The organism is Streptomyces griseofuscus (assembly GCF_014673495.1).
Classification (GTDB): domain Bacteria; phylum Actinomycetota; class Actinomycetes; order Streptomycetales; family Streptomycetaceae; genus Streptomyces; species Streptomyces murinus.
The window spans coordinates 455,875-686,560 of sequence record NZ_CP051006.1; the positions used below are offsets into that span (position 1 = coordinate 455,875).

A 230,686-nucleotide genomic window follows, 5' to 3' on the forward strand; every position below is an offset into this window, starting at 1 on the left:
GGCCGCGATCCGGGCGAGCCACTGCTCCTCCTGGGCGCCGGTGGGCAGTTCACCGGTGGTGAGGAGGTGGGCCGTCTGGAGGAACGTACACTTCTCGGCGACCTGCTGGGCGGGATAGCCGCGGTAGAGGAGGATGCCCGCGTCACCGTCGATGTAGGTGATCTCGGACCTGCATATCGCGGTGTCGGCCAGGCCCGGGTCGTAGACCAGGTAGCCCTCGCGTGCCAGATCCGCCGCCGCGACGGCCGGGCGTCCCATCACCGGCTCGCTGACGGCGAGTTCGGCTTGTACGACGTTCTGCCCGGCGGCGGTCCGCGGCTCGGGTACCCCGGGCGTCTCGTGCGCTGTCCTGCTCATCCAGGTCGTCCCCTAGTTCGTGTGTCCGTGGGCTGCGTCGGCTGTGCCGGCCGCGGTGGCTGTGGTGGCCGTGTGCCTCACAGCGCCACGCTCAGGCGTTTGGCCAGCGCGGCCTTGTAGGCGTCGGTGTCGAGGACCAGGCCCGGGATGACGGGCAGCAGCAGCGAGGGCGGGTAGGCGCCGTCGCGCACCAGGTAGGGCCGCTCGAAGGTGAAGTCCACGATGGTGTTCGACGGGTTGACGCCCTCGGCCTCGACATCGACGCACTCGTCGTCGCGGTTGTTGACCAGCACCGCGTCCACCGCGCCGCCGACGTCCGCGATCGCCTTCTCACGGGTGACGACGAAGTTCCCCTGCCCCGACAGGTTCGCGGAGGTCAGCGCTACCGGCCGCCCGAACACCTCCAGGAGCCGGTTCAGCGCGCAGGAGCGCTGGTACATCACCGCGACGGTGTTGGCGCCCATCGTCATCCGCGGCGAGAACGCGTACGTGAGATCGAAGATGAACGAGATCTCCGCCGGCCAGATCCGCTTCAGTTCGGGCAGCCCGAACCCCTCGGGGAAGCCGACATACTTTTCCGTGTCCTCGATCCTCGGCACCGCGAGGGTCAGCGGACCGAATTTCGTGCGCTTCTTCGCCTCGAAGACGCGCGCGATCGCCTTTTCGTTCTCCGCGTCACAGATCAGCACGTAATTCGTCCGGCTAGGAACGACGACGACACCGCCGTCACCGAGAATACCCGCCACCTCGGCCAGGGAAGACTCGGATTCCTCAAGGATCAGGCCCGCCATGACACCTCCATTCAAAGCCGCTGCATACGGCCGGACGCAGATCGCAGCCCGGTCTCGATCATTACCCAGTCTCCGCAGGGCCCCGCACCACGGTCAATCGTGATTAGCAAATCAATCAACATCCACAGAAACCCGAGGCGACTGCCCGGGCGCGCGGCGAAACACGAGATACGCGAACGCGAAGCAAAGAGGCACCACGGTGAAACGGGACGTACATACACGCGGCGATACAGGACTTCGAAACCGGGCTGTGATACAGGAAGGGAAAGCGGTTGCATGAGGCGGTGACACAAAGCGAAGGTGCGGTTACGGAGCCTTCGGATAGCATCCGCAGTCGCCGAACTCCACCGCCTGCCGCCGAGGGAACCGCCCCATGCCACGTCGTCCGACCCCTCTGATCGCGGAATTCCCCGTGTCCGACAGGGAGGCCGGCCCTTATGGCATCACCTGCGGTCCCGACGGCGCGCTGTGGTTCACCCTGGTCCACCACGGACGGATCGGCCGCCTCACCCCCGACGGAGGCGTCACCTCCTATCAGCTCGAACTCGCTTCCGGCGGACCGTCGGTCATCACGACGGGGCCCGACGGCGCCCTGTGGTTCACCGAGTTCCGCGGTCACCGGATCGGTCGCATCACCACGACCGGGACCATCACCTCGTTCCCGCTGCTCACGCCGGACGCGGGGCCCTTCGGCATCACCGTCGGCCCCGACGAAGCGCTGTGGTTCACCGAGGCGGGCGCCGACCGGATCGGCCGCATCACGCTCGACGGTGACATCACCGAATTCCCTCTCCCGCTCTCGGGAGCCTTCCCGTCGGCCATCGCCAACGGCCCTGACGGCCGACTGTGGTTCACCATGAACCAGGCGAACGCGATCGGCGCCATCGGAGTCGACGGCGCGGTCACCGTCAGCCCGCTGCCCACACCGGCCGGTGCCCCGGTAGGCATCACCGCGGGCGCCGATGGTGCCATGTGGTTCGTCGAGATCGGCGCCGGCCGGGTCGGACGGATCACGCCGGACGGAGAGATCGACGAGTTCGCCCTGCCCGACCGCGCGTCCCGCCCGCACGCCATCGCGGCCGACGCCGACGGAAACTGCTGGTTCACCGAATGGGGCGCCAATCGCATCGGCCGGATCACCCCCGACGGCCGGATCGACGAGCACGACCTCCCCGGCCCGTCCTGCGAACCGCACGGCATCACCGTGGCACCGGACGGTACGGTCTGGACCGCTCTGGAGACCGGAGCGGTCGTCCGTCTCACGCCCCGCTGAGACCCGGCCCCCGCAAGCGAGGCAGACGTGTGAGGTTCTTCCCTTGTATGCGCGGGGCGTTGGAGGTGAGCCGTTGGACCGCGACGGCCTAGAGCTGCGACGCCCCTCCGTCGACCGGGAACTCCGTGCCCGTCGAGAAGGTCGCGCCGAACGCCAGGTACGCCACCGCGGCGGCCACTTCCTCGGACGTCCCCAGCCGTTGCATCGGATTGGTGCTCCGGTAGGTGTCCTTCATCGTCTCGGCGACATCGGCGGGGAGAGAACGGTCCAGGATGCCCGTGTCGGTCGGGCCGGGGCTCACGGCGTTGACGCGCACCTTCCGCGGCAGCAGTTCGCGGGCCAGAGAGCGCGTCATCGACCGCAGGGCCGCTTTGCTCGCCGAGTAGACGCTGAGCGCGTCGAGGCCCAGGACGTTCACCACCGACGTGGTGAGGACCACGCCGCTTCCCTCGCGCATCAGCGGCGCCAGCGCCTGCACGGTGAAGTACGGGCCCTTGGTGTTGATGTCGAACAGCGCGTCGTACATCTCCTCCGTCGTCGACTCGAACGGCGCGGACGCGGTGACACCGGCGTTGACGAACAGCGCGTCCACCGCGCCGAACCGCTCCCGCACCGTGTCGGCCAGCGCCTTGATCTCCTTCAGGGACCCGGCGTCGCTGCGGACGGCGATCGCCTTGTCGCCCAGTTGCTCCAGCGCGGTGTCCAGGGTGGCTCGGGTCCGGCCGGTGATCAGTACATGCGCCCCACCGTCCGCGAACAGCCGGGCGGCGGCCAGGCCGATGCCGCTGCTTCCGCCCGTGATCACGATCTTCTTGCCGTCATAAGTGGTCATGCCCTCAAGCCAAATGGCTGCCGGCCCCCTTGTCCAAGACCCGTTCCGTATGCCGTCATGCGCGAGGTGCATGACGGCGCGCGCCGTACGCTGGGTGGATGGACGTCGATCTGCGGCTCGTGCGCTATTTCACGGTCGTGGCGGAGTACGGCAACTTCGGCCGGGCCGCCACCACGCTGCACCTGGCGCAGCCGTCGCTGAGCCGCCAGATCCAGCGGCTGGAAGCGCAGCTCGGTGTCCGGCTCTTCGACCGCTCGCCGCAGGGCAGCAGTCTCACCGACGCCGGTCGGGCGTTCCTTCCCGGGGCCCGGACCCTGCTCCAGGACGCCGAGCGAGCCGCTCGCACGGCCAGAGCCGCCGTGCGGCCCCGTACCGTCACCGTCGGCTGCGCCGAAGGACTGGTCATCACCGCTTGGGTGCGGGAACTGCGCCGCCGGCACCCTGAAGGCCAGGTCCGCACCCGGCATCTCGACTGGCGGGACACGGGCGCGCTCGCCGAGGGGCGGGTCGACGCCCTCATCGCGTACAAACCCCTGCCCTTCCCCACGAACGGCTACCGGGTGGCCACGCTCCATGAGGAACCGCGGGTGCTCGTCACCTCGGCGAGTCATCCTCTGGCGAACGAGAAAGCGATCAGCCTGCGGGCTCTGTCGGACGAGGAACTGGTGCCCTGCGCCAGCACTCCGGTGGTCTGGAGCACCCCCAAGCCGGTCGGCGACCACCCGGCGCCGCTCCAGCCCGCGAACGACGACAGCTTCGAGGACAAGCTGGAGCTCATCGCCACCGGCCACTGTGTCGCGCTCTTCCCCGCCAGTGATCGACGCGCCGCGGTACGCGAGGACATCGCCCTGGTACCCGTGCTCGACACCGATCCCTGCGAGGTCGTGCTCGTCACACGCGCCGACGACCCGAACCCGCTGCTCCGATCGCTGGAAGACGTCGCGCGTACCTTGCTCGGCAAGGTCCCCCCGCAGGAGAACAGCGCGCTGCCGGTCAGCTGACCCCCGCGCCGGCTCGGCCAGGGGCGGAGGGCCGTGCGGGCGCCGCCGTGGGGTGTGGCGGCGCCCGTCGGTGAGCCGGGGTCAGCCGTTGCTGCCGCGCAGGACCGGGCCGGTGTAGACGAACTGCATACGGAAGTTGGTGTTCTGGGTCAGCTGTTCCAGCAGATGGGCGACCCACCCGGAGACACGGGCTATGGAGAACAGCGCCTCCCCCGCCCCGGGGCTCATGCCGGCGACGAAGCACAGGGCGCTCACGGCGAAGTCGAGGTTGACCGGGACCAGGCCGGCTTCACGGATGTCCGCGAGGGCCTCGCGCAGGGCGGCCATCCGCAGGGCGCCGCCCGCGGGCAGGTCGGTGTCCGGGGGCCACTCCGCGGCCATCCGCTCCAGCAGGATCGCCGCCCGCGGATCCCGCTGGCGGAACGCCAGATGCCCGGTCCCCGGCACCGGCCGATCCGAGGCGACGAGCTTGGCGATCTGCGCACAGCCCGGATTCTCGTAGTAGCGGCCCAGCAGCTCCTCCACCCGGTACGCCGCCGCCCCGGGGGCGGTGCCCCGCATCGCGCACAGCCCGGCGAGTACGGCCGCCTTCATGTCGCCCCCGACGGACGCGACGATCCGGCTGCACACCGTCGGCGCCGCCAGCCCGTTCTCCGCCGCGAGATTCAGCGCCACGTCCACGAGGGACACCAGCGCGGGCGGCATCGCCGCTCGTCCCGACGCGGGCAGCAGCCCCTTCGCCAACGCCCCGGCCACCCCGCCGTGTTCCACCGGCAGCACTCCGGTCGCGCAGTACACGGCGTAGGCGATGACCCGCTCCGCCTCGACGGTGCAGTCCTCCTCGATCACACTGCGGTGCCCGGCCCCCGACAGAGCGGCGAGCCCGGAGACGATCCGGTCCAACGGCAGCGGGAAGCGGTCCCGGTCCGCGTCCGCGATCGGCCGCCACTCCTGCGGGAACGCCCACGCGCGCGGCACCGCGGGCAACGCCTCCACGCTCGCCCCCCACAGCAGATGGGACACGTTCTCGAACCCCATCCCCCGGCACAGCAGCAGCACGTCGTAACCGCGGTAGAACAACCGGTCGTTGCGGATCAGGGCGATGCTCGACTCCAGGACCGCCCGCGAGCCCTCGCGCTCCCGCGTCTTGCGCCCCCGCGCCGCAAGACGCTCGATGTCATCGCGTCGGAATCTGCTCCCCCGCGCTCCGTCGCTCGCCCTGCGCAGCAGCCCCCGGCTCGTGTACGCGTAGATCGTCTCCCGCTTCACCCCCAGCCGTCTCGCCGCCTGCTCCGTCGTCAGCCACATCCCGTCGTCCATCCCCGACTCCTCGACACTCATGCCGCATGTCCCCCTCTGATCAATGTGGATGAGACCCTCACGTGAAAGTTGCGCAGCACCCGCGGAACGTTGACACGAAGGTGTAAGTTTTCGGCCGGATATTGCCACGCAGGCATCACCGCATCAACGCGACAACGGGGGCCCACAGGATGGGAAAAGTTGCGCACCGAACCGGCCAGAGGAGACGGCTCCTCGTGCGCCGGCACACACGCGTCGAAAGCGGCGCGCGGATAGCGAGGCCGCCGACCGCGAGACGCGCCGGCATGCCTGCTCACCAGTCAGAATCACCATCTTCGCACTCCCTCGCCGGCACAGCTGGCAGGCCGGGGAGGCGAGCGAACGGTGCGCCGCTCGGAGTACAAACCGGCCTTCCCGCGGTCTTGTTGTGGACGCTCGCGCCCGTCACGGACGTGCGGCGAAGGGGGCGGCCGGCCGCTATCGGAAGGAGTGAATCCGGACACCTGCTCCTTCGGTGAAGCGCCAGTACTCGCGCCCACTTGACACCGGATCACCGTGCACACCTGTGTGACCCACACGACGGATAGACAGCTAAGAGCCGAGCAACGTCACCGCGCACAAGGCCACTCGCTCACTGCTCTCCCCCAATGCCACTGGCCACCGGCAGAGTTGGGGAGGAGGGAAGAGCCTGGACTCGTGGGCCATGACGCGGCCACGCAACAGGGGATGTCGACACTTCATGACCGGCACCAGACGTACGCCACGCGCAATCACGGCCGACGAAGCGGCAATCACACGAACGGACAGCCAGGACGCGGGTCGGCGGCAACCGGACCCGATGCCTTCGTCCGAGCCGGAAGACACAGCGCCGGGGCCGGGCCGAGACCGGGACCTGGAGGAAGGCGAGCGGGAGACGGTCCTGACCCGGCTCTTCCAGACCCAGTACGTGCCTCTGCTCCGCCTCGCCTCGAGTCTCGGTGCCGACGACCCCGAGAACCTCGTCGCCGAGGCCTACTTCCAGCTCTGCAAACGCTGGCACCACCTCCAGCAGAAGCAGGCCGCCGCCGCCTATCTCCGGACCACCATCCACAACCTCGCCCGCATGCATCACCGCCGTCAGCACACCATTCACCACCACGCCCGATCCACCACCGCCGAAATGGTCTTATCCGCCGAGACCACCGCTCTCCAGCACCACGACCACCGCACGCTCCACCAAGCCCTCCAGCAACTCCCCGCCCGTCAGAAGCAGGCCCTCGTCCTCCGCCACTGGCACGACCTCACGCAGAACGAGATCGCGGCCCTCCTCCAGGTCACGGTCGGCACCGTCAAGACCCACACCCACCGCGCCGTCAACGCCCTCACCCACACCCTGGCACCCCTCCGATAACCGCCTCGGTGTGCCGCGTGCCGCCCTCGAAGAGCGGGGTGAGCAGGTCTCTGGGATGCCCGACCCATACGGCCTCGTACATCATCGGGAGGCTGCGGGAACGGTCACCACCACGACGGCGCGCGGCACATGGGTGGCCCCGGCCAATCACGTGACGTGGACACCGCCCGGCTTCGCCCATGCCCATCGCTTCTACGGCCGTACCGACGCGCGCCTGCTGACGGCTTCGGTCGAGCTGTGCGGCGAACTCCTCGCGGGGGCCGGCGAGCGCACCATGAGCCGCTTGTTCCACCGCGAGCTCGATATGGGCTTTCACCGCCGGCGCACCATCTTGCGCATCCATCACGCCTTGGCGCACCTGGCGGACGGCATGTCGGTCACCGATACCGCGATGGCCAGCGGCTGGTCGACCCTGCTGCGCAGGGGGATCGGGTGTGTCGTCCTCGAAAGGCACGGCCGCGCCTACGTGGAGCAGCGGCAGAGGGCCGGGGCGCTTGACGCCGGTGGCGTGCGCGTGCTGAACGAGTGGGGGGTGGGTGAGGCGGAGGAGGACGGGCGATGCCGATGAGGACGAGGTCGACGGGGCGTTCTGCCCGCAGCAGACCCTCGTCCGCAACCTGATCAGGATCTTCCTGCGCGAGGGCGGTGATCTGCGCTTCGGAGCGCGGGACGTGTCACCGCAGGACCTCGACACCGGACGGCCCGTCGTGCGCTACCGGGACGACAGCGGCTCGGCGCATACGCTCACCCCCTGGCCGTGCTGGCCGTGCACGCACGCGGTTTCGCCGCGCAGATCACCCGTGGTCCGGACGCGAGCCGGCTCTACCTCCAGTGCCCACTCACAGAGACCGCCCGTACCGGCCAAGGGCCCGATCACGAGCAAGCAGGTGGTGCCGCTGCGGGGAGTCGTTTTCAGCTCTATGAGCCACGGGCGGCCTCCATGACGCCGACGTGCTGGCCGGTGCGGTGATCCAGCAGGTCGAGAAGAACGACACGAGCCTGCTCGATGGCTACTCCGAGACCTGTCTGAGCCACACATGGGAACACCAGGCGTCCGCGGTGTGGAGGACCCAGCGATGCCGGTCGCGCCGGTCCGGGTCTGTTCGACGCCCGATGCCCGTCCCTCGCCGCTCACCGAGCGGGCTCCGCGTCGCGTCCGGTCGTCTCGGGGGTCGCCGGTTCCGGTGCGGCGTCCGGGGCGGCGAGGTCGGCGTCCCCGGTGTGGGGGCCGTCGTCGAACCGGCGCAGGGCCGGGGTCAGGTGGATGGCGACCGCCAGCAGGGCGAACATGGCGGCGAGGCCGAGGATGGGCGCGGTCGGGGAGAAGCGGTCGGCCAGCGCGCCGCAGACCAGGGGGGCGAGCCATTTCAGGGACTGGGCGGCCATCGACGTCGTCGTCATCACCCGGCCGGCGATCCGGTCGGGGACGGTCGCCGCCATGCGTGCCTGGAAGGTGACGTTCAGCGGGGTCATGAAGAACACCAGGCTGCCGAAGCACAGCGCGGCCGGCCAGGGACGGGCGACGAGTGCGGCGATGCCGAGCGTGCCGGCGACCATGAGCCAGGACATGGTGACGACGATCTGGAAGCCCGACACCCGCCGCACGATCCTGCCCGCGGCCAGCGCGCCCAGCAGCCCGCACGCCATGACGATCGATTCCGAGGTTCCGATGACCGACGCCGACGCGCCGTGGTGCCGTAGCGCCACCACGAACATGAACGCCAGGCCGGCCAGCGTGCAGTTCGACAGGGCCGCCCAGAGCAGCAGGAAGCGGAGGAAGGAGTCCCGCCGCAGGAACCGCAGCCCCTCCCCCACGTCCTGCCGTACGGAAGTCGGCTCGGCCGTCTTCTCCTCCGCTCGGTCAGGTCCCAGAGGGCCGCGGATGAACAGCGCGGCCAGGGTGACGAAGAGGTAGGACACCGCGTCGAACGCGAACGGGATCCACCGCGCCAGGCCGAACAGCAGTCCGCCGAGCGGGGAACCCCCTGTCGATGTAGGGCAGATGCGGAGGAGGCGGTCAGGTCAATCAGCGGTCGGCCGCTGCGAGAAGGGCGGGTTCGGTTGCGCCAAGTCCTTGCCGTACCGGACCTCCGGCACCAGGGCGCCGTTGACCGGCCAGTCCGTCGAGGCGCCGTCCGGTAGGAAACCGGCGTGCTCGTAGAACCGTCGGGCCCTGGTGTTGGCGGCGAGCACCCACAGGACGAGGCGACGGAAGGAGCGCTCCCGGGCGTCGATGAGCGTCTGCCGCATCAGGGCCTTGCCGATGCCGGTGCCGAGGCGGTCGGGGGCGGCGTAGAGGGCGAGCAGTTCGCCGTCCTGAGGCCGGCGGTCGTCTTCGCGGGAGGGGCCCAGTGCTGCCCAGCCGACGACGGTGCCGTTCTCCTCGGCGACGAGGTTCAGCACGGTGCCGTCGGCGCGTTCGAACATGTCGCGTCGCCGGCGGGCGTCCTCCGTCACCGTCAGCGCGTCCAGATAGTCCTGCGGCACCATGCCCGCGTAGGCGGCCTGCCAGCCCTCAACCCGCACCGTCGAGACGCCGTGGATGTCTTCCTCACGCATGCGGCGCACCCGTATTATCCGCTGATCCTATCGACCGGGCGGGCAGCGGGCGGGTGAGCGGGCACTCGGTTCGGCACGTACGCCGTATGGGCTACCCGTCGCGGGCGGTCATGGCGTGCCGGGTCCCGTAGATGGCGGCGCCGAAGGCCAGCACCGCCGCCCCCGAGGCGACCGACGAGAGCGGGAGGGCGAAGGCGAGGGCCAGGCAGCCGGCCAGTCCGAGGGCGGGGATCAGACGGTTGGGACGTCCCTCGTCCCTGGTGAGCGTCCAGGCGCAGGCGTTGGCGATGGCGTAGTAGGCGAGCACGCCGAAGGAGGAGAAGCCGATCGCGCCGCGTACGTCCGCCGTCGCGGCCAGTACGGCGACCACCGCACCCACCAGCAGCTCGGCTCGGTGCGGCACCTGGAAGCGCGGGTGCACGGCGGCCAGGGCGTGCGGCAGATGGCGGTCCCGCGCCATGGCCAGGGTGGTACGGGAGACGCCGAGGATCAGGGCGAGCAGTGAGCCGAGCGCGGCCACGGCGGCTCCGGCGCGTACGACCGGGACCAGCAGGTCGGCGCCCGCCACCCGGACCGCGTCCGACAACGGCGCGGCGGCACGGGCCAGTTCCTCGGGGCCGAGGACGGTGAGCACGGCGATGGCGACGGCGGCGTAGACGATCAGCGTGAGGGCGAGGGCGAGCGGGATGGCCCGGGGGATGGTGCGGGCCGGGTCACGGACCTCCTCGCCGAGGGTGGCGATGCGGGCGTAACCGGCGAACGCGAAGAACAGCAGGCCCGCGGCCTGGAGCACGCCGCCGGTGGTGGCGTCCGAACCGATGTGCAGCCGGGCCGCCGGCGGAGCGCCCGAGGTCAGGGTGGCGACCACGACGGCGGCGAGCACTGCCAGGACGACGGTCACGATGGCGCGGGTCAGCAGCGCGGACTTCCGTACTCCGGCGTAGTTCACGGCCGTCAGCGCCACCACCGCGGCCACCGCCACGGCGTGCGCCTGTCCGGGCCAGGTGTACGAGCCGACTGTCAGCGCCATGGCCGCGCAGGAGGCGGTCTTGCCTGCCACGAAGGCCCAGCCGGCCAGGTGGCCCCAGAAGTCACCGAGGCGTTCGCGGCCGTAGACGTAGGTGCCGCCCGAGGCCGGGTAGCGGGCCGCGAGGCGTGCGGAGGAGGTGGCGTTGCAGTACGCGACGACGGCGGCGAGCGCCAGGCTGAGCAGCAGTCCGGAGCCGGCGGACCGGGCGGCGGGGGCGAGGGCGGCGAAGATCCCGGCGCCGATCATCGAGCCGAGGCCGATCACCACGGCATCGAACACCCCGAGCCGGCGATGCAGTTCGTCCGGTGTGCCGGCGGGGGTCGTTGGCTTGCTCATGGCCCACTTTTCCTCGGTGGCGCGGCCGTCGTCGTCACATCCTCCGACATCGGGAGAACATACGTGAGATCGGCGGGTCGCTGATCGCCGGGAAACACGGGTGGCTCGCTCGACCGGCGTACCGGTCCCCACCGTTCTCCGTGCCGGCGGGGCGGCGCCGCTCATTTCTTCAGGATGCCCACGTTGTTCAGACCGCCGTACACATTGACCCGATCGCCCTGGTGGTACTCCCGGCGGTTGAACTGGACGGTGTCCACCCGCACATGCAGTTCCTTGTCCGGGTTCTCCACGGCCTCGACGATGGCCTCGACGAGCCTGTGGAGCTCCTTTCGGTCCGGAAGCGTGACCAGCGCGCTCGCCGCGCCGGACGTGTCGATCGCGAGCACATATTTGCTCGGCGCCGAGAGCACCTTCAGGAATCGCAGGAACAGTCCGACCGCCACGACGAGGCCCACAAGTCGCAGCGGCGGCATCCCGTGCGCCACCAGGAGCCCGACGGCGCCTCCGATCACGAAGTGCCAGAAGGCTTCCCATCGTTTGGGTTTGAACTCGGCGGTGTAGACCCGCACGAGGTTGTGCAGTGGATAGGCCGCCTCGCCCACCCAGAGCAGTCGTTTGCCGACCCGGAGATCGACGCCTTCGGAGGGCGGCGGCGACGAGGGCATCGGTGGCCCGGTGGACCCGTTCCTGTCCATGATCCCCCCGTATGTCAGGTATTCCGGTATCCGTAGTGGGACCATTAAGCATCGACATCTTCTTGATGTGAAGCGGTAGTTGGCGACAACGCATCCAGGAGGCGGAGTTGGATCCGGAGCGTGTGCTGGCGCCCAGCGAGGCGGCGATGGCCATGGCCGGTGGCCCTGTCGTCGTCGGCTGGACGGTTCAGGGGAGCCTGGACCATGAGCTTCCGGGGGCCGCGGTACGGGAGTTGTCGCATCGGATGCCCGTGTTCGCGGCTCGTATCGTCGAGGGGCCCGATGGCCTGGTGCTGCGGCGCGATCGCGCCGATGCGGCGGTCGGTCTGGAACCCGTACCCGACACATGGGCGCCGCAGGACGCGGCCTTTCTGCGGCCGGGCGATCAAGTGCTGTGTGTCCTGCTGCGCCGCGAGGGACCGGACCGGCACCGGCCTGGCGCTGCTTGCCTGGCACGCGGTCAGCGACGGCGCCTGTCTGATGACGCTGCATCGGCGGCTCTGGGGGATCTACCGGGGTTTGGCCGAGGGAAGGGCCGGTACGACAGCTCCCTGCCCTTGCGGGGAGTTGCCCCGGCGGTGGAGGATCGGCTCAGGGAGCGGTACGGCGCCTCGGACGTCGCCGCCTGTGCCGCGGACTGGTCGGCACGGCTGGACGCGGCGCAGCCGGCCGTCCTCGCTGCGTGCGCCGCCCGCGAGGGCGGGCCCGGGCCGGGGCACGGGGCCCACCGCCACCGGTTCACGCTGTCCGCCGAGCAGACGCGTTCGCTGGTGCGGCACGCCCGCCGTTCGGGGGCGACCGTCAACAGTGTCGTCTGCGCCCTGGCGATGAGGGCCGTGCGCGATCTGCTGCCCTCTGAGGGCGGACCGGTGCAGCTGACGTGTCTGATCCCGGTCGACGTACGGCCGCGACTGCAACCGCCGCTGTCGGCTGATGAGTTCGCCTTCGCGGCGTCCACCACCTCCGCCACCGCCCTCGTCGGCCCCCACACCGAACTCGGCCTCGTCGCCTCGGAGATCGACCGGCAGGTCCACGCGTCCCTGGACGCCGGTCACGCCGAGCTGAAGTACCTGGCCCCCTCGCGCATGCTCACCCGGCTGGCCTCCGCGGCCATCACGGTGGCCGCCAGCAACGTCTCCCACCACTGCACCGCGCCGCCCCTGCCGGAGGGCCTGACCGCCGCGCGCCTGGTACACGCGCGAACAGGCGGGCGAGCTGGCCGACGCGTTGCGGCGCGCCCTCACAGGTTCGCGGTGGCGGTGCACGCCACGATCCGCCGCAATATCCTGTGCCGGCGGCCAGCGGGACCGAGCCGATGATCAGCAGGCGGAGGAGGTCACAGACGATCATGATGGACCGTTTGGCACCGCGGTCCACCGGCGCGCCCGCGGGCAGTGCGATCACCGCGAACGCCACGATGGTGGTGGCGGTCAGCAGTCCGACGTCGAACGTGCTCGCTCCGAGCGCGACGACCGCGGCCAGCGGCAGGGCGATCCGGGTGACCCCCAGCCCATCCCGCTGACCGTCTGGCCGCTCAACAGCAGCAGGAAGTCCCGCTGCCGCAGTGCCTCTTCGACGGCGGCCGAGGTGAACCTACCGGCGCAGCTCAGGCGGCGGTGACGGGGGAAGCCGTGCGCAGTGGAGCGAGGGTGGTGGTCCAGGTGATGACCTGGGTCAGCATCATGTCCAGGACGGCGGCGTGGTGGTCGGACGGTTGCAGGACGGTGTGGTCACGGAAGTCGGTGTGCAGGGAGAGGGCTACCTGCGGGGCCACGTCGGCCATCTGCAACACGCCGCAGATCAGGCGGAGTTGCTCGACCGCGTGGGTGCCGCCCGTGCCGCCGTAGGAGACGAAGCCGACCGCCTTGTTGTTCCACTCCGGGTACAGGTGGTCGATGGCGTTCTTCAGCACGCCGGGCACGGCGTGGTTGTACTCCGGGGTGACGAAGACATAGCCGTCGTACGCCGCGATGACGTCCGACCAGGCCCTGGTGTGCTCGTGCCGGTAACGGCCCGCCGAGACGAGTGCCGGCACCGGCTCGTCCAGGTGCGGGAGCGGGTGGTCGAGCAGGTCGATCACCTCGAACTCGGCGTCCCGGCGGCGCGTCGCCCGCTCATGGACCCAGTGCGCGACCTGTTCGCCCTTGCGGCCGGGGCGGGTGCTGCCGAGGATGATTCCGATCATGGTCATGGTCTCTCCCGTTCGGGTACGTGGTGTCGTGGCAGCGGCGGTCAGGAGGTGGCGGCCGGTTCCGGGGAGGAACCCGAGCCGGGCAGGGGCGTGGTGTCGAGGTAGCGGATCTCGTAGACGCGCTCCGCGAACTTCCAGCCGTCGGCGGTTCGCCGGTAACGGTCGTGGTACAGAGCGAAGTTCATCCCCGCCATGCCGTCCCGCATGCGCCCCAGCTCATGGATGTAGGCACGGCCGTACGCCGTGTCGCCCTCAAGGCGGATCGCGCCCGGGTGCGTGTTCTGCACGAAGAACTCCCACTGCGCCTGCATCCGCCCGATCCCGGTCCGGATCTCCGCCCGCCCGCTCAACTTCACCTGAGCCTCGGGTATTTCACACACCGCGTCCTCGGTGAACAGCGACGCGAGACGGTCGTAGTCCCGCAGCATCGCGGCATCGGTGAACTCGCCGCGCAGCGCCTCGATCTCGACTCGGTCGGCGACGGCCTCGAAATCCCTCATGGGTCTCCCTCACATTCCGTTCGGCTCAACCTGCTTGTGAGCCTTCGAGCGGTACGACGGGACAGCGGGCCGGAATGTCACGCGGCCCCGCGGCCTGACGTTCCGGCCCCCTGTCTCGTCGTACTCCTGACGGCTGAACCGACCAGAGAGACCGGCGGCAACCATGACCCGACCCCCAGGACCAGGAACAGGTCCGGAACCCCAGCGGTACGACACCCACCTCGGCGAGGTCATCGGCGAGAGAGGCCGGCTGATCGGTCTGGCGTACCGGCTTCTCGGTTCGCTGGCCGAGGCCGAGGACGCGGTCCAGGAGACCTACGCCCGCTGGTACGCGATGTCCCGGTCGCGGCAGGACGCCATCGAGTCGCCCGGCGCGTGGCTGCGGACGGTCGCCACCCGTGTCTGCCTGGACCTGCTCGGCTCCGCGCGGGCCCGGCGCGAGCGTTATGTGGGCGAATGGATCCCTGAGCCGCTGCCCGAGCGGGCCGGATGGGTCGGCGTGCCCGCGGGCACCGCCACCGCGGATCCGGCCGACCGGGTCACCATGGACGAGTCGGTCGGCATGGCCTTCCTCGTCGCACTCGAATCGATGACCCCGGCCCAGCGCGTCGCGCTCATCCTGCACGACGTCTTCCACTACTCCTTCACCGAGATCGCGGAGATCACAGGACGTACCCCGCCCGCCTGCCGCCAGCTGGCCTCCTCGGCCCGCCGCCGTGTCCGCGCCCTGCGGCCCCTTGAGGTCCCGGCCGCCCAACAGGCCGATCTGGTGAGGAACTTCAGGCGGGCGTGGGAGGCGCAGGACATAGGCACCCTCATCGGGCTCCTCGACCCCGACGCCACCTTCACCGCCGACGGCGGCGGGCTGGCCAAGGCCGCGCTCCACCCGGTTCAGGGCGGCGTGCGGATCGCGCACTACCTCGCCGCGCTCGCCGCCCGGACGCCGGCCGGCCTCGTCATCCTGGAGCGGACGGTCAATGGGCGGCCCGGCCTGATGGCGCGGTGGGAGGGTGCCACTGTCGCGGTGTACGCGTTCGATGTCGTGGACGATCGGATCAAGTCGATCTGGGCCGTGCGCAATCCGGAGAAGCTGCGCCCGTGGACGGGTGGCGGAGGGGAGGGCGCGGGGGCCGGCTGACGCGGCGTCGAGTCCGGTACGGCCCGGCGGTTGATGGCGGCCGACCGCTTCGCGTGGCTCCGGCCCTTCCGCGCGCCTTCAGATCTGCGGTGCCGCGTCCCGGTCGGCGTCCCGTGCCGCCTGCTCCAGACGGCTGCGGTAGTTCTCCCACCACGCCGGGTCGTTCGACGCCATATTGGTGTGGCCCTGACGCAGTCCGGTGTCGCCGTCGATGAGTTCCCGGACGATATCGGCGTGTCCGGCGTGCCGTTCCGTCTCGGCGATCACATGGACGACGGCACGGTGCAGCGTCACCTCGTTCTTGCCGTCCGGCCACCACGGCACCTTGCCGGTCTCGTCGAGCACCAGCGCCTCGATCGTCGCGTCCGCGTGCGCCCACGCGCGGTGGTAGAGCTCCACCACGAACTCGCGTGACTCGTCGGCGGAGGCCCACATGTCCGCGTTCAGCTCGGCGCCCTCGGCCAGCCAGGGCAGCGGCTCACCGGAAGGTCGTCCAAAAATGTCACCCAGATAGCCGAGTTCCATGCCGGCGACATGCTTCACCAGGCCGAGGAGGTTGGTGCCGGTCGGTGTGAGCGGGCGGCGGGCGTCGTACTCCGAGAGCCCTTCGAGCTTCCACAGCAGGGCGTCACGGGCGAACTGGAGGTACTGACGGAGCTCGGCTTTGGCGTCTGGTGTCGTCATGGGGCCACTTTGCCGTTCGGGCCGCCGGTAGCCGCGCTATTCAATTTGGGCGATTCCTGCGGCGCGGGCCAGTACATCTGCGGTCAGCGATCCCGCCTCGACCACGTGGTCGGCGGTGCTCGGCAGGCAGCGCTGACGCTCGGGCACGAACTCGGTCATGATGACACCGGCGTGATCGGTCGCGACCTCGGCGAGGGAGCTCGGCCAGCCGTGTTCGACCAGCGCCGTGTGCAGTTCGCGGGAGCGCTCGACGTCCACCACCGGGTCCGTGGTGCCGTGCACCAGCCACACGGGCAGGGGCGCGAGCGAGCCGCCGTTCTGGCGGAGGTCCTCCAGGGGGACGGTTCCGGTGCTCGGGGCCGCCGTGAGGTACGCGCCCGCGATCCCGACGACGGCTCGCGGCCTCCAGTTGTCGAATCCCCCGGGGTTCAGCGCGACGCCCACCGCCGCTTTGGCACCCCGGGACCAGCCGGCGAGCACGATCCGCTCCGGGTCCCCGCCGAGGTCGGCCACGTTCCGTCGTACGAAGTCGGCCGACTCCGCGAGGTGGGTCCGGCCGGCGTCCGGGGCATCGGGGCGCCAGTCCGGCACCAGCACAAGGACGCCCCGCTCCGCAGCGGCGCGGGCGATCGTGCCGAGGACGTCCCGTTCGTCGGGGCCCTGGCCGTGCCAGAGCAGCACCGCGGGCACGGGCTCCGGCACGCCGACAGGCTGGTACAGGTCCAGGAGCTTGCCACTGGGCCCGTAGCCGAGCCCCGACCTGACGACAACCTCCGTGGCCACCGCACCCTCCGATCCAACGCCTCGCGAACCAGGCAACGCTACCAATGGGCGGGCGATCCGACGGGCGGGGTCCAGCACCACCCCCCAGTGCCGGATCCCTCTTCCGCTTCGGGGTCAGCCCGGGAGCTGGCTGCCGCACGTGGAGGTCCAGTTGCCGAGCTCCACCTGGGACGGGTCGCTGGCGCGGTGGGCGGCGCAGTAGGCCTGGCTGACGGCGTTACCCTGTCTGACCGAGGTCGACCTGGGCGGGCGCGGCCTGCTGCTTCAGTCGGCCGTCTTCGCGTCCGGGCGGCTGGTGATCGCCGGTTTCGAGGCCCCGCAGGGGCAGCCGGTGCTCATCTGTCCGATACCGGGCGACCGGCGGCTGCTCATGGACGACCAGGTCAGCCCGCCGCCCGCGCTGACGAACCTGCTGGGCCGGACCCGGGCCGCCGCGCTCTTCAGCCCCCTGAGCACCACCCAACCGGCCACCGCCCTCGGCGTCTCCACGGCCACCGCCAGCCGACACGCCAGCATCCTGGTCGACGCCGGCCTCACCACCAAGGAGCGGCAGGGCGGGACGGTGGCGCACCACCTCACGCTGTGGGGCGGGGTGACGGGTGCGACGGTGCCCGGGTCGGTGGTGGTGCTGGCACCGGCCGTTCGGGTGTCGAAGGTCGGCCTCGACGCGGCGGGCCCGGTGGCGGATCGAGGTTCCCGGCTCGGCCACCCGGGTGCCGTCGGATTTTCTTCAGGTGTCTACTATGTCGTCCTCGCCGACGCCCCTCCCCCCTGCGCCGCCCTACCCCCAAGACGGAGTCAGAACCATGCGTGTGCTCCTGGTCGAGGACGAAGAGGATCTTCGGCATGTCATCGAGGCAGGGCTGCGGGGTGCCGGGTACGCCGTGGACGCTGTCGGGGACTGGCCGGACGCGGATGTTCTGCTCGATCTCGCGCCGTACGGCTGTGTGGTCCTGGATCGCATGGTGCCGTCCGGGGACACGCTGGACGCGCTCCGGGAGCGGAGGCGACGGGGGTGGACGACGCCGGTGCTGTGTCTGACGGCGATGAACGAGGTACCGGACCGGGTGGACGGCTTTCACGCCGGGGCGGACGACTACTTGGCGAAGCCGTTCGCGATGGTAGAGCTGGTGGTGCGGGTGGGCAGTCTGGTCCGCCGGGCACCGGAGCGGACGCCCGTGCGGCTTCGCCACGCCGACGTCGAGATGGACGAGGCCCGTCGCGAGGTGCGCAGGGCCGGGATCCTGCTGTCCCTGACGCCCAAGGAGTACGCGGTGCTGCGCCTGCTGCTCCTGCACCCCGAGGAGGTCGTCACCCGCTCGGCGCTGATCGAGCACTGCTGGGACGAGATGGCCGACCCCGTCTCGAACGTGGTGGACGCGGTCGTGGCGGGGCTGCGGCGCAAGCTCGGACCGCCCTCGCCGGTCCAGACCGTGCGCGGGCACGGGTTCCGGCTCTCCGGCAGCGCGGATCCAGTGTGACGGGCGGCCACGAAGGGCAGCGGTCGGCGGGGAGCCACCCGCGCCGGGCGCCGCGGCGCGCACTCCTGACACGGTTCCTCCCCCGGCGGGACGCACGGACCGCCGGAGAGCGGCGCGCCCCGTCCCCGGCTCGCCGCCGTCTCGGCCGGCTCCAGTGGCGGCTGACGCTCGCGTACACGCTCATCACCCTGGCCGGGGTGGGCGCGCTGTCATGGCTGGTGATCCGTACGGACGCGCGGTCCTGGCAGTCCGCCGAGTACGAGGAGCTGCACCGGCGGGCGGCGGTGGCCGTGTCGCTGATCTACTACACCGACGCGGGGATCCAGCTGGACGGCCTCTACGACGACGAGGCGACCAGCGCGGGCGCGCAGGTGATCGTGCTCCGGGCGCACGGGGGACGGCTGCGGCGGCTCTTCACCTCGCACGGCCCCGGTACGGCCGTCGAGTCCGGCGCGGTCGACCGGATCGCGCACCGGGCGATGACCCACGACGACACGGTGAGCGCCCGGGCCCGGACCGGCGCGAGCGATCCCGTGTACCTGCTGGCGCTGCCGTACTACCAGGACCAGTCGCAGAAGACGGCCGGCGCGGTGGTGGTGGTCGGCGAGCCGGGGAAAGGGCGGGCCGAGCACCGGCGTCTGGTGGTGGCGGTGCTGTCCGGCTCGGGTCTGTTGGTCCTGCTGTCGGCGGCGACCGGATACGTGCTGTCCGGGCGGAGCATGCGGCCCGCCTGGGAGGCGCTGGACGCGCAGGAGCGACTGCTCGCGGACGCGGCGCACGAGCTGCGTACCCCGGTGGCGGTGCTGCGCGGCTCGGTGGACATCGCGGACACCGATCCGGGAGGCCTGCACTCACATCTGCCCCGGCTGCGGCGGGCCACGGACCGGATGACGGACGTGGTCGACAACATCCTCACCCGCGGACGGCTCCAGGCGACGGACACCTTCCGGCCGGTGCCGCTGCGCCTCGACCAGCTGGTCGAGCAGGTCTGCGAGGAACTGCCGGTCTCCCGGCACACGGTGACGACCTTTCTGGACGCGTCGGTGGCCACGGCGGATCCGGCGCTGGTGCGGATCGCGGTCCGCAATCTGCTGGCCAACGCCCTGCGGCACGGGCGGACGCCGGGAGATCCACAGGACCGCGCCGAGGTGGACGTCATGGTGCGCGGTACGGCGGTGACGGTGGCGGACCGGGGCGCCGGGGTGGACCCGGAGGAGCTGCCCGGCCTGCTGGAGCGGTTCCGCTCCGAAGGGGGTGGTACGGGCATCGGGCTGTCGCTGGTGCGGGAGGTCGCCGCCGCGCACGGCGGGGAGGTGACGGTGCGGCGCAGGCCGGGCGGCGGTTCGGCCTTCGTACTGACGCTGGGGCCGCTCCAGCGGTCGGCCGGGCACCGCCGGGCTCCGCGTCCCTCATGAAATCCTCATGGTCGGCGGCTCAGGATGTGCGGGTCAGTACGAACTTTGCACAGGAGTCCGTGTGTCGAAGCACTCCGCTGTACCTTTCCTCCGCCGCAGAAGCACCGTCGTCGCCGGTGCGGTCGGGGTCGCCGCCGCTCTCGGGACGGGGCTGACGCTGTCCGACGTCTTCGCGGACACCCCGGCCGCGAAGGCGGCGCCGAAGGTGGTGCTCCCCGCGGCCGACGCCACGTTCGACTATCAGATCGGCGGCCCGTACACCCCGGCCAAGGGCGTCACCGCCGTGTCCCGCGACCGGTCCGCCAAGCCGGCCAAGGGCCTCTACAACGTGTGCTACGTGAACGCGTTCCAGGCCCAGCCCGAGTCGCTGAGCTGGTGGACGAAGAACCATCCCGATCTGGTCCTGCGGGGCAAGGGCATGCGTCCGGTGATCGACGAGGACTGGGACGAGGCGCTGTTGGACACGTCCACGGCCGACAAGCGCTCCCGTCTCGCCGCGGTCGTCGGCGCGTGGATCGACGGCTGTGCCAAGAGCGGCTTCCAGGCCGTCGAGCCGGACAACCTCGACTCCTACGAGCGTTCCGGCGGTCGGCTGACGAAGGCGGACAACGCGGCGTTCGCGAAGCTGCTGGCAGGGCGCGCCCACGCCGCCGGTCTCGCCGTCGGGCAGAAGAACACGGCCGACATGCTCTCGGACCGCACGAAGATCGGCTTCGACTTCGCCGTCGCCGAGGAGTGCGGGCAGTACAACGAGTGCGGCGCGTACGCCAAGGCGTACGCCGACCGTGTCTTCGTGATCGAGTACAAGGACAGCGGCTTCGACCGCGCCTGCGCGGACTTCGGCCCGAAGCTCGGCATCGTCCGGCGCGACCTGGACGTCTCGGTCCGCGGCTCCGCGAACTACACCTTCCGCACCTGCTGATCGGCCCCGAACCGGCGGACCGGCCGGCGGACCGGCGGCGCATCTGTCCCCCGAGCCGCCGAGCCGCCGAGCCGCCGAGCCGCCGAGCCGCCGAGCCGCCGAGCCACAACGGTCCGCCGGGCCCGTGGGGTCACAGGTCCGGCGGACCCCGGCGCTCACAGACCCGGCGGACACATGCGCCGGGCCTTGCCGCCCTTGAGCACCGCGTCGACGCATCCGCCGGGCAGGCCGTCGTGCGTCGCGGTGGAGAAGTTGGCGGTCATGGTCAGGGCGCCGTCGCCGAAGGTCGTCCGCTGCACCAGGCTGTCCGGCGTCAGACGGCGGAAGTCGGTCATCGGCAGGGTGGCCGCGGCCTGGTGCAGCGGCTCGAAGTACCGTTGCAGCGCGGCGATCTGCTCACCGTGCCGGTCCAGTTCGGACTGGTCGAGCACCAGGTTGAGCGGCACGTTGTACAGCATCGCCAGCAGCGCGCGGGTGCGGCTCTGGTCCGGCAGCTTCGACCAGGACAGCTCCCAGCGCTCGGTGCTGATCACCGAGTCGTGCAGCACCGTCTGATACAGCGGCACCCGGTACCTCGGGTCGTACATCGCCTTGGCGATGTCGTCCGGCAGATGGACGGGCTTGAAGTAGACCCCGGGCGCGCCCGCGGGCGCGTAACCGCCCCAGGTGGCCCGGTCCCGCTCCAGCGCCCACAGTCCGTCGGTGACGGGCGTGCCGGAACCGTGGCTGAAGGACACCACCCCGTTCGCCCAGGAACCGGCGCTCTCCGAACCGAGCACCAGCTTCCGGTCGCCGGACAGCCCCGCCATGCGCTCCAGCCGGTTGCGTCGGTCCCGCGCCTGGGTCATCGGGTGCGCCGGGGACCGGTCGGTGAACAGTTCGCCGGCCGCGTCCACGTCGAGGAAGGAGCTGTCGGCTCCGTTGGCGGTCATCTCCCGGGCCCGGTCGGCGAGATAGTGCTTCGACGGCTCGGCGCGCCGGAGCGCCTCGGAGCTGACGTAGCAGCCGCGCCCGCCGAAACCGGTGACCGGCTTGCCGTCCGCGTCCCGTACACAGGCGTCCGGCCACACCGGGGACGGCCACTTCGAGACCGGCGTGTCGGCCGAGTCAGGGTCCTGGGCGTTGGCCCAGGAGTCGTACGGTCCCACGAGGTAGCCGGAGCGTTCGGCGAGGGCGACGGCCTTGGCGTCCATGGGCGAGCCGTCGGCGTCGTAGCCGAGCCACATCCGGTCGATGCCGAGGTCCCGCAGCCGGCGCACGCCCTCGGCGGTGCGTGCCTGGCCCCAGGTGTAGGCGTGGAAGGCGCCCACCAGCCTGCCCACCGCGGGGTTCGCGGCGATCTTCGCGCGCAGGGTGGTGATGCCGCCGTGGTTGAGCAGCCAGGCGCGGTAGTCGCGGGCGGCGGCCACCGGGGAGCCGTCGGTGAGCGCGAAGGTGATCTTGTAGTCGCCGGTGTCCTCCCGCGCCGAGAACGTGTGCCGCGCCTCGGTGCGCAGCCGGCCGCCGGTCGAGGCGAACGTCAGCGTGCTGCCGATGTCGGACTCGGCGATGTAGCTCGACCCGTGCCGTCCGGTGAGGCTGGTGCCCCAGAACGGCATGGTCAGGCCGTCGGACAGGCCCGCCTCGCTGCCGGCGAGCCCGGCCTTTTGCGAGTTCCACCAGCGGTCGGCGACCGGCACCGACAGGCCCTCGCCGCGCGGTATCTGCATCTCCCGGGTGGCCAGGTCGACGCCGGTCACCGGCCAGTTCAGCGTGGCGTCGCGGTCGGAGCGCACCGATACCGCGAGGCGTCCGTCGCGGGCGGCGGCGGTCACGGTGAAACCCGTCGACGGATAGCGCCAGGTGGCCTCGCTCCCGTGCACCGACACCTTCCCCGCGGGGCCCAGGCCGTCCGCCGCGGGCGCCGAGAGCTGCCAGCCGCGGCCGTCATCGGCCTGTGCGCGCACGGCCAGGGACGCGGTGTCCACCGTCGTGTGTCCGCCGGTGACGGGCACGGTCACCCGGCCTCCGTGCACCTCGACGTGCTGGCGGTCACCGGTGCCGTCGCCGAACGCGGTGGCCGTGCCGACCACGCCGAGCACCACGAGGGCGCCGCTCAGCGCGACGACCTTCTTCCTGGTCTTCCTGATCTTCCTCGCCTTCATGGTCCGTCACTGTGGTGCTCAGGGATAAGAGACTTGTGAGAGGCCGTCGGAGGCGGCGGAGTCCGGTATCCGCAGCCGGAAGAGCGCGCCGCCGCCGGGCGCCTGACCCGCGGTGAGATCGGCATGGTGGGCGCGGGCGATCTGGCGGGCCATGGCGAGACCGAGCCCGGAGCCGGGCAGGGCGCGGGCCGTGCGGGCCCGGTAGAAGCGGTCGAAGACGTAGGGCAGGTCCTCGGCGGCGATGCCGGGCCCGTGGTCGCGGATCTCCAGGACCGTGCCGCCCGTGGTACGGGCCAGGGTGACCTCGACGGGGCGGCCGGGCGGACTGAACTTGGCCGCGTTGTCGAGCAGGCTCGACAGCAGCCGGGACAGCCGCGCCGGTACGCCCGCCACCGTCCCGGTCTCCGTGTCGTGGGCGATCCGCAGCCGGAAGGGGACGTCCGGCCAGTGGTCGCGGGCCGCGTCGACCGCGTGGGCGACGACCGAGGCCAGACGGACGTCCTCCACCAGCGGGTCCGGCTCCTCCTCGCGGGCCAGTTCGATCAGGTCGTTGACGAGGACGGTGACCTCGCGCAGCTGGCGGCCGAGCCCGCCGGCCGCCCGTTCGCGCTGTGCCGCGGTCAGCCGGTCGGAGCGGGCGAGCAGGTCGGCGTTGGCGCGCAGGGCGGTGAGCGGGGTGCGCAGTTCGTGGGAGGCGTCGGCGACCAGCCGGCGCTGGGCGGTCACGGACTTCTCCAGTTCCCCGAGCATGGTGTTGAAGGCGGCGGCGAGCCGGGTGATCTCGTCGTCGCCGGCCGCCCGCTTCGGGGGCAGCTCGATGCGGTGGCGGGCGTCGCGGGTGGCGGCGATGCGTTCCGCGGTCGCGGTCAGCCGGGCGACGGGGGCGAGGCCGGTCCGGGAGACCCAGAAGCCGAGCACCCCGGCCAGGACGACACCGGCCGCGCCGACGGCACCGAGCAGTCCGGCGGCCTGCCGTACCCCTTGGTCGACGGTGTCGGCGCGCACCGCGACCTGGAGGGCGCGGCCCGCCCCGAGGGGAGTGGTCAGCATCCGGGCGCGGTGGCCGGCGAGGCGGAGTTCGCTGTAGTAGGGGCCGCGGGTGCCGGCCGCCACCTGGCGGGTGGCGCCGGTGACGGGCAGCAGATAGGAGTCCGCCGGATCGTCCGCGGCGCGGGCGGGCACCAGTTGGGTGCAGGCCGGGGCGGCGAGGTACCGGCATTCTCCCTGGACGACGCCCGGCGGTTCCTGCCGGTACTGCTGGGCGGCCAGCCGTGCGGACTGGGTCAGATGCAGGTCCAGCTGGTGCAGCAGTTGCTGACGGATCACGAGGAACGCGGCGGCGCAGACCCCCAGCACGACGACGGCGACGGCGGCCGAGGCGGCGAGGGTCAGCCGGGTGCGCAGCCGGCGGCGCGGCCACCCGCCGCCCCTGCGTTCGGCCCGGTGCCAGGGCAGGCCCCTCATGGCAGGTCCAGCCGGTAGCCGACGCCGTGCACGGTGTGCACCAGCCGGGGTTCGCCCCCGGCCTCCAGTTTGCGCCGCAGGTAACCGACGTACACGGCGAGCGAGTTGGACTCCGGTCCGAAGTCGCGGCCCCACACGCGGTCCAGGATCACGCTTCTCGGCAGCACCTGGCCGGGGTGCCGGAGCAGCAGTTCCAGCAGGGAGAACTCGGTGCGGCTGAACTCGACGGCGCGGGCGCCGCGCCGCCCGGTGCGGGTGACCGGGTCCACGACGAGGTCGGCGAACGACAGTTCCGTCCCGGCCGCGGGTCCGGTGGGTGCGGAGCGGCGCAGCAGGGCCCGCACGCGGGCCACGAGTTCGTCCAGGGCGAAGGGTTTGACGAGGTAGTCGTCGGCGCCCGCGTCGAGGCCGTCGACCCGCTCGCGTACCGAGCCGAGGGCGGTGAGGACCAGGACGGGGGTGCGGTCGCCCAGGTTCCGCAGCCGTCGGCAGACCGCGAGCCCGTCGAGGCCCGGCAGCATCACGTCGAGGACCACGGCGTCGGGTTCCCACGCGGCCACGGCGGACAGCGCGCCGGGCCCGTCCTCCGCCCCGCGGACGTCGTAGCCCTCCACCGCGAGGCCGTCCTCGACGGCGTACCGCACCTCGGGCTCGTCGTCGACGACCAGGATCCTCGCCGCACACACCGGCTCACCAGCACTGTTCATACGGCCAGCTTGCCAAACACGGCCCGAGATGCGGCGCGCAAGGCGGCGAGGGGGCCGCTGTCCTACCCGACGGGCTGCCAGGGGTTCGTCTCGTAGCACTGCACGAGCAGTGCCGTGATGCCGGGATCGACGGTCAGCGCTGTCGCGTCGATGCTCGCGACCGGGACGGCCGGGGAGATCGAGTTCGTCAGGAAGGCCGTGAAGGACGGGGTGAGGTCGCGGAGACGGAGATCGCGGTGTTCGGATCGGATGCCCTCGGCGGCCAGGCCGCGTCGGAGGAGTTGCATCGTGATGCCCGGTAGCACGGCGGCCTCGGGCCAGATGACGTGGTCGCCGGTGAAGAAGGCGATGTTGGAGATCGAGGCCTCGCTGATACGGCCGTCGCGGTCGGTGAACAGGACGTCGTCGTAGCCGTCCAGGACCGCACGGCGACGGTGGTGGCTGAGTCCGAAGGTGCCGGCGTGCTTGACGTGGGGAAGGTCCCGCTCGTACGTCGTCGTCCGCAGCCGTACCGGTGAGGTCCGCGCATCCAGGGGCGCGGTCGTCGTCACGGCCAGGTCCGGCTCCCTGTGCTCGCCGCGCAGGACGGCGTCCTGATGGCGGCTGAAGACGGTCACCCGGGCGGTCACCGCGTCCGGGGAGGCTTGGAGGGCATGGCGCAGGCAGGCTCGTACGCGATCGGGGTCCAGAGCGGTGCCGAACAGCTCCCCGGTGCTGTCGTCGAGCCGCTTCAGATGCAGGTCCAGGCCGCGGACGGCTTGGTTGCGTGCCTGCATGGACGTGAAATGCGCGTAGTTGGCCCGCGCGAGCAGCTTCAGCTCGTCGCTGTCCGCTTCTACGCCGTTGATTTCCACCCGGTCGATGACGACCCCTCCCCCACTGGTACCGGTGCTCAACGGTAGTCCTCGGGGTGGCCGGGGCCGTCGTGCGGATGTCGTGGGACGAGTGCGGGGGCGGCCAGGGAGCGGTGGGCGGATGCGTTGATCATGCCGTCTACGACACTCCAGTGGTCGCGCCGGTTGCACCGCCCCGCCTCCGTGGCGGGATGCGACGTCCTGAGCAGTGCGGTCAGGGCGGGTCCCTGACCGCTTTGTCGGCTGCGGAGCCGACCGGGGCTCAGACGCGGTCGGCGGCGATCAGGACGTACTGGAAGGAGCCGTCGCGGTAGGACTCGATGAAGGCCTCCTCGATGCCGGTGACCAGGGAGGAGGTGGCCCGCAGCTCCCAGTAGGGCAGCGTGTCGGGGGTCAGGTCGATGATCGTCTGGGGCACGAGCCGGTTGTCGGCCATGGCGCGCAGGTACTCACGGCGGGAGTGGATGTTGCACTCGAAGTGGGCGTTGATCTGGGAGACCCACTTGGACGGCTGGCCGTAACGCGGGTTCCAGCAGCCGGTGATCGTCACATAGCGCCCGCCCACCTTCAGGATGCGGGAGTGCTCGGCGAACAGGTCGTGCAGGTCGACGTACATCGTGGACTCGTTGTTCCACGAGGCGGCGACGCTGCCCTTCTCGAAGGGGGTGTCCAGCATGTTGCAGACGTGGGAGCGGACATGGTCCTGGATACGGAGGTCCCGCGCGCGCCCGTTGCCGAACTCGGCCTGCGTCTTTGACAGGGTGACGCCCTGCACCCGGCAGCCGAAGCGGCGGTGGGCCATCACCATGGAGCCGCCGCGCCCGCAGCCGGCGTCCACGAGGGTGTCGTCGCTCGTGATGGCACCGAGGTGGTCCAGGAGCAGCTCCGCCTGGGCGGACTCCAGCCGGTGCAGCTCGGCGATGAGCTTCTTCTCGTACTCGCGGTGCTCCGGGTCGCCGAGCGCGGCGTGGTCGACGGCGCCGATGCCGTAGTGGTGGTGGTAGAGGCCGTCCACGTCACCGAGGCGCAGGTTCACCGGCCGCGCCTCGTTGTTCCAGTACCGGGCGATGTCCTCCTGGTAGGGGGTCGCCGGGGCCGGGATCTTCGCGGAGAGGGCGGGGGTCGTTTCCGTGGTCACAGGAATATCCGTTCTTTACCAGAAGTCGGGCAGGCTGTAGCGGTAGGTGTTGGTGCGGTGCCAGTCGTGGTTGCCGTCGACCCAGGTGGCCACGCCTTTGAGGAAGCGCAGCACGCTGGGCAGGGGGCACTCGGCCGCGACCTCGGCCGCGGCGGCCTCGAAGGCGTGCATGAGCTGGTTGTGGACCTCGACGGCCTTCAAGTAGGCCTCGCGTTCGGAGAGTTGCTCGCGCTGCGCGATCACCACCGGCAGGTTCAGATGCAGGCCGGGGCTGTCGAGTTCCTTGGTGTAGGAGTAGAGGTCGTTGACGATGGTGGCCGCGTTGCCGGCGAGGGCGATGGCCCGCTGCATCTTCGGCAGCGCGTGCAGATCGGCCGGCAGTTCGTAGCCGCCGACGGTGTCGGTGATGGTCGGGCAGGGGCGGAAGTTGTTGAACTGGCGCATCGCCAGGTACTCCCACACCTCGGGCACGTACTCGGTCTGCGCCCACGCGGCCTCGGCCAGGTAGCCCATGTGCAGCCGGGCCATGTCGTGCCGGTAGCGGTCGGACTGGGAGGGCGTGGCGGCGCGGACGAAGTAGTCCATCGCGCTGCGGTACGCCCGCCGCGGGGCGTCGGAGCCGAGCGACTCCTCCCACGCCGGGGCGTACTCCGGTGTGGTGTGGAGGTGGTCGAGCGTGGTGTGCGCGAGGAGGATGCGGCCGCCGAGGCCGACGGGCGAGCCGCCGTGGTCCTCGCAGTAGCAGTCGTCGACGGCGTTCTCCGCGACCATCAGCCGGGTGGCGAGCATCAGATGGTCGATGCTGGGGGCGTCGGGGTGGCAGGCGACCATGTAGCGCCCGACGGAGAAGCCGTCGAACTGGCCCTCCCACTCCTCGGGGTAGAGCTGGACCTCGTCCTCGGCCCAGCGCTTGATCCGGCGGCTCACCTCCTCGACACGGGCGGGGTCGGGCTCCGGGACGGGGTGGTGGTAGAGGCCGGGGACGACCGGGCCTTCGGCGGAGGAGACAGGGAGTACCTGGTCCGCTTCGGGTGCCGGGTCCGGGTCCGGTGCCGCTGCCGGGCGTAAGTCCGAGGTCGGCGGTTTGAGAGCGCGGGCCAGGGAGAGTGAGGACGTGCCCAGGCCGGTCGGTCCGCCGAGGATCCGCCGGAGGCCGGGGTCGGCGGCGAGGACGGGGGCGGGCCGTGTGACCGGTTCCGTGGCGGCGGAGACGGCCTGCTGGATCGAGGGCGTGGGCTGCTGCGGTGCGGGGGCGGTTGGTCCGAGGGGCCCGGGAGCGGGCATCTGCGACTCCTTGCTGCGGCGGCGGAGGGCGAACTCTTGCTGCGTCGGGCGGGGTCGGCGGCCTCCGCCGCGAAACGGTTCCTCTGGTCCCGCCCGGTTCCGCCTGCGGGCGATGTACGCGTTCAGTCCCGCCTGCGGGCGATGTGCACGTTCTCCAGCACGCCGAGCGCGTCGGGGACGAGGACCGCGGCGGAGTAGTACGTGCTGACGAGGTAGGAGGTGACCGCCTGCTCGTTGATGCCCATGAAGCGCACCGACAGGCCCGGCTCGTGCTCCTCCATCAGGCCCGTCTGCCACAGGCCGATGACGCCCTGGTTCTCCTCGCCCGTGCGCATAGCGATGATGGAGCTGGTCTGCTCCTCGCTGATCGGGATCTTGTTGCAGGGCAGGATCGGGACGCCGCGCCAGGCCGGGACGGTCTGTCCGCCGACGTCGACATGGTCCGGGTACAGACCGCAGGCGGTGAAGCCGCGGCCGATCGCGGCGATCGTCCTCGGGTGGGCGAGGAAGAACTTGGTGCCGCGACGGCGGGTGAGCAGTTCGTCCATGTCGTCCGGGGTCGGCGGCCCGGAGTGCGGCTGGATGCGCTGCTTGAAGTCCGCGTTGTGCAGCAGCCCGAACTCGGGGTTGTTGATGAGCTCGTGCTCCTGGCGCTCCCGCAACGCCTCGACCGTGAGCCGGAGTTGCTCCTCGGTCTGGTTCATCGGCCCGTTGTAGAGGTCGGCGACCCGGGTGTGGACGCGCAGGATGGTCTGCGCGACGGAGAGCTCGTACTCGCGCGGGTTCAGCTCGTAGTCGACGAAGGTGTGCGGCAGTTCGGCCTCGCCGACGTGACCGGCCGACATGGCGATCTCGGCCTCGCCGTACTTGTTCTGCCGTTTGCGGGTGGTGGAGCTGAACCGCTCGATGTGGGTCCGCAGGCTCGGCGCCGAGTCGTGTACGGCGGCGAAGTCGGCCCGGGAGAGAGTGAGGAGGGTGCCGGAGGTCTGGGCGGTGGCCGTGTAGGCGTGGCGGGAGTCGCCGTCCAGGAGGGCTTCCTCGCCGAAGTGCTCGCCGTCCGCGAGGACCGCGAGGGCGACTTCCGCGCCGTACTGGCCGTGGCCGGTCTGGCTGACCCGGCCGTGGGCGATCATATGGATGCGGTCGGCGGGCGTACCGCGTTCGACGAGGACCTCGCCGGCGGCGAAGTCGCGCTGGGTGCAGCGGTCGGCGAGGGCGGTGAGGGCGTCGAGGTCATCGAAGCCCCGCAGCAGGGCCAGTTCACCGAGTTCGCGGGGGATCACCCGGACCGTGGCGCCCTCTTGGACGAACTCGATGCGTCCGTCGCCCAGGGTGTGGCGCAGCCGCCGGTTGACCCGGTAGGCGCCGCCCTTGGTCTCGACCCAGGGGAGCATCCGCAGCAACCAGCGGGAGGTGATCTCCTGCATCTGCGGGGCGGACTTGGTGGTGGTGGCGAGGTTGCGGGCGGCGGCGGTGCTCAGGGACTGCTGCGGTGCGGCCGATACGGTCCGGGGCTCCGGGCTGCTGTCGACGGTCATCGGGGTGGGCCTCTCCTTGCGTGACAGGGCGGTCGACGCGCACGGGGGCGCCGACCGCGAAAGGGAGGAACGGCGAAGGGGAGGATCTCGGGGACCCGCCCACGCAGAGGACCGTAATGGCCGGTCAGGCCGTGTCTGCGGAATGCTGACGCGCTTACTCCGAAGCGGTGATAAAAAATTGAACGCGGTTTATCGGGTCGATGGATGGTATTGCGCCACCGTCGCGGAGGGCGGGGCGGGACGCGGCGGGCCGCACAAGACGATCACCGCGTCGCCCCCCGTACATGATCAAGCCAACACGCGTCGTGGACCGGCCGCCCGTGTTCGATTTCATGCCGAAGGCCGGGCCGGGATCCTCAGGTGAGGACCAGCCACCGGCGGCCGTCGAGGAGTTCACGGGCCGCGTCGAGATGGCCGGCGTGGCACGCGGTCTCGGTGATGACGTGCAGCAGGACGTCGCGCAGGGTGTGCAGGTGCGGTTCGCCGAAGAGATCGCGGGGCCACCAGGCAGGCGGGGCGTCGGCGGGGGTGGCGGTGATGACGGCGTCGGCGCGTTCCGCCTCCCGCCGGTACCGTTCGAGCACATCGGCGGCCGGCGTGTCCGGGGCCACCCGCCATGCCTCGTCACCGCTCGTCAGGTTCCGGACGACCGTCTCGTCCCCGGCGACGACCGCGCGGAACCAGAACCGCTCCACGTCCAGCGTGAGGTGCTGGACCATCCCGAGGCAGTGCCAGCCGGACGGCAGCACCGGGCGTCGCAGGTCCTTCGGGTCGAGCCCGTCGAGGATGCCGAGGACGTGGCGCCGCTGACCGTCCAGAACCCGGAGAAGGGTCCCGACCTCACCGCTCGGAACCGATTCGCTCACATGTCCGTTCATGGTCCGACAGGGTTCCTGAATGGCCCTGTCCGTGTGGGGGGTTCGCCGATATTCGGGCGGCGCGGTCGGCCTCGGGGCGGCGTCGGGGACATCCCGTCGATCCAGGCATTGCCGGACGCCGTGGCGTACCCGAGGCCGAAGGTCTTGTCGAGGAACGCCCACAGGAAGACGAACCCGGTCAGGATGCGCGGGGACGCGAGAGCGCGCGCCCGCCTGGTGTGCGTGTCGATGCCTGCCGACACGGCGAGCGCGGTTCTGGTCCCCTCTGGCATGCCCAGGTCCTGTTTTCGTTGACGGATACACTTTCCCGGCAGGCACGGCCCGGCGATAGGGCCCAACGTCCCTGTGCGCGGGCGTGGTTGGCGCGCCGCGGCGCGGGGCAGGGATCGGCGGGTCGACGAGGACAGCGCCGGGACCGGTTCCCCTGTCCGGCGACGCACAGGAGTTTGGGACACTCTTTGCGCGGGACACGCAACTGAGGTCCGCCTTCTCCTTGTCTGCCAGGGAGTCGGGCCCGTCAGGGCCGAAGGTACTAGAGAGCGGGGTAGTCAGTGGGACGGCGCAAGGGCAGCATAGGGATCGCACTGGTCACGGGTGCCGTGCTGATGGGTGCGAGCGCCTGCGGCGGCAGTGGCTCCGACACGGTCGGCAGTGACGCGAAGGCGCCGGGCAAGTCGGCCCCGAGCGCCTCCCCTTCGCCGACGAAGCCCGCGGGCCCGCCGATGCTGCTGGACACGATCACCCCGCAGAGCGGCACCACGGTGGGCGTGGCCATGCCGATCTCGGTGGTCTTCACCGACCCCGTGGCGGCCAAGGCACGGGCCACGGTGGAGAAGCACATGAAGGTCAGCACCTCGCAGCCGGTGGCGGGCGCCTGGCACTGGTTCGGCGACAAGCGCGCCGACTGGCGGCCGAAGACCTTCTGGCCCTCCGGCACGAAGGTGAAGATCGACGCCGACATGGAGGGCGTCAGCAACGGCGCCGGACGTTACGGCGTGCACGACTACACGCACACCTTCACGATCGGCGACGACGTCCGCGCGGATGTCTCGGTCACCGGCCACACCATGAAGGTGACCCGCGACGGCAAGCTGGTGCGCACCCTGTCCATCAACGCGGGCAGCCCCCAGTACCCGACGTGGAACGGCATCATGGCCGTGATCGACAAGCAGGAGAAGGTCCATATGACCTCCTGTAGCGTCGGTATCAGCTGCGACAAGGGCAGCCCCAACTACTACGACCTGACGCTGCCCTGGGACGTGCACCTGACCCAGAGCGGTACGTACGTCCACTACTCGACCGGCGACCCCACCCCGGGCGGCGGCAGCGCGCGTGGCTCGCACGGCTGCGTGCACCTGTCCCTGTCGGACGCCAAGTGGTTCTACGGCCAGGTCAAGCAGGGCGACCCGGTCACCATCACCGGCTCGTCCCGTGCCAAGGCGGATCCCGACAACGGCTACGCGGACTTCAACCTGGACTGGACCCAGTGGCTCGCGGGCAGCGCCTCCGGGGAGGGCACGACCTCGGCGCTGTGATCCACCCGTTCGGTGTCCCGGGCGGCCCGGCGTCGCCGCGGTCGCCCACACCGGGCGTCGTCCCGACCACGCGCGGGCCCCGGGGTGCCGGGGGTCCGTCCGCCGGAGGGCGGCGCGGAGGAGATTCCGCTTCCTCCGGACGGGTCCGTGGCCGCCGTGGTGGCCGGGGACGCCATGCACTGGTCCGGCCTGACGGTGGCGGGCCCTGAGATCGCCCGGGTCCTCACTCCCGGCGCCACCCTGGCCGGGGTGTGGAATGTCGTGGACGACGGGGTCGCGTGGGTCGCCGGGCTCGCCGACGCCGGCCGGGAGCGCGGCCAGCGGCCTCGGGAGACGCCCGCCGACAGGCGTGCCGAGCGGGCCGATGTGCACCTTCCGGAGTCCGGCGCCCGGACCGGTTCGGCTCGCCGGAGCAGTCCGTGTTCCCGCACGGGCAGCGCGTCGTACCGCCGACTCTCCCGTCGCGGCCCTCGGCACACGTACGGGGCTCCCGGCCGTGCCGGACCGGATCCGCGAGGTCGGCGACGGGCCCCGCGGTCCCCGGCACCGCGACCGGCCGCCGGGCCCCGAACGCCGAGCCCCGGCCGCCGAGCCCGATCACCGGGGCCCCGGGAACCGGCCCCCCTCCTGCCGGGCCGCCCACGCGGTCAGCGTCCGGTAGCAGATCTTGCCGGTGGGGCCGAGCGGCATCTCGTCCACCAGCAGCAGGAGTTCGGGGTGTTTGCGGCGGCCCAGGCCGCGGGACAGCAGGTGCTCGGTGAGGTCGGCCGGCGTGGGCGCGGGGGTGCCGGGGGCCGGGCGGACGCAGGCGCACAGGCGTTCCCCGAGGTCGGGGTCGGGCACCGGGACGCACACCGCCTCGGCGACGCACGGATGGCCGTTCAGTTCGTGTTCCACCTCGGCGAGGCTGATGTTGAGGCCGCCGCGTACGACGATGCGCTTGAACCGGCCCAGGACGTGCAGCCTGCCGTACTCGTCCAGGCGGCCCAGGTCGCCGGTGCGCACCCAGCCGTCGGGGGTGCGGTAACGGGCGTTCAGCTCGGGCGAGTTGACGTAGCACAGGGGTGTCATCGGGCCCAGTGCCTCGATCTGGCCGCTTTGTCCGGTGGGCAGCGGGCTGCCGTCGGGGCCGGTGATCCGGATGCGGGCCACCCCGGGGTCGGGGGTGCCGACGCTGTCGCCGGTGGGCCGGCTCTCCCCCGCCGTATGGCAGTTGACGCCGTCCGAGGAGCCGTAGACGGTCACCACCGGGCGGCCGAAGCGGCGGCGGCACGCCTCGGCGACCGCCGGTGGCAGGGCGGCGCCGCTGGAGACGACGGCGCGCAACGACGAGGTGTCCTCGCCCGGTCGGGCCGGGAGGTCGGCGATGCGGCGCAGCATGGTGGGCACCGCGAACAGATGGGTGGGGCGGTGCTCGGCGATCAGCCGGAGCGCACCCGCCGGGTCGAACCGCGAGGGCACGATCAGGGTGCCGCCGAGGACGGCGAGGGTGACCGGGGTGCCGAGGGAGCCGAAGGAGGAGGCCAGCGGCACGAGGACGAGGTGGCGGGGCGGCACCGCGGGGTCCGGGTGCAGGGCGCGGACGTAGCGGGCCCGGCCGCCGGCGAGGGCGTGATGGCTGTAGGCGACCATCTTGGGTTCGGTCTCGGAGCCGGAGGACACCAGGATGCGGGCGGGCCCGTAGGGGTCGACGGGCCCGGGCCGCCAGGGCTCGGGGGCGCGGGGCATGGGCGGGTGCAGGCCGAGTGCGCCGGTGCGGTCCGGGCCGGGGACGTACCGGGTGGCCAGGTGGGGAAGGTCCGGGAGGACCCGGATCTGTTCGGCGCGGGCGAGCACGGCGGCGCGGGCCCGGGAGCGGCCCAGCAGGGCGCGGGTGTCGCGGTCGTCGCCGCTCGGGGGCAGGGGCAGGGCGACCGCGCCGAGCGCGTACACGGCGAGTTCGGCGGCCACGGCGTCGCGTCCGTCGGGCAGCCGCAGCGCCACCACGTCCCCGGCGGCGAGGTCCGATCCGGCGAACAGGGCGGCGATCCGGCGGACTTCGGCGCCCAGGGCCGCATAGGTCAGCGTCCCGGCGTCGTCCACCAGGGCGGCGCGGTCCGGGTGTTCGCGGACCCGGGCGGTGAACAGCGTGTACAGGTCGGCGTCCGGGCATAGGCCCTCGGACACCCAGGCCAGGCGACGGGCCCGGGGCACGAGGTCGGGGAAGGGCACACCGGCGCGCGAGGTCCACACCAGGTGTCCGCCCCGGGCCGCGGGGAGGGTGGCGGGGGCGACGGTCATGCGAACTCCCAGGGCGCGTGCGGTCGGGCGTGGCCGATGAGCGGGTCCGGTGGGGCGACCGCCGCCTTGAACGCGGGGTCGTCGGCCAGGGCGGCCAGGTCGGTGTGGACGGGGGTGGCGGTCAGGCCCGCTTCGGCCAGGCGGTGCGTCCACTCGTCGGTGGTGAGGGCCGACCCCTCGGCGCGGCCCAGCAACCGGTGCACCGCCTCGGGATGCGCGCGGGCCTCGGGGCCGAGGTACAGATGACCGTCCGCGGTGCGCACGGGGCGGTCCGATGCCGTCCAGCGCACCCGGTGCGCGGGGCGCGGGATCAGGGCGGCGGCGGAGACCAGGCTGGAGTCGACGCGGCCGCCCCGCCCGGTCCCCTCCCGCCGTGCCAGCGCGGCCAGCACGCCCTGGGCGCACACCAGTCCGCCGAGGACGTCGGTGAGGGTCATCAGGGAGGGGGCCGGGGGTTCGTCGGCCGGGCGTACGGCGGCGGCGAGTCCGCTGTGCACCTGGGCGAGGTAGTCGGTGCCGAGCGGCGGGCGGTCGCCGAGCGTGTCGCCGAAGCCGGAGGCCCAGGCGTACACCAGGGCGGGTCGGTCGGACAGCAGATCGGCGGCGTCCAGGCCGAGCCGGGCGGCCTTGCCGGGGGCCCAGTTGTGCACGAAGGCGTCGGCCTCGGCGGCCAGCTCGCGTACCGTCTCCCGGCCCCGCGCGGTCGTCAGGTCCGCCTCGACGACCCGCTTGCCCGCGTTGAGGGCGGTGAACCGGGCCGAGGTGTCCCCGGCCAGCGGGGGCAGCCAGCGCATCGGGTCGCCGCCCGGGGGTTCGATCCGGATCACCTCGGCGCCCAGCATCCCGAGGACGTGTCCGGCGAGGGGGCCCTGCACCCGGCGCGTGGACTCCACCACCCGCAGGCCCGCGAGCGGCAGGGGCGGCACGGGCACATCGGGAGCCGGGTGCGCGGGTCCGGACGTCCGCCGCCGGGGAACCGGGGCGACGGCCGGTGCGGGCTGCCGGTGTCCAGGGTGGACGGCCGGGGCGGGGGTGAGCCGCCAGGGTTCGGGGTGGACGGCCGGGGCGGGGTCGGCGCCGAGGGTGAGGAGGCTGACGCCGGTGTCGTACGCGGCGGCCACCAGGTCCGGCAGGGTACGGCGGCGGGCGGCGGCGCGCAGTTCCTCGGGCAACGGGCACACGGCGGTGGCGAACCGCTGCTGGAAGGGCAGCCAACCGCGCCCCGCGAGGGCGGAAGGCACGCCGAGCAGGGCCCAGAACTCCCGCCAGGCCGACGGGTCGAGGGTCTCCACCTCCACGCGGGCGCCGTCGGCCGTCTCCAGGGTCGCGAGACCGCTCGCGCACGGCTCCGGTCCCGCCGTGGAGGGCGGGCCGTCCGCCTCGCGGGCCGTCGCGGCGGCGAGGTACTGGCCGACCGCCAGCAACGCCCCCTGTGCGACCGAGGTCCGCACCTCGCGCAGGTCGAGCCCGCGGGCCCGCCCGATCCCGGCGGCTGTGGCTCCTTGGGCGGCGAGGACCCCGGCCACCACCGAGGCGTAGTCGACGGCGAGCGGGACCGGGCCGCCGGTGGCCCGGCCGTGGATGTGCATGAGCCCGCAGGCGGCCTGTACGGCACGCTCGTCAGGCAGTTCCATGCCGACCGGACCGGCCCAGTCGAGCGTGGGGCGCACCTGCGGCACACCCGGTGCGGTGTGCCGGAGCAGTTGGTCGGCGACGGCGGCGGCGACCACCGGACGTACGACGGTACGAGGAGTCACCTCTCCTCCCCGCCGGGCCGGCGGCCCTGCACCGAGTAGAAGACACTGGAGGCGGCGCGGAAGCCGGGGTCGCGCATCAACTGCCGTACCCGTTCCAGCTCTTCGTCGGTCATGCCCTGCTCCACCAGCCGGTCGCGGAGATTGTGGGTGTGGTTCGACTGGAGTCCCAGGCCGGGGTCCTGGGCGTGGCGGACGCCGATGTGCAGATGGACGTCGACGGCGGTCAGTCCGGCCGCGCGCAGGGCGGCGGGCACGGCGCGTCCCCAGTGCGGGTCGCCGCCCGCGGCGCGCATCGCGGCCGACTTGGCCCGCAGGAAGCGGAGGTACAGTTCCTCGGCCGCCGCGTCCGGGGTCAGCAGCGGGGGCTCGTAGGAGGCGTCGATCTCGTCGATCTGGAGCAGTCCGCCGGGTCGCAGGGCGCGTACGAGCCGGGGCAGGACGGCGGCGCGGGTCGGTACGTGCTGGAGCACCAGGCGCGCCACGATGAGGTCGTAGGCCGCCTCGGGCAGCGGATCGCGGGCCACGTCGAGGGCGGCGACCGCCAGCTGCGGGCCGGGGACGAGGTCGCGGGGGTCGCGGTCGGTGGCGAGCACCGAGCCGCCCGGTGCGACCCGCCGCGCCAGCCAGCGGGCGATGCTGCCGCCGCCCGCGCCGATCTCCAGGCAGTGCCAGCCCGGGCCGACCCCGGCGGCGGCCAGCCGGGGCAGGGTCACCGGGTCGTAGGCGGCCTCCAGACAGCGGTGCTGGTCGCGGCTGTGCGCGGTGCCGTTGCCGAAGACCGCGCGGGCCGGGGCCGGCGGTGCCATGCGGGGGTTCCTTTCATCGAGGGGGCCGGCCGGTCACAACGCGGCCTTGGGGAGGGTGAGTTCACGCAGGAGGCCGAAGGCGCCGTCCGTCAGGTCCAGCGGCCGGTGCCCGCGAGCCCGGTGCCGGTGAGGCGGTGCGCCAGGGCGGCGCGGCGGACCTTGCCGGTGCCGGTGCGGGGCACATCGTCCCAGGTGAGGACTGCCGGTTCACGCAGTGCCGGTAGGCCGTTCGTGGCCTCTTTCCAGGCGCCCGGGTCGAGCCGGCCGTCGGCGGTGATCACGACGGGCAGCGGATCGCCGTCGCCGGCGCCGAGGATGACGCATTCCAGGGCCTGGGGCAGCCGTTCCTCCAGGAGGTCCTCGGTCCGCAGGCAGCTCAGGCCGGGCATGCTGTCGACCTCGCGGTCCAGGACGCTGACGCTGCCGTCGCGGTGGTGCACGCCGATGTCGCCCGTGGACCACCAGTCGCCGACGCGTTTGGCGTCCCAGCGTTCGTCCTCGGTGAGATAGCCGAGGGCGAGGGCGGCGGTGCGTACCAGGAGCAGTCCGGGGCGGCCGCGTGGCACCGGGCGCAGGGTGTCCGGGTCGACCGCGCGCAGCCGGGTCCGGCCCGGCACCGGGCGGCCGAGCCGGCGCGCCGTGGTCTCCGCGTCCGGGCCGAGGGTGCCGCGCCGCGTGTGGAAGCGGAAGGTCAGCGGGCCGGTCTCGGTCTGGCCCCACCCTTGCATCCACAGCGGGCGGTGGTGGCGGGTCGCGGTCAGGTAGGCGCGCAGGGCGGGCGGGTGGACGGCGTCGTAGGTGCTGATGTAGAGGCGGACGCGCCGGAATGGGTTGTCCAGGCGGGTGGTGAGCGGGCGCATCCGTACGTAGGTGGCGGGCAGTGCCTCGACGACGGTGGGCGGGTGGGCGCGCAGCAGCGGGTCGGCGGTGTTGGGGTCGTCGCCAGTGAGCAGGACGACCTCGGCGGGCGGGGTGGACAGGATCACCGCCGTCCAGCAGAAGGTACGGCCGTGGGCGTACGCGCTGGCGTTGAGCAGGACGTCGTCCCGGCGGATGCCGATGCCCGGGTAGCGGACCGCCTCGAAGCGGGCGAGTTTGTGCACGAGGGTGCGGGTGCAGTGGACGACCAGCTTCGGTACCCCGGTCGTGCCGGAGGTGTGGTGGATGACCAGGGGGTCGTCGTCGGACCGCCGTACCGGTGGGCGGGGCCGGCCGGCGTCCAGGGCGGCGAGGTGGACGGCGCCGGGCACCTCGGCGTCGAGGGTGACGCGGACCGGTGGGCTCGCGGCTCCGCAGCGGTCGAGCAGCGCGCAGGTGGTGACGAGCGCGGCCGGGCGCAGCCGCTCCAGCAGGGTGCGCAGGGTCTCCGGCTCCAGCCGGGCGGACAGCAGCGCGGGGACGGCGCCGGCGCGGACGGCGGCGCAGGCGAGCAGGTCGTAGTCCCAGTGGTTGTCCTTGACGATCGCCACCCGGTCCCCGGGCCGTACTCCGGCGGCGGCCAGCCGGGCGGCGGTCACCCGGACGAGGTCGGCGAGTTCCGGGACGCTCCAGCGGGTTCCGGCGTCCGGGGCGATGTCGAGGGGCCGGTCGAGGTGGAACACGGTGCGGGCACCGGCCGCCGCGGCCTCGTCGAACAGGGTGCCCATGTCATGCGGTCGCAACGGACTTCTCCAGTCGGTCGGGGCCGGCCGGGCGGGGTCGGCCGAGCCTGCTCAGGACGCGGGACGCGGCGAGTGCGCCCGCGCGGACGGCGCCCTCGGACGCGGGGCGGAGCATCACCCAGTCACCGGCGTACTCCACCGCGCGCACCGGCCGGTCCAGGAAGGCTGCGCGTTCGGCGAGGGCCGCCGGGGTGGCTTCGGGCAGGCCGTGGCGGAAGGTGTGCGCGAAGTGGTGGCGGCGGGCGGCGCCGATGCCGGGGACGTAGCGTTCGGCCGCGTGGACCAGCAGGTCGGCGGCGTCGTCCGGGTCGGCGTCCAGGAGTTCGGGAACCTGGCGCGGGGCGGCCACGAGGGTGATCAGGCCGCGGCCTTCGGGGGCGCGGCCGGGGTCCTTGGCGTGGTCCACGACGACGCCGGAGAGCACTTGTTCCTCGGCGTCCGGGGTGAGCAGGATGTGCACCGGGCGCCGCGCGGCCGGGGCGAGCGGGCGGTCCAGCAGACAGCTGACCTTCAGCATCGGGGTGAAGGTGCAGGCGGTGAGGAACGGCCGTTCTTCGGCGGGGACTTCGGGGCGCAGGGCCACCGCCGCGGGTGCGGGTACGGCGAGCACCGCGGCCCGCGCCCTGACCTCGCCGTCGTCGCAGCGCAGGACGGCGTGCCCGCCCGCGTCGACCACCTCGCGCACGGTGTGCCCGGTGACGACCTCGGTGTCGGCGGCGAGCCGGCGGGCGAGGAAGTCCATGCCCTCGCGGTAGGTACGCCAACTGCTCGGGGAACCGGCCTCCAGCAGCAGGCTGACCAGCGGGGCGGCGGCCGAGCGGCCGGTGTCCCAGCCGAAGAAGCAGCCCGCGACCGGCTGGAAGAGGTAGTCGTGCAGGTCGCGGTGGTAACGCGCGGCGGCCTCGCGGACGGTGGTGGCGCCGAGCGGGGTGCGTTCGGGGCGGTCGCCGTCGAAACCGGCGGCGCGGCGGCCGGACCAGGCGGAGAAGGCGGCCAGGTCGCGGCGGGCGCGGGCGGACAGTCCGGCGCCGGTGAGCAGGGCCGTGCGCTCCCCCACGCCGGGGCGGGCGCGGCCGCCGCGCCAGACGGCCACTCCGCCGCCGACCCGGGGCACATCGGCCGGGGTGACGCCGAGGCGGCGCAGCAGTTCCCAGGTGGCGCGGTAGCCGCGGGAGGCGACCTGTTCGGCGCCGGTGTCCATGGTCCAGCCCTGGTGGCGCAGGCTGCGCATCCGGCCGCCCACGTCCGGGAGCTGCTCGTAGACGCGGACGGAGAGTCCGGCACGGCGCAGTTCATGGGCGGCGGTCAGTCCGGCGATGCCCGCGCCGACGACGGCGACGTCCAGTTCGGGTGTCATCGGGTGGCCCCCCAGCCGAGGAGGATGTCGGCCGCGGTCATCAGGGCCACGCTGAGCCGGTGCACGGTGAAGCCGGTCCTGCGGGCGGCCATGATGTCGCCGCGGACGAACCCGGTCAGGTACTGGCGGGTGCGCAGCGCGGTCGCGGGGAGCATCAGCGGCACGAACCACCAGGGGGCCGTGCCGGTGGCCGAGGCGAGCGCGCCGATGAGGAACTCGGCGGCCGACAGCACCCCGATGAAGACGGCGTTGCCCCGCTCGGAGACCAGCGCGGCCACGGTGGGACGGCCCACGGCCCGGTCGCCCTCGACGTCATTGGTGTTGGAGTAGACCCCGAACATCAGCGGACCGAACCCGAACAGCACCGCCTGCACCATCAGGAAGCCGGCGAACTCCCCCGTCAGCAGCCCGTAGGGGACGATCACCAGTACGGCGCCGAGGGCGACCAGGAACGCCTCCTGGAATCCGTGGTAGCTGATCTTCAGACCGTACGAGTACTGGAGTGACACCACGAACAGGGCGCCCCCGGCGACGAGCGCCCACAGCGGGCGGTGCGGGGCGAGCGTGGCGGCGGCCGTCCACAGCAGGACGCCCGCCACCGCGCAGGTCCAGGCGAAGCGCAGCGCCTGGGGCACCGTCAGGGCTCCGGCGACCAGCGGCTTGCGCGCCTTGCTGCGCAGGGGGTTGTCGGGGCCGTAGTTGGCGAGGTCGCTGCCGTCGCGGAACCCGGTGACGTCGTCCAGGGCGACCATCGCCATCAGGACGGCGATCTCGCCGACCAGGAACAGCGCCAGTACCAATGCCTTGCGGGCGGTGAAGGTGTCGAGCGGGAACAGGGCGGCGGCCAGGGCGAGGAAGATGCCGAGGTAGTAGTCGTACACGTCCAGCTTGCCGAGCCGCGCATAGCTGCGCAGCCTGCTGGGAGCGTGGGTGGCGGCCGTGGGGCGGCCCGCCACGATGCTGTCGGTCATGGGGCCTTTTCAGGTCGGTCTGTGGGAGGGGTGGTCGGCGCCCCCGGGGGTGGGGGCGCGCGGGGATGGGTGATCCGGATGGGTGGGGGTGCCGTGGGCGGACGGGGGTGTGCGGTACGGGCCCTGCACCCCACCCCTAGGGGGCAGCGGGAGGGGGGCCGGCGGTCTTGTACCGGTGGTGTCGTCCGTCAGCCGTGCGTCGTGGCGAAGGCGCACACGAGGTCGGCCACCTGCCGGACCTGGGCGTCGGTCAGCAAGTGGTGCACCGGCAGCGACAGATGGCGGCGGGACGCCTGCGCCGCGGCGGGCCAGCGGGCATCCGGTGGCGCGTACGGGGCGAAGGCGGGGTGCGCGGGCAGGGGGCTCGGGTAGTAGACGTGACCGGCCACTCCGTGCTCGGCCAGGTGAGCCGCGAGGGCGTCCCGGGCGTCGGCGAGGACCGTGTACACGTAGAAGCAGCGGCCGTCGCGGTCGGGCGGCGGCGGGGTCACCCCGCGGTCGGCGAGCGGGGTGAAGCGCTCGGTGTAGTAGGCGGCGATCTCGGCCCGCCGGGCGAGGCGTGCGGGGAAACCGGCGTAGCGGTGTGTCTGGAAGGCCGCCTGGATCTCGTCGAAGCGGCTGTTGACGCCGACGGCGTGGTGGACGAAGCGCCGCCCGGGCCGCTGGCCGTGGTTGCGCAGCATCCGCACCCGCTCGCCGAGCGCCTGGTCCCGGGTGATCACCACACCGCCCTCGCCCGGCATTCCGCACGTCTTGACCTGCACGAAGGAGTAGACGCCCGCCTCGCCCCACAGCCCGGCCGGCACGCCGCGCAGCACACCGCCCTGGGCGACCGCCGAGTCCTCCAGCAGGCGCAGTCCGTGCCGCCGGGCCAGCTCGGCGAAGCGGGGCATGTCGGCCATCACGGAGAACATATGGGCGGGCATCACCGCTCTGGTCCGCTCGGTGACGAGCCGCTGGGCGGCGTCCGGGTCCATGGTCATGGTGTCCGGGCGGATGTCGGCGAAGACCGGGAGGGCTCCGACGGCGACGACCGAGGAGGCCAGCGGCGCGCAGCCGAAGGCGGGGACGATCACCTCGTCGCCGGGGCCGATGTCCATGGCGCGCAGCACCAGCGAGAGCGCGGAGGTGCCGCTGGAGCAGGCGACCACGTCGGCGGCGCCGAGGTCGGCGCGCAGCAGTTCCTCGAAGGCGGCGGTGCGGCTGCCCAGGATGAAACGTTGCTCCGGATCGAGGCCCACCTCGCGGACCAGGCCGATCAGTTCGGCGCGGTCGGCCTCGAAGAGGGCGGGCGGGAAGAAGGGGACGGCGGTGGCGGGGGTGTTGGTCATGCGGTGGTCCCCGTCGTGGCGAGGAAGGAGCCGATGGTGTCGCAGACGCGGTCCAGGTCGCCGGGGGGCAGATCGGGGTGGAAGGGCAGGGCCACGGCGCGCCGGGCGGCGGCCTCCGCGTGCGGGAAGTCGCCGGGCCGGTGGCCGAGGTGGCCGAAGACGGGCTGGTGGGGCAGCGGCAGCGGGTAGTAGACCTCGGTGCCGATGCCCTGCCTGTCGAGGTGGTCGACCAGGGCGTCGCGGTGCTCGGTCTCGATCAGGTAGACGTAGTGCACATCGCGGTCGTCCGGCGTCTCCGCGACGGCTCGCGGCAGGCGGAGGATGCCGGGCAGGTCGCGCAGCCGGGCGGTGTAGGCGGCGGCCAGTTCGGCGCGGCGCGCGATGTGCTCCTCCAGGAGGGGCAGTTTGGCGAGCAGGACGGCCGCCTGGATGTCGTCCATCTTGCTGTTCGCGCCGGGCAGCGCGCTCTCGGTGGAGATGGCCGGGAAGTCGTTGAGCGTACGGCCGCCCCTGCCGTGGTGGCGCAGGGCCGCGACGGTGTCCGCGATCTCCGGGTCGTCGGTGAGGACGGCTCCGGCGTCGCCGATCGCGCCGAGCGTCTTCGAGGGGAAGAACGACAGGACGCCGCCCCGGCCGTGCAGGCCCGCGTGGACGCCTCGACGCCGCATGCCGATCGCCTCGGCGCTGTCCTCGACGACGGTGAGGCCGTGCCGCCGGGCGACACCGTCGACGGCCGCCATGTCGGCCATGGTGTGGAACAGATGCACCGGCATCACGAACCGGCTGCGGGGGGTGACGGCGGCGTCGAGCGCCTCGGGGTCCATCGCGTACGTGACCGGGTCGATGTCCACGAACTGCGGGCGTCCGCCCGCGAGTACGACGGCCGAGGCGGTGGCGAAGAACGAGTACGCCGGCACCAGGACCCCGTCGCCGGGCCGCAGTCCGCAGGCGCGCAGCAGCAGCACCAGCGCGTCGGTACCGCTGTTGACGCCGATCACATGGCGGGCGCCGGTGTAGCGCGCGAGTTCCGTCTCAAGTTGCCCCACCTGTTTTCCATGGCTGAATTTGCCGCTGTCGAAAACGTCGCCCAACGCCTTTTCGATGGACGGCCACAATTGTTCGAAAGTGGCGGCCTGGGAGAAGAAGGGAATCGATTCGGCCGCCCCCGGAGGGGTCGGTGTCGCGCCCCCGGCCGGCGCCCGAAGCTGTCCACTGGAAGGCAAACTCTCATCCGTCCCGTCGTTTCTGCGGAAGGGTCACGGTAGTCGGATCTTCCCGCAGACGGAGAAAGGAAAGGATCATCTTCACACTTTGTGGGTAACGGCGTTCCGGTTCGCTTGACCCTTTCCTCATCGGGCGGCAATAGTCGGGCGGCGCGCCGGAGTTGTGCGCGACGTCCGACGAACCGGGCGTTTCGCGAAAGGCGTTCGCCTCTCGTTCCCTCTCTCCCAGGAGGCCCTGTGCTGAAGCCCCTCGTGGTCGGGCTCGGCCGCTCCGGTTCCGGGCTGCATCTGAAGACCCTCGCCCGGCTGGCCCGGCGCACCGCGGCCACGGGCGATCCGCTCCTCGCCCTGCCCGTGGTCGGCTGCGATCCGCGCGCCGAGGCACGGGGGAACGCGGGGGCGCCCGGTGAACTCACGGCCGTCGGCACGCTGGACGAGGCCCTGGCCCGGATCGACCCCGACACGACGGTGGCCCATGTGTGCACTCCGCCCCGGCTGCGGTACGACGTGATCGCGCGGCTCGCCGGACACGGGGTGCGCCGGCTGATCGTGGAGAAACCCCTGGCCGCGTCCGCGGGCGAACTCGACGCCCTGGTACGGCTTCGCGAGCGGGCCGACCTGGACATCGTGGTCGTCTCGCACTGGACCGGCTCCCGGCTCACCGGCCGACTGCGCCGACTGGTCCGCGACGAGACGCTCGGTCCCCTGCGCGGTATCACCGTGGACCAGCACAAGCCCCGCTTTCTGCGCTCGCTCACCACCGACGGGCATCCGAGCGCGCTGGACGTGGAGATCCCTCACTCCCTGGCGCTCGCCCTGGACCTGGCCGGTCCGGCCGAACTCCGGGCGGCGCGCTGCTGGGACCTGCGCTGCGAGGACCGGGTGCTGCCCGGTCTCGGTGGTGCCCACGTCGAGCTGGAGCACCCGTCGGGGGTGCGGACCCTGCTGCGCTCCGATCTCGGCGCGGCGGTCCGGCAGCGCACTGCGGTCTGCGCGTTCGAGGGCGGCACCGCCACGGCGCACTTCCCACTGAGCGAGGACGACGACCATGCCCAGCTCATCGTCCACGGCCCGGACTCCGAGGCCGTACACCATGTCTTCCGCGACGACGCCCTGACCGACTTCCTGGAGGGCGCCTACCGGGGCTTCGCCGCGGGGACGGCCGGTGCCGTGAACTTCGCGCTCGCGTGCGCGACGGCACGGCTGCTGTGCGTGGCGCGCGAGCGCCACGCCGTCGTGCCGCGGCCGGACACCGTGCCGTCGGCTGCCCCGGCTCCTACCGCCGTAGCTCCGACTCCGCTGCCGGCGACCGGAGTTCCGCAGGCCCGTGCCGGGAGCCGCTGACATGCCTCCGGAACACATCGGCACCCACGGCTTCGGTCCGCCGGCCGGCATCGGGGACGAGGCCGCACCCGGCGCGGACGGTCAACTGGCCGCGCTACGACGGCTGGGCTGGAACTCCATCGAGCTGCGCAATGTCGACGGCACCGCGCTCGCCGACCTCTCCCCCACCGCGTTCCAGGCGCTCGCCCGGCGCCTCACGGACGACGGGTTCACCGTGGTCGCCGTGGCGTCCCGGATCGGGAACTGGTCGCGTCCGGTCACCGGCGACATCGGCCCGGACCTCGCCGAACTCGATGTGCTGGCCGAGCGGTGCGCCGCCCTCGGCTGCCGGCTGGTGCGGATCATGTCGTACCCCAACGACGGCCTGCCGGAGGGGGAATGGGCCGACCGCGTGCTCGCCCGCACCGCCGTCCTCGCGGACCGTGCCGCGCGCGCGGGCCTGGTGCTGGTGCACGAGAACTGCGCGGGCTGGGCCGGGGGCCGGGCCGACCGGGCACTGCGCCTGCTGCGCGCCGTCGACAGCCCGGCTCTGCGTCTGTTGTTCGACATCGGCAACGGCGTCCCCTACGGGTACAGCGCCCCGGCCATGCTGCGCGACCTCGCGCCCTACGTGGAACATGTGCACATCAAGGACGGCGCCCGTCTGCCGGACGGCTCCACCGCCTACACACTGCCCGGCGAGGGCACCGCCGGGGTGGCCGAGTGCCTGCGGATCCTGGCCGCGCACGGCTATCGCGGGGCGCTCTCCCTCGAACCGCATCTCGCGGTACGGCCCCACGAGGGGCTGACCCGGGCCGGTGCGGACGCCGCCGATCTGTTCGTACGGGCCGGGCAGGCGCTGACCGCGCTGCTGAAGGACCTCGCGGACGGCCCGGCGTGAGCGCACTGTTCACCGGCCGGTACCGCGAACTGCTCCTCGATCTGCTGCGCCTGCCGAGCGTCAACCCGCTGGAGACCGGGTCGGCCGATCCGCCGTCCCGGCTGCCGGAGCTCCTGGAACGGTACGCGGCAGCGGCGGCCGAGGCGGGGTTCCGTACGGTACGGCTCGCCGCGCCGCCCGCCGACTGCCTGGACCGGCCCGGCGTACCGGCCACGGTGCGCGCCGCCGCCCGGGACCCGCGCTTCCTCGCAGGTCAGCCCAGTCTGCTGCTGCGCCTGGGGCCCGAACGCGCCCGCGCGGACACGGTGATGTTCAACGTGCACCTGGACACCGTCGCCGGTCACACCCCGCCGGTTTGCGACGGCACCCGGTTCACCGGGCGCGGCGCGGTCGACGCCAAGGGACCCGCTGTCGCCCTGCTCGCCGGGCTGGCGGCCGCCGCCGCGCATCCCGCGGTCGGGCGGGACGTCACCGTTGTGGTCCAGGCCGTCGCCGGGGAGGAGGGCGGCGCGCTGGGCACCTATGGGACCCGGCCGCTGATGGAGGCCGGGCACCATGGGCGGCTCAATGTGTTCTGTGAACCGACCGGGCTGCACGCGCTGCCCCGGGCGACGGCCGCCATGACCGCGCGGATCACGGTGGCGGGCGAGGACGCGGTGGACGACCACCCGGACGCCGGGCACAACGCGACCGTGCTGCTCGGCTTTCTCGCCCAGCATCTCGCCGCCCGCCTGGACGGGGCCGTGCCCGGTGCCCGGGTGTGCGTGGCCGGGCTGCACACCGGCCACACCCACAACCGCGTCCACGGCACGGGCACGCTGCTGCTGAACCTGTCGTACCGCACCACCGCCGACGGCGACCGGCTGAAGACCGCGGTCACCCGGCAGTTCACCGAGGGCCTGGACCGCTTCGCCGAACTGTTCGGCGCGGGGCGGGAGTTCGCCCGTACCGCGCGGGACGCGGCCCGTGTCACCCGGCTCGGCTGGGACAAGCAGGGGCTGCCCGCGCTGGACAACCGCGACCCCTGGGCCGAGGCGCTCCTGACCCGGGCGGGCGCCCGGCCCCCGGCCGACGATCCCGGCTTCACCTGCGACGCCGTCTGGGCGGCGGGCCTCGCGGACGCTTTCACCGTGGTGCTGGGCCCCGGTGACCTCGCCGCCAACCGCGCGCACGCGCCCGGCGAGTTCGTGGACCTCGCCGACCTGGAGGACTTCGCCTCGGTGGTCCGGCGGCTCGTCACGTCCTTCGCGGACGGGGCGCGGCCGGCGGTGGCGCGAGCCGGACGCCCGGCGACCGGACCACGGTGAGCCGCTTCCCGGCGAACCGACCCGCACAAGAACCGACCCCATCCCCTAAGGAATCCGGATGACGGCACCCCCCGCCCACCGAGCGGCGGCCGAGCACACCCCTGTCCTGGTCGACCACGGCGAACTGCACACCGCGCTCACCGCCCTGTTCGCCGGCCATGGCATCCCGGACGCGCGGGCCCGGCTCGCCGCGGACGCGCTCTGCCACGGCGATCTGACCGGGCTCGACTCCCACGGTGTGTTCAACCTCGGCCGCCTCTATCTGCCGCTGCTCGCCGCCGGCCGCTGCGATCCGCGTGCCGAACCGCAGACCGTCACGGACCTGGGCGCCTGCGCGGTCGTGGACGCCCGCCGGGCGCTCGGTCTGTGGGCGGCGGCCGAGGCCATGGACGACGCCGTGGCCCGGGCCTCCCGGCACGGCATCGGTCTGGTGTCGGTCCGTGGCGCGACCCATTTCGGGTGCGCCGGTTTCCACGCGGTGCGCGCCGCGCACGCCGGGATGATCGGTGTGGTCGCGAGCAACTGCGGTGGCCAGCGCATCGCACGGCCCCCGGGCGGCGCGGTCGCGATGCTCGGCACCAACCCGCTCAGCGTCGCCGCGCCCGCCCTGGACGGACATCCGTTCCTGCTGGACATGAGCACCACGGTCGCGCCCACCGGAAAGGTACGGGTCGCCGCCCGGCGCGGCGAGCCGGTGCCCGCGGGCTGGCTGGAGGACGCGGCGGGGGCGCCGGTGACCGACCCGGCCGCCTTCGACCGCGGCGAGGCGTTCCTGCGCTGGCTCGGCGGCAGCGCGCGGACCGGCGTCCACAAGGGCTTCGGGCTCGGTATCGCCGTGGAGTTGCTGGCCGCCGTGGTCTCCGGCGCGGCCGTGGGGCCCGCGCCCGCGGCGCTGGAGGGGGACGGCCGGCCGCACGGCAGTGACGACGACATCGGCTTCTTCCTCCTCGCCATCGCCCCCCAGGTGCTGCGTCCCGACGCGGACATCGCGGACACGACCCGGTCGCTGTTCGGCGCGCTCACCGACTGCCCGCCGGTGCGCGACGGCGAACCGGTGCGCTATCCGGGCTGGTGGGAGGCGGAACTCGCGGCCGAACGCCACCGCGAGGGCATCCCGCTGCCGCCGCATCTGTACGAGGAGCTGATCGGGCTCGGCCTGCTCGGGGGCCGCCGATGAACCGTCCGCTGCGCCTCGGGGTCGTCGGCCTCGGCGCCATCTCCCCTTACTATCTGGCCGCCGCCGACCGGCTCCCCGAGTGGGAGCTGACCGCCGTGTGCGACGCCCGCGCGCAGACCCTGGAAGGGTTCACCGGTCCTGCGGCGCGGTTCGCCGACCATCGGGTGCTGCTGGCCGAGGCCCGGCCGGACGCCCTGGTGGTGGCCGTCCCCAATGATGTCCATCTGCCGGTGTGCCGGGACGCGTTGACCGCCGGTGTCCCGGTGTGCGTGGAGAAGCCGCTGGCACTGACCGCGGCACAGGGGCGCCTGCTGGTGGAGCCGGCGCGCGCCGGCGGGGTCCCCTTGATGACGGCGTTCCACCGCCGCTACAACACGGCCGTCCGCGAGCTGGCGGACCGGATCGCGGGCCGGGAGGTCCGTTCGGTCCGGGTCCGGTACCTGGAGCGCATCGAGGAGCATCTCGGCGGCGAGGACTGGTACCTGGACCCCGAGCGCTGCGGCGGGGGCTGTCTGGCCGACAACGGCCCCAACGCCTTCGACGTGGTACGGCTGCTGCTCGGCGACCTCACCGTCACCGGGTGCGCGCTCGAACGCGACGGCCATGGCGTCGACCGCCGGGCGGTGATCCGGCTGCGCGGCCGTACCGGGGCGATGGCATCGGTCGAGCTGGACTGGTCCTACCCCGGTGAACTCAAGGACGTCGAGGTGGAGTTGGCCGACGGGGAGGTGCTGGGTGCCGACATGCTGGCCGGGCACACCGCTTTCAAGGGGTCGCTCTGGCACGAGTACGAGGCGATTCTCGGTGAGTTCGCGGAGCTCGTGGACGGGCGAGGTACCGCCGGTCCGGGGGCGCACGGCGGGCTGCACGCGCTGGAGTTGGTCGAGGCGGCCTACGACTGCGCCCGGCCCGCCACGCTCAAGGCGAGCCGGTGAACCCCGCGGAGGACGGCCCGAAGCGGGTGGTGCGCGGCACCCTGGTGAAGGTGCTGGTGCACCGGCGCACGGACCGGGGCATGCGGGTGGAGGAGCACGCGGCGCGCTGTGTACGGCGCGGTGAGGTGCACGAGCTGGTCAGCACCGACCAGTGGGAGCCGTATCCCGGCGCCCGGATCGACCGGGTGGGCTTCCTCGGCTTCGTGGAGCTGGGGTGCGGCGGGGTGATCGACCGGGGTGACCAGGTGTGTGTCGGGGACACGGTGGTCGGCAGGGTGCTCGGTTTTGACGCCTGTCATCTGCCGAACCACTACAACATCCTGATCCATGCCGAGCGTTCGGTCAGCGGCCGTGACCTGGAGCTGCTGCCCGAGCAGACCGTCACCTTCACGCAGGGCGGTGGCGCCTCGCAGGGTTGCTGACCGCACGGGTGGGCCTCTGTACCCGGAGTCGGGTACAGGGGCCCCTGTGTGGCCGGATCCGTACGGGTCCGGTCTCCGCCTCCTCACCGGTGTCGTCGCGCACGCGGTGGCGCCGGCCGCTGAGCCCGGCGGCGCCACCCCGTGTCACCGGAGGCGGTGCGGCGGGTCAGCCGAGCAGTTCGACCTCGAGCCGACCGAAGTGGAAGTCGCGGACGACCTCCAGGAGTTCGTCCTCGGACAGCCGTCCGTCACCGTTCTTGTCGACCTTCTGGAACGCCAGACCGGCCTCGGACAGCGGCACGCCGACGCCGGACAGCCACGCCTGGAACTCGCGGGCGTCGATCTGCCCGTCGTGGTCCTCGTCGCACAGGCGGATGAGCGCCTTCACGATGGGCGACAGGGCGCGGTTGAAGCTGGCCTCGCCCTCCTTGAACAGCATGTCCCCGGTGGCGTCGAGGAACTGCTGGCGGCTGATGGCGCCGCCCGCCTCGACACCGGCCTTCTCGGCGAGGTACTCGTACAGACCCGTGAAGGCGGCCTGGAGTTCCTGCACCTCCGGCGCGTCGGCGTCCTTGCCCAGGTTCTGGGCGATACGTCGGGCCTCGCTCTGGAAGTCGGCGGCGTCGAGGACCCCGTTGCCGTCGGTGTCCCACTTCTCGAAACGCTTGACCAGACGCTCGTTGGCGGCAGCGGTGCTCATGGGTTTCTCCTTGATGGTGATGGTGTTACGGCGGTGCTGAACTGCGGCGCCTGGGCAGGGCCGCATCCACGCACGGCGATGCCGTGCGCGGGCGCTGGGGGCCGGTACGGGACCGGCCGGAGGGGTGCGCCGGACGGAGCCGGCGGGGGTGAGAGGTCAGAGAAGGGTGACTCTGCTGCCCACGGCCTTGCCGCGGGTGTCCAGCAGGGCGCAGCGGGCCCGGCCCAGCGTCTCTCTCGCGTAACAGGCGTGGTCCTGGAGCAGGATGGCCACGTCGGTCCGGTCCAGGGCGTCCCGCAGCTTCTCGGTGCGGGGCAGCGGTGTGCCGCCGACGGTGAACTCGGGGACGTAGGGGTCGTGGTACGACACCTCGACGCCGGCGGCGAGCAGTCCCGCGGCCACCTGGCGTGCCGGTGTCTCGCGGATGTCCGCCACATCGGGTTTGTAGGTGACGCCGAGCAGCAGGGCTCTCGCCCCCTCGGGACGTCCCGCGGTCTTGGTGAGGATGGCCAGCGCGCGCTCCACGACATGGTCCGGCATGCGGCTCAGTACGTCCTGGGCGGCGGCGAGGGTGCGGAAGGCGAAGCCCTGGGACTCCGCGCGGGCGGCGAGATAGCGGGGGTCGACGGGGATGCAGTGGCCGCCGATACCGGGTCCGGGACTGAACGGCGCGAAGCCGAACGGTTTGGACGCCGCGCAGTGCAGGACGTCCCAGATGTCGATGCCCGTCTCATGGCAGAACAGGGCGACCTCGTCGACCAGGGCGATGTTGACGTATCGGTAGGTGTTCTCCAGGAGCTTGGCCATCTCCGCCTCGCGGGTGCCGCGGGCGACGACGAGCTGGTCCACGAACCGGGAGTAGAACGCCACGGCGTGTTTGGCGCACAGCGCGGTGCGACCGCTCACGATCTTCGGGGTGTTGCGGACGTCCCAGGTCGGGTTGCCGGGGTCGATGCGCTGCGGGGAGTACGCGAGGTGGAAGTCCTCGCCGGCCCGCAGTCCGCTGCCGCGCTCCAGCAGGGGGCGTACGACGTCCTCGGTGGTGCCCGGATAGCTGGTGGACTCCAGGACGACGAGCATGCCGGGGTGCAGACGGGCGGCGACGACCGCGGCCGCGTCCTCGACCGCGGAGAGGTCGGGCAGGCCTTTGTCCGTGAGTCCGGTGGGTACGCAGATCACGACGGTCTGGGCGCCGTCCAGGACCGCGGGGTCGTCCGTGGCGTGGAAGCCCGCGCGGAGCATGGCCGCGACATCGGCGTCGTCGACCCCTCCGACGTGCGAGCGGCCCTCGGCGAGGCCGTGCACCACCGGGCGGGACACGTCGTATCCCGCGGTCGCCAGGCCGGCCGAGACCGCGGCTCGGGAGAGCGGCAGCCCGACGTGCCCCAGCCCCATGACGACGAGTTCGGCGGCCATCTGTGCAGGTTCTCCAAGGTGTGGAAGCGGGTGTGGCGAAGGTGGACGGCCGTGACTCAGGTGAAGGTGCCGCCGCCGGGCCGCTTCGGATCCGTCCTGAGCACCGCGATGTCGCCCTCGTCCGCCGCGTGGGCGGTGCCGGTGGAGGCGCTTGCCGCGGGCAGTGCACTGGCCGCGGCGAGCGGGGCGATACGGGTACGGCGCATGTATTGCTCCAGTTCGATGGCGTCGTTGAGTTGATTATTTTCTTCCGGAACACCGGATAAGCGCAGAAGCTGCCGCAAGCACCTGAACCGGCGAAACGGTCACACGAAGTTGACGCCAGATTCGGCCACACACCTCTTCACGTGCTCCGACTCCCCTGATTTCCATGTGCGTTGCGGCGCACGGAAACGACGATGACCGCCACCCCTTGCGGGCGGCGGTCATCGTCATGGCGGTCCCGATCGGGTCGGGACCGGGGAATTCAGTGCTGGACCGGCGGGCAGTAGCCGGTGTCCTCGCCGATGGAGTTGATCTCGGCGTTGGAGCGGGGGTCGCCCGCGTAGTCGATCTGGTTGGTGCAGCTGACGCCGGGCTTCTTCGGGGTGCCGGAGGGCTTGCTGCCCTTCTCCGGGGCGGGGCAGTGACCCGTCTGCTCACCGATGGAGTTGATCTCCGCGTTCGACCGCGGGTCACCGGCGTAGTCGATCTGGTTGGTGCAGCTCACCCCGGACTTCTTCGCGGTGCCCGTCTGCGTGGTGTGCGTGGCGCCCCGGCCGGAGGCGGATGCGGATGCGGGGGCGGATACGGAGGAGCTGGGCCGCGTGGTGCTCGTGGCGGTGGACGACGCGGCCGAGGAGGGCGAGGCGCTGTCGGAGGCGCGGTCGGAGCCACTGCCGCCGCAGGCCGTGAGCGAGAGGCCGAGAGCGACACCGGCGACAGCGAGCATCGAGATCTTCTGGACGCGCATCAGTTCCCCCTGGGGACGGGTCCCGCTCCCGGTGAGCGGGCCTTGCGCCGATCAAGACAGAGGCTCCGCCGCCCCGGTTGCCCGGCACCCGCCCCTGAGACATTCCTGTGACATTCGTGGCCGATACACATATCAACGGGCCGGAACGGAGACGGAACAGAGCCCCCGTCAGGCCCTCGTCAGCGCTCCGTCAGCGCCGTCCGGCAGTCTCTTCCCTGTGAACGGCGAGGGGCACCGCCCCGGAGCCGGGAACGAGGAGAGGTGCCCGGAGTGGCTTATCGGGGACCGCTGAGCACGTCTCAAGGTCGGACCCCCCAGGGGGTCCACGCAGGTTCAAATCCTGCCCTCTCCGCCGCCTCCGCTTCCAAAGAGCCCCCATGTCACCTGCTCGACTTCCCCGGGGCGCCCCTCGTGGCCGTCCTGCTGTGCGGGGGCACCGGCGTCACGCTCCCCCGGCCCTGGCCTTCCCCGCGCACGCCCTGGTGGCGTCCGGGTCCATGTCCGGCCGTTCGCGCCAGCTGTCGCCGGGGGCGGCGAGTCGCAGGCCGATCTCGTCCACCAGTACGTGCGTCGGCGGGTCGACCAGGAGGTGCGTCGCCCGCCGCAGGGCGGTACGCACCGCGGTGCTGTCCGGTGTGCCGGTTTGACCGTCCGTCATGCCCTGTCCCCTTCCCGTTCCCGTGTGCGCGCGTCGCGCGGACGACTCCTACTCGTACCGGTACTTCAGCGAGTCCGCCTCCGCCTGCTCGATGTCGGCGATCGTCAGCTCCGGCATCCGCAGCTGGGCCAGGGTGACCTCGGCCGAGGTCGGCTGGGCGTCCGCAGCCGGCCACTGCTCCGGCTTCCAGGCGCCGCTGCGCAGCAGGGACTTGGGGCAGTGCGGGTAGACCTCCTCGATCCCCACCACCAGCGCACTGGCCGGCGGCTTGCCCACGGCGGTCAGCTGGGACAGCAGCTCCGGGCGGGTGGAGACGCAGGCCCGGCCGTTCACCCGGAGGGTCGTGGTGCGCCCCGGGACGATGAACATGAGCCCGGCGCGTCCGGTGGCGATGACGTTCTGCAAGGTGTCCAGCCGCTTGTTGCCGGTCGCGTCCGGTATCGCCACCGTCCGGTCGTCCAGGACGGAGACGAACCCGGCGGGGCCGCCGCGCGGGGAGACGTCGCAGTTGCCCTCGGCGTCCGCGCTGGCGACCAGGACCAGAGCCGAGCATCCGATCAACCGCCGGGTCTGGTCGGTGAGTTCGGTCATCTGCTTGCGCACGGCCGCGGCGCTGGGGAGTGCGTAGACACGGCGCAGCGTCTCCTGGTCGGTCACGGCGTCGAGGCGGAGCGAGTCGAATGCGCTGCCGGCGGGTGTGGGCGTCATGATCCCGACCCTAACGGCCCGTCCCCCGAGCGGATGTCGCCGCTCCGTCCGAGAAGATCGCGCGAGGCTGGCTCAAATCCATCGGAGTCGTCGGGGACTTAAGTCGTGGCGGGTTCAACTTGGTCTGCACACACTAGTGATCAACAAGGAGTGCTATGACCACCGCGTCGACCTCGGACGCCGAGCTCGTACGTCAACTCGATTCCCTCGCCAAGTACTTCGGCCCCCTTCAGGTGCCGGAACCCGGAGAGCTGCCGCGGGTGCAGGAGCTGTGCAGTGTCTCCGACCCCTTTCGCGCCGATGCGGCCGCCGACGAGCTGTTCGTCGCGGCCATGCGGGAGATCAACGCCTGGCACGCCCTGCGCAACCCGCTGTTCGGGGCGCTGTGGAAGGAGGCGGGGGCACCGGATCCGGACAGTGTGGAGCAGGTCGCCGAACTGCCCTACATACATGTGAACTTGTTCAAGCGACATGCGCTGAGCTCGATCGAGGACGATGCCGTGGCGCTGCGGCTGACGTCGTCCGGGACGGGTGGCGAGAAGACGGAGATCGGGTTCGACGCCTGGTCCATCGGGGCCGCGCAGCGGATGGACGCCTGGACGGTGAAGGCGCTGGGGCTGATCGACGTCGAGCGTCCCGCCAACTACCTCGTCCTCGGGTACGAGCCGGATCCGCGGCTCACCATGGGCGCCGCGCACGGGCTGAACGAGCTGTGCGACTTCGCGCCCGTCGCCTCCGTCCGGCACGCACTGCGCAACACCGGCGTCGGCCATGAGTTCGACCCCATGGGCTGCGTGGACGCCCTGCTGGAGTTCGCGGCGCGCGAGGAGCCGGTGCGGATCGTCGGATTCCCCGCGCTGCTGCACTCCGTGCTGGAGCGCATGGGGACGATGGGGGTGCCCCCGCTGCGACTCCCCGAGGGTTCGCTGGTGTTGACCGGCGGTGGCTGGAAGAGCCACGCCGACCGGGCCATCGGGCGCGTGGAGTTCCGGGAGGGGATCGAGCGGCGGCTCGGCATCCCGGGTGAGCGGATCCGGGACTGTTACGGCTCGGTCGAGCACTGCCTGCCGTACATCGAGTGCGCGGCGCACCACTTCCATGTGCCGGTGTGGGCGCGGTGCGTCGTGCGGGACGTGCGCACCCTGGAGCCGGTGGGGTACGACGAGGTGGGCTATCTCCAGTTCGTGTCGCCGTTCATCACGGCGCTGCCCGCCCACAGCATCCTGATGGCCGATCTGGGCACCTTGCGTCCGCCGGGTGACTGCGGGATCGCCACACCCTGGTTCGAGGTCCATGGGCGCGCGGGTGTGCGCCGTAACCGTACATGTGCCGTCGCCGCGGCGGAGCTTCTGGAGGTTCGATGACGACCGTCGCGCAGACCCTGACCACGCCCTACTACTGGCAGGGGGAATGGGTCGACGAGGAGGAGGCCGGGCGGCGGCTCGATCGGCTCGGCTCCGTCCTTCCCGCTCTGCCCGGGCCGCTGGACGTCGAGCACGTCCTGGGCGCCTGCGAGAAGTTCGCCGGGACGCTCACCGACCGGGACGGCGCTGAGTACAGGCGGCTGTTCGCCGATCTGACCGATCCGGCCACGACGGCGCTGCCCGTCGCCGACGCGGAAGCCGCCCTCGCGGGGCTCGCCGCGGCCCTCGACCGGGGGCTGCTGGCCGCCCAGTTGACGGCGGAGCTCGGCGGCACGGCTCCGCACCGGCCCGCTCCGGCGGCGTTCGCGGGCGGTGCGGCGGAACTGTGGCAGCCGATCGGCACGCTGGTGCACATCGTCCCGCGCAACGTGGCCGTCGCGGGCGTGCTCAGCGCCGTCGAGGGCCTGCTCGCGGGCAATGTCAACGTTGTCAAGACCAGTGGCGGGGAGAGCCTGTTCACCCAGCACGCGCTGGCCATGCTCGCCGCCGCCGACCCTTCGGGTCAGGTGCGCGACCGGCTCGTGGTGCTGCGGTTCTCCTCCCGCGACACGGAGTGGCTGCGGCAGCTGTGCCGTCCGGCCGACGCGGTGGCGGTCTGGGGCACCGAGGAGGCGGTCGAGGGGGTCGCGCGGTTCCTGCCGTCCGGGTGCCGGCTGGTCGAGTGGGGGCCGAAGATATCCCTCGCCTATCTCGACCGTACGGGTGAACGCCGGGACGGCCGGGCGCTGCGGGCGCTGGCCCGGGACATCCTGCGCAACGGCCAGCGCACCTGCACGAGCCCCCAGGTCGTCTATGTCGACACGGACGACGCGGAGGTGCTGTTCGCCGAGGCCCGCGCCCTCGCGGACGCGTTGGCCGCCGAGGCGGACGCGTTCCCCGAACTGCCGAGGGAGACGGCCGAGCAGGCGGAGGTCACCAACGTCGTCACGGTCGCCCGTCTTGAGGAACACCTGGGCATCACCCGGACGTTCAGCGGACCCGGCGGCCGCTGGCACGTCCTCGCGGACAAGCGCCCCGGCCTCACCGCCTCTCCCCTGTTCGGCACCGTCTGGGTCAAACCGCTCCCGCGCGAGGACATCGTGCGCGTCCTCCACCCGATGCGCCGCTACCTCCAGACCGTGGGCCTGCACACCGCGCCCGACCACGCCGTCTCCGTCGCCACCGAGTTCTTCCGCGCCGGCGCCCTGCGGATCGCCGCGTTGGGATCCATGCTGGACAGCTACCCGGGCGAACCCCACGACGGCCAGTTGGCGCTCCAGCGGTACAGCCGCAGGGTCAGCATCGCGATGGCGGGGGTGGCGGGGGCCGCCGGGGGCGATGCGCGCTGACATGGGGAATCAACGATCGAATGACTAGCCGAAAACGATCGTTGACAGTGCGTGGCCGCCCGTAGCACGATCTTGCGGCAGGGGCGGCGGCTACGGGGGTGCCGTCGCCCCTGCCGCCGCTCCCTGCCGCTCCGCCGTCGGCCATGTACTCCCGGCGCCGGCCCGGCCCGGCATCCCCCTGACGTGCCCGCAGTCTCCCCTACTTGCCCGCCGTCTCGGTGTCCTCCGCGACGGCGGCGGCGAACTCGGCGACCTCGGAGGCTTCGAAGACCAGGTGCATGGGGACCTGGAGGCCGGTGCGGGCTTCCAGTTCGCGGACGGCGCGGATGGCGCGGAAGGAGTCGCCGCCGAGGGCGAAGAAATCGTCCGTGGGGCCGAGCGGGCCGGCGCCGAGGACCTCGGACCAGATGTCGGCGATCACCGATACGAGGTCGGAGGCGTCCTGGGCGCAGGCGCTGCCGGTGGTCGCCGGGAGGGCTTCCTCGGCGCGGGCCGCGAGCACGGCGTGGTCCAGCTTGCCGTTCGGGGTGAGCGGGAAGTGGTCCAGGGGGATCAGGGCGGCGGGCACCATATGGGAGGGGAGGCGGTCCGCCAGGTGGGTGCTCACCGAGAGCAGTGACAGGTCCGTGCCGTCCTCGTCCAGGACCACGAAGCCGACCAGCCGGGTCTCGGGTCCGGTGCCGTGGGCGATGACGGCCGCCTGGCGTACTCCGGGGGCGGTGCGGATCGTGCCCTCGATCTCGCCGGGTTCGATCCGGAAGCCGCGGATCTTGATCTGGCGGTCGACCCGGCCCAGGTACTCCAGTTGGCCCGGGGTGTGTTCGCGGACCAGGTCGCCGGAGCGGTAGAGCAGGCCGGCGGCGGGGTCGACCGGGTCCTTGACGAAGCGTTCGGCGGTGAGTTCGGGGCGGTTGTGGTAGCCGAGCGAGACGCCGACACCGCCGATGTACAGCTCACCGGGCTCCCCCGGCGCGACCGGCCGCCCCTGCTCGTCCAGCACGCGCAGCGTGGTGTCCTCGATGGCGGAGCCGATCAGGACGGTCGCCGGGTCGGGGTCGCGCGGGCAGACCCAGGCGGTGCAGTACATGGTGCACTCGCTGGGGCCGTAGAGGTTGCTGAGCGTGGCGTCGGAGCGGCTGTGGAAGCGGCGTACCAGCTCCGGGCTCAGCGCCTCGCCGCCGGTCAGGGCCTGGCGCAGGCCGTCGACGCGTTCGCCGGGGCGCAGGGCCAGCAGGAACAGTTCCAGGAGGGAGACGACCCACCACACGGTGGTGACGCGCTGCTCGCGGATGAGGCGCGCCAGGTGCTCGGGGTCGCGCTGGCGGCCGGGGGCGGCGACGACGATGGCGGCGCCGTGCAGGAGCGGCCAGTAGACCTCGACGAGGAACATGTCGAAGGTGCAGGCGGTGTGGTGCAGGACCCGGTCGCCGTCGTCGATCGGGTGGCTGTTCTGGAGGGAGCGCAGCCGGGCGCTGACACCGCGGTGGCTGAGCAGCGAGCCCTTGGGGCGGCCGGTCGAACCGGAGGTGTAGATGATCACCGCGGGGCTGTCGGCGAGGTCCGGGGCGGGGGTGAACTCCCCTTTGGACGCGGGCGCTTCGGCGCATTCCTCGACGGTCAGGACCGCGGTGCCGAGGTCGTCGGGCAGGGTGGCGCGGAGCGCGGCGGAGGTCAGCAGCAGCCGGGGTTCGCTGTCGTCCAGCAGGAACTGGACGCGCTCGCCCGGGTTGGCGGTGTCGATGGCCACATGGGCGCCGCCGGCGAGGACCACGGCGGTGACCGCGATGACGAAGTCCGCGGAGCGCTCCAGCAGCACGGCCACCCGGTCGCCGGGCCGGACCCCGCGCTCGCGCAGCAGGGTCGCGGTGTGTACGGCGCGGTCGCGGACCTCACCGGCGAGGAGGATGTCGTCGCCGTCCACGATCGCCTGGTGCGTGGGGTGGGCGGCCCAGCGGGCGAGCAGGGCGGTGTCGAGGCGGTGGGCCGCGTCGGCGGGCGTTTCCATGGTGTCGGGCACCTTTCCGGGTCAGTTCTCGACGGCCGTGATGCGGGCGATACCGGCCGCGAGTTCGCGCACCGTGGAGTAGTCGAAGAGCAGCTCGACATCGAAGTCGGTACCCAGCGCGGCCTGGATGCGTCCGGCCAGGCGCATGGCGCGCAGCGAGTCGCCGCCCAGGTCGAAGAAGTCGTCGTCGGGCCCCACTTCGGGCAGCGCGAGCACCTCGCGGAACAGGCGGGCGACCAGTTCCTCCAGGTCGTGCGGGGTGGCTGCGGCGTCCGGGGCGGCGGAGCCGGCGGGCTCGTCGGCGGGGACCGTGAGCGCGAGGAGGTCGGTCTTGCCCGCGGGGGTCAGCGGCAGTTCGTCCAGGGTGACGAGGACGTCCGGGATCATGTACGAGGGCAGGCGCAGCCGGAGCCGTTCGCGCAGCCGCTCCGGGGTGACCGGGGTGGCGCGGTCAGCGGGAACGGTCCAGGCGACGAGGCGGTCCTCGCGTACGGCCACCACGGCGGCCGCGATGCCGGGCGCGTCCAGGAGGACCTGTTCGATCTCGCCGGGTTCGATGCGGTAGCCGCGCAGCTTGAGCTGGCGGTCGATCCGGCCGAGGACCTCGACCCGGCCGTCCGGCAGGACCCGGGCGTGGTCGCCGGTGCGGAACATCCGGGAGCCGGGGCTGTAGGGGTCGGGGCCGAACCGTTCGGCGGTGAGGTCGGGCAGGTTCCAGTAGCCCTCGGCGACACCGTCGCCGCCGATGCACAGTTCGCCGACGCAGCCGACGGGCACCAGCGCGCCCTCGCGGTCCAGGACGCGCAGGGTGGTGTTCGAGAGAGGCCGGCCGACGGTGACCCGGGTGGTCTCGGCGTGGATCTCCTCGACGCTGGAGTACACGGTGGTCTCGGTCGGGCCGTACATGTTCCACACGGACTGGCCGCGCTTGGCGAGCGGTTCGGCGAGGTCCGGCGGGAACGCCTCGCCGCAGCTGTACAGCCGGGGCCTGCCCTGGCCCTGCCAGCCGGAGTCGAGCAGGGCACGGTAGCGGGAGGGGGTGGCCTGGAGGGCGGTGATGCCGTGCCGGGTGAGGTAGGCGTCCACGTCGCGGCCGCTGAGCCCGAGGGTGCCGCCGCCGATGTGGACGCTCGCGCCGACGGCGAGCGGTACGAGGAGTTCGGCCAGGGAGGTGTCGAAGGTGAGGGTGGTCAGGGCCAGGAACCGGTCCTCGGGGGTGAGCCCCGGGTGCCGCAGGGCCAGGCTGTCCACCAGGTTGGCGAGCGCGCGGTGGCTGACGGCGACGCCCTTGGGGCGGCCGGTGGAGCCGGAGGTGTGGATGACGTAGGCGAGCCGCTCCGGCGCGCAGCCGGGCAGCGCGGCGGCGGCGGCCGGGTCGGCGGGGGTGAGGGTCTCCTGGGAGAGGTCGAGGACGGTGCCGTCCCAGCCGTCCGGGCGCAGGGCCGCCGTGGCGTCGGTGAGCAGCACGGTGGGGGCCGCGTCGGCGAGGACGTAGGCGATCCGGTCGGCGGGGTGCGCGGGGTCGAGCGGGACGAAGGCGGCACCGGCCCGGGCGATCGCCAGCAGCGCGGTGACGAGGTCGGCGCCCCGGCTCAGGCAGACGGCCACCCGGTCGCCGGTGCTCACACCGTGCTCGACGAGCCGGAGGGCCAACGCCGTGGCCCGGTAGTCCAGTTGACGGTAGCTGTATGTGGCGTCGGGACCGACGACGGCGGGGTGCCCGGGGCGGGTGCGGACCGCGTCGGCGATCAGGTCGGCGAGCAGGGCGCGCGGCGGGGTGCGGTCGAGGTCCGTGCCGTTCCAGCGGTCGCAGAGCAGTGCCCGTATCTCCTCGGGCACGGCGAGGAGTTCGCGCACGGGCCGGCCGGGCCGGTCGGCGAGGCGTTCCAGTACGGCGGTGAACTGGCGCAGCACACCGTTCGCCTCGTCCTCGTCGAACACGGCCGAGTCCACGATCAGTTGGACGTGCAGATCGCCCTGGGCGCGGACCACGAGGGTGGCGCGGTAGTTGGTGCGGGTCTCGTAGCGGACATCGGTGGTGCGCAGCGCGCCGTCGGCGAGGACGGCGGCGGAGGCGTCCGGGTAGTTCTCGAACACCACGACGGTGTCGAAGAGTTGGGCGCCGCGCTCGGTGCCGGCCCAGCGCTGGACGTCGGTCAGCGGGGTGTGCTGGTGCTCCAGGACGGGGTGGCGCGAGGCGGCGTAGCGGGTCAGCCACTCCTCGGCGGGCAGCTCGTGGTCGACGCGGGCGCGCACGGGCACGGTGTTGATGAACATGCCGATCATGGCGTCGGCGCCGGGCAGCGGGGGCCGGCCGGCGACGGTGACGCCGAACACCACGTCGTCACGGCCGCTGTAGCGGGCGACCGTGCCGGCCCAGGCGGCCTCGACCAGGCTCCCGAGGGTGGTCGAGCGGGTCGCGGCGAGGGCGCGCAGCCGGCCGGCGAGCGCGGCGGGCAGGGTGGCGCGGACGGTGCGGAACTCACCGGAGGGCTTCGCGCCGGGCCGGATCCGGGGCAGTGTGAACACGGCGGGTTCGTCGTAGCCGTCGAGGTAGTCGGTCCAGAAGGCCTGGTCCCGTGCGGGGTCCTGGCGGCGCAGCCAGGCGATGTGCTCCCGGAAGGCGGGCGGCGGGGGCGGGGTGTCGGCGTCGGGGCGCGCGAGGCGGGCCGTGACGTCGGCCAGCAGCAGGGCGGCCGACCAGCCGTCGAGGATCATGTGGTGGTACGTCCACACCATCAGGTGTTCGTCGGGGCCGAGCCGCAGGGCGAGCAGCCGCATCAGGGGTGCCCGGGTGAGGTCGAACGGCTCGGCGCGGCGGCGGGCGATCTCCGTGTCCACGGCCCGGTCGCGGTCCGCGCCGTCCAGGCCGGTGAGGTCGCGGACGTCGATCCGGACCTCGGCGCTCGGCAGGACGACCTGGCGGGGGGCGCTGATGCGTTCGTGGACGAAGGCGGTGCGCAGCACGGGGTGCCGGGCGACCGCGGAGCGCCAGGCCGCCGTCAGGGCGTCGAGGTCGAGCGGCCCGAGGAGGCGGAACGTGGTGGTCTCGACGTAGAGGCCGCCGTCCGGGGAGGTGGTGGTGTGGAAGAGCATCCCTTCCTGGGCGGGCGAGAGGGGGTAGATGTCCTCGATGTCGTTCACTGGGTGTCCTCTCCGGACCGGAACAGGTTCATGACCTGGGCCAGGTCCTCGGTGCTGAGGTCCGCGTCCGGGAAGGGATCCGGGTCGGGGGTGGCGGCTTCGGAAGGGGTCGGCGTGTCGGGGGTGGCGCCCGGAACGGGATGGGGCGCGGTGGCCGGGGCCGGATCGGGCGCGGTGAGCCGGGCGGCGAGGGCGCCGGGGGTGGGGTGGGCGAAGATGTCGCCGGGTGAGACCGGCAGCCCGGCGCGGCTCATCTCGTTCGCGATCTGCACGATGGTGAGCGAGTCGGCGCCCAGCTCGAACAGGTTGTCCCGCGCGGCCACTTGGGGCAGGCCGAGCATATGGGCCCAGATCCCGGCGATCCGGGAGGGGATGTCGTCCGGGTCCGGGGTGCTGTCGGAGGCCCCCTGCGGGAGGGACGGCCGGAGGGTCGGGGTGGGGGCGGTGGAGCGGGGCGGGGTGGCTCGGGGTGTGACCAGGACGTGGGCCAGGTGCGGGTTGCCCAGGACGCGTTCGAGGGCGCGGAGACCTTCGTGGGTGGGGATGCCGGAGGTGGGGTGGTCGACGGCGGAGGCGGCGCGCTCCACGGCGGGCCCGGACCGGCCGGACACAGACTGGGCGGACGCGGACGGCGTGGACGCGGGCGGAGTGGACGCGGCGGGACGCAGGACGAAACCCTCGACGGTCACGGTGGGTCGGCCGTCCGGGTCGGTCAGGGTGACGTCGGCCACGAGGGTGTCGTTCTCGGCGGCGGGGTTGCCGGAGCGCAGCACGATCCGGGCGTGTGCCAGTGCCCCGAGGTCCTGATGGAGCGTCAACCGGCGGTATGCGACGGGCAGATGACGACCACCGGCCTGGGCAAGGGCGCCGGTCGCCACGTCCAGCAGTGCGGGGTGCAGCGGATGGGCCTCGGTGTCCTCGTGGCAGCCCTCGGGCAGGCGCAGGGTCAGCAGCAGCTGTGGCTCCTCCGCCGGGCCGCCGGGTACGGCGCGTTCCACGCACGCCCAGCGGGGTCCCGTCTCCAGCAGGCCCCCGGACGCGCGTACCGGCGGCTCGGTGCCGGGGTCGGCGGGCGTGTGCAGGGGCGTGAGGTCGAGGCGCGCCGGGCGCGGGGTGTCGTCGCAGCGGATGCGGCCCTGGGCGTGCGGCCGGGTGGGTGAGGTGGTGGAGCGTACCTCCCAGTCGTGGCCGCCCTCCGGGTGGCGGCGCAGTCGTACGACGACGAGCGGGAGGTCCGCCGCGGGCATGCGCAGGGGGCTGGTGAACACCGCGTCCAGGGTGACGGGCCGGGTACCGGCGGCCTCGGCGGCCGGCAGGAGGCGGTGGGCGGCGACGGCCAGGTCCAGGAGGGCTGTGCCGGGCAGCACCGGGTCACCGGACAGCCGGTGTTCGGCGGCCGGCCAGGCGGTCTGGGGGCCGTGCCGGAGCAGGAGTTCGTGCCAGCCTTCGGCGGTCTCGCGGCGGGCGGCGAACAGCGGGTGGTCCAGCGGTTCGCCCTCGCCTGACGGCCAGTCGAGGGTCGTGTGGCGCACGGCCATGCCCGTCTCGGTCCAGCGGTCCCAGCCGATGGAGACGGCCGTGTCGGTGGTGTGGGCGTACGCGTCGAGGAAGGCGTTGGCCGCGGCGTAGTCCGCCTGGCCGGGGGCCCCGGCGACGGCGAGCACCGAGGAGCACAGCACCAGCAGGGGGCGGTCCGGTGCGGTCAGCCGGTGCAGCAGCACGGTGCCGCGGACCTTCGGTTCCAGGACGCGGGCGATGTCCTCGGGGGCACGCAGGGCGAGGACATTGCCGCCCGGCAGTCCGGCGGCGTGCAGGACGGCGGCGATACGGCCGTGCCGGGCGCGGATCTCGCCCAGGGCGGCGGCGAGGCCCGGTTCGTCGGAGACGTCACACTGGACGACGCAGACCTCGGCGCCCCGTTCGGCCAGGCCGGTCAGCGTCGCGGCGAGGGCGGGCGGGGTGGTGGGCGCGGGGGCGGCGGCCCCGGGGCGGATCACCTGCCAGGCCGGTCCGTCCGGGACCGGTCGGCGGCTCAGCAGGACCAGGGTGCGGCCCGGTCCGGCCAGCCGCTGCGCGACGGCGGCGCCGATGCCGCCCAGGCCACCGGTGATCAGCCAGGTACCGGTGGGGAGTTGGGCCCGCTGCTCGTCCTCGGGGGTGAGGACGGGGCGGGCCGGTTCGGGGGCCAGCCGGGAGCGGCCGCGCAGGGCGACGACGGGCGTGCCGGGGTCGCCGAGGGCGGACAGTTCGGCGATCACGGCCTCGGCGGCGCGGGTGAGGCCGGGGCCCGTGCGGGGGAAGTGATCGAGGTCGAGGACGCGTACCGTGCTGCCGGGCAGCTCCTGGGGCAGGACGCGGGCGGGGCCGGTGGCCGCGGCGGCCTGGGGGGTGCGGGGCCGCTGCCCGCCCACGGCGAGGGCCTCCTCGCTGACCAGCAGCAGCCGCGGCGGACGGCCCGGGAACTCCTCGCCCAGGGCCCGGACGAGCGCGGCGGGGACGGTCACGGCCCGCAGCGCGGAGCGTGCCATGTCGTCGGCGCTCGCGTCGTCGGCATGGCGCTCGTCCACGGCCCAGCAGGACAGTACGGCGTCGGGCGCGGCGTCGGCGGCCGCGAGGGCGGCGGCCAGGGCGCGGAACGCCTCGGGGTCGTCCGGGTCGATCCGGTGCCCGTCGCCCTCGGCTTCCGGCGCGCACCCGGGGTCGCCGGGCACCACCCGGTGGACGCGGGCGCCGGCGCGGGTGAGGCGCCCGGCGACCTCGTCGGCGAGGCCGGAGCGGTCGGCGAGGAGCAGGACCGTGCCGGGTACGGATGCCGGGGCGGGCGGCAGGGTCGGTGACCAGGTGAGGGTGTGCAGCCAGTCGTCCAGCCGGGCGGGAGCGGGCTCCGGTCGCGGCGGGGCGGCGGGCGGGGCCGCCGGGGCGGTGGTCGGCTCGAACCAGTGGCGGGTCCGGGCGAACGGGTATGTCGGCAGCGGGATCCGGCGGCGCCCGGTCCGCTCACCCAGCGCCGACCAGTCGAGGCCCGCTCCGCGCTCCCACAGCCGGGCCACGGCGGTGAGGCGGGCCGGGGTCTCGTCGCCGGGGCGGCCGAGGCCCGGCAGGGCGGTCCGGTGGGGGCCGAGGGTGCGGCGGGCGAAGCCGGTGAGCGCGGTGCCGGGCCCGGCCTCCAGCAGGACGGCGCCGTCGGGCAGGGCGCGCAGGGCGTCGGCGAAGCGGACCGGTTCCCGCAGTTGCCGGGCCCAGTAGCGCGGTGACATCGCCTCCTCGGCGCTGAGGGGGCGCCCGGTCAGGGAGGAGACGAGGGGGACGGCCGGCGGTCGCATCGGCGTGGCGGCGACCAGCGCGGCGAAGTCGTCCAGCAGGGCGTCGGCGTGCCGGGTGTGGAAGGCGTGCCGCACGGACAGCGGCCGGGCCGTCGCGCCCGCCTCGGCGAGCAGTTCGGCCAGCCGGGCGATCGCGGCGGGCGTCCCGGCCGCGACGCAGCGGTCGGGCGCGTTGACGGCGGCGATCTCGGGCGCGGCCCCGGCGTCCTCCTTCCAGTCGGCGAGGAGGGCGCGCAGATCCGCCTCGGGCAGCGGTACGGCGAGCATGGCGCCCTCGGGCATGGTGCCCATCAACGCGCCGCGCCGGGCGACGAGTCGGGCGGCGTCGGGCAGCGTGAACACCCCGGCGGCGCAGGCCGCGGCGAGTTCGCCGACGCTGTGCCCGGCCAGTGCGACCGGCCGCAGTCCGAGCGCGGTCCACCACTCGGTCAGCGCGTGTCCGACGGCGAACAGGGCGGGCTGTGCCACCTCGGTGCGCGCGAGTCCTTCCCGTTGCGCGGGGTCGAGCAGGATGTCGCGCAGCGGGGCGTCGGTCCAGGGCCGCAGGGCGTCCAGACAGCGGTCGAGGGCGGCGCGGAAGACGGGCTCGTGGGCGTACGGTTCGGCGGCCATGCCGGGGCTTCCGGCGCCCTGGCCGGGGTAGAGCAGCGCCACCCCGGGGAAGGTGTCCGCCGCGCGGACGGCCGCACCGGTCAGGGCCGAGTCGAAGGCATCCGTCGTACGACCGCTCCCCTGGCCGGGCCCGGTCACGACCGCCCGCCGCCACGGGTGGGGCTCACGGCCCGTCTGCACGGTGTGGGCGGCGTCGGCAAGGTCCGGGGCGTCGGGGCCGGTCAGCGCCTCGTGGAAGTGTTCGGTGAGCCGGTCCAGGGCCTCCGGGGCGCGGGCCGACAGGGGAAGGAGCTGCCAACTGCCCCGGTCGGCAGGGCGCGAGGCGGGGCGGGCGGCGGGCGGGGCGTCCTGGAGGATCACATGCGCGTTGGTGCCGCCGATGCCGAAGGAGCTGACGCCCGCCGTGCGGGTGCCGTCCGCGCCGGGCCAGGGCTCGGGGGCGGTGAGGACGCGGAAGCGCCGCGCGTCCAGGTCCTGGCTCGGGTTCTCGAAGTGCGCGGTGGGCAGCAACGTGCGGTGGTGCAGGGCGAGTACGGTCTTGACGAGTGCGGCCATGCCGGCGCAGGTGTCCAGGTGCCCCACGTTGGACTTGACCGCGCCGAGCACCCGGCGTTCGTCCGGGGCGTTCGCGAACACCCGGTTCAGGGCGGTGAGTTCGATGCGGTCGCCCAGGGCGGTGCCGGTGCCGTGCGCCTCGACGCAGGAGATGTCGGCGGGTTCGACCCCGGCGACGGCCTGCGCCGCCGTGATGACCCGGACCTGACCGTCCAGGCCGGGGGCGGTGAAGCCGACCTTGCGGTCGCCGTCGTTGGTGAGCGCGGAGCCGAGCAGTACGGCCCGTACCGTGTCGCCGTCCCGTACGGCGTCCGCGAGCCGCTTGAGGACGACGACGCCGACCCCGCTGCCGAACACCGTGCCGGTCGCGGCCGCGTCGAAGGGACGGCAGTGGCCGTCGGCCGACAGGATGCCGCCCTCGGTGTGCACATAGCCGAGCCCCTGGGCGACGCCCGCGGACACCGCGCCCGCGAGCGCGAGGTCGCACTCGCCGCTGAGCAGCGCCTCCCCGGCGAGGTGCACCGCCACCAGCGCGGAGGAGCAGGCGGTCTGCACGCTCAGGCTCGGACCGGTCAGACCGAGCCGGTACGACGTCTGCGTGGCCAGATAGTCCTTGTCGCCACCGGCCAGCCACTGCACATCGGCGCGATGTCCGAGCTGGGCGGCGTGCGGCAGCAGATGGTGGGTCAGATACGAGTTGAAGCCGGCCGACGCGTAGACCGCGACGTCGCCCGCCATGTTCCGGGTGCGCTGTCCGGCGTCCTCCAGGGCGGTCACCGCGCACTGGAGGAACAGGCGCTGCTGGGGGTCCATCAGCGCGGCGTCGGCGGGGGTGATGCCGAAGTAGTCGGCGTCGAACTCGTCGATGCCCTCCAGCACTCCCCCGGCCGGCACGAACCGGGGGTCCGCGAGGCGTTCGGCGGACACGCCGAGGGCGGCCAGCTCGCCGTGGTCGCGGAAGGTGATGCTGTCGCGGCCGGCCAGCAGGTTGTCCCAGAAGGCCGTGGCGTCGGGCGCGCCGGGGAACCGGCAGGCGAGCCCGGTCACGGCGATCGCGTCCGGCAGGTCCGCCGAGGTGTCGGGACCGTACCCGGTGTCCTGACTGGTCATCGAAGTCTTTCTCCTATCGGGGCGGTACGGGCCGCGGGGCACGGCGGTGCGGGGCCGCGGGTGGCGGCCCGCGCGGGCGGGAGGGCAATGGCGCCGTCCCGCCCGCGCGGTGTGCCTCAGTCGGCGGACGGGGCTCCGGGGCCACCGGGGCGGCGCAGGGCGCGCCGCCGCTCGTGGTGCCTGCGCCGGTCGGCGGCGGGTTCCGCGGCCGGAGACGGCGTGGCCTCGGCCCGGTCCGGCACGGGTGCGGGCTCCATCGGCGCGGCCGGGGGCCCCGCGTCAGTCACCGGAGCCGCCGTCGCGGGGGCCGCGTCGTCGAGCAGTTCGGCGAGGAGCCGCAGGGTCGGGCGGTCGAACATGTCCACCACGGACAGCTCGGTGCCGAACTCCTCGGTGATCCGCCGCTGGACCCGGACGAGATGCAGGGAGGTGGCGCCCGCGTCGAAGAAGTTCATGTCGATCGCGAGTTCCTGGCCGTCCATCACCTCCCGCCAGAGAGCGGCGAGCCGCTCGACGGCGGAACCGGACGGGGCGGGGGCGGCGGCCGCAACCGGTGCCGAGACGGGCGCTGTTGCCACGGCGGCGACCGGCACCGGCGCGGCTGGGGTGACCGGGGCCGACGCGCCCAGCCGGGCCAGCGCCTTGCGGTCCACCTTGCCGTTCGCCGACAGGGGCAGCGCGTCGGCGATCCGCAGGTGCCGGGGGACCATGTAGGCGGGGAGCTGCCGGGCCAGTTCGGCGCGCAGCGTCTCCTCCCAGGGCGCCGGATCGGCGGCGACGCCCGCGAGGGGGCCGCCGAGGAGGGTGTGCAGCACCGTCTGGTCGTCCTCCAGGCGCAGCACCTCGTGCAGCGGCTCGGCGTACACGTCGCCGATCGGGCACAGGCCGATCCGGCAGGTGCCGGCGCGCTGCCGCAGCAGCTGGGCCATGGCTCCGGCCTCCAACAGGCCGAACTTGCCCGCGAGTTCGCCGTAGACCGGGGTCACGGCCGCGTTCCTGGCCACGAGGTGGACGGCGAAGCCCGCGGCGCCCGCGAGGGCCCGGTTGGACTCGTCGTACAGCAGCGGTTCCAGGGCGCGTCCGGCGCCGTCGGGGCCGTCCAGCGCGACCAGGGCGGGGCCTGCCGGGTCGAGGTAGTAGGTGCCGGCGGGGATGCCCTCGATGCCGCCGGGCGCGACCGCGACGTACGTCTGGACGGGGTAGAGGCCCCCGGCCGAGCCGTAGGCGTAGCGGGGCACGCCGTCGTCGTCCTGCCGGGCGAGCACGGTGAGCAGCGCGTACAGGTCGGCGGCCGAGACCGTGCCCGTGCCGAAGCCGGTCGCGGCGCTCCACGCGGTGGAGGCGGCGCGCAGCTGTGCGCTGTCGGCGGGCAGCGCGATGGGGACGATCTCGCGCCCTACGAGGTCGGTACGGCGGCCCGGCTGGCGCAGCCGGGTCTCCAGCCGGCGCACCCGTGTGGCGTCGAGGGCGGCGGGGGCACCGGACGCGGTCGCGCCCGGGGCCGCCGTACCCGGCGCGGCGGGAGTCGTGCCCGGTGCGGCGGTGTCCCGTACCACGTACGCCGCCAGTTGCGCCGTCATTCCCGTGCCCTCGACCAGCGCGGCGGCGGCGCGTACGCCGTCCGCCCGGAGCAGCGCGGATTCGATCTCGCCGAGTTCGATGCGCATGCCGCGCACCTTGACCTGGGAGTCGGCGCGGCCGAGGAACTCCAGGTCGCCGTCCGGCAGCAGGCGAGCCAAGTCGCCGGTGCGGTAGAGGCGTTCGCCGGTGACGGGGTGGGTGGGGAAGGCACGCTCGGTGAGCTCGGGGGCGTTGCGGTAGCCGGTGGCCAGGCCCACTCCCCCGATGAACAGGGCGCCGGGCACGCCGGTGGGGCGCAGCCGGAGGGCGTCGTCGAGGACGTACATGCGCTGGTTGCGCATGGGGCGGCCGTACGGGATGCTCGGCCGCTCCGGGTCGACGGTGCCGATCGGGTGCAGCACCGACCAGATCGATGCCTCCGTGGCGCCGCCGAGGCTGATCACGTCGGCCTTCGGGGCGACGGCGCGGATCCGGTCGGGCAGGCTGACGGGGATCCAGTCGCCGCTGAGCATGACCAGGCGCAGTCCGGCCCCGTCGACGGCGGGGTTGCCGGCGGCGTGCACGAGCAGCATCTCCATCAGCGCCGGCACCGAGTTCCACACGGTGACCTGGTGGTCGGCGAGCAGCCGGGCCCAGCGGACCGGGTCGCGTTCCTCTCCCGGGCCGGGAAGGACGAGCGCGGCGCCGGCGGCGAGGGTGCCGAAGATGTCGTACACGGACAGGTCGAAGCCGAGCGAGGAGAGGGCGAACACCCGGTCCTCGGCGTGCACTTCGAACCGCTCGTTGATGTCGATGACGGTGTTGAGGGCGCCCCGGTGGTCGGTCATCACGCCCTTGGGGTCGCCGGTGGAGCCGGAGGTGTAGATGACGTACGCCAGGTCGCCGGGGGCGGTGCCGGGACACGGGTCGTGGTCCGTGCCGAGGGCGGTGCCCCGGGCGACGGCGTCGCCGAACCGCAGCACGGTGACGCCCTCGGGGGTCCTGTCCGCGGTGGACATGCCGTCCGGGGCGAGCAGGGCGACGGCCCCGGCGTGTTCGAGGGAGCGGGTCACCCGGGCGGGCGGCAGACCGCTGTCCAGGGGCAGATAGGCGGCGCCGGCGCGCAGCACGCCGAGGGCGGAGGCGACCTGTTCCCAGCCGCGGTGGGCGAGGACGCCGACGAGGTCGCCGCCCCTAACGCCGCTCTCGCACAGGGTGCGGGCGACGGCCAGGGAGGCGCGGTCCAGTTCGCCGTAGGTGACGGTGCCGGTCGCGGAGACGACGGCGGTGCTGTCCGGGGTGCGCCGGGCGCGCTCCAGGAACGGCTCGTGCAGCAGTCCGGCCGGGAGGGGTCCGTCGGTGGCGTTCAGCGCGGTGTAGCGGGCGGCCTGCGGCGGCGGCAGGATCTCACGGTGCGCGTCGGACCAGGCCACCGGCTCCTGGGCGAGCGCGGTCAGCAGCGCCGTGTACGCGCCGAACATGTCGTCCAGGGTGCCGGGCGCGAACAGCGCCTCCACGGCGTCCCAGGTGAGCCGGAGCCGGCCGCCGTCCTCGGCTATCTGGTGGTCGAGCCACACCTGGGGCGTCTGGGTGATGGTGTACGCGACCCGCGCGCCGAGCCCGGCCGGGGGTGTGGCGCCCGCGTCGGCGGCGCCGAGTTCGCTGGTGAAGACGACCGGCATGACCGCCTCGGCCACACCGCGGCGGCGGGCGAGTTCACCGGCGACCCAGACGCCGCTGACGAGCTGGTGGTCGAGGTCGTTCCAGAGCCGGTCCTGGATGCGGCGGGCCCGCGCCTCGAAGGCGTCCTGGGTGGCGCCGTCGATCTCCAGCATGGTCAGCGCCGTGAAGTCGCCGACGAGGAAGGGGAGTTCGGGGTGGTCACCGACGCGGTTGAAGAGGGTGAGGTTGAGGGTGAAGCGGTCGGTGCCGGACCAGGCGCCGAGGACGGTGGCGTAGGCGGCCAGGGCGAGCGCGGAGGGGGTGATGTGGGCGGCGGCGGCCCGCTCCTTCAGCCGGGCCCACAGGCTGGCGTCGAGATGGGCCTCGCGGCGCCGGAAGCGGGTCTCGGTGAGCTGGTCGGGGCGCTGGGCCAGCGGCAGCGGCGGCGCGGGCGGCAGGGTGTCGAGGCGGTCGCGCCAGTAGGCGAGGTCGCGGTCGCGTTCGGGTCCCTCGCGGCGGGCGCGCTCGGCGACGACATAGTCCCGGAACGACAACTCCAGTGGCCGGGGGTCGAGTTCGCCCCGGTAGACGGAGAGGAGTTCGCGCAGCAGGATCTGGACGCTGCCGCCGTCGGCGATCAGGGTGTCGATACCGAGGTGGAGGCGGACGGCGGTGCCGGTGGTGCGGCTGGCGCGGATGTCGAACAGGGGCCAGGTGTCGGAGGGCAGCACCTGGTGCGACATGGCCTGCCGGGTCGCCGCGAGTCGCTGCTCCCGTTCGGCCGGGTCCTTCTCGCGCAGGTCCTCGGCGCCGATCCGGTAGGCGGGGACGTCGGCGAGGACGCGCTGTTCGCCGTCCTCGTCCACGACGATGCGCAGCGCGTCATGGCGCCGCACCAGTGACTGCCAGGAGCTTTCCAGGCGGGGCAGGTCGACGTCGTCGAGGTCGAGTTCGACGTACAGGTGGCAGGAGACATCGCCGCCGACGGCGCCGCTGCGGCCGATCCAGTAGGCGCGCTGCACCTCGGTGAGCGGGAACGGCTCGTGGCGGTGCGCGGGGTCCGGGTGGAGCCCGGCCGGTGCGCTGGTGTCCTGCCTGTCGTCGGCCCTGGTGGTGGCGTCGACGGCGCGGGCGAGGTCGGCGACGGTGGGGGCCTCGAAGAGGGTGCGCAGCGGCAGCCGGACCCCGAGGGTGCGACGGATACCGGCGACGACCTGGGTGGCGAGCAGGGAGTGGCCGCCCAGTTCGAAGAAGTCGTCGTGGATGCCGACGCGTTCGGCGCCCAGGGCCTCGCGCCACACGAGCGCGATGGCCTCCTCGGTGGGTGTCGTGGGGGCGGTGAACTCCGCGCCGTCCTCGCGGCCGAGCGGTCCGGGGGCCGGCAGCGCACCGCGATCGATCTTGCCGTTGCCGGTCAGCGGCAGCGCGTCGAGCAGCACATAGTGCGAGGGGACGAGGAACGCGGGCAGGCGGCGGGCCAGTTCGGCGCGCAGCTCGGCGGGTACGGGCGGCTGTTCGGGGGTGGCGGGTACGACGTAGGCGGCGAGCGCGGCCCGAGCGGTGCCGGGCGCGTGGGCGGTGACGACGCACTGGCGCACGGTGGGCAGCGCGGTGAGCGCGGCCTCGACCTCTCCGGCCTCGATGCGGAAGCCGCGGATCTTGAGCTGGTTGTCGTTGCGGGAGAGGTACTGGAGCCGGCCGTCGGGGCGGACGCGCACCAGGTCGCCGGTGCGGTAGAGGAGCCGGCCGTCCTCGGCGGTGACGAAGCGCTCGGCGGTCAGTTCGGGGCGGCCGAGGTATCCGGCGGTCACTCCGGCGCCGCCGATGTGCAGTTCGCCGGGGACGCCGGGCGGGACGCGGCGGCCGTGGGCGTCCAGGACGCGGACGGTGGTGCCGGCGATGGGGCGGCCGATGGTGACGGTGCCCTCGGCCACCTCGACGGTGTCGGTGGTGGACCACACGGTGGTCTCGGTCGGCCCGTACATGTTGCGCAGGGTGCCGCGCAGATGGCCGGCGAGGGCGCGGACGAGGTCGGTGTCGAGGGCCTCGCCGCCGAGGAGCAGTTCGCGCAGGGTGCCGAGGGCGGCGGTGTCCTCCTCGTCGAGGAGGGTCCGGGCCTGGGAGGGCGTGCACTGGAGGTGGGTCACGCCGTGCGCGCGGATCAGCGCGGTGAGGTCGGTGCCCGCCGTCGCGGGGCGCCGACTCGCGCTCGCGGCGCGGGACTTCAGCTCCGCCAGCGCGGGCCAGGCGGCCGCGGCGGCGTCCGTGTCGACGCCGAAGTCGACCAGGCAGGCGATCTCGTCGACGCCCGCCTCGGTCAGCCGCCGTACCAGCGGCAGCCGGTCCTCGACGGTGCCGATGAGGGAGCTGTCGGCGAGGTAGCGGGCGCAGGCGTGGTCGAGCAGGGCCTCCTGGTCGTCGGCCGTGAAGTCGTCCGCGGTGATGTCGACGCCGAGGGCGCGGGCCATGTTCTCGATCAGGCCGACGGAGGAGCGCAGGTACTCGCGGAACGGCGCCCAGGCGTGGGCCCGCACCTCGTCGGCGTCGGCGCCCACGAAGGTGTGCAGCATGAGCGTGACATGCGGTTCGCCCGGGTGGCCGGCGCGGTGCCAGGCGTCCCGGTAGACGGCGATGCGTTCGGCGAGGCCCTCGACGCTCTGGCCGAGCAGATGGGTCAGCAGCCGTACGCCCGCCTCGCCCGCCCTGCGGCAGGTCTCGGGGCTGCCCGAGGAGGTGAGCCAGACGGGCAGTTCGTCCTGGACCGGCCGGGGCAGGACGCCGACCTCCACGGTGCGGCCGCCGGGTCCCTCGAAGGGCACCCGGTCGCCGCGCCACAGGCGGCGCACGGTGTCCAGGCCCTCGACGGTACGGCGCTGGCGGTCGTCGTAGGCGTCCTTGGCGAGGACGAAGTCGTCCATGTGCCAGCCGGACGCGAAGGACAGGCCGACCCGGCCGCCGGACAGGTTGTCGACGACGGCCCACTCCTCGGCCACCCGGACGGGGTGGTGCAGGGGCATCACGACGCTGCCGGCGCGGATGCCGATCCGGCGGGTCGCGGTGGCCACGGCGGCGGCCAGCACGGAGGGCGCGGGGAAGGGTCCGCCGAAGGCGTGGAAGTGGCGCTCCGGCATCCATACGGCGCTGAACCCGTGCTCGTCGGCGAACCGGGCGCCGTCCATGAGGAGGCGGTACTGGTCCGGTCCCGGGTGGGTGTGGCCGGTGTCGCTGGCGAAGTAGAAGAGGCTGAACTCGGTTTCCTTCGAGGCGGGTTCGGTGCCGGCCGCGCCGGTGTGCGCGACCGCGACGCCGCTCCCGGCGGTCTCCGACGCGGTCTCGGCGGTCGCCGGGACGTCTCGGGTCGTGTCCGGTGCGGTGACGCCCTTGTCCGGACCGATCACCACCCGGTGGCCACGGCCTGCGGTCCACAGCAGTTCGAGGACGGAGATGTCGAAGGAGACGCTGGTGACCGCGAGCCAGGTCACCGGCTCGCCGCCGGTGCCCACGACCTGGTCCATCGCGGCGAGGAACGCCGTGAGGTTGCGGTGCAGCACCACGACGCCCTTGGGCTTGCCCGTGGAGCCGGAGGTGTGGATGACGTACGCGGGCGCCTCGGCGTCAACGGCCGTGACGGCGGGCGCGGTCACGGCAGGGGTCTCCGCCGCGTCGACGTCCACCAGCGGCACGCCCTCGGGCACGATGCCGGAGGCGAACGCGGACCGGGTCGGGGTGTGCACGAGTACGGCGGTGGGAGTGGCGTCCCCGCAGACGTACCGCAGTCGCTCCGCCGGGTAGTCGGGGTCGAGCGGCACATAGGCGCCGCCGGTCATCAGCACCGCCAGCAGCGCGGCGGGCAGGTCGGCGCAGCGCCGCAGGCCGATGCCGACCCGGTCGCCGGGGCGGACCCCCGCGGCGGCCAGCTGTCCCGCGATGCGCCGGGCGCGCTCGTCCAGCGCGCGGAAGGTGAGGGTGGTGCCGCCGGAGACGACCGCCTCGGCCTCGGGGCGGGTCCGCACGGCCTCGGCGAACGCGGTGAGCACGTCCGGGGCGCCCTCCGGCACGGGTCCGCCGTCCCCTGCGGCGTCGAGGAGGGCCTGTTCGGCGGGGGTGAGGGCGAGGAGTTCGGACAGGCGCAGCCGCGGGTCGGCGGTGGCGCGCCGCAGCACCCGTTCGAGCGCCGCGGTGAGGGTCTGCGCGCTCGTCGCGTCGAACAGGTCGCGGCTGAACTCGCAGATCCCCTCGGTGACTTCGCCGCTGCGGGCCAGTTCGAGGCTGAGGTCGGTGCGGCACAGGCCGTTGTCGAGGTCGACGGGTTCGACGCGGACGCCGGGCAGGGACAGCTCGCGCTCGGGTACGTTCCGGTAGCCGAACTGCACCTGGTACAGCGGGGCGTGGCCGAGGGCGCGGTCGGGGCTCAGCTCGCGCACGAGCCGTTCGAAGGGCACCTCGGCGTGCGCGAACGCGCCGAGGGACGTCTCGCGCACCTGGGCGAGCAGTTCCTCGAAGGTGGGGTCGCCCGACAGGTCGGCGCGCAGGACCAGGCTGTTGACGAACATCCCGGCGAGGCCGGCGAGTTCGGGCCGGTCACGGCCCGCGGTGGGGACACCGACGACGATGTCCTCCTGCCCGGAGTGCCGCATGAGGACGGCCTGCCAGGCGGCGAGGGTCACCATGAACGGGGTGGCCCGGGCCGTGCGCGCGGCTCTCTCCACGGCCTCGGTGAGCCCCGCGTCCAGGGTGAACCGGGTACGGCCGCCCTTGTGGGTGGGTACGGCGGGACGCGGCCGGTCGGTGACCAGGTCGAGCAGCGGCGGCGTACCGGCGAGCCGGTCCCGCCAGTAGGTGAGGTGGTCCGCGAGGTGCTCGTCGGTGAGGGTCCGGCGCTGCCAGGCGGCCCAGTCTCCGTAGCGCAGCGGCAGCGGGGCGGGCGCGGCGGTCTCGCCCTCCCGTTCGGCGCGGTAGCCGGAGCACAGCTCGTCCACCAGGACGGCACGGGACCAGGCGTCGCCGACCATGTGGTGGTTGACCACGAGCAGCAGGGCGCGGTCGGGCGCCGAGCGGATCAACACGGCCCGGAAGAGGGGGCCCTGGGCGAGGTCGAAGGGCCGGGCGGCCTCCCGCTCGGCGACGGCCAGGTCGCCGCCCTCGGTGTCATCGGCCTCGACCGTCTCCAGCACGGACCGCCCCGGGGCCAGCACCCGCTGTACCGGTACCCCGTCGGCCACCTCGATCACGGTCCGCAGCGCCTCATGGCGGTCGGCGAGCCGGGTCAGGGCGGCGTCGAGCGCGGCGAGGTCGAGCGTGCCGGTGAGCCGCAGTGCCACGTACTCGTTGTGGACGCCGAGGCCGGGGGTCAACTGCTCCAGGAACCACAGCCGTTCCTGCCCGAAGGACAGCGGCAGCGGGCCCTGCGCCGGGGTGATGGCGGACCGGTGGCCGGTCTCCGACGGCGTGCCGGCGGTGGCACCGGACGCGGCGGAGCCGGTGGTCGCGGCGGGCTCGGGGGTCGCGGCGGTGGCGCGGCCTCGGGTGCGTGCCTCGAAGGCGGCCCGCTGTTCGGGGGTGAGCCGGGCGAGTCGGTGCTCCCGGCCGGTCGGCTTCGTCACTGGTTCTCCAGTTCGGCGAGGATGCTGTCCTCGATCAGCTCGGCGAGGTCGGCCACCCGGCCGCCCTCGAAGAACGCGCGGGCGGGCACCTCGACGTCGAACTCGGCCCGCAGCCGGGCCACGACCTGGGCGGCGAGCAGGGAGTGACCGCCGAGATCGAGGAAGTCGTCGTCCACGCCGACCCGGTCCAGGCCGAGCATCTCGGCGTAGACGGCGGCGAGGCGTTCCTCGGTGGGGGTGCGCGGGGCGACGTACGGGGTGGTGAGATCGGGGCGGGGCAGGGCGACGGCGGCGGGCCGGGCGGCGGCCGGCTCCTCGGTCAGGCGCAGCGTGCCGTCGGTGACGACCGCCGAGGCGCGGGCCACGACATGGCGCCCCGCGGGTCCTTCGAGGAGGGCCGCGAAGGCGCGGGCGCCGTGTTCCGGGGTGAGCGCCCCGGCGAGCATCCGTTCCTGCAACGCCTTGAGGTCGGCGGGGACGTGGGCGTCGGCGGCCATGCCGAGCTCGCGCCACATGTCCCAGTCGACGGCGAGGACGTGCCGGGTGCCGTCCTGGGCCGCGGCCTCCGCGGCGGCGGCGAGGTAGGCGTTGGCGGCGGCGTAGTCGGCCTGTCCGTAGGTGGGCACGAGGGTGGCGAGCGAGGAGCACACCAGCAGCACCCTGGCCTCGTCGGGGCGGAGCGCGGCGAGCAGGTTGCGCATGCCGGTGATCTTGGGCGCGAACACGGCGCGGGCGTCGGCGTCCTCGCGCAGCGCGACCGAGCCGCCGCCGGGGACGCCCGCGGCGTGCACGACGCCGTCGATGCGGCCGAAGCGGGCGCGGACCTCGGCCAGCGCGGCGCCGAGGGAGTGGGCGTCGGTGACGTCGGCCCGTACGGCGAGGACCTCGGCGGCCGCGTCACGCAGCTCGCGCGGGATGTCGGCGTCGGCGGCGGTGCGGCCCAGCAGCGCGAGGCGGGCGCCCCGGGTGCGGGCCAGTTCGGCGGCGAGGGTCCGGCCGATGCCGCCGAGTCCGCCGGTGACCACCCAGGCCGCCCCGTCGGCGGGGAGGACGGGGGCGTTCTCGGCCGGGCCGGTATCGGTGGTGACGGTGCGGGTGAGCAGGGTGCCCGCGCGCAGCGCGAGGAGCCGGGCGGGCGTGGTCAGTACGGCGCCGAGGACGGTCTCGGCCGTCTCCTGGTCGAGCGTGCCGCCGGGCGCCAGGTCGATCTGGGCGCAGCGCAGGTTGGCGTACTCCTCGGGCAGCACCTGTACCGGGCCGCTGAGCATCGCGGCGGCCGGGTCGGGCCGTTCGCCGTCGCCGGTGCGGAAGGCTCCTGCGGTGAGGACGCCGACGCGGACCTCGTTGACGACGCTCTCCTCGGCCATGGCGCGGGCCAGCCGGACGAGCCCGAAGTAGCAGGAGGTCTCGTGGGCCGCGTCGTCCTGGGCGGTGTCCAGGCCCCAGGCGTACAGGACGGCGGTCGGGGTGCGGACGAGGGCGCGCAGGTCGGCCATCAGCTTGGCGTACTGGGCGGGGTCACGGGGGTCGAGTTCGTACACGCCCCGGCGTACGCGCCGGTACTCGGTGCCGGCCTGTACCACCGTCACGATCTGGCCGCGCGCGGTGAGCAGGTCCACGGCGGGCTGGGCGGCGCCCGCGGCGTCCATGAGGACGAGCCAGGTCTGGCGGCGGCCCCGCAGCGGCTCCCCCTCCTGCCCGGCGGCGTCGAGGGGACTCCAGGCGAGCCGCGCGAGCACGGCCTCGGCCGCCTCCCGTGCCGCCGGTTCATCGACGGCGGCGGTGCCGGGGTCGATCCAGTGGTCGAGGTGCTCGAAGGGGTAGCCGGGCAGTCCGGTCACCCGGGCCGGCTCCCCGAAGGGCTCCCAGGTGACGGCGGCGCCCCGCGTCCACAGTCCGGCAAGGGACAGGACGGCGCTCGCGGGCTCTTCCTCGGGGCCGCCGCGCCCGCGGGTCGGCAGCGGCGCCGGGGCGACGCGCGGGGCGTCGCCGCCGGGGCGCACGGCGCGCACCAGGTCGGTGAGGACGCTGCCGGGGCCGTTCTCCACCAGCACCAGGCCGTCGTCCAGGCCGGCGAGGGTGGCGAGGCCGCGGTCGAAGCGGACCGGCTCGCGCATCTGCCGGGCCCAGTAGCCGGGGTCGGTGGCCTGCGCGTCGGTGATCCACTCGCCGGTCACGCCGGACACGAACGGGACGCGGGGCGCGTGGCGTTCGGTGTCCGCCACCGCGTCGGCGAACCGGGCGGCCGCCTCGTCGCACAGCCGGCTGTGGAAGGCCCGGCCCGCGGGCAGCCGCAGGGTGCGCAGCCCCCGCTCGCCGAGGGCATGGGCGGCGCGTTCCACGGCGTCGGGCGGACCCGAGAGTACGGCCGCCTCGGGGCCGTTGACCGCGGCGAGGTCGAGTCCGTGGGCGGCGGCCTCCGCCGCTGCTGCGGCTTCGGCGAGCGGCACGGCGAGCATCGCGCCGGGCGCGGTGTCCGCCATGAGGCGGCCGCGTACGGCGGCCAGCCGCAGGGCGTCGGGCAGGGTGAAGACGCCGGAGAGGACGGCGGCGGTGAACTCGCCGAGGCTGTGCCCGAGCAGCGCGGCCGGCCGCACCCCCCAGTGCTCCCACAGCCGGGCGAGGGCGTGGCCGACGGCGACGACGGCGGGCTGGAGCAGTTCGGTGCCGCGCAGCTCCTCCGCGCCGTCGCGCAGCAGCGCGATCAGGTCCCGGCCGAGGACCGGGCGCAGATGGTCGGCGCACTCGTCCAGCGCGGCACGGAAGACGGGGTGGGTGTCGTACAACCCCATGGCCATGGCCGGCGGTTGGGCGCCCTGTCCGGGGAGCAGGAAGGCGACCGGCGCGTCCACGCGTTCGGTACGGGCCGCCACGGAGTCGCGGCGCCCGCCCGCGCGCAGGGCGGCCACGGCCGACGCCGTGTCGTGGGCGAGGACGGCGCGGCGGTGGTCCAGTTCGCGGCGTCCGGTGCGCAGGGTGCGGGCGACGTCCGCGAGCGGCACCTCGGGGTGCGCCTCCAGATGCGCGGCGAGCCGTTCGGCGAGGGTGTCCAGGGCGGTGGCGGTACGGGCCGACAGCGGCAGGGCGACCGGAACGGCCGGCCGGGGCGCGGCGGTTCGGGGGGTGGGCGGCGGCGCCTGCTCCAGGATGACGTGCGCGTTGGTGCCGCCGATACCGAAGGCGCTGACGGCGGCCCGGCGCGGCGACTCGCCCGCGGGCCACTCGGCGGACCGGCCGGGCGCGTGGAACGGGGTGCCGTCCAGCGCCTCGCCGGGCGTGTCGGCGTCGTCGTGCAGGGTGGCCGGGATCCGGCCGTGGCGCAGCGCCTGCACGGCCGCGATCAGCCCGGTGACACCGGCTGCGGTGTCGAGGTGGCCGACGGTGGACTTCACGGAGCCGAGGGCGCACCAGGGGGTGCCGTCGTCCGCCGGGTCGGCGGCGCGGTAGGCGCGGGTGAGCGCCTCGATCTCGATCGGGTCGCCCAGCGCGGTGCCGGTGCCGTGGCCCTGCACATAGCCGATGGTGCGGGGCGAGACGTCGGCGACGGACAGCGCCTCGCTGATCACGGCCGTCTGCCCGGCGACCCCGGGAGCGGTGTAACCGGCCTTCGCGGAGCCGTCGTTGGTGACCGCGGAGCCGAGGATGACGGCGTGCACCCGGTCGCCGTCCGCGAGGGCGTCGGCCAGCCGCTTGAGGACGACGACGCCGGCGCCGTTGCCGAAGACGGTGCCGTTCGCGTCCGCGCTGTAGGGGCGACATCGGCCGGTGGGCGACTCGATGCCGCCCTCGACGGGGAGGTAGCCGGAGCGCTGCGGCACGGTGACGGTGACGCCGCCCGCGAGGGCCACGTCGCACTCCTCGCCGAGCAGGCTCTGCACGGCCAGGTGCACGGCGACGAGCGAGGTGGAGCAGGCGGTCTGCACGGTGATGGCGGGGCCGCGCAGGTTCAGCTTGTAGGCGGCGCGGGTGGCCAGCTGGTCGGGCTGGTTGCTCTGGAACAGCAGCGGCACCCCGAGGGAGGCGCGCAGATCGGCGCGGGGCAGCAGGTTGTGGATGAGGTAGGTGCTCAGCAGCGATCCGGCGTACACCGCGATCGGACCCGCCGCGCGGTCCGGGTCGCAGCCGGCGTCCTCCAGGGCGGCCCAGGCGCACTCCAGGAAGACGCGCTGCTGGGGATCGATGACCGAGGCCTCCAGCGCGCCGTAGCCGAAGAGCCGGGAGTCGAAGCCCGCGATGTCGTCGAGGGCGCCCTTGGCCGGGACGTAGCCGGGCGCGCCGGACTCGGCCGCCGGCACGCCGGAGTCCCGCAGCTCCCGCGGGGTGAACCGGGTGACCGCGTCCGCGCCGGAATCCAGCAGGCGCCACAGCTCGTCGGGCGAGTCGGCACCGGGGAAGCGGCCCGCCATGCCGACGACGGCGATACGGCCCTCGACGTCGTCCCGGTCGGGCTGGAGTGGCTCTGCGTTCACGTTGGTCTCCGTTGGTGGCTCGGCGCGGACACCGCGCGGCGGCGGGCGGGGCGGGGGTGGGGGTGCCGGGCGGCGGCCGGTCCCGCGGGTGGTGGTCGCTCCGTGCGGGAACGATGGGGCCTGTACGAGGGCCGGCCGGCGGTCAGACCGCCATCAGATAGCGCTGGAACCGGGGCATGAGGTGTTCCAGGGCGCGGACCTCGGTCTCGGTCAGCTCCGGGTGCCAGACGTCCCAGAGCAGCACGGCGCGCTGCTGGGTGCCCCGGTTCCACGCCTCGTGGATGAAGCTGTCGTCGAACAGGATGACCTCGCCCTCCTGCCAGCCGCGCTCGTCGTCGCCGACCTTGATGGAGCAGCCGGGCGGCACGATCAGCGGCAGGTGCGTGGTCAGCAGCAGGTTGACCCCGCCGGTGTGCGGGGTGATGTGCACGCCCGGGTTGAGGACGGTGAACATGCCGTCGCGGGGCCCGTGCGGGGTCGCGGCCAGCGCCTCGCATGTCTTCGGACAGCGCTCCCGTGCCTCGTCGCGCCACTTGCCGTCGCGGTAGATCTGATAGGTGTCCCAGCCCTGCCAGCCGAGTTCCTTGGTGTACAGGTCCTCGTACGGCGCGAAGCGGGCCTCCGCCTCGCGCAGGGCGAGGAACTCCGCGCGGATGTCCTCGAAGGCGGCCTCCATGCCGGCCACCCACGGCTGGGCCGCGGTGTCGTGCCAGGGCAGCGCGCTGATCCCGGGGAAGAAGAGCCGGGTGGGCTCCTGCTCGTCGTGCAGGTACTCGGGGGCCTTCTCGCCGACCAGGATCGCCAGGCACTCCTCGACCCGTTCCAGGCCGTCGCCGCCCACGGCGTTCCGCAGCTCCGTCATCACGCTCTGCACGTCCATGTCAGTCTCTCCCTGTCGCTGTGTCGGAACCCGTGGCTGTGTCGGAGCTTGTCGGGGCGTCGGGGCTGGTCGGGGTGTCGGTCCCGAGGGGGTTTCCCGCCGCGCCCCGGGCGGTGGCCCTGCCGCGGGCGCGGGCGCGCACGGCGGAGCGTCGGCGGGTGCCGCGCGCGGCGGCGTCGTCGGCGGGGGCGTCGGGCGCGCCGGATCCGGGCCCGGTGGGGCCGTCCAGCCCGGCGACGAACTCGGCGACGGTGGGCCGGGCGAAGAGGTCGACGAGCCGGACCGGGCGGCCGAGGCGGTCGGCGAGGTCCAGCTGGAGCCGGGCGGCGAGCAGTGAACTGCCGCCCGCCTCGAAGAAGTTGGTGTGCCGCCCCACGGGTCGGTCGGCGCCCAGCACCCGCCGCCAGGCATCGGCGACCAGCTGTTCGACGGCACCGCTCGGCGGCGCGGCCGCGTCCGGGGCGGCGTCCGACGGAGCCGGGAGCAGGGCCCGGTCCCGCTTGTTGGTGCGGGTGCGGGGCAGCGCGTCCAGGAGCAGCACCCGTTCGGGTACGACCGCGGCGGGCAGCCGTTCGGCCAGCCGGGCCCGCAGTTCCTCGGCGGTGACCTCGCCGCTCACCACCGCGTACCCGATCAGGCGGGGCGCGGTGGCCGTGCCGTGCAGGGCGGCCGCGGCCTCCCGTACCGCCGGATGGGCCTCCAGCAGCGCCTCGATCTCCTCCAGTTCGACGCGGTTGCCGTTGATCTTGACGAGGCTGCCGGTGCGTCCGGTGAAGGCGAGTTCGCCGTCGGGCAGCCAGCGGCCCAGGTCGCCGGTGCGGTACAGGGTGCCGCCGGGCACCCAGGGGTCGGGCACATAGGCGCGGGCGCTCTCCTCGGGGCGGCGGTGGTAGGAGCCGGCCAGGAAGGCGCTGCGCAGATGGATCTCCCCGACCACCCCGACGGGGCAGGGCCGGCCGCGGTGGTCGAGCACCAGCGCCTGCCGTCCGGGGATGGGCACCCCGATGGGCACGGAGGACGGGAAGCCTTCCTTGGCGGCGAGTTCGCGACGGGTGGCGAGGACGCACTCGGTGGGGCCGTACAGGTTGTGCAGCCGGGGTCGTACAACCCGGTCGGCCCAGGTGGCCGCGAGCGACGGCGGCAGCACCTCACCGGCGAGCAGCACATGTTCCAGGTGCGGCAGTTCGCGCCCGGCGCGGTCCAGGGCCTCGGTGAGGACGGCGAAGAAGCCGGGCACGGTCTGGATCTGGGTGACGCGTTCGGTGCCGAGCCAGTCGGCCATCGCCACCGGGTCGCGCCGCACCTGCTCGGGCGGGACCGACAGCGCGGCGCCGTGGCACAGGGCGGCGAACACCTCGGTGTAGGCGGCGTCGTAGGTGAACGGCGCCCACTGCGCGATCCGGCTGTCGGGCCGGATGCCGAGGTACTCGCCCTGCCAGTGGGCGAACTGCGCGAGCGTCGCGTGCGGCAGGGCGATGCCCTTGGGCGCGCCGGTGGAGCCGGAGGTGTACACCAGACACAGGGTGTCGTCGCCGGTGACGGCGGGCGCGGGCGGCGGCTCGACGGCTCCGGGCGCCTCCGGCCCGGCGGGGTCCGGGCGCGATGCCGGCGATTCCAGCGGTTCGAACGGTTCGACGGGCACCCCGCCGAAGGTTCCCTCTTCGGCGTCCCAGAGCCCCGGTCGGGCGGCCAGGCACACCCGGGCGGCCAGCACGCACACCGGTTCGGCGTCCGCGAGGACGGCGCGCAGCCGCAGTTCGGGGGTGTCGGGGTCGAGGACCGCGAACGCGGCCCCGGTCTTGGCCACACCGAGGATCGCCGCGGTCTGCGCGGGACCCGTGGGCAGCAGGACCGACACGAAGCGTCCCGGCGCGGCGCCCCGGTCGCGCAGGCGCAGGGCGATCCGGTCGCTCCAGGCGTCCAGCATGCCGTAGCTGACGACCTGTCCGTCGTGCCGGACGGCGGGGGCCTCGGGGTGGGCGGCCGCACGCGCGCGGAACAGCTCGTGCACGGGCACGGCGTAGCCCTCGCGGCCGAGGACGGCCGGGCGCGGGGACGGTGTCTGCTGTTCGTGCGGGTCGAGGGGGGCGCGGGCGGCCTCGGTGTCCGGGTCGGCCAGGGCCGCCCGGAGCAGGGTGCGCAGATGGCCGGTGAAGCGGGTGGCCCAGGCGGCGGTGAAGCGGCCGGTGGCGTACTCCAGGACGCCCTCGATCCGGTCGGGGTGTTCCTCCAGGGCCACCGTGAGGTCGTACTTGGCCGTCCTGGTGGACACCGGCCGCAGCACCCCGGTGGCGTCGCCGAGCCGGAGCCGGTCCTCGGGCGCGTCCTGGAGCACGAGGGTGGCCTGCGCGAGGGCGGGGCGCCCGGGGTCGCGGGGCACGCCGAGGGCGTCCACCAGCCGGTCCAGCGGGACGAGCGAGCGGTCGAGGTCGGCCGCGAGCGAGGTCCCGGTGCGGTGGGCCAGTTCGGCGAAGGAGGCGCCGCCCGTGAGGTCGACGCGTACCGGCAGGGTGTTGACCAGGGAGCCGATCAGCCCCTCCAGGCCGGGTGCGCCCCGGTTGGCTGCGGGCACGCCGACCACGACGTCGTCGGTGCCGCCGTACCGGCCGAGCAGGGACGCGTACACGCCGAGCAGCACGCTGAACGGGGTGACGCGCAGTCGCGCGGCCACCGTGCGCAGCCGGGCGGTGAGTTCGGGTTCCAGGACGAACGGCACGGTGGCGCCCGCGCCCATGGGGGCCGGTTCCGCGTCGGGGTCGGCGGGCAGTTCCAGGACGCCGGGGTGGCCGTCGAGGCGAGCGCGCCAGTACGCCAGATGCTCGTCGCGGACGGCCCTCGCGGCGGGACGGTTCTGAGCGGTGGCGTACCGGAGGAAGTCGACCGGGGGATGGGGCAGTTGCCCGCCCCTGTCGACGTGGACCGCGTACAGCGCGGCCAGTTCGCGCACCGCGACGCCGATCGACCAGCCGTCGACGGCTATGTGATGAGCCGTCAGCAACAGGAGGGTCTCGGTGCCGTCCAAGACGGTGACCCGCAGCAGGGGGCCTTCAGCCAGGTCGAAGGGGCGCTCGGCCTCGGCCCGGACGACGTCCTCCAGCTCACGGCCGGTCTCCTCGGCCATGCGGTGGACCCGGGGGCGTACCGCGTCCGCGGGCAGCCGGAGCAGGACCGGGCCCTCGTCGGTGAGGGCGCAGCGCGCGGCGAGCACGGGGTGGCGGGTGGCCAGGTCCCGCAGGGCACCGGTCAGGGCGGCGAGGTCGACGGGGCGGTCGAGGCGGACGGCGGCGGCCAGGTTGTAGGCGGCGGACTCGGGCGCCAGCCGATGGGTCAGCCACAGCTGCCGCTGCTGGTCGGTGAGCGGCACGGGCCCCTCGGGAAGCGGCTGCTCCTCGATCGCGCTGTCCTCGACCACGGCGCCCTGGGTCTCGGCGGCGTCGGCCGCGCGGGCCAGGCCCTTCGGGGTGGGGTCGGCGTAGAAGGCGGCCAGCGAGGGCGCCCGGCCCAGGGTCTCGCGGACGCGGCCGAGCAGGCGGGTGGCGACGATGGAGTGGCCGCCGGCGGCGAAGAAGTCGTCCGTGGTGCCGACGGACTCCGGTGCCGCGCCGAGGAGTTCGGCCCACAGCGCGAGCACGGTCCGCTCGGTGTCGGTGACGGGCGCGATGGGCGCGGCGGATCCGTCGAGCGTCCCGGCCGTGCGCGCGAGGGCCGGGCGGTCCACCTTGCCGCTGGTGTTGAGCGGGAGTTGGGCGACCGTGGCGAAGACGGCGGGTACGACGGCGGCGGGCAGCAGGGTGCGCAGATGACGGCGCAACTCGGCGGCCAGGGGCCCGGGTTCGGCATCCGGGGCGTCCGTACCGTCCGATGCCTCGGCCTCGTCCGGCGCCTCGGTGCCGTCCTGCGTTCCGGTGCCGTCAGGCGCTCCGATGCCGCCCGGCGCTCCGGTGCCGTCCTGCGCTCCGGGTACGACGAAGGCGACGAGCCGGGGTGCCGCGGGCCGCTCCCGGTCCACCACCACGACGGCGGCACGCACCAGCGGGTGGGCCGTCAACTGGGCTTCTATCTCGCCGAGTTCGATGCGGTGGCCGAGTACCTTGACCTGCTGGTCGAGGCGGCCGAGGACCACGATCCGGCCGTCGGGCAGATAGCGTGCCAGATCGCCGGTTCGGTAGACGAGGGCGTTCGGGTCGCCGGTGCCGAGCGGGTCGGCGGCGACCGGGTCGGGGACGAACGCGGCGGCGGTGAGCTCCGGCCGGTTCCAGTACCCGGCCGCGACTCCGGCGCCGCCGATGACGAGTTCGCCGCTCGCGCCGAGCGGGACCGGGCGGTCGTACCGGTCGAGGATGTGGCAGTAGGTGCGGGCCAGCGGGCGGCCGACGGTCACCGGTTCGCCGGGCAGCACACGGCCGGCCGTCGACCAGATGGTGGTCTCCGTGGGGCCGTACAGGTTCCACAGCTCGGCACAGCGCTCCAGCAGCCGTCCGGCGAGCGCCGGATCGAGGGGCTCGCCGCCGCTGAGCGCCCGCAGTGCGGGCAGCCCCTGCCAGCCGTCGTCCAGCAGGGCCCGCCACAGGGAGGGGGTGGCCTGCATCAGGGTGGCGCCGCTGTCCCGCAGCAGCGCGGCGAGGCGGCGCGGATCGCGGACCGTCTCGTGCGGGGCGATCACGACACGGGCGCCCGCGACGAGCGGCGCGAACAGTTCGAGCACCGAGATGTCGAAGGTGAGCGCGGTGACGGCGACCAGGACGTCGTCGGCGCCGATGCCGGGTTCGCGGACGATGCTGTGCAGGAGGTTGGCGACGCGGTCGTGCGGCACCGCGACGCCCTTGGGGCGGCCGGTCGAGCCCGAGGTGTACATGAGGTAGGCGAGCGAGTCGGCCGGGGGCCCGTCGGGGAAGGGCACGGGGCCGTCCGCCTCCGGGGAAGTGCCCGCCGCCCCGGCCTCGTCCCGCTCCGCCAGCAGCTCACCGGCCGCCACCCGGAGGGGCCCGTCGGCCGACACCGGCCGCTCCCCGAAGCCGTCCATGCCGTCCACGACCAGCCGCGCCCCGCTGTCCCGCAGCACATACCCGACGCGTTCCTCGGGCAGGTGGGCGTCCAGCGGAACGAGCACCGCTCCGGCCCGCCACAGGCCGACGACCAGGGGTACGAGCGCGGCGTCACGCGGTACCAGCAGCGCCACCCGGTCGCCGGGGCGCACCCCGTGCCGGGCGGCCAGGCGGGCGGCGACCCGGTCGGCCACCCGGTCCGACCCGGCGCGGGTGAGCACCTGGTCCGCGTCGGCCACGGCGGGGGCGGCGCCCGCGCGGGCCGCGAGGGTCCGCAGCGCCCCCGGCACGGTAGCCCAGGGCGGCGTGGCGCGGTCCACCGCGTTGAAGCCGCTGACGATGCGATCGCGGGCGTCCGGCGTGCTCACCGGCAGGTCGGCGAGGCGGCGGCCGGGGTCGGCGACGGCCGCGCGCAGCAGGCACAGCAGTCCTTCGGCGATGCCCTCGACGGTGCTCGGGGAGAGCGCCGCCGTGCGGTACTCCAGGTCCGCGTCGAGGTCGCCGGAGGGCCGTGGCCGCAGGAACAGGGAGAGGTCGTACTTGGCGGCGCCGCTGTGCGAGGGCATCGGCGCGGTCTCGACGCCGGGCAGGGTGAGGGTGGTGGTGGGCCCGCTGTGGAAGGCGTACATCAGCTGGAACAGCGGTGAGCGGCCCCCCGAGGCATGGGCGAGGTCCTCCACGACCAGGTCGAACGGCGTGTCCCGGTGCGCGAGGTCGGCCTTCAGGTCGCGCTTGGTGCGGGCCAGGGCCTCCTCGAAGGTGGGGGTGCCGGTGAGGTCGACGCGGTGCGCGATGACGTTGAGCAGCGGGCCGATGACCGCGCCGAGGGCGGGCCGGTTGCGGGTGGCCACGGGCATGCCGACCACGAGATCGTCCTGCCCTGTGTAGCGCTGGACGACCGCGCTGTACGCCGTCAGCAGGGTCGCGGGCAGGGTGGCCACGCGGCTGCGCGCGAGTACGGCGAGATCGGCGACGAGGTCGGCGGGGATGACGAAGTGGTGGGTGCCGCCCGCGATGGCGTCGGCCGGGCGGGAGGCGGTCGTCCCGTCGGTGGGCAGAGCCAGCACGGGCAGGTCGGTGCCGAGCCGCTCCCGCCAGTGGTCGAGGCCCGCCCCGGCGCGGGGGTCGGTGCGCTGCCAGGCCGCGTAGTCCCCGAAGTCGACGTCGGCGGTGGGAAGTTGGTCGCCGACACCGGCGTACCGTGCCGCGAGTTCCATCAGGAAGAGCCCGAACGCCCAGGCGTCCACCACGATGTGATGGGCGACGAAGAGCAGCAGATGCCGCTCCTCCCCCAGCCGGAACAGGCAGGTGCGCATGAGCGGCGCACGGGTGAGGTCGAGGGGCTCGGCGGCCGCGCGGGCGACGTGTTCGAGAAGTCGTGCCTCCCGCGCCTCCTCGGGCAGCCCGGTGAGATCGACGCGTTCGACGCTGGGGCGGACCCGGTCCGTGAAGTGCTGGTACGGCTCCCCCGCGGCGTCCGTGGCGAGCACGCACCGCATCACCTCGTGCCGGGCCGCCATCTCCGCGAGGGCGCGTTCGAGCGCGTCGGCGTCCACGGGGCCGCTGAGCCGGAAGGCCGCGGTCTCGTTGTGCAGGGAGCTGCCGGGCACCAGCTGCTCGGCCCGCCAGATGGCGCGCTGGGCGTACGACAGCGGGGCGCGGTCCCGGCGCGGGCGCGCCGGGAAGGGCGCGGTCATCGGCTGCTCCCGGCGGTCACGGCGGCGGCGAGCGCGGCGACGGTGGGGTCCGCGGCGAAGACCCGCAGCGGGACATCGGTGCCGAAGCGCGCGCGGAGCCGGTCCAGGAGCCGGGCGATGGCCAGCGAGTCGCCGCCGAGCAGGGTGAAGCTGTCCCGCCGCCCCACGGCGGGCAGATGCAGCAACTCGCACCAGAGTGCGGCGATCTCGGCCTCCGCGCCCTCCCGGGGGCGGTCGTCCGCCTCGACCGCACGCGCCACCGAGGGCAGGGGCAGGGCGCGCCGGTCGGCCTTGCCGTTGAGGGTGCGCGGGATCGCGGCGAGGCGGACGTACACGGCGGGCCTGCTGCCCGGCGGCAGCCCGGCGTCGGCGTGGGCGCGCAGTTCCTCGTCGGTGACCGTGTCGTCGGCGACGACGTAGGCGCACAGCGCGGGGTCGGCGTCACCCTCGGCCACGGCGGCGGCGCAGGCGTCGCCGATGGACGGGTGGCGGCGCAACACGTCCTCGACCTCGCCGAGTTCGACGCGCACCCCGTTGATCTTGACCTGCTGGTCGCGGCGGCCGAGGACTTCCAGGGCGCCGTCCGCGCGCAGCCGGCCGAGGTCGCCGGTGCGGTAGGCGTGGCTCTCGGCGAAGCCGCCGGGGCGGCCGTCCAGGTAGCCGCCGAGCGGGAACGGGGTGCGGATCTCGATCTCGCCGATGCCGCCGGTGACCGGGCGGCCGGCCGCCAGGACGCGTATCTCCACGCCGGGCAGGGGCGTTCCGGCCGGTACGGTGCCGGCGTCGGCGTCCTCGGCGCGCAGCCGGCGGTAGACCTTGGTCATGGTGGTCTCGGAGGGGCCGTAGAGGTTGACCAGGTCCTTGGCGTCGCCGAACAGGCCACGCCACCAGGCGATGTCGGCGGGCCGTACGGGCTCCCCGGCGAGCAGGACGGTCCGCAGCGCGGGCAGCGAGTCCGCCGTGAGCCCGGCGGCGCGCAGGGTGCGGAAGACGGTGGGGACGCAGTGCAGGACCTCGACGCGCTCGGCCGCCAGCCAGTCGGCGAGTCCGGCGGCGACGGGCGGGGTGCCCGGCGCCGCCGCGTGCACGCTCCCGCCCGCCCGCAACGGCAGCAGGGTGTCGCGCAGGAAGGCGTCGAAGCCGGGCGAGGTGAGCAGCGAGACCCGGGTGCCCTCGGCGATGCCGAACTCGCCGCTCTCCCAGTCGAGGAAGTGCTCGACGGCCGCGAGGCTCCCCCGGATTCCCTTGGGGCGGCCGGTCGTTCCGGACGTGAAGTACACGTACCCGGCGTCCGGCACCTCGGGGTCGCGCCAGTCGTCGGCGTGCCAGTCGCCCCGCTCGGACTGCCCGGCGTCCACGAGCCGTACGGCGTGCCCGGCGAGGGCGGGGGCGAGGGCCGCGCGGCCGGTGTCGTCCACGACGGCGTCGGCCGGGGCGAGGTCTTCGAGGAGCGCGGTCCAGCGGGCGGCGGGCTGGCGGGTGTCGACGGGCGCGAAGGTGCGGCCCGCGGCGGCGCAGGCGAGAAGGGCGGCGACGACCGGGACGGGTTCGGCGCAGGCGATCAGCACGGGCCCCGCGCCGTCCGCGAGCCGCTGCTTCAACCCGGCGGCGTGCAGGGCGAGTTCATGCCGGGTCCAGTGGCGCCCCGGCGTGGCGATCGCGAGGGCCTCGGGGTCCTTCTCCACATGGTCGGCCCACCGGCGCAGGATCGTGGTGTGGCTCACAGCTCTCCGTTCTTGATCCGCCCGGCCACCACGGCCAGGGGGTCGATGGCCGGGAACTCGGCGGACAGTCCCGCGGCCTCGACGGCCCGGGTGACGAGGTGCAGCTCGGTGCAGGCGGCGACGAACCGCCGTACGCCGTAGCGGGGCAGGACGGTGCGCAGGAAGTCGACGGTGGCCAGCGGGTCGGCGCCGCTCTTGAGGCGGTAGACCTCGCGGTGCAGGGCCTCCTGGTCGTCGGGGCGCAGCGCGACGAGGTGGCGGGTGGCGGCGGGGTCCCCGGTGGTGAGGATCCCGGCCCGGGCGGTGCCCTTGGTGCACAGCAGCAGGTGGGGGCGGCCGTCGCGGGCGAGTTCCTGGTGCACGACGTCCACCAGGGAGACACAGCGGCGCAGCAGCGCGGGCGGGAGGTCGCCGAGCACCCGGTGCGCGGTGACACAGGCGACGACGATCCGCTCGGCACCCGCGCCGGCCAGCCCCTCGACGGCCCTCTCGACGGCCCGGTACAGAGCCTCCAGACGGCCCGCGCCGATGGCCTCCGTACGGTCGACCACGGCGGGGTCTGACCACAACAGCACACGGGGCGCCTGCTGTTCGGGGCGGCCGTCGGCGGGGAGGTAGACGCTGCGCAGCAGTTCGGTGGAGGCCAGGGGGCCCATGCCGCCGACGACACCGATCAGGGGCAGGGTGGCGGGGGCGTCGTGCGTGCGGTCCGAGGAAGCGGGCGCCGGGAGGTCCGGTGGAGCGGGAGCGGGGTGGTCCGGTGGTACGGAGAGGCGGGTCATCCGAGACACGGCAGGCCGAACTCCTCTACGAAGAGCGCGAAGGTGGCGATGACCATCAGGTAGTCGGTGTCGAGATGCGCGTGCACCTGGTCGCCGCCGGTGCGCTGGTGGCGCACCAGCGCGGAGACGGTGTCCGCGTCGAAGTACCCCTGCTTGCGCACGACTTCGGGGGAGAGCAGTTCCTCGAACCAGTCGGCGCCGGCGTGCAGCAGATGGCTGCTGGTCTGGCCGCGGAAGCCGAACTTGGGGCGGGCCAGCACCTCGCCGGGGACCAGGGGCGCGGCGAGTCTGCGCAGCACGGCCTTCTCGGTGCCGCCGGCCACCATCAGGTCGGGGTGCAGACGCCGGGCCTGTTCCACCACGGGGCGGGCGAGGAAGGGGAAGCGCGGCTCGACGGCGTGGGCGAGGGCCATGCGGTCGCCGTGGTCGCCGAGGAGGTGGTCGGCGAGGCGCAGATGGAAGTCGAGGTAGGAGCGCTGGTGCAGGGGATGCCGGCCGCGCAGCCGGTCGGCGTCCACCAGGCGCTGCCCGGTGACGGCGAACTCCTCGAAGGAGGGCGCCAGTTCGGGGGCGTAGAGGTCGCGGCGCAGTTCCTGGGCGGTGAGCTGGTCCTGCTCGTAGCCGATGTCGACGCCCCACATGCGCTCGCGTATCTCCTGCTCCAGGAGGGCGTCGAGCCCGTCGAGGCGGCTGCCGCCGAGTCCGGCCGCGTCGTAACGGTATCCGGGGTAGCCGCCGAAGAGTTCGTCGGCGCCCTCGCCGGTGAGCACGGCGACCGTGCCGTCGGCGCGGACCGCCTCGGAGAGTTTGAGGGAGCAGACGTTGTACGACTCGCGCACGGGTGTCTCGGCGTGCCGGACCATCTGCCGGAGCCGGTCGGCGAGATCGTGCTCGTGCACGGGCACCTCGCGGTGCCGGGTGCCGAGCTTGGCGGCGACCAGCCGCTGGTGACGGCTCTCGTCGAAGTCGTGGCCGGGGAAGACCACGGAGTAGCTGGGCCAGGAGTGGCCGGGGCGGGCGCCCGCGGCGAGCGCGGCGAGCAGGCTGGAGTCGAGTCCGCCGCTGAGGTAGAGGCCGACGGGGACGTCGGCCACGAGCCGGTCGCGGACCGCGCCGTCGAGCAGTGCGGTCATCTCGGCGGCGGCGCGGTCGAGTTCGGCGTCCAGGTCGGCCGGGGCGGGGTCCAGGTCGGCGGCGGCCGGGTAGTCGAGGTCCCAGTAGCGCTCCACCCGTACCCCGGAGGTGTCGGCCAGCAGCCGCTCGCCGGGGCGCAGGGAGTGGATGCCCTCGAACATGGTGCGGGGGCTGACCAGTCCGGGCAGGGTGAGGACCTGGTCGAGGCCGCGCAGATCGACGCGGGGGCTGACCGCGGGATGCCGCAGGATCGCCTTGATCTCGGAGGCGAAGACCAGCAGTCCGTCCACGACGGTGTAGAACAGCGGCACGATGCCCGCGTGGTCGCGGGCCAGCATCACCCGGCGGGCGTCGGCGTCGTACAGGGCGAAGGCGAACTGGCCGTCGAGCCGGTCGGTGAGGCCGGTGCCGTGGCGGCGGTAGAGGTGCACCAGCACCTCGGTGTCGCACTCGGTGCGGAACCGGTGCCCCGCGGCGCTCAGTTCGGCGCGCAGCCGGCGATGGTTGTAGATCTCACCGTTGCAGACGGAGACCAGGGAGCCGCTCTCGGACAGATGCGGCTGATTTCCATGCTCCAGGTCATTGAGCGCGAGTCTGCGGAAACCCAGGGCGATTCCGTCACCGGTGTAGTGGCCGACATCGTCGGGGCCCCGGTGAATCAGCTCTGATGTCATTTCGTGAATAACGCTTGTTTCACAATGGCGTGCCCCGCCGAGTGAGAACATTCCCGCAATTCCACACACGTTGGAAAATCCCCGTTTCACGTTTGCACGGCATTGCCGGATGCGAGTGTCACACTAGCGGACAAGTTTTTGCAGATCAACGAAAAGTTTTCGGACCGCACTGCCGCGCAAGGCCTTTGACGATCCGTCGTACTGGCCCGGCGGGCGAAAACCCAAATAGGCTCGCGGTGCGGGCCCCGGCCCGGCACGGAACTCCACGACGGCAGAAGGGCACAACGCAGTGACACGCAACCGATGGACTCCCTGGGACTCGGCCCCCGCGACCGGCGGCGGCGGCGCCGATCCGGTCCGGGTCTACTGCCTGCCGCACGCGGGCGGCTCGGCGGGTGCCTATCTGGCCTGGGCGCGCTCCCGGCAGGCGCCGGGGCTGCACTTCGTGCCGGTCGAACTGCCCGGCCGCGGCACCCGGATGGGAGAGCCGCCGCTGACCTCCCTGTCGGAGGTGGTCGACGGGGTGCTGTCGGTGCTCCGGGAGCGGCCGGCCGACGAGCCGTTCGTCCTGTTCGGGCACAGCATGGGCGCGCAGATCGCGTACGAGACGACGCGCCGCCTGGTGGCGGAGGAACGGCCGCTGCCGCGGGCGCTGGTGGTCTCCGGCTGCCGCCCGCCCGGCTCGCCGGCCGCGCTGCCCCTGCACGACGGCGACGACGAGCGGCTGATCAAGGACATACTCGAACTGGGCGGCACCCCGGCCGAGATCCTGGAGCACCGGGAGCTGCTCGCGATGCTGCTGCCGGTGCTGCGAACCGATCTCACCCTGCTCAACGCGTACATGGACGAGGTACGGCCGACGGTGCTGCCGGTCCCGGTGCTCGCGCTCGGCGGGACCGATGACCTGCTGTCCGGGGCGGAGTGGGTCGGCGGCTGGCGCGCGGTGACCGCGGGCGGCTTCCGGCAACGAGTGCTGCCCGGGGACCACTTCTTCCTGCACAGCCGGGTGGACGAGGTGATGGCGGAGATCTCCGCCGCCGTGACCGACCGCGCCGGTACGGCGGGCTGAGGCGGCGCCCCGCCGCCCGGAGGCCCAAGTGGCCCCCGGGCGGCGGGTACACGCGGGGTTCACCGCTCCTCCAGCCGGTCGAGTTCGGCGGCCAGGACACGGCCGATGAAGTCGATGTGGCCGGGCTCGACCAGCTCCAGGTGCCGGGCCGCCATCGGGTGGTCGGTGACCTCGCCGGTCAGGTACGGCGCCCACAGTTCGGCGGTGCTCGCCCCGCCCGTCTCGGCCGCCCGTCTGGCCTCGGCGGTCGCGGTGAAGGCGAGCAGGCCGCCGTCGTAGACGCGCGGGGTCCAGCGGATCATCAGCTCGCCGTGGTAGCGGCAGGCGTCGACCATCGCGGCGAGCCCGGCCGGGTCCTCGGGGGTGGAGGCGCCCAGGGCCGGGGCGAGCAGCGGCAGCAGTTCCGCGGGCTCGGGCACCCAACTGCCGTCCCGCACCGCGGCGATGTCCGCGGCCGGGACGCCCACGCCGTCGAGCAGGCCCAGCACCACGTCCTTCTCGGTGACCGGGTCGTCGGGCGCGCGCCGGTCGTGCTCCCTCGGCGGCACGCTGTCCATCAGCGCCAGCAGCTCGATACGTTCGCCCGCCTCGCGCAGCTGGACGGCCATCTCATGGACGAGGACGCCGCCGAAGGACCAGCCGAGGAGCCGGTAGGGGCCCTGGGGCTGGATCTGCCGGATCCGCGCGAGGTACTCGGCGGCCAGCCCGGCGAGGGTCGCGGGGCGGGGGCCGTTGCCGAGGGGCCCCGCGCCCTGGAGGGCGTACACCGGCTGCTCGGGGCCGAGTCCGCGCAGCAGGCCGACGTAGCCGAAGCCGTCGCCGACGACGGGGTGGACGCAGAACAGCGGTGTACGGCTGCCGTGGGCGCGCAGCGGCAGCACCGGCTCCCAGGCCTGGCGCCGCCGCGTGAACCTCTCGTCCAGGCCCGGGTCCTCGGCGATGCGGGCGGCGAGCCCGGCGGCCGTCGGGTGGTCGAAGAGGGTGCGTACGGCGAGCTGCACACCGGTCTCGGCGCGGATCCGCTCGACCAGCCGGACCATCATCAGCGAGTGTCCGCCGAGCAGGAAGAAGTCGTCGTCCGGGCCGGCCCCGGGGACCTCCAGGACCTCGGCGACCAGGGCCGTCAGGGTTTGCTCCAGCGGGGTGGCGGGTTCCCGGGCGGACCGCTCCGCGGCGTCCGGGACGGCGGCGGGCTCGGGCAGGGCGGCGCGGTCCAGCTTGCCGTTGGGGGTGACCGGCAGCACATCGAGGGTGACGTACCCGGTGGGCACCATGTGCTCGGGCAGCCGGGCGCGCAGATGCTCGCGCAGCTCCCCCGCGGTGGGCTCGGGGCCCTCCCCGACGGGCACCACGTAGGCGACGATACGGGGCGCGCCGTGCCGGTCCTCGCGCACCAGGACGACCCCGGCGGCGACCGCCGGATGGTCGCTCAACGCGGCCTCGATCTCGCCGAGTTCGATGCGGAAGCCGCGGACCTTGACCTGGCCGTCGACGCGGCCCAGGTACTCCACCGCGCCGTCGGCGCGCCAGCGGGCGATGTCGCCGGTGCGGTACATGCGGGAGCCGGGCGGCCCGTAGGGGTTGGCCACGAACCGCTCGGCGGTGAGCGCCGGGCGGCCCAGGTAGCCGTCGGCCAGCTGGGCGCCGTCGAGGTAGAGCTCGCCCGCGACACCCGGCGGGGCGATCTGGAGTTCGGCGTCGAGGATGTGCACGCGGGTGTTCCACACAGGCCGTCCGATCGGCACCGGGCGGCCGTCGTCGTCCTGCGGGCGGCAGGTCCAGGCGGTCACCTCGATGGCGGCCTCGGTGGGCCCGTACTGGTCCACCAGCCGGATCCCGGGCAGCACCTGGTGGAAGCGGCGGGCGGTCGCCGTGCTCAGCGCCTCACCGCCGACGATGACCAGGCGCAGCGAGTCGCACAGGCCGGCGTCCGGGTGCTGGAGGAACGCGTCCAGCATGGAGGGCACGAACTGAGCGACGGTGACCCGCTGTTCGCGGATCAGCTCGCACAGGTACCCGGGGTCGCGGTGGCCCTCCGGCCGGGCCACGACGAGGGTGGCGCCGGTGCTCAGCGGCCAGAAGATCTCCCACACGGACACGTCGAAGCTGGACGGCGTCTTGTGCAGGACCCGGTCCTCGGCGGTGAGCAGGTACTGGTCCTGGCCCCAGCGCAGCCGGTTGGTGACGGCCCGGTGCGGCACGACGACGCCCTTGGGGCGGCCGGTGGAGCCGGAGGTATAGATGACGTAGGCGGGATCGGCGGGCACGGCCCGCGCGTCCGGGGCCGTACGGCCCGCGGTGCCCGGGTCCGCCGCGTCCTCCCCCGACGGCAGGAGCAGCGGAACCCCTTCCGGCACCCGGAGCCGCGCCGCCTCCCCGGGGGTGGCGACGACCGCCGTGGGCCGGGAGTTCTCCAGCATGTAGGCGAGCCGGTCGGCGGGGTAGTCCGAGTCGAGCGGCACGTACGCGGCGCCTGCGCGGTGCGCGGCGCACACGGCGACGATCAGCTCGACGGAGCGGGGCACGGCGACCGCGACGGTGTCGCCCCGGCCCACGCCGTGCGCCGAGAGCCGGGCGGCGAGGGCGTCGATGCGGGTGTCGAGCGCGCCGAACGTCACCTCCTCGCCCTCGAAGACGAGGGCGGTCGCCTCGGGGGTCCGGGCGATCTGCTCGGCCACACAGTCGGCGAGCGTGGTGGGTTCCAGCTCGTGCCGCGTGTCGTTCCACTTGTCGAGGATCAGCCGCCGCTCGTCCTCGGAGAGCAGCGCGATCCTGCCGATGGGCTGGTCGGGGTCGGCGGCCACGGCGGTGAGCAGCCGGGTGAGCCGGTCGGCCAGCGCCGCGGCGCCCGCCTGGTCGAACAGGTCGGTGCGGTACTCGACGGTGCCGGTGAGCGGCCCCTCGGTGCCGTCCTCGGCGCGTTCGGCGGCCAGGGTCACGGTCAGGTCGAACTTGGCGGGGGCCAGCTGGACCGTGATCCGCTCGGCTCTGACGCCGGGGATGTCGAGGCGGACGCCGTCGCCCTGGTCGACCACGAGGGCGACCTGGAACAGCGGGTGCCGGCCGGGCTGGCGCTCGGGGTTGACCAGGTCCACCAGCTGCTCGAAGGGCAGGTCCTGGTGGGCGTAGTCGGCCACGTCCCGCTCGCGCACCCGCTCCAGCAGCTCCCGGAACGTCGGGTCTCCCCCGGTGTCGGTGCGCAGCACCAGCGTGTTGACGAAGAAGCCGACCAGATCCTCCAGGTGGGCGTCCGTGCGGCCCGCCACCGGGGTGCCCAGCGGGATGTCCGTACCGGCGCCCAGACGCGTCAACAGGGCGGCGAGGGCGGCCTGTACGGCCATGAAGAGGCTGGCGCCGCCCGAGCGGGCGAGATCCGCGAGCGCCCGGTGGGTGGCGGCGTCGACGCGGACCGGGACGGTGCCGCCCTCGTGGCCGGTCTCCGGGGTGCGGCGGCGGTCGACGGGCAGCGGGACCTCGTCCGGCAGCCCGGTGAGGGCCGTACGCCAGTACTCCCACTGCCCGGCGGCGAGCGTGCCCGGGGTGCGGACGTCGCCGAGCAGCCGGTGCTGCCACAGGGTGTAGTCGGCGTACTGGACGGGCAGCGGCGACCAGTCGGGGGCGCGCCCCTCGGCGCGGGCCCGATAAGCGCTCGCGAGGTCGGCGGCGAGCGGCTGGAGTGACCAGCCGTCGCAGGCGATGTGGTGGACGGTCAGCAGCAGGACGTGCCGGCCGGGCCCGAGCAGATACAGCCGGGCCCGCAGCGGCGGCCGGTTCACCAGGTCGAACGGCACGGACGCGGCGGCCCGCAGCTCGGCCGCCAGCGCCTCGCCCTCGGCGCGGGCGGGGTCGAGGGGCGCGATGTCCAGCAGCGACGGCAGTTCCGCCACGTCCAGGATCCGCTGGTGGGGGACGCCGTCGCGGTCGGGGAAGACCGTGCGCAGCGCCTCGTGGCGGACGACGACGTCGTGCAGCGCGGCGCCGAGCGCGCCGATGTCCAGGGGGCCGTCCAGCCGTAGCGGCAGCGGGATGTGGTAGGCGGGGCTCTCGGCCTCCAGGCGCTGGAGGAACCACAGCCGCCGCTGGGCGTGCGACAGGGGTGTCTCGGCGGGGCGTTCGGCCGGGACGAGCGCGGGGCGCTGCTCGGTGGCGCCGAGCAGCCGGGCCAGCCGGGCGGGGGTGCGGCTCTCGAAGACGGCGCGGATGGGCAGTTCGGCGCCGGTCGCCGCGCGCACCCGGCTGACCAGGCGCATGGCGAGCAGCGAGTGGCCGCCGAGCCGGAAGAAGTCGTCGTCGGGGCCGACCTGGTCCGCGCGCAGCACCTCGGCGAACAGCGCGCACAGGGCGGCCTCCCGCTCGTCGGCGGGCGGGCGGCCCGCGTCGTCGGTGACGCGCAGGTCGGGTTCGGGCAGGGCGCGCCGGTCCAGCTTGCCGCTGCTGGTGAGCGGCAGCCGGTCGAGGTGGGCGTAGGCCGCGGGCAGCATGTACGACGGAAGGTGGTCGGCGAGATGGTCGTGCAGCTCGGCCGCGCCGGGCGGGCGGGTGCCGGCGGCCGGGACGACGTAGGCGGCGAGGTGCGGGTCGCCGCTGTCCTCGCCGCGTACCGCGACGGCGGCCTGGGCGACGCCGGGGTGGCGGGCGAGTACGGCCTCGATCTCGCCGGGTTCGATGCGGAAGCCGCGGATCTTGACCTGGTCGTCGGCGCGGCCGAGGTACTCGACCTGGCCGTCGCGCAGCAGCCGGGCGAGGTCACCGGTGCGGTACATGCGGGACCCGGGCGGCCCGTAGGGGTCGGCGACGAACCGTTCGGCGGTCAGCGCGGGGCTGCCCACATAGCCGCGGGCCAGCTGGGGTCCGGCGAGGTACAGCTCGCCGGGCACGCCGAGCGGCACCGGGCGCAGCCGCTCGTCGAGGACGGCGGCGCGGACGTTGTCCAGGGGCCGTCCGATGACGGGGACGGGGCTGTCGCCCAGTTCGCAGGTGAGGGCGTCGACGGTGAACTCGGTGGGCCCGTAGTAGTTGTGCACGGCGGTGCCCTCGACCGCGGCGAGCCTGCTCCACAGTTCGGGTCCGACGCCCTCGCCGCCGAGCATGAGGACGCGCGGCCGGTGGTGGCCCTCGGCGAGGAGGCCGGCGGTCAGCAGGGCCTGGGCGTAGGTGGGGGTGAGGTCGAGGAAGTCGAGGCGTTCGCGCCGTACCTCGGCGACGAGGGCTTCGGGGTCCAGGCGCACCTCGTCGGGGAGCAGGTGCAGGCAGTGTCCTTCGAGGAGCCAGAAGAAGGGTTCCCAGGCGGTGTCGAAGGTGATCGAGGCGACCAGGCCGAGCTGCACGCGGGGGGTGCCGTCGGGCGCGTACCGGCGTGCCATGCGGGAGCGGTGGTGGTGGGCGAGGTGGGTGAGCGCGTCATGGGTGACGGCGACGCCCTTGGGGGTGCCCGTGGAGCCGGAGGTGTGGATGACGTAGGCCGTGTCCTCGGGGCGGACGGGTGCCGCGCGGTCCGCGTCGGTGAGGCAGGTGGCCGGGCGGGCGGCGATCCGCTCGCGCGTCCCGGGTTCGTCCAGGACCAGGGCGAGGGTGTCCGCGGGCAGCCGGGGCGCGGTGTCCGCGGTGGTGACGGCGCAGACCGGCCGCAGGTTCGCGGCGACGGCGGCGAGCCGTTCGGCGGGGGTGTCCGGGGTGAGCGGGGCGAAGACGGCGCCCGACTTCAGGACGGCGAGCAGCGCCACGACGAGGTCGGCCGTGCGGTCGAGCAGCACCAGGACCGGCGCCTCGGGTGCCGCGCCCCGCTCGACGAGTTCGCGGGCGAGCCGGTTGGCGCGGGCGTCGAGTTCGCCGAAGGTCAGCCGGGCGTCCGCGGCGACCAGCGCGGGGGCGTCCGGGTCGGCGGCGGCGCGCTCCTCGAAGGCCCGGTGGTAGGCGAGGGCGGGGACCTCGGTCGCCGGGCCCTCCCACCGGGAGGTAAGGGCGCGGCGGTCGTCGTCGGTGAGCAGGTCGATGTCGCCGAGGCGGAGGTCGGGGTCCTGGGCGACGCGCTCCAGGACCAGGACGAGCCGCCGGGTGAAGTCCTCGGCGCCCGCCCGTTCGAACAGGTCGCTGCTGTACTCCACGAAGCAGGTCAGCCCGGCCGGGGCGCCCTCGGCGTCCTTGCGCTCCATGACGTTGAACGACAGGTCGAACTTGGCGCCGCCGGGGTCGGCCTCGACCACCTCGCAGTCGACGCCGGGCAGCTGGAGGGTGGCCTCGGGCAGGTTCTGGAAGGCCAGCATGACCTGGAACAGCGGGTGCCAGGCGAGCGAGCGCGGCGGGTTCAGGGCCGTGATCAGCCGCTCGATCGGCATGTCCTGGTGGGTGAAGCCCTGGAGGTCGGTACGGCGCACCCGCTTGAGCAGTTCGCGGAAGGTGGGGTCGCCCGAGGTGTCGATGCGCAGCACCAGCGGGTTGACGAAGTAGCCCACCACGTCGTCGTACCGGGAGTCGCCGCGTCCGGCGGTCGGGCTGGCCAGCGGGATGTCGTCGCCGGCGCCCGAGCGGCTGAGCACGGTGGCGAGCGCGGCCTGGACGACCATGAAGAGGCTGACCCGGCAGGTGCGGGCGAGGGCCAGCAGGTCGCGGTGCAGTCCGGCGGGTATCTCCCAGGGGAAGTAGTCGCCCTCGTGGGACATGACGGGTGGGCGCGGCCGGTCGGTGGGCAGCGGCAGGCAGTCCGGGATGCCGGCCAATGCCTCTTTCCAGTAGGCGAGTTGGGCGCTGATGCCGCTGTCGGGGTCGTCCAGGCTGCCGAGCGAGCGGTGCTGGGCGACGGCGTGTTCGGCGAAGTCGGCCGCGAGCGGCGGCCAGTCGGGGGCCTGTCCGGCGAGGCGGGCGAGGTAGGCGGTGTTCAGGTCGCGGGCCAGCGGGGCCATCGACCAGCCGTCGCCCGCGATGTGGTGCTGGACCAGCAGGACCAGGTGGTCCTGCGGTCCGAGCGCGAACACCCGCAGCCGCAGGGGGATCTCGGTGGCCAGGTCGAAGCACTCGCGGCTGGCCGCGGCGATCAGCCCCGGCAGGGCGGCCTCGTCGGCGGGCACCACCGACAGCGGGGTCTCGACGTCGCGGGCGTCGAGGATCCGCTGGTAGGGGGTGCCGTCCCGGTCGGGGAAGACGGTCCGCAGGGCGCCGTGCCTGCCGATGACGTCGGCGAGCGCGGCGCGCAGCACCTCGATGTCGAGCGGGCCCCGCAGACGGAGCGCCACCGGCATGTTGTACGAGGCGTCGCCCTGCTGGAGCCGGTCGTTGAACCACAGCGCGAGCTGCGCGTAGGACAGCGGGATCTCGCCCGCGACGGTGCCTTCGCCCTGCACTTGGGTGTTCCCTTCCCTGATCACGGCCGCCGGAAGGTACCTGCCGCGGCCCACCGTTGCGATGGATGCACTACGAGGTGATGCGTGGTCGGGCCGGGGCCCGGGCGGTGGGTCAGCGAGCGGTCCAGTGGTACGTCACATCGGGCTCGTTCTCCTCGTTGCGGCTGCCGTCGTTGAACTCCCCGGCGGTGAAGCCGTGCCGCTCGTAGAAGGCGCGGGCGTCCGTGTTGCGCTGGAAGCAGTGCAGCGAGAGCTCCTCGGGGGAGGCCTGCCGCACGGTCTCCAGCAGGGCGGTGCCGATACCGCGGCGGCGCACGTCGGGGTGCAGGTACAGATGGTCGAGGACGGTCTTGTCGAGTGCGGCGAACCCCACGATCCGCGTCTGCTCGCCCTCGCCCTGCTCCGCGACCCAGACGGTGCAGGAGGGCAGGACGACGTGCTCGAAGAAGCCGAGGGTCTCCTCGTCGCTGTAGAGCCGGGGCAGGTACGGCAGGGCCGCGGTGCGCGAGGCGAGGAAGACGGCGGTGATCGCGGCGGCGTCGGCCGGGCCGGCGGTGCGCAGGCGGACGGGCTCGGCCTCGCCGGTGGTGTCGGTGCGGTGGGGGGTGGACATCAGGGCGCTCTCTTTCGTCGGGACCAGGGATCGCCTGGCCGGTGGGACCAGGGGTCGCCTGGCCGGAGGTGGTCCCGGCCGGGTGGTGGCCGGGGTTCCGGGTCAGATGGTGTAGACGCGGCTGGCGAAGGAGAGTCCCGCCGCGCCGGGTTCCCAGGTGAGGTCGGCGGGCCGGGGTCTGCTCAGGGCCTGGGCGGGCAGCCCGGAGTCCTCCGTCATGGCGAGCACGCGCAGCGGCTTGTCGCCGCGGACGACGAGGGTGACGTCCTGGCCGCGCGGGTCGGGCGCGACCATCAGCAGGCCCCACTTCCACGGCGATCCGGCGTGCGGGCGGTTGACCCCGCCGGACAGGTCCGGGGTCCCCGCGGGGGTGCCCGCGACCCGGGCCCGGACGACCTGGGCGGTGGAGGTGTCGACGTACAGGGCGAGCAGGGCGGGCCTGCCGGTCCTGGGCCCGACCTTGAGGCGCACGGTGCGGGTGGCGCCGGAGCGGGTGTCGGAGACGGTGCTGACCTCGGGCGTGGCGACCGGGGCGACGGGGGCCGGTCCCGCGAGCAGTCCGCCGGGGGGCGCGGCGAGGGCGGGTGACCACGCCTCCAGTGCCTCGGTGCGGCGGTGCCCGGTGTAGCCGGTGACCCAGGAGGCCGGGTCGGTGTCCTCGGACACCCAGTAGGCGCGCCCGTGGTCCGCGTCGAGGGCGTACATGAGGCTGACCGGCCGCGGATGGTCCGCGTCGGGCCGGTCGGCGGCGACCGCGCCGCCGACGCACGCGGTGCCGGCCAGCGCGACGACGACCGCGACGGCGACCAGGCGCCTGGCCCGCAGCCCCCGCGACCAGCGGCTGAACGGGGCCGCGAGGACGGCGAGCGCCAGGGCGGCCAGGACCAGCGGGACCGCCGCCGTGGCGAGGCCGAGGGTGGGGAAGAGCAGGGTGACGAGCGGCACCAGGACGACCACGGCGGGCAGCGCCGAGCCGATGAGGGCCGTGGTGCGCCACGGGGAGTCCTCGGCGGCGCGGGCGCCGAGGGCGACGCCGGCCGCCACGCCGAGCGCGGTCCAGGTGAACACGTACGCCGCGCCGGGCAGCAGCAGGGCGGTGGGTACGGCGAGCAGCGCGGGCCACACCCCGATGCCGGCCGCCGTCTCCAGCGCGCCGCAGCGCCGCCCGGCCCACGCGGCCCACAGGCCGGTGAGGGCGGCGGTGAGCAGCAGCAGGCCGGTGATCGCGGGGCCGGTGCGGTACGGGTCACCGGTGAGGAACGAGGCGTAGTACGGCCGGATCAGCACCAGGACCTGCCAGGTGCCCCAGCCGAGCGCGGCCGTGGCCACCAGGGCGAGCGGGAAGGTGAGCGCGGGACGCAGCACGGCGCCGGGGCGCAGCGCCCCGCGGCGGCGCGCGTACCAGCCGGCCGCGAGGAGGGCGAGCGGCGCGGCGAGGGCCAGCGGGAGCACGGCGCCCGCCGGGTAACGAACCAGCAGGGGGCCGACGTTGAACCAGGTGGCGTCGGAGGACCGGGTGACGTCCCGCAGGTCGGTGGCGGACAGCCGGTGCGCGGCGGCGAGCACGGTGTCGCCGAGGTCCTGGAGGCTGCCCGGGTGGACATGGGCGAGGTCGTCGCCGGGGGCGTGGTAGTCGGCGCTGTCGCCGATGACCGCGAAGTTCAGCCCGGTCATGCCGGCCTTGCGCAGCTGGGTGAAGTCGGTGTCGTTCGGCAGCCGCCGGTAGACCTCGGCGGACAGCGAGGTCGCCACGGGCGGGTGACCGCCGAGGGCCTTCACCAGGGCGGAACTGTGGTCGCCGGTCTCGAACATGACGGCGCGTCCGGCGGTGCCGCGCGCTTCCAGGTTCAGGACGACCCGGGGCGTGTCGTCGGCCTTGCCGAGGCTGTGGACATAGGCGCGGACGCCGAGTTGGCCGGTCTCTTCCGAGTCGGTGAACAACAGGACGAAGTCATTGCGCGGGCGGGGGCCCTCGGTGAGGATGCGGGCGATCTCCAGCAGGGACGACACGCCGAGGCCGTCGTCGGAGGCGCCGGGCCCGGTGAGCACGGAGTCGGTATGGGCGACGAGGAGCACCTGGCCGGTGGAGGAGCGGCCCGGGATGGTGACGGAGATGTCGTGCACCCGGCCGGCCAGATGGGAGGCGCCGTCGCCGGGAACCGTCTCGGTCCCCTCGATCTCCACCGGTTTCAGTCCGAGATCGGACAGTCGGTCACGCACAAAGCCACGGGCCTGTTCTGCTCGCGCGCTTCCCGAAGGATGCGGTGCTTCCGCGAAATGCGCGATATCAGCCTTGGCTCGATATGCGCTGAACGCCGAGGGCGCGGCATCCGCTCGTACCGGATCGGGTACGGCGCGTACGACCAATGCACAGTCGGCGCCGATGAGCACCAGCAGCAGCCCGGCGACAAGCACGACTATGCGTGCCCTCATCAAACCCCCCGGATTGGCACATGCCCACGTCGGGGCTTGATCATGCGGCACCCTACCAACAACGCCGCGCAGGCAGAAGGGGGTTCACAACCGGGCACCCGGTGCGCTTGTATGGGCTGTTGCGGCGGGCCCGACGCCCCTGGACCTCGTCCGTGCCGCGTATCCAAAGGGGGGAATTTACCGGGTGAGCGTCCCCACTGTCCTTTTTCGGGATGTTGTAAAGACCTATGGCTCGACGAACGCCGTGGACGGACTCAGTCTCGATATTCCACCGGGTCGATTCATGGGTCTCCTCGGGCCGAATGGCGCGGGAAAGTCCACCACCATGCGGCTCATCACCGGCCAGAGCCGGGCAACCCGCGGCGCGGTGGAAGTGCTGGGGCACTCCATGCCGGCCGGGTCCCGCCGGGTGCGCTCGCTGCTCGGTGTCGTACCGCAGGAGGACAACCTCGACATCGAGCTGACGGTTCGTCAGAACCTTGAGGTGTTCGTCCGGTTCAGTTCCCTCTCGGCCGCCGAGTACGACGGGGCGGTGGACCGTGCGCTGGCCGCCGTCCGGCTGACCGACCGGGCGGGCAGCCGGGTGGAGGAGCTGTCCGGCGGTATGCGGCGCAGGCTGCTGCTCGCCCGGGGCATCCTCACCGCGCCGCGGCTGCTGCTGCTCGACGAGCCGACGGTCGGCCTCGACCCGCAGATCCGGCAGGGCCTGTGGGACGTGATCGAGGCGCTGCGCGAGTCCGGCACCACGGTGCTGATGTCGACGCACTACATCGAGGAGGCCGAGCGCCTCGCCGACGAGGTCGCCGTCGTCTTCGCGGGCCGGCTGATCGCCCAGGGCTCCCCGCAGGAGCTGCTGCGCGTCCACGCGGGGGCGCAGGCCGCCGAGTTCCGGGGCGACGCGGCCCGCCGTGCGGAGGTGGAGGAGCTGGTACGGCGGGCGGAGCTGCCCAGCCGTCGTACCGGACTGTCGGTGTCGGTCCTGCGCGCCGAGACGATGCCCGAGTCGCTGCGCACGGCGCTGGGGCCCGCGGACGTGCTGCGTCCGACCACGCTGGAGGACGTGTTCGTCATCCTGACCGGCGAGTTGTTCGTCTGACACCGGCACGCCCGCCGACCCCACCAGAAGGGACCCCTTCATGACGAGCGCCGCACCGGCTCCCCCGGCGAAGACCCTCGCGCCGACGGCCGCCGACGACGCCCCCACTCCCACCCTGCTGCCCGCGCTGCGCGCGGTGTGGCGGCGTGAACTGCTGTTGTTCCGGCGCTACTGGCCCGCCATCACCTTCGGTTCGCTGATCGAGCCGCTGGTGTACCTGGCCGGTTTCGGCGCCGGTTTCAACCATCTGGTGAACTCGGCCGAGGGCCGCCCGTATCCGCAGTTCCTCGGCGTGGGCATGGTCGTCACCTCCGTCCTGTTCGCCTCCGCGTTCGCCGGCATGTTCGAGACCTACAACCGGCGTTGCTACCAGCATCTCTACGACGCGGTGCTCAGCCGCCCGGTGGACGTGTGGGAGCTGGTCACCGCCGAGGCGTCCTGGATCGCGGCGAAGTCCGCCGTCTACAGCTCGGTGCCGCTGCTCGTCACCATCGCCATCGGTCTGCCGCTGGGGCCCTCGCTGCTGCTCGTGCCGCTGATCACCCTGGTGTCGGGGCTGGCCTTCGCGCTGGGCGGGATGTGGGTCTCCACGCTGGTCCCGGCGATCGACTGGCTGCGGCTGGTCGTCTCCGGCGTCCTCACGCCGCTCGTTATGGCGGCGGGTGTCTTCTTCCCGCTGTCGGGGCTGTCCGGCTGGCTGCGGATCGTGGCGGCCGTCAACCCCATCTACCACTGCATGCAGTTGGTGCGGCACGCGGCCTTCGGCACGCTCGGCGCCGTCGATCTGCTGCATCTGGCGGTGCTCGGCTGCTGCACCGCGGCCGCCTGGTTCCTCGCCGTGCGCGGCATGAGCCGCCGCCTGTTCGACTGAGACCCGCCCCCTTCGACCGGAGCCCTCGATGACCAACCCCTTCGACGACACGGACCGTTCTTACGTCGTCCTGCGCAACTCCCTCGCCGAGTACTCCCTTTGGCCCGTCGGCATCACCGTGCCCGACGGCTGGGAGGTCGTCCATGAGGAGGACTCCCGGCAGGCGTGCCTGTCCTACATCGAGGAGCAGGCGGCGTGAGGGGGCGGCGGGGGTAGCGTCCTGCGGTATGGAATCCTCCGCGCACCCGTCCCCGGCCCGGCCCCGGGCCCGTGATCTCGGGATCGTGGTCGGGGAGTTCGCCCCCGGGCCGCTCGACGCGATCACCGATGTGCCCGGCGTCCGGGTCGGGCACACCACGGTCCGCCGGCCGCCCGATGTGCACAGCGGGGTGACCGCCGTCGTACCGGACGCGGTCGGTCCCCACGCGCCGCTGCCCGCCGGGGTGTTCACCGGCAACGGCTACGGCAAGCTCATCGGCACCACCCAGCTCACCGAACTCGGCTCGCTGGAGACGCCGATCCTGCTGACCTCGACCCTGTCGGCGTTCCGGGTCGCGGACGCCCTGGTCGGCTGGATGCTGGAGCGTCCCGGCTGCTCGGGCGTACAGAGCCTCAACCCGGTCGTGGGCGAGTGCAACGACGGCCATCTGTCCGACATCCGCGCCCGCCCGGTGCGCGAGGAGCATGTGCGGGCCGCGCTCGACTCGGCCTGCGGCGGCCCGGTGGCCGAGGGCTGTGTCGGCGCGGGCACCGGCACCGGCGCCCTGGGCTTCAAGGCGGGCATCGGCACGTCCTCGCGTACGACGGACCTGGGCGGGCGGCCGTACACGGTCGGGGCCCTGGTGCAGGCGAACTTCGGTGGCACGCTGCGGGTGCTGGGCCGCGCCATCACCCCGGGCTCCCTCGGCCTCAGCGGCGCTCCGGGACCGGCCGCGGAGACCGGTTCCTGCATGATCGTGGTCGCCACGGACGCCCCGCTGGACGCCCGCCAACTCACCCGCGTCGCGCGCCGCGCCGTGTTCGCGCTGGCCCGCGTCGGCGCCGCCTACAGCCATGGCAGCGGCGACTACGCCCTCGTCTTCACGACCCGCCCGGACTCCGGCGCGCCGGTCCCGGACGCCGATCTGAGCCCGCTGTTCGCGGCCGTCCTGGACGCCGTCGAGGAGGCCGTCCTCAACTCCCTGCTCGCCGCGACGACCACCACGGGCCACGCGGGCCGCACCCTGCCGGCCCTGCCCGCGGACCGGCTCCTCGAAGCCCTCGCGGGGCATCTGCCGTCCTGAAGCACCGGGCCCTCGGGTGCCGGGTCCGGCGCCGGCGGCCAGGACCGGTCGGCCGTACTCCCGCACCCGGTTGGGCATCCACCACCGGACACCGCTCGCCGTCTCCGGTAACGAAGCCCATGCTCACGGGGCGCCCTCCTCCCTCTTCCGATGTGCCCAGACGGCCAGTTGGGAGCGGGAGGTGAAGCCGAGCTTCGCGCGGATCCGTTCGACGTGGTTCTCCGCGGTGCGCCGGGCGATCACGAGATGCGCGGCTATCTGCTTGTTGGTGAGTCCCTCCGCGACGAGGTCCGCCACCTCCCACTCCCGCCGGGTCAGCGGCGAGGCGGGGCGTTCCCCGGGCGCGGGCGGTGCCGCGTCCAGGACATGGTCCAGCGCCTGGTCCAGGGTGGTCTCGGCGCCGCGCCGGAACGCCCGCTCGAACTCGGCCGCGGTGAGCGCCGACCGCACCTCCTCCTCGAACCGGCCGTGCTCCTCGCGCATGAACGGCGCCGTGCTCAGGCTCACCCCGACCGATCCCCACAACAGGTGCAGCACACCCAGCAGTCGGGCCGCCCGCCGCGGCTCACCCGCGCTGCTCCAGGCGATCACCTCCACGCACATCGCGATGTCCCACCAGTCGTGGAAGGGGCGGAGCAGACGGATGGCGCGGCGAGCCGGCTCGGCGGCCTCCCGGGGCGCGCGGGACCGCCGGGCGAGCAGGCTCTCGGCGAACAGCGCGAGCCCCCTGAGCCAGCTCTCGCCGTGCGCCTCGGTGACGGTCAGCACCTCACGGCACAGCCGCGCGGCCGTACCGGCGTCACCGCCGTAGGCGTGGACGATGGCCTGCTTGACCGCGCACTCGACCTCCGCGTCGAGCAGCCCGGCGGCGCGGAAGGCCGTACGGGCCCCTTCGAACAGCGCGGCCGCGGCCGCGAACTCGCCGCGCCAGGTGGCGAGCATCGCGCGATGGTGCGCGATCCAGGACGCGGCGTGGACATCGCCGTGCCGCTCGGCGAGCGCCGCGCAGTCGTCCAGAGCGGCGAGCGACTCCTCGGCCGGCCGGCCCTGGAGGATGCCGAGGTAGACGTGGGTGGCCAGGGCGTACGCGCGCGGCGGGCCCGCCTCGCCGTCCCCGGCGGCCAGCAGGTCACCGAGCCGGCGCCGGCCCTCGGCGAGGGAGCGCGACCGGATCCAGTAGTGCCGCGGCGCGACCGCCATGGCCAGTCCCGCCGCCGTCTCACCGGGCGTCCGCAGGCAGTACTCCAGGGCCGCGCCCAGGTTGGCATGATCCAGCCGCAGCCGGGTGAACCACTCCACCTGCCGCGGCCCGAACCACTCCCGCTGGGCCCGCCCGGTGAGCGCGAGCATGTGATCGCGGTGCCGGCGGCGCAGTACGCCCTCGCCGCCCGACGCGGCAAGGCGCTCCTGCCCGTACTCCCGTACGGTCTCCAGCATGTGGTAGCGGGAGCGGCCGTCGTGCTGCCGGTGTGTCAGGACGGACTTCTCCACGAGCCCGTCGAGGACGTCGAGCACCGCGGCGGCGGGCAGGTCGGCGTCGGCGCAGACGGCCTCCGCGCCGGCCAGGTCGAAGCCGCCGGAGAAGACCGAGGCCCGTGCCCACAGCGCGCGTTCCCGGTCGGTGCACAGGGCGTGGCTCCAGTCGATCAGCTCGCGCAGGGTGCGCTGGCGGGGCACGGCGGTGCGGCTGCCCGTGGTCAGCAGCGCGAACCGGTCGGTGAGCCGGTCGAGGATCTCCTCGGCGGTGAGGGTGCGCAGCCGGGCGGCGGCCAGTTCGATCGCGAGGGGCAGCCCGTCGAGCCGGTGCACGAGGCGGGCCACCGTCGTCGCGTTCTCAGCCGTGACGGCGAATCCGCGGCTGACGGCGGCGCCGCGTTCGGCGAACAGGGTGACGGCCGGGCAGCCGAGGAGTTCACCGAGGGAGGGCTCACCTGCGGGGTCCGGGACGGGCAGGGGTTCCACGGGGAAGACGTGCTCGGCGGTGATGCCGAGCGTCTGGCGGCCGGTCGCCAGGATGCGCAGGCCCGGCGCCGCGCGCAGCAGGGTCTCGGTGAGCAGGGCGCAGGCGTCGACGAGGTGTTCGCAGTTGTCGAGCACCAACAGTGCTTGTCTGTCGCGCAGTCGAGCGGCCAGTACGTCCGTGCCGTCGCTCCCCGCGCGCCCCGGGTCGGCGAGGCCCAGCGCGGTGCACAGGCGCTGCGCCAGCAGGTCGCCCTCCCGCAGGTCCGCGAGTTCGACCACATGGACGCCGTCCGGGAAGGCGGCCTCAGCGTCCCGGGCGACCCGCAGCGCGAGCCTGGTCTTGCCGACGCCGCCGACACCGGTGAGCGTGACCAGGCGGGCGCCCGACAGCAGCCGTCCGACCCGGGCGGTCTCGGCCCGCCGGCCGATCAGCGTGGTCGCCTCGGCGCCGAGGCCGCCGTCCGTCGTCACCTGTGCCCGCGTCGTCATCCGCATCAATGTAGTGGCCCCGGACTTTGAGTATTTCCACCCTGGCCACCCGGGGCGCCCGCTTCGAGACTCGTCGCCGGACGGTTTCGAGATCTTGTGAGGTGGACGTGGAGTCGGGGCGGGAACAGACGGACGGGCTGGGCGAGTTGGTGCGGGTCTACCGGGGGACTCTGCCGCGCCGCCCTCTCCAGGTGATGACGGTCGCGGTGATCTGCTTCGTCGTCGAGTGCGTCGTATGGAGCAAGCAGTCCGCGGACGCGTCGCTGGTGGTGACGCTCGTCGTCACGTTCGCGGTGCTGGCGGTGTCCCTGGCGTTCATGGTGCGGCACACCGGGATGCGGATCGATCTGTACGAGGAGGGTTTCCGGATCGGCCGCCGCGGCGGGCGGGCCCGTGTCCACACATGGCCCGAGATCGCCTCGGTGGGCACGGTCCATGTCGAGGTCTCCATCAACTTCTCCCGTTCGCACGACTACTTCAAGACGGTGATCGTGCCGTACACGGGCCGCAGGATCCGGGTGGAGGCGAAGAACTTCTTCGCCTCCGAGCCCGGGGCGAGCCTCGGGGACGTCCTCTTCCGGGGTGCCGCGCGGGGCAGCGCGGAGAGCTTCATCACGGTGGCGTCCCAGCGGGTCGGCGCGGCTCTCGGGCAGCGGCATCTCGCCGAGCTGCGCGCCGGTGGCGAACTGGGCCTGGGGCCGCTGACGTTCACCCGCGCCGGGATGACCCTGGCGCCCTTCACCGAGACCGTGGAGTGGTCCCGGATCGAGTTCGTCAGGGCCGCCCCGCGCCACGGAGTGGACCTGCGGGTGGCGGGCCTCCCGGCACTGGTCGGCGGCCGGGCCCTGGCACCGCGCGCCACAAAGGCGGGGTACAGCACCGAGGGCGACCTGCTCACGGTCTTCAGCCTGCATCTGCGGCCCGGCACGGACTACATCGCGCTGCGGACGGTGGTGGAGGAGGGAGGCACGGCAGCGGAGTGATCGCCCCCTCCCCCTCACGCCTTGCCGAAGAGCCTGCGTTCGAGCAGTACGGTCAGCTTCGGTGACAGGCGTGGGAAGAGCCGGACGACGAGGTCGGCGAGCTGGGCGTCCCGGCCCACCATGATGCGTGGCCGGCCGGCCTCCACCCCGTCGACGATGATCGTGGCGGCCTGCCGGGCGGGCATCTTCAGGAGCTTGTCGTTGTAGACGCGGGCGCGGGCCAGCTGCCGGGCGGGGATCTCGATGCCCTGCCCGCGGGCCGCGCCGAGGGCCGCGGCGGCGATGTTGGTCCTGACCCCGCCGGGGTGCACGACGCTGACCCGTACGGGATGGTGCCCCGCGAGCATCTCCGTGCGCAGCGTCTCGGTGAATCCGCGCACCCCGAACTTGGCGGCGCAGTAGGCGCTCAGCGTGGGCTGCGCCATGATCCCGTTGAGGCTGGAGATGTTGACGACATGTCCGTCCCCCGAGGCGATCAGATGGGGCAGGAACGCCTTGGTGCCGTGGACGACCCCGAAGAGATTGATCGCGATCGTACGCTCGTAGACGCTCCAGTCGGTCTCCAGGACGGTGCCGCCGCCTCCGCCGATACCGGCGTTGTTGTACACCTGATGCACCGCCCCGAAGTGCTCGGCGACGGCCGTGGCGTAACTCTCGACGGCCGTACGGTCGCTGACGTCGAGCCGCGCGGTGTGCACCTCGGCGCCGAGGGACGTGACCTGGGCGGCGGTCTCTGCCAGGCCGGTTCCGTCGATGTCGCTGAGGGCGAGCCGGGCGCCGCGGCGGGCGAGTTCGGACGCGAGGCTCCGGCCGATGCCGGAGCCGGCGCCGGTGACGACGGCGACCTTGCCGGTGACGGTGTTCATGCGGCTTCCCCCGTCCGGGTGCGGGTGACGGCGGCACCGTGGCCGCGGGCGAGGTCGGTGGTCAGGCCGACGAGGCGGTCGAGGACCCCGGGGGCGAGATGGTGGCCCATGCCGGTGATCTCCACATGCCGGGCGCCGGGGACGGCGGCGGCGGTGGCGCGGCCGCCGCTCGGGTGCACCATGGGGTCCCGGGTGCCGTGCACGACCACGGTGGGGGCGGTGATCCGGCGCAGTTCGGCGGCGCGGTCGCCGGATGCCTGGATGGCGCCGATCTGGCGGGCGACGCCCTCGGGGTCCCGGCCGCGTTCCCACACCGCGCCGGCCCAGGCCCGCTCGCGCGCCTCGTCGGGCGGGAAGACCCGGGAGCCGATGTGGGCGAGCAGGGCCAGGTGCCGGGTCACCGATTCCTCGGGGGTCCTGGCGAGGCGCCTGGCCATGCGCACCAGGGTGGAGAGCGCCGGTTGACCGACCTTCCTGCTGCCGGTGGTGGAGAAGACGGACGTCAGGGTGGTGACCCGGTGCGGGTGCCGGGCCGCGAGGGTCTGGGCGATCATGCCGCCCATCGACATGCCGACCAGGTGGGCCCGTTCGATGCCGAGGTGGTCGAGGAGATGGCGGGTGTCCTCGGCCATGTCGGCGAGGTCGTAGGCGTCCGGGCGCGGCCGGGCCAGCGCCTGGCGCAGCAGCCCCGGCGGCGGGGTCCGCATCCGGTCGGAGCGGCCGATGTCCCGGTTGTCGGGGCGGACGACCCGGAAGCCGTTGCCGGTGAAGGCGTCCACCATCGGCCGCGGCCAGGAGGTGAGGTCCAGGCCGAGACCGGCGATCAGCAGCAGGGGCACACCGTCTTCGGGTCCGTCGAGGCGGTAGCACAGGCGCAGGCCCGCCGGTGTGGTGAGGAAGCGGTCCTCGGTGTCGTTCATCGGGCCACCGCCCGGCGCTCGGCGGCGCCGACCCGGGCGAAGCGCAGTTCGGGATCGGTGACGCTGTCGCAGCGCAGCAGTCGTACGTCGTCGGTGTAGCCGGTGGAGGTCAGCCAGGGCATGCGGTCGCCCTGCCGGGGCAGTTGGTCGACGGCGCGCTGGATGTAGCCGGCCCCGAAGTCGAGGAACGGCCGGGTCGGCATGGCGGGGTCGGCGGGTTCGGGGCGGCAGCTGTCGTAGCCGTGCGTGCTCATATGGGCCAGCAGACGGCAGAAGTGCTCGCAAAGCAGGCCGACCTTCAGGGTCCAGGAGGAGTTGGTGTAGCCGATGGCGAAGGCGAGGTTGGGGACGCCGGAGAGCATCATGCCCTTGTAGGCGATGGTGTCGGGCAGATGTACGGCGGCTCCGTCGACGGTCACCGGGATGCCGCCCAGCGCCCGCACGTTCAGTCCGGTGGCGGTGACGATGATGTCGGCCTCGATCTCGCGGCCCGACCGCAGCAGGACGCCCTTCTCGGTGAAGGTGCTGATCCGGTCGGTCACGATCGAGGCGCTGCCGTTCCTGATGGCCTGGAAGAGGTCGCCGTCCGGGACCGCGCACAGCCGCTGGTCCCAGGGGTCGTACGGCGGGTTGAAGTGCTCGTCGACAGGGTAGCCCGCGGGCAGTTGCCGGGTGTTGACCCAGCGGATGATCCGGCGCGCCGCCTTCGGGTGCCGCTTGCAGAAGGACCAGACGGCGCGCTGCCGGGCGATGTTCTTGCGCCGGGCGAGCGCGTATCCCCGCCGGTCGCCGAGGAGTCCGCGCAGCGCGTTGGCGATCGGGTCCTTGCGGGGCACCGGCATGATGTACGACGGGGTGCGCTGGACCATCGTCACCCGGGCGGCGGTGCGCGCCATCGCCGGAACGAGGGTGACCGCAGTGGCGCCGCTGCCGATCACCACGACGCGCTTGCCCGCGTGATCGAGGTCCTCGGGCCACTGCTGGGGGTGCACGATCGCCCCGGTGAAACGTTCCCGCCCCTCGAAGTGCGGGGTGAATCCGGCGTCATAACGGTAGTAGCCCATCGCGCAGAAGAACCAGCCGCAGGTCAGCGTCGTCCGCTCGCCGGTGTCCCTGCGCTCGATCTCGACCGTCCAGCGCGCCTGTTCGCTCGACCAGGAGGCGCCGAGCACCTTGTGGTGGTAGCGGATGCGGGACTCCAGGCGGTTCTCGCGCACGGTCTCCCGCAGATAGGCGAGGATCTGCGGCGCGTCGGCTATCGACTCCGCGTCCCGCCACGGCTTGAACTCGTAGCCGAAGGTGTGCAGATCGGAGTCCGACCGGATGCCGGGGTAGCGGAACAGGTCCCAGGTGCCGCCGAGGTCGGCGCGCGCCTCCAGGATCGCGAAGCTCTTGTCGGGCAGTCCGGTCGTCAGATAGTGGCCGGCGCCGATGCCGGATATCCCGGCGCCGACGATCAGGACGTCCAGATGCTCGGCGGCGGGTGCGTCGGCTTCGCAGGACATGGGCGGCTCCCTCACAGCGGCGGTGGATCGCTCCATCGTCGGAATGAACACGGCCCACGCCTAGAGGCAGTTCGCACCAGGATTCGCCCTCCACTTGTGCACTCTGGCACTGCTACGGTGCCTGCCATGTCGTGGAGTCCCCCCTCGCCCCGGATCCGGAAGCTGATCCGGCAGGGCGCCGAGATCGCCCTCACCCCCCGGCCCGAGTGGCTGGCCGAGCTCGACGCGGCCACCCTGGCCGGCGAGTCGCGCAGGCCGATCGCCGACGATCCGGTGCTCTCGGCCGGCATCCGGCGGGCCAACCGGGCCAATCTGCTGCACTGGGCCGCCGCCAACATCAACGCCCCGGGCGCGCCCGTGCCCGCCCATGAGAGCGAGGTGACCCGCGCCATCGCCCGGGACATCGTGCGCCGAGGGCTGGCCGAGTCCGCGCTGGACTCCTATCGCGCGGGCGAAAGCGTGGCCGTGCGGGTGTGGACGCGGATCGCCTGCTCGCTCACCGGCGAGAACGAGGAACTCGCCGAGCTGCTCGATGTGTCCCTGCGCTCCATCTCCGACTTCGTCGACCGGACCGTCGCGGCCGTGTCCGCGCAGATGAACGCCGAGCTGACCGAGCTGACCAGCGGCACCCACGCCGAGCGCCGCGAGACCGTCACCCTGCTCCTGGACGGCGCGCCCATGGCCCGTCAGCGCGCCGAGGCCCGCCTCGGCTATCCGCTGGACGGCACCCATACCGCGGCCGTCGTCTGGACCGACGCCCCCGAGGCGGAGCTGCGCCAGCTCGACCGCGCCGCCGATCTGCTGGCCGCCGCGGCGGGTCCCGCGCACCTGCTCAGCGTCATGGCGAGCGACGCCACCCGCTGGGTGTGGCTCACCGGGCGGCCGGACACCGACCGGGTGCGGGCCGGGCTCGGCCGGCTGCCCGCCGTGCGGATCGCGCTCGGCTCACCGGCCCTGGGCGTCGACGGCTTCCGCCGCAGCCATCTGGACGCCCTCACCACCCAGCGGATGCTCGCCCGGCTGGCCTCCGCCCAGCGTCTCGCCTCGCACGACGAGGTCGAACTCGTCGCCCTGCTCTCCCAGGACCTGGAGCGCGCCGACCGCTTCGTCCAGCGCACCCTCGGCGATCTGGAGCACGCCCCGGACGACCTCATCGACGCGGTCCGTGTCTTCCTGGCCGAACAGTGCAACGCCTCGCGGGCCGCCACCCGGCTGTTCGCCCACCGCAACACCCTGCTGCGCCGCCTCGGCCGCGCCGACCGGCTGCTCCCCCGCCCCCTCGCCGAGCATCCGCTGGACGTCGCCGCGGCGCTGGAGATCCGGCACTGGCGCGGCACCGGCGGACAGCGCGCGTGACTCCATGATCACATCGGATATCTTTCTGGCATGTCCATGCCTTCGGCGCCGCAGTCGGCGCATCTCGACCCTTGGGGCGCACCGCCCCAGCCCCCGCCGCGGAAGAGACGGGTCGCCCTCCTGGCAGCGGTCATCGGCGGGGCCCTGCTGCTGGTCGTGGCGATCCTGGCGGCGGTCGTGCTGTCCGGGAAGGTCCTCGACCGGAGCTTTCCCCGGGCCGATTCCACGCTGACGGTTCCGCACACGGTGCTCGACGGCCGGTACGAGCTGCGCCGGGACGACTCTGCGACCACCGGCCGGACCATGGCGCGGACCTGGCGGCCGAGCCTGGACGCCGAAGCCGCCCACGGCGTCGTCGCGTCGTACCGACTGAAGGGCGCCGACTACGACGATGTGGTCGTGACCGGCATGTACGGCCGATTCAGGAACACCGCCTCGCTGCGCGCCCGGCTGCTCGCCGAGCGCGGCTCCACGGCCAGCCCCGTGAAAGTGGTCACCCCGCCCAGGGACCTCACCCCGGCCTCCTCACCCGTCCGGGTCAGCTGTGAGTACCTGAGCCGCAGTTGGACCGACGGACAGGCCCTCACCTATCCGGCCTGCGCCTGGGCCGACGGCAACACACTGGCCCGCGTCGCATACATGACCACGTCGTACGTCGACCTGAAGGACGCCGCCGAGCAGACCCTGCGGGTCCGCTCCGACATGCTGCGGCCGATCCGCTGACCGGCCCGGAGGACCGCCCCGCCATGTCCGACACCCGCCCGCCCCTGCCACCCTTCGACCTCGACGGCGCCCTGGCCAAGGTCCAGGCCGCCGAGGACGCCTGGAACACCCGCGACCCGCACCGGGTCGCCCTCGCCTACACCGAGGACTCCGTCTGGCGCAACCGCGATGTGTTCCTCACCGGCCGCGCGGAGATCGTCGCCTTCCTGACCGCCAAGTGGGAGCGCGAACTGGACTACGCGCTGCGCAAGAGCCTGTGGAGCTTCGGCGGCAACCGCATCGCCGTCCGCTTCCAGTACGAGTGGCACGACGCCGGGGGCCGCTGGTTCCGCTCGTACGGCAACGAGTTGTGGGAGTTCGCCGACAACGGCCTGATGTGCCGCCGCGAGGCCTCCATCAACGACAGGACCATCGAGGGGGCGGAGCGCCGCCACTTCGGCCCCCGGCCGGCCGACGAGCGGGGCGAGGGACACGACAACCCTCTGGCCTGACGCTGTATCAACTTCCTTGCAGAGCTGAGAAGTTCATCTGCCCACGCTGTGAAAACCCTATGCAGGATGGCATGCCCCCGTCATTATGATGAGGGAATCATCTACCCGCATAGACCCCCCGCGGACGCGGCGCCCTCACCCGGCGCGCCGACGGTGCGCTGAAGTCCCGACTCGCCGCCGCCGACCGGCAGATCGCCCAGGCAGGGGGCCTGGACGCGGCCCGTGGCGCCGACGGCGACCAGGCCGTTGAACTTCTCATCCTGCTTGGACGCCAGGGAGAACGGGCCCACCTCCGGGTCCGCGCCACCTGACCCGGTCGCGGTAAGGGCTCAGTTCCCACCGGGGAGGGAGCCCAGTCCGTGCGCACGGCTGCCCAGCACCCGCCGCGACACCTCGGCCTCCATCGCCCCGCTGAACACTTCACCGTCCTTCGCCGCACGGGCGGCGGCTTCCGCGTCGGCCTTCAGCAGGTCCATGTGGATCGCGGCGGCCGCGGTGGTGCCGGCCGCTGCCGCGGCGGGAACCCCGGCCAATACATCGCTGACGTTCCCCGCGGCCCACACGCCCTGCACTCCGGTGAACCCGGAGGCGTCCACCTGGAGCTGCTCCCCCAGGCCCATGGGGTGTTCCCGCATCGTCACGCCCAGCTCGCGCAGGAAACCCCCGCGCGCGAGGAACCGGGGGGCGACCACCAGTTGCTGGACCGGCACCACCTTTCCCGATGCCAGCCGCACGCCCGCCAGCTGGTCCTGGCTGTCGACCTCGAGCCCGGTGGCCTCACCGTCGACCACGGCGACGCCGAGAGCAGCCAGCTGCTCCCACTGTTCGTCGGTCAGTTCCCTTGCGGTGTGCAGGAACAGCGTGACGTCCTTGGACATCTGACGGAACAACAGTGCCTGGTGGAAGTTGCCGAGCACCCCGATGACCTTGTCCCGGACTTCCCAGCCGTGGCAGTACACGCAGTGCAGCACGTCCCGCCCCCACCGTTCGGCCAGCCCTGGCACGTCCGGCAGCACATCGACCAGACCAGTGGTCACCAGCACTCTGCGTGTCCGTAGGTGCTGCCCGTCCTCGGTGACAACCCGGAAGCCCGCGCCGTCCCGGGAGATCCGCGTGACCTGCCCCGAAACAACACGACCGCCGTACGAGGCGACCTCCTCGCGCCCGAGCCGCAGTAGCTCCAGAGGAGAGATGCCCTCGCGGCCGAGCACACCATGCGCGCCGGCAGCCGGAGCATTGCGGGGCTCACCCTTGTCGATCACCAGAACCGACCGGCGCACCCGGGCCAGATTCAAAGCCCCGGAAAGGCCGGCGGTCCCACCCCCGACCACCACGACGTCCCAGGTCTGTTCACCATCTCGTATCAACTCGAACTCGCTCATGCCATCAGCGTGCGACGGCGCCACGGATGCCGCAAAGATTCATGCTGTCCTGGCAAAACGCGCTGGCTCTCGCCGCCGGGGATGGCTGGCTGTTCGGCCGACGGCCCCGGACCACGCCGAGCAACTTGCCGGTCCAGCAAGAGGATTCGTCGCCTGCGGATATGCGTGTGCAAGCTGCGTCCAGATGGTTCCGGCCCCTTCCCGCATTCGTTGGGAATTCCTCCGGATCGAGCCGCATGCCGGTAGTTGAAATACTTGAGGAGGCAGCAGATGGAAAATCGCCACGTCGTGATCATTCCGATCGAGATCGACGAGGAGAAGGAAGCCTCTTATCTCGCCGCATGGCAAGATGCTGCGGAGGTGATGGCGGCGCAGCCCGGTTTCATCCGGACGTACATGTTCCGCACGATCGTTCCGGGGAGCAAATTCCCTCTCGTCAACGTGGCGGAATGGGAGTCCACCCGTCACTGGGAAGAGGCAATGGACGTCTGCCCGATGACGGGACAGCAGATAACCGTCGTCCATGCCTCGAACTACGAGGCGATCCGGACGGTCCTGCCCGCGCAGAGCCTGAGTTCCGGCGACGGTCGCATGCCCGCTGACCTGTCTCCTGTCGAGGCGCGTCGCCGCGCCGAGAATGGGCAACTCACACTGGTCGATGTCCGTGAAGACGATGAATGGGCAGCGCGTCACCCGGCCGGCGCCGTCCACGCCGCGCTCAGCACATTGCCGGCGTCGCTGTCGGATCTGCCTGACGGCCCACTGGCCTTCGTCTGCCGCACAGGCAACCGCAGCGCGCAGGGCGGCGTGCAGGCGATCCGCGCGGGCCGGTCTTCCGTCTACAGCGTGGCGGGCGGCCTTGAGGCGTGGGAGGCAGCGGGGCTGCCGGTCGTCCTTCCCGGGAGCGAAAGCGCCGAGAACAACGGCGATCGCGTCGCAGATGCGGTGCACGAGGGCTGACGAAAGCAAAACCGGAAGACGACCGTCGCATACGTCCGCCGACATGAGGCCGGCCGGACACGCCGACGCGGGGGTGGGCCGGTACGGGGCCGAGGGAGCCAAGAGCCTGGCGGCAGAGGAACATCACGTGCCTTCCCCCGCGCCGGCTTCGCCGACCTCGCCGCCGCACACAAGCGCGGCGAGGACGCCGCAGTGGGCGAATAGCGTGACCGTCCTGATCCTGGCCCTGATGGAGGCGGGGGTGAAGCCGAGCAGGTAGATCAGGGCGGGCACCGCCAGGACGCTGCGATGCGGGTCATAGGCGGCAATGCGTTGATCTTGAAGCCCTGGGAGCCCTTCTGCCTGGGCTCGTGGAGCTATTGGGGCCCTACGCTCCGGGGGCGCGCGGGAAGTTCCCGGCAGGCCCCTCCGCCGCAACTCGCCGCCCCCGACGCCTAGTGTCCTGAGTCTTTGATCCGTCGGCAGTAGCTGGCGAGGGATTCGAGGATTTGATCGGCGGTCTTGGTCCAGACGTATGGGCGAGGGTTGTCGTTCCAGTCGGCGACCCAGGCCCGGATGTCTCGTTCGAGGGCCTGGACGGAGCGGTGGACGCCGCGGCGGAGCTTCTTGCTGGTCAGCTCGGCGAACCACCGCTCGACCAGGTTCAGCCAGGACGAGCCGGTGGGTGTGAAATGCAGCTGGAAACGGGGATGGGCCAGCAGCCATTTCTTGATCGTCTCGGTCTTGTGAGTGGCGTAGTTGTCCAGGACGAGGTGCACCTCCAGGCCGGTCGGGATCTCGCGCTCCAGCTTGGCCAGGAACTTCTTGAACTCGGCAGTGCGGTGGCGGCGATGCAGTGAGCCGATGACTTTGCCGGTGGCCGTGTTCAGAGCGGCGAACAGCGTCGTGGTGCCCGCGCGCACGTAATCGTGGCTGGCCCGTTGCGGGACACCGGGCATCATCGGCAGCACAGGCTGAGAGCGGTCCAGTGCCTGGATCTGGGACTTCTCGTCGACGCAGAGCACCAGTGCCCTTTCGGGCGGGTCGAGGTAGAGCCCGACCACGTCGTGGACCTTGTCGACGAAGAATGGATCGGTGGACAGCTTGAATGACTCGGCCCGGTGGGGCTGAAGGCCGAAGGCCCGCCAGACCCGGGAGACGGTGGACTGGGACAGGCCGACCCGCTCGGCCATCGAGCGTGTCGACCAGTGCGTGGCGTTCTTCGGCTTCGTCTCCAGCGTCATCCGGACCAGCTCGGCGACTTGCTCATCGGTGACCGTCCGCTCCCGGCCCGGGCGGGGCGCGTCACCCAGGCCGTCCAGCCGGTCTCTGAGGAAACGGCCCCGCCACTTGGATACCGTCTCCGTGGTCACCCCGGCGGCAGCGGCCACCGAACTGGCCGACCGGGGCAGTCCATCAGGCTCCATTTCGGCGCACGCCAGCACGATTCGGGCCCTCAACGCCAGAGCCTGCGGCGTCGATTGCCCCCGCACCAACCCACCGAGCACCCGCCGCTCGTGATCCGACAACACCAACTCGGCCAGTCTCGGCCCAGGACGTCCCATGTCCTGACCAACGATGGATCAAGGACTCAGGACACTAGGGCCTGTCTGACAATTCCCGTCGTCGCCCGGAGGGCGGCCGCGCGGCGTCAGGTGCGTGCTCTCGGGGTGCCGGGCGCAGGCCCTCGTACTGGACGTACTCGGGCCTGCGCCCGGTGCCGCGAGAGTGCGTGCATGGCGTCGCGCGGCAGACGGGAATGGTCAGACAGGCCCTAGCCCGGGAGCCGTCACCCCACGGCCGCCGATCCCCCACGGATGGCTGGTTTTCGGCACGGGCAGCGGTATTTCACCAAAAACCGCGCTGACCTTACCTCCCGCTCGGCAGGATGGGGGCATGGACCTTGGGAATGTCAGTCGGGACGGGGTTCGGCCGGTGGTCGTGCGCATTCCGGTGGAGCCGGTCGAGGCCGCCATGGAGGCCGACGCCCTCGACGCCGTGCACAGCGCCGGTGAAGTGGCCGTGCGCGGACCCCTGTTCGGGGTGGTCGCGCAGACCGCCGAGGACGGGCAGCGCTGGCGGGCGGTGACCTCAATCACGGCTCCCTTCCCGCAGATCTCGCGCGACACCCTGTACTCCCGGCTGTGGTTCCGCGCGAAGGACGAGGCCAAGGACAGGGCGGAGCGCCGGGCCCTGCTCGCGGCGGTCGCCCGGCTGGAGACCGAGCCCGTCGACGAACTCACCGTGCTGGGCACGCGCTACCGGATCGTGCGCGCCGAGGAGTGGGCCGGCTCCGGCGCGGGCGGTATCGAACTGCCGCGCCCCACCGATCCGGAGCCCCTCTCCCCCGACTGGAGCGTCAGCAGCCGGGAGCCCGAGGTCGACGCCGGTCTGGTCCTGGACCCGGACGCGCCCCTCACCCCGGCGCAGGCCACCGAGCGGCTGGCGCTGCGCGACTTCGTGTACGCCGGCTCCCGCTTCCCCGACTTCGTGATCCGCGAGTCCCGCCGGGCCCGGCAGACCCACCCGGACGTCGTCCTGCTGCCGACCACGTTCACGGTCGCGGAACGCGACGGCAAGGGCTGGGAACCCGCGAGCCGTCCGCACACCACCGCGCTCGGCGCCCGCAAGTCGCTGGACTTCTTCCTGACCTGGCTCGAACCGCGCACCCGCGGTCTGATCCCCGTGGAAGCCGACCGGCTCGTCGACGCCCGCACCGTGACGGCGGCCGACCCCGGCGCCGATCCGGTGCTGTTCGCCTACGCCGAGGCCTCCGAGCGGCTGCGCTCAGGCCGGGTCAACCAGTTGGAGGTCCTCGACATCACGTACCGGATCATCCGCACCCGCCGCATGCTGCGCTGGGGGCCCGACGGCCCCGAGGGCCCGCGCCCGTCCGACACCAGCGACCACGGTCCCGAGCGCATCCACCCCCGGCTCGACGAGGACGGCGTCGTTCATCGCGACGACACGGAGCAGGACGAGGACTGACGGCCGCGGGACTGAGCCAGGATCACCGCCCCCACCACCCCGGCGGCGCCGAGGAGTTGGGCCGAAGGACCACTTCGCGCCGTACGCCAGGGAGACTTGCGGAGACGTGCGCTGAATCCCGCGGCGCGGAAAGGGGTGCGCGCCGCCCGTCCACCCCTGCGGATAACGTACGTCACCATGAAGCGCCCTTGGACCCTGCCGACACTGCTGGTGCTCTGCGGCCTCGTCGCGGCGACGGGACCGTTCCGGGAGGGCGTCCCCGGCATCGGCGCGGCGGTCGTGGCGGCGTTCGCCGTGCTCGCCGCCCTCAACTCCCCCCTGATCTACCCGCGTTCTGTCAGCGCCTCGGAAGCCGCACAGCGCAGCGAGAGGGACGGCCGGCCCATCGTCTACTGGCGTCCCGGCTGCACCTACTGCCTCCGGCTGCGCCTGCGCCTGGGCCGCGGCGCCCGTCGGCTCCACTGGGTCGACATCTGGCGCGACCCCGACGGCGCGGCGGCGGTACGGGCGGCCAACGGCGGCGACGAGACCGTACCGACCGTCATCGTGTCGGGCCGCCCGTACGTCAATCCCGACCCGGCGTGGGTGCGTGACCAGCTCTCCCCCTCCGCCTGACACGGACCGGGTGCGAGCCCTCGTACGCCTCGGTCGGCCGACCTCACCGTCCGCTCACACCCGCCGGGCCAGACACCGCACCGGCCCGCCGCGCCTCACTCCTCCTGCCCCCTGAGGACGAGGACCGGGCAGTGGGCGTGCTGGACGCAGTGCTGGGCGACCGACCCGAGGAGCAGTCCCTTGAAGCCGCCGAGGCCCCGGCTGCCGACCACCAGCAGCGCGGCGTCACGGGAGGCTTCGAGCAGTACGCCGGCGGGGGTGCCGTAGCGCGCCACCGTGCTGACCTGCACCGTGGGGTGTGCCGCGACGGCTTCCTCCACCGCGGAGGTCACCTCGCTCCGCGCCCGTCCCTCCAGGGCGGCCTCGTCCGAGCTGGAGGGCGGCATCCAGCCGAGGGCGCCGTGGAACTGCGGTACGTCCCAGGCGATCACCGCCTCCACCCAGCCGCCGGTGAGTTCCGCCTGGCGCACCGCCCAGTTGAGGGCCTGCTTGGAGCCCTCCGAGCCGTCCACCCCGACCACGATGCGTTCTCTCTCGCTCTGTCGCTCGGCCATCCTCTTCCCTCGTCCTCGTCCCGGTCGTCGTCCTGTTTCTGATCCTGGTCCTGCTCCTGGTGCGAAGTGCCGTCATCCGAAGGCGACACTGCTGGCGGCGGGCACGGGCAGCGATCCCGCGGGGCGGGGGACGCCGGTCGCGGTGTCGAGGTCGAGCCAGGTCACCTCGCCCGAGCGCTCATTGGCCGCGTACAGCCGCCGGCCCCCCGGATCGAGCACCAGGTCGCGCGGCCAGCGGCCGCCGCACGGCACCGCCGTCACCAGTTCCGCCCGCTCCCCCGAGGCGTCCAGGGCGAGGACGGCCACGGTGTCGGTGCCGCGCACCGCCGCCCACAGATACCGGCCGTCCGGTGCCACCACCGGGGCGGAGGGCTGGACCGGGACATCCGTGCCGCCCGGGAACAGCGGGGCCTCGCCGACCGTGCGCAGCACTCCGGCGGCGGCGTCCCAGCGGCACACGGTCACCGCCGGCCGGAGTTCCCCGAGGATATAGGCGTGGTCCCCCGAGGGGTGGAAGGCGAGATGCCGGGGTCCGGTGCCCGGGGGCAGCGCGGTCGCTCCGTGCGGGCGCAGTCCGCCCGTGCGCTCGTCCAGTGAGCAGATCCGCACGGAATCGGTGCCGAGGTCCACACCGAGCACCCAGCGGCCCGTCGGATCGGGGACGATCTGGTGGGCGTGCGGGGAGCGCTGGCGTTCCGGGTGCGGTCCCGAGCCCTCGTGGTGCAGCACCGCGCTCGGCGGCAGCGGCAGGCCCTCGGCCGTCAGCGGCAGCGCGCTGACGCTGCCCGAGCCGTAGTTGGCGGTCAGCAGATACCCCTGGGCCAGGGCGAGATGAGTCGGTTCGTCGCCCCCGACCTGCACGGGCTCACCGAGCGGACGGGGCACCGCCCCGGTGGCGTCGTAGGCGGCCACGGCGCCCGCGACCGTCTCGGAGACCGCGTAGAGGACGGGGCCCGCCTCTCCGTGCCCGACCGCGAGGTACGACGGGTCGGCGACGGACTTCACGGCGCCCGCCCAGGTCAGTGCCCCGGTGCGCGGATCGATGTCGGCCACGACGATCCCCGGCCCACCCGCCGACGTGAACGAACCGATGAAGGCGCGCCCTGCGGCACTGCCGGACATGAACCCTCCGCCCTCCGCCCCGCGCACCGCGCGACGGAGTCACCACGATGCGGGCGCCCCGCCGGGGCGCGGAGGATCCGGCGCCCGACATGGCCCCGCTTTCACCGGAACGCATCAACGCCGCCGCTGGCCGGCGCGCGCTCCCCAGGGCCCCGTGAGACGGTGATCACGGTGTGCGGGGCCCGCCGTCGGCCGCCGCCCGGAGCGGTGAGAGATCCACACGGTGACGCGAGGTCGGGCGTCCGGCAGGAGGGCACAGGTCGGTGAAGGCATTCGTGATGAAGGAGATCGGGAGCGTCGGCTTCATGGACAAGCCGATCCCCGAGCCGGGGCCCACCGACGCCGTGGTGCGCACCACCAAGGCCCTGATCTGCACCTCCGACTCGCACACCGTGCAGGGCGGCATCGGCCCCCGGACGAACCTGACCCTCGGCCACGAGGGCGTCGGCGTGGTGCACGCGGTCGGGGACGAGGTCAAGGACTTCCGGCCCGGCGACCGGGTGCTGGCCGGGGCCATCACCCCCGACTGGGGCGACCTCGCCGCGCAGAACGGCTACCCCTCGCAGTCGGGCGGAGCGCTGGGCGGCTTCAAGTTCGCCAACCTCAAGGACGGCGTGTTCGCCGAGTACTTCCATGTCAGCGGCGCGGACGCCAACCTGGCGCGGATCCCCGACGACATCCCCGACGACGTGGCCGTCTACTGCGCCGACATGCTGTCCACCGGCTTCATGGGCGCCGAGCACGGCGCCATCCCGATCGGCGGCACCGTGGCGGTGCTGGCACAGGGCCCGGTCGGACTGATGGCCACGGCCGGGGCGCGGCTGCGCGGCGCGGGCCTGGTCATCGGCGTGGAGTCGGTGCCCAGCCGGCAGGAACTCGCCCGGTTCTACGGCGCGGACGTGATCGTGGACTTCAGCAAGGAGGACGTGGTCGAGCGGATCCGCGAACTGACCGACGGGCAGGGCGTGGACACCGCCATCGAGGCGCTCGGCGCGGACGTCACCTTCCAGACCGCGGTCAAGGTGACCAAGCCGGGCGGCACGATCTCCGTCATCGGCTATTTCGGCCAGGGCGAGTTCGTGCACATCCCGCGCGTCGAATGGGGCGTCGGCATGGCCGACAAGACGATCGCGACCGGCCTGTGCCCCGGCGGGCGGCTCCGCATGGAGCGGCTGCTGCGGGTGCTGGCGAACAAGCGCCTCGACCCGACCCGGCTGACCACCCACCGCTTCCCCTTCAGCGAGATGGAGCGGGCCTTCGAGGTGTCGGACAAGAAACTGGAGGACACCGTGAAGGTGCTGGTCTCCTTCGACGAGTGAGGCGGCCCGGCCCGGCAGCACGGCTCGGCGCACGGAAGGTCCAAGGAGCGAGGCCGCATGTACGATCCCGATCCGCCCTTCCGGGCCGTCCGCAGACGGGACGGCTACCTCCCGCTGGAGGACCTCGGCCTGATCGGCGACGGCACCACGGCTGCGCTGGTCGGCCTGGACGGTTCCATCCCCTGGATGTGCCTGCCCCGCTTCGACTCGGACGCGGTCTTCTGCGCGCTGCTCGACCACGCGCGCGGCGGCCACTTCACGGTGGCGCCCGAGGATCTGGTGGAGGCCCGGCAGCACTATCAGCCCGACACCGGGGTGCTGGTCACCGAACTGCGCTCGCGCACCGGCCTGGTGCGGCTCACCGACGCGCTCGCCCTCAGATCCGGCGCCGACCTCACCGACGACATGCCGGCCGGGCGGGCGGAACTCGTGCGCTCGGCGGTCGTCGTGGACGGGCGGGTACGGCTGCGGGCCGAACTGGAGCCACGCGGCGGCGGACAGGCGCAGGCGCTGTTCAGCGGTCTTGAGGTACGGCCCCACCGGCAGCCGGGCCTGCGCCTGCATCTGCGCGCCAACCGACCCCTGACCGGTCTGCGCAGCACCCATGAACTCCGGCAGGGCGAGCGCCTCGATCTGGTGCTGTCCTGGGGGCGCTTCCACCGGCACCACCGCTTCGACACCGACGCCATGCTCAAGGGCACCGCCGACGCCTGGCACCGCTGGATGCGGCACTGCGACTACGCGGGCCCGCAGGCGGCCCTGGTCAGACGGGCCGCGCTCACACTGAAGATGTGCGACGACTGGGCCAGCGGCTCCCTGGTGGCCGCGCCCACCTCCTCACTGCCCGCGCCGATCGGCGGCATCCGGAACTGGGACTACCGCTACGCCTGGATCCGGGACGCGGCGTACGCCGTGTTCGCGCTGCGCCGCATCGGCTTCGACGGCGAGGCGGACTCCTTCCTCGGCTGGGTCCTCGACGCCTTCGAGCACAGCCGTCAGCCGCGCATCATGTACACCCTCCAGGGCGCCACGGTGCCGGACGAGGTGGAGGACGGCGAACTGGCGGGCTACCGCGGTTCCGCCCCGGTGCGCTGGGGCAACGGCGCGACCGACCAGCGCCAGCACGACGTCTACGGCGAGATCCTCGACTGCGCCGACCAGTGGCTGCTGTCGGGCGGGGAGATCCAGCCGGCGCTGTGGGCGGGACTTGCCGGACTCGCCGACGCGGCCGAGCGCGCCTGGCGCCAACCCGACCAGGGGATCTGGGAAGTGCGCAGCGAGGGACGGGCGTTCACGTACTCGGCCGGGATGTGCCAGGTGGCCCTGGACCGGGCGGTGCGCATCGGGGAGCGGCACGGCCTGCCCGGCCGGATCGACCAGTGGCGGGCGGCGGCCGAGAAGGTGCGCCGCACCATCCTGGAGGAGTCCTGGGACGAGAAGTCGGGCACCCTCAGCGCCCATCTGTCCGGCGGCGGCGTCCTCGACGCGAGCCTGCTGGCGCTGCCGGCGCGCGAGGTCGTACCGGCCGGTCATCCACGGATGGTGGCCACGGCGGAGGCCGTCGCACAGCGGCTGTCGGCCGGGGACGGGCTGCTGTACCGCTATCTGCACGACGAGGCCCCGGACGGACTGGCCGGTGACGAGGGCGCGTTCGTGCTGTGCAGCTTCTGGCTGGTCGACAACCTGGTCGGGCAGGGCCGCCTGGAGGAGGCCGGGGAGCTGTACGCGTCGCTGTGCGGGCGGGCCAGCACGGTCGGGCTGCTGTCGGAGCAGATCCACCCCACCACAGGAGAGTTCATGGGCAACTTCCCCCAGGCGTTCAGCCATATCGGCATCATCGCGAGCGGTGTGAACCTCCAGCGGGCGAGGGCGGCGAGCCGGCGATGATCGGGCGTCTGGTCGTCCTGGGTGCGACGGGGGATCTCAGCGGGCGCTTCCTCATGCCGGCCCTCGCCGCCCTGCACGCCGCGGGGCACCTCGACGAGGGGTTCCGGCTGACCGGGGCGAGCCGCGAGGAACTGACCACGGAGGGGTTCCGGGAGTGGATCACCGACTGGCTCGACCGGCAGGGCGGTGACCTCCCGGCCGAGGCCCGGCGGGCGGTCGTGGCGTCGGCGCACTACCGACGGGCCGACGTCACCGACCAGGATGACGTCCGGGCGCTCATCGACGGCGACGAGCCGGTGGCGCTGTATCTGGCGCTGCCGCCCTCGCTCTTCCCACGGGTGGTCTCCGCGCTGCGCTCGGCGGGCCTGCCGGCCGGGAGCAGGATCGTCCTGGAGAAGCCGTTCGGCGAAGACCTGGACAGCGCGCGCGAGTTGAACGCGCGGCTGGCCGAACTGGTGCCGGAGCAGGCGGTGTTCAGGGTGGACCACTTCCTGGCCATGACCACGGTGCAGAACGTGCTGGGCAGCAGGCTCGCCAACCGGGTGCTGGAACCCCTGTGGAACAGCACCCATATCGCCGAGGTGGAGATCGTCTGGGACGAGAGCCTCGCGCTGGAGGGCCGGGCCGGATACTACGACCGGGTCGGCGCCCTGAAGGACATGGTGCAGAACCATCTGCTCCAGGTGCTCTGCCTCGTCGCCATGGAACCGCCGGTCACCCTCGGCGAACGGGACCTGCGGGACCGCAAGGTCGATGTGCTGCGCTCGGTGCGGCTGCTGACCGAGTACGACGTGGTGCACCGCACCCGGCGCGCCCGCTACACCGCGGGCCGGATCGAGGACCGCGATGTGCCGTCGTACACCGACGAGGAGGGCGTGGACCCCGGGCGCGGCACCGAGACCTTCGCCGAGGTGGAGCTGGAGCTGGACAACTGGCGCTGGGCGGGTACGACGTTCCGGCTGCGCAGCGGCAAGGGGCTGCGGGCGGACCGCAAGGAGGTCGCGGTGCGGTTCCGGCAGGTGCCGCATCTGCCGTTCGGGCACACCGGGGAGGTGGAGCCCAACGTGCTGCGCTTCGGTCTCGAACCGGAGGGCCTGACCCTGGATCTGATGGGCACCGGCGCACGGGCCGGGCATCTCACCGAGCTGGAGCTGACCGCCGAGCTGGAGCCCGCCGAACTGCCCGCCTACGGGCGGCTGTTGCTGGACGTACTGCGGGGCGATCCCGCGCTGTCGATCCGCGGCGACGAGGCGGAGGAGGCCTGGCGGGTGCTCACCCCGGTGCTCACGGCGTGGGAGCGGGACCTCGTCCCCCTGGAGGAGTACCCGGCGGGCTCGGACGGACCGGCACCCCGGCACGCGTACGGGCCCGGACCGGTGACCAGGGAGGCGCTGTTGCACGAGGAGGCGGTCCTCGGTACGGCGGCCGACGACGGGCGGTCGTGAGGAGCATGGGCGGCCCGATGGTCCGTGACCCTGGCCGGCGTCCGCCGTGCGTCGTCGTGATCGGGGTGTCCGGGGTCGGCAAGACCACGGTGGCCCGGCTGCTCGCGCGGCGGCTGGGCGTGCCGTTCGCGGAGGCGGACGACTTCCACTCCCCCGAGAGCGTCGCCAAGATGTCGGCGGGCGTGCCGCTCACGGACGCCGACCGGGGGGCCTGGCTGGAGGCGATCGGCCGCTGGCTGCGCGAGCGCGACCGTGCGGCGACCGGCGGGGTGGTGCCCTGCTCGGCGCTGCGCCGCCGCTACCGGGACGTCCTGCGGGCGGCCTGTCCGGACGCGTTCTTCGTGCATCTGACGGCCCGGCACGAGGAGGTGGGGCGGCGGATGAGCGAGCGTTCCGGCCACTTCATGCCGCGTGCGCTGCTGGAGTCGCAGGAGGCGACGCTGGAACCGCTGGAGGCCGACGAACGGGGCGGCGCCGTGGACGCGGGTCCGGCTCCCGGAGCCGTCGTCGAGTCGGTCCTGGACCTCATGGCCGAGGCGGAGGGCGGCACCAACGGGCCTTGACCGACTGCGGGTCGGGAGTGCGGGCGGACCCGGACGACGGCGGTCGCCCGGATACCGGCCGGCACGGGGTCAGCAGCCGCCGCAGCTGTAGTACAGGGCGTCCCAGTGGGTGCCCTCGTCGGCGTAGACGTTGCCGGAGGCCGCGGTCCACATCGGGTAACCGTCGCCGCGCAGGCCGGAGTAGGTGAAGTTGTTCTTGATGTAGTTGGTGATGCAGGTGTTCTTGCCGTAGTCGAGCTTGTAGCCGTTCCAGTGGGAGTACGTGCCGGAGGCGTGTCCGGTCTCGGTGCCGCCGGTGATGTTCAGGGCGCAGCCGCTGGCGTGCTTGAGGGTCACGGCGCCCTGGGCGGTGGTCAGGTTGAGCTGGTCGAAGGACGTACAGGTCGAGTTGTTGCGGTCGGAGCAGCCACCGGACGAGGACCAGGTGATACCCGCGTCGCGGAACATCTGGGTCGCGGTGGCATTGCTGATCTTGGTGACCGCGAAGGCGTCCGTCGCGGTGCCGATGACGGCGACACCGGGAGCGACGACCAGCGCGAGCGCGGTCAGGGTCGAGCGGACCTTCATGGGGGAGCCTCCTGCGAAAGGCCGGGCAACTTATGGGGTGGCTGTGCAGGTGGTGCGTGGGGATGATGCCAGAGTCCCCCGCGCGTCCGCCAGGGATCGCGGGCATCGTCCGCACCGCCCAGGGCGGTCGTGATCGACCCCCGCCGGGACGTGGACGAGTACGTCGCGGACGCCGAGGCACACGGGTTCACCGTCGAGGCGGTGATCAACACCCACTTCCTCGCCCGGCGCCTGGATCGGCTACGGGCGGCGCGCCGTGACCGAGTACCCCGTCCGCCGGGGAGCTGGGCGCGCGCGATGCTCTACGCCAGCGTCCACCGCAAGCCGCTGGCCCTGCCCGACGAGGTCCGTGTCTTCCCCGCCCACGGCGCCGGCTCCGCCTGCGGCTACTTCTCGTACGGCGCCGGCCTCAACCGCCGCAACAGGGAGCTGTTCCGGGCCGTGGCCGGCGCGCACGCGCCGGCCACGGCCGGCTTCGAGGGTCTGCGCGGCGCCGGTGCGATGGTGCTCGACGCGCGCGACCACACCCCCGGGGACGACATCCTTCTCGTCGCCCCCGAGGGCCGGGCCGAGGAGACCGTCACCCGGCTCGCCCGCATCGGCTTCGACCGGGTCCGGGGCTACGCGGCCGACCGTCGAGACCCTGCGCGCGGAACTCGCCTCCGTCCGGCCCCCGTTGGTGCTGGACATGCGCAACTGCGGGGAGCGCGAGGTCTACGACCTGTTCGGCGGCTACGCCGCCTGGGGATCGGCCGCCTGAGCCACCAGATCGCAGAACAACGACATCGAAGACGCCGAACACGCCGAACACGCCGAACACAAGGAGTCGTCCATGTGCCGCCGCATCACCTGTCCGACCTGCGGCAAAGCCACATACGCGGGCTGCGGGAACCATGTGGAGCAGGTACTCGCGGGCGTGCCGCGCGCCCAGCGCTGCGGGTGCCCGCCCGCGCCCAAGCGCTTCTGGTGGCCCTTCACCCGCCGCTGAGCACCGGTCACGCAGCCCCTGGTGCCACGGCACTCGCCGGCACCCTCGACCTGGAGCACCCCCGTCAGACCGCCCGCCTCCTCCGCGTCCGGCCATGCCCACCCCGCCTGGCGGCCCGACGCCTTCGGCACCTACCGCTTCTGGCGCGACAGCCTCACGGCGTTCTCCGGTCTGCTCGCGGCCCGCGCTGGATCACCGAACGGCACGCCCCTCGCTGACCGTCCGGTACGACGGCACGGCGGCCCCCTTCGCCACGGCGTGCCGGGCCGAGACCTTCTGCGCCAGCCCGTACACCAGGGCGACGAGCAGCGCGTGCGACTGCCCCGGCAGCGCCTGTACGACGACGACCGTGCTCACGCTGACATTGCTCATGCCGCACGCCAGGGTGACCGTGGCACCGGCGCCGGGCGGCAGCCGCAGCGAGCGGGCGGTGAGCGAACCCACGAGGAAGGCCAGTCGGCACACCCCCCACCCCACGGCGGCGCAGAGTGCCGCGACCGTCCAGGGCTCCCGGCGCAGCACCGGAACCGCGGCGGTGGCGTTGACGTACGTCAGCGCGAGCATCGCCGCGATCGCCACCAGCGGCGCCCAGGGAAGCAGGCGCCCGGAGACGGCGGCGGGGACGCATCGCCGGGCGAGCAGGCCGAGCGCGCAGGGCAGGGCGACGGCCCCGGTGAGCAGCGCCCGCGCCTGCCCGGCCGCGCCGTCGACGAGCGCCCGGGTGTGACCCGGCGACGGCAGGACATGCCCCAGCAGGCCCAGTGTCGTGGGCATGGTCAGCGGGCTGAGCAGCGCGGAGAGCAGGACGACGGCCAGCAGGGCGGTGACCTCGCCGTCCCGGCCGATCCAGACCGTCGCGGCGGCGGCCACGGGCGCCGCCGCGATCAACGCCACGGCGCTGGACAGGGCGCCGGCCGGCCCCCGCAGCCCGGCGCCGTACATGACCAGGGCGGTGGCCGGCGCCAGGACGAAGGCGGTGAGCAGATGCGCGGTAAGGCCCGCAAGCACGGCCTTCGGCTGCCGGACGGCGGCCAGGGCGCAGCCCGGCGGCACCTGGAAGGCGGCGGCGAACAGGATGAGGAAGAGCGCGGGGGCCGACGCGTCGAGGCGGAGCCCGAGGAGGCCGAGCGCGGTGCCGCGCAGCCGGTCCCCGGGCCCGGGGACGAGCAGGGCGAGCAGATAGCAGAGGAGGACGGCCGGGGCCAAACGCCGGTGGATGCCACCGGACAGTCGGCCGACGCGTGCGGAGCGAGCAGGCATGAGGAGTTCCTTGGTGTGCCGCAGGAGGTTTCGGGGACGCACGGCGGCCGAGCGGGCACCCCGCACGGGCGCCCGCGGCCGGGGACTCCCTAGACCCTGAGCAGCGGTTCCGGACGGCCGTCGGGCACCCGTCGGGGCGACGGCGGCTCCGGGGCCGGCGGCGGGGCGCTCGCGCGCGCCCCTCGGTGCGTGCCGTTCGAGACCCACGCGTGGGCGCGCGGGGCGGGGGCGGGCTCAGGGGTCACCTCGGTGGTCGCGCCACCGCCGTGGCACCGGGGGCCCGCCGCCTTCAGCGTCCCCACGGCCACGGCCAGGGGCGCAGCCACGCTCCCGGACGCGGCCTCGATCCGGGACACGGCCTCGATCTGCGGCACATCCGCGACCTGGGGCACGTCCGCGATCCGAGGACCGGCCTCAACGCGGGGCCCAGCCACGGCCCGGAGCCCGGCCACGGCCCAGGGGCCGGCCACAGCCCGGGGCGCGGCCGTGGCGAACGGCCGGTGCGGTGCGTCGACGGCGGAGCCGGCCAGGGCCCGCATGCGCGGGCAGCCGCCGAGCGCGGCGGCGAGGACGGCGCAGACGAGCGCGGCGACGAGGAGCCCCACCCAGGCAGGGCGGGCGCTCGTCGGTGGCCCCAGGCGCTCGCCCCGCACACGCACGCCTCGGACGGTACGACGCCCGTACCGGCACCGGGCGTTCGCGCCGCGCGACGCGCTGCCGCGTCCCCTCGCATGGGTCCACGGCAGGCTCGCACAGCCCCGGATTTACCCCAGAGGCAAATACCCGCTGGGGTATTTGACCGTCTCGGCGGGACCGTCATAGCTTCGGTCACGGAAACCCCCCGGGGTATTTGAGGAGACAACCAATTGGGGTGCGCGGCAGGGCCCGCGCACCGGTACAGGAAGGACTCCCACCATGGCCGCGAGCCCGATACCCGACACCGAGACGATCACCGGCCGGCACCGTGTCGCCATCGTCGGCGGCGGCAGCGCGGGAATCAGCGTCGCCGCCCGGCTGCGCCGCGCGGGCGTCACCGACATCACGCTCGTCGAGCCGTCCGACAGCCACTGGTACCAGCCCCTGTGGACCCTGGTCGGCGGCGGTCAGGCGGCCCTGCGCGGCACCCGCCGCGCCGAGGCGTCCGTCATTCCGGACGGGGTGCGCTGGATACGCCGGCACGCCCTCGCCGTCGACCCCGACGCGCGGACGATCACCCTCTCCGGCGGCGCCGAACTCGCCTATGAGCACCTGGTGATGGCCCCCGGGCTGCAACTGGACTGGGACGCCGTGCCGGGTCTCGCCGAGGCGGTGGGACACGACCGGGTGGCCAGCAACTACGCGCCCGAGTACGCCCCGCGCACCTGGGAGCTGATCAAAAACCTGCGCTCCGGCACGGCCGTCTTCACCCACCCTGCCACGCCGCTCAAGTGCGGCGGGGCGCCGCAGAAGATCGCCTACCTGGCCGCCGACCACTGGCGCAGGCGCAAGGTCCTGGACCGCATCCGGATCATCCTCGTGATCCCGGACGCCACCCTGTTCAAGGTGCCCGAGTGGGGCCGCGTCCTGGAACAGGTCGCCGAGCGGTACGGCATCGAGGTGCGGCTGCGCTCGGAGATGACCGCCGTGGACGGCGACCGCCGCGAGATCACCGTCACCGACCATGCGACCGGCCGCGCGGAGACCATCGGATACGACCTGCTGCACGCCGTGCCCCCGCAGAGCGCTCCCGACTGGGTCAAGCGGAGCCCGCTCGCCGATCCCGCCGCCCCGCTCGGCTTCGTCGCCGCCGACCAGCACACGCTGCGAAACCCGCGGTATCCGGAGGTGTTCGCGCTCGGCGACGTGGCCAGCCTGCCGACCTCGAAGACCGGCGCTGCGGTGCGCAAGCAGGCCCCGGTGGTGGCCGCCAACCTGCTCGACGTGATGAACGGCCGGACGCCGTCGCACCGTTACGACGGCTACACCTCCTGTCCGCTGGTGACCGCCCGCGACCGGATGCTGCTCGCCGAGTTCGACTACGACCTGACGCCCCGGCCCAGCTTCCCGCTGATCGACACCTTCAAGGAACGGCGCGACATGTGGGTCTTCAAGCGGTACCTGCTGCCGCAGCTCTACTGGCGCGGCATGCTCACCGGTCGCCTCTGACGGCCCCGACCGGGCCCCCACCAGCGAGAACCGGCCCGGTCCACGGCGTACCCGCACGGGTACGGAATACCCCCCGGGGTACTCGTGCTATGGTCCATATATACCCCGGGGGGTAATCATCGAAGGGAACGATCCCGTGTTCTTCATCGACACCATCGAGCTCCAAGGCCTCGGAAACCGCAGCTACCTCGCCGGTGGCCGGGGGGCCGCCGTGGCGGTGGACCCGCCGCGCGACTTCGACCAGGTGCTGGCGGCGGCGGTGCGACGCGGCGTACGGATCACGCATGTGGTGGAGACCCACATCCACAACGACTACGTCACCGGCGGCCTGGAACTGGCCCGGGTGACGGGCGCCGCCTATCTGGTACCGGCCGGCGCGCGGGTGTCGTTCGCGCGGGTGCCGGTGGCCGACGGCGACACCGTCACCGTGGACGACGCGCTCGAACTGCGGGCGGTCGCCACCCCCGGGCACACCCCGCACCACACCTCCTACGTCCTGCTTGAGCAGGGCCGCCCGGTGGCCGCGTTCACCGGTGGTTCCCTGCTGATCGGCACGGTGGGCCGGCCCGATCTGGTCGAGCCCCGGCTGACCGAGCACCTCGCCCGCGCCCAGCACGCCTCCGCCCACCGGCTGGCCGCCGAGCTGCCGGACGAGACATCCGTACTGCCCACGCACGGCTTCGGCAGCTTCTGCTCCTCCGCGCAGGCCGAGGGCGACACCACCACCATCGGCAAGGAGAAGTCGGCCAACGCCGCGCTCACCACGGACGTCGACTCCTTCGTCGCCCGGCTGCTCGGCGAGCTCGACGACATCCCCGCCTACTACACCCACATGGGACCGGCCAACGCGGCGGGCCCCGAGCCGCTGGACCTCACCGCGCCGGCCGTCGCCGACGCCCGTGAGATCGCGGCCCGGCTCGCGGCCGGCGAGTGGGTCGTGGACCTGCGCAACCGGGTCGCGTTCGCCGAGGGCCATGTCGCCGGATCCTTCAACTTCGAGGCCGAGGGCAAGATCGTCACGTATCTGGCGTGGCTGATCCCGTGGGGCAAGCCGGTCACCCTGCTCGCCGAATCCCCCGAGCAACTGGCCGCGGCCCAGCGCGAATTGGTCCGGGTCGGTATCGACCGGCCGGCCGCCGCGGCCACCGGCTCGCCGAAGGAGTGGGTGCCCGAGGGCGAGGACCTCGTCTCCTTCCCCCGCTCCACCTTCGCCGGACTGGCCGAGCGCGGCACGGACGGCGTCGTCGTCCTGGACGTGCGCCGCGACTCCGAGCGCGCCGCCGGGCACATCGAGAACTCCATCCACATCCCGATCCACCAGCTGCCCAGGCGGCTCGGTGAGGTACCGGCGGGCACCGTCTGGGTGCACTGCGCCGGTGGCATGCGGGCCGGCATCGCCGCCTCCCTGCTGCACGCGTCCGGCCGGGAGGTGGTGGCCGTGGACGACGGTTTCGACGCCGCCGCGACCGCCGGACTGACCGTGGTCACCGGGTGACCGACGCCCCTACCCGTTCCACGCCACCCGTTTCGCTCCCTCCACTTCCTTCCGCCCGTTTCGTTCCATCCGTTTTCCGAGAGGTTGAGTGATGTCCCCCCTCCCCCGTGACGAGGACCGCGTCAGCGTCGCCGAGGCCGTACGGCACACCCGGTGCACCGACGCCCCGGCCGTGCTGCTGGATGTGCGCGAGCGGCACGAGTGGGACGCCGGGCACGCGCTGCTGTCCGGCCTGGTGACGGGGGCCGCGCTGCTGACCGGACGCGGTGCGCGGGCGGTGGACGTCGAGGGCGGCACGCGGGCCTGGGCCGTCGCCGGACACCCGGTCGTCGACGTGCGCGGGAACAGCGGTTCCATAGCATGACCGCCCTGATACTCGCGCTCGTCGCCGGCGCCGTCATCGGCCTGGCCCTGGGCGGTCTCGGCGGGGGCGGCAGTGTCCTCGCCGTACCCGCCCTGATCTACCTCCTCGGTTTCACCACGGCCGAGGCGACGACGGCCAGTCTGGTCATCGTCACCCTCACCTCGGTCACCGCGCTGACCGGGCACGCCCGGGACGGAAATGTCGCCTGGCGCACCGGGCTGCTGTTCGCCGCGGCCGGCATCGTGCCCGCGATGGCCGCCGGAGCCGCCGCAGGCCATCTGCCCCAGCCCCTGCTGACCATCGCCTTCTCGGTCATCGCGGCACTCGCCGCGCTGCGCATGCTGCGCCCCGCCCGTACCGCCCCCGACTCCGGCGCCCGGATCGATCCGGGCAAGGCCGGTGCGGTGGGGGCCGGTCTCGGTGCCGTGACCGGGTTCCTGGGCGTGGGCGGCGGCTTCCTCGCCGTACCGGCGCTGGTGGGTGTGCTCCGGCTGCCCATGCGCCGGGCGGTCGGCACCAGCCTGCTGGTCATCACGATCAACTCGCTGGCCGCGCTCGGCGCCCGCGCCGGCACCGGGACGCACCTGGACTGGGCGGTCGTCGCGCCGTTCACCGCGGCCGCCATGCTCGGCGCCTGGGACGGCAAGCGCCTGGCCAGGAAGGTCCGGGGCGGGACGCTGCAACGTGTCTTCGCCTGGGTGCTGCTCGCCGTCGCGGTCTTCATGTTCGCCGACGTACTCGTGTGACATCGCCGTCACAGAGCGCTGGCACAGTGGGGAACGCCGGGCGTCCCCGCACCCTCCCCACCCCCATGGGTCACTCCCCGCTCCGGGACGCCCTCGACAACACAAGGACGACACCTGCCATGACGACCCTCACCACCCTCGCTCCCCACCAGGCCAAGGAGCGTCTGCACGAGCTCACCGTGATCGATGTCCGCACCCCGGGCGAGTACGCCGGCGGTCACATACCCGGCGCCCTGAACATCCCGCTGGACCAGCTCGACCGCGCGCTGCCCGAGATCCGCGGCGCCGCCGAGCGCGGCGAGGTCCTCGTGGTGTGCGCCTCGGGCGCCCGTTCCGAGAACGCCTGCCGGAAGCTCGCCGAGCAGGGCGTCCACACGGCGACCCTCGCGGGCGGCACCGGTGCCTGGGCCGCGCAGGGGCAGGAGCTGGACCGCCCGGTGGCCTGTGACGTCAAGGCGGTCTGGAGCATGGACCGGCAGGTCCGGCTCACCGCGGGCTCCCTCGTCCTGCTCGGTCTGGCCCTGGGCGAGGTCGTCCACCCGGCCTTCCGGCTGCTGTCCGCCGGTGTGGCGGGCGGCCTGGTCTTCTCCGCCGTGAGCAACACCTGCGGCATGGCCGCCCTGCTCGCCAAGCTGCCCCACAACCGGCCCGCCACTGCCGACCTGGACGCCACGCTCGCGCGCCTGCGCGGCCTGTGACCACAGGATTCATGACCCAACGGGCCGCCCTGGTACGACGTTCGCCCAGTACGCCACCGCCCGGTGCGGGCATCGGCGTACTGGGCGAAGCCTTCGGGTGTTCCCGGCTTACGGTTCGACGCCGCCGGCGAGGGTGCCGCCGACGTACGCGGTCACCTTCGTCGCATCGGCGTACGCGGTGTTGGTCGCGTAGCTGTAGTCGTCGCTCTCACTGAAGTTGGACCAGTCCGTCTTGCTCACCCGGCTCTGGATGTCACCGGTGTTCGCGCCAGCCGCGAGGGAGCCCGCGCCGGAGGTGAACCCGATCTCCAGGTAGTGGTCCGCGCCGGACTTCGGCGAGGACAGGGCGACGACCTTCTGTGTCACGTTCGCACAGCCGACGGCCGCGTAGTCGCACCACGCGCCGAAGGTGGAAGCGCCGCCGTCACCGGTGAAGTAGTAGCGGATCGTCACCTTCGACAGATCCACCGCGGAACTCCCGGTGTTGACGAGGCGCAGCCCCGGCTTGATGGCGTTGTCCGTCGGCGCGCTGTCGTTGTTCTTGTACTGCACCTTGACCGCGCCGATGCCCGGGGTGCCACCGCCGCCACCGGACGCGGAGGTCGTCGCCGTCACCGCGCTGGACGCCGCCGACACATTGCCCGCCGCGTCCTTCGCCTTCACGGTGTACGAGTACGCCGTGGAAGCGGACAGGCCGCTGTCCGTATACGACGTCGACGTGGTGCTGCCCACCTTCGTGGACCCCCGGTACACGTCGTACCCGGTCACCCCCACGTTGTCCGTCGAGGCGGTCCACTTCAGCGACACGCTCGAACTGGTCGTCGCGGACACCGCGAGACCCGTCGGCGCGGTGGGCGCGGTCGTGTCCGTACCGCCGCCACCCCCACCGCCGAGGGCGGTCTGAACCGCCGTGTACGCCGGTTTGGTCCGGAGGTTCTCGTCATAGAGGTCGGCGGCACCCTGTCCCGAGAAGGTGCTCGGCACCCAGGAGTACTTGTCGTCGAAGTCCCACACCGTGATCCCGACGCAGCGGGTGACCGCGAGACAGGCGCTGGTGACCTGACGGTAGTAGTCGGCCTGGGTCGCCAGCTTGGTGCTGTCCGAGGGCATCTCCATGCGCACGTCCAGCTCCGTGAACGCGACGTCGAGCCCGAGGTCGGCGAAGCGCTGGAGGTTCTGCTGCATGTTCGAGGGGAACGAGTACTGGATCGCCAGGTGTCCTTGGAAGCCGATGCCGTCCAGCGGCACGCCCGCCTTCTTCAGGTCACTGGCCAGCTGGTACATGGCGTCGGCCTTGGCGCCGGTGCCGTCGATGTTGTAGTCGTTGATGTACAGCTTGGCGCCGGGGTCGGCGGCGTGCGCGGTGCGCAGCGCGTCCGCGATGTAGTCCTTGCCCATCGCGTTGTAGAAGGCGTCGGTCCGGTAGGTGCCGTCGTCGTTGAACGGCTCGTTGACCACGTCCCAGGAGTAGACCTCGCCCTTGTAGTGGGCGGCCTCCTTGGTGATGTGGTTCTCCATGGCGGCCTGGACCTGTCCGGCAGGCAGGTTGCTCACCCAGCTCGGCAACTGGCTGTGCCAGACCAGGTTGTGACCGCGCACCTGCTGGTTGTGGGCCTGCGCGAACTGGACGATCGCGTCGCCGCCGCTGAAGTTGAACTGGCCCTGCGAGGGCTCCGTGGTGTCCCACTTCATCGAGTTTCCGGGCGTGATCGAGCCGAACTCGCTGCCCAGGACCGCGGTGTAGGCCGAGTCGTCGAGCTCCGAGTTGTCGGTGGCGGAGCCGAAGTACCGGCCGCTCGCCTGGGCCAGCTGCCCCAGCGTGCCGCCCTGGGCGACGGCCGGGGCGGTCCCGGCGGCGAGCAGACCGCATCCGGCGGTCACCAGCGTGGCCAGCGCGACCGCGAGCCCCCCGCCGCGCAAGGGGTGCAGAAGAGATCTCACCACTGTCTCCTTGTCAGTTGGGTTCGGTGCCGCCCGCGAGGGTGCCGCCGACGTACACGGTCACCTTCGACGCGTCGGCATAGGCGGTGTTCGTCGCGTAGCTGTAGTCGTCGCTCTCGCTGAAGTTGGACCAGTCGCCCTTGTTGATCCGGCTCTGGATGTCCCCCGTGTTCGCACCAGCCGCGAGCGAGCCCGCGCCGGAGGCGAACCCGATCTCCACGTAGTGGTCCGCGCCGGACTTCGGCGACGACAGGGCGACCACCTTCTGCGTGAGGTTCGAGCAGCCGACGGCCGCGTAGTCGCACGACGCGGTGAAGGTGGAGGAACCGCCGTCACCGGTGAAGTAGTAGCGGATCGTCACCTTCGACAGATCCACCGCGGAACTCCCCGTGTTCACCACCCGCAGACCCGGCTTGATCTGGTTGTCGGTCGGCGAGCTGTCGTTGTTCTTGTACTGCACCTTGACCGCGCCGGTGCCCGGGCTGCCACCGCCACCACCGGACGCGGCCGTGGTCGCCGTCACCGCACCCGACGCCGCCGACACATTGCCCGCCGCGTCCTTCGCCTTCACCGTGTACGAGTACGCCGTGGACGCGGACAGGCCGCTGTCCGTGTACGAGGTGGACGTGGTGCTGCCCACCTTCGTGGACCCCCGGTACACGTCGTACCCGGTCACCCCCACGTTGTCCGTCGACGCCGACCACTTCAGCGACACACTCGAAGCCGTCGTCCCCGACACCGCAAGACCCGTCGGCACGGTGGGCGCGGTCGTATCCGTCGTACCGCCACCGCCACCGGAGCCCTTGGTCGCGTTGAAGGAGAAGCTGTTGCTGGCCAGGCCCTGGCCACCCTGCCAGATCTCGAAGCCGGCCTCGGCGTCGATCAGGTAGTGCGCGGAGTTGATGGAGCCGCGCGAGACCGCGTCGTCGATCAGGGCCTTGACGTCGAGGTTGCTGAACGAGGTGCCGCCGCCCTGGAGGACATAGGAGATGATCTTCCAGGAGGTCTGCTGCCCGGTCCACACGTCCCAGCCGTGCCCGGCGACGTTCGCGGTGGCGGTCTGGCTGCCGAACGGCTGGACGCCCCCCTTGTGGTTGAGCCAGATCATCACCTCCGTGCCGTCGGGCTGGTCGTCCGTGGTCGGCGTCGAGTTGAACCAGAGGTCGTAGGCGACGTCATAGGCGCCCGACGCCGGCTGCGTGGTCGACCAGGAGGAGGTCGCGCTGCCCAACTGGCTCACCTGGATGGGCAGTCCGCTGCCCGTGGTGCAGGCACCCCAGTGGCAGCCCTTGTAGACCGAGGGGTAGGTGGCCGGGGCGCCGTTGGTGGCCGTGTTGAAGTTCGCCTGGGTGACGGACCACGCGCCCGAGCTGTTGTCGACGCTCACGCACTGCGTGTCCGACGAGTTCCATTCGTTCTGCTGATAGGTGTACTCCCCGCCTTGGAGAGAGGTGGTCCCGTACTGGGTGCAGTCCGTCGTCGTACTGGCGGACGCCGGCTGGGTGACGACCATGAGCGCACCGAGCAGCAGGGCGGCCACGGTGGCCGCCCACGCGGCCATGCGCAGCCGTCTCCACGATGACAGCATGTGTGAGGTCTCCTTCGTTCCTCGGCGGATCAGGGCTCGGTGCCCCAGGCGAGGGTGCCGCCTACGTACGCGGTCACCTTGCTGGCGTCGGTGTAGGCCGTGTTGGTGCCGTAGCTGTAGTCGTCGCTCTCGCTGAAGTTCGACCAGTCGCCCTTGCTGAGCCGGCACTGGATGTCACCGGAGTTCGCGCCCGCCGCGAGCGAGCCCGCGCCGGCGGTGAACCCGACCTCCAGATAGTGGTCGGCGCCCGACTTCGGCGAGGACACGGCGACCACCTTCTGCGTGATGTTCGAGGCGCCGACCGCCGCGTAGTCGCACCAGGTGCCGTAGGTGCTCGCACCGCCGTCGCCGGTGAACCAGTACCGCAGGGTGACCGTCGACAGGGCCAGTGCGGCGCTCCCGGTGTTGACCACACGCAGGCCGGGCTTGATCGCGTTGTCCGTCGCCGCGCTGTCGTTGTTCTTGTACTGCACCTTGACCGCGCCGGTGGTGCCGCCGCCGGAGCCGGCCTTGGTGGTGGCGGTGACCGCGCCGGAGGCCGCCGAGACATTGCCGGCCGCGTCCCTCGCCTTGACCGTGTAGCTGTACGCCGTCGACGCCTTGAGGCCCGAGTCGGTGAAGGAGGTGGTGGCCGCGCTGCCCGCCAGGGTGCCGCCCCGGTAGACGTCGTACCCGGCCACGCCCACGTCGTCGGTCGACGCGGTCCAGGTCAGCGAGACGCTGGTGTCCGTGGTCGCCGACACCGCGAGGTTCGTCGGCACGGTCGGCGGTGTGGTGTCACCGGTGCCGCCGCCGGAGCCGGCGCCGACGATCAGCTCGGCGTAGACAGCGTAGGCCATGGCGATGTCGGCCTGCGCCCAGAAGCGGTGGTAGCTGAAGGTGGGCGCGGAGCCGCCGTTCAGATACGCCTGGACCTTGGGCCAGTCCGGGTCCTGCTTGTACCAGGAGCGGATGGAGATGAAGGTCGAACTGGAGTTGATCACATCGCCGTTGGGCATCTTGCCCGTCCAGCCGGACGGCACGTACACCGGGTCGGCGAACCGGCTGTAGTCGGTGCGGGTCTCCGGGGTGGTGATGCCCTTCGGGTCGGCGAGGCTCGTCAAGGCGTCCAGCAGCTTCTTGGCGAGGGCGGCGGAGGCGGTGTCGCCGGACTTGGCGGCGTAGTAGATGAGCGTCTTGATGTAGGCGGCGGCCACCCCGGTGTCGCTGCTGTAGTCCACGACCGACACGTGCAGGCCGGTGTTGGCGGCCGGGCTGCTCGGGTTCCACGTGTTGGGCTGTCCGGTCCAGTTCAGCGTGCTCGGGATCCGGAAGGCGGTGGCCGAGACGGTGGTCTTGGACGAGGCCCAGGTCACCCACTTGTCCAGGATCGTCTTGGCGGAGGCGTTCCCGGTCACGTAGTAGTACTCGGCGACCCGCTCCATCGACCAGCACTGGAAGCCGAACCAGTTGTTGCTCGGCGGGTCGTGGTAGACGGGCTCCCAGTCGTAGGCCATGCCGTAGAACGTCGGGGTGCCGGCCGGCGGGGTGCCGTACTGTCCGTCCCAGCTGTTGGTCGCGCCGCCCGCGATGGCGCCCTCGGCGGACTGCAGCCACTGGTAGAACTCCAGCTGCCGCTGGAGGCTCGTGGTCCAGTCGCTCTTCGCGGTCGGCGACTTCGGGGTGAGGCTGGGCACGTTGGCCAGCGCCCAGGCGGCCAGCGGGTTCTGGTAGCCCTGCTGTGCGGTGCCGTCCCCGATCCGCCAGGCCCAGCCACCACCGTTCTCCGCGCCGCCCCAGGCGTAGTACCAGGCCAGCAGGTAGTGCTCGGAGTCCCGGCCGGTGCCGGCGGCGCAGCTCTTCGGGTCGGTGCAGTTGCCGATCTTCTTGAAGTACTTGTCGAACAGGGAGTAGCGCAGGTAGTCGCCCATCTTGGCGGCCTTCGCCACCGAGGCGGAGACCGCGGAGGCGTTGCCCTGGGCGGAGGCCCACCGGTACGCCCAGTACGCCGCCTGCACCGCGCGGGCGTCGGCGTCGGGGGCGTTGGTGTACTTCCACTGCTGCGAGTAGCTGCTGTCCTTGACGAACAGGTCGAGGTAGCCGTTGGGACCGCCGTACTTGAACAGGTCGGTCGTCGGCTGCGGGATCGTCTCCCACACCGACTCCTGGGCGCCGCGCTGGTAGCTGTTGATGTACGACGGCCCGGACGCGGTGGGCCCGTTCTCGGCACCGGTGCCGGGCGTGTTGCCGTAGCCGTAGATGTTGTCCACGTCCATCAGCCAGTGCATCCCGTAGATGTCCGGGGTGCCGTAGGCCGAGTTCAGCTCGCTCGCGATCGGGTCCTGCCCGGAGGAGACCGAACTGTCCAGCGCGGAGGGGTACTTGTTGACCTCGGGCCACTCGGGGATGTAGGTCGCCGGGCTGCTCGCGTTGTAGGAGCTGTTGCTCGGCTGGTCGGTGTGGGTGGGGATGATGTACTTCTCGGCCGTGGCCCACGCGTTGTTGAACGGCGTCCAGTTGCCGGTCACCCGGCCGTAGGTGGCCTCCAGCCAGAACCAGTAGCTGAAGGCCTCCGAGGTGGTCTGGTGGCCGTGGTCGGGGGCCTCGACGATCAGCGTCTCCACGCAGTGGTAGGGGATGCCCTCGTCGCTGAAGTAGCCGTTCGCCGAATCCTTGATCTTGTTGTACTGGGTCAGGAAGGCCGTGGTGTACGGGTCGTCAGCGGTCGCCGCGGGGGACGTCGCGGGCTTCTTGGCCGTGGGTGCCGCGCTGGCGAGCGTGGGCGTCACGGCCGCCGCGAACAGGGCTCCACCGACCGCGGCGGCGAAGCGTCTGCGGGAAAAACCGGGGGCGGACATGGCTTCTCCTGGGGGGAAATGGGGGGAACGGGGAGGGGATCCGGAGCATGGCGCCACCCCTGACGGGCGCCATGCTCCGGAGACCCGGCCGCTGCCCGGAGCGGGGCGGGCGGGGCGGGGCGGCCGGGCTGCTGCGGGAAGAGCCTCGGCTTACGGCTCGACGCCACCCGCGAGGGTGCCGCCCACGTACACGGTCACCTTGGAGACATCGGCGTACGCGGTGTTGGTCGCGTAGCTGTAGTCGTCGCTCTCGCTGAAGTTGGACCAGTCGCCCTTGTTGATCCGGCTCTGGATGTCCCCCGTGTTCGCACCAGCCGCGAGCGAGCCCGCGCCGGAGGCGAAGCTGATCTCCAGGTAGTGGTCCGCGCCGGACTTCGGCGACGACAGGGCGACCACCTTCTGCGTGACGTTGGAGCAGCCGACGGCCGCGTAGTCGCACGACGCGGTGAAGGTGGAGGAACCGCCGTCACCGGTGAAGTAGTAGCGGATCGTCACCTTCGACAGATCCACCGCGGAACTCCCCGTGTTCACCACCCGCAGACCCGGCTTGATCTGGTTGTCGGTCGGCGAGCTGTCGTTGTTCTTGTACTGCACCTTGACCGCGCCGGTGCCCGGGCTGCCACCACCACCGGACGCGGCCGTGGTCGCCGTCACCGCACCCGACGCCGCCGACACATTGCCCGCCGCGTCCTTCGCCTTCACCGTGTACGAGTACGCCGTCGACGCGGACAGGCCGCTGTCCGTGTACGAGGTGGACGTGGTGCTGCCGACCTTGGTCGAGCCCCGGTACACGTCGTACCCGGTCACCCCCACGTTGTCCGTCGAGGCGGTCCACTTCAGCGACACGCTCGAACTGGTCGTCGCGGACACCGCGAGACCCGTCGGCGCGGTGGGCGCGGTCGTGTCCGTACCGCCGCCACCACCGCCGGAGACGGGCGGGTAGGCGTTCTTGAGCAGCTGCTGGAACTGGGCGGAGAACCAGTGACCGGCCAGCGGGGCGTTCGGCATGGCACCGGTCGGGTTGTTGCCGTTGCGCGCGTTGCCCGTGTAGGTCGGGTCGCACATCTGGTCGAAGCCCTTGCCCTCGCTGTTGTCGACGGGCTGGCTGGCGCCGTCCGACTCACCCGGGGGCTTGACCCACACATAGGCGTCGATCCCGGAGGCCGGGGCCGCGGTCGGCCGCTCGCCGAGACCGGCACCGCTCTGGTTGCACCAGTTGCCCGCGTGGATACGGCGGTCGATCCGACCTCCGTTGACGTAGTCGTCCACGGAGGTCGTCGGGCCGGGGCCGGTCGGCCGGGCGGAGCCGCCCCAGCCGTTGCGGGAGGTGTCGATCAGCATGCCGATGCCGGAGTTGAAGCCCTTCGACACCAGCGTGGTGCGCAGCCCCTGGGCGTAGGACTGCTCGTCGACGTACTGGTTCCAGTCCACCCACTTCGACTGGCGCACCGTCGTACCGTTGACGGAGTCGGTCACCTTGAAGTTGGGCTCCACGGTCGCCGAGTAGTTGGCCGTGTTGACGATGAAGCCCTGCACGTCGTCGACCGTGGCACCGGCGGTGTTGGCGGCCTTGTAGAACTCGTCGGCGGACGGGCCGAGGTTGGTGTCCCAGCCCAGCCAGCCGTGGTGGCCTGCGTCGATGTAGTTGTACACGTTGGGTATCGCGCCCAGGTGGTTCAGCGCGTAGCCGACGCCGGTCTCGTAGTTGCCGTTCGACTTCATCGTCTCGCACTGCGACGTCGAGCCGGCGGTGCCGCCCGCGTTGGTCACCAGGTTCGGCAGCGAGTCGGGCTCGACGATGTTGACGATCCGCAGATTGGCGTAGGCCGGGTCGGCGAGGATCTTGGCGATCGGGTCGATGTAGTCGGTCTCGTACCGGCCGATGTCGGTCGGGCCCAGCTCGCCGTTGGAGGCGAGCGCGGAGCAGTCACGGCCCGGCAGGTCGTAGATGACCAGGGTGATCAGGTTGGCGCCCTGGGACACGGCCTTGTCGAGGTGGGCCTTCAGACCCATCTTGCCGCCGGCGCCCTGGATGGTCGAGATGCTGTCCAGCCACACGGCGGTCGGCGTGTTGGCGACCGCGCTGCCGCCGGGCTCGGCGGCGGCGTTCGCGGACCACTCGGGGTTCACGTAGGCCGTCGCGCCCGCATAGGGGTTGTCGACCCGGGCGGTGGCGGCCGAGGCGGTCGGCGCGCTGAGCGTCATGGCCAGCGCGGAGCCCAGCGCGAGCGCGGAGAGCACCGCGAAACCGCGGGTGAGCCTTGACCTCGGGGGAGGGAGAGACTTCTTCACCAAGGGTTCCTTCCATGGGGTGTTGTGGCACGCGGTGCGGCCGTACGGCACACGACGCGCCGCTCGGGGGGAGGGAGGACTCAGGGTTCGATGCCGTTCGCGAGGATGCCGTCGACATAGACGGTCACCTTCGAGGCGTCCGCATAGGCGGTGTTGGTCGCGTAGCTGTAGTCGTCGCTCTCGCTGAAGTTGGACCAGTCGCCCTTGTTGATCCGGCTCTGGATGTCCCCCGTGTTCGCACCAGCCGCGAGCGAGCCCGCGCCGGAGGCGAAGCTGATCTCCAGGTAGTGGTCCGCGCCGGACTTCGGCGACGACAGGGCGACCACCTTCTGCGTGAGGTTCGAGCAGCCGACGGCCGCGTAGTCGCACGACGCGGTGAAGGTGGAGGAGCCGCCGTCACCGGTGAAGTAGTAGCGGATCGTCACCTTCGACAGATCCACCGCGGAACTCCCCGTGTTCACCACCCGCAGACCCGGCTTGATCTGGTTGTCGGTCGGCGAGCTGTCGTTGTTCTTGTACTGCACCTTGACCGCGCCGGTGCCCGGGTTGCCACCGCCACCACCGGACGCGGCCGTGGTCGCCGTCACCGCACCCGACGCCGCCGACACATTGCCCGCCGCGTCCTTCGCCTTCACCGTGTACGAGTACGCCGTCGACGCCGTCAGGCCGCTGTCCGTATACGACGTCGACGTGGTGCTGCCCACCTTGGTCGAGCCCCGGTACACGTCGTACCCGGTCACCCCCACGTTGTCCGTCGACGCCGACCACTTCAGCGACACACTCGAAGCCGTCGTCCCCGACACCGCAAGACCCGTCGGCGCGGTGGGCGCGGTCGTGTCCGTCGTACCGCCACCGCCACCACCGGGACCGAATCCGGGGGCCTTGACGGATGCCAGGTAGCCGTCCTTGGCGGTGTCGACGGTCTGCCAGTCGTCCTTGAGGATGCCGCCGGTGTCACCGGAGTCGGGGTTCCAGCACCAGAAGGTCCACTGGAAGCTGTCGCCGCCGTACTGCGCGGTCGGGCGGAGGTAGGCGACCAGGGCCTTCAGCCAGGTCTGGTCGGTGGTCGACTGGAGTGTCGTACCGAACTCGCCGACCCAGACGGGGGCGATGTTGTTCTTGAAGAGGTAGCCCCAGTGCTTGTCCCAGATGCCGGGCATGTTGCCCGGGAAGGACGGGTCGCTGAACCAGGGCTGGTTGGAGACGCTGGTGGCGTAGTCGTGGGCCGAGTAGACCACGCGGCCCGCGACATCGAGCTGGACCGGGTAGGTGCCGGCGCCCTCCAGATTGCCGCCCCACCAGGTGGAGTCGCCGTTGTAGGTCTGGACGCCCTCCACGAAGATCAGCATGTCGGGGTTGACCGACAGCACCGCGTTGCCGCCGCGCTGGGCCGCGAGCCGCCAGTCGACGGTCGTGTCGCCACAGCCCCAACAGGCCGGATCGTGCGGCTCGTTGTGCAGATCGATACCGACGACCGTGGGGTTGTTCGCGTAACGGCTCGCCATGGACTTGAGGTTGGCGAGCCAGGTCGACTCCGGGACGCTGCTCGTGTACCACAGGGCGCTCTGGCCGCTGGAGTCTGGCCGGTGCCGGTCGAGGATGACCTTCAGGCCGATCTGCCCCGAGTAGTCCACGATCTTGTCCAGGACCTGAAGGGAGTTGAGCCCCTGGAGGTCGGCGTTCTTGCCGCTGGAGAAGTCGATACTGGACGGCATCGTGCCGGACTTGAAGATGTCGTCGGAATACGGAATGCGCAGCGTGTTGTATCCGGTCGCGGCGATCTGGTCGAGCATGTTCTTGTAATCCCGGGACCACAGACCGTGGACCACGTGGTTGTCGGTCTCGAACCCGAACCAGTTGATCCCGGCGATGCGCACCGAGTTGCCGTTCGCGTCCAGGATCTGACGGCCGCTGGTGTGCCAGTAGCCCGCTCCCGCCGTACCCGCCGCCCGCGCGGGCGCCGTACCGGTCACAGCGACCAGCAGGGCGAGCAGGATCGCGGCCACGACGCCCATGGCCGTCCACCGCCGAGACGGTCCCAAGTCCGCAGGTCTCATAGCAGCCAACTCCTCTTGTATGGCGTGCCCCGTGCTGACTGACATCGCTGCCGCACCGTGGCCCCTGCCGGGCGGCGGTGCGGTTCGAACGCGGTTCACATGCGATTCGTATGCGGTGCGTACGCGGTGGTGCCGTGCCCGGGAGCGTCGCCGCCCGGGCCATCACCAACTCCGGGTTGATTCAAGGGCGTTGAGTGTGGGAGCGCTCCCAGCAAGTGAGGAAAGTAACAACTCGAAACAGCGCTGTGAAGGGGCCAGGCGAAACCTGAGCGCAATGGCGCGTTCACGCGCCCCCTCGGCGCGGGGGCCGGCGCGCTCGACGGCGGTGGGGCGGCACCGACCGGGACCGCCGTGAACTCGCCGCATCCGGCGACGACGCGCGAGGGGGGCTACGGCTACCGCCGGGTAGCGGCGAGGGGCCATCGGGGGCCGGTCGGCGCACGGGACCGAAAGCAAGGCGGAGAAACAGCCATTCGGCAATTGCGGGGACGGCGGAGGACCCGCGCGGCGCGGCACGCTCCCCCGGCCGCGGCATACAGGTGCCGGGACCGCCCCCGACGCCGCGCACACAGAGACGCCGGGTCGGACGAGGACGCCGGTCCGATCACCACGCCCCGGCGCCGTGGACGACGGGTGCCGGGACGATGCCCTGGCACCTCGGCCGCGCGGATGGCGGGTCGCCCCCCGGTGTGGCGCACGCGCGGATGCCGGGTCGCCCCCCGGCGTGGCACACGCCCGGATGGCAGGTCGATTCCCCTGTGTGGCGCACGCCCGGATGCCGGGGTGGACTCCGGCGCGCCGCGTCCATGCCGGAGTGGCCCTCGGCGAGGCGCGAAGGTGCGGGGCGGACCCCGGACTCGGCTGCCGCGCGCCGCCCTCTCCGGCAGCCCGTCCGGCCGGCCGGCAGCCGCCGCCGCGCGCCGGACATTTGCGCCCTCAGCCGTATACGGATACCGGGGCGGGCCCCCCAGCAGCCCGTGGACGGCGGGGCGGGCCTCCGCCGCCCCGGCGGCGCGCTCAGGCGGACTCGCGCACCACCAGGTCGGTGGAGAGCACCACATGGCGCCGGATGCCGTTGCGGGACTCGATCTCCTCCAGCAGCACCCGGGCCATGGTGCGGCCCATCTCCTCGGTCGGCTGGCGCACACTGGTGAGCGGCGGGTCGGCGTGCCGGGCGACCGCGGAGTCGTCGAAGCCGATCAGCGCCACGTCCTCCGGCACCCGCCGCCCCGACTGGCGCAGGACGTGCAGGGCGCCGCTGGCCATGACGTCGGAGGCGGCGAAGACGGCGTCGAGGCCGGGGTGCCGCTCCAGCAGGGCGCGCATGGCGGCGCGGCCACCCTCCTCGGTGAAGTCGCCGTGGGCCACCAGCGAGGTGTCGCCGCCGAGGCCCGCGGAGTTCATCGCCTGGGTGTAGCCATCGAGCCGGCAGCGGGCGACGTACATGTCCAGGGGGCCGGTGATGGTGGCGACGGTGCGCCGGCCCAGTCCGAGCAGATGCTCGGCGGCCGACCGCGCGCCCCCGACGTTGTCGGCGTCGACGTACGACATCCATTCCCGCTCCGAGCGCCGCCCGTTGAGCACGGTGGGCACCCGCAGTCGCTCCAGCAGGCTGGGCAGCGGGTCGTTCTCGTGCACGGACACCAGCAGGACGCCGTCGACGCGGCGGGCCGCCAGATGCTGGCCCAGGCGCTGGCGTTCGCGCGGGGTGCGGATCAGGGTGAGCAGCAACTGCATGTCCGTGTCGGCGAGTTCGGTGCTCACACCGCGCACGATGTCCAGGAAGTACGGCTCGGCGCCGAGCCTGGTCTCCGACTCGGGGATGACCAGGGCGACCGCGTCCGTGCGGTCGGCGGCCAGCGCGCGGGCGGCCCGATTGGGCACATAGCCCAGCTCGGCGATCGCCGCCTCCACCGCCGCCCGCGCCTGGGCGCTCACATGCGGGGAGCCGTTGACCACCCGCGAGACCGTGCCCCGCCCGACACCGGCCCGCGCGGCGACCATCTCCAGCGTCGGGCGGCCGCCCCGCCCCTCGCCCGCAGTCATCGCGCCCTTGCCCGTCACCATGGATGACAACCCGTCAGTCGCACCGGCTCAGAAGTGTTCATTCCCTTGACACACCCGCGGGAACGGTAGACCTTCATTATGCCAATCTGGGAGCGCTCCCACGGGAGCGCTCCCAGATAAAAGCCGGTTCGATCGGGCCGAAGCCGACGTTGAGGCGGAGGAACGCGGGGTTCCGGAGGCGGCACGGCGCGATGCACGGCGGGCGGCGGGCCGCCCAGCCTGGCCGTCTCGAAGCTGGCCCGCGCCCTGACGATGTTCGCCGAGCCGCCCACCGCCACCCTGGTACTCACCCGACTGGAGCGCGTCGCCGAGGGGTACCTCCTGCGCTGGAGCAACACGGGACAACCCCCGCCGCTGCTGCTCCACCCCGGCCTCGGCGCCCGCTTTCTCTCGCCGGTCCGCCATGGGATCCCGGTGGGCGTCGACCCCACCGTCCCCCGGTACGACCATGCGCAGCGGCTTCCCGCGGACAGCACGCCGCCCCGCTGGAGCGGCTGTGCGCCGAGCTCGTCACGGGGCGCGGCCAGCTGTTCGGCGACGGTGTCACCCTGCTCGCCCCGCGCCTGCCGGACCACCGGGAGCGGTGAGGCACCCGGTGGTCCGGTTCTGCGGGAGCGGTGGGCTCGTCAGAACTTCGGGTCCGGTGACTGGGCCCTGACCAGTTCGGCGGCCTCGGCCTCCGACTCCACGGACGGCGGGGAGCCGTCCAGCGGCTTGTTCGCCGTCTCCTTCATGGCCAGGACCGCGACGACGCCCACGGCGGCCGCGCCCATGGCGTAGAACGCCGGCATCAGATTGGTGTGGAAGACGCCGATCAGAGCCGTGATCACCAGCGGGGTGGTGCCGCCGAAGAGCGAGGCGGAGAAGTTGTAGGCGACCGACAGGGAGCCGTAGCGGACCTGCGTCGGGAAGATCGCCGGGAGGGCGGCCGACATGGTGCCGAGCATGGCCACCAGGGACAGGCCCATCAGCAGCAGGCCCAGGGTGATCAGGACGATGTCGCCCTGCCGGACGAGCAGGAACGAGGGCACCGACAGGACCAGGAAGCCGAGCATGCCCGTCATCAGCAGCGGTTTACGGCCGAAACGGTCGGAGAGGCGGCCGACCTGGTTGATGACGCACATCTGGAGGACCATCACGATCAGCAGGATCAGCAGCCCGTGATTGGTGTCGTAGCCGAGTTCGTCGGACAGATAGGTCGGCATGTACGACAGCAGCATGTAGTCGGTGATGTTGTACGCGGCCACCAGGGCGACGCACAGCAGCAGCGGCCGCCAGTAACGGGTGAAGATCTTGCCGAGGTCGGCGGCGGCCGAGGTCTCCACCGCGTCGGCGGCCTCGGTCGCCCTGGCCTGGCCGCCCTCCAGCTTCTGGAAGGCGGGCGTCTCGTCCAGCCTGAGCCGCAGATACAGGCCGATGAAGCCGAGCGGGGCCGCGACCAGGAAGGGGATGCGCCAGCCCCAGTGCAGCATCTGGTCGTCGCTGAGCAGGCTGGTCAGGGCGACGACGAGGCCGGACGCCCCGACGTACCCGGCGAGCGTGCCGAACTCCAGGTAGCTGCCGAAGTAACCGCGCCGTTTGTCGGGCGCGTACTCGGCGATGAAGGTGGAGGCGCCGCCGTACTCACCGCCGGTCGAGAAGCCCTGCACCAGCCGGAAGAAGATCAGCAGGGCCGGAGCCCATATGCCGATCGTGCCGTGCGAGGGGATCAGGCCGATGGCGAAGGTGCCGATCGCCATCATGATCATGGTGAGGGCGAGGATCGTCTTGCGGCCGATCTTGTCGCCGAGCGGCCCGAGGACCATGCCGCCGATGGGCCGCACCAGGAAGGCGACCGCGAAGGTCGCGAAGGTGCTCAGCAACTGGGCGGTGTGATTGCCCGAGGGGAAGAAGACCTTGCCCAGGGTCGCGGCCAAGTAGCTGTAGATGCCGAAGTCGTACCACTCCATCGCGTTGCCGAGAGCGGCCGCCTTGGTGGCGCGTTTGACGGCCGGTTCGTCGGTCACCGTGATGTCGCTGCGGCGCAGCTTCGGGTGGCGTCGTTTCTCGATGGCGCGAAAGAGCATCCGATGGCGCCTGACCGCGGCGGGATCCACCGGATCCACCAGGTGCTCTTGGTCAGTCGCCGTCATCGCGGTGTTCCTTTCGCCGGTCACATTGCACAAGCCAACGCCTGCACAGATCTCGCGCCCTCAAACCAACCGCTCCGTACGGCGCCCACTCGGCTACTCTGAGTGGATGACGCTCCGGTCCGGTGGTCCTCAGGGGATGTCGCCGCTCCAGTCGAGACGGGTGCGGTCACCGGGGCGCGGGGTGTATATCGCCCGGCCGCCGATGCCGTACCTGCCCAGCTCGGTGCGCAGCGGGACGCCCGCGGCGGGGGCCCCTTCGGCCCGGTCGGTCATGTCCAGGAGCAGGCCGTCCAGGGGGCCGCCGACCAGTTGGGCGTATCTGCGGTCGGGGCGTGGGCCGGGGTCGTCGTGGTCGTGGCCGTAGACCCGGCCGCGCAGCAGCTGCTCGTCGTCGCCGTTCATGGTCCAAGCCTCGCAGCCGGCACTGACAACGGGATCTTGCCGATGCCGTCGCGCGGGTCCGCCCGGGTGGACTTTCTTCCCGCCCTTTGCGGTTGCAGTGAGAGGTGTATGCGCATGCCCCGGTCGGGGAACCTGAATCCTTCAGGCGGGGCCCCAGCGGAAAGGAGCCCAGGTGACTACGTCGACGTCAGCGGCAGGCGGCCGCGGCCAGGGGGCTCAGGACACCGGCTACCAGCCGGATCCGCGCCGGTGGCGAGCCCTGTGGGTGACGCTGGTGGCCGGTTTCATGAGCCTGCTGGACGTGACGATCGTGGCGGTCGCCCTGCCCACCGTCCAGCGCGATCTGGGGGCCTCCCCCGCCCAGGTGCAGTGGGTGGTGTCCGGATACGCGCTCACCTTCGCCCTGGCCCTCGTCACCGCAGGGCGGCTCGGCGACGCCCTGGACCGGCGCCGTATATTCCTGCTCGCGCTCAGCGCCTTCGTGCTGTTCAGCGCGGCCTGCGGGGCGGCCCCCGACATCACGCTGCTGGTGGTGGCCCGCCTCGCGCAGGGGCTCGCGGCCGGCTTCATGGCGCCCCAGAACTCCGCGCTCATCCAGCAGTTGTTCCGGGGCGCGGAACGCGGCCGGGCCTTCGGCTTCTTCGGCGCGACCGTCGGCATCTCCTCCGCCGTCGGACCCATCAGCGGCGGTGCCATCCTGGCGCTGGCCTCCGGCGCGGACGGCTGGCGGTGGATCTTCTACGTCAATGTGCCCATCGGCATCCTCGCCGTACTGCTCGGCCGCCGGCTGCTGCCCCGCGTCCAGGGCACCGGGCGGGGCCGTGTGGACGCCATCGGTGTGCTGCTCCTCGGCCTCGGGGTGCTCGCGCTGATGTATCCGCTGGTCCAGGCGGACTCCGGCGGGATCGAGCGGCTGTGGTGGCTGTTCCCGGTCGGTGCCGTCGTGCTCCTCGCCTTCGCGCAGTGGCAGCGGCGTCTGGTGGCCAAAGGCGAACAGCCGCTGCTGGATCCGCGGCTGTTCAGCACCGTGCGCGGCTACGCGGTCGGCGCGGGTGTCGGCACGCTGTACTTCATCGGCTTCAGCGGGGTGTGGCTGGTCTTCGCGCTCTTCTACCAGCACGGTCTGGGCTTCTCCCCGCTGCGCTCCGGACTCGCCGTGACCCCCTTCGCCGTGGGCTCCGCGTTCGCGGCCGTGGTGGCCGGGCGGCTGGTCGAGCGGCTGGGCCGGCTGCTCACCGTGTGCGGTCTGGCGGGCGTGATCCTCGGCCTGGGCGGCGCCGCGCTGCTGCTGCACTCCGTGGATCTCGGCACCGCCCCCTGGGTGGCCGCCCCGGTGCTGTTCCTCGGCGGGATCGGCGGTGGCTTCGTGGTCTCGCCCAACTTCACGATGACGCTGCGGGACGTGCCGGTGCGCATGGCGGGCGCGGCGGGCGGCGCGCTCCAGACCGGGCAGCGGCTCGGCGCGGCGGTGGGTACGGCCGCGCTGCCCGGCCTCTACTACCTGGTGCTCGGCCGGCACCAGGACTACCGCGCCGCCGTCGTCATCGCGCTGGGCGCCGCGCTCATCGGCATGGCGGCGTCCCTTGCGCTCGCCACGTTCGACTGGCAGCGGGACCGGCGGACGCGCTCCGGGGGCGGGAAGCGGCCGCAGGAGGTGGCCGACGATCCGGTGCGCTCCGGGCAGTCGTGATCACCGGCCGTCCGGATCGTCATGGCTCACCGCCCGCAGCGCCGCCCGCGGCCGTCCGGCACGGCTCAGAAGAAGCCGCCGTCCACGGGGAGCGTACGGCCGGTCATGTACGCGGCGTCGTCGCTGGCCAGATAGGCGTAGCCCGCGGCGATCTCCTCGGGCGTGGCCAGCCGGCCGAGCGCGCCGTGCACCGACAGCCACTGGCCGAGCGGCATCTCGCCGCGCAGCCGGGGGTGCTGGTATCCGGCCGCGTTCTCGGTGGCCATGTCGGTGTCGGTGCCGCCGGGGGCGATGGCGTTGATGGTGATGCCGCGCTGCCCCAGTTCGGCGGAGAGGTTGAGGACCATGGACTCCACGGCGGCCTTGGACGCGGCGTACAGGGTGTGTTCGAAGACCGCGCGGGACGCGCTGACCGAGGAGGTGAGCACGATCCTGCCGCCCTCCCGCATCCGGGCGGCCGCGTGCTGGGCCGCGAACAGCTGGCCGCGGGTGTTCACCGCGAAGACGCGGTCGAAGTCGGCCGGGGTGAGATCCGCCAGGGCTCCGAAGTGCTCGATGCCAGCGCAGGAGGCCAGCACGTCCAGTCGGCCGAACTCCGCGACCGCGCGCTCGATCAGCGCCTCGCTCTGGCCGGGATCGGCCACGTCCGCGCCGTGCGCCAGGGCCTTGCCGCCATCCGCCTCGATCGCGCGGACCAGCGCGTCGGCCGCCGCCCGGTTGCTCCGGTAGCCGATGACGACGGCCGCGCCCTCGGCCGCCAGGCGCCTGGCCACCGCCGCTCCGATCCCCCTGCTGCCGCCGGTCACCACCGCCGCCCTGCCCACGAAACGCCCGGTGTCGCTTGCCGTCATGGAGGTCGTCCTTTCGTCCTTCACGGAGCCGTCGCCGCCAGTGTCCAACGACGGTCGCGCACAGGCGAGTTACCCATGGCTCGATAACGTGTGCGAATCGGGCCATTCCCCGGCCGACTCCTCGTCAGAGTTGCGAGCCCGGTGGGGTTATGTGATCAAATCTGCCGATGCGTACCCCCCACACACCGACGCATCACCTCGCTCACTCCGACGGACCAGGCCCCGACCGGGTTCCGTCCGCGCGAAGTCCCTACGACGAACTGGCCGCACTGGCGGAGGATCCCGCGGGCGGCCCGCAGGACGGCCCGCTGGACGACTTCCTCCGCGTGGTCGAAGCCCCTGACCAGCGCGACGACGACGCCGACGACGCCTGGGCACCACCCAACCACAGGCGCCGGGGGCGCCGCCGCAACCGGGCCACCGGGCTGCCCACCATGCTCAGGCTGACCGTCTGGGTGCTCACCTTCGCCTGCCTCGTCGCCCTGGCCGACCGCTGGGCGCTGCTCTACGCCGAGCGGCAGGCCGCCGACCGGCTCAAGGACCGGCTGCATCTGACCGCCGCGCCCGAGGTGCGGATCGGCGGCTTCCCTTTCCTGACCCAACTCCTCGACCAGCGGCTGGACTCGGTGCAGGTCACCGTCCCGGACGTGCCGGCCGACCGGGTCACCCTGACGCAGGTCACCGCCACCGCACGCGACATACGCATCGACGGCGACGGCCCGACGGCCGTACGGGGAGCCCTCGTTCACCAGATGCACGGCGAGGTGCTGCTGTCCTTCGCCGACATGAACCGTGAACTGGGCGCCTCCCAGGTGGCGTTCAGCGCCCAGGGGCCTGGCCGCATCGGGGCGCTCGGCTCGCTGCGGCTGGCCGGGCAGGATGTACGGGTGCGTGCCGATGCCCACATCCAGCGCGACGGGGACCGCGGCATCAGTACCTCGGTGGACGGGATGCGGCTGGACATCGGCGACCTCGCGACCTACCGGCCCGGCACCGGCCGTACCGAGGGGCTGCACCTCACCCGGGCCGCCGCGCGCCGGGTCACCCGGGAGGCGGACAAGATCAAGGCGCTGCTGGGTGTCCCGGAGATCGTGCACCGCATGGGTGTGCCGGACAGCGCGGTGCAGGCCGCCCTGCACGACGAGGACAAGCTCCACCGGCTCACCGGCGCGCCGCGCTTCCTGCACCAGCTGACCCGGGTGAACCTCGTGGACGTCGCGCTCGCCCACCCCGAGGTGCTCAAGCGGCTCGGCGTCGACCTCTCCCTGCTGACCTCCCTGACCAAGCTGACCCGCCCGCAGATCGCCGACCGCTTCGACTTCGCCTTCCGGATCCCGAACCCGCCCTCCGGCGACCTGCGGCTCCAGCGGGTCGCGGTGCGCAAGGACGGGATCCATGTCTACGTCAGCGGGGCGGGGCTGCTCCTGGGCAAGTGACCTGCTCCGGGCGAGAGTTGACCGGGTTCACACGGCATCTTCCGTGGGGAGCGGCACCGGGTAGGGCTCGCCGAAGTCGGCCGAGCGGCTCACCTCCTCCCAGGCACTCGCATCGGCGAGCCGCCGGCGGTCGTGGTCCAGGGCCATGGTCGCGGCGTTCACCCCGAGCAGAAGGTGGCTCGGGAGCTCGCCGCGCCGTACCGTGCGGACGATGATCTCGGCGGCGCGGTGCGGGTCCCCGGCCGCGCCGGCGGTGTTCTGCCGCATCAGCCGGTTCATCGCGCCCACGGTCGCGTCGTAGGCCTCGGGCACGTCGTGGACGGTCATCGAGGAGCCGGCCCAGTCGGTGGCGAAGCCGCTCGGCTCGACGACCATCACCCGGACCCCGAACGGCGCGGTCTCCGTGGCCAGCACCCGGCTGAAGCCGTCCACGGCGAACTTGGCCGCCTGGTACGAGGCGATGCCCGGCGAGCCGCCGACCCGGCCGCCGATCGAGGAGAACTGCACGACGGTGCCCGCGCCCTGCCGGCGCAGGACGGGGAGCGCGGCCCTGGTGACGTGGTAGACGCCCCAGAAGTTGGTCTCGAACTGGGCGCGGAAGTCGGCGTCCTCGGTCGTCTCGATGGGCGACACGTTCGCGTACCCCGCGTTGTTCACGAGCACGTCGATGCGTCCGAAGCGGGCGACGGCCGCCTCGACGGCCGCGCGTGCCGCGTCCGGGCTGGTGACGTCCAGGGCGAGGGGCAGCACGCGGTCGCCGTACTCGGCGAGGTCGGCGGCGAGGGCCTCGGGGCGGCGGGCGGTGGCGACGACCAGATCGCCGGCCGCCAGCACGGCGTCGACCAGGGCGCGGCCGAAGCCGCGCGACGAACCGGTGATGAACCAGACCTGGGGATCCTGTGTACTCATACCGTTAGTGAAACACCGTTCTCTTATTAGCGCAACACCGTTTCCTTAACTCTTCCTATGATGTCCTGCATGAGTGAGCCTGCCTTTCAGCGTGCGCGCAGTGCCGAGGCCAAACAGGCGCGGGAAGCGGCGATCCTGGACGCCGCCCGGACGCTCGGCCGGGTGCGGGGGGTGCGGGACGTCACCCTCACGGACATTGCCGCGGCCGTGGGCATGCACAAGTCCGCGCTGCTGCGCTATTTCGAGACACGGGAGCAGATCTTCCTCGCGCTGACCGCCGAGGGCTGGCGGGACTGGTCCGCCGAGCTCCGCGCCGATCTGGGACGACGCTCCGAGGCGACGTCCGCCGAGGTCGCGGCCGTCTTCGCGGGCACGCTCGCGGCGCGGCCCATGTTCTGCGACCTGCTCGCACAGGCGCCGCTGAACCTGGAGCGGAACGTGTCGATCGAGTCGGTGCGCTCCTTCAAGCTCGTCACGCTGAAGGAGGTCGAGCTGATCGGCGGCGACCTCGGCCGGCTGCTCGGCCTCGACGAGTCGCAGAGCGTCGACATGATCGCCACCGCGACCAGCCTCGCCGGTGCCCTGTGGCAGATGGCCACGCCCGGCCCGCGCCTGCGCGAGCTGTACAGGAGCGATCCCCGGCTCGGCCACGCGGTGGTGGAGGTGGAACCCCGACTGAACCGGGTGCTCAGCGCGTATCTCAGGGGACTCGGGGTGGGGGCGACGGCGACGAGCTGAGGGGGCCGGTGACGGCCTTCACGGGAGAACGGGGTGGGTGACGGTTTCTGCGAGCACTCGCCGTATCGGGGATACCGGGACTGTTCTGCCGGCGGCGGAACACCGGCCGGACCGGGCTCGACGGTCACTAGTGTCCAGGCCCATGACAACGACGACGACGCGTACGGTCGAATATCCGGCCGACGGTCTGACGATGGTCGGGCACCTCGCGCTCCCGGCCGGTACCGACCGCCGGCCCGCGGTGCTGCTCGGACCGGAGGGCACGGGGCTCAGCGACGTCGAGCGCCGCAGGGCCGATGCTCTCGCCGAGCTGGGATATGTGGCGCTGGCCTTCGACCTTCACGGCGGCCGCTATCTGGGTGACCCCGAGGACATGATGGCCCGTTGCACCCCGCTGCTCGCCGATCCCGACCGGATGCGGGACATCGGCCATGCGGCGCTCGACGTGCTGCGCGCCGAACCGCGCACCGACCCCGACCGGATCGCCGCCATCGGCTACGGCACCGGGGGCATCATCGGGCTGGAACTCGGCCGCGACGGCGTCGACCTGCGCGCGATCGGGACGGTCAACGGACTGATCACGGGCCGGCCGGGCGAGGCGGCGCGCATTCGCTGCCCGGTGTGGGCCGGGGTCGGGTCGGAGGACCCGATCATGTCGCCCGCGCAGCGGCAGGCGTTCACCGAGGAGATGCAGGCCGCGGGCGTCGACTGGCGCCTCACGTTCTACGGCGGCGCCCTGCACGCCTTCCACCACCCGCCGGTCGACCACATCGTGCGCCCCGGCGTCGGCTACCACCCCCAGCACGCGCGGCGAGCCTGGCACGACGTCGTCGCCCTGCTCGCCGAGTGCCTGCCCCTGACGGAGGACCTGGGCGCATGACCCGCGCGAACCCGGCTCCGCCCGCGCCCGGTGTCGTACCGCCGCACTGACGACCGTAGACCCGGCGCTCACGGACGTACGCCCGGCCGCTCCTCCCCCGCCCCCGAGTCCGCCCCCGCCCCCCTCTCCGCCCCCGGTCTCGGCCCGGCGCCCGGGAGCACCGGAAGCAGCCGGTCCAGGGCCGTGAGGACATGTGTGCAGATCGCGTCCGGGTCGGCGGTCGCCAAGGGTTCCTGGCGTACGACGACCCGCATCAGGCCGATGCCGAGCAGCCAGGCCATGGCGAGCTGGGCGCGCAGGGTGCCGTCCTCGGCCTCGGAGAGGGCGGCGAGCGCGGCGGCGTACTCCTCGCCCAGCGCGCGGACCGTCTCCGGCGCGGCGTCGGCGCCGCCGATGGAGCGAAGGTAGACCGCCAGCCGGTCCGCGTCGGCCCCGCCGCCCTCCGCGAGGACACCGCGCAGCGCGGTCTCGAACAGCAGCTCCGGGGGCGTGCTGCTCACCTGTTCCTTGCCGTCCTGCGCCATCACCTCGGTGAGCAGGGCCTGCTTCGAGCCGAAGTAGCGGAATATGAGCGCCTGGTTCACCCCGGCGCGGGCGGCGATGTCCCGGACGGTGGCCGCCTCGTACCCCCGCTCCGCGAAGACCGCGCCGGCCGCCCGCAGGATGCGCGCGCGGGTCTCCCGGGCATCGCGCGGACGCCCCTGCGGCTCCCCGCCCGCCGCGGCTCCGGCGCTCCGGTGCTGGTCCCGCGTGTACTCGCCGCCGTCCACCCACTGCTCCTTCGCCGCCCCGCGCCCGACGCGCGTCTGCAAGGACCCGCAGAGTAACGGCCGATTCGCGTCGTTGCGCGCCCCGGGCGCAGCTCCTAGCGTTGTAAGCGTGTGCTTACACAAGGGAGACAGCTGTGACGGCAACCGACCACGCACCCCTCGCCTACCCCTTCAACTCCGGCCAGGACCTGGATCTGTCCGAGGCGTACGAGCGCGCCCGTGAGACCCCCGGGCTGCTGCGCGTGCGGATGCCGTACGGCGAGCCGGCCTGGCTCGCCACCCGGTACGCGGACGCCCGGCTGGTCCTCGGAGACCAGCGTTTCAGCCGCGCGCTGAGCCTCGACCACGACGAGCCGCGGGCCTCCGAGGGCCGCCGGGACAGCGGGATCCTCAGCATGGACCCGCCCGACCACACCCGGCTGCGCTCGCTGGTGGCGAAGGCGTTCACCGTGCGCCAGGTGGAGAAACTCCGCCCGCAGGTACGCGAGTTGACGGCATCCCTGCTGGACGCGATGGAGGCGGCGGGCCCGCCCGTCGACCTGGTCGACCGCTACGCGCTGCCCATCCCGGTGGCGGTGATCTGCCGGCTGCTCGGGGTCCCGGAGCGGGACCGCCCCCAGTTCCGGGTGTGGAGCGACGCGGCCCTGTCCACCAGCTCCCTGACGGCGGCGGAGTTCGACCGCAACCGCGAGGAACTGCGCGCCTACATGGCCGAGTTGATCGCCGCGCATCGCGCCGATCCCCGGGACGACCTGATGACGGCGCTGATCGAGGCGCGCGACCACGGCGACCGGCTGTCGGAGCTGGAGCTGGTCGACCTGTGCGTCGGCATCCTCGTGGCCGGTCACGAGACCACCGCCACCCAGATCCCCAACTTCGTGCTCACCCTGCTCGATCACCCGCAGGCGCTGGCCCAGCTGCGGGCCGACCCCGCGCTGATCACGCAGGCGATCGAGGAGTTGCTGCGGTTCGTCCCGCTGGGCAGCGGGGCGGGTCAGGCCCGGTACGCCAAGGAGGACGTCGAGGTCGGCGGCACCCTGGTGCGGGCCGGGGAGCCGGTGCTGGTCGCCATCGGGGCGGCGAACCGGGACGCGCTGCGCTTCACCGAGGCCGGGGCGCTCGACCTCACCCGCGGCGGCAACGCGCACCTCGGTTTTGGCCACGGTGTGCACCACTGCCTGGGCGCTCCCCTCGCCCGGCTCGAACTCCAGGAGGCCATCGGGGCGTTGGTGACCCGCTTCCCCGGGCTGCGCCTCGCGGGTGACATCACCTGGAAGACCGAGATGCTGGTGCGCGGGCCCCGCGTGATGCCGGTGGGCTGGTGAGGCGGCGATGAGCTGGCGACTGAGCGTGGACCCCGGCCAGTGCATGGGCTCCGGGATGTGCGCCGGGACCGCGCCGGACCTGTTCGTCCTCGACGGCGACCATGCGCGTCCGGTGCGCGAGCAGATCCCGGAGGGCGACGAACGCGCCCTGGACGCGGCCGACATCTGCCCGATGCAGGCCATCACCGTCCGGGACGCCGAGGGGAAGGAGATCGGGCCCCGGGAGTGACACCGGACCGGCTGTTACAAGACAGGGACAAATCGTGAGTGAACGCCCGCGCTCGTGGTGACGTCGTTCCAAGTGACCGCGCCAATCGGCATGTTCCTCTCCTTTGGCGTGAACAGTTGAACTCACCACAGAAAAGGACAGATTCATGATGGTCACGAAGCGGCGTTCCCTGCGCGTTGCCGTCGTCGGCGTCCTGGGCGCGACCTCGCTCGCCCTCGCGGGCACGGCGATGGCCGCCACCCCGGCTGTCCACACCGCGACTGTCGCCGGTGCCCGTACGGCCGCGGCCGCGAAGCCCACCATCACGGCCACGGCTTCGGTGTCCTCGGTGCGCGCCTGGACGCTGTTCCGGGTCACCGGCAAGACCACCGGCATCAAGGCGGCCAGCAAGGTGACCCTCCAGCAGAAGCAGCACGGCAAGTGGGTCGCCCTGCCGGCGTCCACGCCCGTCAACAGCAGCGGCTCCTACGCGCTGCGCGTCGAGCTGGGCCTGAAGGGCAAGAACGAGCTGCGCGTGGTCAGCGGCAGCACGGCGTCCCCGGTCTTCGACGTCACGGTCAGCTGAGCAACCGCTTTTTCGCACGCTCCACCCCCGAAACACCGGTGCCGGGACGGATCCCTCCGCTCCCGGCACCGCCATGTCCGGGCCCCGACAGACTCATATGGCCCCATTTCCCGCCCGGCCCGAAAGTCTTACGAAGATTTTCATAGGGTTCCTATATAGGCGGGTGATACTTAAAGAGTGTGGATCACTCTCACAGAGATGCGGACGTACAGCAGACCGCACAGTCACTGGCGGAGACGGCATCGGCCGTGATCAGGGTCGTGACGGATCACCGGGACCTCAGTTTCACCGCGGCCTCCACCCTGGCGCGGCTGGAACGGGAGGGCCCGGTCCGGCTCACGCTCCTCGCGGCGGCGGAGGGCGTGGCCCAGCCGTCCATGACCCAGTTGGTGCAGCGGCTGGAACGCCAGGACCTGGTCATGCGCGTCGATGACGCGGTGGACGGCCGGGTGACGCTGATCGCGGTCACGGACGCCGGGCGGGAGGTGCTCGCCGCCCGCAGGCGGTCGCGCGACGCACGCCTGGCCGACCTGATGACCGGCCTCCCGGACGACGATCAGCGCGCGCTCGCCGAGGCCATGCGCGTCGTCGCCCCGCTCGTGCGGCGCATGCTCACCGGCACCGCCAAGGGCGCTCAGCCCGCGCAGTCCGCCCAGCCCGCCCTCCAGCCCGAACGGCCTGACACCGGGAGCAACCGATGACGACCAAGGAGACCGACCGCATACCCGGCGCCTCCGAGACCGGGCAGCACCGCGGACGCAGATGGATCGGCGCGGACCACCCCGGTTACAAGTGGGTCGCGCTGACCAACACCACGGTGGGCATGCTGATCGCCACGATCAACAGCTCGATCGTGCTGATCTCACTGCCCGGCATCTTCACCGGCATCCGTCTGGACCCGCTGGAGCCCGCCAACGTCAGCTATCTGCTGTGGATGCTGATGGGCTACATGCTCGTCACAGCGGTACTGGTCGTGGCGCTCGGCAGGCTCGGCGACATGATGGGCCGGGTCCGCATCTACAACGCGGGCTTCCTGATCTTCACGATCACCTCGGTGATCCTCTCGCTCGACCCCTTCCACGGCGGCAGCGGCGCGCTGTGGCTGATCGGCTGGCGGATCGTGCAGGCCATCGGCGGTTCGATGCTGATGGCCAACTCGGCGGCGATCCTCACCGACGCCTTCCCGGCGCGGCAGCGCGGCATGGCGCTCGGCGTCAACATGGTGGCCGGTATCGCCGGTTCGTTTCTCGGCCTGGTGCTCGGCGGTGTGCTGGTCACCTGGAACTGGCGCTCGATCTTCTGGGTCAACGTGCCCATCGGCCTGATCGGCACGGTGTGGGCGTACAAGTCGCTGCACGAGACCGGCATCCGGCGGCCGGGGCGGATGGACTGGTGGGGCAACATCACCTTCGCCATCGGCCTGACCGCGCTGCTCGCCGGGATCACCTACGGCATCCAGCCGTACGGCGGCCACACCATGGGCTGGACCAACCCCTGGGTGCTCGCGGGACTGATCGGCGGCGCCGTGATGCTCGTGGTCTTCTGCCTCGTGGAGGCCAAGGTCTCCGAACCGATGTTCCCGCTGAGGCTGTTCCGCGACGCGGCCTTCGCCGGCGGCAACGCCGCGACCCTGCTCGGCGCGATCGCCCGGGGCGGCCTCCAGTTCATGCTGATCATCTGGCTCCAGGGCATCTGGCTGCCGCTGCACGGCTACGACTACGCCGACACCCCCCTGTGGGCGGGCATCTACATGCTCCCGCTGACCATCGGCTTCCTGCTCGCCGGGCCGCTGTCGGGCGCGCTGTCGGACAAGTTCGGGGCGCGGCTGTTCGCGGCGTGCGGCTTCCTGGTGATGGCGGTGTCCTTCGCCGGGCTGCTGGTCCTGCCGAGCGACTTCTCGTACTGGGTGTTCGCCGCGCTGATCTTCCTCAACGGGCTCGGCGGCGGTCTGTTCGCCGCTCCCAACACGGCGATCATCATGTCCAGCGTGCCGGCCGACGCCCGCGGCGCGGCCTCCGGCATGCGCGCCACCTTCCAGAACGCGGGCATGGTGCTCTCCATGGGCGTGTTCTTCTCGCTCATGGTCGCGGGTCTCGCCGGGACCCTCCCCGACACCCTCACCACCGGCCTGACCGCCCAGGGCGTGCCCGCGGGCGCCGCGCACACGGTGTCCCAACTCCCGCCGGTCGGCGTCCTGTTCGCCGCGTTCCTCGGTTACAACCCCATCCAGCACCTGCTCGGTCCGGACATCCTCGGCCATCTGTCCCCGTCCGCCGCGGCGCATCTCACCGGCCGCGAGTTCTTCCCCCATCTGATCTCGCAGCCCTTCCATGACGGCCTGGTCGTGGTGTTCTCCCTGGCCATCGCGATGTCGCTGGCCGCGGTGGGCGCGTCGCTGATCCGCGGCCGCCGCACGGAGACGGTGGCCGCGGGCTCGCCGTCGCCCGCACCGGACTCACATCCGGCCACCACGGCGCCGACGACCACCTCCGCCCCCTCCACCGGGGTGCTGCGCGGCCGGGTCCACGACAGCGCCGGCCGGCCCATCGCACGGGCGTCCCTCACCCTGGTCGACCGCTCCGGACGGCAGCGGGCGCTCGCCAGTACCGGTGCGGACGGCACGTACGAACTGACGACGCGGGAACCCTCGTCGTACACCCTGGTCGTCTCGGCCACCGGGCACCATCCGCGGGCCGTGCAACTCGACGCCGAGGCCGGTCCCGTCGTACCGGACGTCACCCTGGCGGGCCTGGGCAGCGTCAACGGCACGGTGCGCCACGAACACACCGGCGAACCGGTCCCGGACGCGCAGATCACCCTGCTCAGCTCCTCGGGCGAGGTGGTCGCCTCCGCCGCGACGAACCCGGACGGCACCTACACCCTCCAGAACCTGGCCCCGGGCGCCTACACCGTCGTCACCTCCGGCTACGGCCCCGTCCTCGCGGACGTGACCCTGGACGAGGGCAACTCCCGCGTGGTGGACCTCGAAGTGGGGCATCACGACACCGACTGACGTCGGGTGATGTCGGGTGACCGAAGGGGGCGCGGTTCAGGGAACCGCGCCCCCTTCGCACGGCCCATGACCCGCGCACCGCCAAGCGGTTGAGGCCATGTCGCTCGTACGGGTGTAGCCGAGGGTGATTTCCGTGGCGCGTGCGGGGTTGTCTCGTTCGGCATCTGTGTGATGTTCGGCATGTGAGCTGATGGAACGGGGAGAAGCGGGCAGCAGTCTCCTTCATTACCCACGCCAACCACCCTCTGCGGCAGGTGATTCGATGACCACGGCGACGACCCGGGCGCTCCGGACGACGCCGCTCGCTCCGACCGGCACGACGAACGCCCGTGTTCCGCCCACCGCCAATCCCTCCCTGCCGTCCCTGACGGGGCTGCGATGGATGGCGGCACTGCTGGTGTTCGGAACGCACGTCAACAACTTCGGCTACTTCGGTGGCACCGGCGGCCACCTGGTCAACTGGGGATTCGGTGCCGGTTCCACCGGAGTGTCCTTCTTCTTCGTATTGTCGGGATTCGTCCTGACCTGGTCGGCCCGGCCCGGTGACAGACCCCTCGCCTTCTGGCGGCGGCGCATCGCCCGGATCTATCCGGTGCACCTCGTCACCCTCGCCGTGGCCCTGCTGATGGCCCTCACCCTGGCGCACCAGGGCAACCCCACGCCGAAGCCCGCACTCGCCAACGTCCTGCTGCTGCACTCCTGGTGGCACCCCTGGTGGCAGACGCTCAACCCGGTCAGCTGGTCGCTCGCCTGCGAGGCGTTCTTCTACGCCTCCTTCCCGCTGCTGATCCTGCTGCTGCGCCGCCTCGGCGCACGCGCGTCGGCCGCGCTGGGCGCCCTGTCCGCGGCCTCGGTGCTGGTGCTGGCCTGGTCGGACGCGCACCACTGGTGGACGTACACGCTCTACTCCTTCCCCGCCGCCCGGCTGCCCGAGTTCGTGCTCGGCGCGGTGACCGCCCGGCTGGTACTGCTCGGGCGGTGGCGCGGGCCGGGGCTTGAAGCCTCCCTCGCGCTGGCGATCATCGGCTACTTCCTGGTTCCCCAGATCCCCCCCGGCTACTCCGCCACGGTCTGCACCCTGACCGGGTTCGCCCTGCTCATCCCGGCGGCGGCCGTCGCCGACCTGAACGGGCTGCCGTCCCTGTGGCGGCACCGGCGCCTGGTGCGGCTCGGGGAGCTGTCGTTCGCCTTCTACATGATCCATCTGCTGGTGCTGCGCGCCAGCAGCAATCTGCTGGGTACCAAGCCCCACTTCGGTGTCCTCGCGGGGCTCGGGGTCACCGCCACCGCGTTCGCCGTCTCGCTCGGGCTGTCCTGGGTGCTGTACGAGGCGGTCGAGTGCCCGGCCAGACGGCTGCTGTTGCGCCGTCGGCGGTCCGCGGCGAAGCAGCAGCCGCAGCCCGAGCCCGTTCCGGCCCGACGCGAGGCCCCCGCGGGCCCATCGGAGTGAGGAGGGGCGGGGGAAGAAAGCAGGCCGACCGCAGACAACCGAAATAAGTGCCTTCCGGTCGGCGCTCAGAAGCCTTCCCAGGGGGCCGGGTGGGGGCGTGGATCGGCAAGTGGCCAGGTCCGGTGAAAGCCCTCGCCCGGCCCTCCGCTACGCCCTCACGTATCCGTCAACGCCCCCGGTCCGCACCCCGTGACCTGGTGCGAAGCCCCGTACGTCCCTAGGTTCTCCGCATCGGAGGGAGGGCCGGATGGACCGGAGCATCCGCACGGTGGAGGACGTACTGCGACTCCTGGACGGGCTGTTCGCGTCGGGGGGTGACCGTTGGACCGGTGGGGCGGCCGGATGGTGGGACGATTTCTATGCGGACCGGGACAGACCCGTACCGTTCTTCGCGGCGAAGCCGGACGAGAACCTCGTGTCCTATCTGGACCGGGGGCTCGTCCCGCGAGGGCGGGCGCTGGACCTCGGCTGCGGGCTCGGCCGCAACGCGCTGCTGCTCGCCGAGCGCGGCTTCGAGGTGGACGCCGTCGATCTGTCCCCCGCCGCGCTCGCCCTGGCCGAGGAGCGGGCCCGGGCGGCGGGCCTGGATGTCCGTTTTCTGCGCGGTGATGTGTTCGCGCTCGCGGCGGACAGCCTGCGCGGCCCGTACCGGCTGATCCATGACTCGGGCTGCTTCCACCATCTGCCGCCGCACCGCCGGATCAGCCATCTCGCCCTGCTGGACCGCCTCCTGGCGCCCGGCGGGTACTTCTCGCTCGCCTGTTTCGCCGCGGGGCGGATGGGCTCGGAGCTCTCGGACGCGGACCTCTACCGCGCGGGAAGCCTGGGCGGCGGGCTCGCCTACACGCCCGAGGCGCTGCGCCATGTCTTCGCCGGGCTGGAGGAGATCGAACTGCGCGCCATGCGGTCCCAGCCACCGGACTCCGCGCTCTTCGGGGAGCCGTTCCTGTGGACGGCCCCGTTCCGCCGGCCGGTCAACGGCGCCCGGGACGTGCACCCGCGAGGGTGACCTTCGCAACAGTCGGGAGACTCGCGCGCGATCCGGGGTAGACGGCCACCCGGCACCCGCGCCGAAACCGGAGCGGGGCCGCCCCCGGGACGGTCGTCGCCGGGTCGGCTGTTGGTGTGAACTCATCGTGAGACACCGGGAGTTGGCACGTCAGCGGGCTTCCCGGGTTGGCCCGGCCGGACGGCGCGGGCTAGGGTGCCGGAACGGTGAAGATCAGCTGCCGACCGGCGGCTCCCGGGTGGGCGAGAGGAGAATTCGACAGTGCCACACGACCAGGACGCGACAGCATCGGCGCCGCAATTGGTGGGTTCGTTCCTGGAGCGACGCCGCGAGCAGATCGCCCAGCGATGGGCGGACGCATCCCTGTTCAGGTCGGTGTTCACGGTCTCCCGGGACGAGGCGGTCGAGGCCAGCAAGGCGGTCGTGGACGCCCTGTCCGACGTGGCTGTCAGCGGGCGCCTGGAGGACACCACCGCACCCGGGTACGAACCGGTGCGCGAGCAGCTGGGCCGGATGACCCAGAACCGGGCCCGCGCCGGTGCGACGCCGGCCGGGATCGCCGACGAGGTGGCGGCGCTACGCACGCCCACCGTGGATCTGCTGCGCGAGGAGTTCGCCGACCCGACCGCCCCACAGGCCCAGGAATGCGTGCTGACGCTGACCCTGCTGCTGGGCACCCTGCGCCTGGTCGTGCTGGAGACCGCCCTGGACGCGGGCGCGGAGATGATCGAGCGGCAGCGCCAGCAGTTGCTCGAAGTGGCCACCCCTGTCATCAAGCTGTGGGAGCACACCGTCGCCGTCCCGCTGATCGGGACGCTGGACAGCGCCCGCAGCCAGGTCGTGATGGAGTCGCTGCTGGAGGCCATCGTCGAGCAGCGCGCCCGGTACGCCATCCTGGACATCACCGGTGTGCCCACCGTGGACTCGCTGGTGGCTCAGCACCTGATGAAGACGGTGGCCGCGGCGCGGCTGATGGGGGCCGAGTGCATCGTCTCCGGTATCCGGCCGGCCATCGCGCAGACCATCGTGCAGCTCGGCATCGATCTGGGCTCGGTGCTCACCCGGGCCTCGCTCGCCGACGCGCTCGCCTACGCGCTGAGCCGGCAGGGCATCGAGGTCTCCCGTGCGCAGACGGGTACGAACGCCCGGTGAACGAACCCGTCCCCGTCCATCCGGCCCCGGTGCCGGTACTCGCCCTGGGCGACATACTGCTCGTCTCGCTCCAGGGCGAACTGCACGACGGCCTCGCCGAGCAGTTGCAGCAGGATCTCAGCCACCGCATCGCCACCACCGGCGTGAGCGGAGTGGTCATCGACATCTCCGGAGTGGACATCGTTGACTCCTTCCTCGGCCGGGTGCTCGCGGAGATCGCGTCCACCGCCCGGCTGCTCGCCGCCCGTACGGTCCTCGCCGGGATGCGACCCGCCGTCGCGATCACCCTGGTCGAACTGGGGCTGGTGCTGCCCGGTCTGACCACCGCGCTGGACGTCGACCGGGCCATGGAAGTGCTGTCCCAGAGGGGGAGATGATGCAGCCGTCCGGCCAGGCGTCCGCAACCACCGTGCCCGTCGGTTCGGACGCGGATCTGGCCTGGGTGCGGCAGCAGGTGCGGCAGTGCGCGGCGGCCCTCGGATTCGGTCTGGTGCAGCAGACGAAGCTGGTCACGGCGGCGAGCGAGCTGGCCCGCAACACCCTGGTGCACGGCGGTGGCGGGCACGCGGAGATCACCCCGCTGGACAACGGCCACGCCCGCGGCCTGCGGATGAGCTTCGTCGACAGCGGCCCCGGCATCCGCGATCTGGAGCTGGCCATGACCGACGGTTACACCTCGGGCGGCGGTCTCGGGCTCGGGCTCAGCGGTGCCAGGCGGCTGGTGCAGGAGTTCAGCGTGGAGACCGAGCCGGGCCGGGGCACGACCGTCACGGCCGTCGCCTGGGTGACCCAGGTGCCCGCTTCGCGATCGGGGCTGGGATGAGCCGCGTCTGGGAGATCCCGGTGCACGACTCCACCCGCGTCCGGGACGCCCGTACGGCGGTCCGCGAGGCGTGCGGTCAGGCGGGCCTCGGGCCGGAGCGCACGGCGGCCGGGGAGCTGGTGGCCACCGAGCTGGCCACCAATCTGCTCCGGCACGCGGGCGGCGGCACCCTGGTGGTCAACCTGGTGACACCGCCGTCCGGTACAGGTACCTCGGTACGGCTGTTCACGCTGGACCACGGGCCGGGCATCGCCGATGTCACCGCGGCCCTGCGCGACGGCTGCACCACCGCCGAGCCCTCCCTCGGCGCGGGCCTCGGCAGCTGTCTGCGCAACGCCGACGCCTTCCAGCTGTACGGCGCCCCGGGCCGGGGCACGGCGGCGACGGCGCGGATCGACGCGGAACGCGCGCGGGGCAACCGGGCCTTGGAAGGACCCGCGGCCGGCGGCATCGTCGTCTCGCTCGACCGCGCCGAGCACTCCGGTGACGCCTGGGAGTGCGTGCGCCACGAGGGGCTGGTGACCCTGCTGCTCGCGGACGGGCTCGGGCACGGGCCCAAGGCCGGGCACGCGTCCGGCGCGGCGGTCACGGAGCTGCGGCGCGCCGCGCAGTCGCCGCCCCAGGAGATCCTGCGGCGGCTGCACACCGCCCTGCGCCCCACCCGGGGGGCCGCGATCGCCGTCGCCCAGGTGGACACGGTGAAGGGGGAACTCGGCTTCGCCGGGGTCGGCAACATAGGGGCCCGGCTGCGTACCTCGGACGGGTGGACGTCGCTGGTGTCGCATCCGGGGATCGTCGGGGCGTACTTCCCGGCGCACGTCCCCTTGCGCCGGGCGGCGTGGCACCGCGACAGTCTGCTCGTGCTGCACAGTGACGGGCTGCCCAGCCGCTGGTCCCCGCCCGAGGACCCCCGGCTGCTCGCCCACGATCCGTCGGTGCTGGCCGCGACCGTCCTGCGGGACGCGGGCAGCTCCGCCCGCCCCCCGCGCGACGACACCAGCGTCGCCGTACTGGCCCAGGACCGGCACCCATGACCACGACCTCCGACACCTGGACCCTGACCGGCCCCGTCGACGCGGCCCGGGCCCGTGCGCTGCTGGCGCGGCTCACGGCGGACGCGGGGGTGCCGGCCCGGGACCGCGCCCGTTTCCTGGCCGTGCTGACCGCCATGCTGCGCCCCTGCCGGGAGGGGCGGCGGCAACGGCTGGCCGTGACCGCCGACGAGGACCTGCACCTCGCCCTGGACGGCGCCGAGCCCTGGCGGCACACGCTGGCCTGCCCTTCTCCCCTGCCCCGGCCGCTGCCCCGGCCCGACGACCTGGCCGAGGCCGACCTCGCCGAGGCGCTGCTCGGCGCGGGCGAGGACACCGCCGTCGTACTGGCGGGTCTGGACGAGGCGGAGGAACTGGTCCGGTTCCACCGGGAGGAGTTGCACCAGACCAACCAGGGCGTGCTCGCGCTGCACGCCGAACTGGAGGCGGCCGCGCTGGCGCAGCGGGAGCTGCTGGACGCCGAGCGGGCGGCCCGCGCCGAGGCGGAGAACGCCCGCCGGCTGCTGACCTTCCTCGCCGACGCCAGCGCCTCCCTCAACGCCTCCCTGGACCACGAGGACATCCTGCGCCGGCTCCCCAAGCTGCTGGTGCCGGAGTACGCCCGGCACGTGGACGTATGGCTGGTGGACGACGAGCGGACCCCGCCCGCCGAACGGCCCGCGGCCGCGGTGACGGCGGCCCGCACCGGGCGCCCCCAGCACGCGGCGCCGCGGCCCGGCGGACTCCCCGGCGTGGACGATCTGCCGGCCTCCGTGCTCTCCCCCGACCGGCCGCTGCTGTGCCTGCCGCTCGGCGCGCGCACCGTGCAGGGCGTGCTGACCTTGTCGGCGCCCGGCGAGCGGTTCGCACCGGACACCGCCGTGATGCTGCTGGAGCTGGCCAGGCGGGCGGGCATCGCGCTGGACAACGCCCGCCAGTACGAGCAGCACCGGGACGTCGCCGAGGCCCTCCAGCGCGCCCAGCTCACCGAGTTGCCGGACACCCCGGGGCTCGCGCTGGCGGCGCGCTATCTGCCGGCCACGCACGGCCTGAACATCGGCGGCGACTGGTACGACGCGTTCCCCGGGCCCGACGGCAGTGTGCTGGCGGTGATCGGGGACGTCACCGGGCACGGGCTGCGGGCCGCGGTGATCATGGGCCAGTTGCGTACCGCGCTGCGCGCCTACGCCGTCGAGGGCAACGGGCCCGCGCGCATCCTCACCCTGCTGCACCGGATGCTGCGCCATCAGCAGCCGGAGCTGTACGCGACCTGTGCCATCGCCCGGTTCACGCCGGGTGAGCCGGGTGTGGTGTGGGCGGCGGCCGGTCATCCGCCCGCGCTGGTGCGCGGCCCCGGGGGCGAGGTGCGGGTGCTGGACGCCAAGCCGGGGATCATGCTCGGGGTTCCGGTGCCCCACGAATACGAGGAGCATCACGAGGAGTTGCCGCCTGGTGCCACGCTCGCGCTCTACACGGACGGCCTGGTGGAGCGCCGGTCCGCGGGGATCGACGCGGGTATAGAGCGGCTGGCCGACGCGCTGGGCACGCTCGGCGCGGCGGAGCTGGAGCGGCTGGACGCGGCGGCCGACGCGCTGCTCAAGCCGATGCTGCGGGACTCCGAACACGACGACGACATCTGTCTGTTGCTCTGTCGTACCGCCGCCTGACGCGCCCGTGCGCCGGTTCCCCGGGCGGGGAACCGGCGCACGGGCGTGCGGTCAGTCGTTGACGCAGGTGTTCCCGGCGGCCGGGTTCAGCAGCCCGATGATGTCGATGCTGTCACCGCAGACGTTGACGGGGATGTGGATCGGGACCTGGATGACGTCCCCGGACAGGACACCCGGGCTGCCCACGGCCGTGCCGGTCGTCGGGTCGGGGTCGGCCGCGAAGGCGCTGGCGGTGCCGCCCAGCGCAAAGACGCCTGCGAGTACGGCCGTTGTGGCGATGCTGCGGATGCGCATGTATCTGCCTTACTGGTCGAAAGGTAGGGACAGCACCATCACACCCGGTCCTCATGGGGTTCGCCTCTCCGGATACGCCGACGGGGTGGCCCCCTTCGGAGGGAACCACCCCGGGTCGGACCGGTGTGCTCAGGCGGCGGACGGGAAGCGCTCCCAGACCCGGTGCGTGCCCAGCGACTGGACGAGTTGCCGGAGCACGGTGGTGGCGTCGTCGTCGACGATCACCCCGGGGGCGTCGAGCGGGATGCCGGCCGCCTCCAGTGACTCCCGGCCGCCCTTGGTGGCACCGAGGGCCTTGCCGTGCCGGTAGGCCTCCGCCAGCAGCAGCCCCACCCGGGGGTCGGCCGTGGGAGAGACCGAGGGCAGACCGGCCTTGGCGTCGCGGGCGCCGTACGCGTCCTCACCGACGCCCGGGACGCCCGCCACCAGCAGGGCGTCGAACTCCACGGAGCGCGCGGTGGCGTAGGTGCGCTGCACGGTCAGGGCGCCGCCGCCGGAACCGAGCTTGCCGCCCTTGGGCGCGATGACGAGGGGGACCATCCCGCCGTCCAGCACCGCCTGCCGTGCGGCCGCCACACCGTCGAGGTCGCCGTCCTCTCCGGTGATGATGCCGATGATCCGCCCGTCGGTGGGCCAGGTGTGGCCGACCTGGGACAGCGCGGGGCTGGGCGCGACGTCCGCGAGCGGCTCGGTGGGCTCGGGGGCGGCCAGGCCGAGCCCGGCGGCGACACCCGCGCACAGCTCCGGGTCGACGTTCGCGAGGACCTGCAACGCCCGCTCGCGGATGGCCTGTTCGTAGCACTTGCCGAGCTCGAAGGTGTAGGCACCGATGATGTGCTCGCGCTCCACCGGGCTCATGCTGAGCCAGAACCGGCGTGGCTGGCTGAAGTGGTCGGCGAACGATTCCGGCGCCTCGCGGACCTTGGTCGCCTCCGGTACCCGTACCGGCGCCTCGACATAGCCGCCCATGTCCGCGCCCGCGGTGAACGGGCAGCCGCCGTCGAGGGAGTTGGGGCGGTAGGGGGCGACCCCTCGGTGCACGGCGGTCTGGTGGAGGCCGTCGCGCAGCATGTCGTTGACGGGTGCGTGCGGCCGGTTGATCGGGATCTGCGGGAAGTTGGGGCCGCCCAGGCGGGTGATCTGCGTGTCCAGGTAGGAGAAGAGCCGTCCGGCCAGCAGCGGATCGTCGGTGACGTCGATGCCGGGTACGAGGTGGCCGACGTGGAAGGCGACCTGCTCGGTCTCGGCGAAGAAGTTCGTGGGATTGCGGTCGAGGGTGAGCAGCCCGATCGGCTGCACCGGGGCCAGTTCCTCGGGGACGATGTTCGTCGGGTCCAGCAGGTCGATGCCCTCGAAGGTCTGGTCGGGGGTGTCGGGGAAGGTCTGGATGCCGAACTCCCATTCGGGGTAGGCGCCCGCCTCGATCGCGTCGGCGAGGTCCCGGCGGTGGAAGTCGGGGTCCACACCGCTGATGATCTGCGCCTCTTCCCACACCAGGGAGTGCACGCCCAGCTTCGGCTTCCAGTGGAACTTCACCAACGTGGTCTCGCCGGCCGCGTTCACCAGGCGGAAGGTGTGGATGCCGAAGCCCTCCATGGTGCGCAGCGAGCGCGGGATGCCCCGATCGGACATGTTCCACAGGGTGTGGTGGGTGGCCTCGGTGTGCAGGGTGACGAAGTCCCAGAAGGTGTCGTGGGCGCTCTGTGCCTGCGGGATCTCCCGGTCGGGGTGCGGCTTGCCCGCGTGGATGACGTCGGGGAACTTGATCGCGTCCTGGATGAAGAAGACCGGGATGTTGTTTCCGACCAGGTCGAAGACGCCCTCGCTGGTGTAGAACTTCGTGGCGAACCCGCGGGTGTCACGGACGGTGTCGGCGGAGCCGCGGGAGCCGAGGACCGTGGAGAAGCGCACGAACACCGGTGTCTCGACGTCCTCGGCGAGAAAGGCCGCCTTGGTGACCCCGGCCGCCGTGCCGTAGCTGCGGAAGACACCGTGGGCGCCGGAGCCGCGGGCGTGCACCACCCGCTCCGGGATGCGCTCGTGGTCGAAGTGCATCACCTTCTCGCGCAGATGGTGGTCCTGGAGGAGGACCGGGCCCCGGGGCCCCGCCTTCAGGGAATGGTCCGTGTCCGGCAGGCGGGTGCCCTGGGCGTTGGTGAGACAGCTGCCGCTCTGGGCCATGCGAGCCTGGTCGGCGCCGGTGGGCTGGCCGGTCGGCGAGACGGTGTCCGGGCCGGTCTGGTCGGGCTTGGGGGGCGGGGGATCACGGGGCTCGACCGGCTCGGCGACCGGCGGCGACCCGGTTCCCGGCTTGCCGGGGATGCCCTCCTCCGGTCCCTCGGCCCCGCCCCTCAGGGCGTCCGCCGCTCGCTTCAGGGGATTCTTCTCGCTCATCAGTTCTATTCCTTCGCTGATCACGGGGCTGGTCCGGGATGGCGAGGCGCGGTCGGCCGAACGATTCGGCCCGGACATGCGGAAAAGGGGTCGCCGGGCCGGGTACCGAGGTCCCCGGGCCGGGGCGTCCGGAACCGGGAATGGGGGGATCTCCCGGCCGGGGTGAAGTCGGGCCGTCTCCCGTCGAGTTGCCGGGGCAGCTGGCCCGCCGGACGCGCTGGTCCGGACCCGGAGACCGCTCGGGCAGGGTCAAGTGCCCCTCGCCGAGGGCGTGTTCGTCAGGGGCCGGCTTCTTGACCCGGGAAGGGGCAGCACCCGGCCGCCCGCATACGACACCCTAGGGGGTGCCCGGGGTCCGCGCAGTTCGGGACACGGCCGGCAGGACCCGGTCGGTGGTACGGGTGGCGGGGTGGGCCGGGGCTGACCGTCTCGTCCGGTCGAGCCGGTGTGCGCCACCTGGGTGCGCGGCCATGCCACGAGGACCTTCTCGGTTTCCTCGTCATGCGTAGGTGAGGGAGGAACTGATCCGGCAGCGGTCCGAGCCGGGCCCCGGGGCCGGACCGGTGAGGTACGGCCCCGGGGTGAACCGGCTCAGGGGAAGGACGTCACCTTGGAGGGGACGGTGCTGGTTCCCGAGGTGGCGGGTCCGGTGTTGTTGACGACGTGGGCGTACTGGCCGTTGCCGCCGAGGGAGATCACCAGGAGGTCGTGCAGTTTGATGCCGGATCCCGTCGGCACCTGGAAGCCGTGGGCCTGCACGATCGAGGGGTCGGCCGTGTAGTTGCAGTAGCTGCCCAGCCCCCAGGCCTCGTGCGTGGTGACCGAGTCGTCGACCTTGTAGGCCGCGTAGCCGGTGATGCCGTCATGGGTGACGGCGGCGGCGTTCGGGGCGTCGTACGCCTTCTCGTTCTGGAAGAAGATGGTCCGGCCGCGCTCTCCGCTCCAGTAGACGTCGTACTTGTTGAAGTGTTCGACGAACAGGCCGGTGGCGAGGACGTCGTCGCCGTTGACCCGCAGGCCGTAGTCGGCGCGGTTGGTGGTCCAGCCGACGCCGCTGCCGTGGTCGGCGCGCCAGATCCAGGTGTGGTCGATGATCGTGTCGTCACTGTTGACCACCAGCGAGTTGGTGGCGAGACCGGGGCCCGCGCCGCCGATGCGGAAGAACACGTCCTGCACGGTGGTCGGGTTCGCGGAGTGGTCGGCGCTCGCACCCGGGTCGCCGATGCGCAGCAGGGTGTCGGAGTTGACGGATCCGGCGTCGATCAGCAGCCCGGCCAGCTTGACCCCGTCGACGTCGGAGACGTGCATGGCGTCGACCCCGTTGTCCGGGACCAGGGTGGCGAGCCCGAGGCCGAGGACCACGGTGTTCGCGCGGGTCACATTGATCGTCTGGTCGAGGTGGTAGACGCCCGGGGTGAACAGGAGGTTGAGGCCCTGGGCGAGGGCCGCGTTGATGGTGGCCGCGGTCGCGCCCGGCTTGACGACGTAGAACTGGTCGAGCGGGAGGGAGGTGCCCGGCGTGTTCGGCCAGGAGACACCGCGGGCGTTGGTGCGCTTGGACGGGACGAACACCTTGTACGTGGAGCCGTCCAGGTACAGGAACGGCTTCTCGCGGGAGACGGGCGTGTTGTCCAGCGTGGTGTACGGGCCGCTGTCGAAGTTGGTGGCGGGCGCGCCCTGGACGCCGGAGAAGGTCATGTTCCACACGCCGTTGGTCCAGCCGCCGACCGAGCTGTCGCGGGTGTACCACTGCTGCTGGGAGTACGGGCCGACGGTACCGTCGATCTTCGAGTCGGCGATGTAGCCGCCGGAGGCCCAACCGTAGCCGTTCGGGGCGAGGTTGAGGCCGCCCTCGACATGGATACGGCGGAAGGGCGCGGCCTGGGCGACGGCCCAGCGGTCGTCCCCGTTGGACGGCTTGATGGCGAGGTTCTCGGCCGAACGCCAGAAGTTCTGGGTGGCGTTGCCGTTGAACCAGCCCGCGTCCACGGTGACATCACCGTTGATCTGGGTGTCGTCGGGGTTGAGGCCGAGTCCCGAGATCGAGGTGTAGAAGCCGATCTGGGCGTTGATGTTGTTGTAGGTGCCGGGCTTGAGCAGGAACTGGTAGCGGCCGCTGCCGAACTGGGCGGATTCCTGCTGGGCGAAGACGTCGTCGAACTTCTGCTGGAGGTTCGGTGTGGAGGGGTCGACGACGATGACGTTGGGCCCGAGGTCGCCGCCGCCCTGCACGGGCGGGGTGCCGGTGGTGCCGGTGTGCACGGCGACCTCCCACAGGGAGTAGCCGTAGCCGGTGCCGCGGGCGGTGCCGTAGACGCGGACGTACCGGCCGGAGCCGCTGACGTCGTAGGACGCCGTGCCGCCGGTGGCGCCGGTGACGCTCTTGAGGGTGCTCCAGTTCTGGCCGTCGGTGGAGGTCTGGATCTGGAAGTTCTTGCCGTAGGCGGTCTCCCAGTTCAGGTCCACCTTGCACAGGTCCTGCACCGAGCCGAGGTCGACCTGGACCCACTGCGGGTCGGACGCCTGGCTGGACCAGCGGGTGCCGGCGTTGCCGTCGAAGGCGGCGGAGGCGGGGGTGCCGGCGTTCTCGGTGGAGGAGGCGGTGGCGGGCCTGCCCTGGGCGGCGTTCGCCGTGCCGCAGCTGGGCTGTGCGGTGTCGGTGCTGCCGTACACCTGGAACTCCCACAGGGAGTAGCCCCATTGGGTGGCGCGGTGCACACCGAGCATGCGGACGTAGCGCCCCTGGCCGGAGACGTCGAGGGTGTCATTGCCGCCGTCCGAGCCGGTGACCGACTTCAGATCGGTCCAGTTGACGGCGTCCTTCGATATCTGGACCTTGTAGTCCTTCGCGTACGCGGCCTCCCAGTCGAGGACGACGCGGGTGACGGAGGCGGTGGCGCCCAGGTCGACCTGGAGCCACTGGTCGTCGGTGGTGGCGGAGGACCAGCGGGTCCCCGTGTCGCCGTCCACGGCGTCGGCCGCGGTGGTGCCGTAGTTCTCCTCGGAGGACGCGGTGGCCGTCTTTCCCTGGGACAACGGCGCCTCGGCCGCGACGGCCCGGCCGTGGCCGAGGGGCAGGGTGATCAGCGCGGCCATGGCGGCCAGCGCGACACCCGCGGATCGGAATCTCATATGCGGCTCCCTGAATACAGGTGGGTGAACATCGATCGCTCACTACTTAGTTCACGTTTTGATTTAAGTGGCGAGACGGATGCCGCACAAGCCTTCGGAAGCCGAACGTTTCCGCGCGTTCCGCTCAGGGCGCCGCGTCAAGCCCGTTTTTGCGCCTGCCGCCGGACCATCGCGAGGAGTGCGGTGTGGGTGCCGGGGTCGGCGAGCAGCGAAGGGGCCCGGAATCCGGGGGCGTTGGGAAAGGGCGGGTCGAGATTGACGTCCACCAGTGCCGAGGCGGCGGAGGGCGTCAGCTTCTCCTCACCGTCGCCGTCATCGTCTCTGTCGCCGTCGCCGGTGCTCAGCCGGGCCCGGGTGCCGTCGGTCCAGAAGACCTCGCCGGTGAACGGGTCGGCGGTGGCCGCCGCGGTGGTCTCGCCGTCCACCCGAAGGGCGACGTTGACGCCGACGAGCCTGGTCCGCACCGCGTAGTTGAGGGTGCCGCACAGGGGGTCGACCAGCCAGCGGCGCCGGGCCCCGGCGCCGCCGCGGGGGCCGCTCTCCTCGCCGGTGACGGCATCGTCCGGGCGGCCGGCGCGCAGTACGTCCAGGATCGCCCGCTCGGCGGCGAGGTCCGCCTCGGTGGCGAAGTCACCGGCGCCCTTCTCATGGCGTGCGAGCCGGCCGCCGTACAGGTCGCGTACGACGGCGGCGCCCGCCCGGGCCGCGGTCACGGCCAGGCGGGCGTCGGATTCCCGCTCGGTGAGCGTCATGGGCGCAGCCTACGCACAACTCACAGCGGAGTCGGAGGAGTTCAGCCCCGTGCCGGGGTGAGCGTGAGGGTCTGCTCGGCGGCGGTGCGGCCACGTCCGACGGCGCTGTGGGTGGTGTCGGTCCAGGTGCGCACCGGGACGGTCTCCGCGCCGCGGCCGGGATCGGCGGACAGGCCGAGGACCAGGCCGCTGTAGCGGTTGACGAGGTGGAAGGTGCCGTCCGGGGAGGCGTCCGGGATCAGGAACCACTGCTGTCCGACGGCCGGGCTCTTCCCGCGCCGCGGGGTGACGGTCGGCACGGTGCCCCAGGCGCGGTCCCGGGTCCTGGTGGAGTCGACGCCGAGCAGGGCGCCGGTGGCGGAGTTGGTCACGGTGTAGGCGCCGTCGCCGGTGGGCCGGAAGGTCCAGGTGGCGCGGGCCGCGGGGGTGGGCCGGGCCGCGGTGGTGGTGGCGGCGCCGGGGTTCTGGGCGAGGACACGGCCGGTGCCCGCGGCGATCCGGTAGCGGTGCCCGGTGGCCACGGGCGGGGCCGCGGGGGTGGCGGAGTCGAGGGTGAGGTCGACGTACTCGCCGTCGGCGCCGTGCGCGCAGCCGAAGGAGCAGTACGAGCGGAAGGTCCGGCCCACTATCGAGGAGCTGGTGCGGTTCGCGCCGTCGAGGAACCAGCGGTACCAGGAGGCGGTCGTGTAGCCGCCGGTGTCGCCGATCAGATGCCATTTCTGGGTGGCGAGGTCGTCGGTGGCGTAGAGGTACTGCGGCGCGTTCCCGCTCTGGTCGACGGCCTGCGGTTCGCCGATGTACAGCCCGAGGTAGGCGTCGTAGGCGATGTTCATCACGAACAGCGGGGAGGTCGGGGGCGTTCTACCGGCCGCGATCTGCTCGGCCGTGGTGCCGGTGTTCGCCGGGTCGTACTCGGCGGCCGCGGGGGTGTGACCGGTGGGGTGGCCGGCGTCGACGGGGACGATGTTGCTCTCCTTGCCGCCGGTGCCGGGCTGGGACCAGGCGCCGTCGTACCACTTGCGCCAGGAGCCGGGGGCCATCCGCTGGGCGATCGGGGCGCGGGCGACATGCTCGTAGAAGGCCTTCCAGCCGCCCTTCTTGTCCACGATCCGGGAGCCGTAATAGACGTAGAAGTAGCCGGAGGCGGTGTCCACGAACAGGCGCTGGTCGCCGTCGCCGTAGTCGTACGTCTGGTTCGGGAAGGCGGCCGTGTCCCCGCGCACGGTGCTGAACGGGGACGTGATGACATGGTCCTGGATGGTCCAGGTGCGGCCCCGGTCGGTGGAGACGGCGTAGTCGATGGCGTCGAAGTGCAGCCCGTCACCGAAGGGTTGGGGCGTGAACTCGTTGTGGACCAGGCCGTACCAGTCGCCGGTGTCGGGGTCGACCCACACGCCGGACAGGTCGCAGTAGTTCTTCTGGGAGTAGCCCGATCCGGCCGGGGGGTCGCTCGCCTCGCGGCCGGTGGGGCTGTTGTCGCAGCGCGCGGTGGTGTCGTCGTTGCGGTCGGCGGGGTCGGCCGGGTTCACCGCGGTGCTCAGCGCGCTGTCGAAGACGGCGGTGTCGAAGTCGGTTCCGGTGTAGAAGTCCCAGCTGCGGGGGTCGTTCGCGCCGTACAGGGCGGCGGACTGCTGGTAGTGGAAGGTGCCGTCCCGGTCGAGGAAGGGGCTCGCGGGGGTGTCCGTGGGGTACGGGAAGGGCACCGGGCTGCCCACGGTGACGGTGTAGGCGGGGGCGGCGGACGCCGGGGACGCGGTGGCGGCGCCCAGGACGAGGGCGACGGTCGCGGCCATGGCGCCGCCCGCTCTGCTCAACAGTCGCACGGATGCTCCTCGTTGCCGAAGGTGATGCCGGAGGTCCGGTCCCACGGAACGATCAACCTCCGGCGGTGTCACGGCAATGGACTCCCGTGCGCCGCCTCTTGCACTTTCGCGCGCGGGCCGGCCGGTCAGCCCTCCTCGGACAGCGGTGTGTCCCAGGCCAGTTGGCGGATGAGTCCCTCGTCCCGGTGGTCGGGGCGGTGGTTCGGCTCGGCGGGGCGGGCGGGGGCGTGGGTGCCGCGGGACATGCCGCCGCTGACGGTGATGTTGTGCTCCACGCGCGGGCGCCGGTGCCGCTCGTAGGCCCCGAACGCCCGTGCGGCGTCCGGCAGATCGCGGAGCGCCTTGGCGAGGACGACCGCGTCCTCCAGCGCCGTGGAGGCGCCCTGTCCGGTCGCCGGGGAGGCCGCGTGGGCCGCGTCGCCGATGAGCAGCACCCTGCCGGTGTGCCAGCGGGCACCGAGCGGCATCTCGGTGGCGTTGGTGACCATCACGGGGCCCGGGCAGCCGGCCACGAGCGCGGCGGCGGGTGTGGGGTCCGCGCGCAGCAGGGGCAGCAGTTCCTCGCGCGGTACGGCGCTGCGTGCGCCCGGCCCCCGTTCGGGAAGCGGGTCGCCGCCGACGCGGGCGAACCAGTACGTCTCCCCCGTCGGCGCCTCGGCGTACCCGAAGGCGCTCTGGCTGCCGCGCACCATGGTGATGACGCCGCTGCCGCCCGTGCCCGGGGCGCCGGGGGTGCGGCCGTAGAAGACGCGTTGTCCCGCGTAGCCGGGCCGGACGCCGGGGCTGAGGGCGCGGCGGACGGCGGAGTTCAGGCCGTCGGCGCCGATGAGCAGATCGCCGGTGGCGGTGGTGCCGTCCGCGAAGCGTGCGGTGACGCCGTAGGGCCCGTCGGTCACCGAGGTCAGGCGGGCGCCGTGGGTGAGGCGGATGCCGCGCGCCGAAACCTCCTGCTGGAGCGCGGAGTTCAGCTCGCCCCGGCGCAGGCAGCGGTAGCGCAGATCGGGTTCGGCGACCTCGCCGAGCGGGACATGGGCCAGTTCGGCGCCCTCCGCGTCCAGCAGGCGCAGCGAAGTCAGCGGAAAACCGATGGCTGTCACGGCCCGGGTGGCGTCCAGTTGGGCCAGGGCGCGCATGCCGGTGCTCGCCAGGGTGAGGAAGGCGCCGATGTCCTGGTCCGCGCCGGAGTGCGCCTCGTACACGCGCACGTCGAGGCCCGCGCGACGCAGGCCCAGTGCGGCGGCGCTGCCCGCGATGCCGCCGCCGATCACCAGGACCCTGGTCGCTGCCGTACCGGTCATGTGCCGCTCCCCATGCCGACAGTGGTGACGACCATCCAAGTACAGCGGCGGACCAAGGGCGCCGGGTGGGGCCCGGATCCGGACAGGGGCGGACGCCTCCGCCGTCGCGCGCCGGTGGGTGCCGTCAGTGCCCCGGGCGCCGCCCGCCGGGGCGTGGTCTGCGCACGACCGCCCCTCGGGCGCAGGCGTTTGCGCCGACGGAGTGGGTACGGACCCGGCCATGCGTGTGAGTGTGGTGGACGCGGGATCGAACACGGTACGACTGGTGATCGCCGATGTGGAGGGGGGTGTTCCGCTGCCGGTGCACACCGTCAAATGGAAGCTGCGCCTGTCCGAACAGGTCGGCCCGGACGGCACCATCGCCGAGGAGGCGGTGGAGCGGCTGGTGGCGGCGGTGGCCGAGGCGGGCGACACGGCGCTGCGGTGGAAGGCCCCGGGCCCGCTGGCGTTCGCCACCGCCGTGGTGCGGGGCGCGCCGAACCGCGCGGAGGTGCTGGAGCGGGTGGTGGCCGGTACCGGGATCCGGATGTGCACCCTGCCGGGTGAGACCGAGGCCGAGCTGACGTTTCTCGCGGCCCGCCGCTGGCTCGGCTGGAAGGCGGGCCCGCTCGCGCTGCTCGACATCGGCGGGGGCTCGCTGGAGGTGGCCTTCGGGCGGGGCCGGCTGCCGGACTTCGCCGCCTCGCTGCCGCTGGGCGCGAACCGGCTGACCCGGGAGTACCTGGACCTCCAGGACCCGCCCGGGGCGGACGAGTTGAGGGAGCTGCGCCGCCGGATCCGGCACGAGTTGCGGGATGTGGCGGCGCGGATACGGTGGGAGTCGCCGCGCACCGCCGCGGTCAGCTCCCGTACGTTCCAGCAGCTGGCCCGGCTGTGCGGGGCCGCGCCGGGCCGGTTCGGGCCGTTCGAGCCGCGCGCGCTGCGGCGCGGGGACCTGCGTGCGGCGGCGCATACCCTGGCCACGCTGCCCGCCGCCGAGCGCGCCCAGTTGCCCGGCATCTCCGCGCCGCGTGCCGCGCAGAGCCTGGCCGGTGCCGTCGTCGGGCACACGGCGCTGAAGCTGATGGGGCTGCGCCGGGCCGTGATCTGCCCGTGGGCGATCCGCGAGGGCATCCTGCTGCGCTACATCGAGGACGGCGCCGACTGGTGGACACGGACCACGGAGGCCGGTCTCCCGGCGGCGCCGTCGTCGGCGGTGCCGCTGCGCAGCGTCGTGGGGCCCTCCGCGTAGCGCGCGGGAGGGGCGACCGCGGGGCCGCCCCTCCCCCGGCCCCCGTCAGCGCAGCTTGCCGACCTTGATGGTGTAGATGCCCCGGCCGTGCGTGGCGGCGTACAGCGTGCCGCCGTCGGGGCCGGTCTTCAGCTGGAGCACGGCGACGGCCGGCAGGTCGCCGACGCGCTTCCAGGTGGTGGTGCCCGGTGCCCGGTAGACGACGCCGAGGTCGGTGCCGACGGCGAGGCCGCCGTTCGCGGTCACCAGGGCGGCGTCGGCGGGCACGTCCGGCAGGTTGCCGGAGATGTCCTTCCAGGTGGTGCCGCCGTCCGTGGACTCGAACACATGGCCGACGCCGGCGCCGGGGCCCTCGGTCCACTGCCGGGAGAAGCCGTTGACCGTCAGATAGACGTGGTCGGCGTCGTGCGGGTCGATGGCGAAGCCGCTGAGGTAGCGGTTGGGCACCGTGCCGTCCACGGGCAGGTCGATGTCGTGCCAGCCGGTGCCGTCCGCGTTGCCGACGGAGATGCCGCGGGCGAAGCCCTGGTTGTTACAGGGGCCGCACCAGGCGGCGTAGACCTTGCCCCCGGAGGCCGCGACGGCGGTGGCGGTACGGCCCGCGCCGAGGTCGTGGGCACTGGTCCACTCGGAGCCGCTGCGGATGGCGTAGCCGTGGTGCTGCACCCAGATGTGGCGGCCGCCCGCGACCCAGGTGTCGCTGTCCTTCAGGTCGGCGGCGAGCGGGGCGATGAAGCGGGCCTCGTGGGTGGCGTTGTCGGGCGGGGCGACCGAGTACGACGTGATCCTGCTCGGGTCGGTCACCCAGCTTCCGTCGTTCACCGCGCAGTTCTGGGTGACCTGGACGGCGAGGTAGACGTACTCCTGGGCGATATCGCATCCGTTGGCGGGGTCGGTGAGGGTGTCGCCGCCGTCGCCGCCGAAGTTGGAGCCCATCACCGTGTCGTTGCCGCGCAGGATGGACTGGCCGTTGTCCTGGAGTCCGCCGGTGACGGAGACGCCGCCGTTCGCGAGGTCCTTGCCGATGCCCACGGAGTAGTACTCGAGGGCGTCGATGGTGCCGTCGTTCAGCGATGTCCAGTCGGTGGCGTGGCCGTCGGCGTCCTGGGAGCCGTTCACCGGGCGCTTGTAGATGCCGCCGTCGTTGCCGACGTACACGTACGGCTTGCCGTGGTAGGTGCCGATGGCGACGCCGTGCTGGTCGGAGTGGGTGGTGGGGTGGCAGTCGCCGGTCTGCTTCGCGGGGTCGATGTTCCAGCAGGGGAAGGTGAAGTTCCAGTACGGGCCGACGGTGGACCAGGTGCCGCCGCCGTCCTGGGTCTCGTAGACCTCTTCGAGGCCGGCGTACAGGTGCTCCGGGTTCTTCGGGTCGACGGCGAGGAACTGGTTGTACCAGGCCTGCACGCCCGGCATGTAACCCGCCGAGGTCAGCGCCGAGTTGTCGGCGGCCAGGCCCCGGTAGTCGGCGATCTTCGTCCAGGGGCCGGTCGGCGAACCGGACTTGGAGACGTAGATGCCCTCCAGACCGCTGTCCGGGTTGCTTTCGAGCTGCTCCGGCGACTGGTCGATGGCGTAGTAGCGGGAGCCGTCGGCGGAGCGGGCGAAGGTCACGTTACCGACGTCGTCCGGGTCGGCCGGGAGGTCGCCGAGGCCGCCGGTGATCCGCTTCCAGGCGCCGTCCGTCCTGGTGTAGAAGCCGTTGTAGTCGTCGCCGCTGCGCCAGCCGATCGCGAGGACCACCTTGGACGGGTCCTTGGGGTCGATGGCGATGTCATTGGCGATGTTCTTGTACGCCGCGTCCGGGTCGTGGGCCTTCGGGCCGCTGGGCAGATAGTCCGGGTTGGGCGCGAACTCCAGCTTCCAGGGGCCCTTGAGGTGTTGGGTGGAGTGGCTCCACACGCCCTCGCTGGTGGCCGCCCACACGGTGGTGCCGGCGAAGCGCAGCTCATGGATGGTGGTGCTCTCCAGCTCGTCGCCGCCGACCCGGGTGCGCTGGGTGAAGTCGCCGTGGTGGGGGTGGGCGAGGACGTAGACGCCGCTGCCGAGGTAGGCGTCGGAGTTGGTGGTGGCCTCGCCGGTGCCCAGCCACAGCCGGCCGCCCGCGTCGAGGGCGAGGGCGCCGGTGGACTGGGAGGGCAGCTTGTCGCTGATGGGCTGCCAGGTGCCGCCGCCGGTGCGCGAGCGCCAGACGCCGCCGCCCGCGCTGCCCGCGTACACATAGCCGTCGTCGTCCGCGGCGACGGCGGCCATCCGGCCGGTGACATCGCCCGCGCCGCCGCTGGAGTTGGAGTCGTAGTCGCGGTAGCGCGGGTCGTCCGAGTTGTACGGCAGATCGGTGATGTTGTGCCAGCTGCCGCCGGTGCTCTTGAGGTTGCCCAGGTCTCCCCAGGCGGCGCCGTAGGCGCCCGGGGCGACGATGCCGGGTGAGGTGCGGGCCTCGGCGAACTGGTCCGCGCCCTCGGCGATCTCGTCCGCCTCGTTGCCGCCGTCGTCGTCCCCCGACAGTCGCGGCGTCCTGGCGCCCACCGACTGCGTCCGCTCCGTGGCGAGCCGGTCGAGGGCGCGGGCGCCGAAGGGGCTCGTCGAGCGGCCGGTGGCGGATGACGGGGGTATCGCGACGAGCGCCGCCGACGCGGCGATCGCACAGACGGTGAACCACCGTCGTCTGCGGGTTGGTTCGGACACCGGACCTCCAGGTATGGGCATGCGACTCTGCCGACGCAGGAGACCCGATCACATGAACGAGCGCCGCTTCGCCACTTGGCGAACTTTTGACACGTACGTGTCAGTAGTGACCCTGGTCCCGCGTGCGGGTGCGCAGGGCGCCCGCCGTCCGCAGCAGCCGGTCGGCGGGTTCGCGCAGCCGGGGGTGGGCCAGCACGGTGTTGCGCAGGCCGCGCGCGGGCCCGCGCCACAGACGGTGGGCGAGCGCCATCGGGTGCGGCCGCGTCAAGAAGCCCTCCTGGACCCGCAGTTCGCGGGTCTTCAGCCAGTCCTTGTACTCCTTGTCGCCGCGTCCGAGGTCCACCACGGCGACCCCGTGCCGGGCGGCGGCCTCGGCGGTCCGCAGATGCATCAGCAGCCCCGGTGAGTAGCGGTGCAGTGCGGGATCGTACGCGGTGAACCAGGCCGCCAGTACGGTGCTCGACCGGGGTCCGAAGTGGGCGGCGACCGGGCGGTCCCCGGCGTAGAGCACGGACAGCACTCCGGTGCAGTGCGGTGCGCGCAGGCGGGACAGCTCCTCGACCAGGGCGACGATCCAGGGCCTGGCGAACCGGTCCATGCGGCCGGTCCTGCGGTACTGCGCGGACTTCCAGCGCATGAGGGTGCGCAGCGCCCCGGGGTCGCGTTCGTCGAACACGAAGCGCACCTCGCCGACGTCCCTGCCGAGGCGGCGTTCCTTCTTCAGGGTCGTCTTCGCCTGCCCGGGGTAGGTGCCGCGCAGCCAGGCGGGGTAGTCGCCGTCGCCGGGCCGTACATCGATGACGGGTGAGGCGAAGGTGCCGGTGACGTACGGCTCGAACGGCCGCTGTTCACAGACGAGATGGTCGAACTCGAAGCTGCTCAGCCCGCAGGCCCGCAGCAACTCGCCCGTGTCCCAGGTGGTTCCGGGCCGGTGCACCAGGGCCTGGCAGTCGGAGAGCCCGAGTCCGATCGCCCGGCCGATGCCGAACGGCCCCCGCTCGTACGGCAGGAAGCCGGCGTCCCGGCCGTCCTCGTGCAGCACCGCCACCCGGGCCCCGGCCCGGTGCCGGCCGACGGCGAGGGCGAACTCGGGGGAGAGGAAGGGGTTGGCGAACCCGGGCGAGGAGTCCATCGCCTCGTGCCAGGCCCGGTGTTGCCCGGGCGTCAGCTCACCGGTTCCGTGGACGGTGATCTCCACTCGGCCCCCCGCCTTCCCGCCGCACTGTGGGCGTCCCGGTCCCCCGCCGTGCGCCGCTGCTCAAAACTGGCGAAACAGACGGACCCTGTCAAGGGCGCGCAGGGCGGCGCGGGGGCGGCCGCCCCTCGCGAACTCCCCCTTCCGCCGCGGGAGAAGGCGTCGGCTGGCAGACTTCCCGATCATCCTGGCCCTCATGAAAGGCGGTACGTCATGACGTCCCACTTCGAGCCCGCCGAGTTGCTGGCCACCATGCCGTTCGCCGCCGGGCTCGGCATCGAGCTGCGGGAGGCCACCGCCGAGCGCACCGTGGGCTCGCTCGCCTGGTCGCCCGAGGTGTGCACGGCCGGTGGCGCGCTGCACGGCGGGGCGCTGATGGCACTGGCGGACAGCGTGGGCGCGGTGTGCGCCTACCTCAATCTGCCCGAGGGGGCGGCCGGCACCTCCACGGTCGAGTCCAAGACGAACTTCCTGCGCGCGCTCACCTCGGGCCATGTCCACGCCACGGCCCGGCCGCTGCATATCGGCGGCACCCTCATCGTGGTGCAGACGGAGCTGCGCGACGACCGGGACCGGCTGGTCGGGCAGACCACGCAGACCCAGATCGTGCTGCGCAAACAGGCCGGCTGAGACACCGCGACCGAGGGGCCGGACCGCGCCGGAGGGCGGGGTCCGGCCCTTTGTCATGTGTGCCCGCGCCACCCCGGAAGGCGTTCCGGATCCGCCCGGGTATTGACATGAACCTGTGCTTCCTTCGAGTCTTCGTGCGTGAAGTTGCTTGATTTCGCGCACCTTCAAGCACTTCCACGCACGCTCATGTACTCCGCACCGACGCGAGGGGAGCTGTTCAGCCGTGCGAAGACTCCGACACCGGGTGCCGTGGCCGGTCTGGGTGCCGCTGGGGCTGGTGACCGCCCTGGCCGGCACCGCGCTGGTCGTCCCGGTGCCCGCCGCGGCCGCCGCCACCGGCGCCGTCCTGGACCCCGCCCACAGCAGTGTCAGCTGGCAGAGCCCCGTCTACCCCAAGGGCACCGTCGGCGACCCGAAGGACTGCCCCGCCGCCGGCGCCGACCCCGACAACCAGGTCTGCGACCGCTTCGACCTGTCCGTCTCGGTACCGGCCGGCTACTGGGACGACAACCCCGAGGGCGGTGTCCCGCTGGCCGTCAAGTGGGAGCACCCCACCGACGACTTCGACCTGTACGTGTACGACGACCACGGCACCCAGGTCGCCTCCAGCGCGGGTACCGCCGACCCCGAGGCCACCGTGATCCCGCGGGCGTCGGGGACGTACCACGTGGTCGTCGTGCCGTACGACGTGCACGACAACTCCTTCACCGGCACGGCGTATCTGCCCGCGACCGAGGACGCCGGCGATCTGACGTCCTTCTCGGGCGGCGACGGCGGCTACACGATCCGGGCCGGGCAGCTCACGGCGCGCGCCGATTTCCTGACCGGTGGCCAACTCCGGCTCCAGGCCGACCCGTCGGGTTCGCTGAGCGATCCGGCCGGCACCGAGATCGTGCGCAAGCAGCCGGCCGCGGACCGGCACACCTCGTCCTTCGACGCGGGCGACTACTACGGCATCCGCGCACCGGGGGCCGTGCTGCGCGTGTACAAGAAGCCGCTGCGGTTCGGGCTGTACAAGGCGGACAACCGCACCCGGATCTGGCAGGAGGACAAGCCGCTGCGCTGGTCCATCGACGGGATGCGGCAGAGCCTGGACCGCGGCGCCGACGAGCAGTTCTTCGGCGGCGGCGAGCAGAACGGCAGTTTCTCGCACCGCGGGCAGACGATGTATGTGTCCAACAGTTTCGACTGGAACGAGGGCGGCTACAACAACTCCCAGCCCTTCTACCTCTCCAGCGCGGGCTACGGGGTCTTCCGCAACACCTTCGCGCCGGGCGTGTACACCTTCGACTCGCCGGTGACCACCGGGCAGCAGGAACGGCGCCTGGACGCCTACTACTTCCTCGGTGACGCCAAGCAAGTGATCGGCAAGTACACCAAGTTGGTGGGCAAGCCGTTCATGCCGCCGGTCTACGGCCTGGAGCCGGGCGACTCCGACTGCTATCTGCACAACGCCAACCGGGGCGAGCGGCACACCCTGGACGCGCTTAAGGTCGCCGACGGCTACACCCAGCACCAGATACCGCTGGGCTGGATGCTGGTCAACGACGGCTACGGCTGCGGCTACGAGGACCTCCAGCAGACCGCCCAGGGCCTCAACGACCACAACGCCCAGCTCGGCCTGTGGACGCAGGACGGCATCGACAAGCTGGCCGAGCAGGTCAAGGCGGGCCAGCGGGTGGCCAAACTGGACGTGGCCTGGGTGGGCAACGGCTATCAGTTCGCCCTGGACGCCTGCGACGCCGCGAAGAAGGGCATCGAGGACAACAGCGACGCCCGCGGCTTCGTCTGGCTGCCCGTCTCCTGGGCGGGCGCCCAGCGCTGCGGGGTGCTGTGGAGCGGCGACCAGCAGCTGTCCTGGGACTACATCCGCTGGCAGATCCCGACGTATGCCGGGGCGACGATGTCCGGTATCGCCTACAACACCGGCGACGTGGGCAGCATCTACCGCCACGACCCCGAGATGTACGCCCGCGACCTCCAGTGGAAGGCGTTCCTGCCGGCCATCATGACCATGGACGGCTGGGCCACCGACCTGACCACCAAGAAGCCCGCGGACCAGCAGCCGTGGCTGGACGGCGAGCCGTACACCTCCATCAACCGCAAGTACCTCCAGCTGAAGGAGCGGCTGCTGCCGTACATGTACACCCTCTCCGCCGACGCGGCGAAGAGCGGTGTGGGCGCGGTGCGTCCGCTGTGGCTGGAGTACCCGGACGACCCGGGCACCCTGGGCGCGAGCGCCAAGTACGAGTTCCTGTCCGGCCCGGACTTCCTGGTCGCGCCGGTCTACCAGGACTCCGACACCCGCGACGGGATCTATCTGCCCAAGGGCACCTGGACCGACTACTGGACCGGCCGCACCTACCACGGCCCGACCACGGTCAACGGCTACCACGCGCCGCTGGACACGCTCCCGCTGTTCGTGCGCGAGGGCGCGATCGTGCCCATGTGGCCGAAGGGCACCACGAGTTGGCAGACCCGGGACCGGCACGAGCTGGACTGGGACCTGTATCCGTCGGCCCAGGGCACCAGTCACTACACGCTGTACGAGGACGACGGCGTGACCCGTGACTTCGCCAAGGGTGCAGCCGCCGCCCAGCGGGTCTCGCTGCACCGGGACGCGCACCGGACGACCGTGTCGGTCGGCGCGAGCGAGGGCGCCTACCGGGGCAAGGTGACCGCCCGGACGTACCGGTTCACCGTGCACGGCGGCTCCGCGCCCGCGCGGGTGCTGCTGGACGGGCGTCAACTGCCCCGCTCCGCCTGGTCGTTCGACCCGGCCACCCGGGTCACGACGATCACCACGGCGAGCCTGCCGCTGGACCGGGGCTTCGGTCTGCGATTGGTCGACAAAAAGTAAAGAGATCGTATGGTCTAGTCCAAAGAGCAGGTTGGTCTAGGCCAACTTATTGACGTGGCCGCAACAGCTCCCGGAGGGTGGGGGCTCCTCCCCCACCCGGGTCTCTCCCCACCCTCTGGAGGCACGCAGTGAGACGTCTTCACGCCTGTCTGAGCGCGGCGGCCGCCGTCGTGCTCGCCGCCGCGGGCACCACCGCCCTGGTCGCGGCCAACGCTTCGGGCGCCACCCCCCAGGACGCCCTGAGCAACCGCTGGTACGCGGCCGCGCCCTATCTGATGCCGCTGGACAACGACCCGCCCAACGCGTCCGCCATCATGGACGCCACCGGACTCAAGGCGTTCCAGCTGGCCTTCGTGCTCGCCCCCAACGGGGGCGGCTGCTCGCCCACTTGGGGCGGTACGGCACCCGTCTCCTCGGACACCGCGGTGAAGTCGACGATCGACACGATCCGCGCCAAGGGCGGCGATGTGTCCGTCTCCATCGGCGGTTACGGCGGCACCAAGCTCGGCCAGGCCTGCGCGGACGCGGCGTCCACGGCGGCGGCGTACCAGCAGGTGATCACCAAGTACGGCCTGCACGCCATCGACTTCGACCTGGAGGAGCCGGAGTACGAGAACACCGCGGCCATCAAGAACGAGATCGGCGCGGCGAAGATCCTCCAGCAGAACAACCCGGGCCTTTACGTCTCCGTGACGACGGCCGGCACGGCGGACGGCACCGGCTGGTTCGGCAAGCAGATGCTGCTCGAGGCGAAGTCGCAGGGGTTCACCCCGAACAACTTCTCCATCATGCCCTTCGACGGCGGCTTCAACGGGGCGGCGAGCCAGACCAGCGCGCTGACCAACTTCAACTCGATCCTCCAGTCCACCTTCGGCTGGGACGAGGCCACCGCCTACGCCCACGAGGGCTTCTCCGGTATGAACGGCCGCAGCGACACCGGCGAGATCTTCACCCAGAGCGACTTCCAGACCGTGCTGGACTACGCGACCAGCCATCACATGGACCGCTTCACCTTCTGGTCGATCAACCGTGACCGCCAGTGCAGCCCGCCCGACAACGGGGGCCGTACGTCCGGGACTTGTTCGAGCGTGGCGCAGAGCGACTGGGACTTCGCGAAGTACTCGGTGAAGTTCGCGGGCGTCACCCCGCCGACCGGCACGCCCACCCCCACCCCGACGCCGACCCCGACCTCGTGCAAGCCCGCGTGGAACTCCTCCACCGCGTACACGGGCGGCACCGAGGTGTCGTACGCGCAGCACAACTGGAAGGCCAAGTGGTGGACCCAGAACGAGGTGCCCGGCGCCTCCACCTGGGGTCCCTGGCAGGACGAGGGCGCCTGCTGATCCCGCGCCCGCCCGGTGGCCGGGGGCCCGTCCGGTGTTCGTCGCACCGGACGCGCCCCCGGCCGCACGCGGGTCCCGGAACCGGTCCGTCCGGATGACACACGGTGCGACCTGCGCGACTGGTGGAATACGCCAAGTGGCCGTAGCGTCGAGGTGACCTGCTCGGACACGGCACGAACGGTGGGAGCGGCCATGCGCGGATCAGTGGTGGGAACGGCGGTGACCCTGGCGGCAGCGGCTCTGCTGACGGCGGGCACGACAACGGCTTCGGCCAGTCCGCCGACCACGACCGCGTCGCCCACCGCGACGGCGCGGTCCGGGGCCGGGGACCGGGTGCTGGTGGACTGCTTCTCGCACCGCAATGTGCGCCCCACGGACTTCATTCTGGCCTGCGGTGACGGCAACAGCCGGCTCAAGGGGCTGCACTGGACCTCCTGGGGCTCAGGCGGCGCCACCGGCACGGGCACGAACTGGGTGAACGACTGCAAGCCGTACTGCGCGGCCGGCACCTTCCACCCCTACCCGGTGGTCATCCGGCTCAGCGGCGGCACCCAGTGGAAGAAGCATCCGTCCTTCGAACGCTTCACCCAGCTGTCCCTGACCTACAGCGGCGCGCGGCCGCAGGGCTTCCAGCAGACGATGTCGTACCCGCTCTGGGACGGCCCCACGGCCCCGCAGGGCTGAGCACGCAGGAGCGGCCGGGTCCGGTGAGGACCCGGCCGCTTTCCCGCGAGTTCGCTCGGCCGCTCTCCCGCGGGTTCAGCCGATCTCGACCAACAGGTCGCCGCCCTCCACCTGCTGGATCCGGTTGATGGCCAGCCGGGACACCCGGCCCGCCTTCGGGGCCGTGATCGCGGCCTCCATCTTCATCGCCTCGATGGTGGCGATGGTGACACCGGCCGCCACCTCGTCGCCCTCGGCCACGGAGAGCGTCACCACACCGGCGAACGGCGCGGCCACATGGTTCGGGTTCGAACGGTCGGCCTTCTCCGTCACCGGCACGTCCGAGGCGGCCGCCCGGTCGCGGACCTGGATGGGCCGCAACTGGCCGTTGAGCGTGGACATCACCGTGCGCATGCCGCGCTCGTCGGCCTCGCCGATCGCCTGGAGCTCGATCAGCAGACGCACACCGGGCTCCAGATCGACGGCGTACTCCTTGCCCGGGCGCAGACCGTAGAAAAACGCCTTGCTGTCCAGGACGCTGGTGTCGCCGTACGACTGCCGGTGGCCCTCGAACTCCCTGGTGGGCGCCGGGAACAGCAGCCGGTTCAGGGTCGCCCTGCGGTCCTTGGCCAGCCCCTCGCGGTCCTCGGCGGACAGCTCGGGCACCGGCTTTGCCGCGGCGCGGCCCTGGAGCGCCTTGGTGCGGAACGGCTCCGGCCAGCCGCCGGGCGGGGTGCCCAGCTCCCCGCGCAGGAAGCCGATCACCGAGTCGGGGATGTCGAACCGGTCAGGGGTCTGTTCGAAGTCCTTCGGGGAGACCCCGGCGCCCACCAGATGCAGGGCGAGATCGCCGACCACCTTGGAGGACGGGGTGACCTTGACCAGGCGGCCGAGGATCCGGTCGGCGGCGGCGTACATCTCCTCGATGTCCTCGAAGCGGTCGCCGAGGCCGAGCGCGACGGCCTGGGTGCGCAGGTTGGACAGCTGGCCGCCGGGGATCTCATGGAGGTAGACACGCCCGGTCGGCGCGGCCAGGCCCGCCTCGAAGGGGGCGTAGATCCGGCGCACGCCCTCCCAGTACGGCTCCAGGTCGCCGACCGCCTGGAGGTCGAGCCCGGTGGGCCGCTCGGAGTGGTCGGTGGCGGCCACGATCGCGGACAGTGACGGCTGGGAGGTCGTCCCGGCCATGGAGGCGACCGCGCCGTCCACCGCGTCCGCGCCCGCCTGGATCGCGGCGAGGTAGGTGGCGAGCTGGCCGCCCGCGGTGTCGTGGGTGTGCAGATGCACGGGCAGGTCGAACTCGCGGCGCAGCGCCGAGACCAGCGTGGCGGCGGCCGGGGCGCGCAGCAGTCCGGCCATGTCCTTGATCGCGAGGACATGGGCGCCCGCGTCCACGATCTGCTCGGCGAGCCGCAGGTAGTAGTCGAGTGTGTAGAGCCGCTCGCCGGGGTCGCTCAGATCGCCGGTGTAGCACAGGGCGACCTCGGCGACGGCCGTGCCGGTCTCGCGCACGGCCTCGATGGCGGGGCGCATCTGGCCGACGTCGTTGAGGGCGTCGAAGATGCGGAAGATGTCGATGCCGGTGGCGGCGGCCTCCTGCACGAAGGCGTCGGTGACCTCCGTCGGGTACGGCGTGTAGCCGACGGTGTTGCGGCCGCGCAGCAGCATCTGGAGGCAGATGTTGGGCACGGCCTCGCGCAGCGCGGCCAGCCGCTCCCAGGGGTCCTCGGCGAGGAAGCGCAGGGCGACGTCGTAGGTGGCACCGCCCCAGCACTCCAGGGACAGCAGCTCGGGCAGGGTGCGGGCGACGACGGGGGCGACGGCCAGGAGGTCCTTGGTGCGCACCCGGGTGGCCAGCAGCGACTGGTGGGCGTCGCGGAAGGTGGTGTCCGTGACCCCGATCGTCGGCGACTCGCGCAGCCGGCGGGCGAAGCCCTCGGGGCCGAGTTCCACGAGGAGTTGGCGCGATCCGGCGGGCGGCTCGGCGGCGGTGGGCACCGGCAGCTTGGTCAACGGGTCGAACAGATCGGGCCGTTCGCCGTGCGGCTTGTTCACCGTGACGTCGGCGAGGAAGGTGAGCAGCTTGGTGCCGCGGTCCGCGGAGGAGCGGGCGGTGAGCAGATGCGGGCGCTCCTCGATGAACGAGGTGGTGATCCGCCCGGCCTGGAAGTCCGGGTCGTCCAGCACGGCCTGGAGGAAGGGGATGTTGGTGGACACACCGCGGATGCGGAACTCGGCGACGGCGCGCCGGGCGCGGCCGATGGCGGCCTTGAAGTCCCGGCCCCGGCAGGTGAGTTTCACCAGCATCGAGTCGAAGTGGGCGCTGATCTCCGTACCGGCGTGGGTGGTTCCGCCGTCCAGCCGGATGCCGGAGCCGCCCGGCGAGCGATAGGCGCTGATCTTGCCGGTGTCCGGGCGGAAGCCGTTGGCCGGGTCCTCGGTGGTGATACGGCACTGGAGCGCGGCCCCGTGCAGGGTGATGGTCTCCTGGGCGAGGCCGAGGTCGGCGAGGGTCTCACCGGCGGCGATCCGCAGCTGCGCCTGGACCAGGTCGACGTCCGTGACCTCCTCGGTGACGGTGTGCTCGACCTGGATGCGCGGGTTCATCTCGATGAAGACGTGGTTGCCGTCCCGGTCGAGCAGGAACTCCACGGTGCCCGCGTTGCGGTAGCCGATCTCGCGCGCGAAGCGCACGGCGTCGGCGCAGATCCGCTCGCGGAGCGCGGGGTCGAGGTTCGGGGCGGGCGCCAGCTCGATGACCTTCTGGTGGCGGCGCTGGAGCGAGCAGTCACGCTCGAAGAGGTGGACGACATTGCCCTCGCCGTCGGCGAGGATCTGCACCTCGATGTGGCGGGGGTCGACGACGGCCTTCTCCAGGAACACGGTCGGGTCGCCGAACGCGGACGCGGCCTCCCGGGAAGCGGCCTCGATGGACTCGCGCAGCTGGGCGGGGTCCTCGACCCGGCGCATACCGCGGCCGCCGCCGCCCGCGACCGCCTTCACGAACACGGGGAAGCCGATGTCCTCGGCGGCCCGCACCAGTTCGTCCACGTCGGTGGAGGGCTGGGAGGAGCCGAGCACCGGCACCCCGGCGGCGCGGGCGGCGGCGACCGCGCGGGCCTTGTTGCCGGTCAGCTCCAGCGTGGCCGTGCCGGGGCCGACGAAGGTGATGCCCGCCTCCTCGCAGGCGCGGGCCAGCTCCGGGTTCTCGGACAGGAAGCCGTAGCCGGGGTAGACGGCGTCCGCGCCGGCCCGGCGGGCGGCGGTCACGATCTCCTCGACGGAGAGGTAGGCGCGCACCGGGTGCCCCGGCTCCCCGATCTCGTAGGCCTCGTCGGCCTTGAGCCGGTGGAGCGAGTTGCGGTCCTCGTGCGGGAACACGGCGACGGTGCGCGCGCCGAGTTCGTAGGCCGCCCGGAACGCGCGGATCGCGATCTCCCCGCGGTTGGCGACCAGCACCTTACGGAACATCCTGGAATCCCTTCAGCTGCCTGGCGGCGACGAACGTCATGGTGGTTGAGACACGCCCTGCCCTGCCATGTCCCGCGCAACCCTAGGGGCTGCCCGTGCGGGGCCGTATGCGAAAACCATCACACCGAGGGTGTGGGCGGCGCCACAGGCGCGCGCGGCGATTCGGGGGGCCTTGGGCCGGGGGACGGGCGTGTCCCGGTCAGCGTTCGAGGGAGGTCATCGGGGTGCGGCCGGAGGTGGGGTGGGGGGATGCGGGGGCGGGGACGGTGGCGGAGGCGGTCACGGGGAGGACCGGGGACGCCTTAGGGGCCGTAGGGGCCGTAGGGGCCGTAGGGGCCGTAGGGGCCGTAGGGGATGGTCCGGGGGCGCGGGTGGGGAGGAGGGAGCGGCCGAGGGCGCGCAGCCGGGCGCGGCGGCCGTGCAAGAGGCCGAGGACGACGGCGGAGCCCACCGCGATCAGATGCTCGCGGCCGGCGAGATTGGGGACGGCGATCGACTCCCACACCATGGAGCCGCCGGTGAGGGTGAAGACCACCGGCGCGCGTCGGATTACCGAGAGGTAGGTGAACAGGCCGACGACCGCGGCCGAGGGCCCGGTGTCCAGGACCTGCCCGCAGGCGGCCGGCAGTCCCAGGCCCGACCAGCCGGGCCCGATCGCGATCATCAGCCGGGCGACGAGGGTGCCGGCCAGTGTGGTGGCGTAGGCGATCGCGAGGGTGCGGGAACGGCCGAGGGTGAGTTCGGCGAGCGCGAAGGCCAGGAACAGCTGGGTGATGCCGGCCCAGACCGGCAGGTCGAGCGCCGGGACGTACAGCGACACCGGGGTGCGCAGCAGGGACAGCCACAGCGGCAGGTCGGCCTTGACGCCGCCGAGCCGGGTGACCCACATCGCGCCGGTGGGGTGCTGGGCGATGTCGTGGAAGAAGATGACGCCGAACGCGGCCACGAAGGCCAGCAGCAGCCCGGACAGCCCGCGCCGGGCGAGTTGCCGTACCGGGTCGACGACGATGGCGTGCCACTCGCCGCGCAGGGTGCGCCCGGTGAACCGGGCGAGGCGGGCCGCCGCCGGGCGGAGCCGGTCGAGATGTCTTTCCGCGGTCATGAGACGGGGCAGCCCGTCACCTTCGTCTGCTGCGTCTTCTTCGTCTCCGACGCACCTGTCATGCACATCGCCCCCTTCGGCCCGCGTCCGGTGATCGACCGTACGAGGCTTTTCCCAGTACCCGCTCGTTTCAGGCGTCACCGACCGGATGCCGGCGGATTTCCCCCGGGTCGTGTGGTCGCACGGCCCGGGGGACAGTTCAGCGATCCGCGCGACGGTCGTCAAGATCTTTAACGGGTGGGAAGCCCCACAGGCGGACGGAAGGGAAAACTGGGGAGAGAAGGCAACCTCTCCCCCTTCGGTCACGTCATCCGACTCGGATGTTCTCGGCGAGCAGGACCGCGCAGGCCCAGGTGGTCAGCAGACCGCCGACGAGGAAGGCGCCGCGTACGTCCGCGAGCGGCAGGATCAGCGCGCCGAGGGCTGCGCCCGCCGCGATACCGGCGTTGTAGGCACCGGAGTTGGCGGCGAGGGCGATGTCCGTACGGCCGGGCGCGCAGATCAGCATCTCGTGCTGGGCGGCCATGAACACCGGTCCGAGCGCGCCGCCCGTCAGGGCGAGGAACACCACCGCCGGCACCGGGTGCGCGCCGCTCGCGCAGAGGCCGAGCATGCCGACCGCCTGGACGGCCACGGCGGTGGTCAGCGCGGCGCGCGGGAAGCGGTCCAGCAGCGCGCCGGTGATGCCCACCCCGGCCAGGCACGCGGTGCCGAACGCCACGAGCAGGATGTCGACGGCGCCCGGCGAGAACCCGCTCACCGCGCCGAGGAACCGCACGATGTACGTGTATCCGGTGAACGCCCCGGCGGCGGACAGGGCCCCTGCCGTGAGCACGGTCGCGAAGCGGCGGGTGTCGGGAGCGGTGCCGTAGGCGGCGGGCTCGGCCTCGGGGGGCGAGGTGGGGAGCAGCGTCGCGATCGTCACCAGCGAGAACAGGCCCAGGACGGCGAGCGCGGACATGGGCACCCGCCAGTCGGTGCGCCCGCCCAGCCAGGTGCCGGTGGGCACGCCGAGCACGAGGGCGAGCGAGCCGGCGACGGACAGCGCCCCGATCACCCGCCCGCGCACCTCGGGCGCGAACAGGCCCACCGCGACCGGGCCCATCACCGCCCAGAACAGCGCCTGCGCGAGCGCGGTGAGCAGCCGGGCCGCGAGCAGCGGCCCGTAGGAACGGGCGGACGCGGCGAGCAGGCTGGAGAGCACGAGCGCGGCCAGCAGCCCGGTGAGCACATGGCGCCGGGGCACCGCCCGGGTGCCGTGGGCGAGCGGCAGGGAGGCGAGGGCGACCGTCCCGCCGTAACCGGTGACCAGGAGACCGACCGTGGACGGTGACACCCGAAGGCTCCGGGAGATCGCGTCCAGGAGGCCGACCGGCAGGTTCTCCGCGGTGTTGAAGGTGAAGGCGGCCAGCATCAGGGCGCCGAGCACGGCCGGGCCGCGCCAGGAGCCAGGTCGCCGGGTCCCGGCCCGTGCCGCTCGCCGGGTGCCGTCCGCCGTGGTGTGCATGGGTCCAGCTCACCGAGCGCGCGGGGCGCGCCGCAACGTATTTACGGCCCCTGCGAACGCCTGCCCCGCCGGGCGCGGGGAGGCTTCCGGACCTCGTGAACACGGCGGGGCAGGCGGTACGTGAGCAGACTGCCTCCGGAATCCGGGGTTCAGTAGCGTGCGTTTGGCATATTCACGCCCTGCTTCCGGCCAAAGCCGCGCAAAGCGCTCGGTCGGGTCAGCCGATGGCGTCGTCGGTCGGGGCGGCCTCGCGTCGTCTGCGGGCCGTCACCCGTACCAGGTCCAGTGCGGCGGCCAGGGCGAGGACTCCGCAGACCACCGCGAGGACGGTCAGGGGGCCGCTGCCGGGGCTGTCGCCCGGGCCCTGGTGCGCGGACCAGAGGGCGAAGCCCACGGTGGCGGCGGTGAAGACGGGGAGGAAGAGCGCGGAAAGGATCAGGCGCAGCCGGAGGTCGCTGCGGGCGGTGGCCGGTTCGGTGCCGCTGGGGGTGCGGCGGGGAGTGCGGGGGCGGGCGCGGTGTGCCGGTCGGGGCGTTCGTCCGTGCTGGTCGTCGGCCATGACAGCCTCCTTGGGGCCGCGGTCGGCACCGGGTGCGGACGTCCGCTACACCGGCGTGCGGCCGTACCCCCCTCCCTTCCCGGCGCCGTACCCTCGGCGACCCGCTCGGGCACCGAGGGCCGTACGGGTACCCGGGGTGCCGGGAGGCGACTCGGCGGCGGGATCAGGGGCAGCCAGTAAGAGCTTGGGCATGGCCCGTAGGGGATTGGGGACGGCCGGTAGGGGATTGGGCGCAAGTGGCCGCCCGTCGCGGCCGGGAGCACGCTGGTAGGCATGAGATTTCCGGTCGGGTCGGCGGCGGAACGGCGATTCTGGCACTCGTCGCAGGCGCTGCTGCTACTGCCGATCACGCTCATCGTGGTGATCACGGTGGTGGACGTCCAAGCCCCGGAGAGCGTCCACCTCGGGCCCGCCCTGGTGATCGCGCCCGCGCTGACCCCGTCCTTCGCCGGCCCCCGGACCACCGCGGCCGTCGGCGCGCTGGCCACGCTCGCGCAGATCGTCATCGGCACCGCGCACGGCGGGATCGGCACCTCGAACCACATCGTGCAGATCATCACCCTCGCGGTGCTCTCGGTGATGGTGGTCGTCTACAGCGCCCTGCGCGAGCGGCGCCAGGCCCAGCTGGCCCAGGTCCGCACGGTCGCCGAGGCCGCGCAGCACGTGCTGATGTGGCCGCTGCCCGAGCAGATCGGCCCGCTGCGGATCGCCTCCCTGTACCTGGCCGCGGAGGACGAGGCCCAGATCGGCGGCGACCTCTACGCGGCGACCGTGTGCGACAACGCCGTACGGGTTCTGATCGGGGACGTCCGCGGCAAAGGGCTGCCCGCCATCGGGGAGGCCGCGCTGCTCCTCAGCGCGTTCCGGGAGAGCGCCCACCGGCATCACACGCTGGAGGACCTGGTCGACACGCTGGAACAGAGCGTCTCCCGGTACACGGCCGATCTGGAGCCGGAGGACGAGGCGGGCGAGCGGTTCGCGACCGCGCTGCTGGTGGAGATCCCGGACCGGGACCAGATCACCCGGATGACCAGCTGCGGGCATCCGCCGCCGCTGCTGCTGAGCCCCGGGCACGTGGTGACGATGCCGAGCCTGCACCCCTCGCCGCCGCTCGGTGTACAGGGGCTGCCGGCGGCCGTGGAGCACACGCTGGACGTCTTCTCCTTCGAGCCCGGTGACATCCTGCTGCTCTACACCGACGGCGTGGTGGAGGCGCGGGACACCCGGGGCCGGTTCTATCCGCTGGCGGAGCGGGTGGCGCGGTGGACCGACGACAGCCCCGAGGCGCTGCTGCACCACATCCGCCGCGATCTGCTCGCCCACGCCGGGGGGCGCCTCGGCGACGACGCCGCGCTGATCGCGCTGCACCGCACCCCCGTCGACCGGCACCGCCACCACGGCCATGGGCGCGGTCACGGGCGGGCGGCCGCACGGCAGGACGCGGCGGCCGCCGAGCGGTCGTAGCGCCGTGGCCCCGCCCGGGCCGGAGCGGGGGCGGGGCCGTACGGGCGTGCCGTCGGGGTCAGTCGGCCGGCTTGAGGTCGGTGATCTTCAGGGTGTGCAGGTCGGACTGGACGTCGATCCGGGTGACCTCGGCGTGCGGGCCGTCACTCCAGGTCAGCGTCACCTGGCTGGTGGCATGCCCGGCGCCCGAACCGGTGTAGGCCACCTGCCAGCGCACCGGCACGTTCTGGGCGAAGAGGATGCCGTCGGCGTGCTCCTTGGTCTCGTAGGCGGCGACCTTCTTCTGGGCGGCCGCGGACAGGTAGAAGGCGCGCAGGGCCTTGGCGTCGGCGCCCGCGGCCTTGTCGTCGGCGGCCCAGACGGCGTCGATGTAGGCGCCGTAGAAGTCGGCGACGTGCTGGGTGGCATTGCGCGCGTCGCCCTGGGCGACGGCGGTGGTGCGCGCGGTGGCGGGTCGGGCGGTGGCGGGTCGGGCGAGGGCGGGTGTCACCGCGGCCAGGCTGAGGCCGGCGGCGAGGGCGAGGGCGGTGAACAGGGGCGTACGGCTGCGGACGGACATGTGTCTCGTTCCCCCGGTTTCGTGACGGACGGGCTGATCCCGGCCGCTGACGGCTGGTAAGACCACGTTTCGGCAAGGGTGGTTCCGGTGGTTTCCGGATGATTCCGGGCATGCGGCAAGACGGAAAAGGTTGCGTCGGTTTCCGGCCTCGGAGCGTGCCGATCCGGTCATGTATCCGGTTCTACCGTTCCTCCAGCAGCCGGGCGAGCCGGTCGAGGGCCATGCGGGTGCCCCGCTCGTTGTCCGCGCGCGAAACGGCGTCGGGAACGCCCTCGTGCAGGATCTCCACGTCCGTGCCGCCGCCGGCCGGGGTGAGCGTCGTCGTCAGGGTCATGCTGGCGCCGAGGCGGTCGTCGTCCGTCTCGAACGCCAGCACCTCCACGACCAGGGAGCCCGGGACGAGCCGGGCGAAGTGGCCGCGGTAGGTGTCGGTACGGCCGCCCGACTTGCCGGTGCCGCCGCCCTCCTCGTAGGTGAGGGAGACCCGGAAGGCGCCGCCCTCACGCGGCTCGAAGGTGTGCACCCGGGCGGTCATCCCGTCGGGGACCCGCCAGAGCGCGACCGCGGCGGGGTCGGTCAGGGCCCGGTAGACGACCGAGGGGTCCGCGTGCACATGACGGGTGACTCGGGTGACGTACATGTCAGACGCCGTTGACGTGGAACAGCGCGGCGCGAAGATCGCCCACGGCCCGCTCCATGTCCGCCAGGGCGTGGAGGGACAGCACGATGTCGCCGGGGACGCCCATCAGACGGGCCGCCCGCAGGACCTGGGCGCGTTCGGACTCCGCGTGGACGCCGTCCGCGCCGCACATCTGGATCGCGTGGTACACGAGGTGCGGAGCGGCCTGCCAGGTGTCCACATCGGTACGGATGGCCGGGAGCAGATCCATGAGTTCGGCCCCGCGGTGGTCGAACTCCTCGTACTGGCCGATGACTTCCTCCGGCGCGCCCGTCCGCCGCTGGTGGTCGACCAGCCGGGCGAGCTCCGCCTCGCCGACCTCGCCGTCGGCGCCCGCGATCACCAGCAGGACCTTGCCATGGTTGAGGAAGGCTTCCGGCGGAGCGGCCGACAAGCCGTACAGGTCCTGGCAGAGGTCGCTCATCGGGACCATCCGCGTCGTCACGTCGCCTCGCATCCTTCCGATTTCGGCCGGCCCGTCCCGGTCGACGCCCGGCTCCCAGGACCCGATCCTCCGCGCCCGGTCCGGCGTGCGGACAGGTCGACGCGGGCGGTTCGTTCCAACCGGCGATCAGGGGCACACCTGTCCCCAACGGCGGTACGCCTTCCACCTCGCCCTGCAACTCGACGTGCTCGGGCTTGTCGAGGTGGGCGGTCTCGTCCAACACCACCCACACCCGCGGGGGTCGGGCCCCGGCCAGGAACCGCTGCCGCCGCGTCCGCGGGGCGAGCCGGCGTTCGGTGGCCTCCGCGGACGCGTCCGGGTGGGTGGCGCGGAGCAGGGCACGGGCACAGTCCTCGGTCTGCGACAGGCCGGGCACACAGCTGTTCCGGCAGCCGCGGATGCGGTCGGCCGCCCGCTCCAGGCTGAGGTAGGCGGCGCACCGGTCGGGCATCACATCGCGGTAACCGCGGTAACCGTGCCACCGGCCCCGCTTGTTGGCCTCGCGCACGGAACGCGGGAAGGTGTCGAAGGTGTCGATCTCGATCTGGTGCGGGCCGGTCACGCCGTGGACCTGGAGCGGTTTCTCGGCGTCCGCGAGGCGCGGCCGGGCCACCTCGGCGGCCTCCATGCGGCGGATCGTGGAGCGGCCGGCCCCGAGGGCGGCGCCCGCCTCTGCGTATCCGAGCCCGGCCCGGATCCGCGGCCGCTCCAGCCGCCGCCCGAGGATCACGCGCAGCACGGAAGGGACGCCGCCCCAGTCGGTCTCCGTGGTCATCCGCTCGCCGGGAGCAGGCGGCAGGTCGCCCTCGTAGAACGTCGCGGCGCGCCCGCACGCGTGGGCGTGCTCCTCGCAGGCAGCATGCACACGGCCGACTGCCATTTTCAACTCGCAGGTTGCGAGCCGTTGTTGGCAGGTGGGAAAGTGGGGCGACTGCTCCGGCCGACCGAGGAGCAGGCGGCGTGGCCGGTCGGGGGACCGGGCCGCGGCACGGCCTCGTGCGGGGCGGTGTGCCGTCTGCTGCGCGCGGCCGGCCGACCGACCCCCCACCACGCACGGCCGGACGCTCCCCACGCGAGGCCGGACGAAAGGCGCACGGCGATGGCTCCGCCCTTCCTCCCCCGACCGCTCCACCGCCCGCCCCCGGACGCGAGAGGGGACCGGTCGTCTCGCGCGGACGGTCCGGGCCCGAGGCAGGGCGCGCTGTCCGAGGCACGACTCCCGGCCTCGGACGCCTCCTTCGAGCTGCCTGCCCACCCGCTGTCCGTCGGCGCCGCCCGCCGGGTCGTACGGGAACTGCTGACGGTGTGGGACGTACCGGAGGGGGTACGGGACGATGTGGTCCTGGTGGTCTCCGAGCTGATCACCAACGCCCTGGTGCACGCGGGCGGTACGCGGATCGGCTGCCGGCTGCACCGCACGGCCGAGCGGATACGGGTCGAGGTGGCGGACGAGATCACCGGGGACGCGGGCTCCGCGCTCCCGGTGACCTGCCGTCCCGGACCCGAGGACCCGCACGGGCGCGGGCTGCTCCTGGTGGAGGCGCTCAGCCTCGGCTGGGGCGTCACCCTCCCGTCCGACCGGGCCGCGCGTGTCGTCCGGGCGGACCTGCGGTCCGTCTGAAGCACCTTGTCCCACCCGGAGCTTCCCGGTAGCGCCGCCGCTCCTCGCACCGCCGTTCCGGACCAACCCCCACCAGTCCGAAGGGTCCCCATGCACCACACCGCTCCCCTCCCCCAGCCCCTCCCGGTCGTCGACCCCTCCTGGACCCGCGCCCGCCCGAAGCCCGGCTCCGAGGAACAGCCCGACTGACCCTCCCCTCCTCTTACGGCTCGCTACGACGACGGCCCCGACATCGCGCCCCGCGTCGGCCGGTCGACGCGCGCGTGGGCGAGCAACGCCTCGGCGGCGGTGCGCAGTCGGACCGCCGCCGAGGCGCAGGCGGCCGCCTGCCGTTCCAGGGCCGGGCGGCCCCACTCAGGTGCCGTCGGGCAGCCGTCGAGGGTGGTGACGGTGGCGCGCAGGCGCCGGGCGTAGCCGTCCATCAGGTCGGCGTCGGCCCGCAACCGGCCGATGTGGGCGAGGAGTTCATCGGCGTGCGCCGCGCTCGCCCGGGCGGACTCGGTCACCATGGGTACTCCCAACTAGGCTGCGTGCGTACGGGACTTCAGCGCGCCAGCTCCGCGCCGCCGCCGCGGTGCGCCATGAACTGCGGGCAGGCCAGCACGAACAGCGGCCGGGCCGCGTCGATGCCGAGCCGGCGCAGCTGTCCGGCGAGGGGTTCGGCGGCCGCGGTGTCGAGCCGTACCCGGACGCCCGCGCCAGGGTGCAGGCGGAGCCTGCCGTGGGCCCGGACCAGGGTGCGTACCGTGCCGGTGCCCCGGCGGCCGTACAGGGCCCGGTCGGCGTCGGGGCAGCGGACGCCCGGCCCGAGCCGGCCCTCGACCACGAGTCCGAGGTCCTCGGAGCGGGCCCGGATCTCCCGGCCCGTCAGGTCGGCCTCGGCGCGCATCCTGAGCACCGGCTGGCCCCAGACCTCCTGCGCGACCACCCGGGCCGCCTCGGTGGTGACGGCGAGCGAGAGGACGTAGCGACCGGTGCGGCGCAGGTCGACGCGGCGCAGCAGATCGGTGACGGCGTCGTACGGACGCGGCCGCCACAGGTCGTCCACCAGGACGGACAGGGCGATCTCGGTGTACGGGCCGATGGTGGTGCACCGGTGCTCGTGCAGGGAGAGCACGGCGAGGGCCCGGGGGCCGAGCCGGCTCGGTGTCAGCCAGTGCGCGTCGGGCAGCAGGCTCCGGGCGGCGGCCGGGTCGACGGGGAAGCAGAGGTGCGCGGCGGCGGAGTCGTAGTACCGCACCGGCACGTCGACCGGGCCCACCGTGGTGCGTACGGGGGCGGTGGCGAGGGTGAGGAAGGGGTGGCCGGCGGGCGGGTGGGCGTGGTCCTTGAGCCGGTACGCCTGGGTGCGGACGACGGGGCCGCGGTAGGGGGCCAGCGCCTCGTCCAGGTCGGCGCGGGCCACGGGGAGCAGGGTCCGCAGGTGCTCGATGTACTCGCGCAGGCGGTGGCACAGCGGGAACTCGCGGGTGGGACCGGCGTATTCGACGTGGTAGCGGGTGGTGTCGGCCGGGTCCGCGGGGGCCGCCGGTTCGGTGCGGTGGCCGTCGGGGGCGGCCACCAGGTCGTACTGGTTGGTGACGGTGGCGATCCAGGTGCGGGGGTCGGCGGGTTTGCGGTCGCCTGCCGGGGAGCCCACGGCGATGGCGTGGGTGACGCGGTAGGTGCGGCAGAAGTCCTCGTCCTGGGCGAGGTTGAGGACCGCGTTGCCGCCCTCGCTGTGGCCGATCAGGGCGAGTTCGGCGCCGCGCGGGATGCCGTGCGCGGCCAGGGCGCGCACCAGGGAGCGCGTGTACGGGGAGTCCGTCGCGCGCAGGTCGCGCCAGGCGCCCATGAGGTCCTGCGGGGCGTCATGGCGGGGGCGGCCGGGGGCCGTGCCGGGGGCCTGGACGACGTAGCGGACGACACCGTCGGGGCCGCGCACGTTCTGGACGAGGATCCGTCCGTCGGTGGACAGCGCCTCGATGTTGCGCAGGAAGCCGAGGAGGGAGCCCTCCGTGGCGATGATCCGGCGGCGCTGGTCGGTGAGGTCGACGGCCTCGGCACCGCCCTCGAGGGTGCCGCCGCTCTCGGAGCGTCCGTCCAACAGGGCGCAGACGGAGAGGAGTTCGGATATCAGCGGCGCGAGCCCGGACAGCGCGCGCTGGGCCGTGCGGTCCCGCAGCAGGACGCGCAGGGCCCGTACGGCGTCCTCGTCCCGGTCGGCGGTGAGGGCCCGGGTCAGCAGGCGCATGCCCGGGGTGCGGGCCAGTTCGGGGTGGTCGGCGAGTACGGCGGCGATGCGCAGGCGCAGCGAGGTGAGGGCCACCAGCGCGGCCAGGTTCGCTCCGCCGCGCGCCCGGCCCGCGAGGCCGAGGGCGCGGGTGAGGCCGCCGCGGGGCGCGGTGCCCGCGGAACCGCCGAGACCGGGCTTGGCGGTGAGGGCCCGCAGCAGGGCCCAGCATCCGGCGAGGCCGGTGCGGGGGTGGCGGCGGGTGGCGGCGGTCAGGTCCGGGGCGGACAGGGTGGTGGCGGTGCGTTCGGACACCGCGCGGATGCCCTCGGCGATCTCCAGCACGTCCCGCGCGCAGTCGCGCAGCACGTTCCCTGGGTGCGGACCGCCCGGCACGGGCCGCCCGGGTTCGGTGCCGTCCGCTCGCATCCGACGCTCCCTCGGTTCGACGACGTACGACGGCTGCGGCCGCGTCGGCGCGACGCGACCCGTGTCCATCGTGTGCCAGCCCCACCGGCCCCGCACCTCCGTCCGGGGCCGGGACGGGGGCGGCGGGGGCGTGGTCGAGCACCGGGGGCGGGCCATGAGGTGAGGGAGCGGCGGGTGGGCGGCCGTTGGTGCCGGTCGCATATTCCCGACGGGCGGGGTCACCCGGGTGGCCTAGGGGGCGGCGCGGACCGTGAGGAGTGGCGAGCACGGGCGCGTTGGAGCCGAGTGCCCGTTCCGGACGGGGCGGGCCACTCGGGTGACCTACGGACTCCTGGGGATCCCCAGGGATGCCTGGAGGCGCATAGGGGTGCGGGCAGCCGGATGCCCGGGGGCAGGGCGGTCGGGGCTCAGGCTGTACGGCGGTCACGAGCCGCGGAGTCCTGCGGGACGGCGGTCGAGGAGTCACGGAATCCTGGGAGACGGTGGTCGGCGGGGGCTCCGTCCTCATCGCACGCTCGGTCTCGCCAGCCCGAGGTCGTACGCGAAGATCACCGCCTGGACCCGGTCGCGGGCGCCCGTCTTGGCCAGGACACGGCCGACATGGGTCTTGACCGTGGACTCGGAGAGGACGAGGCGGGCGGCGATCTCACCGTTGGTCCAGCCCTTGCCGATGGCGACCAGGATCTCGCGTTCCCGCTCGGTGAGGCGGTCGACGCGGGGGTCGTCGGTGGGCGCGGAGCCGTAGCGGGCGAACTCGTCCAGGAGGCGGCGGGTGAGGGCGGGGGCGATCACCGCGTCGCCGCCCGCGACGGCGCGGATGCCGGCCAGCAGTTCGTCGGGGCGGGCGTCCTTGAGCAGAAAGCCGCTGGCACCGGCGCGCAGGGCCGCGTGCACGTACTCGTCCAGGTCGAAGGTGGTCAGCACGAGGACCCGTGAGCGGGCACCCGTGGCAACGATGCGCCGGGTGGCCTCGATGCCGTCCATGCCGGGCATCCGGATGTCCATCAGGACGACGTCCGGACGCAGTTGGGCGGCCCGGCGGACGGCCTCCGCGCCATGGGCCGCCTCGCCGACCACGTCGGTCCCGGGCACCGAGTCCAGCAGCATCCGGAAGCCGTAGCGTTGCAGCGGCTGGTCGTCCACGATGAGTACGGTGGTCACGCCGCGCCCTCCCGCGGGCCGAGTTCGAGGGTGGCCGCCACGGTCCAGCCGCCGCCCGGGGCCGGGCCCGCGCTGAGGTGGCCGCCGTACAGCGCGACGCGTTCACGCATACCCAACAGGCCCTGACCGTCATGTCGTCGGCCTGACCGGACGCTCTTTCCGGTGTCGCGGACCTGGATGCCGAGCCGGTCCGCGCCGATGTCGATCGCGAGGTCCACCCGGGTACCGGCGCCCGCGTGCTTCAGGGTGTTGGTCATGGCTTCCTGCACGATCCGGTAGACGGTCAACTGCACGCCCTCGTCCAGGGCTTCCGCTTTCCCGGCGGTCCGGTAGACGACGTCGAGTCCGGCGGCGCGCACGCCGTGGCAGAGGGCGTCGAGGTCGGCGAGTCCGGGCTGCGGGCTGAGCTGGGGTCCGGCGGGCGGGGCGTCGGTGTCGCGCAACACACCGAGGACGCGCCGGAGTTCGCCGAGTGCCTGACGGCCGGTGCCGCCGATGAGCCGGAGCGCCTCGGCGCCGCGTCCGGACTCGGCGGCGGCACCGGCGGTGGCGCACGCGCCCGCGTCGGCCAGGGTGATCACGACGGACAGATGGTGGCCGACGATGTCGTGCATCTCCCGTGCCACCCGGGCCCGTTCGGCGGCGGCCGCCAGTCTGCTGCGCTGGTCGCGCTCCGTCTCCAGACGGGCCGCCCGGTCCCGCAGCGCGGCGAGCTGGGCGCGGCGGATCCGGATCACCAGGCCCAGCGTGAGCGCCGCGGTCGCCGTGCTCAGCAGGAAGAAGAGCGCGTCCGTGACGGACACGACGACCGACACCCGTACCGCGACCAGCGCCAGCGCGGCCGTCATCACCGCGCAGGCCCAGGGCAGTTGGCGGGGTCTGCCGTGCAGGGCGAGGCTGTACAGGGCGATGAAGAGGGCGACGTCCGCGTGCAGGGCGGCGCCGACGGCCCACTGGAGGACGAACACGGCGGCGACGGCGGCGAAGGCCGGCGCGGGACGGCGTCTGCGCCACAGCAGCGGCAGCACCAGGGCCGCCTGCGCGGCGAGCATGGCCGCGAGCGGCAGCCGGGTGAACGCGAGCCGGAAGCGGCGCGGTCCGTCGGCGTCGACGACACCGCCGTGCAGCAGGTCGGGCAGGCAGAACATCAGGAAGACGACCGCCACCAGGGCGGTGTCCAGCACCCAGGGCCGGGCCAGGTCGGCGCCCCGCAGCCGCCGGCCGGCCCGGCCGAGCCGGGCGACCAGCGGCGCGATGGCGCCGGGTTCCTCCGGGGCCGCCGCGGGTGCGGGGGCGGGAGACAGGGTGGTCATGGCGGGGTTCCCGGTCAGACGTCCCCCCGCCGCAACCGGTAGGCCGCCCCGGCCAGCGCCAGCACGGTCCAGCCGAGGAAGACCAGCAGCCCGGCGCCGGGGGCCAGCGAGGTGGCGTCGTGGGTGAGGGCGTACATCGCCTGGCCCGCGTTGCTCGGCAGATAGGGGCCGATGTCGTCCTGCCAGGAGCTGGGCAGCAGGGAGGCGAGGCCGGGGACGAGCATGAAGGTGGCGACCAGCACGGAGATACCACCGGCCACCGAGCGCAGCAGGACGCCGAGTGCCGTACCGATGACGCCGACGAGGCCGAGGTAGAGACCGGCGCCGAACAGGCCCCGGACCACACCGGTGTGACCGATCGTCAGGGCGGCGGACGTGCCGGAGACGACGCGGCTGCCGATGAGGAAGGCGACGAACGCGCCGACCGTGCCGACGACGAGGGCGACCAGCCCGTACACCGCCGCCTTGGACCACAGCACGGGCAGCCGGCGCGGTACCGCCGCCATGGTGGAGCGGATCATGCCGGTGGAGTACTCCCCCGCCGTGACCAGCACCCCCAGGACGCCCAGGGCGAGTTGGGCGAAGTTGGCGCCGAAGAGGGAGAGGCTGAGGGCCGTGGAGCGGGCGAAGTCCTTGTCCATGCGCGGCGATCCGATCATGGACTGGTAGCGGTAGGCGGCGATGACGCCGAAGACGACGAGGAACAGCAGTCCCAGGCCGAGGGTGATCCAGGTGGAGCGCAGGGACCAGAGCTTGGCCCATTCGGAGGCCAGGACGCGGCGCCCGGTGACCCGGTAGGCGGGGCGGCCGGGCGCGGCCTCGGAGTTCCCCGCGGCTGAGGTGGTCTCGGTCAGGGTGCTCATGCGGCGCTCCCGGTGCGGTCGTTGCCGGTGGTGGTGCCGGTGCCGGTGGCGTCGGCGCCGGTCGTGCCGCCGTGGTACTCGACGGCGTCCCTGGTCAGGTCCATGAAGGCGGACTCCAGGGACATCGCCCTGGTGCTCAGTTCGAACAGGGGGATGCCGTGTTCGGCCGCCTTCAGCCCGATCTGTCGTGCGCTCATCCCGCTGACCTGGAGTTCCTCCGAGCCGACCCGGCCGGTGATCTGCACACCCGGTCCGGCGAGCACGTCCCGCAGCCGTCCCGGGTCCTCGGTGGCGACCCGGACGGTGTCACCGCCCGCCTCGCGCACCAGGTCCCGTACGGTCGTGTCGGCGAGCAGCCGCCCCCGGCCCACGACGATCAGATGGTCCGCGACCTGGGCGACCTCGCTCATCAGGTGGGAGGAGACGAAGACGGTACGGCCCTCCGCCGCGAGCGAGGTGAGCAGGTTGCGGATCCACAGGACGCCCTCGGGGTCGAGGCCGTTGACCGGCTCGTCCAGCATCACCGTGCGGGGGTCACCGAGCAGGGCGGCGGCGATGCCGAGCCGCTGGCCCATGCCGAGCGAGAAGGAACCGGCCCGCTTTCCGGCGACGCTGCCGAGCCCGGCGAGCCCGATCACCTCGTCGACGCGGCGGCGCGGGATGCCATGGGTCAGCGCGAGCGCCCGCAGATGCTGGTAGGCCGAGCGGCCGGGGTGCACGGACCTGGCCTCCAGCAGGGCGCCGACCTCCTGGAGCGGGGCGCGGTGCCCGGCGTACCGGCGGCCGCCCACGGTGACGGAGCCGCTCGTCGGGGCGTCGAGGCCGACGATCATGCGCATGGTGGTGGACTTCCCGGCCCCGTTCGGGCCCAGGAATCCGGTGACGGTGCCGGGCTTGACGACGAAGTCCAGTCCGTCGACCGCCGTCTTCTCGCCGTACCTCTTGGTCAGTCCTCGTGCCTCGATCATGCGGGCTCCCTCTGTCGCGGACCGCGGCGTCCGCCGCGCCCTCGCGGGCGGCGGCGTCCGTCACGTCTGACGTCTCATCCGCAACGCTAGGCGCCGAAACCCCGCAAAACCGTGGTACTGGGGGCTGAACGGGGCAGAAGTGGTGATACCGGGGTACTACGCCCGGCCGCCGGGCCGGTGCGCGCCGCGGTGGTGGTGCCGGTGCCGTGCGCCGTCCGCGGCGGCCTCCGGGTCGGCGGCGAGCGGGGCGGTGGCGACCGGGGCGGGGTGGCCCGAACCGGCCGTGTCCGCGGGCGCGGTGGCCGCGGCGCGCTCGGCCGAGCGGGCGGTCACCACCATGCGCTCGCTGTCAAAGGCGGCCTCGGCGAGGCTGGCGCAGCACAGCGCGAGCAGCGCGGCACCGGCCACGACGGGCAGGGCGCGCGGTGGCGGGGGCGGGCCCAGCAGGGCCCGCACCCGCTGCGGCACGGCCCCGCCGGTCGCGGCCAGCGCGGGCCGGTCCTGCGCCGCGGTGGTGGCCAGGGCGGCGCGGCCGACGGCGCGGGCGACCACCGTACGGCTGCCCACGTGCGCGGCGGCGGTCTCGTCGGCCCAGCGTTCCAGGACGAAGCCGCCCGCGTCGGCGAGCGGCCGCAGCAGCGGGGTGACGGCCGCAGTGAGCCGCCACAGGACGAGGTAGAGGTGGTGCCTGCCGCGCAGATGGGCGCGTTCGTGCGCGAGCAGGGCGGCGCGCTCGTCGTCGCCCAGGCAGCGCAGCATGCCCCGGGAGACCACGATCCGGCCGGGCGCGCCGGGCAGCGCGAACGCCTGCGGGACCGGGTCGTCGAGGACGGCCAGTTCGGTGTCGCCGGGCAGCGCGGCGGCCTCCCGCCGGGCCCAGCGCAGGTGCCGGGTCCCGCGTACGGCGGCCACGGCGAGCGAGCCGGTCGCGGCGGCCAGGCCGAGCGCGCCGAGGACCGCGACGGCGAGGGAGACCGGGTCGGCGGCGCGCAGCGCGGCCACCGACCAGTGGCCCTGCTCGGCGACCTCGGGGATCTGCGCGAGCCCGGTGAAGGACAGCAGTGCGAGCGAGCCGAGCCAGCCGAGGGCGGTGACCGTCGCGGCGCAGGCCAGGGAGCGGGCGGCGGCGCGGGGCGGCAGCCGGCGCGCGGCGCGCGGGGCGAGCACGGCGAGGACGACGGTCACCAGCAGCGGCACATAGACGGTAATGGTCACCCGGTCACGACTCCTCGGCGGGGCGGCCTCGGCCGGGTCCGGTCAGCAGCCGCTGGAGCAACTGCCCGTCCCCGGCGGAGAGTCCGGAGACGAATCGGGCGAGCACCGCATCCCGGTCCGAGTCGCGGTCCAGCAGGGTCCGCATCCGGGCGGCGGTGTCGGGCGCCTCGTCGCGCGCGGGGGTGTAGGCGTGGCCGCGGCCTTCCCGGCGCCGGACCAGCATGCCCTTGTCGTGCGAGCGGGACAGGATGGTGAGCACGGTGGTGTACGCCAGGTCGCCGGGCAGTTCGGCCAGGACCTGCCGGGCGGTCAGCGGCCGGTCGGCGGCCCAGAGGACGGCCAGCACACTGCTCTCCAGTTCGCCGCGCGCCCTTCGGCCGGACGGCTCACCCGCCACCTCGCTCCCCCGCTCGCGCACTCCTGGTCCCCCCTCCCGCCCCTGACGGCCTTCTGCCCGGTCTTGACGGTCCGGTGGACCACCCTGCCCCGGCTGCTACTACATGTCGTACGAGCCTATCTCCTACATGTCGAGGAGTTGACGAGGCGCCGAGCGGGCGGGTCAGTCGGACAGGCCCGCGGCGAGCGTGGCGCCGAGTTCCCAGCAGGCCTCCGTGTCGGCCCGGCCGGGTTCACCCGTGACGGTGACCGGTTCGGCCGCGCGGCGCCAGCCGAGGCCGGTGGTGATGGTGTCGAGGGCGCGCACCGCGCCGGTGACGTCGTTGCCCCCGTGGACGTAGTAGCCGAAGGGGCGACCCCGGGTCTCGTCCAGGCAGGGGTAGTAGATCTGGTCGAAGAAGTGTTTGAGGGCGCCGGAGATGTAGCCGAGGTTCGCGGGGGTGCCGAGGAGGTAGCCGTCGGCTTCGAGGACATCGGCGGCGGTGGCGGCGAGGGCCGCGCGGCGCACCACCCGGACGCCCTCGATCTCGGGTGCCGTGGCACCGGAGACGACGGCCTCGAACAGGGCCTGGCAGTTGGGTGACGGGGTGTGGTGGACGATCAGCAAGGTGGGCACACCGGCACCCTGCCGGGTCCGGCGCGCGGTGCGCAAACGGGCCGTCGCCCCTAGCCGTTGTGGGCGCGGCGCGCGGGTGCGAGGATGCCCGGCGTCGGTGCCGTAGGGGTGCCGTACGGGTCGGTGCGTACCGGTCGGTGCCGTGCGACGGGAGGAGCCGTGGTGGCCGAGGACGAGCGCCGGGTGCCGGCGGCCGTGGTGTTCGACGCGCTGGGCCTGGACTACGAGAAGGCGTTCGCCTCCTCCGAGGCGCACCGGGCGTCCCTGCGGTGGCTGCTGGAGCGGCTGGCACCGGGCAGCCGGGTGCTGGACGCGGGCTGCGGGACGGGGCGGCCGACCGCGGCGGCCCTCGCGGACGCTGGGCACCGGGTGCTCGGTGTCGATGTGTCCCCGGTGATGGTGGAGTTGGCGGCCCGGCAGGTGCCGGGTGCCGAGTTCCGCCGGGCGGACATCCGTGGACTTCCGCTGGAGGACGGGGCGTTCGACGCGGCCTGCGCCTACTTCTCGCTGCTCCAGATGGACCGCGCCGAGCAGGAGGCCGTGGTGGGCCGGCTCGCGCGGGCGGTGCGGCCCGGCGGGTTCGTGGTGCTGGCGACCGTGCCCGTCGGCATCGAGGGCGCCGAGGGGCTCTTCATGGGGCAGCCGGTACGGGTGACGAGCTTCGGCGCAGACGCGTTCGAGGACGTGGCGGTCCGGGCCGGGCTCGCCGTACTGGCGCGGGAGCACACGGAGTTCGCGCCCGCGCATCCCGAGGCGGTACCGGAGCCGCATCTGTTCCTGCACTGCCGACGGCCCGCTCGGTAGCCTCTGGTCTTCCTCAAACGGCTTGGACCTCGGGACCCTCGGCGGCGAGGATGATCAACATGACGGGAATCGCGGGTCTGAACAGGAAGCACAACCACGTACTGGTCATCCGGGACGCGGATGTGGTGGCCGCGGCGCTGCGCGAGGCGCTGGCCGAGGCGTCGCCCGAGGAACGCCCGGGCCTGGAACGCGCCGCCGCGCTGGTCGAGTCGACCGCGGCGGCCACCGAGGCCAGGCTGCGCGCCGACTGGACCCGCGCCCGGCTGGCCGCCGTCGGCTTCACGGGCGACCTCTCCTCGGTCGCGGCGACGAAGGCCCTGCGCCAGGCGGAGCCGAAGCTGAGCCTGCTGGCGGCGGTGCAGCTCCAGAAGGAGGCACTGACCCAACCGGAGTGACGGTGGGAAAGGGCGGGAGAGGGGGGCCATAAGGCGCCCCTGGGGAAGTCATAAGATGCCCTTATGGGGTCATAGGCGGGACCCGCGTACCTACTTAGGTCTGCCTTAGCTTAGGCTTCCCGATCGAGTCGACTTTTTCACTCGAAGGGAACTGATCATGCCGCGCCCCCTGCGGGTAGCCATCGTCGGAGCCGGCCCCGCCGGGATCTACGCCGCCGACGCCCTGCTCAAGTCCGAGGTGGCCGCCGACCCCGGCGTGTCCATCGACCTCTTCGAGCGCATGCCCGCCCCCTTCGGTCTGATCCGCTACGGCGTCGCGCCGGACCACCCGCGCATCAAGGGCATCGTCACCGCACTGCACCAGGTCCTGGACAAGCCGCAGATCCGGCTGTTCGGCAACGTCGACTACCCGACGGACGTCAGCCTGGACGACCTGCGCGACTTCTACGACGCGGTGATCTTCTCCACCGGCGCCATGGCCGACCGCGCGCTGTCCATACCCGGCATCGAGCTGGACGGCTCCTACGGCGCCGCCGACTTCGTATCCTGGTACGACGGCCACCCGGACGTGCCGCGCACCTGGCCCCTGGAGGCCGAGAAGGTCGCGGTGCTCGGCGTCGGCAATGTGGCCCTGGACGTGGCCCGCGTCCTCGCCAAGACCGCGGACGAGCTGCTGCCGACCGAGATCCCGCAGAACGTCTACGACGGTCTGAAGGCCAACAAGGCCCTGGAGATCCACGTCTTCGGCCGCCGGGGCCCGGCCCAGGCGAAGTTCAGCCCGATGGAGCTGCGCGAGCTGGACCACTCCCCCAACATCGAGGTCATCGTCGACCCCGAGGACATCGACTACGACGCCGGCTCGATCGAGACCCGGCGCGGCAACAAGCAGGCCGACATGGTCGCCAAGACCCTGGAGAACTGGGCGATCCGGGACGTCGGCGACCGCCCGCACAAACTGTTCCTGCACTTCTTCGAGTCCCCCGCGGAGATCCTCGGCGAGGACGGCAAGGTCGTCGGCCTGCGCACCGAGCGCACCGCCCTCGACGGCACCGGCAACGTCAAGGGCACCGGCGAGTTCAAGGACTGGGACGTCACCGCCGTCTACCGCGCGGTCGGCTACCTCTCCGAGAAGCTGCCCAAGCTGCCCTGGGACCTCGGCTCGGGCACCGTCCCGGACGAGGGCGGCCGGGTCATCGAGGAGGGCGGCACGCACCTCCAGTCCACCTACGTCACCGGCTGGATCCGGCGCGGCCCCGTCGGCCTCATCGGGCACACCAAGGGCGACGCCAACGAGACGGTGTCCAACCTGCTCGCGGACCACGCGGAGGGCCGGCTGCACAGCCCCGCCTCGCCCGCGCCGGAGGCCGTGGACGCCTTCCTCGCCGAGCGCGGCGTCCGGTACACCACGTGGGAGGGCTGGCACCGGCTGGACGCCGCCGAGCGCGCCCTGGGCGAACCGCAGGGCCGCGAGCGCGTGAAGATCGTCGAGCGCGAGGACATGCTGCGCGAGAGCGGCGCGTAAGCGCTCCGCGCACTGCCTCGGCCGGGGCTGAGCTCGAACGGGGCTCGGCCCCGGCCGGGCTCGGCCCCGGCCGCCGTGGGTGGGTGGCGGAGTGCGGGTGTCGGCTCGTCGTGGCTGGTCGCGCGGTTCCCCGCGCCCCTGGGGAGCCGCCCTGCCGTCGGCCGAGAAGCCGACGTGTTCGAAAAATGCCCCTCCCCTATACCACGCGCCCCAGCCATAACCGGGTCATGAGCGCCCCGCGCACCCCTCCGGAGGGACACGCGCCGCGCGCGGGCGCGAGGCCGTCTACGTTTCGCCGGGGCGAGCGGTGATACTGGAAGGCGCACCCGCCTCCATCAGCAGATTGGCTTATGTCGAACTCCGCCACCGACCGCGCCCCCGTCCCGCAGTCCGTCTGGGCGGCCCGCGGCCGTCACACCGGCCCCGCTCCCGAGGACGTCGTCCGCCGCACCCTGCGCCGGCACAAGGAGAACGGGGACATCGACGACTTCGCCGAGCCTCCCGCTCCCGAGGACACCGCCGAGAGCGACGCACCCCCCACGATCTTCGAGGCGCGCTGGCGGGTCGGCGGCACCGTGACCGTGCGGGCCCGCCTCACCCTCGTACCCGGGCAGAACAAGCTCCAGGGGCACGAGTGGCGGCTCGTCGCGGAAGCCGAGCGGCCGTGGGACGAGGGCTGGCCCTCCCCCGCGACGCTGTTCTGGCCCGAGGGCGGCTCCGGCGACGACGGTTCCTGGGACCACCACCCCACGGTCGCCGGGGTGCGCTTCCGGCAGGTGAACGCGCTGCCCGCGGACGACAAGGAGATGCGCCGCCGGCTGCGGGAGGCGGCCCGTGAGGCCTGGTGCGTCAATCTGGTGGTGCACGAGGCCATGACCCCCGACGAGCAGGGCAAGCTGCCGCTCGCCCGGCTGCTGCCGCCCGCCCTGCGGCACCGTGTCGTGGAGCACCGCGCCGCCCCGCACCAGCTGCGCGGCGTCAACTGGGCACTGAAGGCCCTCGGTGTCGAGGTGCCGCGCGGCGGCGCCGTGATCCTGCCGCCGGACCCGGCCCCGGAGGACTACGACGGCGAACCGCACCGGGTGCGCAGCGTCTTCCTGGACGGCTCCGAGCCCCCCGAACTCCTCGCCGCGCTGCGGCACTTCGTCGCCCTGCCGCGCCCCGCGCCCCAGGACGCGGCCGCGGCGCTGGCGGACCTCAGGGACAACTGGACCCTGATGACCCACCAGGAGGAGCTGGACCGGGAACGGCGTCTGGTCACCATGTACGCCGAGGCGCTGGAGGCCATGACGAAGTCCCGGGACCTGTACAAGCAGGCCGCCGAGCAGGCCCTGGAGGCGCTGGCCGCCTACCGTGACGTACCGGCGCCCGCCCTGCCGCAGCAGCGGCCCGCCGCCAAGGCGCCCGCCCCGCTCCAGCAGCTCACCCGGACCTTCGAGCGGCTGCGGCTCCCCGGCCTTCCCGGCAGGGCGAAGACGGCCCCGCAGGACACCGCCGACGGCGCGGAGCTGCCCTCCCCCGACCTACCGTCGTAAGGCCCCCGTGCCGTACAAGGAGCCCCGATGGACACCACCACCCTGCTGCTGATCATCGCCGCCGTCGTCGCCGCGGGCCTGGCCGCCGGTGCCGTCGTGCTGCTCGTACGCCTGGTGCGCACCCGGCGTACGCTGCTGCGGGCCGGGCTGCCCGCGGGGCCGCGCTGGGTGTTCTGGGGCGCGGTGGCGTATCTGCTGCTCCCGACCGATCTGCTGCCCGATCCCATCTACCTGGACGACATCGGCGTGCTGCTCCTCGCCCTGCGCAGCCTGCGCGCCGCCCGGCCGCAGGCGCCGGAGACGCCCCGGCTGCCCTGAACCGGCCGTGGGTACCCGATCATGGTGTGATGCGAGCCGTGTTCACCGGGATCCCGGACGCCCCCGCCGCCCCGGACGTCGCCGTCGTCGTCGATGTGATGCGGGCCTTCACCGTGGCCGCGGCCGCGCTGCGGCGCGGTGCCGAGCGGATCGTGTTCGCCGAGACGCGGCGGCAGGCGCTGGCGCTCAAGGCCCGCAACGCGGGCTGGCTCGCCTTCCAGGACGGGGCGCCGGAGCCGGGCTTCGACCTCGCCAACTCGCCGGCGCGGCTGCGTTCGCTCGATGTACGCGGCCGCACCATCGTGCAGAAGACCACCGCCGGTACGGCCGGGGCGCTGGCCGTGGCGGACGCCGGTCTGGTGCTGTGCGCGAGCTTCCTGGTGGCCGGGGCGACCGCCGAGGTGCTGCGCCGGGCCGGGGCGCCGGCGGTGACCTTCGTCGTCACCGGGGGCGACGGGCGGGCCGAGGAGGATCTGGCCTGCGCCGAGTACATCGCGGCCCGGGTGCGCGCCCCCGCCACCGATCCGGGGCCGTATCTGGAGCGGGCCCGGCGCTCCGCCGCCGCGGCCGAGCTCGCGGAGGCCGTACGGCGGGGCTGGACGGGGGTGCATCCGCAGGACGTGGAGCTGTGCCTGGAGGCGGACAGCGTGCCGTTCGCGATGGCGGCCGCCCGCGTGGACGGCCGCCTGGAGCTGCGGGCGGTCGATCAGCCGCCGCTCGGGCTCAACTCCCGCGACGACCAGGGGCGTTGATCCCGAGCAGGACGGCCAGCACCACCGCGAGCGCCCCGAGCGCGGCCACCGCCGCGGCCGTACCGGCGAGCCAGGGCGGGGCCAGGGTCGCCGCCCACAGCCGTGCCGGGTCCGGCGGCCCGAAGCGACCGCCGAGCAGCTGTCCCGCGCCGAGCCCCGCCGTGACCGCGAGGGCGGCCGCCGCCGCGCCGAGCCGGGCGTGCGGGGTGCGCGCGGGCAGGGCGAGGCCCAGGAGCATGCACAGCGCGGAGGCGACGAGCGTGGCGCCGAGCAGCCCGTGGGAGAGCCCGGCCCAGTAGCGGGGCGCGTGGGCGGCTCCGCAGAGGAACACCAGCAGAGCGGCGACACGGACACCCGCCCCGGCCGGGGCAGGCCGGGCGGCCTCCTTCCGCGGGGGCGCCTGGGCTGCGGGTTCCAGCCGGAGGAGCTTGAGCCGTGGGGCCCGGCGCGGTGGGGTCCCGGGCGGCCCCGGGTGCGCGGGCGAGGGGCCCTCGGCGACCGGTGTTTCCCCCTCCGGTGCCGCGGGCGGGAGTGCCGGCACCGGCTGGTCCGTGTCCGCGGCCAGGCTGCCGATCAGCTCGGTCAGTTCGCCGACGGTCCGCCCGGTGGCCGCGGCCTGTACGGCGGTCTGCCGGCAGCGCGGCTCCAGGGGGGTGCGGTGCAGCAGCCGCAGCAGCGTGCCGACCTCGTCCACGGGGCGCTGCCCGGCGGCGGCCCGGAGCACGGCGTCGGCGCCCGCCGGGGTCCGCGGGGGCCGGGTGAGCAGGGCCGCCAGTCGGGTGACGTCCGCGACCGAGCGGTCGAGGCCCGCCGAGCGGACCGCCTCGGCCAGGGTCCACGTGTGCTCGGGGGCGCCCTCCAGCAGGGCGATGAGGCGGACGACGTCCTCCAGCGGGCGCGTGGTGACGGCCGTACGGACCAGGCCGATCAGCGGATCGTCGTACCGGCCGTCCGCCCCGGACACAGGCCCGGACCAGGACGCGGCCTCGGGCACGGCATCGTTCGCGAACGCGACAGCGGCCTCGCGCGGAGCTCCGGACCCGGCGCCGGGCGGCCGCTTCGTCCTGGACCCGGACGGCGGCGCGGACCGCGTCAGGACCCGGACGGGCAGCGCACGGGCACCGGCCGTGGCCGGCGCGGGCCGTATGAGAGAGTCGTCGGAACAGGTGGACGAAGAGCGGGTGGTCATCTCGGCTCCAGTGCAGGAGTGCGGCCGCAGCTGACGCCCTCGACCGCGGCACGCGCAGTACGCAGTCCATTACTAGGAGCCGCTCCCCCGCGCCGCCACCCGGGTGAGGCACTGGTGTGAGCCCCCGCCGCCGAGTCCCCCGCCGGGGTGCGCCCCCCGCGCCTCCTGGCGCATTCTTGCTGTGTGATCCACCCGGAGGCGGACGGGACGAGGTAGGGCCGATGGCGGGCAGCGGGGAGCGGGCGGTCCGTACTCGGGCCCGGCTGGCCGCGCTGCTGGCGGACGCCTCCACCGCGGCGCTCCGCGCGGCGGGCGGCCGGGTGGCGGGCGTGTATCTGCGCGACGGCGACGCGCCCGACTTCCTCCGGCTGGCCGTTCTCGCCGGTCTCCCCGGGCCCCTCTTCCGCCCCTGGTGGCGGGTGCACGTGGGCCGCCCCTTCCCCGTCTGCGACGCCTACCGGCTCGGGCTGCCCGTGGTGCTGCCGAACGCGACGGAGGCCGTGCGCCGGTATCCGCAGTTCGCGGCGGGGCTGCCGTTCCCCTTCGCCTCGGTGCACATGCCGGTGCCGGGCGGCGAACCGCTCGGAGTCCTCGCGGTGCTGCGGCCCTCGGCCGGCGATGACAGGGACGAGCCGCTCGACCCGGAGCTGCCGGCCAGGCTCGCCGAGGGCCTGGGCACCGAGCTGCTCGCGCTCGCCGGCGGGGACCGGGGCGCGATCGTCTGGGACGGGGAACCGCAGGGCGTACGGCCCCCCGCGGCCCGGCCCCCGAAGGCCGCGGTCGGGCGCTTCACCTGGGACCCCGGCACCCACGCGGTCCGCGCGGACGACCGGCTGCACACCCTGCTCGGCCTGGCGGCGGGCGACTTCGCGGGGACGGACACCGCGCTCGCCGAGGCGCTCGCGCCGGCGGAGGCGTACCGGGTATTGGCCGCGCTGCGCGACACCGCCGCCGGGAAGCCGCCGGGCGCGCCGCTGAGCCTGCGGGCGGCCGACGGCGCGACCCGGCTGCTGGACCTGTGGCCCGCCGCCGACGGCGGGGCCCCGGCGGACGGCGGCGCGGTGGCGCGGGTCGGCGGGGTGGTGTTCGACCCCGGCAGGGCGGCCCTCGCCGACGGCGCCGCCGACCAGCTGCCGCAGGGCGTGTTCTGCCTGGACCGGCTGGGGACGGTCGTGTACGCCAACGCGGCCGCGGCCCGGTTCGCCGGGCGGGCGCGGGAGGCGCTGCTCGGGCGGACGCTGTGGGAGGCGCTGCCCTGGCTGGCCGGGCCGCCGTACGACGATCATCTGCGTGGCGCCCTGCTGTCCCCGGAGCCGGTGCACTTCCATGTGCGGCGGCCGGGCGGCGCGGACGGGGCGCACGGCGGGTACGACGGGTTCGCGGTGTCGGTGCATCCCGGCGACGACCTGCTGACCTGCACGCTCGTCCCGGCCAGCCGGATGGAGGCGCCGGGCGGGCCCCGGCCGCCGGGTCCCGCGGTGGCGGCAGGTCCCTCGATGGCGGCGGCCTACCGGCCGATCGCGCTGGCCATCGCGCTGACCGACGCGGTGACGGCCCAGCAGGTGTCGGCGGTGGTGATGCAGGAGCTGCTGCCCGCGTTCGGCGGCCGCCGGCTGGCCATCTATCTGCTCCAGGAACGGCATCTCCACCTGGCGTGGGAGTCGGGCTTCCCGCCGGGCTTCCTGGAGCCGTTCGACGCGGTGGCGCTCGACGCGCGGATCCCGGCCGTGGAGACCCTGACCACCGGGCGCCCGCTGTTCTTCGAGTCGATGCGGCAGCTGGCCGAGACGTATCCGGGTCTGCCGGTGGACGCCGAGGAGGGGGCCCGGGCGTTCCTGCCGCTGATCGCGTCCGGGCGGCTGGTCGGCTCCTGCGTCCTCGGCTTCGACGGGCCGCGCGGCTTCACCGCGGCGGAACGCACGGCGCTCACCGCGCTCGCCGGGCTGATCGCGCACGCGATGGAGCGGGCCCGGCGCTACGACAGCGAGGCGGCCCTCGCCCGGGGCCTCCAGCAGGCCCTGCTGCCGAGCCGTCTCTCGGCGCATCCCCGGGTGGAGACGGCGGGCCGCTATCTGCCGGGCACCGAGGGGCTGGACGTGGGCGGCGACTGGTACGACGTGGTGGAGTCTGGGAACGGTCTCGCGCTGGTCATCGGGGATGTGCAGGGGCACGGGGTGCAGGCGGCGGCGACCATGGGCCAGCTGCGCAGCGCGGTACGGGCGTTCGCGCTGGGCGACCGGCCGCCCGACGAGGTGCTCAGCGGCACCAATCATCTGCTGATCGGCCTGGACCCGGGCCAGTTCGCGAGCTGCTGCTGTCTGCGCCTGGATCCGGCCACCGGGCTGACCCGGATAGCCCGGGCGGGCCATCCGCCGCCGCTGCTGCTCGCCCCGGGCGGCCGGGCCCGGCCGCTGGACATCCCCGGCGGTGTCGTCCTCGGGGTGGATCCGGGGGCGCGCTATCCGGTGACCGAGCTGATCCTCGAACCGGACGCGATCCTCGCGCTGTACACGGACGGGCTGGTGGAGCGGGCGGGCGCCGACATCGACGACGGGATCGCCGAGCTGCGCCGGGCCCTGGACCGGGCGGGCGCGGCCGCCGGGCGGCGCGACGGCCTCACCCTGTCCGGGGTCGCCGACCGCCTCACCGCCGCCGCCCGGCACGCCGACGCCCGCCCCGACGACGTGGCCCTGCTCCTGGCGAGGAGGTTGCGCCATGGGTAGCCGGCCGATCCGCCCGCGGTGGCTGCCGGCCGCCGGGCGGAGACGGCGCGTCGAACGCCTGCGCCCCTTCCGCGCACTCCTTCCCCGACGCCCGCTCCCCGGGGTGACGGTCTCGCCTGATGGCGTCGGGCAGTGTAGACATGGGCACATGGTGCGACTGCCCGGCCGGCCAGTGTCCCGGCCGCCCCGACCTTTCGGGCACCCGCGCGCACCACTGGCCCCGCCGCCGGACGGCCCCGGCGCGAACGGCGACCGGCCGGGGATGCTGTGGGCGGCGGTGACCGGACGCAGCGTCGCCGGTCAGGTGTTCGTGCTCCAGGTCGTGATCGTGCTGCTGCTGGTGGTCTCGGCGGTGGTGGCCCAGGTCCTCCAGGTGCGCCACGACAGCGACACCGAGGCCCGCAACCGCTCCCTCGCGGTGGCCCAGACGTTCGCCAACGCGCCCGGGACGGCCGCCGCGCTGCGCTCACCGGACCCGACGGCGATCCTCCAGCCGAAGGCCGAGGCCGCCCGCAAGGCGACCGGCGTGGACTTCATCGTCGTGATGAACACCCAGGGGATCCGCTACACCCATCCCCATCCCGACCGCATAGGCAAGAAGTTCGTCGGCACCATCGGCCCGGCCGTGGCCGGCGGCACGGTCGTGGAGAAGGTCAACGGCACGCTCGGCCCGCTGGTGCAGAGCGTGGTCCCGGTCAAGGACGCGAACGGCACCGTGGTGGGGCTGGTGTCGGCCGGCATCACCACCGCGCATGTGGGCGGGACCGCCGACCAGCAGCTGCCCCTGCTGCTCGCCGCCGCCGCGGCGGCGCTCGCGCTGGCCACCGCGGGCACCGCGCTGGTCAGCAGACGGCTGCTGCGCCAGACGCACGGCCTCGGGCCGTACGAGATGACCCGGATGTACGAGCATCACGACGCGGTGCTGCACGCGGTCCGCGAGGGTGTGCTGATCGTCGGCCGCGACGGGCGGCTGCTGCTCGCCAACGACGAGGCGCAGCGCCTGCTCGACCTGCCCAAGAACGCCGAGCGCCGGCATGTCCTGGAACTGGGCCTGGACGACGACACGGCGCGGCTGCTGGCCTCGGGGCGGGTGGCGACGGACGAGGTGCACCTGGTCAAGGACCGCCTCCTGGCGATCAACCAGCGGCCCACCGAACTGCGCGGCGGCCCGGCCGGCAGCGTCACCACGCTGCGTGACTCCACCGAGCTGCGGGCGGTCTCCGGGCGGGCCGAGGTGGCCCGGGAGCGGCTGAACATGCTGTACGACGCCGGGGTGGGCATCGGCACCAGCCTGGATGTGACTCGCACCGCCGAGGAACTGGCGGAATTGGCGGTGCCCCGGTTCGCGGACTTCACCACCGTGGACCTGTTCGAACCGGTGCTGCACGGGGAGGAGCCGCGGCCCGGGAGCGATCTGCGCCGGGTGGCCTGTGTGGGCATCCGCAAGGACTCCCCGCTGTATTCGGTGGACCACCGGATCCGGTTCGTCGCGACCTCGCCGCAGGCCCACAGCCTGACCACCGGGCAGTCGGTGGTGGAGCCGCGGCTGCGTGACGCGCCGGGCTGGCGGGCGCAGGAGCCGGAGCGCACGGACAAGGTGGTGGAGTACGGCATCCACTCGCTGATCACGGTGCCGCTGCGGGCGGGCAGCCTGGTGCTGGGGGTGGCGAACTTCTGGCGGGCGGAGAAGCCGCAGCCGTTCGACACCGAGGAGCTGGCGCTGGCCGAGGAGCTGGTGGCGCGGGCCGCGGTGTCCATCGACAACGCCCGCCGGTACACACGCGAGCACAGCATGGCGGTGACCCTCCAGCGCAGCCTGCTGCCGCGGACGCTGCCCGAGCAGGGCGCGCTGGAGATCGCGTACCGGTATCTGCCGGCGCAGTCCGGGGTGGGCGGCGACTGGTTCGACGTACTGCCGCTGTCCGGGGCCCGGGTGGCCCTCGTGGTGGGCGACGTGGTGGGGCACGGGCTGCACGCGGCGGCGACCATGGGGCGGCTGCGCACGGCGGTGCACAACTTCTCCGCGCTGGATCTGCCCCCCGATGAACTGCTCGGTCTGCTGGACGAACTGGTGGGCCGGATCGACCAGGACGAGAACCCGGACGAGGGTGCCGCGGTGACCGGCGCGACCTGTCTGTACGCGGTGTACGACCCGGTGTCGCGGCGCTGCACCATGGCCCGCGCGGGGCATCCGCCGCCCGCGCTGGTGCATCCCGACGGGCGGGTGGAGTTCCCGGAGATGCCGGCCGGGCCGCCGCTGGGCCTGGGCGGGCTGCCGTTCGAGACGGTCGATCTGGAGCTGGGCGAGGGCAGCAGGCTGGTGCTGTACACGGACGGCCTGGTGGAGGACCGGGAGCGGGACATCGACGTCGGTCTGGAGCTGCTGGGCGACGCCCTGCGCCGGACGCCGGACAGTTCCCCGGAGACGACCTGCCGTACGGTGCTGGAGGGGATGCCGGGCCGGCCGAGCGACGATGTGGCGCTCATCGTGGCCCGGACCCGGGTGCTGGGTACGGACCAGGTGGCCGAGTGGGAGGTGCCGTCCGATCCGGCGGCCGTCTCCGAGGTGCGCGCCGCGGTGACCCGGGCGCTGGACGCGTGGGGCCTTGAGGAGCTGGCGTTCACGACCGAGCTGATCCTGAGCGAGCTGGTCACCAACGCCATCCGCTACGGGCGACCCCCGATCGGGGTACGGCTGCTGCGCGATCGCACCCTGATCTGCGAGGTCTCCGACCGCAGCACGACCTCCCCGCATCTGCGCTACGCGGCGAGCACCGACGAGGGCGGCCGGGGCCTGTTCCTGGTGGCGCAGGTCGCCGACCGCTGGGGAACCCGCTACACGCCGAACGGCAAGATCATCTGGGCGGAGCAGCCACTGCCGTAGGAGCTGCTCCGCCCAGACCTCGTCGTCCGGCGCGCGGTCAGCCGGCGGTGGGGCGCCGGTCAGCGGGCGGTGGGGGCGCCGGGGACGCGGCGCTCGCCGCCGTTGTGGCGCCGCCACATCCGGTAGACCTCCACCGCGTCCTCGCGCGGCTCGTGCCGCATCGGCAGTCGGCGCTCGTCCCAGTTCTTGCCGAACTCCTCGTAGAAGGTGTCCAGTTCGAAGTACTTGCGGTCGTCGACGTAGTACGGCTCGTAGGCGTCGCGGGTGGTGAGGAAGACGACCTCGTCCGGCGAGCAGTAGTACAGCGAGCCCAGGCACATCGGGCAGGGGTGGGCGAGGACGTAGATGGTCGTCCCCGTCAGGTGCTCGGTGCCCAGCTTCACGCAGGCCTCGCGGATGGCGAGGATCTCCGCGTGCGCGGTGGGGTCGTTGGTCTGGGCGACCCGGTTGGGGCTCTCGGCGAGGATCTCGCCGTCCTTGACGATGACGGTCGCGAACGGGCGGCCGCCCTCGGCGACATTGTGGCGGGCGAGGTCGATGGTGCGCCGGACGAAGTCCATGCTGTCCTCCTGAGGTGGGGGGTGGGGCGGGTCAGAAGGGCTTGGTCGGCAGGTACTTGCCGTCCAGGGTGATGACGGCGCGCTCGCCGCCCTCGGGGTCGGCGACCTTCTTGACGTCGAGCCTGAAGTTGATCGCGGAGATGATGCCGTCGCCGAACTCCTCGTGGACCAGGGCCTTGAGGGTGGTGCCGTAGACCTGGAGCATCTCGTAGAAGCGGTAGATCGTCGGGTCGGTGGGGATCGCGCCGGGGATCGAGCCGCGGGTGGGGACGGTGGTCAGCAGCAGCGCGGCGTCCGCGTCGAGGCCGAGCAGGTCGGCGACGGCCTTGGCGGCGTCCTCGGGCAGGGCGTGCTGGCCGAGGACGGCGGCGGTGGTGAAGGCGACCGACAGGCCGGAGGCGTCGGCGATCTGCTGCCAGGAGAGGTCCTTGCGCGTCTTGGCCTCGACGGCGGCGGCGGCCAGGAGCTGACGGGCGGTGGGGTCGAACTGGGCGTGGATCATGGGTGGTCGTTCCTCACTGTGTGGATGGGGTGGGTACCGGAGCGCCCGGGCGGGGCCGGTCCGGGGGTCGGTCGTCAGGCCGCGAGCGGGGCGGGGGCCGTGAGGTCCTCGACGCGGCCGGTGGCGATGTCGAAGACCCAGCCGCGCACCGTGACCTGCCGCCGCGCCAGGGCGCGGGCGACGGAGGGGTGGGTGGCCAGGTTCGCCAGCTGGGCCAGCACGTTCTGCCGTACCAGCGCGGGCACGTCCGCGGTGCCCGGGGTGCGGGCCACCGAAGCGTCGGCGAGCCGCAGCCAGTCGGCGACCGCGGGGGCGCCGCTGAGGTCGTGACCGTGGGCCAGCGCGGTCATCGCGCCGCACGCGGAGTGCCCGCAGACGACGATGTCCCGCACGCCGAGCATGCCGACGGCGTACTCGATGCTCGCCGCGACCCCGTCGGCGCCCGTGGTGCGGGCGGGGACGAGATTGCCTGCGGTGCGGATGACGAACAGCTCGCCGGGCTCACAGGCGGTGATCAGCTCGGGCACGACGCGGGCGTCGGAGCAGCCGATGAAGAGCGTGTGCGGCGTGTGCTGCGCGGCCAGCCGGCTGAACAGCTCCCGCTTGGCGGGGAAGACGTCCTGCTGGAAGCGCGCGACGCCGTGGGCGAGGTCATGCATGGGGTCACTCCCTTTCGTGGCGCCCGGCCCGTGGGGCCCGGCGAGATCCACCATGCATGACCTCGGGCTATAGCGTCCAAGACGTGCTGGACATAGAAGCTATTGATGCCATCTATAGTCGTACTCATGGCCCTGGAACTGCGTCATCTGCGCTATCTGCTCGCCGTGGCCGAGCACGGCAACTTCACCCGTGCCGCCGAGGAGCTGCACATCTCCCAGCCCACGCTGTCCCAGCAGATCAAGCAGCTCGAACGGACCCTCGGCAGCCAGCTGCTCGACCGCACCGGGCGCACCGTGCGCCTCACCGACGCGGGCGAGGCGTACGCCCATCACGCGCGGGGCGCGCTGCACCAGCTGGCCGCCGCCGAGCGCGCCGTCCACGATGTGCGGGACCTGACGCGCGGGCGGCTGCGGCTCGCCGTCACACCCACGTTCACGGCCTATCTCGTCGGCCCGCTCACCGCCGAGCTGCACGGCCGCCACCCCGGCATCACGCTGACCGTGCGGGAGACCACCCAGGACCGGATCGAAACGGGGCTGCTGGCCGACGAGTTCGACCTCGGCATCGCCTTCCGGGGCACCCATCTGCCGGGCATCACGGCGACCCCCCTGTTCACCGAGACGCTCACCCTGGTCACCGGTGTCTCCGATAACTCAGCCGCCACCGGCGGCCGTTCGGCCGCGCTGCCGGTACGGGACCTCGCCGACCGTCAACTCGCTCTGCTCAGCGGTGACTTCGCCACCCGCGGTCATATCGACGGGTATCTGGAGCGGCACGGCGTCAGCCCGCGCATCGCGGTGGAGGCCAACTCCATCCAGGCCCTGACCGAGGTCGTGCAGCGCACCTCCCTGGCCACCGTGCTGCCGGACGCGATCACCCACGACCATCCCCGGCTCGCCCCCGTACCGCTCGAACCGGCCCTGCCGACCCGCACGGTCACCCTCCTCGCCCGCGCCGACGCCTACCGCAGCGCCGCGGCCCTCGCCTTCACCCGCCTCACCCATGAACTGGTGCGCAGCCGCGGATACACGGCCCCCGCCCGGGACGGGTCAGCCGAGGGCGCGGTCGAGGTTGAAGGCGGCGCTGATCAGTGAGAGATGGGTGAACGCCTGGGGGAAGTTGCCCTGTTGCTCGCCGGTGCGGCCGATCTCCTCGGCGTACAGGCCGAGATGGTTGGCGTAGGTGAGCATCTTCTCGAAGGCGAGGCGGGCCTCGTCCACCCGGCCGGCCCGCACCAGCGCCTCGACGTACCAGAAGGAGCAGATGGAGAAGGTGCCCTCGTCGCCGCGCAGCCCGTCGGGGCTGACCAGCGGGTCGTAGCGGTAGACCAGGGAGTCGGAGACGAGTTCCTCGGTGAGGGCGTCCAGGGTGGACAGCCACTTGGGGTCGGTGGGGGCGATGAACTTGGCGAGCGGCATCATCAGCACGGAGGCGTCCAGCACATCGCCGTCCTCGTGCTGCACGAAGGCGTGCCGCCGCTCCGACCAGCCCCGGTCCATGATCCGCCGGTAGATCGCGTCCCGGGTCTGCCGCCAGCGCAGCAGCTCGGCGGGCAGCCCGCGCCGGTTGGCGAGCCGGATGGCGCGTTCCACCGCGACCCAGCACATCAGCCGCGAGTACAGGAAGTTCTTGCGGCCGCCCCGGGTCTCCCACACGCCCTCGTCGGGCTGGTCCCAGTGTTCGCAGACCCACTCGACCAGATGGGTGACGTCGTCCCACTGGGCGCTGGAGATGGGCTGGGCCCATTTGTCGAACAGGTAGACGGAGTCGATCAGGGCGCCGTAGATGTCCAGCTGGAGCTGGTCGGCGGCGGCGTTGCCGACCCGGACCGGGGCCGAGCCCTGGTGGCCCTCCAGATGGGGCAGCTCGCGCTCGGGCAGGTCGGTGCGGCCGTCGATGCCGTACATGATCTGGAGCGGGCCGGAGGCGGCGCCGTCGCCGGGGCTGATGTGGGTGGTGAGGAAGCGCATGAAGGCCTCGGCCTCGCCGCTGAAGCCGAGCCGCAGCAGCGCGTACACGGCGAAGGCCGCGTCGCGCACCCAGACGTACCGGTAGTCCCAGTTGCGCTCGCCGCCGAGCTGCTCGGGCAGGCTGGTGGTGGGGGCGGCGACGATGGCTCCGGTGGGGGCGTAGGTGAGCAGCTTGAGGGTCAGGGCGGAGCGGTGCACCATCTCGCGCCAGCGGCCACGGTAGCGGGACTGCTGGAGCCAGCGCCGCCAGTAGGCGACGGTCGCGTTGAACTCGTGCTCGGCCTCGGCGTGGGCGCAGCCGCGCGGGGCGATGGCGCTGCCGGCCTGGTCGAGGGCGAACACCGCCGTCTCGCCCTCGCCGAGCTTGAACTCGGCGTACGCGTCGCGGCCGTCGCACTCCATGGCCACGGTCGCGGTGAGCGCGAGCGCCAGGTCCGGCGACTCGAACAGCAGCGTGCCGTCCATGTCGCGGACGGTGTGCGGGGCGGAGCCGTAGTCGAAGCGGGGGGCGACCAGGGCGCGGAAGGGCACACGGCCGCGTACGCACACCACCCGCCGGATCAGCCGGTGCCGCGCCGTGTCGCAGGGCTGTCCGGAATCGGCGGTGACCGGCATGAAGTCCTGCACCTCGCCGACGCCCTCCTCGGTGAAGAAGCGGGTGATCAGCACATTGGTGTCGGGGAAGTAGAACTGCTTGGTGCGGGCCGGGACGGCGGCGGCCAGCTCGAAGCAGCCGCCGCGCTCGGCGTCCAGGACGGCCGCGAAGACGCTGGGCGAGTCGAAGGACGGCGAGCAGTACCAGTCGATGGTGCCGTTGCTGCCGACCAGGGCGACGCTGCGCAGGTCGCCGATCAGGCCGTGCTCGGCGATGGGCAGATAGCGGGGGCTCGCGGAGGTGTCCGCGGCGAACGACGTCTGGCTCATCGGCGGCCTCCCGGTGCGGGTGCGCTGACTCGTCCCGCGTTCTCTCCAGCTTAGGAGCGAGTGAGGCGCGGTGGAGTGGGCAGGCGCTTCTCACCCGTCACCGGCGCGCCCTCCGGATGCAGGGTGCGCCGCGGCGGGCAATGGTGAGAGTGTGCCCCGTTCGGCGGCACCGGCACGGATGCGGTCATCCGGACCGAGGAGGAGGCAACACATGTCGACATCCGCAACTGGAGGGTCCCGGTCGCCCGACGACCACTGCACCCCGGACTCCCTGCTCCACTCGGCTCCCCAGCAGGACGTCACCC

At 73.0% G+C, this 230,686-nt stretch carries 171 protein-coding genes and 8 pseudogenes (2 of these 179 running past the window's edge); 75 read left to right on the forward strand and 104 right to left on the reverse strand.

Annotated features, from left to right (window positions below; genetic code table 11):
• Window positions 1-357 carry the 5' portion of a citrate/2-methylcitrate synthase gene (locus tag HEP81_RS02140; protein WP_078967166.1) on the reverse strand. It extends 927 nt beyond the left edge of the window, so only the first 357 of its 1,284 coding nucleotides appear in the window; the start codon lies at window positions 355-357; its stop codon lies off the left edge, out of view.
• 77 nt (window positions 358-434) lie between these two features.
• A complete protein-coding gene (locus HEP81_RS02145) occupies window positions 435-1,148 on the reverse strand; it encodes an L-threonylcarbamoyladenylate synthase (RefSeq protein WP_037652090.1) in 714 nt (237 codons plus the stop codon).
• Window positions 1,149-1,521: 373 nt separating this feature from the next.
• Here HEP81_RS02145 and HEP81_RS02150 point away from each other — a divergent pair, with 373 nt between their 5' ends.
• The gene (locus HEP81_RS02150) at window positions 1,522-2,421 is read left to right on the forward strand and encodes a Vgb family protein (protein WP_037652088.1); all 900 of its coding nucleotides are present in this window, start codon (window positions 1,522-1,524) and stop codon (window positions 2,419-2,421) included.
• A gap of 88 nt (window positions 2,422-2,509) precedes the next feature.
• Here the strand turns inward: HEP81_RS02150 and HEP81_RS02155 are convergent, their stop codons facing one another.
• A complete protein-coding gene (locus tag HEP81_RS02155) occupies window positions 2,510-3,253 on the reverse strand; it encodes an SDR family oxidoreductase (RefSeq protein WP_037652086.1) in 744 nt (247 codons plus the stop codon).
• Window positions 3,254-3,351: 98 nt separating this feature from the next.
• Between HEP81_RS02155 and HEP81_RS02160 the strand changes: the two genes are divergently transcribed.
• Window positions 3,352-4,254 carry a LysR family transcriptional regulator gene (locus HEP81_RS02160; protein ID WP_037652085.1) on the forward strand — a complete coding sequence of 301 codons (903 nt, stop codon included), beginning with the start codon at window positions 3,352-3,354 and terminating at the stop codon, window positions 4,252-4,254.
• Window positions 4,255-4,335: 81 nt separating this feature from the next.
• Here HEP81_RS02160 and HEP81_RS02165 read toward each other — a convergent pair whose 3' ends face one another.
• On the reverse strand, window positions 4,336-5,595 hold the full coding sequence (locus HEP81_RS02165; RefSeq protein ID WP_078967165.1) for a citrate/2-methylcitrate synthase: 1,260 nt from the start codon (window positions 5,593-5,595) through the stop codon (window positions 4,336-4,338).
• A gap of 796 nt (window positions 5,596-6,391) precedes the next feature.
• On the opposite strand from HEP81_RS02165, the gene HEP81_RS02170 reads away from it, so the two are divergent.
• Together HEP81_RS02170 and HEP81_RS02175 are read left to right on the forward strand one after the other, a co-directional pair.
• Entirely contained in the window at window positions 6,392-6,943 is a 552-nt protein-coding gene (locus HEP81_RS02170; RefSeq protein ID WP_051849910.1) for an RNA polymerase sigma factor, read from the forward strand.
• A gap of 55 nt (window positions 6,944-6,998) precedes the next feature.
• The gene (locus tag HEP81_RS02175; RefSeq protein ID WP_078967164.1) at window positions 6,999-7,511 is read left to right on the forward strand and encodes a helix-turn-helix domain-containing protein; all 513 of its coding nucleotides are present in this window, start codon (window positions 6,999-7,001) and stop codon (window positions 7,509-7,511) included.
• Window positions 7,512-8,074: 563 nt separating this feature from the next.
• Here the strand turns inward: HEP81_RS02175 and HEP81_RS02180 are convergent.
• From HEP81_RS02180 to HEP81_RS02195, 4 genes are all read right to left on the reverse strand, one after another.
• The gene (locus HEP81_RS02180) at window positions 8,075-8,947 is read right to left on the reverse strand and encodes an MFS transporter (RefSeq protein ID WP_078967163.1); all 873 of its coding nucleotides are present in this window, start codon (window positions 8,945-8,947) and stop codon (window positions 8,075-8,077) included.
• Window positions 8,948-8,965: 18 nt separating this feature from the next.
• Entirely contained in the window at window positions 8,966-9,502 is a 537-nt protein-coding gene (locus tag HEP81_RS02185; RefSeq protein ID WP_037652083.1) for a GNAT family N-acetyltransferase, read from the reverse strand.
• A 91-nt stretch (window positions 9,503-9,593) separates the two neighbouring features.
• The gene (locus tag HEP81_RS02190; RefSeq protein ID WP_037652082.1) at window positions 9,594-10,868 is read right to left on the reverse strand and encodes an APC family permease; all 1,275 of its coding nucleotides are present in this window, start codon (window positions 10,866-10,868) and stop codon (window positions 9,594-9,596) included.
• Window positions 10,869-11,029: 161 nt separating this feature from the next.
• A complete protein-coding gene (locus HEP81_RS02195) occupies window positions 11,030-11,563 on the reverse strand; it encodes a DUF6232 family protein (protein WP_037652080.1) in 534 nt (177 codons plus the stop codon).
• Between the two features lie 578 nt (window positions 11,564-12,141).
• On the opposite strand from HEP81_RS02195, the gene HEP81_RS02200 reads away from it, so the two are divergent.
• A complete protein-coding gene (locus HEP81_RS02200; RefSeq protein ID WP_037652077.1) occupies window positions 12,142-12,882 on the forward strand; it encodes a phthiocerol/phthiodiolone dimycocerosyl transferase family protein in 741 nt (246 codons plus the stop codon).
• Between the two features lie 287 nt (window positions 12,883-13,169).
• On the opposite strand, the gene HEP81_RS02205 is transcribed toward HEP81_RS02200, so the two are convergent.
• Together HEP81_RS02205 and HEP81_RS02210 are read right to left on the reverse strand one after the other, a co-directional pair.
• Window positions 13,170-13,754: an NADPH-dependent FMN reductase gene (locus tag HEP81_RS02205; protein ID WP_037652073.1), complete on the reverse strand. Its 585-nt coding sequence runs from the start codon at window positions 13,752-13,754 to the stop codon at window positions 13,170-13,172.
• A 41-nt stretch (window positions 13,755-13,795) separates the two neighbouring features.
• Window positions 13,796-14,254, reverse strand: coding sequence for a YybH family protein (locus HEP81_RS02210; protein ID WP_037652069.1), 459 nt, complete (start codon window positions 14,252-14,254; stop codon window positions 13,796-13,798).
• 163 nt (window positions 14,255-14,417) lie between these two features.
• Here HEP81_RS02210 and sigJ point away from each other — a divergent pair, with 163 nt between their 5' ends.
• A complete protein-coding gene (sigJ, locus tag HEP81_RS02215) occupies window positions 14,418-15,392 on the forward strand; it encodes an RNA polymerase sigma factor SigJ (RefSeq protein WP_037652066.1) in 975 nt (324 codons plus the stop codon).
• 78 nt (window positions 15,393-15,470) lie between these two features.
• On the opposite strand, the gene HEP81_RS02220 is transcribed toward sigJ, so the two are convergent.
• The 3 genes from HEP81_RS02220 to HEP81_RS02230 form a co-directional block, all read right to left on the reverse strand.
• On the reverse strand, window positions 15,471-16,076 hold the full coding sequence (locus HEP81_RS02220) for a DinB family protein (protein ID WP_037652064.1): 606 nt from the start codon (window positions 16,074-16,076) through the stop codon (window positions 15,471-15,473).
• 36 nt (window positions 16,077-16,112) lie between these two features.
• Complete coding sequence (locus HEP81_RS02225; RefSeq protein ID WP_037652062.1) at window positions 16,113-16,859, reverse strand: alpha/beta hydrolase; 747 nt, start codon at window positions 16,857-16,859, stop codon at window positions 16,113-16,115.
• A gap of 264 nt (window positions 16,860-17,123) precedes the next feature.
• Window positions 17,124-17,375 carry a hypothetical protein gene (locus HEP81_RS02230; protein ID WP_207748326.1) on the reverse strand — a complete coding sequence of 84 codons (252 nt, stop codon included), beginning with the start codon at window positions 17,373-17,375 and terminating at the stop codon, window positions 17,124-17,126.
• 290 nt (window positions 17,376-17,665) lie between these two features.
• On the opposite strand from HEP81_RS02230, the gene HEP81_RS02235 reads away from it, so the two are divergent.
• The 3 genes from HEP81_RS02235 to HEP81_RS02245 all read left to right on the forward strand — a co-directional run bounded on the left by HEP81_RS02235 (window position 17,666) and on the right by HEP81_RS02245 (window position 20,677).
• A complete protein-coding gene (locus tag HEP81_RS02235; protein WP_037652059.1) occupies window positions 17,666-18,340 on the forward strand; it encodes a response regulator transcription factor in 675 nt (224 codons plus the stop codon).
• Entirely contained in the window at window positions 18,337-19,755 is a 1,419-nt protein-coding gene (locus tag HEP81_RS02240; protein ID WP_338058736.1) for a sensor histidine kinase, read from the forward strand. The genes HEP81_RS02235 and HEP81_RS02240 overlap by 4 nt, the downstream gene beginning before the upstream one ends.
• A 61-nt stretch (window positions 19,756-19,816) precedes the next feature.
• On the forward strand, window positions 19,817-20,677 hold the full coding sequence (locus HEP81_RS02245) for an endo alpha-1,4 polygalactosaminidase (protein WP_037652057.1): 861 nt from the start codon (window positions 19,817-19,819) through the stop codon (window positions 20,675-20,677).
• A 155-nt stretch (window positions 20,678-20,832) separates the two neighbouring features.
• Here the strand turns inward: HEP81_RS02245 and HEP81_RS02250 are convergent, their stop codons facing one another.
• The 9 genes and pseudogenes from HEP81_RS02250 to HEP81_RS42565 form a co-directional block, all read right to left on the reverse strand.
• Window positions 20,833-22,821 carry a glycoside hydrolase gene (locus HEP81_RS02250; RefSeq protein WP_037652055.1) on the reverse strand — a complete coding sequence of 663 codons (1,989 nt, stop codon included), beginning with the start codon at window positions 22,819-22,821 and terminating at the stop codon, window positions 20,833-20,835.
• A gap of 18 nt (window positions 22,822-22,839) precedes the next feature.
• Entirely contained in the window at window positions 22,840-24,285 is a 1,446-nt protein-coding gene (locus HEP81_RS02255) for a sensor histidine kinase (RefSeq protein ID WP_051849905.1), read from the reverse strand.
• Window positions 24,282-24,992, reverse strand: a complete 711-nt coding sequence (locus HEP81_RS02260; RefSeq protein WP_037652053.1) for a response regulator transcription factor — start codon at window positions 24,990-24,992, stop codon at window positions 24,282-24,284. Before HEP81_RS02260 ends, HEP81_RS02255 begins: the two co-directional genes overlap by 4 nt.
• Before the next feature lie 62 nt (window positions 24,993-25,054).
• A complete protein-coding gene (locus HEP81_RS02265) occupies window positions 25,055-25,888 on the reverse strand; it encodes an aminotransferase class IV family protein (protein WP_207748327.1) in 834 nt (277 codons plus the stop codon).
• 220 nt (window positions 25,889-26,108) lie between these two features.
• A complete protein-coding gene (locus HEP81_RS02270) occupies window positions 26,109-26,984 on the reverse strand; it encodes a geranyl diphosphate 2-C-methyltransferase (RefSeq protein WP_037652052.1) in 876 nt (291 codons plus the stop codon).
• Window positions 26,985-26,999: 15 nt separating this feature from the next.
• Complete coding sequence (locus HEP81_RS02275) at window positions 27,000-28,268, reverse strand: family 2 encapsulin nanocompartment cargo protein terpene cyclase (RefSeq protein WP_051849904.1); 1,269 nt, start codon at window positions 28,266-28,268, stop codon at window positions 27,000-27,002.
• A gap of 122 nt (window positions 28,269-28,390) precedes the next feature.
• Window positions 28,391-29,806, reverse strand: coding sequence for a family 2B encapsulin nanocompartment shell protein (locus tag HEP81_RS02280; RefSeq protein WP_037652050.1), 1,416 nt, complete (start codon window positions 29,804-29,806; stop codon window positions 28,391-28,393).
• A 356-nt stretch (window positions 29,807-30,162) separates the two neighbouring features.
• A complete protein-coding gene (locus HEP81_RS02285; RefSeq protein ID WP_037652049.1) occupies window positions 30,163-30,684 on the reverse strand; it encodes a DinB family protein in 522 nt (173 codons plus the stop codon).
• Between the two features lie 80 nt (window positions 30,685-30,764).
• Window positions 30,765-30,956: pseudogene (locus tag HEP81_RS42565) on the reverse strand (hypothetical protein); the annotation flags it as partial.
• 333 nt (window positions 30,957-31,289) lie between these two features.
• Here HEP81_RS42565 and HEP81_RS02290 point away from each other — a divergent pair.
• A complete protein-coding gene (locus HEP81_RS02290; protein ID WP_078967183.1) occupies window positions 31,290-32,219 on the forward strand; it encodes a L,D-transpeptidase in 930 nt (309 codons plus the stop codon).
• Window positions 32,220-32,816: 597 nt separating this feature from the next.
• Here the strand turns inward: HEP81_RS02290 and HEP81_RS02295 are convergent.
• The 8 genes from HEP81_RS02295 to HEP81_RS02330 all read right to left on the reverse strand — a co-directional run bounded on the left by HEP81_RS02295 (window position 32,817) and on the right by HEP81_RS02330 (window position 43,605).
• Complete coding sequence (locus HEP81_RS02295) at window positions 32,817-34,499, reverse strand: class I adenylate-forming enzyme family protein (RefSeq protein ID WP_051849903.1); 1,683 nt, start codon at window positions 34,497-34,499, stop codon at window positions 32,817-32,819.
• Window positions 34,496-36,256 (reverse strand): CoA transferase, encoded by a 1,761-nt coding sequence (locus HEP81_RS02300; protein ID WP_037652047.1) that lies wholly within the window; start codon window positions 36,254-36,256, stop codon window positions 34,496-34,498. The genes HEP81_RS02295 and HEP81_RS02300 overlap by 4 nt, the downstream gene beginning before the upstream one ends.
• Window positions 36,253-37,062 (reverse strand): class I SAM-dependent methyltransferase, encoded by an 810-nt coding sequence (locus HEP81_RS02305; RefSeq protein WP_037652044.1) that lies wholly within the window; start codon window positions 37,060-37,062, stop codon window positions 36,253-36,255. The genes HEP81_RS02300 and HEP81_RS02305 overlap by 4 nt, the downstream gene beginning before the upstream one ends.
• An 89-nt stretch (window positions 37,063-37,151) precedes the next feature.
• On the reverse strand, window positions 37,152-38,708 hold the full coding sequence (locus HEP81_RS02310; protein WP_037652042.1) for a class I adenylate-forming enzyme family protein: 1,557 nt from the start codon (window positions 38,706-38,708) through the stop codon (window positions 37,152-37,154).
• Window position 38,709: 1 nt separating this feature from the next.
• On the reverse strand, window positions 38,710-40,080 hold the full coding sequence (locus HEP81_RS02315) for an FAD-dependent oxidoreductase (protein WP_037652040.1): 1,371 nt from the start codon (window positions 40,078-40,080) through the stop codon (window positions 38,710-38,712).
• Window positions 40,077-41,051 carry a UbiA family prenyltransferase gene (locus HEP81_RS02320; RefSeq protein WP_037652038.1) on the reverse strand — a complete coding sequence of 325 codons (975 nt, stop codon included), beginning with the start codon at window positions 41,049-41,051 and terminating at the stop codon, window positions 40,077-40,079. The genes HEP81_RS02315 and HEP81_RS02320 overlap by 4 nt, the downstream gene beginning before the upstream one ends.
• Window positions 41,052-41,239: 188 nt before the next feature.
• Window positions 41,240-42,382: a DegT/DnrJ/EryC1/StrS family aminotransferase gene (locus HEP81_RS02325; protein WP_037652035.1), complete on the reverse strand. Its 1,143-nt coding sequence runs from the start codon at window positions 42,380-42,382 to the stop codon at window positions 41,240-41,242.
• Window positions 42,379-43,605: a DegT/DnrJ/EryC1/StrS family aminotransferase gene (locus tag HEP81_RS02330; RefSeq protein WP_274599477.1), complete on the reverse strand. Its 1,227-nt coding sequence runs from the start codon at window positions 43,603-43,605 to the stop codon at window positions 42,379-42,381. The genes HEP81_RS02325 and HEP81_RS02330 overlap by 4 nt, the downstream gene beginning before the upstream one ends.
• Window positions 43,606-43,842: 237 nt before the next feature.
• Between HEP81_RS02330 and HEP81_RS02335 the strand changes: the two genes are divergently transcribed.
• The 6 genes from HEP81_RS02335 to HEP81_RS02360 are packed head-to-tail and all read left to right on the forward strand — an operon-like array spanning window position 43,843 to window position 49,670.
• A complete protein-coding gene (locus HEP81_RS02335; RefSeq protein WP_063755198.1) occupies window positions 43,843-44,949 on the forward strand; it encodes a Gfo/Idh/MocA family protein in 1,107 nt (368 codons plus the stop codon).
• 1 nt (window position 44,950) lies between these two features.
• Window positions 44,951-45,829: a sugar phosphate isomerase/epimerase family protein gene (locus tag HEP81_RS02340; RefSeq protein WP_037652033.1), complete on the forward strand. Its 879-nt coding sequence runs from the start codon at window positions 44,951-44,953 to the stop codon at window positions 45,827-45,829.
• Complete coding sequence (locus tag HEP81_RS02345) at window positions 45,826-47,136, forward strand: M20/M25/M40 family metallo-hydrolase (RefSeq protein WP_051849902.1); 1,311 nt, start codon at window positions 45,826-45,828, stop codon at window positions 47,134-47,136. The genes HEP81_RS02340 and HEP81_RS02345 overlap by 4 nt, the downstream gene beginning before the upstream one ends.
• A gap of 58 nt (window positions 47,137-47,194) precedes the next feature.
• Window positions 47,195-48,313 (forward strand): Ldh family oxidoreductase, encoded by a 1,119-nt coding sequence (locus HEP81_RS02350; protein ID WP_037652031.1) that lies wholly within the window; start codon window positions 47,195-47,197, stop codon window positions 48,311-48,313.
• Window positions 48,310-49,248 carry a Gfo/Idh/MocA family protein gene (locus tag HEP81_RS02355; RefSeq protein ID WP_037652029.1) on the forward strand — a complete coding sequence of 313 codons (939 nt, stop codon included), beginning with the start codon at window positions 48,310-48,312 and terminating at the stop codon, window positions 49,246-49,248. Before HEP81_RS02350 ends, HEP81_RS02355 begins: the two co-directional genes overlap by 4 nt.
• Window positions 49,245-49,670, forward strand: coding sequence for a DUF6917 domain-containing protein (locus tag HEP81_RS02360; RefSeq protein WP_037652027.1), 426 nt, complete (start codon window positions 49,245-49,247; stop codon window positions 49,668-49,670). The genes HEP81_RS02355 and HEP81_RS02360 overlap by 4 nt, the downstream gene beginning before the upstream one ends.
• Before the next feature lie 166 nt (window positions 49,671-49,836).
• Here the strand turns inward: HEP81_RS02360 and HEP81_RS02365 are convergent, their stop codons facing one another.
• From HEP81_RS02365 to HEP81_RS02380, 4 genes are all read right to left on the reverse strand, one after another.
• Window positions 49,837-50,370: an EF-hand domain-containing protein gene (locus HEP81_RS02365; RefSeq protein ID WP_037652026.1), complete on the reverse strand. Its 534-nt coding sequence runs from the start codon at window positions 50,368-50,370 to the stop codon at window positions 49,837-49,839.
• Window positions 50,371-50,526: 156 nt separating this feature from the next.
• Entirely contained in the window at window positions 50,527-51,786 is a 1,260-nt protein-coding gene (locus HEP81_RS02370; protein WP_037652025.1) for a nucleotide sugar dehydrogenase, read from the reverse strand.
• A 56-nt stretch (window positions 51,787-51,842) separates the two neighbouring features.
• Window positions 51,843-52,070: a hypothetical protein gene (locus HEP81_RS02375; RefSeq protein WP_141720588.1), complete on the reverse strand. Its 228-nt coding sequence runs from the start codon at window positions 52,068-52,070 to the stop codon at window positions 51,843-51,845.
• Window positions 52,071-52,252: 182 nt separating this feature from the next.
• Window positions 52,253-52,738 carry a hypothetical protein gene (locus tag HEP81_RS02380; protein WP_037652024.1) on the reverse strand — a complete coding sequence of 162 codons (486 nt, stop codon included), beginning with the start codon at window positions 52,736-52,738 and terminating at the stop codon, window positions 52,253-52,255.
• A 255-nt stretch (window positions 52,739-52,993) separates the two neighbouring features.
• Between HEP81_RS02380 and HEP81_RS02385 the strand changes: the two are divergent.
• Window positions 52,994-53,090, forward strand: a pseudogene (locus HEP81_RS02385).
• Between the two features lie 129 nt (window positions 53,091-53,219).
• On the opposite strand, the pseudogene HEP81_RS02390 reads toward HEP81_RS02385, so the two are convergent.
• Both HEP81_RS02390 and HEP81_RS02395 read right to left on the reverse strand, forming a co-directional pair.
• Window positions 53,220-53,396: pseudogene (locus HEP81_RS02390) on the reverse strand (SAM-dependent methyltransferase); the annotation flags it as partial.
• 48 nt (window positions 53,397-53,444) lie between these two features.
• Window positions 53,445-54,104, reverse strand: a complete 660-nt coding sequence (locus tag HEP81_RS02395) for an MSMEG_1061 family FMN-dependent PPOX-type flavoprotein (protein WP_037652021.1) — start codon at window positions 54,102-54,104, stop codon at window positions 53,445-53,447.
• A 155-nt stretch (window positions 54,105-54,259) separates the two neighbouring features.
• Between HEP81_RS02395 and HEP81_RS02400 the strand changes: the two genes are divergently transcribed.
• Window positions 54,260-55,468: a LuxE/PaaK family acyltransferase gene (locus HEP81_RS02400; RefSeq protein WP_078967162.1), complete on the forward strand. Its 1,209-nt coding sequence runs from the start codon at window positions 54,260-54,262 to the stop codon at window positions 55,466-55,468.
• A complete protein-coding gene (locus tag HEP81_RS02405; RefSeq protein ID WP_051849901.1) occupies window positions 55,465-56,856 on the forward strand; it encodes an acyl-CoA reductase in 1,392 nt (463 codons plus the stop codon). Before HEP81_RS02400 ends, HEP81_RS02405 begins: the two co-directional genes overlap by 4 nt.
• A gap of 199 nt (window positions 56,857-57,055) precedes the next feature.
• Here the strand turns inward: HEP81_RS02405 and HEP81_RS02410 are convergent, their stop codons facing one another.
• The 10 genes from HEP81_RS02410 to asnB form a co-directional block, all read right to left on the reverse strand.
• A complete protein-coding gene (locus HEP81_RS02410; protein WP_051849900.1) occupies window positions 57,056-58,861 on the reverse strand; it encodes a non-ribosomal peptide synthetase in 1,806 nt (601 codons plus the stop codon).
• A gap of 21 nt (window positions 58,862-58,882) precedes the next feature.
• On the reverse strand, window positions 58,883-62,005 hold the full coding sequence (locus HEP81_RS02415) for a non-ribosomal peptide synthetase (protein WP_037652019.1): 3,123 nt from the start codon (window positions 62,003-62,005) through the stop codon (window positions 58,883-58,885).
• Window positions 62,002-67,605 carry a type I polyketide synthase gene (locus HEP81_RS42090; RefSeq protein WP_037652018.1) on the reverse strand — a complete coding sequence of 1,868 codons (5,604 nt, stop codon included), beginning with the start codon at window positions 67,603-67,605 and terminating at the stop codon, window positions 62,002-62,004. Before HEP81_RS42090 ends, HEP81_RS02415 begins: the two co-directional genes overlap by 4 nt.
• A 116-nt stretch (window positions 67,606-67,721) precedes the next feature.
• Window positions 67,722-76,430 (reverse strand): non-ribosomal peptide synthetase, encoded by an 8,709-nt coding sequence (locus tag HEP81_RS02425; protein WP_051849899.1) that lies wholly within the window; start codon window positions 76,428-76,430, stop codon window positions 67,722-67,724.
• Window positions 76,427-80,899, reverse strand: a complete 4,473-nt coding sequence (locus HEP81_RS02430; RefSeq protein WP_051849898.1) for a type I polyketide synthase — start codon at window positions 80,897-80,899, stop codon at window positions 76,427-76,429. Before HEP81_RS02430 ends, HEP81_RS02425 begins: the two co-directional genes overlap by 4 nt.
• 142 nt (window positions 80,900-81,041) lie before the next feature.
• Window positions 81,042-81,779, reverse strand: a complete 738-nt coding sequence (locus tag HEP81_RS02435) for an aspartyl/asparaginyl beta-hydroxylase domain-containing protein (RefSeq protein WP_051849897.1) — start codon at window positions 81,777-81,779, stop codon at window positions 81,042-81,044.
• A 1-nt stretch (window position 81,780) separates the two neighbouring features.
• A complete protein-coding gene (locus HEP81_RS02440) occupies window positions 81,781-88,521 on the reverse strand; it encodes a non-ribosomal peptide synthetase (protein ID WP_037652015.1) in 6,741 nt (2,246 codons plus the stop codon).
• The gene (locus HEP81_RS02445) at window positions 88,518-90,245 is read right to left on the reverse strand and encodes a non-ribosomal peptide synthetase (RefSeq protein ID WP_037652013.1); all 1,728 of its coding nucleotides are present in this window, start codon (window positions 90,243-90,245) and stop codon (window positions 88,518-88,520) included. Before HEP81_RS02445 ends, HEP81_RS02440 begins: the two co-directional genes overlap by 4 nt.
• The gene (locus HEP81_RS02450; protein WP_051849896.1) at window positions 90,242-91,027 is read right to left on the reverse strand and encodes an aspartate/glutamate racemase family protein; all 786 of its coding nucleotides are present in this window, start codon (window positions 91,025-91,027) and stop codon (window positions 90,242-90,244) included. Before HEP81_RS02450 ends, HEP81_RS02445 begins: the two co-directional genes overlap by 4 nt.
• The gene (gene asnB / locus HEP81_RS02455) at window positions 91,024-92,925 is read right to left on the reverse strand and encodes an asparagine synthase (glutamine-hydrolyzing) (RefSeq protein ID WP_338058737.1); all 1,902 of its coding nucleotides are present in this window, start codon (window positions 92,923-92,925) and stop codon (window positions 91,024-91,026) included. The genes HEP81_RS02450 and asnB overlap by 4 nt, the downstream gene beginning before the upstream one ends.
• Window positions 92,926-93,124: 199 nt before the next feature.
• Between asnB and HEP81_RS02460 the strand changes: the two genes are divergently transcribed.
• A complete protein-coding gene (locus HEP81_RS02460; protein ID WP_051849895.1) occupies window positions 93,125-93,904 on the forward strand; it encodes a thioesterase II family protein in 780 nt (259 codons plus the stop codon).
• Between the two features lie 59 nt (window positions 93,905-93,963).
• On the opposite strand, the gene HEP81_RS02465 is transcribed toward HEP81_RS02460, so the two are convergent.
• The 3 genes from HEP81_RS02465 to HEP81_RS02475 form a co-directional block, all read right to left on the reverse strand.
• On the reverse strand, window positions 93,964-101,241 hold the full coding sequence (locus HEP81_RS02465; protein ID WP_037652009.1) for an amino acid adenylation domain-containing protein: 7,278 nt from the start codon (window positions 101,239-101,241) through the stop codon (window positions 93,964-93,966).
• 112 nt (window positions 101,242-101,353) lie between these two features.
• Entirely contained in the window at window positions 101,354-101,854 is a 501-nt protein-coding gene (locus HEP81_RS02470) for a GNAT family N-acetyltransferase (RefSeq protein ID WP_037652007.1), read from the reverse strand.
• A 102-nt stretch (window positions 101,855-101,956) separates the two neighbouring features.
• A complete protein-coding gene (locus HEP81_RS02475; protein ID WP_078967158.1) occupies window positions 101,957-104,287 on the reverse strand; it encodes a M20/M25/M40 family metallo-hydrolase in 2,331 nt (776 codons plus the stop codon).
• A 244-nt stretch (window positions 104,288-104,531) separates the two neighbouring features.
• On the opposite strand from HEP81_RS02475, the gene HEP81_RS02480 reads away from it, so the two are divergent.
• Genes HEP81_RS02480 through HEP81_RS02495 form a run of 4 tightly spaced genes read left to right on the forward strand, consistent with a single transcriptional unit; the run spans window position 104,532 to window position 107,537 of the window.
• Entirely contained in the window at window positions 104,532-105,383 is an 852-nt protein-coding gene (locus HEP81_RS02480) for an ABC transporter ATP-binding protein (protein WP_259332255.1), read from the forward strand.
• A gap of 40 nt (window positions 105,384-105,423) precedes the next feature.
• A complete protein-coding gene (locus tag HEP81_RS02485; RefSeq protein ID WP_051849893.1) occupies window positions 105,424-106,254 on the forward strand; it encodes an ABC transporter permease in 831 nt (276 codons plus the stop codon).
• Window positions 106,255-106,282: 28 nt separating this feature from the next.
• On the forward strand, window positions 106,283-106,453 hold the full coding sequence (locus HEP81_RS02490) for an MbtH family protein (RefSeq protein ID WP_078967156.1): 171 nt from the start codon (window positions 106,283-106,285) through the stop codon (window positions 106,451-106,453).
• A 28-nt stretch (window positions 106,454-106,481) separates the two neighbouring features.
• Window positions 106,482-107,537, forward strand: coding sequence for a P1 family peptidase (locus HEP81_RS02495; protein WP_037652003.1), 1,056 nt, complete (start codon window positions 106,482-106,484; stop codon window positions 107,535-107,537).
• 123 nt (window positions 107,538-107,660) lie between these two features.
• Here the strand turns inward: HEP81_RS02495 and HEP81_RS02500 are convergent, their stop codons facing one another.
• On the reverse strand, window positions 107,661-109,988 hold the full coding sequence (locus HEP81_RS02500) for an ATP-binding protein (protein ID WP_037652000.1): 2,328 nt from the start codon (window positions 109,986-109,988) through the stop codon (window positions 107,661-107,663).
• Between the two features lie 107 nt (window positions 109,989-110,095).
• Here HEP81_RS02500 and HEP81_RS02505 point away from each other — a divergent pair, with 107 nt between their 5' ends.
• Complete coding sequence (locus HEP81_RS02505) at window positions 110,096-110,971, forward strand: hypothetical protein (RefSeq protein ID WP_157854324.1); 876 nt, start codon at window positions 110,096-110,098, stop codon at window positions 110,969-110,971.
• Window positions 110,972-110,985: 14 nt separating this feature from the next.
• Here HEP81_RS02505 and HEP81_RS02510 read toward each other — a convergent pair whose 3' ends face one another.
• The 3 genes from HEP81_RS02510 to HEP81_RS02520 are packed head-to-tail and all read right to left on the reverse strand — an operon-like array spanning window position 110,986 to window position 114,262.
• Window positions 110,986-111,837 carry an SDR family NAD(P)-dependent oxidoreductase gene (locus HEP81_RS02510; protein WP_037651998.1) on the reverse strand — a complete coding sequence of 284 codons (852 nt, stop codon included), beginning with the start codon at window positions 111,835-111,837 and terminating at the stop codon, window positions 110,986-110,988.
• Window positions 111,834-112,757 carry an alpha/beta fold hydrolase gene (locus tag HEP81_RS02515; RefSeq protein WP_037651996.1) on the reverse strand — a complete coding sequence of 308 codons (924 nt, stop codon included), beginning with the start codon at window positions 112,755-112,757 and terminating at the stop codon, window positions 111,834-111,836. The genes HEP81_RS02510 and HEP81_RS02515 overlap by 4 nt, the downstream gene beginning before the upstream one ends.
• The gene (locus HEP81_RS02520) at window positions 112,754-114,262 is read right to left on the reverse strand and encodes a flavin-containing monooxygenase (protein ID WP_037651994.1); all 1,509 of its coding nucleotides are present in this window, start codon (window positions 114,260-114,262) and stop codon (window positions 112,754-112,756) included. The genes HEP81_RS02515 and HEP81_RS02520 overlap by 4 nt, the downstream gene beginning before the upstream one ends.
• 126 nt (window positions 114,263-114,388) lie before the next feature.
• Here HEP81_RS02520 and HEP81_RS02525 point away from each other — a divergent pair, with 126 nt between their 5' ends.
• The 3 genes from HEP81_RS02525 to HEP81_RS02535 are packed head-to-tail and all read left to right on the forward strand — an operon-like array spanning window position 114,389 to window position 116,832.
• Window positions 114,389-115,618, forward strand: coding sequence for a PucR family transcriptional regulator (locus HEP81_RS02525; protein ID WP_037651993.1), 1,230 nt, complete (start codon window positions 114,389-114,391; stop codon window positions 115,616-115,618).
• Window positions 115,619-115,648: 30 nt separating this feature from the next.
• Entirely contained in the window at window positions 115,649-116,341 is a 693-nt protein-coding gene (locus HEP81_RS02530; protein WP_051849891.1) for a hypothetical protein, read from the forward strand.
• Window positions 116,342-116,364: 23 nt separating this feature from the next.
• Window positions 116,365-116,832: a nuclear transport factor 2 family protein gene (locus tag HEP81_RS02535; protein WP_037651990.1), complete on the forward strand. Its 468-nt coding sequence runs from the start codon at window positions 116,365-116,367 to the stop codon at window positions 116,830-116,832.
• Between the two features lie 101 nt (window positions 116,833-116,933).
• Here the strand turns inward: HEP81_RS02535 and HEP81_RS02540 are convergent, their stop codons facing one another.
• Entirely contained in the window at window positions 116,934-117,122 is a 189-nt protein-coding gene (locus HEP81_RS02540; RefSeq protein ID WP_037651988.1) for a hypothetical protein, read from the reverse strand.
• A gap of 39 nt (window positions 117,123-117,161) precedes the next feature.
• Window positions 117,162-118,214 (reverse strand): NAD(P)/FAD-dependent oxidoreductase, encoded by a 1,053-nt coding sequence (locus HEP81_RS02545; RefSeq protein WP_037652256.1) that lies wholly within the window; start codon window positions 118,212-118,214, stop codon window positions 117,162-117,164.
• A gap of 270 nt (window positions 118,215-118,484) precedes the next feature.
• Here HEP81_RS02545 and HEP81_RS02550 point away from each other — a divergent pair, with 270 nt between their 5' ends.
• Window positions 118,485-119,174, forward strand: coding sequence for a rhodanese-like domain-containing protein (locus HEP81_RS02550; RefSeq protein ID WP_051849890.1), 690 nt, complete (start codon window positions 118,485-118,487; stop codon window positions 119,172-119,174).
• A gap of 123 nt (window positions 119,175-119,297) precedes the next feature.
• Here the strand turns inward: HEP81_RS02550 and HEP81_RS02555 are convergent, their stop codons facing one another.
• Together HEP81_RS02555 and HEP81_RS02560 are read right to left on the reverse strand one after the other, a co-directional pair.
• Window positions 119,298-119,447 (reverse strand): hypothetical protein, encoded by a 150-nt coding sequence (locus HEP81_RS02555; RefSeq protein ID WP_190275934.1) that lies wholly within the window; start codon window positions 119,445-119,447, stop codon window positions 119,298-119,300.
• 161 nt (window positions 119,448-119,608) lie between these two features.
• Window positions 119,609-120,718, reverse strand: coding sequence for an IS630 family transposase (locus tag HEP81_RS02560; protein ID WP_182786078.1), 1,110 nt, complete (start codon window positions 120,716-120,718; stop codon window positions 119,609-119,611).
• A 331-nt stretch (window positions 120,719-121,049) separates the two neighbouring features.
• Here HEP81_RS02560 and HEP81_RS02565 point away from each other — a divergent pair, with 331 nt between their 5' ends.
• Complete coding sequence (locus HEP81_RS02565) at window positions 121,050-122,141, forward strand: DUF5954 family protein (protein ID WP_037664147.1); 1,092 nt, start codon at window positions 121,050-121,052, stop codon at window positions 122,139-122,141.
• A 177-nt stretch (window positions 122,142-122,318) separates the two neighbouring features.
• Complete coding sequence (locus HEP81_RS02570) at window positions 122,319-122,756, forward strand: glutaredoxin domain-containing protein (RefSeq protein ID WP_037664150.1); 438 nt, start codon at window positions 122,319-122,321, stop codon at window positions 122,754-122,756.
• A 95-nt stretch (window positions 122,757-122,851) separates the two neighbouring features.
• Here the strand turns inward: HEP81_RS02570 and HEP81_RS02575 are convergent, their stop codons facing one another.
• Both HEP81_RS02575 and HEP81_RS02580 read right to left on the reverse strand, forming a co-directional pair.
• A complete protein-coding gene (locus HEP81_RS02575) occupies window positions 122,852-123,310 on the reverse strand; it encodes a universal stress protein (RefSeq protein ID WP_037664156.1) in 459 nt (152 codons plus the stop codon).
• Window positions 123,311-123,382: 72 nt separating this feature from the next.
• Entirely contained in the window at window positions 123,383-124,432 is a 1,050-nt protein-coding gene (locus HEP81_RS02580; protein WP_037664157.1) for a lactonase family protein, read from the reverse strand.
• A gap of 263 nt (window positions 124,433-124,695) precedes the next feature.
• Here HEP81_RS02580 and HEP81_RS02585 point away from each other — a divergent pair, with 263 nt between their 5' ends.
• From HEP81_RS02585 to HEP81_RS02600, 4 genes are read left to right on the forward strand one after another with little or no spacing between them, the layout of a single operon-like run.
• A complete protein-coding gene (locus HEP81_RS02585) occupies window positions 124,696-125,751 on the forward strand; it encodes an NAD(P)-dependent alcohol dehydrogenase (protein ID WP_037664161.1) in 1,056 nt (351 codons plus the stop codon).
• A gap of 57 nt (window positions 125,752-125,808) precedes the next feature.
• A complete protein-coding gene (locus HEP81_RS02590) occupies window positions 125,809-127,638 on the forward strand; it encodes a glycoside hydrolase family 15 protein (protein WP_037664163.1) in 1,830 nt (609 codons plus the stop codon).
• Entirely contained in the window at window positions 127,635-129,083 is a 1,449-nt protein-coding gene (locus tag HEP81_RS02595) for a glucose-6-phosphate dehydrogenase (protein ID WP_037664164.1), read from the forward strand. The genes HEP81_RS02590 and HEP81_RS02595 overlap by 4 nt, the downstream gene beginning before the upstream one ends.
• Window positions 129,084-129,100: 17 nt before the next feature.
• Window positions 129,101-129,646: a gluconokinase gene (locus HEP81_RS02600; RefSeq protein ID WP_078967804.1), complete on the forward strand. Its 546-nt coding sequence runs from the start codon at window positions 129,101-129,103 to the stop codon at window positions 129,644-129,646.
• Window positions 129,647-129,715: 69 nt separating this feature from the next.
• Here the strand turns inward: HEP81_RS02600 and HEP81_RS02605 are convergent, their stop codons facing one another.
• Window positions 129,716-130,213, reverse strand: a complete 498-nt coding sequence (locus HEP81_RS02605; RefSeq protein ID WP_037664165.1) for a hypothetical protein — start codon at window positions 130,211-130,213, stop codon at window positions 129,716-129,718.
• Between the two features lie 832 nt (window positions 130,214-131,045).
• On the opposite strand from HEP81_RS02605, the gene HEP81_RS02610 reads away from it, so the two are divergent.
• Window positions 131,046-131,201, forward strand: a complete 156-nt coding sequence (locus HEP81_RS02610; RefSeq protein ID WP_167739898.1) for a hypothetical protein — start codon at window positions 131,046-131,048, stop codon at window positions 131,199-131,201.
• Window positions 131,202-131,393: 192 nt separating this feature from the next.
• Here the strand turns inward: HEP81_RS02610 and HEP81_RS02615 are convergent, their stop codons facing one another.
• Window positions 131,394-132,461, reverse strand: coding sequence for a bile acid:sodium symporter family protein (locus HEP81_RS02615; RefSeq protein ID WP_051850754.1), 1,068 nt, complete (start codon window positions 132,459-132,461; stop codon window positions 131,394-131,396).
• Between the two features lie 89 nt (window positions 132,462-132,550).
• Window positions 132,551-133,120, reverse strand: coding sequence for a hypothetical protein (locus HEP81_RS02620; protein WP_157854692.1), 570 nt, complete (start codon window positions 133,118-133,120; stop codon window positions 132,551-132,553).
• A gap of 256 nt (window positions 133,121-133,376) precedes the next feature.
• Between HEP81_RS02620 and HEP81_RS02625 the strand changes: the two genes are divergently transcribed.
• The 5 genes from HEP81_RS02625 to HEP81_RS02645 all read left to right on the forward strand — a co-directional run bounded on the left by HEP81_RS02625 (window position 133,377) and on the right by HEP81_RS02645 (window position 137,909).
• Window positions 133,377-134,606, forward strand: coding sequence for an NAD(P)/FAD-dependent oxidoreductase (locus HEP81_RS02625; RefSeq protein ID WP_051850755.1), 1,230 nt, complete (start codon window positions 133,377-133,379; stop codon window positions 134,604-134,606).
• A gap of 136 nt (window positions 134,607-134,742) precedes the next feature.
• The gene (locus HEP81_RS02630; protein WP_037664173.1) at window positions 134,743-136,101 is read left to right on the forward strand and encodes a rhodanese-like domain-containing protein; all 1,359 of its coding nucleotides are present in this window, start codon (window positions 134,743-134,745) and stop codon (window positions 136,099-136,101) included.
• Between the two features lie 91 nt (window positions 136,102-136,192).
• Window positions 136,193-136,465, forward strand: coding sequence for a rhodanese-like domain-containing protein (locus tag HEP81_RS02635; protein WP_037664175.1), 273 nt, complete (start codon window positions 136,193-136,195; stop codon window positions 136,463-136,465).
• Window positions 136,462-137,211 (forward strand): sulfite exporter TauE/SafE family protein, encoded by a 750-nt coding sequence (locus HEP81_RS02640; protein ID WP_037664177.1) that lies wholly within the window; start codon window positions 136,462-136,464, stop codon window positions 137,209-137,211. Before HEP81_RS02635 ends, HEP81_RS02640 begins: the two co-directional genes overlap by 4 nt.
• Before the next feature lie 119 nt (window positions 137,212-137,330).
• Window positions 137,331-137,909 (forward strand): rhodanese-like domain-containing protein, encoded by a 579-nt coding sequence (locus tag HEP81_RS02645; RefSeq protein ID WP_037664180.1) that lies wholly within the window; start codon window positions 137,331-137,333, stop codon window positions 137,907-137,909.
• Window positions 137,910-138,017: 108 nt separating this feature from the next.
• Here HEP81_RS02645 and HEP81_RS02650 read toward each other — a convergent pair whose 3' ends face one another.
• The 7 genes and pseudogenes from HEP81_RS02650 to HEP81_RS02675 all read right to left on the reverse strand — a co-directional run bounded on the left by HEP81_RS02650 (window position 138,018) and on the right by HEP81_RS02675 (window position 150,670).
• Entirely contained in the window at window positions 138,018-139,850 is a 1,833-nt protein-coding gene (locus HEP81_RS02650) for an endo-1,4-beta-xylanase (protein ID WP_274599478.1), read from the reverse strand.
• A gap of 13 nt (window positions 139,851-139,863) precedes the next feature.
• Window positions 139,864-140,646 (reverse strand): annotated as a pseudogene (locus HEP81_RS41185) (cellulose binding domain-containing protein); the annotation flags it as partial.
• Between the two features lie 30 nt (window positions 140,647-140,676).
• Window positions 140,677-141,438 (reverse strand): annotated as a pseudogene (locus HEP81_RS41190) (GH12 family glycosyl hydrolase domain-containing protein); the annotation flags it as partial.
• Window positions 141,439-141,467: 29 nt separating this feature from the next.
• Window positions 141,468-144,275: a glycoside hydrolase family 48 protein gene (locus HEP81_RS02660; RefSeq protein ID WP_078967836.1), complete on the reverse strand. Its 2,808-nt coding sequence runs from the start codon at window positions 144,273-144,275 to the stop codon at window positions 141,468-141,470.
• Between the two features lie 150 nt (window positions 144,276-144,425).
• Complete coding sequence (locus HEP81_RS02665) at window positions 144,426-146,480, reverse strand: glycoside hydrolase family 6 protein (RefSeq protein WP_190276088.1); 2,055 nt, start codon at window positions 146,478-146,480, stop codon at window positions 144,426-144,428.
• Between the two features lie 167 nt (window positions 146,481-146,647).
• Window positions 146,648-148,582 (reverse strand): cellulase family glycosylhydrolase, encoded by a 1,935-nt coding sequence (locus HEP81_RS02670; protein WP_243279268.1) that lies wholly within the window; start codon window positions 148,580-148,582, stop codon window positions 146,648-146,650.
• Window positions 148,583-149,641: 1,059 nt separating this feature from the next.
• Window positions 149,642-150,670, reverse strand: coding sequence for a LacI family DNA-binding transcriptional regulator (locus tag HEP81_RS02675; protein ID WP_037664374.1), 1,029 nt, complete (start codon window positions 150,668-150,670; stop codon window positions 149,642-149,644).
• Between the two features lie 237 nt (window positions 150,671-150,907).
• Between HEP81_RS02675 and HEP81_RS42570 the strand changes: the two are divergent.
• Window positions 150,908-151,153: pseudogene (locus tag HEP81_RS42570) on the forward strand (hypothetical protein); the annotation flags it as partial.
• Window positions 151,154-151,317: 164 nt separating this feature from the next.
• Here HEP81_RS42570 and proP read toward each other — a convergent pair.
• Entirely contained in the window at window positions 151,318-152,823 is a 1,506-nt protein-coding gene (gene proP / locus HEP81_RS02685; protein WP_051850770.1) for a glycine betaine/L-proline transporter ProP, read from the reverse strand.
• 129 nt (window positions 152,824-152,952) lie between these two features.
• The gene (locus HEP81_RS02690; RefSeq protein WP_037664370.1) at window positions 152,953-153,225 is read right to left on the reverse strand and encodes a hypothetical protein; all 273 of its coding nucleotides are present in this window, start codon (window positions 153,223-153,225) and stop codon (window positions 152,953-152,955) included.
• Between the two features lie 172 nt (window positions 153,226-153,397).
• On the opposite strand from HEP81_RS02690, the gene HEP81_RS02695 reads away from it, so the two are divergent.
• On the forward strand, window positions 153,398-154,915 hold the full coding sequence (locus tag HEP81_RS02695) for an MFS transporter (RefSeq protein WP_037664369.1): 1,518 nt from the start codon (window positions 153,398-153,400) through the stop codon (window positions 154,913-154,915).
• Window positions 154,916-154,980: 65 nt separating this feature from the next.
• Here HEP81_RS02695 and HEP81_RS02700 read toward each other — a convergent pair whose 3' ends face one another.
• Window positions 154,981-155,766 (reverse strand): SDR family NAD(P)-dependent oxidoreductase, encoded by a 786-nt coding sequence (locus tag HEP81_RS02700; protein ID WP_037664368.1) that lies wholly within the window; start codon window positions 155,764-155,766, stop codon window positions 154,981-154,983.
• A gap of 167 nt (window positions 155,767-155,933) precedes the next feature.
• Between HEP81_RS02700 and HEP81_RS02705 the strand changes: the two genes are divergently transcribed.
• The gene (locus HEP81_RS02705; protein WP_037664366.1) at window positions 155,934-157,202 is read left to right on the forward strand and encodes an LmeA family phospholipid-binding protein; all 1,269 of its coding nucleotides are present in this window, start codon (window positions 155,934-155,936) and stop codon (window positions 157,200-157,202) included.
• A 27-nt stretch (window positions 157,203-157,229) separates the two neighbouring features.
• On the opposite strand, the gene HEP81_RS02710 is transcribed toward HEP81_RS02705, so the two are convergent.
• Window positions 157,230-158,111: an SDR family NAD(P)-dependent oxidoreductase gene (locus HEP81_RS02710; protein ID WP_037664364.1), complete on the reverse strand. Its 882-nt coding sequence runs from the start codon at window positions 158,109-158,111 to the stop codon at window positions 157,230-157,232.
• A 69-nt stretch (window positions 158,112-158,180) separates the two neighbouring features.
• Between HEP81_RS02710 and HEP81_RS02715 the strand changes: the two genes are divergently transcribed.
• The gene (locus HEP81_RS02715) at window positions 158,181-158,849 is read left to right on the forward strand and encodes a TetR/AcrR family transcriptional regulator (RefSeq protein WP_037664363.1); all 669 of its coding nucleotides are present in this window, start codon (window positions 158,181-158,183) and stop codon (window positions 158,847-158,849) included.
• A 142-nt stretch (window positions 158,850-158,991) separates the two neighbouring features.
• Window positions 158,992-159,729: a dienelactone hydrolase family protein gene (locus HEP81_RS02720; protein WP_037664361.1), complete on the forward strand. Its 738-nt coding sequence runs from the start codon at window positions 158,992-158,994 to the stop codon at window positions 159,727-159,729.
• 68 nt (window positions 159,730-159,797) lie between these two features.
• On the opposite strand, the gene HEP81_RS02725 is transcribed toward HEP81_RS02720, so the two are convergent.
• Window positions 159,798-160,541: a TetR/AcrR family transcriptional regulator gene (locus HEP81_RS02725; protein ID WP_220511687.1), complete on the reverse strand. Its 744-nt coding sequence runs from the start codon at window positions 160,539-160,541 to the stop codon at window positions 159,798-159,800.
• Window positions 160,542-160,633: 92 nt separating this feature from the next.
• Here HEP81_RS02725 and HEP81_RS02730 point away from each other — a divergent pair, with 92 nt between their 5' ends.
• From HEP81_RS02730 to HEP81_RS02785, 12 genes are all read left to right on the forward strand, one after another.
• Window positions 160,634-161,824, forward strand: coding sequence for a cytochrome P450 (locus HEP81_RS02730; RefSeq protein WP_037652704.1), 1,191 nt, complete (start codon window positions 160,634-160,636; stop codon window positions 161,822-161,824).
• A 7-nt stretch (window positions 161,825-161,831) separates the two neighbouring features.
• Entirely contained in the window at window positions 161,832-162,053 is a 222-nt protein-coding gene (locus HEP81_RS02735) for a ferredoxin (RefSeq protein WP_037652702.1), read from the forward strand.
• Between the two features lie 145 nt (window positions 162,054-162,198).
• The gene (locus HEP81_RS02740; protein ID WP_037652700.1) at window positions 162,199-162,618 is read left to right on the forward strand and encodes a hypothetical protein; all 420 of its coding nucleotides are present in this window, start codon (window positions 162,199-162,201) and stop codon (window positions 162,616-162,618) included.
• A 260-nt stretch (window positions 162,619-162,878) separates the two neighbouring features.
• Window positions 162,879-163,319, forward strand: a complete 441-nt coding sequence (locus HEP81_RS02745) for a MarR family winged helix-turn-helix transcriptional regulator (RefSeq protein ID WP_239695693.1) — start codon at window positions 162,879-162,881, stop codon at window positions 163,317-163,319.
• Window positions 163,316-165,631: an MFS transporter gene (locus HEP81_RS02750; protein ID WP_078967201.1), complete on the forward strand. Its 2,316-nt coding sequence runs from the start codon at window positions 163,316-163,318 to the stop codon at window positions 165,629-165,631. The genes HEP81_RS02745 and HEP81_RS02750 overlap by 4 nt, the downstream gene beginning before the upstream one ends.
• A gap of 262 nt (window positions 165,632-165,893) precedes the next feature.
• Window positions 165,894-167,081: an acyltransferase family protein gene (locus tag HEP81_RS02755; protein WP_037652696.1), complete on the forward strand. Its 1,188-nt coding sequence runs from the start codon at window positions 165,894-165,896 to the stop codon at window positions 167,079-167,081.
• A gap of 247 nt (window positions 167,082-167,328) precedes the next feature.
• On the forward strand, window positions 167,329-168,090 hold the full coding sequence (locus HEP81_RS02760; protein WP_051849965.1) for a class I SAM-dependent methyltransferase: 762 nt from the start codon (window positions 167,329-167,331) through the stop codon (window positions 168,088-168,090).
• A 261-nt stretch (window positions 168,091-168,351) separates the two neighbouring features.
• Window positions 168,352-169,242, forward strand: coding sequence for an STAS domain-containing protein (locus HEP81_RS02765; protein ID WP_037652695.1), 891 nt, complete (start codon window positions 168,352-168,354; stop codon window positions 169,240-169,242).
• Window positions 169,239-169,619, forward strand: a complete 381-nt coding sequence (locus HEP81_RS02770) for an STAS domain-containing protein (RefSeq protein ID WP_037652693.1) — start codon at window positions 169,239-169,241, stop codon at window positions 169,617-169,619. The genes HEP81_RS02765 and HEP81_RS02770 overlap by 4 nt, the downstream gene beginning before the upstream one ends.
• Window positions 169,619-170,065 carry an anti-sigma regulatory factor gene (locus tag HEP81_RS02775; RefSeq protein WP_037652692.1) on the forward strand — a complete coding sequence of 149 codons (447 nt, stop codon included), beginning with the start codon at window positions 169,619-169,621 and terminating at the stop codon, window positions 170,063-170,065. The genes HEP81_RS02770 and HEP81_RS02775 overlap by 1 nt, the downstream gene beginning before the upstream one ends.
• Complete coding sequence (locus HEP81_RS02780; RefSeq protein WP_037652690.1) at window positions 170,062-171,099, forward strand: ATP-binding SpoIIE family protein phosphatase; 1,038 nt, start codon at window positions 170,062-170,064, stop codon at window positions 171,097-171,099. Before HEP81_RS02775 ends, HEP81_RS02780 begins: the two co-directional genes overlap by 4 nt.
• Window positions 171,096-172,763 carry a PP2C family protein-serine/threonine phosphatase gene (locus HEP81_RS02785; RefSeq protein ID WP_037652689.1) on the forward strand — a complete coding sequence of 556 codons (1,668 nt, stop codon included), beginning with the start codon at window positions 171,096-171,098 and terminating at the stop codon, window positions 172,761-172,763. The genes HEP81_RS02780 and HEP81_RS02785 overlap by 4 nt, the downstream gene beginning before the upstream one ends.
• A 51-nt stretch (window positions 172,764-172,814) precedes the next feature.
• On the opposite strand, the gene HEP81_RS02790 is transcribed toward HEP81_RS02785, so the two are convergent.
• The 6 genes and pseudogenes from HEP81_RS02790 to HEP81_RS02815 form a co-directional block, all read right to left on the reverse strand.
• Window positions 172,815-173,057: a chaplin gene (locus HEP81_RS02790; RefSeq protein WP_037652688.1), complete on the reverse strand. Its 243-nt coding sequence runs from the start codon at window positions 173,055-173,057 to the stop codon at window positions 172,815-172,817.
• A 129-nt stretch (window positions 173,058-173,186) separates the two neighbouring features.
• Complete coding sequence (locus tag HEP81_RS02795; protein WP_037652686.1) at window positions 173,187-175,451, reverse strand: catalase; 2,265 nt, start codon at window positions 175,449-175,451, stop codon at window positions 173,187-173,189.
• Between the two features lie 591 nt (window positions 175,452-176,042).
• On the reverse strand, window positions 176,043-178,583 hold the full coding sequence (locus HEP81_RS02800) for a discoidin domain-containing protein (protein WP_037652685.1): 2,541 nt from the start codon (window positions 178,581-178,583) through the stop codon (window positions 176,043-176,045).
• 191 nt (window positions 178,584-178,774) lie between these two features.
• A pseudogene (locus HEP81_RS02805) lies at window positions 178,775-179,335 on the reverse strand (inositol monophosphatase family protein); the annotation flags it as partial.
• A gap of 41 nt (window positions 179,336-179,376) precedes the next feature.
• Complete coding sequence (locus tag HEP81_RS02810; protein ID WP_154821790.1) at window positions 179,377-181,158, reverse strand: RICIN domain-containing protein; 1,782 nt, start codon at window positions 181,156-181,158, stop codon at window positions 179,377-179,379.
• Window positions 181,159-181,283: 125 nt separating this feature from the next.
• A complete protein-coding gene (locus tag HEP81_RS02815; RefSeq protein ID WP_037652684.1) occupies window positions 181,284-182,456 on the reverse strand; it encodes an FAD-dependent oxidoreductase in 1,173 nt (390 codons plus the stop codon).
• 220 nt (window positions 182,457-182,676) lie between these two features.
• On the opposite strand from HEP81_RS02815, the gene HEP81_RS02820 reads away from it, so the two are divergent.
• Window positions 182,677-183,687 carry a Ppx/GppA family phosphatase gene (locus tag HEP81_RS02820; protein WP_051849963.1) on the forward strand — a complete coding sequence of 337 codons (1,011 nt, stop codon included), beginning with the start codon at window positions 182,677-182,679 and terminating at the stop codon, window positions 183,685-183,687.
• A gap of 45 nt (window positions 183,688-183,732) precedes the next feature.
• Here HEP81_RS02820 and HEP81_RS02825 read toward each other — a convergent pair whose 3' ends face one another.
• Both HEP81_RS02825 and HEP81_RS02830 read right to left on the reverse strand, forming a co-directional pair.
• A complete protein-coding gene (locus tag HEP81_RS02825; RefSeq protein WP_037652683.1) occupies window positions 183,733-186,372 on the reverse strand; it encodes a WD40/YVTN/BNR-like repeat-containing protein in 2,640 nt (879 codons plus the stop codon).
• A 100-nt stretch (window positions 186,373-186,472) separates the two neighbouring features.
• Window positions 186,473-187,570, reverse strand: a complete 1,098-nt coding sequence (locus HEP81_RS02830) for a GNAT family N-acetyltransferase (RefSeq protein WP_037652680.1) — start codon at window positions 187,568-187,570, stop codon at window positions 186,473-186,475.
• Between the two features lie 210 nt (window positions 187,571-187,780).
• Here HEP81_RS02830 and HEP81_RS02835 point away from each other — a divergent pair, with 210 nt between their 5' ends.
• From HEP81_RS02835 to HEP81_RS02850, 4 genes are all read left to right on the forward strand, one after another.
• Window positions 187,781-188,197 (forward strand): PaaI family thioesterase, encoded by a 417-nt coding sequence (locus tag HEP81_RS02835; protein ID WP_037652678.1) that lies wholly within the window; start codon window positions 187,781-187,783, stop codon window positions 188,195-188,197.
• A gap of 688 nt (window positions 188,198-188,885) precedes the next feature.
• Window positions 188,886-191,057, forward strand: coding sequence for a glycoside hydrolase family 31 protein (locus HEP81_RS02840; protein ID WP_421673945.1), 2,172 nt, complete (start codon window positions 188,886-188,888; stop codon window positions 191,055-191,057).
• Window positions 191,058-191,185: 128 nt separating this feature from the next.
• Window positions 191,186-192,400 carry a carbohydrate-binding protein gene (locus tag HEP81_RS02845; RefSeq protein WP_051849961.1) on the forward strand — a complete coding sequence of 405 codons (1,215 nt, stop codon included), beginning with the start codon at window positions 191,186-191,188 and terminating at the stop codon, window positions 192,398-192,400.
• A 192-nt stretch (window positions 192,401-192,592) separates the two neighbouring features.
• Complete coding sequence (locus HEP81_RS02850) at window positions 192,593-193,084, forward strand: hypothetical protein (protein WP_037652675.1); 492 nt, start codon at window positions 192,593-192,595, stop codon at window positions 193,082-193,084.
• 75 nt (window positions 193,085-193,159) lie between these two features.
• Here the strand turns inward: HEP81_RS02850 and HEP81_RS02855 are convergent, their stop codons facing one another.
• From HEP81_RS02855 to HEP81_RS02870, 4 genes are all read right to left on the reverse strand, one after another.
• A complete protein-coding gene (locus HEP81_RS02855; protein ID WP_037652673.1) occupies window positions 193,160-196,534 on the reverse strand; it encodes a pyruvate carboxylase in 3,375 nt (1,124 codons plus the stop codon).
• Between the two features lie 199 nt (window positions 196,535-196,733).
• Window positions 196,734-197,636, reverse strand: a complete 903-nt coding sequence (locus HEP81_RS02860) for a hypothetical protein (protein WP_243279269.1) — start codon at window positions 197,634-197,636, stop codon at window positions 196,734-196,736.
• Between the two features lie 307 nt (window positions 197,637-197,943).
• Window positions 197,944-199,050 (reverse strand): MFS transporter, encoded by a 1,107-nt coding sequence (locus HEP81_RS02865; RefSeq protein WP_190276089.1) that lies wholly within the window; start codon window positions 199,048-199,050, stop codon window positions 197,944-197,946.
• A 310-nt stretch (window positions 199,051-199,360) separates the two neighbouring features.
• The gene (locus HEP81_RS02870) at window positions 199,361-199,702 is read right to left on the reverse strand and encodes a DUF6343 family protein (protein ID WP_037652669.1); all 342 of its coding nucleotides are present in this window, start codon (window positions 199,700-199,702) and stop codon (window positions 199,361-199,363) included.
• 273 nt (window positions 199,703-199,975) lie between these two features.
• Here HEP81_RS02870 and HEP81_RS02875 point away from each other — a divergent pair, with 273 nt between their 5' ends.
• Entirely contained in the window at window positions 199,976-201,166 is a 1,191-nt protein-coding gene (locus HEP81_RS02875) for a PP2C family protein-serine/threonine phosphatase (protein WP_051849960.1), read from the forward strand.
• Window positions 201,167-201,224: 58 nt separating this feature from the next.
• On the opposite strand, the gene HEP81_RS02880 is transcribed toward HEP81_RS02875, so the two are convergent.
• From HEP81_RS02880 to HEP81_RS02895, 4 genes and pseudogenes are all read right to left on the reverse strand, one after another.
• A complete protein-coding gene (locus HEP81_RS02880; protein ID WP_037652667.1) occupies window positions 201,225-201,725 on the reverse strand; it encodes a hypothetical protein in 501 nt (166 codons plus the stop codon).
• 181 nt (window positions 201,726-201,906) lie between these two features.
• A complete protein-coding gene (locus HEP81_RS02885; RefSeq protein ID WP_037652666.1) occupies window positions 201,907-202,365 on the reverse strand; it encodes an SRPBCC domain-containing protein in 459 nt (152 codons plus the stop codon).
• Between the two features lies 1 nt (window position 202,366).
• Complete coding sequence (locus tag HEP81_RS02890) at window positions 202,367-202,849, reverse strand: TerB family tellurite resistance protein (protein ID WP_243279270.1); 483 nt, start codon at window positions 202,847-202,849, stop codon at window positions 202,367-202,369.
• 208 nt (window positions 202,850-203,057) lie between these two features.
• A pseudogene (locus HEP81_RS02895) lies at window positions 203,058-203,624 on the reverse strand (Scr1 family TA system antitoxin-like transcriptional regulator); the annotation flags it as partial.
• Window positions 203,625-203,948: 324 nt separating this feature from the next.
• Here HEP81_RS02895 and HEP81_RS02900 point away from each other — a divergent pair.
• Window positions 203,949-204,470 (forward strand): ATP-binding protein, encoded by a 522-nt coding sequence (locus HEP81_RS02900; RefSeq protein ID WP_051849958.1) that lies wholly within the window; start codon window positions 203,949-203,951, stop codon window positions 204,468-204,470.
• Between the two features lie 212 nt (window positions 204,471-204,682).
• Here the strand turns inward: HEP81_RS02900 and HEP81_RS02905 are convergent, their stop codons facing one another.
• The 9 genes from HEP81_RS02905 to HEP81_RS02945 form a co-directional block, all read right to left on the reverse strand.
• A complete protein-coding gene (locus HEP81_RS02905; RefSeq protein WP_037652664.1) occupies window positions 204,683-204,979 on the reverse strand; it encodes a hypothetical protein in 297 nt (98 codons plus the stop codon).
• 35 nt (window positions 204,980-205,014) lie between these two features.
• Entirely contained in the window at window positions 205,015-207,111 is a 2,097-nt protein-coding gene (locus tag HEP81_RS02910) for an acetoacetate decarboxylase family protein (protein WP_051849957.1), read from the reverse strand.
• Between the two features lie 504 nt (window positions 207,112-207,615).
• Window positions 207,616-208,272 carry a response regulator gene (locus HEP81_RS02915; protein ID WP_037652662.1) on the reverse strand — a complete coding sequence of 219 codons (657 nt, stop codon included), beginning with the start codon at window positions 208,270-208,272 and terminating at the stop codon, window positions 207,616-207,618.
• Window positions 208,269-209,585 carry a sensor histidine kinase gene (locus tag HEP81_RS02920; protein ID WP_051849956.1) on the reverse strand — a complete coding sequence of 439 codons (1,317 nt, stop codon included), beginning with the start codon at window positions 209,583-209,585 and terminating at the stop codon, window positions 208,269-208,271. The genes HEP81_RS02915 and HEP81_RS02920 overlap by 4 nt, the downstream gene beginning before the upstream one ends.
• 14 nt (window positions 209,586-209,599) lie before the next feature.
• On the reverse strand, window positions 209,600-210,448 hold the full coding sequence (locus tag HEP81_RS02925) for an ABC transporter permease (RefSeq protein WP_037652660.1): 849 nt from the start codon (window positions 210,446-210,448) through the stop codon (window positions 209,600-209,602).
• Window positions 210,445-211,416 carry an ABC transporter ATP-binding protein gene (locus HEP81_RS02930; RefSeq protein WP_037652656.1) on the reverse strand — a complete coding sequence of 324 codons (972 nt, stop codon included), beginning with the start codon at window positions 211,414-211,416 and terminating at the stop codon, window positions 210,445-210,447. Before HEP81_RS02930 ends, HEP81_RS02925 begins: the two co-directional genes overlap by 4 nt.
• Window positions 211,417-211,572: 156 nt before the next feature.
• Window positions 211,573-212,631, reverse strand: coding sequence for a M56 family metallopeptidase (locus HEP81_RS02935; protein ID WP_078967198.1), 1,059 nt, complete (start codon window positions 212,629-212,631; stop codon window positions 211,573-211,575).
• A gap of 4 nt (window positions 212,632-212,635) precedes the next feature.
• Window positions 212,636-213,049 carry a BlaI/MecI/CopY family transcriptional regulator gene (locus HEP81_RS02940; RefSeq protein ID WP_037652654.1) on the reverse strand — a complete coding sequence of 138 codons (414 nt, stop codon included), beginning with the start codon at window positions 213,047-213,049 and terminating at the stop codon, window positions 212,636-212,638.
• A gap of 141 nt (window positions 213,050-213,190) precedes the next feature.
• A complete protein-coding gene (locus HEP81_RS02945; RefSeq protein WP_037652775.1) occupies window positions 213,191-213,643 on the reverse strand; it encodes a flavodoxin family protein in 453 nt (150 codons plus the stop codon).
• Window positions 213,644-213,802: 159 nt separating this feature from the next.
• Here HEP81_RS02945 and HEP81_RS02950 point away from each other — a divergent pair, with 159 nt between their 5' ends.
• From HEP81_RS02950 to HEP81_RS02975, 6 genes are all read left to right on the forward strand, one after another.
• On the forward strand, window positions 213,803-214,447 hold the full coding sequence (locus HEP81_RS02950; protein ID WP_375139866.1) for a class I SAM-dependent methyltransferase: 645 nt from the start codon (window positions 213,803-213,805) through the stop codon (window positions 214,445-214,447).
• Window positions 214,448-214,506: 59 nt separating this feature from the next.
• Complete coding sequence (locus tag HEP81_RS02955; protein ID WP_037652651.1) at window positions 214,507-214,842, forward strand: hypothetical protein; 336 nt, start codon at window positions 214,507-214,509, stop codon at window positions 214,840-214,842.
• A gap of 157 nt (window positions 214,843-214,999) precedes the next feature.
• Entirely contained in the window at window positions 215,000-216,364 is a 1,365-nt protein-coding gene (locus tag HEP81_RS02960; RefSeq protein WP_037652645.1) for an FAD-dependent oxidoreductase, read from the forward strand.
• 350 nt (window positions 216,365-216,714) lie between these two features.
• A complete protein-coding gene (locus HEP81_RS02965) occupies window positions 216,715-217,899 on the forward strand; it encodes a hypothetical protein (protein ID WP_037652644.1) in 1,185 nt (394 codons plus the stop codon).
• Window positions 217,900-217,926: 27 nt separating this feature from the next.
• Window positions 217,927-218,217, forward strand: coding sequence for a DUF1232 domain-containing protein (locus HEP81_RS02970; RefSeq protein WP_037652643.1), 291 nt, complete (start codon window positions 217,927-217,929; stop codon window positions 218,215-218,217).
• Between the two features lie 29 nt (window positions 218,218-218,246).
• Window positions 218,247-218,969, forward strand: a complete 723-nt coding sequence (locus HEP81_RS02975; protein ID WP_172636786.1) for a 2-phosphosulfolactate phosphatase — start codon at window positions 218,247-218,249, stop codon at window positions 218,967-218,969.
• On the opposite strand, the gene HEP81_RS02980 is transcribed toward HEP81_RS02975, so the two are convergent.
• On the reverse strand, window positions 218,941-220,158 hold the full coding sequence (locus HEP81_RS02980; protein WP_243279271.1) for a hypothetical protein: 1,218 nt from the start codon (window positions 220,156-220,158) through the stop codon (window positions 218,941-218,943). The two genes, HEP81_RS02975 and HEP81_RS02980, sit on opposite strands and share 29 nt — an antisense overlap.
• Window positions 220,159-220,379: 221 nt before the next feature.
• Between HEP81_RS02980 and HEP81_RS02985 the strand changes: the two genes are divergently transcribed.
• Window positions 220,380-222,881 (forward strand): SpoIIE family protein phosphatase, encoded by a 2,502-nt coding sequence (locus HEP81_RS02985; RefSeq protein WP_037652641.1) that lies wholly within the window; start codon window positions 220,380-220,382, stop codon window positions 222,879-222,881.
• A 262-nt stretch (window positions 222,882-223,143) separates the two neighbouring features.
• Window positions 223,144-225,765, forward strand: a complete 2,622-nt coding sequence (locus HEP81_RS02990; protein ID WP_037652639.1) for a SpoIIE family protein phosphatase — start codon at window positions 223,144-223,146, stop codon at window positions 225,763-225,765.
• A gap of 59 nt (window positions 225,766-225,824) precedes the next feature.
• On the opposite strand, the gene HEP81_RS02995 is transcribed toward HEP81_RS02990, so the two are convergent.
• The 3 genes from HEP81_RS02995 to HEP81_RS03005 form a co-directional block, all read right to left on the reverse strand.
• Window positions 225,825-226,325, reverse strand: coding sequence for a nucleoside deaminase (locus HEP81_RS02995; RefSeq protein ID WP_037652636.1), 501 nt, complete (start codon window positions 226,323-226,325; stop codon window positions 225,825-225,827).
• A gap of 31 nt (window positions 226,326-226,356) precedes the next feature.
• Entirely contained in the window at window positions 226,357-226,827 is a 471-nt protein-coding gene (cynS, locus tag HEP81_RS03000) for a cyanase (protein ID WP_037652635.1), read from the reverse strand.
• Window positions 226,828-226,901: 74 nt separating this feature from the next.
• Window positions 226,902-227,486, reverse strand: a complete 585-nt coding sequence (locus tag HEP81_RS03005; RefSeq protein ID WP_037652634.1) for a carbonic anhydrase — start codon at window positions 227,484-227,486, stop codon at window positions 226,902-226,904.
• Between the two features lie 126 nt (window positions 227,487-227,612).
• On the opposite strand from HEP81_RS03005, the gene cynR reads away from it, so the two are divergent.
• Window positions 227,613-228,581, forward strand: a complete 969-nt coding sequence (cynR, locus tag HEP81_RS03010) for a transcriptional regulator CynR (RefSeq protein WP_037652633.1) — start codon at window positions 227,613-227,615, stop codon at window positions 228,579-228,581.
• Here cynR and HEP81_RS03015 read toward each other — a convergent pair.
• Window positions 228,537-230,381, reverse strand: coding sequence for a glycoside hydrolase family 15 protein (locus HEP81_RS03015; protein WP_037652631.1), 1,845 nt, complete (start codon window positions 230,379-230,381; stop codon window positions 228,537-228,539). The two genes, cynR and HEP81_RS03015, sit on opposite strands and share 45 nt — an antisense overlap.
• Before the next feature lie 211 nt (window positions 230,382-230,592).
• Between HEP81_RS03015 and HEP81_RS03020 the strand changes: the two genes are divergently transcribed.
• On the forward strand, window positions 230,593-230,686 hold the start of the coding sequence (locus tag HEP81_RS03020; RefSeq protein WP_037652629.1) for a hypothetical protein. Its footprint extends 113 nt past the window's final position; 94 of the gene's 207 nt are visible here — the first part of the coding sequence; it begins with the start codon at window positions 230,593-230,595; its stop codon lies off the right edge, out of view.

Excerpts from the sequence above, each read along its gene's own strand:
- HEP81_RS02310 (WP_037652042.1), bottom strand. The coding sequence starts at position 38,708 with ATGGGCACCCTGTTCGACGAGGCCGCGGCGGCCGGTGCCCGCACCGTG.
- HEP81_RS02955 (WP_037652651.1), top strand. The coding sequence starts at position 214,507 with ATGACGGGAATCGCGGGTCTGAACAGGAAGCACAACCACGTACTGGTC.
- HEP81_RS02550 (WP_051849890.1), top strand. The coding sequence starts at position 118,485 with ATGGAAAATCGCCACGTCGTGATCATTCCGATCGAGATCGACGAGGAG.
- HEP81_RS02260 (WP_037652053.1), bottom strand. The coding sequence starts at position 24,992 with ATGAACAGTGCTGGTGAGCCGGTGTGTGCGGCGAGGATCCTGGTCGTC.
- HEP81_RS02340 (WP_037652033.1), top strand. The coding sequence starts at position 44,951 with ATGCCTCCGGAACACATCGGCACCCACGGCTTCGGTCCGCCGGCCGGC.
- HEP81_RS02255 (WP_051849905.1), bottom strand. The coding sequence starts at position 24,285 with ATGAGGGGCCTGCCCTGGCACCGGGCCGAACGCAGGGGCGGCGGGTGG.
- HEP81_RS02880 (WP_037652667.1), bottom strand. The coding sequence starts at position 201,725 with ATGTCCGTCCGCAGCCGTACGCCCCTGTTCACCGCCCTCGCCCTCGCC.
- HEP81_RS03015 (WP_037652631.1), bottom strand. The coding sequence starts at position 230,381 with ATGAGCCAGACGTCGTTCGCCGCGGACACCTCCGCGAGCCCCCGCTAT.
- HEP81_RS02170 (WP_051849910.1), top strand. The coding sequence starts at position 6,392 with ATGCCTTCGTCCGAGCCGGAAGACACAGCGCCGGGGCCGGGCCGAGAC.
- HEP81_RS02665 (WP_190276088.1), bottom strand. The coding sequence starts at position 146,480 with ATGACGCTCAGCGCGCCGACCGCCTCGGCCGCCACCGCCCGGGTCGAC.
- HEP81_RS02250 (WP_037652055.1), bottom strand. The coding sequence starts at position 22,821 with ATGAAGGCGAGGAAGATCAGGAAGACCAGGAAGAAGGTCGTCGCGCTG.
- HEP81_RS02780 (WP_037652690.1), top strand. The coding sequence starts at position 170,062 with ATGAGCCGCGTCTGGGAGATCCCGGTGCACGACTCCACCCGCGTCCGG.
- HEP81_RS02905 (WP_037652664.1), bottom strand. The coding sequence starts at position 204,979 with ATGGTGACCGAGTCCGCCCGGGCGAGCGCGGCGCACGCCGATGAACTC.
- HEP81_RS02580 (WP_037664157.1), bottom strand. The coding sequence starts at position 124,432 with ATGTCCGGCAGTGCCGCAGGGCGCGCCTTCATCGGTTCGTTCACGTCG.
- HEP81_RS02675 (WP_037664374.1), bottom strand. The coding sequence starts at position 150,670 with ATGACTGCGGGCGAGGGGCGGGGCGGCCGCCCGACGCTGGAGATGGTC.
- HEP81_RS02280 (WP_037652050.1), bottom strand. The coding sequence starts at position 29,806 with ATGACCGTCGACAGCAGCCCGGAGCCCCGGACCGTATCGGCCGCACCG.
- HEP81_RS02150 (WP_037652088.1), top strand. The coding sequence starts at position 1,522 with ATGCCACGTCGTCCGACCCCTCTGATCGCGGAATTCCCCGTGTCCGAC.
- cynR (WP_037652633.1), top strand. The coding sequence starts at position 227,613 with ATGGCCCTGGAACTGCGTCATCTGCGCTATCTGCTCGCCGTGGCCGAG.
- HEP81_RS02750 (WP_078967201.1), top strand. The coding sequence starts at position 163,316 with ATGACGACCAAGGAGACCGACCGCATACCCGGCGCCTCCGAGACCGGG.
- HEP81_RS02490 (WP_078967156.1), top strand. The coding sequence starts at position 106,283 with ATGACCAACCCCTTCGACGACACGGACCGTTCTTACGTCGTCCTGCGC.
- HEP81_RS02720 (WP_037664361.1), top strand. The coding sequence starts at position 158,992 with ATGACAACGACGACGACGCGTACGGTCGAATATCCGGCCGACGGTCTG.
- HEP81_RS02645 (WP_037664180.1), top strand. The coding sequence starts at position 137,331 with ATGACGACCCTCACCACCCTCGCTCCCCACCAGGCCAAGGAGCGTCTG.
- HEP81_RS02900 (WP_051849958.1), top strand. The coding sequence starts at position 203,949 with ATGGCTCCGCCCTTCCTCCCCCGACCGCTCCACCGCCCGCCCCCGGAC.
- HEP81_RS02470 (WP_037652007.1), bottom strand. The coding sequence starts at position 101,854 with ATGTCCACCCCCCACCGCACCGACACCACCGGCGAGGCCGAGCCCGTC.
- HEP81_RS02795 (WP_037652686.1), bottom strand. The coding sequence starts at position 175,451 with ATGAGCGAGAAGAATCCCCTGAAGCGAGCGGCGGACGCCCTGAGGGGC.
- HEP81_RS02230 (WP_207748326.1), bottom strand. The coding sequence starts at position 17,375 with ATGCTGGCGTGTCGGCTGGCGGTGGCCGTGGAGACGCCGAGGGCGGTG.
- HEP81_RS02755 (WP_037652696.1), top strand. The coding sequence starts at position 165,894 with ATGACCACGGCGACGACCCGGGCGCTCCGGACGACGCCGCTCGCTCCG.
- HEP81_RS02985 (WP_037652641.1), top strand. The coding sequence starts at position 220,380 with ATGGCGGGCAGCGGGGAGCGGGCGGTCCGTACTCGGGCCCGGCTGGCC.
- HEP81_RS02710 (WP_037664364.1), bottom strand. The coding sequence starts at position 158,111 with ATGAGTACACAGGATCCCCAGGTCTGGTTCATCACCGGTTCGTCGCGC.
- HEP81_RS02350 (WP_037652031.1), top strand. The coding sequence starts at position 47,195 with ATGACGGCACCCCCCGCCCACCGAGCGGCGGCCGAGCACACCCCTGTC.
- HEP81_RS02970 (WP_037652643.1), top strand. The coding sequence starts at position 217,927 with ATGGACACCACCACCCTGCTGCTGATCATCGCCGCCGTCGTCGCCGCG.
- HEP81_RS02355 (WP_037652029.1), top strand. The coding sequence starts at position 48,310 with ATGAACCGTCCGCTGCGCCTCGGGGTCGTCGGCCTCGGCGCCATCTCC.
- HEP81_RS02595 (WP_037664164.1), top strand. The coding sequence starts at position 127,635 with ATGATCGGGCGTCTGGTCGTCCTGGGTGCGACGGGGGATCTCAGCGGG.
- HEP81_RS02440 (WP_037652015.1), bottom strand. The coding sequence starts at position 88,521 with ATGACCGCGCCCTTCCCGGCGCGCCCGCGCCGGGACCGCGCCCCGCTG.
- HEP81_RS02705 (WP_037664366.1), top strand. The coding sequence starts at position 155,934 with ATGCGTACCCCCCACACACCGACGCATCACCTCGCTCACTCCGACGGA.
- HEP81_RS02195 (WP_037652080.1), bottom strand. The coding sequence starts at position 11,563 with ATGGACAGGAACGGGTCCACCGGGCCACCGATGCCCTCGTCGCCGCCG.
- HEP81_RS02395 (WP_037652021.1), bottom strand. The coding sequence starts at position 54,104 with ATGACGCCCACACCCGCCGGCAGCGCATTCGACTCGCTCCGCCTCGAC.
- HEP81_RS02925 (WP_037652660.1), bottom strand. The coding sequence starts at position 210,448 with ATGAGCACCCTGACCGAGACCACCTCAGCCGCGGGGAACTCCGAGGCC.
- HEP81_RS02435 (WP_051849897.1), bottom strand. The coding sequence starts at position 81,779 with ATGGACGTGCAGAGCGTGATGACGGAGCTGCGGAACGCCGTGGGCGGC.
- HEP81_RS02370 (WP_037652025.1), bottom strand. The coding sequence starts at position 51,786 with ATGGCCGCCGAACTCGTCGTCATGGGGCTGGGGCACGTCGGGCTGCCG.
- HEP81_RS02615 (WP_051850754.1), bottom strand. The coding sequence starts at position 132,461 with ATGCCTGCTCGCTCCGCACGCGTCGGCCGACTGTCCGGTGGCATCCAC.
- HEP81_RS02870 (WP_037652669.1), bottom strand. The coding sequence starts at position 199,702 with ATGGCCGACGACCAGCACGGACGAACGCCCCGACCGGCACACCGCGCC.
- HEP81_RS02560 (WP_182786078.1), bottom strand. The coding sequence starts at position 120,718 with ATGGGACGTCCTGGGCCGAGACTGGCCGAGTTGGTGTTGTCGGATCAC.
- HEP81_RS03005 (WP_037652634.1), bottom strand. The coding sequence starts at position 227,486 with ATGCATGACCTCGCCCACGGCGTCGCGCGCTTCCAGCAGGACGTCTTC.
- HEP81_RS02525 (WP_037651993.1), top strand. The coding sequence starts at position 114,389 with ATGTCGTGGAGTCCCCCCTCGCCCCGGATCCGGAAGCTGATCCGGCAG.
- HEP81_RS02145 (WP_037652090.1), bottom strand. The coding sequence starts at position 1,148 with ATGGCGGGCCTGATCCTTGAGGAATCCGAGTCTTCCCTGGCCGAGGTG.
- HEP81_RS02500 (WP_037652000.1), bottom strand. The coding sequence starts at position 109,988 with ATGACGACGCGGGCACAGGTGACGACGGACGGCGGCCTCGGCGCCGAG.
- HEP81_RS02885 (WP_037652666.1), bottom strand. The coding sequence starts at position 202,365 with ATGTACGTCACCCGAGTCACCCGTCATGTGCACGCGGACCCCTCGGTC.
- HEP81_RS02775 (WP_037652692.1), top strand. The coding sequence starts at position 169,619 with ATGCAGCCGTCCGGCCAGGCGTCCGCAACCACCGTGCCCGTCGGTTCG.
- HEP81_RS02865 (WP_190276089.1), bottom strand. The coding sequence starts at position 199,050 with ATGCTGGCCGCCTTCACCTTCAACACCGCGGAGAACCTGCCGGTCGGC.
- cynS (WP_037652635.1), bottom strand. The coding sequence starts at position 226,827 with ATGATCCACGCCCAGTTCGACCCCACCGCCCGTCAGCTCCTGGCCGCC.
- HEP81_RS42090 (WP_037652018.1), bottom strand. The coding sequence starts at position 67,605 with ATGACCAGTCAGGACACCGGGTACGGTCCCGACACCTCGGCGGACCTG.
- sigJ (WP_037652066.1), top strand. The coding sequence starts at position 14,418 with ATGACCCGACCCCCAGGACCAGGAACAGGTCCGGAACCCCAGCGGTAC.
- HEP81_RS02545 (WP_037652256.1), bottom strand. The coding sequence starts at position 118,214 with ATGAGCGAGTTCGAGTTGATACGAGATGGTGAACAGACCTGGGACGTC.
- HEP81_RS02975 (WP_172636786.1), top strand. The coding sequence starts at position 218,247 with ATGCGAGCCGTGTTCACCGGGATCCCGGACGCCCCCGCCGCCCCGGAC.
- HEP81_RS02660 (WP_078967836.1), bottom strand. The coding sequence starts at position 144,275 with ATGTCCGCCCCCGGTTTTTCCCGCAGACGCTTCGCCGCCGCGGTCGGT.
- HEP81_RS02295 (WP_051849903.1), bottom strand. The coding sequence starts at position 34,499 with ATGACCGTCGCCCCCGCCACCCTCCCCGCGGCCCGGGGCGGACACCTG.
- HEP81_RS02930 (WP_037652656.1), bottom strand. The coding sequence starts at position 211,416 with ATGATCGAGGCACGAGGACTGACCAAGAGGTACGGCGAGAAGACGGCG.
- HEP81_RS02325 (WP_037652035.1), bottom strand. The coding sequence starts at position 42,382 with ATGACCAACACCCCCGCCACCGCCGTCCCCTTCTTCCCGCCCGCCCTC.
- HEP81_RS02625 (WP_051850755.1), top strand. The coding sequence starts at position 133,377 with ATGGCCGCGAGCCCGATACCCGACACCGAGACGATCACCGGCCGGCAC.
- HEP81_RS02590 (WP_037664163.1), top strand. The coding sequence starts at position 125,809 with ATGTACGATCCCGATCCGCCCTTCCGGGCCGTCCGCAGACGGGACGGC.
- HEP81_RS02760 (WP_051849965.1), top strand. The coding sequence starts at position 167,329 with ATGGACCGGAGCATCCGCACGGTGGAGGACGTACTGCGACTCCTGGAC.
- HEP81_RS02690 (WP_037664370.1), bottom strand. The coding sequence starts at position 153,225 with ATGAACGGCGACGACGAGCAGCTGCTGCGCGGCCGGGTCTACGGCCAC.
- HEP81_RS02185 (WP_037652083.1), bottom strand. The coding sequence starts at position 9,502 with ATGCGTGAGGAAGACATCCACGGCGTCTCGACGGTGCGGGTTGAGGGC.
- HEP81_RS02835 (WP_037652678.1), top strand. The coding sequence starts at position 187,781 with ATGACGTCCCACTTCGAGCCCGCCGAGTTGCTGGCCACCATGCCGTTC.
- HEP81_RS02565 (WP_037664147.1), top strand. The coding sequence starts at position 121,050 with ATGGACCTTGGGAATGTCAGTCGGGACGGGGTTCGGCCGGTGGTCGTG.
- HEP81_RS02380 (WP_037652024.1), bottom strand. The coding sequence starts at position 52,738 with ATGCGCGTCCAGAAGATCTCGATGCTCGCTGTCGCCGGTGTCGCTCTC.
- HEP81_RS02820 (WP_051849963.1), top strand. The coding sequence starts at position 182,677 with ATGCGTGTGAGTGTGGTGGACGCGGGATCGAACACGGTACGACTGGTG.
- HEP81_RS02605 (WP_037664165.1), bottom strand. The coding sequence starts at position 130,213 with ATGAAGGTCCGCTCGACCCTGACCGCGCTCGCGCTGGTCGTCGCTCCC.
- HEP81_RS02515 (WP_037651996.1), bottom strand. The coding sequence starts at position 112,757 with ATGAACGACACCGAGGACCGCTTCCTCACCACACCGGCGGGCCTGCGC.
- HEP81_RS02715 (WP_037664363.1), top strand. The coding sequence starts at position 158,181 with ATGAGTGAGCCTGCCTTTCAGCGTGCGCGCAGTGCCGAGGCCAAACAG.
- HEP81_RS02920 (WP_051849956.1), bottom strand. The coding sequence starts at position 209,585 with ATGACCACCCTGTCTCCCGCCCCCGCACCCGCGGCGGCCCCGGAGGAA.
- HEP81_RS02635 (WP_037664175.1), top strand. The coding sequence starts at position 136,193 with ATGTCCCCCCTCCCCCGTGACGAGGACCGCGTCAGCGTCGCCGAGGCC.
- HEP81_RS02960 (WP_037652645.1), top strand. The coding sequence starts at position 215,000 with ATGCCGCGCCCCCTGCGGGTAGCCATCGTCGGAGCCGGCCCCGCCGGG.
- HEP81_RS02740 (WP_037652700.1), top strand. The coding sequence starts at position 162,199 with ATGATGGTCACGAAGCGGCGTTCCCTGCGCGTTGCCGTCGTCGGCGTC.
- HEP81_RS02860 (WP_243279269.1), bottom strand. The coding sequence starts at position 197,636 with ATGACCGCGGAAAGACATCTCGACCGGCTCCGCCCGGCGGCGGCCCGC.
- HEP81_RS02320 (WP_037652038.1), bottom strand. The coding sequence starts at position 41,051 with ATGACCGACAGCATCGTGGCGGGCCGCCCCACGGCCGCCACCCACGCT.
- HEP81_RS02510 (WP_037651998.1), bottom strand. The coding sequence starts at position 111,837 with ATGAACACCGTCACCGGCAAGGTCGCCGTCGTCACCGGCGCCGGCTCC.
- HEP81_RS02305 (WP_037652044.1), bottom strand. The coding sequence starts at position 37,062 with ATGGCACCGCCGGCCCCGGCCCGCGCGGTCTTCGGCAACGGCACCGCG.
- HEP81_RS02450 (WP_051849896.1), bottom strand. The coding sequence starts at position 91,027 with ATGACCCGCCTCTCCGTACCACCGGACCACCCCGCTCCCGCTCCACCG.
- HEP81_RS02165 (WP_078967165.1), bottom strand. The coding sequence starts at position 5,595 with ATGAGTGTCGAGGAGTCGGGGATGGACGACGGGATGTGGCTGACGACG.
- HEP81_RS02610 (WP_167739898.1), top strand. The coding sequence starts at position 131,046 with ATGTGCCGCCGCATCACCTGTCCGACCTGCGGCAAAGCCACATACGCG.
- HEP81_RS02365 (WP_037652026.1), bottom strand. The coding sequence starts at position 50,370 with ATGAGCACCGCTGCCGCCAACGAGCGTCTGGTCAAGCGTTTCGAGAAG.
- HEP81_RS02990 (WP_037652639.1), top strand. The coding sequence starts at position 223,144 with ATGCTGTGGGCGGCGGTGACCGGACGCAGCGTCGCCGGTCAGGTGTTC.
- HEP81_RS02190 (WP_037652082.1), bottom strand. The coding sequence starts at position 10,868 with ATGAGCAAGCCAACGACCCCCGCCGGCACACCGGACGAACTGCATCGC.
- proP (WP_051850770.1), bottom strand. The coding sequence starts at position 152,823 with ATGACGGCGACTGACCAAGAGCACCTGGTGGATCCGGTGGATCCCGCC.
- HEP81_RS02220 (WP_037652064.1), bottom strand. The coding sequence starts at position 16,076 with ATGACGACACCAGACGCCAAAGCCGAGCTCCGTCAGTACCTCCAGTTC.
- HEP81_RS02210 (WP_037652069.1), bottom strand. The coding sequence starts at position 14,254 with ATGAGGGATTTCGAGGCCGTCGCCGACCGAGTCGAGATCGAGGCGCTG.
- HEP81_RS02640 (WP_037664177.1), top strand. The coding sequence starts at position 136,462 with ATGACCGCCCTGATACTCGCGCTCGTCGCCGGCGCCGTCATCGGCCTG.
- HEP81_RS02800 (WP_037652685.1), bottom strand. The coding sequence starts at position 178,583 with ATGAGATTCCGATCCGCGGGTGTCGCGCTGGCCGCCATGGCCGCGCTG.
- HEP81_RS02995 (WP_037652636.1), bottom strand. The coding sequence starts at position 226,325 with ATGGACTTCGTCCGGCGCACCATCGACCTCGCCCGCCACAATGTCGCC.
- HEP81_RS02790 (WP_037652688.1), bottom strand. The coding sequence starts at position 173,057 with ATGCGCATCCGCAGCATCGCCACAACGGCCGTACTCGCAGGCGTCTTT.
- HEP81_RS02575 (WP_037664156.1), bottom strand. The coding sequence starts at position 123,310 with ATGGCCGAGCGACAGAGCGAGAGAGAACGCATCGTGGTCGGGGTGGAC.
- HEP81_RS02965 (WP_037652644.1), top strand. The coding sequence starts at position 216,715 with ATGTCGAACTCCGCCACCGACCGCGCCCCCGTCCCGCAGTCCGTCTGG.
- HEP81_RS02910 (WP_051849957.1), bottom strand. The coding sequence starts at position 207,111 with ATGCGAGCGGACGGCACCGAACCCGGGCGGCCCGTGCCGGGCGGTCCG.
- HEP81_RS02155 (WP_037652086.1), bottom strand. The coding sequence starts at position 3,253 with ATGACCACTTATGACGGCAAGAAGATCGTGATCACGGGCGGAAGCAGC.
- HEP81_RS02285 (WP_037652049.1), bottom strand. The coding sequence starts at position 30,684 with ATGAACGGACATGTGAGCGAATCGGTTCCGAGCGGTGAGGTCGGGACC.
- HEP81_RS02535 (WP_037651990.1), top strand. The coding sequence starts at position 116,365 with ATGTCCGACACCCGCCCGCCCCTGCCACCCTTCGACCTCGACGGCGCC.
- HEP81_RS02475 (WP_078967158.1), bottom strand. The coding sequence starts at position 104,287 with ATGAGGGCACGCATAGTCGTGCTTGTCGCCGGGCTGCTGCTGGTGCTC.
- HEP81_RS02275 (WP_051849904.1), bottom strand. The coding sequence starts at position 28,268 with ATGCCCGCTCCCGGGCCCCTCGGACCAACCGCCCCCGCACCGCAGCAG.
- HEP81_RS02570 (WP_037664150.1), top strand. The coding sequence starts at position 122,319 with ATGAAGCGCCCTTGGACCCTGCCGACACTGCTGGTGCTCTGCGGCCTC.
- HEP81_RS02855 (WP_037652673.1), bottom strand. The coding sequence starts at position 196,534 with ATGTTCCGTAAGGTGCTGGTCGCCAACCGCGGGGAGATCGCGATCCGC.
- HEP81_RS02850 (WP_037652675.1), top strand. The coding sequence starts at position 192,593 with ATGCGCGGATCAGTGGTGGGAACGGCGGTGACCCTGGCGGCAGCGGCT.
- HEP81_RS02235 (WP_037652059.1), top strand. The coding sequence starts at position 17,666 with ATGCGTGTGCTCCTGGTCGAGGACGAAGAGGATCTTCGGCATGTCATC.
- HEP81_RS02410 (WP_051849900.1), bottom strand. The coding sequence starts at position 58,861 with ATGGAAACGCCCGCCGACGCGGCCCACCGCCTCGACACCGCCCTGCTC.
- HEP81_RS02785 (WP_037652689.1), top strand. The coding sequence starts at position 171,096 with ATGACCACGACCTCCGACACCTGGACCCTGACCGGCCCCGTCGACGCG.
- HEP81_RS02875 (WP_051849960.1), top strand. The coding sequence starts at position 199,976 with ATGAGATTTCCGGTCGGGTCGGCGGCGGAACGGCGATTCTGGCACTCG.
- HEP81_RS02405 (WP_051849901.1), top strand. The coding sequence starts at position 55,465 with ATGACGACCGTCGCGCAGACCCTGACCACGCCCTACTACTGGCAGGGG.
- HEP81_RS02530 (WP_051849891.1), top strand. The coding sequence starts at position 115,649 with ATGTCCATGCCTTCGGCGCCGCAGTCGGCGCATCTCGACCCTTGGGGC.
- HEP81_RS02495 (WP_037652003.1), top strand. The coding sequence starts at position 106,482 with ATGGAATCCTCCGCGCACCCGTCCCCGGCCCGGCCCCGGGCCCGTGAT.
- HEP81_RS02160 (WP_037652085.1), top strand. The coding sequence starts at position 3,352 with ATGGACGTCGATCTGCGGCTCGTGCGCTATTTCACGGTCGTGGCGGAG.
- HEP81_RS02815 (WP_037652684.1), bottom strand. The coding sequence starts at position 182,456 with ATGACCGGTACGGCAGCGACCAGGGTCCTGGTGATCGGCGGCGGCATC.
- HEP81_RS02600 (WP_078967804.1), top strand. The coding sequence starts at position 129,101 with ATGGTCCGTGACCCTGGCCGGCGTCCGCCGTGCGTCGTCGTGATCGGG.
- HEP81_RS02205 (WP_037652073.1), bottom strand. The coding sequence starts at position 13,754 with ATGACCATGATCGGAATCATCCTCGGCAGCACCCGCCCCGGCCGCAAG.
- HEP81_RS02700 (WP_037664368.1), bottom strand. The coding sequence starts at position 155,766 with ATGACGGCAAGCGACACCGGGCGTTTCGTGGGCAGGGCGGCGGTGGTG.
- HEP81_RS02520 (WP_037651994.1), bottom strand. The coding sequence starts at position 114,262 with ATGTCCTGCGAAGCCGACGCACCCGCCGCCGAGCATCTGGACGTCCTG.
- HEP81_RS02315 (WP_037652040.1), bottom strand. The coding sequence starts at position 40,080 with ATGACACCCGAACTGGACGTCGCCGTCGTCGGCGCGGGCATCGCCGGA.
- HEP81_RS02485 (WP_051849893.1), top strand. The coding sequence starts at position 105,424 with ATGACGAGCGCCGCACCGGCTCCCCCGGCGAAGACCCTCGCGCCGACG.
- HEP81_RS02670 (WP_243279268.1), bottom strand. The coding sequence starts at position 148,582 with ATGGGCGTCGTGGCCGCGATCCTGCTCGCCCTGCTGGTCGCTGTGACC.
- HEP81_RS02735 (WP_037652702.1), top strand. The coding sequence starts at position 161,832 with ATGAGCTGGCGACTGAGCGTGGACCCCGGCCAGTGCATGGGCTCCGGG.
- HEP81_RS02175 (WP_078967164.1), top strand. The coding sequence starts at position 6,999 with ATGCCCGACCCATACGGCCTCGTACATCATCGGGAGGCTGCGGGAACG.
- HEP81_RS02290 (WP_078967183.1), top strand. The coding sequence starts at position 31,290 with ATGGGTGCGAGCGCCTGCGGCGGCAGTGGCTCCGACACGGTCGGCAGT.
- HEP81_RS02400 (WP_078967162.1), top strand. The coding sequence starts at position 54,260 with ATGACCACCGCGTCGACCTCGGACGCCGAGCTCGTACGTCAACTCGAT.
- HEP81_RS02980 (WP_243279271.1), bottom strand. The coding sequence starts at position 220,158 with ATGACCACCCGCTCTTCGTCCACCTGTTCCGACGACTCTCTCATACGG.